We start from the raw sequence: 225,984 nt of genomic DNA on the forward strand, positions 1-225,984 counted from the left end.
TCACAGACAACAAGCCCTTTCGGTTGCTTGAGCAATTTCTTCAAAAATATTGTCTAACTTTTCGGGGTCACTTCATTTCAGGAAAGAATCCGGATTTTATCCGTTTATTCTGCGTTTAATGCAGCCATAGTAATATAGTTGTACGGTTGGTTAAAATGCGGCAGGAAGAAGAGATCCAGGAGCTTCAGGCGGTCGATGGTGACCTTCTCCTGAATGGCCAGGGAGAAGAGGTGAATCCCCATGGAAATGTCATAGCGGGAGGCCATCTGCGCGCCGACGATCACGCGGTTATCCCGACGGTAAACAATCCGGATCTTCACCTTTTCATTATGGTTCATAAAGCGTGGCTTTTGGTAGTCCTCGAAATCGGCGGCGCACACATCCAACCCATACCGCCGCGCTTTTTCGAGGGAGAGGCCGGTGGAAACCATATTGAATCCCCAGATGCTGATTCCGTTCGATCCCTGGACGCCTTCCGTCTCGATTTGACCGCCGCAGGCGTTTACTGCGGCAACGATGCCGGAGCGCACCGCATTGCTGGCGAGTGCGATGTAATTCACGTCTCCGGTTGAATTGTCATAGACGGTCGCGCAGTCGCCAATGGCGTAGACGTCCGGCAAATTGGTGCGCTGCTGCCGGTTGACCCGATATGCGCCGTTGCGGAAACGCTCCAGCCGCTCCCCGCCGAGCTTCGAATTGGGACGGAATCCAACGGCCAGCACCGCCATGTCCGCGTCGTATTCGTTTTGATCTGTTAGGATTTTTTCTACACGGTTTGTGCCTTCTATCCGTGTGACGCTTTCGCCAAAGGCCAACTGGACGCCATTTTTTTCCAGCACTTCGGACATCAAGTTTGTGAAATCGCTGTCATAGTATCCGGACAGGCAGGTGGGCGCACAGTCGATCAAGACAACCTCTTTGCCATTGCGCTTAAATGCCTCCGCCAGCTCCACACCGATGTATCCGGCCCCAATGACGGCGACCTTCTGTATTTGATCGGTGTGGAGTTTTTGGATGACCTCGTCCGCATCCTGGTACCGTTTGACCAATTGGACGTTTTCCAAGTCTTTGCCGGGAATATCCGGGATGATTGGTTGGGAACCGGTTGCCAAAATCAATTTTTCATATGGTTCTTCATAGCGGGCGTGGTCGTAACCCTCCGCATAGACAATCTTACGGTCAAAATCGATTTTTGTCACCGTGGTCAGCATGTGCACAAGAGCGCCTTTTTGTTGTAGAAGCTTTTGTGAGGAATAGAACAACCCTTCCGGCCCGGAGATTTGGCCGCCGATCCAGAGCGCCATGCCGCACCCCAAAAAACTGATGTTGGAATTGGCGTCGAAAACCACCACCTGATGTTGGTCAGGGGCTGTATCCAAGATGGTGTTGACCGCGGCGGTTCCGGCGTGATTGGCGCCGATTACAACAATTTTACTCATGACAGAATCCCTACTTTCCTGTTTATCCTCCTGTATACAGGGGAATCTCACCGTTTAGTATGTGCGGGATTTTCGGGATCATCCCTGCGCCACAGAGAACTCTCGGCGCGATCCTGTGCGATCAAAAGCCCAAAGCGGATCATTCCCGCGATCAGTACCAAAAGATTGGCAGTGTGGTTGAGAGATGAGGTGTGGATTTGTTTGGGATTGCCCTGCTGCTTTGCTTGACAAACGGTTTTCCCAGAGAGGCCCACATAAAAGGTAAGGGCAAGCAGGATCAGAATGCTGGAAAAGGTCTGGATGGGGAGCGTCTCCGGCAGGCACTTGCACAGAGCCGGATCCGTCGCCGTGCACACCAGTTTTTGTTTCATGAGGCTTACCGAATAATAGGATAGCAGAATGGCACAGACGGTGACCATGATAAACCACTGTGATCGGGTGAGAACCTGCAACTGCCGGGTTACATCGGCGGGCAGGGACTGAATTCCTTTCTCGGACATCGCATTTCACCTCCATTTTTGATAAAATAAGAGAGGTCTTTCTCAGTTTATGCGAAGCCCGAGAAAGCGGCCGCATATTCCACAATGCCCTTGCATATCCATTTTGCAGACATGTGCATGGTAAGGCATGGAACTTTTCCCTTTTGCACATGGATGGACAGCGGTAAGAAGGGTGGCGTGGTTATGCAGGAAAGATCGGGGAAACCGGTCTCCAAGAAGGAGCAGGGTAGGCAGATATTTGTACGGCGTACCGAACAGGCCATGAAGCGTTTCTTTCAGAAGAAAGGACAAACTGCTCCTCCGGCACAACGGTAGGCGTTCGCTCCGGCTATGTACGGAAATGGTATTGTTCTGGTTTCCACGCAAGCGGCTGCTTTCCTTATTATGTGGTGTATTAGCGATCTTCGTTGTGTTTTATTTGACTATATACCAGATCGCCCCCATCATGGCCGATGCACAGAAGATACAGGAACCCGTCTGCCGTGTGGATACGGCGGAAAAGCAGGTTGCCCTGTCCTTTGACGTGGAGTGGATGGACGTACAGACCGGGGAATTGCTCCGCATTCTCAAGAAGTACCGGGCCAAAGCGACCTTTTTTGTCGTGGGGCGCTGGGCGGAAACGCACCGCGAATCCGTCCTTCAGATTGCCATGGCGGATTGTGAACTGGGAAGCCATTCCATGGCCCATTCGAATATGCAGAAGCTTACTCCGGAAGAGCAAGCGGAGGACTTGCAGGCATGCAATCGCGTCTTGGAGCAGATCACCGGAAAAAAGCCCGGGCTTTTTCGCGCGCCCTATGGGGCATATAGCCCGGAGCTCCTTTCCGCTGCACGTGGGGAGGGGATGCTTTCCATCCAATGGGACATCGATTCCTTGGACTGGAAAAATCTTCCTCCCGAGCAGATCTGCAATCAGATCGTGGAGCAGATTCGTCCGGGTTCCATCGTGCGGTTTCAGAGCAGCGCGCTTAATACACCCACTGCTTTGGAAAGCCTATTGGAGATTCTTCAAAATGAGGGATATACATTTGTAACCGTCTCGGAGCTATTTTAGCGCTTCAATATTTCAATATTATATAGAAAACATGGGAGGCAGGAAAGATGGCACGGATTACCCATATTCGCAAATGCAGCCGGCCGATCCGTGTGGAAAGCCGCACGGTGATGGACATCAACACGAACGATGCGTATTTTTCCATGTGGGTTCATGCAGCTGGGCAGGAAATGGGAATGGATTTGCGCCCTCTCAGCATCCAGTTGGACCGGGAGATGGCGCAGCAGCTGCACGATTATCTGGAGGACTTTCTCTCCAAAGGGCATTGGAAAGAGAACCCATAATTTTGTTCGTCTTTTTACATAATATCCAGAGGAATGGTACATACTGCACTTGTGTCGTCCCGGTTTCAGAATGTTCGGCTTCGGCCGGTTTGGAGCGTGCAAGTGAATGACCGATATTCTTCTCTGTGGGAAAAGCAACGACCAGTCCATTGTGAAAGCACTTTTGCCAGCCCTAGCAAGATATGGGGGCGTGCGGTATATCCATCCGGAACTTCTCCGAAAGGTCGGCAATGGCGAGGCGCGCTTTTTGGTCTGCGACTGTGAGCGAATCCCAAAGGTGGAAGGAAGCAGCGGGATTTTATTTTTAAAAAACAGTTTTGATTCGGACATGCCAATTGCCATCCCGGACGGATTCCTTTGTGCATTTGAACCACAAAACCAGCGTGCGGCAGCATTATTGCGTGCTGCAGGGGCGGCGGCTGTGACCTGTGGGATGTGCGCCAAAGAAACGCTTTCTATCTCTAGCCTCGATTATGGCGCGGCGGCACTTAGCCTGCAACGAAGCATCACAACGGTCAGCGGCGACGTGGTAGAGCCGCGGGATATCACAGTGGAACTCCATTCGGCAGTCAGTCCCCGCCAGATGCTTGCGGTATGTATGGTGCTGTTGATGGCGGGCGTGGATTCCTCCTATGGATACGTCATTTAAAAACCCTACAAAAATTGACAATCATAAAACAACGCATGGTACGCAAAATAGGAAGGCAAACGCAAAACAAATTCAAAAACAAAAATTTAAGGAGTGTTTTATGATGTCTAGATCGAATAATAAGAATGTTGTTCCGGAAGCTCGTGCGGCTCTCGATAAGTTTAAGATGGAAGCTGCTGCAGAGGTCGGTGTGAACCTGAAGCAGGGTTACAATGGCGATTTGACTTCCCGTGAGGCTGGTTCTGTCGGCGGCCAGATGGTCAAGACGATGATCCAGCGTTATGAGGAAAACATGAAATAAAACCTTCCCCATTTGAAAAACGCCACGCCAGCAGGTGTGGCGTTTTTGTGTGTTAAGAGAAAGGGGGACCGCTGAAATCTGGCGCTAACTTTCGTAGTCCTCAATCAAGCGGTTGAGGTGTTCCCGATCCGTTACGCGGATGCCTTCCTCCAAAAGAACCTGGTCGGCCTCGGGGAGAAGGCCGACATCTACATCCAATTCCTCAAAGGGGACTTCGCTGTCATTCAGGAAGATGCCGATGCGCCCTTCGTATGTGCGCACAGTATACACAGTGACATGGCTTGCCATGGCGTACGCACCGCTGCTTTCTTGACTTGACAATGTCTCAGGGGTATAATACAGTATATTTGAGCTGGATTCTTCTGCCGTTTCTGGAAGGAACCACCGTTGTGGATAGCCCATCAGCAGCAGGGCGAGGACCAGGACGTCCAGGCAGGCCAGCACGATCATCAGTTTTTTCACAGATCATCACCTCATGGGTATTATTTGGAAAATTCGGTAAAATATACAGGACCCCCGCACTTTCTGATTGTGCGCGGGATGTCCGGAGAGTGTGAAAGGAGGCGCAATATGCGAAAAACCGACATCAGCAAGTTCAGCAATACCGGCCCCGTGCAGGACAACAGCGCGTCCGATACCGCACGGTCGATCGGGAAAATTCTGGCAAAAGCGCTGCTTACGCTGCTGGCAATTTTGATGATCACAGGAACCATCGTGGGGGCGTTTTTGGTCTCCTTCATTTGGAGTATGAAGGATGAAACGATGGCCTATGACCTCAATAAGCTCAAGCTCAACTACACAAGCTTCATCTATGTTTACGATGAAAACGGGAACCCGGTGGAGTATCAGAGCCTCTACAGCAATGAAAACCGCGTCTGGGTAGACTACAGCCAGATCCCCCAGGCAATGAAGGATGCCATTGTCGCCATCGAGGACAAGCGCTTTTGGGAACACAATGGCGTGGATTGGCGGCGCACGCTGGGCGCTGTGACGCAGCTTTTTTCAGAGGGCAGCAGCTACGGCGGCTCTACCATTACCCAACAGCTCATTAAGAATGTGACAGGCGATAAGGACGTCAGCCTGACCCGCAAAGTGAAGGAAATCTTCCGCGCGTTGAATCTGAACAAAGAGTACAGCCGGGAACAGATTCTGGAGGCATACCTCAATGTGGTCAATTTTGGCAGTGGCACCAATGGGGTACAGGCGGCGGCGAACCTCTATTTTGGTAAGGACATCCAGGATTGCGATATCGCAGAATGCGCTGCAATTGCTGGAATTACCCAGAATCCGTCGCGGTATACGCCCCTGGTACACCCGGAAAACAACATGGAACGCCAGCAGGTCGTTTTAGGGGAAATGTATGACCAGGGAAAGATCACCAAGGCGGAGTATGACGAGGCGATGGAGAAGTCCCGCCACATGACGTTTGTCGGCAAAAAGCAGGAGAGCGGCGGTGGCAGCACAGAGATCTGGAACTGGTACGTGGAGACCATGTTTGAGGATGTCAAAGAGGACCTGATGGAGCTGTACAGCTGCACCAGTGCGAAGGCGGAGGACATGATTTACCACGACGGTTTGAAAATTTACTGCGCAATGGATCAGGAAATGCAGAGCATTGCAGAATCCTTTGTAAACAACACGGAAAACCTGCCGCAAAACCAGGAGATCGACCTAGGTTATATTGCGATGGATTACGATGGGCGTGTACTGGCGGTGGTCGGTGCGCGCGAAAAGACGCGGAACCGTCCGTTGAATCTGGCGACCGATGCACAGCGGCAGCCTGGTTCCACGATTAAGCCGATCGGCGTTTATGCGCCCGCGATCGAACTGGGGGCCATCAATTATTCAACGATCGTAGAAGATGCGCCATTGGAAAATTGGAACGGTGATAAGCCGGGTCCCAACAACTTTGACAACCGGTATTTAGGAAATATGACGGTGGAATTTGCGCTGGAGAACTCCAGAAACGCACCGGCGGCGCGTATCTGTAAGGAGATTACGCCAGAAGTTGGGTATACGTTCCTAAAGGATAAGCTCCATTTCACGAGCCTACAACCAGCGGATAACAACATCGCGCCGATCGCCATAGGCGGAATGAGCGAAGGCGTCACCGTGCGTGAGATGACGGCGGCGTTCCAGATTTTTGCGAACGGCGGGAAGTTTACAGAACCGTATACGTACTATTATGTAGAAGACCATGATGGAAACGTGATTCTGGACAACCGGAACAAGGAGCCTGTACAGGCGATTTCTTCCACAACATCGTCGATTATGCATCACTTGCTGAACCGCGTAATCACCGGTTCGCAGGGCAGCGGCCGCCGGGCGGCGATCTCCGGTTGGGAAGTGTTTGGTAAAACCGGCACGACAAACGACCAGAAGGATAGCTGGTTCATCGGCGGTACGCCCTATGCCCTTGCGGGCATCTGGACGGGGTATCGCGATACGCCGACAGCGATGAACAACACGGAAACCAAGTATGCCATCTCCATTTGGCAGGGAATCATGTCGCAGTACTTGGAGAATAAAGAGCCACTGGAATTTACCTATGACGAAAATGTTGTTTCGGCGACGTTCTGCCAGCAGAGCGGCAAACTGGCGACGGGGAGCTGTCCCAGAACGGGGACCGGTTGGTACAAAAAAGACGAAATGCCAGAAAGATGTGATATGGAACATCCTGTTGAAGGGGATGAGACCTCGTCGGCCGGGGACGAAGGTGAGACGCCGGAGGGAACAACGCCGACAGATCCCGCAACCTCCTCGCAGGTGACAGAACCATCAACGGATTCCAGTCTGCCGGAGGAAACAGAACCCGTGCCGGAAGCCCCCTCGCAGCCTGCCCAGGTTCCGTCCCAGGAACCGGAAGAGAATATGGACAATAATGTTGTGGTGACGCCCGGGGACGACACTTTACCGCCGGGAATTGTGCCTGTGGGCTGATGGAATGTTTGAGAAATCTGTGGGGATGCGGAAACGTATCCCCATTTTTCGTTTTATTTTTGACAACAATTTTATAAATTACTCTGTTAAAGCAAAGATTGTTGTGTTTTTTGATATTGAATGTCCGTTTAAAAAATGGTAAACTGTAAACATGTTTCTGTGCTCTTGGAGCGGGGAATCTGTTTTTGTATGTTTGCAGAACATCCCTTGAGGATAGCAAATGCCGGTGGCCTTTTTGAAGGGCGGTCGGGGAAAGAGCAGTAAAAATTTGCCCATTTACAAGTTGGTAAAGTTGGGCGAGAGTGACGAACATAGAGAATAGGGAGTGCTGGTGAAAAATGGTTCAGATAGCAGTTATGGGCTACGGTGTAGTCGGTTCCGGCGTGGTAGAGGTCCTTACGACGCATACGGAACACATTGCAAAGCGTGCAAAAGAAGAGATTGGGATCAAATATATTCTGGATTTACGGGAATTTCCGGACAGCCCCTTTGCGGATAAATTCACCAAATCGTTTGACGATATCGTAAACGATCCGGAAGTCCGCGTGGTAGTGGAAGTGATGGGCGGCTTGCATCCGGCGTTTGAATATTCGATGCGCTGCATGGAAGCCGGCAAGAGCGTTGTGACGTCCAACAAGGAGCTGGTGGCAACGAAGGGCGCGGAGCTTTTGAAGGTAGCGCAGGAAAAGAACGTGAACTTCCTCTTTGAGGCCAGTGTGGGCGGCGGCATCCCGATCATCCGCCCGATCAGCCAGTGCCTGGCAGCCAACGACGTTATTGAAATCGCGGGTATTTTGAACGGTACGACGAATTTCATTTTGACCAAGATGATCCATGATTCAATGGATTTCCAGGATGCATTGGCTTTGGCGCAGAAGCTGGGCTACGCGGAGCGCAATCCCGCTGCGGATGTCGAGGGCGCCGATGCGTGCCGGAAGATTTGTATTTTGGCTTCTCTGGCGTTCGGACGCCATGTGTATCCGGAGCAAGTCCACACGGAGGGCATTACCAATATTTCGCTCGCCGATGTCGAGTATGCTGAGCAGTGGGGCGGCGTGGTAAAGTTGATTGGCCGTGTGAAGCAGATGGAGAGCGGAAAGCTTCAGATTATTGTATGCCCGATGTTCATTCCGCGCGAAAGCCAGCTTGCCAATGTGGACGACGTATTTAACGGTATCATGGTACGCGGGGACTCCACCGGCGACGTGGTGTTCTACGGAAAGGGCGCTGGAAAGCTGCCTACGGCCAGCGCAGTTGTGGCCGACGTGATCGATTGCGTCAAACACTTTAAGGCGAGAAAGTACCTCTTCTGGGGAGAAGGAAGCCCGGATTATGTGGAGGATTATCTCGACGACAAGGTAAGCATGTACGTGCGCGCACATACGGACAACGAGGCACTTGCCCTTGGCAATGCCAACCATCTCTTGGGGAAGATCAACCATTTGACGCGCAAGAATGCACCTGCTGGCGAAATTGCCTTTGTCACGGAAACCATGCCGGAGCGTGCCATTGTGGAGAAATTGAAGAAGCTTTCCGAGCTGGGCGTGGCCATCGAGAATACCATCCGCATCGGAGAACTGTAAATGACATATAGAATATAGGAGAGTCGTAGAGCATGATAAGAATACAGATTCCGGCAACCAGCGCCAACTTGGGCTCTGGCTTTGATTCCCTTGGGATCGCACTGACGATGTACAATCAGGTCTGGATGGAGGAGTCCGATACCCTGGATATTTCCTCCAAAGATGACGTAAAGATCCCCACGGATGAGAACAACCTCATCTTTTGGGCGGCGAGGCAGGTCTATGAGAAATGTGGGCGCAAGCTTCCCGGCCTGAAATTGATTCAACAAAACGACATCCCCATGGCGCGCGGCCTGGGGAGCAGCTCCGCCTGCATTGTGGCAGGTATTTTAGGAGCGAACCGCCTGCTGGGAAGTCCCCTCAGCACCACAGAATTGATCAACCTGGCGGCGGAAATTGAAGGCCATCCGGACAACACGACCCCTGCCATTGAGGGAGGTCTGGTTGCTTCTGCCATTGAGGCGGGCCGCGTCTACAGCGTGAGCGTCCCGGTCTCCGAAAAGATTCGCTTTGCCCTGTTTATCCCGCCGTTTGAACTCAAAACGGAGAAGGCCCGTTCGGTGCTTCCGGAGACATACGCCCGTGCGGACGCCGTATATAACCTTTCGCGTTCCGCGTTGATGACGGCATCCTTGTTCTCCGGTAAATTGGAAAATTTGCGTGTGGCGGTGCAGGATAAGATCCATCAGCCGTATCGTTCCGGCTTGATCGACCATTTGGACAGCGTATTCCGCTTGAGCTATGAATTGGGTTCCCTTGGCACCTATGTCAGCGGCGCCGGCCCCACGATTATCTCCATGATTGATGTGGCGGATACGGACAATTTTGTCAAATATGCGGCCAGCCATCTGGAAGAAAAAGGGATCACCGGTTGGCAGATCCGTATTTTGAATGCGGATTCCAAAGGGGCGCAAATTTCAATCGAATAAAAGCTTTGTTCGGGAGAATCGTGTGCCTTTTTCCGGCTTCTCTCGAGGAAGCTCTTTGCTTTTGCTTTGAGACGTTATCCTGAACGGGATGGCGCTTCACGTACTTTTATTGATAGAGAGATGGAGGATAAACCAATGAGCCTTATCGTTCAAAAATTCGGCGGCACTTCCGTTGCAAACGCCGAACGCCTGTTCAATGTGGCCAACATCGTTACCCAAACATATAAGCAGGGCAATGACGTGGTCGTGGTGGTTTCTGCACAAGGCGATACTACGGACGACCTGATTGCCAAAGCAAATGAAATCAATCCCAATGCCTCGAAGCGTGAGATGGATATGCTGCTGACCTCTGGCGAACAGATCTCTGCTTCCCTGCTGGCGATGGCGATTGAGAAATTGGGCTTCCCGGTGGTTTCCCTGCTGGGATGGCAGGCCGGCTTTTATACCAGCTCCGCCTATGGGACGGCGCGGATTAAGCGCGTGACGCCGGACCGCATTAAAAAGGAAATTGACAAGAGAAATATCGTGGTCGTGACAGGATTCCAGGGGGTCAACCGCTACGACGATATGACGACCTTGGGACGCGGCGGTTCGGATACCAGTGCGGTGGCGATTGCGGCGGTCATGAATGCCGACCTCTGCCAGATTTACACCGATGTGGAAGGCGTATTCACAGCCGATCCGCGCAAAGTGAAGGGTGCGCGGAAGTTGAGCGTGATCTCTTACGACGAAATGCTGGAGCTTGCTTCTTTGGGCGCGCAGGTTTTGAACAATCGTTCCGTAGAGATGGCGAAGAAATACAATATTGAGCTTGAGGTACTTTCCAGCCTGACAAAGGCGAAGGGCACCATTGTGAAGGAGGCAACCAAAGTGGAAAAAATGATGATTAGCGGAATTGCAAAGGACGAGGATGTCGCACGTGTATCGATCATTGGCGTGCCGGACCGTCCGGGCCTTGCCTTTAAAATTTTCTCAAAGTTGGCCGCTAAGAATATCAATGTCGATATTATTTTGCAGTCCATCGGCAGAAACGGAACGAAGGACATCAGCTTCACCGTCAGCCATGACAATCTCAAGGAGACTATTGATCTGCTGAACCCCTATGTGGATCTGATCGGCGCCACCAGCGTGGTCTATGACGAAAATGTTGCCAAGGTTTCCGCGGTTGGCGCGGGGATGGAAACCCATCCGGGCATCGCCGCAGAGATGTTTGAGGCCCTCTATGAGGCAAATATCAACATCAAGATGATCTCTACCAGTGAAATCAAGATCTCCGTCCTGATCGACAGCAAGGATGCGGATAAAGCGGTTGCTGCGGTGCATGACAAATTCTTTGGAAACGCTCTGGATGCTTAATTGAGAAGCAGGTCTTTTACATATTCGGGATTTTAGGAATACGTTTTTCCTGAGACTTCTATGGGAGGTTGAGGGCAAAAGCAATGTATCTTCGGATGGATTGCATAGATATAAAGTGTCTTCTTATCGTTCGGATAGGAAGGCACTTTTTGATTTGGGTGGAAGGCCCTACTCGTTCTGGAGATTTTCAAAAGCAAGGGAGGCATGAACCCGGTAATTCGCGCATATCTATAAAATGACAGATATGGAAATAGGAATGACAGGCTTCCTATTGGGATGCGGCTTTTCCGTCCTCAATTGCCGCATCCCATTCCATTTGTGCGCCGGTTGTAAGGCGAATGATCGATTTCAAGAATGGCGGTGGAAGATATGGTCATTGTGCTTCGGAAAAAATGGATTCTGGCTGGGCTGCTCTGCCTGCTGCTCTTGGCAGCGGTGCCAGGGATTTTTCATCATGTTACAGATGCAAGCGTCGCGGCATCCGCCTCGGCGAATACCAACTGGGGATTGAGCTTTCAGGAGGAGGGGAAAACGCCGGTCGGCAATGCCTCTGCTGCATCTTTAAAGCAATACGACGCTTACTATGCAGGGGACCCTTCACAGAAAACGATTTACCTCACCTTTGATGCAGGATATGAAAACGGGTATACCCCGGCAATTTTGGATACCTTAAAAAAGCACAACGTGAAAGCCGCCTTTTTTGTGGTTGGAAATTATATTGAGACCAGCCCCGACCTGGTCAAACGGATGGTCGCAGAGGGGCACATTGTTGGAAACCATACGTACCATCATCCGGATATGTCGAAGATTTCTGCAATGGAAGATTTTAAGAAAGAAATAACCTCCTTAGAGGCGCTGTATAAAGAGACCACGGGTCAGGAGATGGAAAAATTCTATCGCCCACCCCAGGGGAAATACAGCGAAAGCAATTTGAAACAGGCCCAGGAACTGGGCTATAAGACCGTTTTCTGGAGCCTGGCCTATGTGGACTGGTATGTGGATCAGCAGCCAAGCAAAGAGGAGGCGTTCAGTAAATTGCTCCCACGCATCCATCCGGGAGCGGTCGTCCTGTTGCACAGCACTTCCAAGACAAACGCGGAGATTCTCGATGAACTCTTGTGCAAATGGGAAGCAGAAGGGTATACGTTTGGGACATTGCACGATTTGTGCGTTTAAAGCGACGCCCCCGCTTCGCTATGAAAGCGTCGCGGGGGCAGTTCGTCTTTTATAGCTAGGTGTACAGTAAGAGGCGATTATAAACAAAAAGACCGGGTACTGAAACAATTCCTTTTTCAGTGCCCGGTTCGTTTATGCGGAAAGCAATGCCACGCAGATGCCCAATAGCGCGCCGCATAACACTTCAAACGGCGTATGCCCTAAGGAAACTTCCAAGGTTCCAATGGATTCTTTGATTTCTGCCATTTTTCCCGTTTTGTCTGTTTCTCCCAGATATTCTGTGATCTGGTTGATCGCTTTTGCCTGTTCTCCCGCTGCGCGCCGCACGCCCATTGCATCGTATAGGACGACGGCGGCGAACGATAGGGCAAGCGCGGCGATGGGGGAGGCAAAGCCGACCTCCTGTACCGTAGCGATTGCCACAGAGCACCCCAACGCAGAATGAGCGCTGGGCATCCCACCCGATTCAGACAACCGTTTTAGGTTGATTTTCTTGTTTTGCAATAAGAATATGCCCGTTTTAATCAATTGGGAGAGCATCCAGGAAATAAACCCCACATTGATAATCCGGTTGCTGATCAGGAGCTGCCAATTCATTGATTTTCCCTCTTTCCAGCTGAATGTATAGTAATTTTCCGATAGATTAAAAGGCCAATTCCACTGATGGCCGCGGTAAGGATAAAGACGGCAATTGCAAAGGTATAGTTTTGCAAGCCGAGCGCCTCTCCGCCGATGGTGGAGGAAATGACGGACGGAATGCGGGCGATGCTCGAAAGGATCAAAAAGGTGCGCAATTTCATCGGGGTCAGTCCGATGAAATAGGTAAAGAGATCCTTCGGCGTACCGGGTATAAAAAATAATATAAAAATAAGGATATTTAACTTTTTTGTGTTCTGAAGAAATTTCAAGGACTGGATCTTTTCACGCGAAACGAAGGCCTCTACCATCCGGATGCCGAACTGTTTCGTCAAACCATAGATGATCACGGAACCCAACGCCGCGCCTACCAAACAGAGAAGCATGCCGGGGATTGCGCCAAAAGCATACCCAGCGCCGATTTCCACGGCTTCCCCGGGGATGATCGCAATTACAACCTGTAACACCATGATTCCGACCAGCGTAAGCGGGCCTAGAATCCCTTGCTGCTCCACCCATGCGCGAAAAGCCTTGCCGTCCGCCAAGAATTCAATCAGTTTTTGCCCGATTGTAGCGGCAAATACGATGGAAAAGATCACAAACCCAATGAGAGATATAAGGCTGACAATACGCCTGCGCCGCAGATACGCAGCATCTTCCGCCTGTTGGACAGGCTTTTCCGGCTTGTCCTTGGAATGGGAAAACGAAGTATTGCAACAAAGTGGTCCTTCTTTCGTCATATTGATACGCCCCTTGCACTTTTTGATTCTGCGTGCTATTCTACAAGTAAAATCTTACAAGTCTACCCACGAATTTCTTAAAGAAATCTTACATGTGGAGAGGTTGCAAAGATATTTTGAGTGCAAAGAGGGAAAGAAATGGAGCATCCATTTCCGTATGCGGATGACAATAAACGGTATCACACGCTCGCATATCACCTGAAAAAGCGATTCGGAAGGCGGGTTTTTAAAGCTTCGATCGACGCCGGTTTTACGTGTCCGAATTTAGACGGGACGCGGGGAACCGGCGGCTGTACCTATTGCCAGGGTGGAAGCGGTGCATTTGCACCAGGGCCGTCGCTCTCCGTTTCCGATCAGGTACGGCAGGAGCAGGCCCGTATCCATTTAAAATGGAAAGACGCCCCTGTGATTGCCTATTTTCAAGCGCACACCAACACCTATGCGCCGTTGGATACCCTGAAAAGGAAGTACGAGGAGGCGCTTTCGGTGGACGGCGTGTGCGGGCTGAGCATTGCAACGCGCGCGGATGCCCTTCCAAAAGAAACGGTCGCGTATCTCGCGCAGCTCTCCCAGCAGACTTACCTCACCGTTGAGCTTGGCCTACAGACCATCCACGACGGGACAGCGGAGAGGATCCACCGGGGGCACTCCTATGCAGAGTTCCTTCACGCCTACCAAATTCTAAAAGGCCATGGTATCCGCGTTTGTGTCCATCTGATCGACGGCCTTCCGGGGGAGACGCAATCCATGATGTTGGAGACAGCGCGTGCGGTCGGCCGATTGAGGCCGGACGCCGTAAAGCTGCATCTCTTGCACATCCTGCGCGGAACGCCTCTTGCAGAGGAATTCACCGCCGGGAAACTGGAGCCCATGACGCGGGAAGCCTACATTTGCACGGTCTGTTCCCAGCTGGAGCGTTTGCCACCGGAGACGGTGATCGAGCGCGTGACCGGGGACGGGCAGCGCGAAATGCTGCTGGCGCCCTTGTGGAGCCTGGATAAAATCGCCGTATTGGGCGGCATCGACCAGGAGATGGCGCGCCGTGATACAATCCAAGGGGTCCTTTTCTAAAGAAAAGGACTCCCCTCCAATATACGAGGGTTGGGAAAAAAAGTCAAGCAAATCGAGAGGAAAAGATGTAATTCAATGAAGAAAATGGAAAGTGAATGGGAGGGAGTGGACCATGGAACAAATTCGCCCGGGAAAATACCGCCATTTTAAGGGCGGCGAATATCGAGTGTTTTGTATGGCACGTCATTCTGAGACCGGCGAGGAAATGGTGGTCTATCAGGCGCTCTATGGGGAGCGGGGGATCTGGGTACGCCCGGCCTCCATGTGGAATGAAACCGTGGAGCGGGATGGAAAGACGTTTCAGCGATTTACTTATATAGGAGAATAGGAGGAGCATCATGCAAAAGACCATGTTGGCGGCAGTTTATCACGGGTTGGGCGACCTGCGTTTGGAGGAGCGCCCCGTCCCCGTGTTGAAAGAGCCGGGCGATGCAATAGTAAAAGTGACCCTTTCGACGATTTGCACCAGCGACCTGCACATCTTGAACGGAGCGGTCCCGCGGGCCGTACCGGGAACAGTGTTGGGGCATGAGTTTGTCGGAGAGATTGTCTCCGTTGGGGAAGGCGTAAAAAAGCGCAAGGTGGGCGAGCGTGTTGCGGCCAACTGCATCACCTTTTGCGGGGACTGTTGGTTTTGCCGCAAAGGGTTTATCAACAACTGTACGCATGGCGGCTGGGAACTCGGCTGCCGGATCGACGGCTGCCAAGCGGAATATGTCCGCGTGCCATATGCGGATACAGGGCTTACCCCAATCCCAGACCATGTGACCGACGACAATGCGTTGTTTTTGGGAGATATTCTATCCAGCGGGTATTTCGGCGCGGAGCTGGCGGAAATTCAGCCGGGGGATACGGTCGCCGTGATCGGCGCTGGACCGGTAGGGCTTTGTGCCGCCATGTGTGCGGGTTTGTTTGGCGCGGGGGATGTCATCCTATTGGATATTGACGCGCACAGGCTGGAGCTTGCAAAGCGGTTGGGGCTCGCTACATATACGATCAATCCTTCCGCAGAATCCGCAGAGGAGGCGGTGCGCGCTTTGACGCAGGGGCGCGGCGCGGACGCTGTGATCGAAGCGGCGGGCGGTGCGGATACCTTCCAGACGGCGTGGCAGATCGCCAGGCCGAATTCCGTCGTGGCCCTGGTCGCCATGTACGAGCAGGCGCAGCCGTTTCCGCTCCCAAACATGTATGGAAAAAATTTGATCTTTAAGACGGGCGGCGTGGACGCTGTCCATTGCGACCGGCTGATGAAGCTCATCGCGTGTGGAAAATTGAACACGGATTTCCTGATTACCCACCGCGCCCCACTGAACGATCTTATGGAAGGGTACCATGTGTTCGGCGGCAAACAGGAACATTGTTTGAAATGGGCGGTCACTCCGCCAGTAAACAAATAGAAAGGACGAAAAAACCATGATACCAACACTGGAACAGGCGCAAACGCTATTGGAACAATATAACCAGGATGCCTTCCATCTCCGGCACGGGAAAATTGTATCAGGGGTAATGGGATGGTTTGCAAAGGAGTTGGCCCCGGACGAAGTGGACTTTTGGAAAGTGGTCGGCCTGCTGCACGACCTCGATTTTGAGAAGTACCCGGAGCAGCATTGCATCAAAAGCCAGGAGATCATGCGGGAAAACGGCATCGATGAGCGCATCATCCGTGCAACAGCCAGCCATGCATATCCGGCGGTGGACATCCGGCCGGAGCACATCATGGAAAAGGTCCTCTACGCGACCGATGAGCTCACGGGGTTGATCGGCGCAGTGGCCTTGATGCGCCCTTCGAAGAGCGTTTCTGACCTGGAAGTGAAATCGGTCAAGAAGAAGTTTAAGACCCTCAATTTTGCCGCAGGCTGTTCGCGTGAAGTGATCCAAGCGGGCGCGGATATGCTCGGTTGGCCGCTGGAAGAGTTGATTCAAAAGACGATCTTGGCTATGCGCAGCCTGATGGACGAAATGGAAATCTGAGGAGGAAAACCGCAATGGAAACAATGCCGACGCAGCGGCTTTATTATGAGGACGCCTATTTACAGCAGTTTACGGCGGTTGTCACCAGCTGTGAAGCGCAAAAGGATGGCTATGTTGTCACGCTCGACCGGACCGCGTTTTATCCGGAAGGCGGCGGACAACCTGCGGACCACGGCACACTTGGCGATGCCAAGGTGTTGGATGTCCAAGAAAAGGATGGAAATTTGTTACATACTACGGACCGCCCGCTTGCGGTGGGAACGAATGTGGAAGGGACAATCGACTGGCCGCGGCGCTTTTTGTTTATGCAGCAGCATACCGGGGAGCATATCGTTTCCGGGATCACGCATCGCCTGTTCCATTTGGACAATGTGGGGTTCCACATGGGGGCGCAGGCCGTTACGGTCGATTTTAATGGGGAGCTCTCTGCGGAGCAGATGGCCCAGGTGGAACGTTTGGCCAACCAAGCAATTTACGAAAATCTGCCGGTCCTGGCGGAATGCCCGCCCAAAGAGAAGCTGGCGCAGATCGATTACCGCAGCAAAAAGGAGCTGACCGGGGAGGTCCGGATCGTGACGGTGCCCGGATACGATTGTTGCGCCTGCTGCGGCCTGCACACGGCGCACACCGGGGAGGTGGGCGCGATCAAAGTGCTTTCCGTGCAGCGCTATAAGGGCGGCGTCCGCGTGACGCTTCAATTCGGCAGTCGGGCGATTCAAGACTACGATGAAAAGCTCAAGAGCGTCACGGCGATTTCGGTCCTGCTCTCCGCAAAGCCGGAGGAAGTAGTTGATGCGGTCGAGCGCTTACTCGCTGAGCGGGACGGCCTGCGCCAACAGGTCTACCAGCTGCAACAGGAGATTTTTACGCAAAAAGCCGCGGCTGTACCGGAGGGGCAGGAGCGTGTTTGCTTCTTTGAAGAGGGATTGTCCCCGGACAGCCTGCGCCATTTTTGCCTGGCCCTTGCGGAGCGCGCTGGGCTGGCGGCGGTGTTCTCTGGAAGCGATGCAGAAGGCTGGAAATATGCCGTTGCAGGCCAGGAGGACGTCCGGCCGTTGGGAAAAGCGCTCAACCAGGCGTTTGCTGGCCGCGGCGGTGGAAAGGCCGCGCTGGTCCAAGGGTCGGTGCAGGGGACGCGCGAGGCGATCGAATCGTTTGTTTTGCATACGGCGATTTGACCAATAGAAAGAACAGAATGATAAAGTGTTTGGGTTGTGCCCTCGGAGGGATTTTCCTTCCGAGGGCCTTTTTTGTTCTAAGAAGTGGCCCTTGTCCATAGATATGTATGGAAAGGAGGACAAGAGATGGAAAACAACTATGAAAGCAGATTCGATTCGGCGGCGCGTGCGGTCTGCGACCGTCTGCGGAACTATCTGTTCCTGCTGCCGACCGACATGAAGGAGCAGGCGCAGGAGATCCGCTTCCGGGTCAACCAGCCGGTCTCCATCTGTTGTACGGGCGGCGTATATTTTTTGAATCGGAACGGACGGCCTTCCTGCCGGCCAGAGCCGGACGGGATGCGGGCAACCCGCGAGGACATCGATGAGACCTTCCGGGGAATCTGTAGCTATTCGGTATACAGCCACCAAAATGAGATCAAGAACGGCTTTATCACCCTCAGCGGCGGGCATCGCGTGGGCCTTTGCGGGACGGCGGTGATCTCCAACGGAAGCATCGGCAGCCTGCGGGACATCAGCTCCATCAATATCCGCATTGCGCGCCAGGTGTATGGATGCGCCAGCGCCGTGCTGCAAGCGGTGGGGAAGAATCTGCGGGAAGGGGTGCTGATTGCCGGGGCGCCTGCCAGCGGAAAAACAACCATTCTGCGCGACATGGCCAGGCAGCTGTCCTCCGGCCTGTGCGGAGATGTGCGAAAGGTGGCGGTGGTGGATGAACGCGGGGAACTGGCGGGGACGTATCGCGGGGTGCCGCAAAACGATTTGGGGCCTTGCTGTGATGTACTGGACGGTTATCCAAAGGGGGAAGGGATTCTTCAAGCCATCCGGTCGCTTTCCCCGGAGTTTATCATCTGTGACGAGCTGGGAGGTCTGGCCGATGTGGAAGCCGCCGCCCAGGGCCTGAATGCGGGCGTCGGCATGATTTCAAGCGTCCATGCGGGAAATGTGCGGGAACTTCTGCGCCGGCAGCAGGCGGTCAGCCTCCTTCATACCGGGGCGTTTGGCTATGTGGTGCTCCTGGAAGGAAGCCGGGAACCCGGCCGTGTGGCGGAGGTATACAAGGCAGGTGAGTTGCTTGCTCAAGGTTCTGGGAATTCTGTTGCTGATCGCGGCCGGGACCATAGCGGGATATGTACAGTCGCATAGGCTCTCGCAGAGGGTTGCACAGCTTGAGGAGATGCTGCGTTTCCTGAACGCGGCGCAGACGGAGATCCGCTATTCTGCTGCATCCGTTGTGGAGATCATCCAGAGGCATGGGAGTAGTCTTGCATTTTTGCAGCAGTGTGCGGCTCGTTATAAAGCGGGGGAGGATTTCCATACCGCCTGGGAAGAGGGGGTGCGCACAGGGGCGAAGGGGACGGGCCTGACCGAGGAGGACCAGACCTTGTTGCGCGACTTTGGGAGCGGCTTTGGGGCCAGCGACGTGGAAGGGCAGCTTTCTCATTGCCGCCTGTACGCGGAGCTGTTCCAAGACCGGTTGGAGCGTGCGCGGCAGGAAAAGGCACGCAAAGGAAAGCTCTACCTGATGCTGGGATCGTTTTCAGGCATTGCCGTCGCTTTATTCCTATGCTGAACGGCGGAATATCAAACACAGCCCTGGTTCGAACCAGGGCGATGGGGAGGAAAAGAAAATGGATGTGGATCTGATCTTTCGAATTGCCGCGATTGGCATCATCGTCGCCGTGCTCAACCAGCTTTTGGTTCGCTCCGGAAGGGAGGAACAGGCCATGATGACGACGCTGGCCGGGTTGATTGTCGTACTGATGATGATTATCCAGCAGATCGACGTGCTGTTCCAGTCCATCAAATCCATTTTCGGGCTGTGACGGTGCAATGGATCTGCCCCAGTGGGGAGGTGCGGGGATGAACATCATCGGCATTGTGGGCACGGCGCTGATTGCAGCAATCTTCGCGGTGACACTCAAGCGGTATAACCAGGAATATGCGGTCATCATCAGCATCATCGCCGGGGTGGTGATCCTGGTGGAGATCCTGCGGAATATCTCTCCGGCGGTTCGGGAGATCACGACCCTGCTTTCGGGGGTGGGGCTCACACAGGAGTATGGATTGATTCTGTTTAAGACGCTGGGCATCTGTTTCTTGGCGCAGTTTGCGGCCGATTCCTGCCGGGACGCCGGGGAGAGCGCCCTGGCGTCCAAGGTGGAACTTGCAGGGAAGATCTCCATTCTTGTGCTCTCCCTGCCGCTGTTTGAGGATATTGCGCAGACGGCCCTTGGGCTGATCGGCGGATAGAAAAAGGATGGATGTCGATTGAAACGGATGGTTTGCCTGGCGTTGGCGCTCGTCCTAACGGTGTTGTTTGCGCCCATTGCGTGGGCGGAATCGACGGAGGACTACTATACGGAACAATTGGAAGAGAGCGGTGCGGCCGACTTGCCGGAGCAGCTTCCGCAGGAGACACAACATACGCTTGAGGAACTCGGAATTGACGGGACGGATTGGCAGGCGTTGACTTCGATCACGCCGGAGGCTCTCTTTTCGGAAATCGGCGGCATGGCGCAGGAAAACGCCCGAGGGCCGCTGCAAGCGGCGGCCTCGGTCATTGCCGTTATGTTGCTTTGCGCTCTATGCAATGGGATGAAACTGTCCCTGGGGGAAAAGCCGCTCGGCGGAGTGATCGGCATGGTTGGCGCGCTCTGCGTGTGTACCACGGTGGTGGGGCCAGTGGTGGCATGCATTGAACATGCGGCACAGGTGGTGCAGGCCGCAGCGGGCTTTCTTCTGGCCTGTGTGCCGGTCCTCGCCGGAATCATGCTGGCCGCAGGGCAGCCCGTCTCCGCAGGATCGTACAATTTACTGATGATGGCGGTCGGGAATGTCATTTCCATCCTTTCTGCCAGCATTTTGGTCCCCTGCCTCAACATTTTTCTGGCCCTCTCCATTGTGTCTGCTATTTCCCCAGGGGTAAACCTGAGCGGCATCTGCAACGCGTTTCACAAGGTGGTCAAATGGGTGCTCGGCTTTTGCATGACGGTCTTCGCCGGCTTGCTGACGGTACATAGCATCGTGGCGTCCTCCATGGATGAGACGACGGCAAAGGCTGCCAAATTTGTGGTCAGCAGTTTTGTACCCGTGGTGGGGAGCGCTTTGGGAGACGCTTTACAAACGGTGACCGGCTGTGTAAAGCTGCTGAAATCCGGCGTGGGAGCCTTTGGCCTTCTGGCGGGCGCACTGATCTTTTTGCCCGTCATCCTGCAATGCCTGCTTTGGATGGTGACGCTCAACGTCTGTGCAGGGGCGGGGGATGTCTTTGAGCTTAAGGAGATCACCTCGCTGTTGCGGGCGGTTGCCAAAGCGGTCGAGTTGATTTTGGCGATTGTGCTGTGCTGTATGACCATCCTGACGGTTTCTACAGCGATTGTACTGCTGATGGGAAAGGGGGGAGGATGATGGGGGCGGTCCGCGAATGGAGCGCGGCCATCTGCCTGGCGGCTTTAGCGGCCGCCCTGTTACAGGGATTGGCGCCGAGCGGCGCAATGGAACGGATGGTAAAGCTTGTGCTCGGGGCGTTTGTCCTTTGCGCGCTGGCCATGCCCTTGAAAAACCTGGGGATGCAGATCGCCTGGACTTTCCCCATCGAAGGGCAAGTACAGGAGAATACCCAATTGCAAAGCACAGTGGAAAACCAGATGGAGACCGCGGCGCGTGCCAGTATTGAGAACCTCGTTGCGGCAGAGCTGAGCAGAATGGACATAAAAAGTGAAAAAGTTGTGGTGTGGATGGATACAAACGCGGACAACAGCATAGGTATTAACAGGGTGGAGGTCACGCTGGCCGAAGAATACGGCGGGGACTGCGCCCGAGCGCAAGCGCATCTGCGGGAGACGCTTGGGCTGGAAGTGGAGGTAACGGCGCATGGCGACGAAGGATCGTGAAGAAAAGAGTTGGTTTGAAAAGTTTGCGGAGAACGAAACCTGCCGCAAATGGGTTGTGATCGCAGGGGTGGCGGGCATTGCGCTGATCTTTCTGTCCGGGCTGTTCAGCCCGGGAAAGGAGGAGACGCAGGAGGCGTCCTCTCAACCGGCGGCGCAGTCCGCGCAGGCGTATACGCAGGAGCTGGAGCAGAGCCTTGCCGAATTGGTCACCAACATTCAAGGGGCGGGCAACGCCAAGGTGATGGTGACGGTGGAACGCAGCGCGGAACAGGTGTATGCACAGGAGGAAAAACGCAGCACCCAGACCACTGAGGATCGCGGCTCCAACAACAGCACAGAAACCAACTACATCCTGGTGAAAGACGCCGATGGCTCCCAGCGGGCGCTGGCCGTGACCGAGGTGCAGCCGGTTGTCAAGGGGGTGGTAGTGGTGTGCGACGGCGGGGACGATCCGGTGGTGCAACAGCGCGTGATCGATGCTGTGACCACGGCGCTGGATATCACATCGGTCCGGGTCTGCGTGGTCAAAGCCGCGGATACAGGGTAGGCCCGGCCGGATCACTGCTGTGCCCGGCGTTGCAATACAGGGCGAAAATTAACAACAGGAGGAGTACATACGTATGGGTATTGGAAAACGTCAGCTTGTTCTTGCGGCCTTGGTCGTCGCGCTGGGGGCAGCCGTCTATTTGAATTGGCAATTCTCAGGGGATAATCAACTGCTTGCAACGAATACGGTCACCTCGCAGAAGGAACTCGGAGAAGCACAACTGGTCAATGCCTCCGTGCCGTCCTCCTCGGCGCCGGCAGAGTCGTCCAGCGCACCGGTTTCCTCCGAGGCGGGACAGAGCACGGATGCAAACGATTATTTCACACAGGCGCGCTTGAGCCGTCAAAAGGCGCGGGATGAGGCGGTAGAGCTGCTGGAAAAGGTCTTACAGGACGCGGAACAGAGCGACGCGGCCAAGAAAGATGCGGTTGCACAGGCGGCGGTCGTGGCGCAGAATGTCCTGAAAGAGAGCAACATCGAGAACCTCATCAAGGCCAAAGGGTTTGAGGACTGCGTGGTATTCCTGCAAAACGGGGAATGCAATGTGGTGGTGAAGGTCAAGGAATCGGACCCGAACAACGCGGTGGTCATCAAGGACATTGTGGCTGGGCAGGCGGGCGTCACCTACGATAAGATCAAAATTGTGGAGAACCAGTAGGATTTCTTCTGCGGCTCCCTTGTGCTTTTCTTCCAGACTGTGGTATAATAACCGCGTGGAAGTTTGAAAACCGAACGAACCTTTTGAACCCTCCACAATTGTGGAGGGTTTCTTATTTTGACAAGTTACGCGGAGGAAGCTTATGAAACGAAGCGAAGCCAGAGAGCAGGCGTTTGCCCTGACCTTTGAAAGAACCATCAACCGGGAGTCGGTCAGCCGGATCATCGACGCGGCCGGTTTGTCCAAGGATATGATTGTAGACGATTTTGCAGAGCGCCTTGCCGAGGGTGCGGAGCAGCATGAGGCGGAGATCGACGCACAGATTGAGAAGAATATCCGGGGCTGGAAGATGAACCGCCTGTCAAAGGTTTCCCTGTCCCTATTGCGCCTGGCGATTTACGAGATTTTGTTTGAAGACGAGATCCCGGTCAGCGTTTCGATCAACGAGGCGGTCGACCTCGCAAAGAAATATGGGACAGCGGAGGACGCTCCATTTGTCAACGGGGTCCTTGGATCGGTTGCAAAGGAATTCGGTGAAAAACATGCATAAGGTTCTGGGCATCGATACGAGCAACTACACGACCTCCGCTGCGCTCTATACCGGCGGCGAGATCCGGCAGGAAAAGCAGTTGCTGCCGGTGCGGAAAGGCGAACTTGGCCTGCGGCAGAGCGACGCCGTTTTCCACCACGTGCAGCAACTTCCTCAGATCCTGGAACGGCTGTTCCACGGAGCTGGCGGCGAAGGTGCAATCGAAGCGGTGGGGGCGTCCGCGCGTCCACGCGACCAGGAGGACTCTTATATGCCCTGTTTCACAGTGGGAATAGGCACGGCGAAGGCGGTGGCAACGGCGCTTTCCGTGCCTTTCTTTTCGTTCTCCCATCAGGCGGGGCATATTGCGGCGGCGCTCTATTCCGCGGGAAAACTTTCCTTTTTGCAGGAGCCGTTTTTGGCGTTCCATGTCTCCGGCGGAACCACCGAGGCGGTGCGGGTCACGCCGGACCGGGAGCATCTTTTCCAGGCGGAGATCGTCGCACGTTCGCTCGACTTAAAAGGGGGACAAGCGGTTGACCGCGTGGGCGGAATGCTAGGGCTGCCGTTTCCCGCGGGGAAATTCCTGGAGGAATTGGCGTTGCAGTCGGATGCTTCGTTTAAAATCCGTCCGTCTATGAAGGGGGCGGATTGTTCCCTCTCCGGCGTGGAGAACCAATGCAGGAAAATGCTCGATTATGGCAGCCCGCGGGAGGACGTGGCGCGCTATTGCCTCCTTTCCATCCTGGCGGCGCTGGACGGCATGGCCTCCGCGTTGCAAAAAGAGTACGGTGGATTGCCGATGCTGTTTGCGGGCGGCGTGATGTCCAACCGTCTCATTCGAGAGGCGCTTACGGAAAAATACGGCGCAGTGTTTGCGGAGCCCGCGTTTTCCAGCGACAACGCGGCCGGCATCGCCGTGCTCACCGAGATGAAACGCTGCGGCGCATGCTAGACGGACTTTGGAATTCTGGATCTCCGGGAGGAATCGGACGATGGTGGAACCGGTGCTTTTGACCGTTACACAATTGAATACGTATATCAAATCCCTGCTGGAGGGGGACCCAAACCTCACAAGCGTCTTCGTCAGCGGGGAGATTTCGAATTTTACCAATCACTACCGGTCCGGACATTTTTATCTCTCGCTGAAGGATGAGAAGAGCGTGGTGAAATCGGTTATGTTCGCCACCTATGCGCGGCGCTTGCGTTTTTTGCCCGAGGATGGCATGAAAGTGATTGCGCGCGGGCATATTGGCGTATATGAGCCCACCGGCCAGTATCAGCTTTACATTGAAGATCTACAGCCGGATGGCGTGGGCGCTTTAAATTTGGCTTTTGAACAGCTCAAAGAAAAACTGGGCGCCGAGGGGCTGTTCCGCGCGGACCGAAAAAAACCGTTGCCGCCCTTTCCTACACGCATCGGCGTGATTACCTCCCCAACCGGCGCGGCGGTGCACGACATTGTGACCATTTTGGCTAGGCGGTGGCCGTTGGCGGAGGTCATATTCTGCCCTGTGTTGGTGCAGGGGGAAGGCGCGGCGCCGCAGCTGATCGATGCTTTAAAGCGGATGAACCGTCTCCGCTGTGCGGATGTCATCATCCTGGGACGCGGCGGGGGATCGCTGGAGGACCTCTGGCCCTTCAACGAGGAGACGCTTGCGCGCGCAGTGGCCGCATCCAAAATCCCGGTGATCTCCGCGGTGGGGCACGAGACGGACTTTACAATCTGCGATTTCGTGGCGGACCTGCGCGCGCCAACCCCCTCGGCCGCGGCGGAGCTGGCCGTGCCGGATCAAGCGGATTGGCTTTCCACCATCCGAAATCAGGAGGCACGGATGGCCTCTTTTCTGCGTGCAAGGCTGGAACAGCTGCGCCAGCAGGTGGATTCCCTGGCGGGTAGCCGCGTCCTGCGCAATCCACAAGAACTTCTGGCGGTCCAGCGCATGCGCATCGACGAGTTGTTCACGCGGCTTTCCGACGGCATCAAACGAAGGCTGACGGAGGATGAAGCGCGGTTGGCTGCACTCAGTGGTCGGCTGCACGCGCTGAGCCCGCTGCAAGTGCTTTCCCGCGGTTATGCAATCGCCAGTGCCGCGGGCGGTGAAGTCGTTTCCAGCGTGGAGCAGGCGCAAAAGGGGGACAAGCTCTCCCTGCGGCTTTTGGATGGACAGATTGCATGTTTGGTCGAACGGACAGAACGTTTTTCAGAACAGGAGGAATCGGGAGATGGCAAAAAAGGCGACGACGTTTGAGGCTGCGGTCACCCGGCTGGACGAAATTGTCAAACAGCTGGAAGAGGGGGGAGAATCGTTGGATTCCTCCATGAAATTGTTTGAAGAGGGGTCCGCCCTGGCAACACTCTGTTATGAGAAACTGAAACAGGCAGAGCAAAAGATCACCCAACTCTCTGCGCTGGAAAAGGAGGAACAGGCATGAAGCTTGACACATATCTTCCCATGATCGAGCAAAAATTGGAGGAACTTCTCCCAAAAGAACACTGCCGGTATGAGCGGTTGATTGAGGCCATGCGCTACAGCCTTTTGGACGGCGGCAAGCGCGTGAGGCCAACGCTCGTTTTGGAGTTCTGCCGGCTGTGCGGCGGGGACGTGCAGGCGGCGCTGCCGTTTGCCTGCGCAGTGGAGATGATTCACACCTATTCGCTCATCCACGACGATCTCCCCTGCATGGACAACGACGACCTGCGCCGCGGGAAACCCTCAAATCACAAGGCCTATGGGGAAGATACCGCGTTGCTGGCAGGGGACGGCCTGCTGACGCTGGCGTTCGCAACCATGCTTTCCCCGGAGAGCCTCGCGGCGGTTGGGGCGGACTGCGCGGCGGAAGCGGCATTTCAGCTGGCATCCGCGGCGGGCATCCATGGGATGGTCGGCGGGCAGGAGATCGATCTGCGCTCCGAGGGCAAAGCCATTTCCCTGGAAACGCTCCAGGAGATGGACGAAAAAAAGACGGGCGCTTTGATTTTGGCCTCTGCGCGGATGGGCTGTGCGCTCGCCGGGGCGGATGAACGTCAAAGAGACGCTGCTGAGCACTACGCGTGTGCCATCGGTTTGGCGTTCCAGATTGTGGACGACATCCTGGATGTGGAAGGCGACGCGGCGACGCTCGGCAAGGCGACCGGCAGCGATGCGGAAAACCAGAAGTCGACATATGTGTCCCTTTTGGGGTTGGAAACGGCAAAACAGCGCGTGAAAGAGCTCACCCATACAGCCGTGCGCGCATTGGAGCCCTTTGGGGAAGAAGGAAAGGCTTTGGCAGATTTTGCAAAAAGCTTGGCTTCCCGCCGCAGTTAGCAGGGAAAAGGATTGACTTTTTTGACAGGATATGCTAATATGGATAAGCCGCATATTACGGGCTATAAGTGGGTCTTCCCGCCCGATAGTAGCGAGACTAAAGTAAAGGTAGGAACAGGAATTCATGTTTGCAGTGATTGAAACAGGCGGCAAGCAGTACAAGGTCCAGGCTGGCGACACTATTTTTGTCGAGAAGCTTGCTGCGGAAGCAGACGCAACCGTTGACTTCAAGGTCATCATGCTGGACAACGACGGCGACATCAAGGTCGGCGCACCGTATGTGGAGGGCGCATCCGTATCCGGTAAGGTTTTGAAGAACGGCAAGTCCAAGAAGATCACGGTCTTCACCTATAAGCCCAAGAAGGGTGAAAAGCGCAAGATGGGCCACAGACAGCCCTACACCAAGGTGCAGATTGAAGCCATCAATGCGTAATGATCTGCGCTGAATTTTTCACCAGGCCCGACGGCGACTTGGTGGGGTTCCGCATCAGCGGTCATTCCGGTAGCGGGGAAGAGGGCAACGACATCATCTGTGCGGCGGTATCCTCCGCGGCATATATGACGGCCAACACGGTGACGGAGATTATCGGTGTGGAGGCGCAGGTGGCAGCTGAAGAAGGCTACATGCTTGTGCGTATCCCGGCCAAAGCAGCCAGGGACTGCCGCGTTTTGTTCGCGGGTTTCAAGCTTCATATGTTGGGGCTTGAGGAGCAATATTCAGAAAATATCAATGTAAGTTATGTGGAGGTGTAAGGTATGTTGAAGATAAATATTCAGCTGTTCGCACATAAAAAAGGAATGGGTTCCACCAAGAACGGCCGTGACTCTGAGTCCAAGCGTCTTGGTGTGAAGCGCGCAGACGGCCAGTTTGTGTTGGCGGGCAATATCCTCGTCAAGCAGCGTGGCACACACATTCATCCGGGCGAGAACGTGGGCAGAGGTTCCGACGATTCCCTCTTTGCATTGGTGGATGGCCGCGTTAAGTTTGAGCGTTTGGGCCGCGACCGCAAAAAGGTCAGCGTTTACGCTGTGGAGCAGTAATTTTACCAGAATGACAAATCCCTGCCGGAACCGTTCGGCAGGGATTTTTTCGGTTTCTGCGGGGAGATTGGTATACAAAAAGAAGGAGCGTGGAAAGATTTATCTACGCCCTATGCTGTCCAACGGGCAGCCCAATATAAGGGAAGTGATACAAGATGTTTATCGACCATGCAAAAATCACCGTCAAAGCGGGCAAAGGCGGCGATGGAGCCGTTGCGTTCCATCGGGAAAAGTATGTGGCCTCCGGCGGGCCGGACGGCGGCGACGGCGGAAAGGGCGGCAATGTTGTCTTCCAAGTGGACGACAACCTCTCCACCCTGGCGGATTTCCGCTATAAGCGCAAATATGTAGCCCCGAGTGGGGAAAATGGCCGCGGTGCGCGCTGCAATGGCAAGAGCGGCAAGGATCTCATCGTCCGCGTGCCGCGGGGCACTTTGGTCAAGGAAGCCGAGACCGGACGCATTCTTGCGGACCTCTCCAGCGATGAGCCGCAGGTCATCGCAAAGGGCGGCCGCGGCGGTTGGGGGAATATCCATTTCGCCACGCCAACCCGTCAGACGCCGCGTTTTGCGAAACCGGGCACGCCGGGAGAAAGCTTTGAGCTAATCCTGGAGCTGAAGCTTTTGGCAGACGTCGGGCTGGTTGGCTATCCGAATGTGGGCAAATCGACCCTGGTTTCCGTCGTGAGCGAGGCGAAGCCGACCATTGGCAACTATCATTTTACGACCATTACACCGGTGCTCGGCGTGGTGCGGCTGAAAGATGGCCGCTCCTTTGTGATGGCAGACATCCCCGGCCTGATTGAAGGCGCGGGCGAAGGGGTTGGGCTGGGGCACCAGTTTCTCCGTCACGTGGACCGCTGCCGTCTTTTGGTCCACATTGTGGATGTTGCAGGAAGCGAAGGCCGCGATCCCAAACAGGATTTTGAGATCATCAATACGGAACTGAAAAAGTTCAATCCGGAATTGGCAGAGCGTCCCATGCTGGTAGCGGGCAATAAGTGCGACCTTGCCACGGATGAACAAATTGAGGACTTTAAGAATTATGTGGAGGGCAAGGGATACGAGTTCTTTCCCATCATGGCGGCGATCCGCTACGATGTGGACCCGCTTCTCAACCGTATCTCCGAGCTGCTGAGTAAGCTGCCGCCGGTCAAGCGCTATGAGCCGGAGCCCCTGCCGCAGAAGCCGGTGGAGGACTTTGAAAAGAATGCCGTCAAGATCACCAAACAGGACAACATTTATATGGTGGAGGGCGAATGGCTGTTGCAGGTCATCAACTCCGTCAATTTCGACGATTACGAATCGCTGCAATATTTCCAGCGTGTTCTTATCCAGACTGGCGTGATTGACGCCCTTCGGGATGCGGGTATCCAGGAGGGCGATACCGTCAGCATTTATGAAATTGAATTCGATTTTGTGGAGTGATACGTTTGGAACGGTTATTTGGTGCCCAGTGCGACCCAAAACAGCTTAGCCCTTTGACGCTGGCGTTTGTGGGGGACGGTGTGTTCGAACTTTTCGTACGGGAAAAGCTGGTTTGCCAGGGCAATTGCCCGGTTAACAAGCTGCATAAGCGCTCGGTGGAGCAGGTCTGCTGCGGCGCCCAGGCTGCCGCGGCCAAAAAGCTTCTTCCCATGCTGACGGAGGAAGAGGCAGCGGTATACAACCGCGGACGGAATGCGCATGTGGGGCATGTGCCGAAGAATGCCAAGGTTGCGGATTACCATGCGGCCACGGCCTTTGAAGCGCTGTTCGGTTATGTCTATCTGACCGGCAACTTACAGCGCCTTCGCGAGCTGTTTCAGCTTGCATGTGAGGCGTTGGATGAGGAGGATGGGCAGCATTTGATGGAAAAATGAGCCGTTGACATGAGAGGAGGGGTTGCTATGAAGATTTCGTGGAGCCAGGAGCGATCCAAAGCGCTTGCCAAGGATATCTTGTTTTTTGTAGCGGGAAGCTTGGTCTATGCAGTATCGGTGAAAATGTTTACTGCGCCGAACCAAATTGCCTCTGGAGGGGTGACGGGCTTGTCCATCGTGTTGAACTATTTGTTCCACACGCCGATCGGTACGACTGCTTTCCTCATCAATATCCCGATATTCCTTTGGGCGGTTACGGAAATTGGCTATAAGATGGTGGCGAAAACCTTCGTGGCGACGTTGTTATCCTCTGCGGCAATTGATCTGATAGGATATGTAGTGCCCCCCTATGAAGGAAACCCCATGCTGGCCGCCATATTTGGCGGTGTGCTGGAGGGAACAGGCCTTGCTTTGGTCTTCATGCGCGGTGGGACTACGGGTGGCACAGACATGGTGGCGCGCCTGTTAGGGCGGCATTTTCGCCACCTCTCCATGGGAAAGCTCATGCTTGGCGTGGACTTTGTTATTATCACATTTTCAGGTTTTGCATTCCAGAGCATGGAAAGCGCATTATATGCGCTGATTACCATTTTTGTCTCAACCCGGCTGATTGATACCATCCTCTATGGTACGGATATGGGGAATGGCAAGGTGCTGTTTATCATTTCAGAAAAAAACCAGGAAATTGCCCAACGGATTTTGATCGAGCTTGATCGCGGCGTTACAGCGCTAAAATCCCGCGGCCTTTATAGCGGGCGCGAGGGGGAAATGCTGCTTTGCGCGGTGCGGCGTTATGAGGTGTGCAAGGTCAATGATATTGTGCATGCGGTGGACCCAAACGCATTTGTGATTGTAGGCGAGGCGGGGGAAATCACAGGGGAAGGATTCCGGGAAGAAAAGCCGGACGATAAGTCCCTGCGGCAAATTTTAAAAGATAGCCGTAAAAAAAGAGAATCCTCTCACAAAAGGACATGAGAAAACAGGCGGCCTTGTCGTGTAACAAAGCCGCCTGTTCTTACATATAGCCTGGGGATTTCTCGCACCCATTCCCGCAGATGTAGCTTGCACGGCAAGCGGCATCTGCGAAAAAATGGGCGATCGTCAGAATGGAACGTTAGTTGTTGCTGTTCTGGCTGTTGTTCTGACCGCTGCACTGATTGGTGCCATTCTTGCAATTCTGGCTGTTCTGGCTAGAGCGGTTCTGCGTGCTGTTCTTGGCATTCTGGCTGGAACGGTTCTGGGAATTGTTCTGCAAGCTGTTCTGGCTAGAGCGATTCTGGGAACTGTTCTGACTGTTATTGTAATTGCTGTTCATGTGTATTCACCCCCTTTGCGCACTTATTATTGGTTTTGGAAAGAGGAATTATGCGATTTTGCTTTCAAAAAATGTGCGAAATCCAATGATGCGAACTATGCAAGGAGGTGGCGGCATTGAGAAAGGCCCAAAATAGGGTTCCGCCCTACGGGAAAAGAAGGGGAACCGGCCAGACAACGAAGAGGAACGGACGCATGTGGAGAACGGTGCGCCTTGTACATGTTGCGGGGATCGAACCATTCCCAGCCACAAAGATATGATTTCCTACATTTGCCCGATTGGTTATTGGGAAATCGATGTGTTTTTATCCGGCAAAGAAGAGCCCCGTGGCGAAAACCATGGCTTGCTACTCAAAGAAGCGCGGGAAAATTTTGAGCAGTATGGCGTGGTGTTGCCATCCTGAAAGCGGTATTGCCGGATGCCCACAGAAAGCCAGAAAAGATGGAAAGAAAGAGACGTTCAAGAAGGGAAGAAACAGACATGACAACATTGCCGCAGGCATTTTGCGACCGCATGAAAGAGACATTAGGCAGGGAATATGAGGTCTTTCTCGCCTGTTATGAAAAGCCGCACTTGCGGGGAATCCGCTTGAATCCCCAAAAATGTGGGGAAGATCTTCTCCGTTTGGCCCTGCCGTTTCCGGTCACAGCGGCGCCGTTTTCGCCGCTTTCTTATTATGTCCCAGAGGAGGCGGAACATCTGGGCGCGTTGCCGTTGCACCATGCGGGTGCGTTTTACGTGCAGGAACCGTCCGCGGCTTCGGCTGTCACTGTGTTAGCCCCGCAGCCCGGCGAGCGGGTGCTGGACCTCTGCGCGGCGCCTGGTGGAAAATCCACACAGATCGCCGCTTTATTGGCGGGGGAAGGCTTGCTCTGGAGCAATGAGATCGTCCGAAACCGGGCAAATGCGTTGCTCTCCAATGTGGAGCGAATGGGTGTGCGAAATGCGGTCGTATCCTGCTGCCGTCCGGAGGTGCTTTGCGGCGCGTTGGCGGGTTTCTTCGACAAAGTGCTTGTGGACGCCCCCTGCTCCGGTGAAGGAATGTTCCGGCGCGACGAACGGGCGATACAGGAATGGAGTCCCGAGCATGTAAAGACTTGCGCTGTGCGCCAGCTTGCGATTTTGGAGAGTGCGTCGCAGGCCCTGCGGGAGGGTGGCATTCTGGTCTATTCGACCTGCACATTCTCCCCTGAGGAAAACGAAGGGGTGATCTCTGCGTTTTTGGAGGAACATTGCGATTTTGCACTGGTGGATTGCGGCGTCTCTTTCGGACGGCCGGGCACGATTCCACAAACACGGCGCATCCTGCCGCTGGATGGCGGCGAGGGCCATTTTGTGGCGAAGTTACAGCGGATATCCGAAAACGGCGATGCGCCGGCGCCCTATTCCTATCAAAAGCCGAGTAAGGAGGCGCGAGCCTGCTGTGAGCTGATCTATCGAGAAGCGCCCAAGGGGGCAATGGAACAGATCGGCGACAACCTCTTGCTTTTGCCAAACGGCCTTCCCCAGATGAAGGGCCTCGGGGTGTTGCGGGCTGGCGTGCTGTTGGGCACCTTTCAGAAACGAATCGAACCGGCACATGCGGCGTTTATGGCGGCAAAGCCCCAGGAACTGCGTGTGGTACTCGAGCTATCCCACAGTGACCCACGGATCGCTGCATTCCTGCACGGGGAAGAGCTGGAAGCGCCCGATTCCTATAAGGGCTATACCGGCGTGGCGGTGGACGGCATTGTCACCGGGTTTGGAAAATGCTCGGGAGGCCGTTTGAAGAATCGCTATCCCAAGGGGCTGCGTAACCATGGAACAGCATTTATGCAGGATATTTGATGCTTCTGTGCAAAATGAAAATAGCGATGGAGAAATGCAAATTTGATAGATAAGATTGTAGCAAGGGGAAGAATTTGGAGTTCCCTCTAAAAAACAGATCAAATCTTATCAAATCTGTGGAGAAATTTGCTGTGCCTTTCGCACAGTAACAGCTTGAAATCCCCGAAAAATGATGGTACAATAAACGGGAATAATCAGAAAGAGGGCATTTACCATGCAGGAAATCAGAGTGGAACTTACAAAAAATCCGAAACAAAAGCCGGCTCCGGGCGCGCCCCTTCCGTTCGGAACCATTTTCACCGACCACATGTTTATTATGAACTACGACGAGGGGCAGGGTTGGCACGATCCCCGCATCGTTCCTTATGGGCCGATTGAAATGGATCCTTCCGCCATGTGCCTGCATTACGGCCAGTCCGTATTTGAAGGCATGAAGGCTTACCGCGCGCAGGATGGCAGAATTTTGCTGTTCCGTCCGGATAAAAACATGGCCCGCCTGAATGTTTCCAATGACCGCCTGTGCATTCCTCCGATCGACGAGGAGCTTGCGAAGGCAGCGATTGAAAAACTCGTCTCCGTAGAAAAGGACTGGGTGCCCAGTGAAGAGGGGACGTCCCTCTATATTCGCCCGTTTATCATTGGCGTCGATCCTCACATCGGCGTACATCCGGCGCACCATCTGTTGTTCATGGTCATCTGCTGCCCGGTAGGCGCGTACTATCCGGAAGGGCTCGATCCGGTCAAGATTTATGTGGAGACCAATTATGTCCGTGCGGTGCGCGGCGGCATGGGCTTCACGAAGACGGCGGGCAACTATGCAGCTTCCTTGAAGGCGCAGGATGAGGCGGAGAAGCAGGATTATACCCAGGTGCTGTGGCTCGACGGCGTGGAGCGCAAATACATCGAAGAAGTCGGCACTATGAATGTCTTCTTTGTCATTGACGACGAAGTGGTCACACCCGCGTTGCAGGGTTCGATCCTGTCCGGCATTACCCGTATGTCCTGCATTGAGATGTTGAAGTCCTGGGGGATGAAGGTTTCGGAGCGGAGGCTTTCGATCCAGGAGGTTGCGGATGCAGCGGCAGAAGGCCGCCTGAAAGAGGCGTTCGGTACTGGTACGGCGGCAGTTATCTCCCCGATTGGCCACTTGAAGTGGGGCGACGACATCATGGAGATCAACAATGGGGAAATCGGTCCGCTCTCCCAGAAGTTGTACGATACCCTCACTGGAATCCAGTGGGGTAAAATTAAGGACGAGTTTGGTTGGACCGTCGAAGTAAAATAAATCGTTTTGTGGGACAGAACGGCGGTGTGCGGATGGGCTTGCCGCCGTTCTTTTTGTCTGCCCGCGGGGAGGTTCCATGAGAAAACTGACGTTCACAGTGCCGGAAGCATACGATGCTGCACAGTTAAAAGGGTTTTTGCGCCATTTTTGCGGGGTATCCGCCCGGCTTTTGACCGATCTCAAGAAGGAACCTCTGGGAATTACAGTCAATGGCGTCCATGCGACGGTACGAAAGGTTTTGCAGGCTGGCGACCAAGTACAGCTTGCGCTTCCCGCGGACGGTGCCTGTCCAGAACCGGTGGATCTTCCTTTGGCCCCACTCTATGAGGACCGGGATCTCTTGGCGGTTGACAAGCCAGCGGCGATGCCGGTGCATCCCTCTCCTGGGCACGACCGGGACAGCTTAGCGAACGCCGCCGCCGCATATTTTCAGAAAAAAGATGCATGCTGCGCCTTCCGGCCGGTCTACCGGCTGGATCGGGATACCACCGGCGTATTGGTTTTGGCGAAGAACACCTATGCAGCAGCGCGCTTGGCGCATGGGATCGAAAAAGTCTATTTGGCAGTATGCGAAGGTATCCTGACGGGAAGCGGGACGGAAAACGGCCCGATTGAGCGATTGCCGGGACATACGATCCAGCGCTGTGTTTCGGAAAACGGAATCCACGCGGTGACGCATTGGCGTGCTTTATGCTGCTCAAAGAGTCATACATTGGCGGCTTTCCGGCTGGAAACCGGTCGGACACATCAAATCCGCGTGCATATGTCCAACAGAGGGAACCCTTTAGCAGGGGACGATCTGTATGGCGGGAGCCGGCGGCTCATTGGCCGTCAGGCGTTGCATTGTGCGCAAGCCACATTCCAGCATCCTGTGACTGGGGAAAGAATGTGCATAATCGCGCCAGTTCCAGAGGATTTCTGTATACTTTTGGAGTCTTGCGGCTTGCAAGTTCCACAAAATTATTCGATTTTTATCTAGTAAGTTATTAAATCTTCTGAAATTTCGAAGACCGCATAAGTATGCTTGAAATATGAATATTTATGCGATAGAATGAGAGAAGATTTCAGTAACGAATTTGGGGGTACGATTTATGAAAACAGGGAAGAAGATTTTAGCATTCCTTCTGGCGGTGTCCATGATGGTTCCGATGTCTGCTTGCGGCAGCAAAGTCAAGACGCCGGAGGACATTCAAAATGCAGGAACGCTGCACATGGCAACCAACGCGGAGTTTGAGCCGTTTGAGTACAAGGATGGCGACGAGGTCGTTGGCATCGACATTGAGATTTCCCAAAAAATTGCCGATAAGCTGGGCGTAGAGCTGGAAGTCAGCGACATCGCATTTGACACATTGATCACAGCGTTGCAGTCCGGCAAAGCGGACATCGTTGCAGCGGGTATGACTGCGAGCGAGGACCGCAAAAAGAACGTGGATTTCTCCGATCCGTATTTCGACGCTTCCCAGGCGATCATTGTGACGAATGACAGTGACATCACTTCCCGTACCGATCTGAACGGTAAGACGGTCGGCGTCCAGCTGGGCACCACGGGCGACCAGTATTGCACCAACGAGGACGGAGAGAACGACATTTCTGTGGCAGAAGTGAAGCGTTACAGCAAGGGCATGGAGGCAGTTTCCGACCTGCTCGCTGGCCGTATTGACGCGGTTGTCATCGACGATTTCCCGGCTGAAAAGCTGGTGGAAAAGAACAGCGATAAGATCAAGAAGCTGGATGAGGCGCTCACGAGCGAAGAATATGCAATTGCCATGCCGAAGGGCAGCACGGAATTGCAGAAGCTGGTCAACGAAGTCCTTCAGGAGATGAAGGACAGCGGCGAGATGGATGAGATCGTCAGCAAGTACATCAGCGCTGAATAAATTTAGAAGAAACAAGAGACAGCAGAAGAGCGGCTGGACCCTTTGATAGGAGCAGCGGCTTTTCTGCCTGCTTCTGTTTTATGGGGAGGTCGTCATGCAGACACTTTTCGCATCGCTTCCGCTGTCCTTTTTCTCCGATCTGGGACAGCAGTTCTATGATGATTTTATTTTAAAAGACCGGTATATGTACATCGTACAGGGATTTGGCAACACGGTGGCAATCACGTTGGTGGCTGTCATCATCGGTATCATCCTGGGTACGTTGGTCGCCCTGGTGCGCATCACGCATCAGAATAACCCAAAGAAACTGCGCATCCTCAATAAAATTTGCGGTTTATACTTGACGGTTATCCGCGGCACCCCTGTGCTGGTGCAGTTGATGATTATGGTGTACTTCATCTTCGCCAGCGGGGAAACGCTTTTGGTGGCAATGCTGTCGTTCGGTATCAATTCCGGCGCCTATGTTGCCGAGGTCATTCGAAGCGGCATCCAGTCCGTGGACCGTGGCCAGATCGAGGCTGGGCGCTCCTTGGGTTTGAACGGCCGGACAACCATGAGTAAGATCGTTTTGCCGCAGGCATTTAAAAATGTCGCGCCTGCGGTCTTCAATGAGTTTATCGCCCTTTTGAAGGAGACTTCCGTCGCCGGTTATGTCGGCATTCAGGATCTGACCAAGGGCGGCGATATTATCCGCAGTATTACATACGATGCATTCCTGCCCCTGTTCCTGGTGGCGGCGGTTTATCTGGTGCTGGTCATCCTGTTGACTACGTGCCTGTCCAAGCTCGAAAGGAGGCTGCACCAGAGTGATAAACGTTAAAATGATAAGCGTTAAAAATTTGGAAAAGACGTTCCATACCCTGCGGGGCGACCTTCATGTGCTCAAGGGGATCAACCAGGAGATTCAAAAAGGGGAAAAGGTGGTGATCGTGGGGCCGTCCGGCTCCGGAAAGAGCACCTTTCTCCGCTGCCTGAACCTGCTGGAAATGCCCACCGGGGGCGAGGTGTGGTTTGAAGGGACGCAGATCAACGCTCCCGGCTGCGATGTAGACCAGCTCCGCCGCAAAATGGGCATGGTGTTCCAGCACTTCAATCTGTTTCCGCACCTGTCCGTGTTGAAAAACATCACGCTTGCACCTGTGACGCTCAAGATCAAGACGCAGAAAGAGGCGGACGATAAGGCGATGCAGCTTTTGAAGCGCATTGGTCTGGAGGATAAAGCAAACGCCTATCCCTCCCAGCTCTCTGGCGGCCAGCAGCAGCGCATTGCCATTGTGCGCGCACTTGCGATGGAGCCGGATGTGATGCTCTTTGACGAACCGACCAGCGCCTTGGACCCGGAGATGGTTGGAGAAGTGCTTCAGGTTATGAAAGAGCTTGCGCACGAAGGGATGACCATGGTGGTTGTCACGCACGAGATGAATTTTGCCCGCGAGGTGGCCACGCGTGTCCTCTTCATGGATGAGGGTCAGGTCTTGGAAGAGGCCAAGCCGGACGAGTTCTTCACGCATCCGAAGAATCCACGTCTGCAGGACTTTTTGTCCAAAGTCCTTTAAAAAGAAAATCGATTGTGCTACAATAGGAGACATCTTTTGGGATGTCTCCTATTTTTATGAATGGCGGGGACGGAAAGCGAGGGATGCATATGCCTGCGGCAATCACACATTACTACCACGCCTTGCGCGTACTGGAACTCTGGAAACAGGATTCCGTCAACCACAATGCGTTATTGTGGGGCGCACAGGGGCCGGATTTCCTTTTTTATCATAGGGTTTTGCCTTGGCAAAAAGGGGAGAGTCTCTCTGTTTACGGGGAACGATTGCACCAGGAAGAGGTCGTTCAGACCTTATCCGTTTTGCGCGGTTATGCGGAGTCCCACCCTTCGGAGGTCGTAAAAAGCTATATCGCGGGATTCCTCTGCCATTATGCGGCAGACCGGACCTGTCACCCGTTTGTGCGGGCGCATGCACACGGATTGTTACAGGTCCAACCGGAGCAAGATGAGCAGATTGCACACCACGAATTGGAGTCGGCGCTCGACGTGATCCTGCTGCGCTATGAGGCCGGGGCGCTTCCAATTGAGTTTTCCCTCAAAAAGACGCTTCCAAAGAATCCACAGGTGGAGGCGGAGATTGCCACACTCTATGCGTTTTTGCTGCATGTGCGGTTTGGCGTATCGAATGCGAAACCCCTGGTGGAGCAGGCAATCCGAGATGCGCACACAGCGTTGGGGTGGTTGAACGACCGCACCAGTTTGAAAAAATCGCTGGTGGAGCGTTGGGAAAAGAAGCATGGCGGGAAGCATCTTCTTTCGTGCCATATCCGCGGCGTGGGCGAAGGGGATGATTTCGATTACGCCAACGCGTTGCTGGGAACATGGCGCTGGCCGGAGAATGGAGAGCCCAAGAACGAAAGCTTTTTCGACGTATATGAACGGTCCATTCAGGATGCTTTGGAACTGATCAACGGATTTTTTGCAGGGATAGATCTGGATAAGCTCACGGGAGGCCGTTCCTTTGGCTGAGATCCAATCATCTGATTCAAACAAAAATGGAGGAAATCGTATGGATAAAATTGCAAGCTTTTGCATTGACCACGACAAATTGGTACCTGGCATTTACCTTTCCCGCATCGACGGGGACGTGAAGACGTATGACATCCGTATGCGCCGCCCCAATACGCCGCCCTATTTGGAAAACGCGGCGCTGCACACCCTGGAGCACCTGTTCGCGACCTTTGCGCGCAATTCGGAGTGGAAGGATCATGTGATCTACTTTGGGCCGATGGGCTGCCGGACGGGCTGCTATTTCCTGCTCAAGGACATGGAGGAGGCGGACGCGGTGCGCCTGATCCGCTCGATTTTCCGGCAGATTGCAGAGTATGAAGGGGAGATCCCCGGGGCGACGGCCAAAGAATGCGGCAACTACTTGGAGCACGATCTGGCAGGAGCGCGAAAAGAGGCGCAGGACTTCCTGCCCATCATCGAAGATTGGGACGAGCGGAACCTGGTTTACCCGGCATAACTGGTTCTGGAGATCCTTTCGATCAGCCGCTGTGGAGCCGATCCTTCACGGCGGCTGTTTCTGTCGGAATCCGTCATACGGTTTTCATGGCTTTCTTCCGCAGTTTGATGTATAATCCAAGTAGAGAATGGCGCGGCCGATGAAGTATATCGGCCGCCATGGACGGTATCAATACAGGAGAACCCGATATGAAAAAAGCAAAGTATTACCGGAAGAATCCCCGCCCATTACCGGTGCGCATGGGGACGGTCATTTTGCGGATGTCCACAGCGGGCTTAGCTGTTTTGCTGTGCGTTGCTGCTTTCCTTCTGCTGTCCACCACGGGGCGGATTCAGAATACAGAGCAGATCCCACAAGAGAGCGTTTCACAGCCAGCGGAGGAACCGTTCGAACCGTCACAGGAGCTGGAGCCGGAAACGCCGTCTACACCGCCTCCGGACAAGCCTTTGGAAAGCGAACCTTTGCCGGAGCCGGAGACCGCCTCGATCACAATCCTCGGGGTGGGCGACAACCTAATCCACGACGGCATTTACAAACAGGCCAACCGGCGCGCCGGCGGGACAGGCTATGACTTTTCCCCGGTATATGAGCGGGTTGCCCCCTATATCCAACAGGCGGACGTCGCGGTCATCAACCAAGAGACGCCGCTGGCGGGCGATATCCTGCCCTTATCCGGATACCCGCGGTTCAATTCGCCGGCGGAATTGGGGGACGAGCTGGTGAAGATCGGTTTTGATGTCATCAACCATGCGAACAATCATATACTGGATCAGGGCGAACAGGGGCTGCGCGCCACGTTGGACACTTGGGACAAAAAGAATGCCGCCGTGGTGGGGGCGTACCGAAGCGATGCGGACTTGGAAAACATCCGCATCATAGAGAAAAACGGCATCAAGACAGCGCACATCGGTGTGACGGAGATGACCAACGGCCTGTCTCTGCCGAAGGATTCCCCCTATCACATCCTCTTGACCAAGGAGACGGACCTTCTGAAGCGGTTGGTCCAGAAGGCGAAATCCATGGCGGACGTTGTAGTGGTGTCCGTCCACTGGGGGACAGAGTATACCCATACCCCCACCCAGAAGCAGCAGGAGCTGGCCCAAAATCTGGTGGATTGGGGCGCGGATATTATTTTCGGAAACCATGCGCATACCTTACAGCCGGTGGCTATGTTGGAACGCGCTTCGGATGGCGCGCAATGTCCGGTGGTCTATGCCCTGGGAAATTTTGTCTCGGCGCAGGATCGCGCGATGAGCATGGTGGGCGGGATGCTCCAGGTGACCGTGGAGAAAGAGCTGCAAAGCGGGAAGATATCCATAACGGACGTCCGTTTCGAACCGATTGTCACCCATTACGGCGACTATTTCCGGGATATAACGATCTATCCGCTCGAACAATATTCGGAGGCATTGGCGCAACAGCACGGCGTGCGCCAATACGATTCTCCCTTTAGCTTATCTTACATACAAAACATGGTGGAGCAAGTAATTCCGGAAAAATATCGTTCTAAGGATTGACAGACGCATGGAAGAGCGTTATAATATTAACAAATTTAAGAGCTGTCTTCGGGGCGGGGTGCAATTCCCCACCGGCGGTAATGCGGCGTTAGCCGACAAGCCCGCGAGCGAAAGCTGATTTTGGTGAGATCCCAAAGCCGACGGTATAGTCCGGATGGAAGAAGAACCGCGCGTTATGCGTATTTAGGCCCCGTGGCGTTATTGCCGCGGGGCTTTTTTCGTAGACAGCCCACAAAAAGGAGAGGTATCTATGAAAACAAACACCAAAGACAATGTGATCCGCATGGCGCAAATGGGAATGCTCGCCGCAATTGCAATCGTTCTTGTAACGGTCACCCAATTCCCGATTATCCCTGCCGCACCGTTCATGAAGTACGACATGGCGGATGTGCCGATCCTATTGGGGACGCTGTTGTTTGGAACCGTACCGGGACTGGTGATCCTGCTGGTGGTTTCCCTGATCCAGGCGTTCCTTTTAGGTGGTGATGGCTGGATTGGGCTGGTGATGCACGTCGTCGCGTCCGGTGCGCTGGTGGTCCTGGTGGGGCAGTTCAGCGGATGGCACCACAAATTCCGCGATACGGTCGTCGGTATGGTGCTGGGGACTTTGGCGATGACCGCGTTGATGATCCCGCTGAATCTGGTATTGACCAGCTATTTCCAGGGCGTGCCGATGCAGGCGGTCGTGGATATGATCATCCCAGTCATTATCCCGTTTAATCTCATCAAGGCGTCGGCCAACTGTGTGATTACAGCGATTGTCTTCAAGGCATTGCAGCCGTTTGTCCGCCGTCATAAGGATCTTGTTGGCCAGTCCTAAGACACATTTTGTAGGAATTTTTCTTATTTTGTCCCTTTACAGGGATACCAATCCGTGCTATAATACATCTGCTAACAGAATATGTCCTTATCAAGAGTGACGGAGGGAACAGGCCCTGTGATGTCCGGCAACCTGCTTTTAAAAGCAAGGTGCTAATTCCTGCGGGTAAACCGAAAGATGAGGTTGCTTTATAGGCCGCTCGGTTTTCCGGGCGGCTTTTTTATGACCTGGAATCTTGAATCAGGAGGCAATCGCTTCCAAGGACATGGACAAGACTGGCAATTTTCAAACAGGAGGACAAACACAACATGGCAAAGTATTTTTTCACTTCCGAATCGGTGACCGAGGGGCATCCCGATAAACTCTGCGACCAGATTTCCGACGCGGTATTGGATGCGATTTTGGAGCAGGACCCCCATGCGCATGTCGCCTGCGAGGTGGCGGCGACAACCGGGATGCTGCACATCATGGGTGAGATTTCCACGGAATGCTACGTGGATATTGCGTCGATCGCCCGCAATGTGGCCATCGACGTCGGTTATAGCAACAACAAATATGGATTTGACGGCAATACCTGCGGCGTTATCACATCGATCGATATGCAGTCGCCCGACATCGCCATGGGCGTCAATAAATCCTATGAGGCGCAGAACGGCGCGACCGACGCCCTCGACAGCGTCGGCGCGGGCGACCAGGGGATGATGTTTGGCTTTGCCTGCGACGAAACACCGGAGCTCATGCCCCTGGCGATCTCCCTGGCGCACAAGGTGTCCAAAAAGCTGAGCGACGTGCGCAAGAGCCGCGAGCTGCCCTATCTGCGTCCGGACGGGAAGACGCAGATTACTGTGGAGTACGAAGACGGCGTCCCGGTGCGCGTGGATACGGTCGTGCTGTCCACGCAGCACAGCCCGGATGTCACGTTGGAACAGATTCGCGCCGACGTGGTGGAACATGTGATCAAAGCGGCGATCCCGGCCAAGTGGCTGGATGAGAACACCAAATTTTATGTCAACCCGACTGGCCGCTTTGTTGTGGGTGGCCCGGCGGGGGATACCGGCTTGACGGGGCGTAAGATCATTGTGGATTCCTATGGCGGGTATGGCCGTCACGGGGGCGGCGCCTTCTCCGGAAAGGACCCGACCAAAGTGGACCGTTCCGGGGCTTATGCGGCACGCTATGTGGCGAAGAACATTGTAGCGGCGGGCTTGGCAAAGAAATGTGAGGTGCAGCTTGCTTACGCCATCGGTGTAGCGCGGCCCATCTCGGTTGCGGTGGATACCTTCGGGACGTCCGATTATACCAGCGAACAGCTGGAAAACGCCGTGCGCAAGGTGTTTGACCTGCGCCCGGCCGCGATCATCCAGAATTTCGACCTCTGCCGCCCGATTTACCGCCAGATCTCCAACTATGGCCATATGGGCCGCGAAGATCTGAACCTGCCGTGGGAACAGCGGGACAGGGTAGAAGCGCTCAAGGCGGCGCTCAACGCCTAATAGTACGATCTTGATGGTACGATTTTGAAAAAATATGCGCGGAAATCACCTTGTCACATAAACTGTGATGAGGTGATTTTTTATGTGGGGAATTCTATTTAAGACCATTCTGATTTTTTTAGCGATTATTGGGCTGACAGAGGTATTCCGGCTTTTGGCCTTCCATTTTTTGCGCACCCGCCATCGGGGGAAGCTCTTTTGGGTGCTCTCCTTCCAAGGGCACGACGGCGAAGCGGAGCTCGCACTGAAGAACGCCTTGGAGCATTTGCGCTGGTTGGACAGCACGCAGGAGAAGCTGGTGCTCTGCGTCGACCGAGGAATGGACGAAGAAACGCGGGAGGTCTGCCGTGTTGTCAGCCGTGAAAACCTGGATGTGCGCATTTGTACGCCGGAGGAAGTCGCGGAAATCCTGGAACAATAGTTTACAAATACATACAAAATCGTCTATACTAAAATCATGCCTTATACCGGCCGAACGGACAAACGGCCGGTATAAGCCCTGTTGGAATTGGAATTTTGTCGGATGACGGCTGCCAAGCGATGCAATTGGAACGCAAAAACCCGACATATGGGAGGAACCAACATGTATGAAGAGACCCTTCTGGAGATGACCGGCTCGGTGGAGCGGATTGTCTTTCGGAATGAAAAAAACGGATATACGGTATTGGAGCTCAACAATGGCCAGGAGTTGGTCACCGTGGTGGGGACCATCCCCTGGGTGAGCGCTGGGGAGGAGCTCCGAGTGATCGGCAACTGGAGCAGCCATCCGAATTTTGGCACGCAGTTCAAGGTGGAGGCGTTTGAGCGCTCCAAGCCGGCCACTGCAGTGGCAATGCTGAAATACCTGTCCTCTGGAGCGATCAAGGGAATTGGAGCTGCCACCGCCGCCCGGATTGTGGATACCTTTGGGGACAACACCCTGCACATTTTGGAAGAAGAACCGGAGCGCCTGAGCAGCATCAAGGGGATTACACGCGACAAGGCGCGGAAGATTGGGGAGGAGTTCCAGCGCGTGCACGGCATCCGGGAGATGATGCTCAGTTTGGGGCAATACGGCATTTCCCCGGAGGAAGCGGTGCGCATCTGGAAACAGTTCGGCCCGCAGGCCGTGGAGCGGGTCCAGGAGAATCCCTATTGCCTATGTGACGACGGACTGAACATCGGGTTTAGCCGAGCGGACGACATCGCCGCCTCTTTGGAGCGCCCGCAGGACGACATCTGCCGCCTCCGCGCCGGGCTGGTGTATGTTTTGAAGCACAACATCGGGAATGGGCATACCTGTCTGCCGGTGGAAAAGCTTCTGGCTGCGACGGCCGGAATGCTGGGTGTCGATGTGGCGCTTACCCAGGAGGCGCTGGAACAGCTCAAGCAGGACGGTTCCGTCATCTCCCAGCTCTTTCACGGCAGGGAATTTATCTTTACCCCAAAGCTGCATCGCTCCGAAGTTTACGCGGCAGCGCGCATCGGGATGCTGCTGCGTTATCCGGCACAGTCGATCGTCGGGATCGACCATTACATTGCGGTGATGGAGCAGGAGCTCTCGATCCACTATGCGGAGATGCAAAAGCAGGCCATCCGCAAGGCGCTGTCCCAGGGCATGTTGATTTTGACCGGCGGCCCCGGCACCGGAAAGACCACCACGCTCAACGCAATCATCAAGATTTTGGAGCGCAAGGGGGAAAAGGTGCTTTTGGCAGCGCCGACGGGCCGCGCGGCGAAACGGATGTCCGACCTGACCGGCAAAGAGGCCAAGACCATCCACCGCTTGTTGCAGGTGGAATGGGATGAGAACGACCAGCCCACCTTTGCTAAGAACGAAAAGAACAATCTGGACTGCGACGCACTGGTGATCGACGAGCTTTCCATGGTGGACGTCACCATTTTTGAGGCAGTGCTGCGGGCGCTTCCGCTCGGCTGCCGCTTGATCCTGGTGGGCGACAGCGACCAGCTTCCCAGTGTCGGGCCCGGCAATGTGCTGGGCGATCTGATTGCCTCGGAGATGCTTCCGGTGGTGCGTTTGAACGAGATTTTCCGGCAGTCCATGCAGAGCTTGATTGTCACAAATGCCCACCGGATCGTGGCGGGGGAGATGCCCGACCTCTCCGTGCGGACAAGCGATTTCTTCTTTTTGCCCAGCAGCAATGCCGCAGATGTGGCGGAGACCATCGTCGGCCTCTGCGCCAAGCGCCTGCCCGCCAGCTATGGATATTCCCCCATGGCGGACATTCAGGTCCTTTGTCCCGGTAGGAAGGGCGATTTGGGGACCAATGAGCTGAATAAGCGCCTACAGGCTGCTCTGAACCCACCGGACCGCAAAAAGAATGAGATTACGGTCAATGGGGTGTTGTTTCGCGAAGGCGACAAGGTGATGCAGGTCAAAAACGACTACAACCTCCCTTGGAACAAATCGGACGGCACCACCGGCGAAGGCGTGTTCAACGGGGACATGGGCGTGTTGTGCGGGGTGGACCGCCGCGCTTCTGTCCTGACGGTGCTGATGGACGACGACCGCCTCGTCCTGTACGAATTGGATGCCGCCTCCGAGTTGGAATTGGCCTATGCTATGACGGTCCATAAAAGCCAAGGAAATGAGTTCACTGCGGTGGTGATGCCCATGTTTCCCGGGCCGCCGCAGTTGTGCTATCGCAATCTCCTTTATACGGCCATCACGCGCGCAAAAACGCTGCTGGTGATGGTGGGGATGCGGCGCACCGTGCAGGCAATGGTGGAAAACGCCCGCAAGACCCGGCGTTACTCCGGCCTTTTGTATTTTTTGACAGGTGCCGGTCAGGAGGAATAGAAGGGAAGGAACCATGGGCTTAAAGGCTGTTTTTCAAACATTGGGGGACATGCTGTTCCCTCCGCGATGCCTATTTTGCGACGAATTAATCTATCCAGGGTGGGAGATCTGTGAAGCGTGTGAAAACGAGATCGCGGCTTCTCCCGCGATTCGCCGCATGAAACCGGGCGTAAGCGGGGAGACTGTATGGTGTTTGACGCCCTTCCGCTATGAAGGCCCGGTCAAAGAATCGCTCATGCGGTTCAAGTTCCAGGGGCACCGGGAATACGCGCCCTATTATGGCCGGAAAGTTGCCGAAGGGCTTCGGGAGCAATGGAGGGAGGAAGCTTTTACGGTTGCAACAGCGGTCCCTCTTTCGAAACGACGCCTGCGCGAGCGTGGATACAACCAGGCGGAGCTGATTGCGCGGGAGGCTGCAAAATGGCTGGGACTGCCCTATGTAGAAACGCTCCGAAAGGCGAAGGAAAACCAGGTGCAGCACGAACTCTCCGGCGAAGAACGCCTGCGAAATGTGCAGGGCGTATACCGGGCTTGCAACAGGATACGGCTGGCGGGAGAGTCCATCCTGCTCATCGATGATATCGTCACGACGGGCGCAACGCTCTGCGAATGTGCGCGTATCTTGTTGCGGGAAGGGGCGGCGCGTGTGGTCTGTGCGGCGGTGGCGGATGTTCACTGGGATGAAACACAGAACAGCGGTTGAAAAGCTTCCGTGGATGTAATATAATGAAATGTATTCTCAAATTGGGAAAATACTTTCTTTTGTGGCAATTTCAAAGCGTCACGCAGTGCGCCGCACTTTGAAATTGCCGCAAAATGGATTTTGAATGGAAGTGATTGTGCATGCTCGGAACCGATATTGCGATTGATTTGGGCACGTCCACGGTAAAAATTTACTTGGACGGGAAGGGCGTTATTTTAAAAGAACCAGCTGTGGTAGCGTACAATGTGGAGACGGAGGAAGTCGTCGCCATCGGCAGTGAGGCGTATGCGATGGTCGGGCGGACTTCGGACCGCATCGATGTGGTGCAGCCGCTCTGCAACGGCGTGATTTCCGATTTTGATTTGGCGCAGTATCTGATTAGCCATTATATGAAACAGATCAGCAGCAGCAAGGTCTTTATGCCGCGTGTGGTGGTCAGCGTCCCCTGTTTGATCACCGAGGTGGAAAAGCGCGCGGTGGTAAACGCCATCAGTTCCGCCGGCGTGCGAAAAATCTGCCTGATTGAAGAGCCGGTTGCGGCGGCTATGGGTGCCGGCGTCAAGATCGACGAGCCGCACGGGACTTTGATTGTGGACATCGGCGGCGGCACGACCGACATGGGTGTGCTGTCTTTGAGCGGCATTGCCATTTCGCGCTCAATCAAGACAGCGGGCAATGCATTTGACGAAGCGATCATCAAATATGTTCGCCGGAAATACAATCTCATCATCGGAAAACGCATGGCAGAAGAGGCCAAGATCGCCATCGGCTGCGTGTATCCACGCAAGGAGATGGTAAAGCACCGGGTCAAGGGTCGTAACGCGATGACCGGCCTGCCGCAGTGGGCGGACATTTCGTGCGACGAGATGTTGGAAGCTTTGATCGAGCCTGCGATGCAGATCATCTATACCGTACAGGAGATGCTGGAAAAGACGCCTCCGGAGCTGATGGGGGATGTGTATTCGGATGGGATCATCCTGACCGGCGGATCGTCGCAGCTGTTTGGGTTCGACAAGTTGATTTCCAAGAAGACAAAAATGCCGGTCCGTATCGCTGAGGAGCCGGATATGTGTGTAGCGCGCGGCGCAGGGCTTGCAATCAAATACATTGAGGACATTGAGAGCAAGGCTTACGGGGTGCTCAATCCATTGAGTGCCGCTTATTAAAGGCACGTTTTGCACGGATTTTCAAAGGCATTCAGCCATTTTTCGGAGCTACTTTTGAAGGAATCCAATCAAAACAGATAAAAAAACAGGCGGGTGGTTTCCTTATTGGGGAACCACCCGCCTAAATTTTTTAACGAACAGGAAACGATAGGATTTAAAAGAGGTTATGGGCTTTTCTCATTTTAAAATACGAAAGAGCCGTTATATTGTTTTTACAAAATCAATACAAACTCACTTGTTCTGTGCTTGATATGTTTCTACGATCATATTCGCACATTTGTATACGTCGCCGCCGCCGAGGGTCAAGATCAAGTCGCCCTCCTGCGCCTTTGCCATCACATAGTCGCGTATCTCCTCAAACGTTGGGAACCACACACAGCCCGGGATCTTTTCCGCCAGATCTTTGGCGTAGATGTTGTAGGTGTTGACCTCCCGTACGGGAAGGATCTCGGAGAGAACCGCGTGGTCCGGGATGGACAGCGCCTTGGCAAAATCGTTCAACAGCATATAGGTGCGCGAGAAGGTGTGCGGCTGAAAGACCGCCCAGACCTCACGGAAGCCCATATGCATGGCAGCGTTCAAGGTAGCGGTCAGCTCGGTGGGGTGATGGGCAAAGTCATCGGCCACGGTCACGCCGTTGAAGGTGCCGAGGATCTCAAAGCGGCGGTGCACGCCGGTAAACTGGTGGAGGCTTTCTGCGATGGTCTGTGCGTCCACCCCCATGTAGTCCGCGACGGCAACCGCAGCGAGCGCGTTGTAGATGTTGTGTTTCCCCGGAATGCGTAAGCTGACCTCGCAGAGCGGGGCGCCGTCTTTCAGGACGGTGAAGCGCTCACAAGCGCGCTTGGTGTCGGCAATATCCACCGCACGATACCGGTTTCCCTCGTCAAAGCCGAAGGTCAGAAGTTTTTCCGAAGGAATTCCTTCGACCGCCTTGCGGGTGTTGGCGTCGTCGCCGTTGATAATCAGCAGGCGGGAAGTCTGAAGGGCGAACTGGTGGAAGGAGCGGATGATATTCTCCAACGTCTTGAAGTAGTCGAGATGGTCGGCGTCGATGTTCAAAATAACGGACAGCGCCGGTTCCAAATGCAGGAAGGTGTCCACATATTCGCAGGCCTCGCAGACGATGGTCTCCGACCGGCCGACACGGCCGTTTCCGCCGATAAAGGGGAGTTTTCCGCCGATTACTGCGGACGGGTCGGCGCCGGCGTTGACGAGGATCTGCGTGATGAGCGCCGTAGTAGTCGTTTTGCCGTGCGTGCCGGAGACCGCCACGGAGTTTGGATACCGGCGGGTTACCATGCCGAGCATGACGGAGCGCTCGACCGTCGGGACGCCCTTTTCGCGCGCGGCCACAAGCTCCGGGTTATCTTGCTTGACGGCAGCGGTGTAGACCACCAGCTCTGCATCGCCGATGTTTTCCGCGCGATGGCCCATTGAAACGGGGATTCCATAGGAGCGGATGCGCTGTAGGGTGTCGGATTCGCTGGTGTCGGAGCCGGTGAGCTGATAGCCCTTGTGGTGTAAAATCTCCGCGAGAGGGCACATGCCGGAACCTCCGATCCCCACAAAGTGAACTTTTTTAACCTTTGACAAAATATCGTTGCTGTCCATTCTATATGATCTCCTTAGCAGATGTTGAAAGAGGTAGTGCTTGATAAAAGCAGTGCGGTCTACCGTTGGCAGACTTAACTAATTTATTATATTGCAAAATCCCAAAAGAATAAACCGTTTCTTGAAAAATTGATCGGAAAAAATTCGCCGGGGCTTTGGAAGGGATTTTATTCAGGATAATCACACAGTGAAAAAATCCCCATACTATAGGTTACAGCCATATTTCCCTGGAAAGGGCAACAGGAGGGCTGGTTTAGTTCATGCAGGAGGTTTGAAATATGATTGATTATAACAGTTTTGGCGTAGTCGGCGGCGACCGGCGGCAAATCGCTTTGGCTGAGTCCATCGCCTCGGATGGATATACCGTATATGCGTTCGGTTTTGACACCATAAATTTTCAGAAAGGCGTTATCAAGGCTGAATTGGACGAGATCGCTGCCAAATGTGAAAACATTATCCTGCCTTTGCCTGTGACGGCGGATGGAAAATACTTAAACACCCACTACAGTGAAAAAAAGACCCCGCTGGACGATACCTTTGCAGAGTACATGCGAAACAAGACGGTCTTCGGCGGCATGATGGGAAAGCTGTTCCTCACCAGTGAATTGTGGGACGGCATCGATACCTACGATTATTACACCCGTGAGGACTTTGCGGTCAAAAATACGGTTCCTACCGCGGAAGGCGCGCTAGAAATCGCCATGCGGGAATATGCGGGAACGATCAATGGAAGCAACTGCCTCGTGGCCGGGTATGGCCGCATCGGGAAGGTATTGGCCTGGATGCTGCGCGGCATTGGTGCAAAGGTCACCGTGAGCGCCCGCAGAACGAGCGACCTCGCGTGGGTCGAGCTGTTCGGTTACCAGGCGGTCAAGACGGACGATATTTGCGACCGGGACCAATACGATTTGATCTTTAATACAATCCCTGCGCTTGTCTTTAATAGGCGGATGCTCTCCAAAGCGCGGGAAGGGACGATCTTGATTGATTTGGCCAGCGCGCCCGGCGGAGTCGATTACGAAGCGGCGGAAAAACTTGGCATCCGTGTTATCAAGGCGTTGTCCCTGCCCGGGCGGGTTGCACCAAAGGCGGCTGGGGAGATCATCAAAAACACCATCTACAACATCATGGAGGAGTGAGGACTTTGAACGATTTGACGTTTGGCTATGCACTGTGCGGCTCGTTCTGTACATTTTCCAAATCCCTAAAACAAATGCGCGCTTTGGCAGAGCAGGGATACCAGCTGTTACCGGTCATGTCCTATAACGCGGCAAAGACGGACACACGATTCGGCAAAGCATCCGATTTTTTACAGGAGCTGCGGGAGATTTCCGGCCGGGACGTGATCCAGACCATCGTAGGGGCGGAACCGATCGGTCCCAAAAAAATGGTGGACCTGATGATTGTAGCCCCGTGTACAGGGAATACGCTGGCGAAGCTCGCAAACGGCATTACGGATACGCCGGTCACAATGGCGGTCAAATCGAATTTGCGCATTGGCCGTCCGGTGCTATTGGCGCTCGCTACAAACGACGCGTTGGCGGCTTCCGCACAGAACATCGGAAAGCTTCTCAACACGAAGAACGTCTATTTTGTTCCCTTTGCGCAGGACGATCCGGAGAAAAAACCGTACTCACTGGTGGCAGATTTTGAAAAGCTGCTTCCGGCGGCACTGGCGGCCTTAGAGGGGCGGCAGCTCCAACCAATTTTGGGTTAGAGCGGATAAAAAGATTGCCATAGCGCCCGTTCGTGTGCTATGATGGTACAGGAAAAGAGAGGAAGTGAAACGATGCGGTATTGTCCCAGGTGTCAGGTGTTGATCAAAGAAGGATATCGCTGTCCCGCCTGTAATAGCAACAAGTTGCGGGAACCCCAGGAGGGCGATCCGGTGATGTTGTTGACCGCTACGGAGGAAAAGTGCCGTAGAATCGGCGCAGCATTGGATGACAGCAAGATTCCGCACGAAGAGCGTGTCTGTGGTACGGAGGGAGTTGCGTCTGCCTATGCGGGGGACGGGGGAAAGTGCAACAAAAATGTGTATGTCCCGTATAACCGTATACAGGAGGCTGTCGACCTCATGCATAGTATCGGCGTAACCGGCCGGGAAGAGACAGACGGGGAATCGGATGAAGCTGCTGAAATGAGCCCGCGCAAACGGTTTATTGTGCGCGCGATTTCAGTGGTGCTTTTTATTTTGTTGATCTGGGCCGTAGTCACCGTGACGGATATAGCCGCGGGATGGGTGAAATCCCTGCTGTATCCCTGATAAACTGTGTTTGAAACCATGTTTTTGAAACCGGCGCCGGTAAAGTTTCTACGGCTGGCCGGCGCCTGGTTCCAAAGACGGCGGTCTGTATAAATTTTAGATGTGAAAAGAGGAATGGTGAAATGAGTCAGTATCATATCGATACCAATTGCATCCATGCGGGTTATACGCCCGGGGATGGGGAGCCGCGCGTGGTGCCAATTGTACAAAGCACAACGTATAAATATGACCATGCGGAGACGCTTGGCAAGCTGTTCGACTTGGAGCAGGATGGGTTCTTTTATACCCGCCTTGCAAATCCGACGCTCGATGCAGTGGAAAAGAAGATTGCGGCGCTCGAGGGCGGCGTTGGCGCGCTGCTGACTTCCTCCGGACAGGCGGCGTCTCTGATTTCTGTTTTGAATATCTGCCGCGCAGGTGGGCATGTCGTCTGCTCCAGCGCCATCTATGGCGGTACCTTCAACCTGTTCTATAAGACCATGCATGAGATGGGGATCGATTTTACCTTTGTTTCCCCGGAAAGCACCGAAGAAGAGCTGAATGCAGCCTTCCAGCCGAATACGCGCTGTGTCTTTGCAGAGACGCTCTCCAATCCGGCCTTGATTGTGACCGATCTGGAGCTGTTCGCAAAAGTGGCGCATGCCCATGGCGTGCCGCTGATTGTGGACAACACCTTTGCCACCCCGATCAATTGCCGCCCGTTTGAATTCGGCGCGGACATCGTCATCCATTCCACGACCAAATACATGGACGGCCATGCGGTCCAGGTCGGCGGCGCGATTGTGGACAGCGGAAAATTTGACTGGAACAATGGCAAATTCCCGGAGTTCACGGAGCCGGACGAGTCCTATCACGGCGTTGTCTATTGCAAGCAGTTCGGCAATGCGGCTTATATTGCGAAGGCGCGCGCACACCTGATGCGCGACTTGGGCGCGCAGGCCAGCCCGCAGAACGCATTCCTGCTGAACCTTGGCCTTGAAACCCTCGCCCTGCGCATGGAGCGCCATTGCTCCAATGCGCTGAAGGTCGCTTCGTTCCTTGAGCAGGACGACCGCATCGCTTGGGTCAATTATCCGGGCCTCAAGAGCAGCAAATACTATGATCTGGCGCAGAAGTACATGCCGAACGGCACCTGCGGCGTCATTTCCTTTGGCATCAAGGGCGGCAGAGAAGCAGCCGCCAAGTTCATGGAGAGCTTGAAGCTCGCCTCCATTGTGGTCCATGTGGCCGATCTGCGCACCTGCGTGCTCCATCCGGCCAGCACCACCCACCGCCAGTTGACCGATGAGCAGCTGGTGGAAGGCGGCATCAGTGCGGATATGATCCGTATGTCCGTGGGCATTGAAAATCCAGAGGATATTCTCGACGACATCAAGCAGGCACTGGCACAGGTATAAATTTGGAATAAGCAAAGCCCCCGGATAAAATTCCGGGGGCTTTAATCGTTTTATAACGGCTTTTACCGTGCGTCCAAAAAGCGGGCAATTTCCCGAAACAGCCGTTCACGTTCCGGCCCGAGCGTACACACATGGGGGCTGTCCGGCAGCGTCAGCAGCCACTTCTTGGAAGAGGCTGCACGGTTCATGATGATTTCAGCGCTTTCCGGGGCCACCGTCTCGTCCTTCCCTGCGCGGATCACCAGAAGCGGGCACCGGACGGTTTTTAATCCGTGAAGGGTGTGTGCGATCAATGCGTTGAGCTCCGCAACGCTTCGAACAGGGGTACGATCATAGCAAGCGTTGTATTCCGCCAGGAATTCCCCACAGGAGGGATGGTGGGAGTCCGTGTGATACCGCATCACCGGCCAGATCAGCCTCGCAAAACGGCTGGCGCGGTTGCGCACGCGCAACGCAGCGCAAATTGGCACTGCACGATAGACGGGGCGCGTCTGTGCAAGCAGAAGCGCAAGCGTTCCTCCCATCGAAAGGCCAACCACACTGACGCGCTCGCATTCCTGCGACAGCTGGTCGAATCCCTCCTGGACGGCGCCAATCCATTCAGGCCACCGGCGGTGTTCCATGTCGTCCACCGTTGTCCCGTGGCCGGGCAATAAGATCCCCTTGACCCGGTAGCCACGCCGGGCCAAAGCCTCCCCCAACGGCAGCATGGTGCCTGGGGTGGCGGTAAAGCCGTGGACCAACAGGATGCCGTGGCGGGGATTCCCCGCGAAGTCAAACGGACGGCAGAGCGGATTTTGCGAGAGATCCATCATGGTTCCGAGCCTTCTTTCTTTTTGCTATGGATTGGAGGGGCGGACAGCCGCCGGAAACCGGAGCGCAGAAATGCGGGCTTGACCTCCGAAAGCAGGATCGCCCCAAAAATCAAGGCAAAGCCCGCGAGAATACGCCCGGAGAGCTCTTCGTGCAGAAAGAGGATTCCGCAGATGCAGCCGAATACGGACTCCAGCGACATAATCAGCGACGCTTTTGAAGCGGGGACGTATTTTTGACAAACCGTCTGCAAGAGCAGGGCGATCATGGTGCTAAATACGCCGAGATAGAGAATATAGGTAAGTGTATCGGGTGCAAGATGCGTCGGTATAGGTTCGGTCAGCAGCGAGGTGACCGCCGCAAAGACGGTGGCGAAGCCAAACTGCGTGACAGAAAGCAGAATAGGGTCCTGCTTTTGGGTTAAAATAGCGGTGGCGACGATCTGTGCCGTAAATCCTACCCCGCCCAAAAGGGAAAAGGCGTCCCCTTGATTGATGGAAAAATCCGCATTCAGGGAGAGAAGCCCAATGCCGATGATGCAAAGAAAGGCTGCCGAGACATTGTAGAGATCCGGGCGCTGTTTTTGGATGATCCAATATAGAAACGGGACTAAAACGACATAGATTGCCGTCAAAAAGGCATTTTTCCCCGCTGTAGTGTATTTTGCTCCCAGTGTTTGTAGATAAAAGGCGAGAAAATACAAAAATCCGGCGAGCGCCCCTGCTTTGATACAGCTCTTATCAATCCGCTTGAGCCGGGGGAAAAAGACAATGCACATCAGAATCGTTGCGATTGCGAAGCGAAGCGCGACAATAGCGGCAGGTTCCAGGCTGCCAGTCGCGCTTTTGACAACGACAAAGCCGCTCCCCCAAATGATCGTGACAATCAGAAGGCCCAATTCCGCCAGCCGCAGTTGTTTTTTCGTATACAAATAGATCCCTTCCATTTCCCTCGTTCTTCATTCGGGCAAATTGCCCGAAAAAATACGGGATGCTGCTTTTTCCGCTTCACAACACCCCGCAGTTCTTTGCGTAGATTATACCATCCCGTCCAAGGAATGGCAAGGAGGGGGCAGACGCGCGGACGGTGTATAAATAGCCGCGTTTTTTGCATGTTCATAGATTTTTCCTTTTCTTAGCAGGCAGGGTGTGCTATAATAACTTCGCGCCCTAACGGAAGGCAGGCGTTTATTGGCCAGCCAGTCCCAAGTTTCCTGGGCGTTCGATATCGAAACCATGCAGCAGCCGTTTCGCCGTGGGAATATTTGCGGCGCTTTGTCCCGCGATGCGGCTTCCGGTTTCTGTTTGCATACTGATTTTAATTTGGAGATGATGGAATGATCGGAATTGAACAGCGTGCGATCTGTGACGGTGTCAATTTTAGAAGTATTCGCGATACGAAATTCAAAACGATGCGCATTTCAGCCCATCTGATCGTGCCGATGAGCCGTCAGACCGCGGCAGAAAATGCGCTTTTGCCGTTTTTGCTCAGCCGGGCCAGCCGGGAATATCCCGACTTTACGAAGCTGGGACAACGGCTTGCCGAACTCTACGGCGCATCCCTCAATGCAGATGTCCAGAAGCTCGGCGATTTGCAGGTGCTTTCCCTCTCGGCTTCCGGCATCGCGGACCGCTATGCGCTGGAGGGCGAGGCTATTTCCGGGGAACTGGCAAAGCTGCTGTGCAGCATTCTCTTTGACCCGCCCCTGGTGGACGGCCTTTTCCCGGAGGACGGCTTTGAGCAGGAAAAGCGCCAGACGATGGAACTGATCGATTCGGAATACAGCGATAAGCGCACCTATGCACGCCAGCGCTGTGAAGCGATCATGTGTGCGGATGAACCGTATGGCGTCAACCGCTACGGCGGCAAGGAGGACATCGCTCGGGTGGAGCGCCCCGCTCTGACCGCGGCGTGGAAGCGCCTTCTGGATACCGCAAAGATCGAATTGATGGTGCTGGGCGACTGCGACCCCGCGCCGGTTTACGAAGGGTTCCGCGCTGCGTTTGAGACGCTCGGCAGCCGTAAGACGGCCGACTGCACGACAAAGGTGGTGCGCTCGGCAGAAAAGATCAACACGGTGACCGAAAAAATGGATGTGGCGCAGGGCAAGCTGGTGATGGGCTTCCGGACCGGCACCGCAACCCCCGACGAAGAGGTCCCGGCCACGCGCCTGATGGCGGCCCTGTTTGGCGGTACGCCGAATTCGAAGCTGTTCCTAAATGTGCGTGAAAAACTGAGCCTGTGCTATTATTGCAGCGCGTCCTACAACAGCATGAAGGGGATTATGCTGGTGCAAAGCGGCGTGGAAGTAAAGAATATGGAGCGCGCGAAGGAAGAGATCCTGCGCCAGCTCGATGAGGTAAAGCAGGGGAATTTTGACGAGAGCGAAGTGGAAGCGGCAAAGATGAGCCTTTGCAACAGCTACCGGACGCTTTCGGACTCCTTGGGCGGACTGGAAAACTGGTATCTTTCCCAGACCTTTGCCAGCCATTCGCAGCAGCCGGAGGAAGCTGCCGCACAGATCAACGCCGTTACGCGGCAGGAAATCATCGACGCGGCCAACCGGGTGACTTTGGACACCGTATACTGCTTGGTGGGAAATGGGGAGGATGCGCAATGAATGTGATTCGAGAAGTAAAGAGCGACCGTGTGGGGGACCGGTACTATGAGGTAAAGCACCCCTCCGGCCTTCGTATTTTTGTCTATCCAAAGGAGCAGAACAATTCCACCTATGCGGTTTTTGGAACCCGCTACGGCTCGGTGGACACCACCTTCAAGCGCTCCGACGAGGCGGAAGCCTGCACGGTACCGGCGGGCATCGCCCACTATTTGGAGCACAAGCTCTTTGAGAGCGAGGATGGAGATGCATTTGCACGGTACGCCAAGACCGGTGCGAACGCCAATGCATATACCTCGTTTGATGTGACCTGCTATCTCTTCTCCTGCACGGAGAACGTTTACGAGTCGCTGGAGATTCTGCTGGACTTTGTGCAGTCCCCCTATTTCACCGAGCAGACGGTGCAAAAGGAACAAGGCATCATCGGCCAGGAGATCCGCATGTACGACGACGACCCACAGTGGCGTGTGATGTTCAACCTGTTGGAGGCGCTGTATCACAAGCACCCGGTCAAGGTGGATATCGCGGGTACGGTGGAGAGCATTGCCCAGATCACGCCGGAGCTGCTCTACCGCTGCTATCATACCTTCTACAATTTGAATAATATGGTGCTCTGCGTTGCCGGCAACGTGGAGTTGAACAAAGTGCTGGATCTCTGCGACCGGATGCTCAAGCCCTCTGCGCCGGTGGAGATCGAGCGCATCTTTGAGGAGGAGCCGCGCGAGGTTGTCAAGCCGCGTGTGGAACAGAAGCTGTCGGTTGTGACGCCGCTGTTTGAGCTCGGCTTCAAGGAGAATGCCGTGAGCCGGCGCACGACCAAGGAACTCGCGGAGACCGAAATTTTGTTGGAGCTGATGGCCTCTGACGCCTCACCGCTGTTCCGCCGCCTGTTGGATGCGGGATTGGTCAACGAATCCTCGTTTGGATACGAGTATTTTGAAGGGCCGGGCTACGCCTCGATCATCTTCTCCGGGGAGTCCAAGGACCCGGACCGCGTTGCGGAGGAGATCCGCGCAGAGGCAGACCGCCTGCGCCGGGAAGGGATCGATCAGGAAGCGTTCCAGCGCGCGAAGAAAGCGCTCTATGGCCGGAACATCGCCGCGCTGAACAGTGTGGACAATATCGCCAATTCAATGGCGTCCTTTGCCTTTGCCGGCCGGGAGCTTTATACCTATATCGACGACCTAGCGAATGCAACACTGGAATCTGTTCAGAAACGTTTGGAAGAGCAGCTTGACCCGGCTTACTCGGCCTTGTCGGTTGTGTATCCGGTCGAGTAACCCGTTTATCAAGGCAGAATAAAATAAACCGCCAGGCTTCCCGCGCGGAGCTTGGCGGCTTTCCTGATTTTTACCACGCGCGGGGAAGGTGGGCTTGAAATGTATACGGTACAATTTCCAAAACTCGGCTGGGAATTCCATGTGGATCCAACCGCTTTCTACATCGGGGATACTCCAATCGCATGGTACGGCATCATCATCGCCGTCGGATTTATGTTGGCGTTCCTCTATGCCATGTTCAGCTGTAAAAAGATGAACATCAACAGCGATAAGTTGGTCAACTGCGTGTTGGTCGGCATGGTCACCGGCATCATCGGGGCACGGCTGTACTATGTATTGTTCTATCCCGGCGATCTCTATATCCGCGATCCCATGCAGATTTTTAATATCCGCGAGGGTGGGCTTGCCATCTATGGAGGCATCATCGGTGGATTGCTGGGCGGTGTGATCACCGCGAAGATTTGCAAGTTAAGGGTTCCGGCGGTATTGGATGTTGCAGTATTGGGCTTTTTGATTGGACAGGGCATCGGCCGCTGGGGAAATTTTGTCAATCAGGAGGCGTTCGGCAGCCAGACCGATCTGCCCTGGGGAATGGTCAGCGAGGGAACCCAGGCGGTGGTGAACGGCCCGGTACATCCCTGTTTCTTCTATGAGTCGGTATGGTGTTTGCTGGGATTTGTCCTGCTACATATCTTCTGCAGGAAATTCAGAAGATACGACGGACAGGTCTTTCTTCTCTATTTGGTCTGGTATGGCTTCGGCCGGTTCTTCATCGAAGGATTGCGCACGGACAGCCTACTGACCCCATTCTTCGATCTGCGCGTCTCCCAGCTGGTGGCAGTTGCCACGGTTTTGGCCGGCGTTGTCCTGCTGATTGTATTCCGAAACCGCACGAGCCTTTCCGGATGTGGTTCCGCCAAGGTCATGGCGATGAATGCCCTCAAGGAATCGGTGCCGGAGGAATTGGTGGAAACGGAGGGGGATTCCGTGGAGACAGCTGTGGATGGGGAATCTGTGGAGTTGGAATCTGCGGGAGAAGAAGCAGACGCAGATGCTTTGACACAGACAGAATCCTTACAGGAACCGCAGGGAGAAACAGAACCGGCCAGCCCGGAGGATGAGAACCCGACGGAGCCGGAAGAAAAAGAGCCGGTAGCAGCTGTACAGGAAGAGCGTTCGGAAACTCCCGTGCCGGATGAACCGGCGGAGGGTTCCCAGGAAGAAGGATCGGACGATCCAGACAATGGACATCAGGAAGATTAAAATTGGTATAGGAGGAATTGGAAATGGCAAAGTTGATTGATGGGAAGGCAGTTTCCGCGAGTGTGCGCGCACAGGTGGCAGAGGAAGTCGAGCAGCTCAAGCAGCAGGGCGTGACGCCCGGCCTGGCGGTGGTTATCGTCGGCGATGATCCGGCATCCCGCACCTATGTAAACAATAAGAAAAAGGCCTGCGCACAGACGGGCATCTATTCGGAAGAGTATGCCCTGCCTGCCACGACCACGCAGGAAGAACTGATGGAGCTCATTGAGAAGTTGAACAACAAGAAGGACATCAACGGCATTTTGGTGCAGTCCCCGCTGCCGAACGGCTTGGACGAAGAAGCTGTGGTGGAGGCCATCGTGCCGGAAAAGGATGTGGACGCATTCCATCCTTCCAACGTGGGCCGCATCATGATCGGCAATTTCCATTTCCTGCCCTGCACGCCGGCGGGCATCATCGAGCTGCTCCGTTCGCAGGATATTGAGATCCAGGGTAAGGAATGCGTTGTGATCGGTCGCAGCAACATTGTCGGTAAACCGATGGCCATGCTCCTGCTACATAACAACGGGACCGTGACGATCTGCCACAGCAAGACGAAAAACCTCAAGGAAATCTGCAAGCGTGCGGATATCCTAGTCGCTGCGGTGGGTAAGCCGAAATTCGTCACGGCGGACATGGTCAAGCCCGGCGCGGTTGTGATCGATGTGGGGATGGACCGCGATGAGAACGGTAAGCTCTGCGGCGATGTGGACTTTGCCGAGGTGGAGAAGATCGCTGGATATATCACGCCGGTTCCGGGCGGCGTGGGACCCATGACGATCGCCATGCTCCTGCGCAACACCCTGACGGCGGCCCGGCTGCAAAACGGGCTTTCGATGTAAAACGGCCCACAGTGCAATACTGGGGGCTTTCGGATGGAGAACCTTATCAATCAGATCAATCAACCGGACGATTTGCAGAATCTCTCGGAGAAGGAGTTGGAGATGCTCTGCTCGGAGATCCGGGAGAAGATTATTCAAACGGTCGCTCACAACGGCGGCCATTTGGCCTCCAACCTGGGCGTGGTGGAATTGACCGTTGCCCTGCACCGGGTGTTCCATGCGCCGCAGGACAAGATCGTCTGGGATGTGGGGCATCAGGCCTACACCCATAAGATCCTCACAGGCCGGCGGGAGCAGATCGACACCATCCGCACGCGCGGCGGCCTCTGCGGGTATCCCAACCGGGCGGAAAGCCCGTATGACCCGTTCAATGCAGGGCATGCCAGCACCGCCATTTCTGCTGCTTACGGGATGGCGGTTGCGAAGAAGGTCCGTCACGAGCCGGGGCATGTGATCGCGGTCATCGGGGACGGTTCTTTGACGGGCGGCATGGCTTATGAAGGATTGAACAATGCGGGGCGTTTCCCAAAGAATTTTATTGTGATCTTAAACGACAATAAGATGTCGATCTCCCGCAGCGTGGGGGCGATGGCGCGCTACTTGGCGCAGATTCGCACCAAACCGGGGTATCTGCGCGCTAAGGGGAATCTGGAATCCGCGCTCGATAAGCTGCCGGGGGTAGGCCCCTCCTTGCATCGCGCTATTTCCGGCGCAAAGACGGCGGTCAAACATCTGCTGTACAACAATACCTTGTTCGAAGATATGGGTTTTGTCTACTACGGTCCCTTTGACGGTCATAACCTTCCGCAGCTATTGGAGGTCTTGGAAAATGCCAAGCATATTGAGCACCCCATTTTGCTGCATGTTATTACGGCAAAGGGCAAGGGGTATTCCTTTGCGGAGGAGAACCCCGGCGTATTTCACGGGATTTCCAAGTTTGATGTGAACACAGGCAAGAAGCTCTCCAACAGCGAGGACTTTTCCAGCCAGTTTGGGCAGTACCTCTGCGAGGCAGCTGCAAATGACCGGAGCATCTGTGCGATTACGGCAGCGATGCAGATGGGGACGGGCCTGACCGAGTTTGCCAAACGGTTCCCAGACCGCTTTTTCGATACGGGCATTGCGGAGGAACACGCTGTGACGTTTGCGGGCGGGCTGGCGGCCGGTGGAATGCGGCCGGTGTGTGCGATTTATTCGACGTTCCTTCAGCGCGGCTATGATCAGATCATCCACGACGCGGCGCTGCAAAATGTAAAGGTCACCTTTGCCATCGACCGCGCTGGCGTGGTGGGGGAGGATGGCGAGACACATCAGGGCATTTTTGACGCGGCCTTTTTGAATACCATCCCCAATTGCACGGTGTTTTCGCCCGCGTATTACGACGAGCTGCGGAAAGACCTTCAAACGGCGCTGTACGATTGCGAAGGGGTGGCTGCGGTCCGTTACCCGCGGGGAGGGCAGCTTTTCCGCCCGTACGATTATCAACCGAGTGGGAAGGCGTTTGACCTCTATGGGGACGAAGGCGCCGGTACCGTGCTGGTGACGTATGGCCGTCTGTTTTCGTTCGCATGCGAGGCGTTTTCCCGTTGGAAAAAGCAGGGGATTTCTGTGCATATTGTCAAGCTCAACCGTATCAAGCCGGTATCAGCCGGGGCGGTCGAGGCCGCCAAGGGCGCCAAGCATGTCTTTTTCTTTGAAGAGGGCATCGAGCAGGGCGGCGTGGGTGAGCACTTTGAACATCTGCTGCATGAAGCTGGATTCCACGGCGCCTATGTACTGCGCGCCATCCAAGGGTTTGTGCGGCACGCGACCATGCAGGAATCCCTGCATGATTTGGGATTGGACGCCGACGGGATATACCGCACGGTGACGGATACCCTACAGAATTGGAAATAGAATCAAAAATCATACTATATACCCTGAAAACAGAGATACAAACAAAGATATTAGGAGTAAAAAAGTGGCGGAGAAAAAAAGGCTGGATTGCCTGCTCTTTGAGCAGGGGCTTGCGCAGAGCCGTGAAAAAGCGCGCGCTATGATTATGGCGGGCAACGTCTATGTGGACAATCAAAAATCTGATAAACCCGGCACCATGCTGCCGCTTACGGCGAAGATTGAAGTGCGCGGGGCGGCGCTTCCTTACGTCAGCCGGGGTGGGCTGAAGCTGGAAAAGGCGATGGAGCAGTTTTCCATTTCCCTGGAAAACAAGGTTTGCATGGACATCGGCGCATCTACGGGCGGTTTTACGGACTGCATGCTGCAAAACGGCGCGCGAAAGGTGTATGCCATCGACGTCGGCTATGGGCAGTTGGCCTGGAAACTGCGCACCGATGCGCGTGTGGTGAATTTGGAGCGCACCAATGTGCGCTATTTGACGGACGAACAGGTTCCGGAGCCGGTGGATTTTTTCAGTGTGGACGTTTCCTTCATCTCCCTGTGCCTGGTGTTGCCTGTGGCACGGAAATTCTTGGCGGATGGCGGGCAGGCGGTATGCCTGATCAAACCCCAGTTCGAGGCCGGGCGCGGCAAGGTGGGGAAGAAGGGCGTGGTGCGCGAGCCTTCTATCCATGTGGAAGTGGTGGAAAAGATCGTGCATTTTGTCCTGGAAAATGGCTTTTCGGTGGAAGGTCTGACCTTCTCCCCAGTGAAAGGGCCGGAGGGGAATATCGAATACCTGGCGTTCCTCTCCAAATCCGAGCAGCCCCACAGCGTCCCTCTGGATATTCCGGCGCTGGTAGAAGAGTCGCACAGGGTGTTAAATGGTGGTGAGTCGCATTGAATGTCTTTGTTATGCCAAACCTAACCAAGAGAAATGCTCCGTTTCATACGAAACGCATCGTCGGCCAACTGCACCGCTTTGGGATGGAAGTTTCGATGGATTGCCGGTATCGGATGGACTTTCCGGAGAGCGGCGTCCAGTTTTGTGAAGATTTTTATCAGGGGCTGGCGGCCTGTGACATTGTTGTAGCGGTCGGCGGCGATGGAACCATCATCCATGCGGCCAAACATGCGGCGATGGCCGGGAAGCCTGTGTTGGGCATCAACGTGGGCCGCCTGGGATTTGTGGCGGGCTTGGAAGCGGATGAGCTGGAAAAGCTGGAAGGGCTTGTCACCGGAAAGTATGCCGTTGAGAACCGGATGCTTCTACAGGTGGATACTGCGTTGGACGATGTGCATCAGACATATTATGCATTGAATGACGCGGTGATCTCCCGCGGGTCGCTCTCCCGAATCCTCGATTTTAAGGTACTGTTCAACAGTGCAAATATGTGCGGCTACCGGGCGGATGGCCTGATTTTTTCCACGCCGACCGGGTCCACCGCCTACTCGCTTTCCGCGGGTGGGCCCGTGATCGACCCAAGCATGGAGTGTATTTTGCTGACGCCGATTTGTCCGCATTCCCTGTTTGCCAGGACCGTTGTCTTTGGCGGCGATGCCGTTTTAGAGGCCCATGCGGTGCGGGATGAGGACAGCGAAGTCTTTTTGACCGTCGACGGGGAGCGCGCGCTTCCGGTGCCGGACCGCTGCGCCATCTATATCCGGCGTTCAGGTTATCGGGCGCAGATTATCAAGCTCAAACAGAACAATTTCTATGAAGTACTCAATCAAAAATTAGCGGAGAGGAGATCCTGAAATGAAAACGAGGCGGCATGCCAAAATCTTGGAGCTTATCAATGAACACAGCGTCGACACGCAGGAGGAACTGCTGCGGCTCCTTCGGGAGGATGGATTTGATGTGACGCAGGCGACCGTTTCCCGCGACATCAAGGAACTTCGGCTGGTGAAAACCCTCTCCAACGATGGCAAATACCGCTATTCGACCGGCAAGGAAACGGGAAAGGACCTGTCTTCTAAGTTCTTTTCGCTGTTGGCGGATTCTTCCATCTCCATTGACTGCGCGCGCAACATCGTCGTCATCAAGGCGTTGACCGGGATGGCACAGGCGATTTGCGCCGCTATGGACGGCCTTCATTGGGAATCCGTGGTGGGGACTCTTGCGGGGGACGACACGATCTTTGTCGTGACGCGGGACGATGAATCCGCGGAACGCTTGGTGGCGGAACTGAAAAGGATTGTCGGGTGATGAGCGATGTTGACCCAGCTTTATATTGAAAATATTGCGGTGATTGAGCGGGCGTCCATCGACTTTCAAGGAGGCTTTAACGTCCTTACGGGTGAAACAGGCGCAGGAAAGTCGATTTTGATTGATTCGCTGCACGCCGTGTTGGGGGAGCGCACTTCGCGGGATTTGATCCGCACAGGGGCGCGCTCTGCCTTTGTCAGCGCAACGTTCTCCGATGTGGAGGAAAACGTCTTGGAAGCCATCCGGGAGCTTGGATATACAGCGGAGGAGGACGGGACGCTTCTGTTGCAGCGCGAAATCAGCGCAGAGGGGAAATCCTCCTGCCGCATCAACAGCCGGCCGGCGACCGTTTCGGTTCTGCGTGAGATCGGCGCACAGCTGATCAATATCCATGGCCAACACGAGAGCTATGGGCTGCTGTCCCCGGAGTCCCATATGGGCTATCTGGATCGGATGGACGTTCCCCAAGCGCTCCTGCAGGCGTATCAAGAGGCGTATCGCCGCATGAACCGCGTAAAAAAGGAGCTGGAAGGCTTCCAGATGGATGAAGCCCAGAAAGCGCGGCAGATCGACTTGCTGACCTATCAAATCGGCGAATTGGAGGCAGCCCAGCTGCGCCCCGGGGAGCAGGAAGAGCTGGCCGAACGGCGCGACCTCTATCGGAACAGCGAAAAGATCGCCGGTGCATTGCAGGCGGCGAAGTTGGCGCTGGATGGAGAGGACGAGGCGGAAGGGGCGCTCTCGGCAGTGACCAACGCAGTAGACGCCCTGGCTGGCGCGGGGCGGTATCTGCCCGCGGCAGCCTCCCTGGAGGAACGGCTGCGCAGTGTGCAATATGAGCTGGAGGACTGCAATACAGAAATTGGAGCCCTGGCCGACGGTTTGGAGTACGACCCGGAGGAATTGGAGCAGATCGAAGGCCGGTTAGATCAACTGTATCGCCTTGGCCTGAAATACGGCGGCAGCGTGGAGGAGATGCTTACCTTTTTAGAAGATTGCAGAAAACAGCTCTCCAATATCGAGCTTTCCGATGCGCATATCGCGCGGTTGACGAAAGAACATCAGGAAGCCGGGGCCGAAGCTTGGCGCTGTGCAAAAGCGCTTTCCGCCAAGCGGCAAGAGGTCGCCGCTCTGTTTGCAAAGCGTGTGCAGGAAGAGTTGACCTTCCTGGACATGCCGAATGTGACGTTTCTGGTACAGCGCGAGGAAGGGGCACTTGGTCCCTCCGGATGCGATCGGGTACAGTTTTTGATCTCTACCAACCCGGGCGAACCGGCTAAGCCATTGGCGAAGATCGCTTCGGGTGGCGAGCTTTCCCGGATCATGCTGGCGATCAAGACCGTATTGGCGGGTACGGATCGCATCGGGACGCTGATCTTTGACGAAATCGACACCGGGATCAGCGGCAGTGCAGCGCAAAAAGTGGGGCTCAAGCTCCGGGAAGTATCGCGCACCCGGCAGGTGATTTGTGTCACGCATTTGGCGCAGATCGCTTCCCTAGCGGACGCCCATTTCCGGATCAAAAAGCATGTGGAGCACGACCGCACCTACACCAACGTAACGGCGCTCGATCACGAAGGGCGCAAGCGGGAGTTGGCACGGATTATGGGCGGCACGGAGATCACCGAGCTTTTGCTGCAAAATGCAGAAGAAATGCTGCAAATGGCGAAGAAAACGTCTTGACAGTTTGAAACCCGTTGGATATAATGAGAGCAACGGCATCGAAGGGAAGAAGTACGCGGAATGCAGCTGGCAAAGAGAGTCCGCGGTTGGTGGAAGCGGGAGCAGCGGTCAGCGGAAATACATCCTGGAGCCGCCGGGTGGAACGCCAGATGGTCAGTAGATCCGGCCGGGGTGGCGCACGTTAACGCGCACGGGTATGGTTGTACCCATGAGGCCGCATTCGTGAGGGTGCGGTAAACTGAGGTGGTACCGCGGAATTTCTCCGCCCTCTGCAAAAATCGCAGGGGGCGTTTTCTTTTGCCCCCAACACAGAATGGAGGAAAACAAATGGGCGTTTACGACGAACTGAAAGCGCGCGGGTTAATCGCGCAGACGACCAACGAGGAAAAGATCCGGGAGCTGTTGAACAACGACAAGATCACTTTCTACATCGGCTTTGACCCGACAGCGGACAGTCTGCATGTGGGTCACTTTGTCCAGATCATGGTGATGTCCTGGATGCAGAAGGCCGGGCATGTGCCGATCGCCCTGTTCGGCGGCGGCACGGGCATGATCGGCGACCCGTCCGGAAAGACCGACATGCGCAAGATGCTCACCAAGGAGACCATTGACCACAACATCGCCTGTTTCCAGAAGCAGATGTCCCGTCTGATTGACTTTTCCGAGGGGAAAGCGATTATGGCGAACAACGGCGATTGGCTGCTCAACCTGAATTACATTGACTTCTTGCGCGAGGTGGGCGTGCATTTCTCCGTCAACCGGATGCTGGCGGCAGAGTGCTACAAGCAGCGTTTGGAGCGCGGCCTCTCCTTCTTCGAGCTGAATTACATGCTGATGCAGAGCTACGATTTTCTCGAGCTCAACCATCGCCACAACTGCGTGATGGAGCTGGGCGGCGACGACCAGTGGAGCAACATCATCGGCGGCGTGGAGCTGCTCCGCCGCAAAGAGGCCAAAGAGGTCTACGGCATGACCTTCACCTTGCTCACGACCAGCGAGGGCAAGAAGATGGGCAAGACCGAAAAGGGTGCCGTCTGGCTCGATCCGGAAAAGACTTCGCCGTTTGAATTCTACCAGTACTGGCGCAATGTGGACGACGCAGACGTCATCCGTTGCCTGAAAATTTTGACCTTCCTGCCGCTGGAAGAGATCAACGAGCTGGAAAAGCTCGAAGGCGGCGAGCTCAACAAGGCAAAAGAGATCCTCGCCTATGAGGTCACTAAGTTGATCCACGGCGAAGAAGAGGCGAAGAAGGCCCAGGAGGGTGCGCGCGCCTTGTTCGGCAAGGGCGCAAATACCGACAATATGCCTTCTACTGCGATCACCGAGGCGGACTTCACCGACGGGGAAATCGGCGTGCTTGACCTGATGGTCAAGACAAAGCTTGCCCCATCCCGCGCGGAAGGCCGCAGATTGATTGAGCAGGGCGGCGTTGCGGTAGACGATGTGAAGGTGGCGTCGATTTCTGCGAAACTTTCCCTGGAGAAGGACTTCGAAAAGAAGTATGTGATTATTAAAAAGGGTAAGAAAGTGTTCCATAAGGTAACGCTGGAATAACCAAGACCAATGAATAAATATCCCCCGGCAAAGGCCGGGGGATATTTATTGTAGTTTGCAGAAAAAGTCAAAGGACAGCGTATCGTCCCAACCGCTGTCCTTTGACTTTTATCTTTTTCCATTCAGAATGAATCCCGTTGAGCGGCTGCTTAATTTTCTTTCCTGTATTTCTACATAGCGGCCAGTCCTTTCTTTATGTTGCCACTGACTGAATTGCGTTGCAGCAGCCCGGCACAGGACCGCACATCAACGCAGCTACCAATCCAACGTTTTTATATATGCCGTTTCTGTTGGAGGCTGGTGAATAACAGTAATTTTCAAAGGGTTTACAATGTAAAGCCGATTTTTCTCTGTGCAGGCCAAGGGCAATCCCGCCATTGTCCGCTGTCTTGCTCTGCTTTTCCAGTCAACAGGTCTGTGGCGGCGTCTGCAATATAGCCCAGGTAACTTCCAGCGGAGCTGTCACCGCATAGCAATTTCCACATAAGACCGCCAAAAAGATAAGACTGGGCAAATTCGCGCCAGCTATGCAGTTCCTCCACAACTTTTTGGGAGAGATCCCAGAGAATACCAACAGCTTCGCTTTCCGTGAGCCAGCCTAAATAGCAGCCCCAACGGGTCAACATCGCCGCCCGGCCAATATCCCATCCAGCCATAAAGCCAGGGGCATATTGGCTTTTATACCGTTGTGCAAACCGCCATGCCCGCTTGGTAGACTCACAGTCATCCTCGTCGATGGTTTCGTCTATCAGTTCCTCCGGCGAGGATGCCTCACTATAAAGCTGATACCGCAGGATATAGCCCTCCTGTGCTAAATAGCGGATCATATCCAGCAGATCGCTACGACCATTTATCCCCCAGGAGCGGCGTACAAGGGACACGACTTTCTGTTCCATGACTGGGATATGTTCCTCCACATCCATACTATACAGATTGTGGTCGTTAAGGGTCGATACAATACCAGACAGCAAGATGCCAAAGCGTTCCCATTTTGCGTCATTTTTTTGGTAAGGAATCGGTTCTGGCTCAGGGATGGCCTCAAGCCGAGCCATCGTTTCATCCAAGGTAATATAAAGGTTTTGCTCCAGTTCTAAATTCCATACGGGTTCTTCCTCTTCGTCGGCATCCTCCATCTCCAGCATTTCCAGAGCCGCCGCGAGAACGCCCATATCTTCTCCAAAAAGTTGCCCCATCAAGTTCTCTGCAGTGGAAGCAGTAGCTTCAGCGACTTTCTCATTGACCATTTTTTGTAATAGTTCCTCATTGACGGCCATTTGTGCCACACCATCGGCCCCTAATATCTGACCAAGAATTTCTACTTGCCGCTCCGTGCTGGCATGGATCTGTTCCTCTGCCTCAGCAGCAGATATAGATGCTTCTTTTTCAGAGCTGGAAACCTCGAGGTTATTAACCAGTTCTTCGCTTTTTTCAAAAGTCTTTTTCATCGCATCGGCGGCCTTCTCACGGGCTTGTTGCGCCCGTTTCCTAATTTCGTTTATATCCATCTTTTTTTCTGTCCTCCTCATCAGGGGGGGAGCGTATGCCATGCCGGAGGTTTTTGGCGGCGTGTAAACAGCTTTTTGATCCGTCTTAATATTGCTTCTATAAAATGAAACCACAGATTACCAAATATAAATACCACCAAAAGGAACAGCAGGATCGCTCCAATTTCTCCCAAAGGCATTTTAACCTCACTTTGTTGCAAATCTGTTCATAAAGAAATCAGTAAAAGCGGCCAACTCCTCGTCCTGCGACACATAGACATACAGCTTTTCATCTTCCAGCCAATCATAGGCATTGATACCGATATATCCTTTTTTGTCTGGGTAAATGATAAACGCATCGGTAGGGTATTTGTTTCGATAGGCTTTCAAAATTTCAGAGCGGCGATAGTAGGTCGGATCACCACAGCCGGAAAGATCGGGTACCGTGGGAACGACCACAATCGTTTGACTGGCCTCGTTCCAGCCGACAATTAAATTTCCGATTTTCGTTTTACTCCCATGAACAAATCCATAATTGAAGCGGCTCACATCCTCGGTATATCCGAAAATCAGCCTATAATTGTCCCCGCCTTCAACGACCTGGTTAAATAGAGCGCGCATTTTCTTTGCATTTGCATGGCTCTTTTCCATATCGATTTCCGGTCCCTTAAACAACTTGCTAAAAAAGCCCATACTTTTTCCTCCTAAATATGTATTTTTGAAAATGAATGGCGATCAATCTATGGCGTCCGACAAAACACATTCCATCTCCGCCAGGCTCATGCCACGGATCAATAGATAGTCCCCTCTTGTTTCTAAGATGTAGGGCTGTAGCCGTTGCAAAGCCCTGTGATACTCCAAAAAGCCGAGGTTTTCCTCTTTTGTCAAGCTAACAAACGTCAGCGCCCACAGCGAAACCGTCTCTCCCTCAATCTCGTATAGCGTTTCTGGTGCTATTGGCAAGATGGTATCCACCGTTTCCGAAAAGGGAAAGCTAACCATTAAACCGCCGTTCTCCAATTCAAATACATGGGGGTTGGCTTCATAGGCTTGCGACCACATATCGTCAGGCTTTGCAGCACTAGAATTGTCCGTTCCCATTTCAAATAACAGGTGCTGATGAACAACGGCGTTCCCTTTTTCGACATATTGAATGGACTCGGCTCCGCCAAACGCCAAAGCCGGAGCAAAGAAAAAAATCTCATTCTCTGCAAGGCCGCCATGCTTAGCGGATGCCTCTTGGAATAAGTCCACTCGCAAAAATTGTTCCGCAAAGTTTTCAGCGGGAAGGATACGCTCAAAAAAATCGGAAAAACCGGTAGAAAAACTGCCTGATCTGCGGTAGTGAATGTCCAGCAAACACATATCGCCGGCTGTTTCAGATCGTTTGCGGTAAATAAAAAGTGTTCCGAATCCAGTCATTAAAATGGGGAAGCAATCTTCCTGCTCACCCAGCCAAAGTGTGAGCGTATCAATATAATCCGTAGGATCTATAATTTTCAGTAATCCTCCGCCATAATTTCCGAAGCCATATTCCTGCCAAAAGTCAAGGAGTTCTGCCGGCAGTTTTCCTTGAAATTGTTCCAGCATTTCAGCGGTTGGTTTTCGCAAGTCATTACCCGGCGGATATTTGTTTACAAACAGATCAAATACGTTCATCGTGTGTCCTCCTTTGTTTGGTTTTCGTTCTCATAGGTATAAAATAAAGATAAATAATAAAATTTGTTTTTATTTTAAGTAAAGTAAAATCCATCTGAATATGACGCCAAACCATAATATTCGGACGGATTTTTTCATTCCCACCCATCAAGGCGTGGGAGCTGTTTTCAATTTCTCCAAGGCATCCACAATCGCATTCAGTTGAAAATCAACGGTTTCATCAGCGGCTTCAGGAACAAATAAGGGAAGCGTATTGGGGATAGCTCTGCGCACAACCATTGCTGTCAAACTTAAATTCGTAAATAGATTGATCCTTGCTGTATCTGCCCTTATTCCAAAGTTTTCTAAAATTTCTCCAAAAAGACGAAGTTGCTTTTGACGGAACACTTGATAGCTTTCCTTTGATAGACGCTTGAAAATGAGCTGTTGTTCTTCAATCGTTAAAACAGCAATTCCATTTTTTTCTCCATAACAACAGGCATGGAGAAATTGTTTCACTGCGTCACGCCAGCTTAAAGCAGGATCGGCCATCAGCGTTTGTACATACTTGATGATTTTGGGCTGTTGCAAGTAAAGCGTTTCAACAATCAAATCTTCTTTCGTTGCGAAAAAGGAATAGAAGAACGTTCGCGAAATACCAACTTTTTTATATACTTGCTCCACGGTTGTATGTTGTATGCCTTGTTTTGCCATTAGTTCAAGCCCAACTGTAACAAGCTGCATCCTAATACGTTCTCTGTCCTCGTCAGAATAAGCAACCTTTGGCACCCCGTCACCTCCTTATAATAAAAACAAATTCTAAATTTTGACTTTATTTTACCACATCGAATAGCATAACACAAGAACGAAATAGCACAGCTTTGATCTTCTCAAACGCTGATACTTCCGGAGAGCGCACATTTTGGTAAGCAGGGCAAGTGTGGCTACACTTGCCCCTTTTTGTCATATGAAAATCACTCGCTAGGCGAGTGGTTTTCATATGACAAAAAAGGCTTGCAGCCGTTGAAAAGCGGCGCAAGCCTTTTTTATGCAATATAATCGTTTCTAAACACATTAGGAGAAATAAAGCGAAGAAACTGCTTGGACTTTGACAGCAAGAGGCTGAAGCAAACGCTCAAATTTGCAGCAGCATCTGCTATCGTTTGCTCTCCGAAAAAGCGTGCGCCTCATCCAACCATCCCAAAATCTCGCTGTTGAGCTCGCTAGCGTTTTGGATCACGACATGGTGAGTCCAGCGGTTGGGGTAAGGTTCGACGGCAATCGCGATGCGCGGGGAGTCCATGCGGTGCGAGAGCCCAAAAGAAAGGATCAGATAGTGCTCCGGACGTCCCTTCACCTTTCGGAATGGCAGCGAAACAAAGGCAAATCCATGGCGGCCCGCAAAGGTGATCTGTGTTTTTTGCACCTTGACGTGAATTCCCGGATAGCGCTTTAAAAGTACCGCTTCAATGGATAGGTAGACGTCCAGCATAGCGGGATCTTTTTCAAAAAAGAAGAGTTTTTCTGCACTTACTTCCATGTCGTCAGCTCCTCCATTGTTTTGCGCTTTTTGGCGCGCAGTGGGTCCCCTGGTGCCGCATAGCCAACCGCAATCACCAGGCGCACAGGACGGCGCAAGTGTAACAGTGTTTGCAGTTTTTTCTCTTCAAACCAGCCGAGGATACAGGTGGCCAATCCCTGCGCGGTGGCCTCCGCGGTAAAGTAGGCCGCTGCAATGCCGATATCCACCGAGCGGTAGTCCTGTCCCTTAACTTTTGCGCCAGCACCGGCAGTCAGATTGTAGGGTTCCTCACTGATTACCACAAATGCCGGAACCGATTCTGTGAACGCATTCATCCCGAGGCTGCGGGTGCAGTTGCCCACCGCTTCGGCCTGTTTGCCGGTTACCAATGTAAAATGGTAGGGTTGGGCGTTGCAGGCAGAGGGGGCAAGGCGGGCCGCTTCCAAGCAGGCTAACAGCTTTTCACGCTCCACCGGGCGGGATCTGTCATAGTCGCGGCAGCTCTGGCGCGATTTTGCAATCTCCAGAAAATCCATAGGGAAACCTCCCATTATATAAATTTGGTCAGGTAGCTCGTGGGGAAGTCAAGCGCATCACAACGGAATATAAGAAAAAATTCCAAACAATCCGAAGCGAATTGTTTGGAATTTCTTGTGGCGGAGAGGATGCGACTCGAACGCACAATGCCTTGCGGCACACCACATTTCCAATGTGGCTCCTTACCAATTAGAATACCTCTCCAAATGGCTTTGTTTTGTCATTATCGGTGACAGCTTGATCATTATAACGGATTCTTTTGAAAAAATCAAGGGGGTTTTACAAGATTTTTTAAATTTTGCGTAAATATTTTACTTGCACCGATAGGTGTCCTGTTATAATATAGAAACATATGAATGAAACGCGCAGCAGCCATGGCTTTTGCGCGCAGAAAACAGGAGGATCAAGTACTTTGAAGCGAACAGAGATTAAAGAGCTCTATGCCGGCATGGAAGAGCTCGGAGGGAAGACGGTCACTGTATGCGGTTGGGCGCGCACAATTCGAGATTCGAAAGCGCTCGGATTTATTGATTTGAACGATGGAAGCTGCTTTAAGGGCGTGCAGATCGTTTTTGAGGCGGATAAGCTGCCCAATTATAAGGACATTGCAAAGTTGAATGTTGGTTCTGCCATTGTTGTCACAGGAGAACTGCTCCTGACGCCGGAGGCAAAGCAACCCTTTGAAATTCATGCCTCGGAGATTATCGTGGAGGGGGCCTCTACGCCGGATTATCCGCTGCAAAAGAAGCGTCACACCATGGAATATTTGCGTACCATCGCACATTTGCGCCCGCGCACCAATACGTTCAGCGCGGCATTCCGTGTGCGCAGTGCAGCGGCCTATGCGATTCACAAATTCTTCAATGAAAATGGCTTTGTCTATGCCCACACGCCTCTCATCACCGGGAGCGACTGCGAAGGGGCAGGCGAGATGTTTACCGTCACGACACTGGACCCAGAGAATCTGCCCCGTACAGAGGATGGCGCTGTTGACTACAGCCAGGACTTCTTCCAGAAGCACACATCTTTGACGGTTTCCGGCCAATTGGAGGCCGAATGCATGGCGATGGCCTTCGGCAAGGTGTACACCTTTGGACCGACCTTCCGTGCGGAAAAGTCCTATACCCAGCGCCATGCGGCGGAGTTTTGGATGATCGAGCCGGAGATCGCCTTCGCAGACTTGCAGGATGACATGCAGCTGGCAGAAGATATGATGAAGTTTGTGATCCGCTATGTGATGGACACCTGCCCGCAGGACATTGCATTCTTTAACCAATTTGTCGATAAAGGGCTTGTAGACCGCTTGAACAACGTGGTGAATTCCGATTTCGCCCGAGTGACCTATACCGAGGCGGTAGAGCTCTTGAAAAAGAACAACGAGAATTTTGAATATAAGGTGGATTGGGGCACCGATTTACAGACCGAGCACGAAAAATACCTCACAGAACAGGTCTTTGGAAAGCCGGTATTTGTGACCGATTACCCGAAGGAGATCAAGGCGTTCTATATGCGCCTGAATGACGATGGCAAAACGGTCGCCGCTGTGGACCTGCTGGTACCCGGCATCGGAGAGATCATCGGCGGAAGCCAGCGTGAGGAGCGTCTGGAGATCCTCCAGCAGCGGATGAAGGACTTCCAGCTGGAAGAGGAAAATTATTGGTGGTATTTGGATCTGCGCAAGTATGGCGGTACAAAACATGCGGGCTTTGGCCTTGGATTTGAGCGCCTTGTGATGTACCTCACTGGAATTGCCAACATCCGCGACGTGTTGCCCTTCCCGCGCACAACCGGTACGGCAGAATTCTAATGGGAAGAATTCTGCGTAAATTTCGATAAGATCTTGCAAAATGACCACATGTCTTTCTTTTCCCTGCTTGTTTTCCAAGCAGATGGGGAAGGAGAACGGCATGTGGCCCTTTTTTGCAGGGAAACAGGTTGCATCCCGTCGTCGATATTGACAAGAATTTGCGCAAAAGTGTCCATAGAATCTGCCTTATTCCAAAAAATGCAAGAAGAGCTTTTTTGACTTGCGTTTTTTTGGTTGATCGATTACAATAGGAAGAGCGCTGAAACGCGCAAATCCCATCGTGTTTTTATGTGGTAAAGACGGGTTATAGGAACGTTTTCGAAATGGGATGCAGGGATAAATAGTTTTAATGCATTTTTTATTTAAAGGAGATGCTGGTTTTGGATTATCGTTCAATGTCAAATGAGGCGCTTAGCGCAGAAAAGGCGGACTTGGAAAAGCGCTATGCGGACTTTAAGGCCAGAGGCCTGAAGCTGAATATGGCGCGCGGAAAGCCCGGTGTGGATCAGTTGGATCTTTCCATGCCGATGCTGGACATTTTGAATTCCACTTCAAATATATACGCCTCCACCGGAGACGACTGCCGCAATTACGGCCTGGGCGATGGACTGCCGGAAATGCGGGAGCTGTTTGCAGAGATGTTGGGCATTGACGATCATAATATCATTGTGGGCGGCAACTCCAGCCTGAATATGATGTTCGATGCGATCTCCTGCGCTATGACGCATGGTTTCCCAGGCTGCAAGCCTTGGAGCCAGCAGGGGCATCTGAAGTTTTTGTGCCCTTCTCCGGGATACGACCGGCATTTCGCAATTACCGAGTACTTTGGCTTTGAACTGATCACTGTACCGATGACGGATCAGGGCCCGGACATGGACGTTGTAGAATCGTTGGTCAAAGACGATCCGACCATCAAAGGCATTTGGTGCGTACCGAAATATTCCAACCCAACAGGCATTACGTATTCGGATGAAACCGTCCGCAGGTTCGCCGCTTTGAAGCCTGCGGCGCCCGATTTCAAGATTTTCTGGGATAACGCCTACTGTGTCCATGATCTGACCGATACGCCGGACACGCTGCTGAACTTGTGGCATGAGTGCCGTAAGCAGCACAGCATTGATATGCCTATTTTCTTTGCTTCCACGAGCAAAATTACCTTCCCCGGTGCGGGCGTGGCGGCCATGGGTGCCAGCGAGCACAACCTCACGGTATTCCGTGAGCATTATTCCTATCAAACGATCGGCCCGGATAAGCTGAACCAGCTCCGTCATATCTACTTCTTTGGCAATCTCGATGGGGTAAAGCTGCAAATGGAAAAGCATCGTGCCATTTTGGAGCCGAAGTTCCAGGTTGTCCAGGAAAAGCTGGAATCTGCGCTCGGTGGGAAGAATATTGCGGAGTGGACCAATCCGAATGGCGGCTATTTTGTCAGTGTGGATGTTATGGACGGCTGCGCAAAGCGTGTAGTATCGTTGTGCAAGGAAGCCGGCGTCACTTTGACGGGTGCGGGCGCTACTTTCCCGTATCAGAAAGACCCGCGTGACCGCAATATCCGCGTAGCTCCGACGTATCCGCCGGTTTCTGAGCTGGAGCTGGCGATGGATCTGTTCTGTATCGCTGTTCAGCTTGCCGCGGTGGAAAAAATTCTTGCAGACCGGGCATAATCGTATATCAGCTTATTTCTGCTTTAGCAGCGGATACGTTTAATAAGCGTATCCGCTTTTTCTTTATCGCTTTCAGCATGACAAAACCCCCGGTTCTACCGGGGGTAGGTAAAAAAACCTTGGCAAAAGAAAAAGTAAAAAATCGTTCGTTCTTCAAAGGAAAAAGAATGGTACGGAGGTTCTGAAAGGAAGGCGGGGATTTTCGCGAAAAGTGTCCCTCTCGCAGAATGCTATGAAGTACCAAAGAGAACTGGTTTACCAGTAGCAGGGCAAACGATGCGATGATATTTTTCAGTACCCTTTCTAGAGGTCAGCAAGTACTGACCCCTCTGGGGTCTGAGCAAACCACTAGTTTTCTAGTGGTTGTGATTGCCTTTTAGGCTGAATAGAAGGTTCGGTTCTATCAGGTCCAAAAGCCAGCATGGTTCGAAGCTTATTTAGGGATATCGTGTATCCAGCCAGGGGCCGCATTATGTAAGGTCCTATTCTAGAGCTTTGGTAGCTACAACAGAAAGCTAAAAAATGGAATGTAGCCATTAAAACGTGGAAAACAACTGGTTCATGCACCGCAGGACGGGTGATGAAATGGTCATTTTTAATACCCTCTTTTGGGGATCAATACAGTTTAGCACTTCTGAGCTCAAATACATTGCTGGTTTATTAATAGATTGGATTATTCATATACGAGTATAGGAGATATAATTAATTCATATTTTCTGGTCGCTTTAGGCAAAAAAACGGACAATAAATAATTTTATTGGCCGATTTGCACCAAATTCGTTGACTTTTTAGAATAAGAAATCTATAATAAGTTCTGTTACGTCTGCGGGGCAGCGCAGAAACCAAAAGACATTGGAGGATTTACGCATGAAGCGAGTAGGAAAACCAGTATTTTTCATCGTCGCCCTCCTTATCTTGGTTTTCACTTATGTCTCCTTATTTGGGGTACATGGGCAAAACGGAGATAACACCATCACCTACATAAAAGGTGCGAGCGACATTCGGTGGGGAATCGACATCAATGGCGGTGTCGAGGCAACCTTCAGCCCGGATACAGAAGGTGTGAAGGCCACAGAAGATCAATTGAATTCTGCTAGGGCAATCATTGAACTTCGTATGGTCAACCAGAATATCACGGACTATGAATTGTATGTGGATTATAATCAGGATCATATCATTGTCCGCTTCCCTTGGAAAAATGATGAGACAAGTTTTGATCCCGAATCTGCAATTGAAGAACTTTCTGCAACGGCAATGCTGACATTCCGTGAGGGGAATGAATATGCCACGCAGGAGACAGATGCGGACGGCAACCCGGTATATAAGACGCCGACAGGAACGACGGCAGATTCGGTCATCCTGGAGGGTAGCGACGTTACAAGTGCAGAGGCCCAGATGTACCAAGACCCAACAACGGGCACCACGCAGTATGAAGTTACCTTGCAGTTGAGCGAAGACGGTGCTCAGAAATTTGCAGATGCAACCGAGCGTTTGCAGGGACAGATTATTTCTATTTGGATGGATGATACCATGATTTCTGCCCCGACGGTAAATTCGGTGATTTCCGATGGCAGATGCTCTATTACGGGCGACTTTACCGCAGCGGAAGCCTCCGACTTAGCGAATAAGATCAACGCTGGTGCGTTGCCCTTTAAGCTTGTCACGACAAACTTCAGCACGGTCAGCCCGACGTTGGGCGCATCCGCACTGAGTGCGATGGAATTGGCCGGAATCATCGGATTTATTCTGGTTTGTTTAATTATGTTGATCGTTTACCGCCTGCCTGGGTTTGTGGCGATCATTGCCTTGCTTGGCCAGATTGCTCTTTGCTTTGCAGCAGTGTCCGGCTTCTTCCCGTTTATTAATAGCTTTACGATGACCCTGCCCGGCATCGCAGGTATTATTCTCTCGATTGGCATGGGGGTTGATGCAAATGTCATTACATCTACCCGTATTAAGGAAGAAATCAATTCCGATAAAACGTTGGACGGCGCAATTCAGAAAGGTTTCGCCAACAGCTTCTGGGCTATTTTTGACGGAAATATCACCACGATGATGGTGGCCCTCATTTTAATGATGGTGTTCGGCCCGACCAATATCCTGTCTTGGATTTTTGGTGCTTCCACCACGGGTTCGGTGTATTCGTTCGGCTATACGTTGCTGGTTGGCAACATTGGCAATTTCATTATGGGCGTCGGCGCTTCCCGTTTGATGCTGAAGTCTGTCTCGGGATTCAAATGCTTCCGCAATAAATGGTTATATGGAGGTGCCGCGAAATGAGAACATATCATATCAAATTTTGCGAAAGAAAAAAGATCTTCTTTGGGATTTCGTTGGCTATTATAGCGATTGGTATTATTTTTAATTTCATTTTCGGCACAAGCTTGGATATTCAGTTTACTGGCGGCGCAGTCATCCGTTATTCCTATTCTGGTAGTATCCAGCAGGGAGAAGTGGAAAACATTGTGAAGGATGCCAGTGGAAAAGACGTTACGGTTCGTATCCATGAAGATATGTCCACAGTAGACGATCCCACACAAGCGAACAACAGCGTATCCATCTCCTTTGCGGGGACAGATTCGATTTCCTTGGAGGAACAGCAAAGCATTGCATCAGCACTCGATGAGCAATATCCGGATGCACATTTTGAGGTGGTGGAGTCCAGTTCGGTCAATCCGACAATGGGCAAGAATTTCCTTCTGAAATGTGCGATGGCTGTTTTGATTGCTTTTATTTTGTTGCTTGTGTATGTTGGTTTCCGTTTTCGGAAGATTGGCGGCTTGACGGCCGGTGCGATGGCTATTGTCGCCCTGTTGCATGACGTTTTGATTGTTTACTTTGTGTTCGTGGTATTCCGAATGCCAATTAACGACAGCTTCATGGCGGTCGTGCTGACGATTCTCGGTTATTCTCTGAATAATACGATTATTATTTATGACCGTATCCGTGAAAACCGCCGCCTGATGGGACCGAAGACCCCCTATGCAGAGCTTGTTAATGCCAGCATCAATCAGACATTGACACGTTCCATTTATACATCCCTGACGACTTTTGTGGCGATCGCAGCGGTTTTTGTCGTGGGTAGTATCTATGGATTGACTTCTGTCACGACCTTTGCACTCCCGATGATGGTGGGTATTGTTGCAGGCTGTTATTCTTCCGTTTGCATTGCAGGCCCGCTCTATGTGGCGTGGGAAGAGCATAGAGAGAAAAAGAGAAATGCAGCTGCTCCTGTAGAGAGCAAATAAAAAAGTCCTTTAAGAGGAAAATCTGCATATATGTAAAAAATAGCGTCGTTGTAAAAACAACGGCGCTATTTTTTACGCTCTTTTAGGTCGGATATCTGCAACCCTTCGCCCAGAGTTTTAAGAAGCACCCTAGCTGCACGGTAGTGTCAAGTATTTTTCGCAAAATGGTTTGCAGACTCTGGTGTGAGTGAAGTCAGCCAGCAATGGAGGCGTCCTCCAAGGCAGCCTCCAGGTGCTTCATGTTCATGTACTTCTTGTTGCCCCATTGGGTACCAGCCACATGGCGCAGCCGGGCACAGACCAGCATAAGAGCAGAGTTACCATCCGGGAAACTGCCCACTACACGAGTGCGGCGGCGGATTTCCCGGTTCAGTCTCTCAATTACATTATTGGTCCGAATGCGAGTCCAGTGCTCGCTGGGAAAATCGCAGTAAGTCAGCGTTTCTTCAATGCCGTCCTCCACCTTCTTGGCGGCCTCTTTCAGCTTCATAGAGCGCAGTTGCTCCACCACGGCTTTTGCTTTCCTGGGCGTGGATCGCCTTGAGCATCTTTGCCACCAGCTTCACCTTGGAACGAGGCGTTACGGAGAACACATTGCGGTAAAAGTGGACAGTACAGCGCTGGTACTTGGCTTCGGGGAATACTTCTCCCACAGCCTCCAGCATACCAAGGCATTTGTCTCCAACCACCAGTTTGACTCCATCCAAACCACGACTGCGGAGCCACTGGAAGAAGCTGATCCAGCTGGCTTTGTCCTCTTTCATGCCCTCGGCAGCACCCAGAACTTCACGGTATCCGTCCTCATTCACCGCAATCGCCACCAGAATGGCCACATTTTCAAACTCTCCGCCCCAGTTACGGCGCAGGTAGATTCCATCCACATAGACATACGGATATCGTCCACCTTGCAGAGGCCGGTTTCGCCAATCCTCGATGTGGACATACGCTTTCTTGTTCAACTCACTTATGGTGGAGGGAGAGACTTTGCTGCCCCAGAGAGCCTCGGTAATATCCTCCACACGCCGGACAGATACGCCTGCCAGGTACATCTCAATGAGCGCCTCTTCCACGCTACTCTCCCTGCGGCGATACCGCTCAATAATAGCAGTCTCAAAAGAGATTCCCTTGAGCTTAGGCACCTTGAGGGTTACATCCCCGGAGGTGGTGGTGAGGCTGCGGTTGTAGTGGCCGCTGCGATAGCCCTGGCGCTGTTCGTTGCGCTCGTACCGGGCTGCCTGGGTCAGTTTCTCCGCCTCGGCCTCCAGCAGTTCGTTGAGGGTCTCCTCTACACTACCCCGAACCAGTTCTTTGATTTGGCCCTTGATTACTTCCTCGTTAAGCTGTACAATCTTCTCAGACATGGTTTGCTTTCTCCTTTCGAATGGTGTGTCGCAACTTCATTCTACCAGAGTTCTGCAAACCATGTCTCTTTTTATCTGCTTTTCAATTTGCGAAACTTATTGTACCTTATCAGCTGCACAAATGGAGCCAATTTGCTTTTTCTATAAAGTAACATGCTCTTTCTCCATGTCCTTTAGGCTTGCAAGGGTGCAATACGTGTGGTCAGGCTTTTATAACCCCCCAACGAGAGGATCAAACGTCCTTTTTTCTTCCGAATGGGAGGGGGCTCCTCACGGTTGGCCATGCTAGGACATGGGGAAAGCAGGGAAGAATTCACAAGGGAACGGTGAACATATTGTGGGAAAATGATTCAAATGCGTTCCTTTTTATTCAATACAAGAGCTATTGCGCGGGCGACGTGTAGGATTTTCCGACGAAACAGAATCCTTATAGAAACGGCGTTTATCCTCATACATATGTTGATCCGCTAAGGTAATCAACGTTTTCAGATCGCTGGAAGTCTCCTGCCATTGATATCCCATTGCAACAGGAAGTTGTTCTTCCGTGAGGGAGGCCCTTAAGGTATCTACAAGCGAAAGAAATGCGGTTTCAGATTGATCTGAGGCAATAATCACAAACTCATCGCCGCCAGTGCGATACAAATTTGCATTTCCAAATACAGCCCGCATCTTCTCTGCACATTTTTTCAACGCTTGATCCCCATAAGAATGGCCATAAAAGTCATTGATCTCTTTGAGTCCGTTGAAGTCGAGAAATACCACACCAACAGACCCTCCCGCATTCGCGATTTCAGGAATATCCAAAATGTATTTGTTGCGGTTGTAAAAGCCGGTTAGGGTATCATGAAGGCTTAAATGCTGTAAACGGCGTTCATCCATGTGCCTCTGAAAGGTAATCATAATGAAATAGCGCAAGGTTTCCAAAAGAGAGACGATGTTACGAATTTTCTCATGGGGCGGATTATCTACACCAAAGTATCCATTGATTTGCCCGTTCTCTTCCAAGGGTGCGATCACCATATTTTGGATATCCTGTGGGGAAAGGACGTCATAGACTTTTTCCCCCCGGATTTCCTCGATGTCTTTCATAATGATGCATTGATGGTTTTGCAACTCATTTTCCCAGGGGATAACAATGGAAACATCCAATCCCTGTAAAGAATCGATCTGCGGCACAACACCTTCACGGCACCACTCGTGTGTGTTGTCCATTTTGTCGCCCCGGATTTTAAAAATGTAGGCGCGGTCTGCGGAAAGATATTGCCCGATGATCTGCAATACCTGATTGAGCGCTTTATCCAGATCCTGTTCCTTATATAGAATTCGAATACAGTCTAGAACCACTTGCTGGGTGTCTAACGCATACCGCAAATCTTTTTTTTCTTTTTCATAATCTGTGACATCGAATGCAATTTCCAAGCGCGCCAGTTTCCCGTCCCATTTGATTAGCCGATCCTTTAAAAGATAATGACGGCCAGTAACAGGGTTAGTTGTTTCCCAGCTATAGGTTTCATCTGTTCGGAGATACTGATTGGTGCAAAACGGACAGGGGGCATCCTGTAGCTCAATCACCTTATAGCATTTCAAGCCTTCTAAGGAATCAATATTTAAAGCTGTTTTACCGGCTCGATTCATATACAAAAGATCATGGGTTTCTGGATCTGCGACATAGACCAGTTCCGAAACGTCGTCAATCGCGTCAACAAGACCGGTCAAATCGTCTGGTTTGTCCATCATGATTGCGTCACCTCTTATCCGAAATTAAAAATGCTCTATGTACTGCACTTGAACAGATTTATGATTCTCCGTTATAGAAAGAATCTGGATTCATTCAATACAAAATCTATAGGATTGTCCCTTGCGGGGCTAATTCTGGCCATTGGTAAAAATCTTTAAGGAACCAAATCTCCTTTGCCTCGAAGGTTCTCCCATTGAGATACTCCAAAATGCCCGCAGGCGTAGTAAAATTGAAACGCAATTTATAGGAATACAGAGCTTGATATTTGAAACCACATTCCTTATTGATCGCATTGGTCCCATATTTCCCATCGCCTGCAAGGGGATGCCCAATTGAGGCGAGATGCGCGCGTATTTGGTGGGTTCGCCCGGTTAGAAGTTCCACCTCTAAAAGGCTATACCGCCCACGCTCTGCCAAAACACGGTAGCGCGTCCGGATGCTTTTTGTATCCTTCGTTGGTTTGTGGGAAATATATACCCGGTTCTGCTTTTCATTTTTTTCTAGGAAGCCCTCCAGTGTTTCCGCACGCTTGGGCATGTGGCCGTGGACGATGCAGAGGTACAGCTTGGTGAGCTCCCGCTGTTTGACTTTCTCGTTCATAATGCGCAGGGTCTCTGCGTTTTTGGCGGCCATCACAATTCCGCCGGTGTTGCGGTCGATACGGTTTATCAGCGCAGGGGCAAAGGAGGCCTCGTTCTCCGGCTGGAATTCTCCTTTTCCATAGAGATAATGTTGAACCCGCGCGATCAAAGAATCAAAATGGTAGTGTTCGTCGGGGTGAACAATCAACCCAGGCTTTTTGTCCAGCAGCATCAAATTTTCGTCTTCGTAGAGGATGTTGAGCTTGCTCGGCGCTTTCAGGAAATCGTATTCTTTTGGCGACTGTTGAAAAAATTCATCCTTTAAGTACATGGTCAATACGTCGCCCACATTTAACCTGGTGGAGATTTCACACCGTTTCCCATTGCATTTGATATCTTTTTTCCGGATACTTTTATACATCATGGCCTGTGGCAGGTTGGGATAGGTTTTGGTTAAGTATTTATCCAGCCGCTGCCCTGCATCATTTGGCCCGATGGTCACCTGTTTCATAAAAATCCTCTTTCTAAATTTGGATTTTAAAACGAAAATCAGACCCTAAAGAATGTATCTCTTAAAAGCAGCGGGGGACACATCCCTGTATAAGTCCGAAATCCGTTTCTGTTTTATATAATTCAAGATATATAGTACCTATTATAACACGAAATTCGCACTAAAGAAAGTCTAGCTTTCATTGACAGGCTTCGACAGCAGTGCTATAATTGTACTACTCAAAAGTGCATATGGACGTTTGCGGGGGAACTGCTCTGGCGGTTGAGAAGGTGGAACCTGACCCTTGGAACCTGTCGGTTAATACTGTCGTAGGGAAGCAAAGCCAATGAAGATTGGAGGAGAAGCGCTTGCCGGGGAGGCAGGCGTTTTTTGTTGCCTGTTTTCATAAACAGGGCGCGAACGGCCAAGAAAGGAAGGGATACCTCTTGAAAAAAGCCTTAACGATTGCCGGCTCGGATTGCAGCGGCGGCGCAGGAATCCAGGCAGATCTAAAGACGTTTTCCGCACACGGCGTCTTTGGAATGAGCGTGATTGTTTCCGTGGTGGCAGAAAATACCAGCCGTGTGATCGGGATTGAAGATGTATCGCCGGATATGATCCGCCAGCAGATCGACGCGGTGTTTGAGGATATCCAGCCGGATGCGGTCAAAGTGGGGATGCTCTCCCAGCCGCCCTGTATGGAGGCGGTGGCGGAAAAGTTGCGGCAGTACCGGCCCAAACACGTGGTAATTGACCCGGTGATGTATGCCAAAAACGGCTGCCCACTGATGGATCCGGGTTCGGTAGACCGGCTGATCCAAACCGTGCTTCCGCTGGCAACGCTTCTGACCCCAAACATTCCGGAGGCGGAAAAAATTGCGGGTTGCTCGATCCATTCGGTTGCAGAGATGGAAGACGCTGCCCGGCGCATCCAAGCTATGGGGCCGAAGGGTGTGTTGGTCAAGGGAGGCCATGCCCAGGGCGATGCCGTTGACGTGTTGTTCGATGGGGAACATTTCCATCATTATACCGCCGAACGCATTCCTACGAAAAATACGCACGGCACCGGTTGCACCTATTCCTCCGCAATTGCGGCAAATCTGGCGTTGGGGCTGGATATGCCGGCTGCCGTGGAGCGCGCAAAAGCCTATGTCACCATGGCGATCCGCCATGCATTGGCAATCGGGAAAGGGCATGGGCCAACGAACCATTTTTATGATGTCTATGTAAACGGCCTGACAAATGGAGCAGAGATCGAATAAAAGGAGAGGTACATATGGAATACAAAACACAGATGGAAGCAGCCAAGAAGGGGATCGTGACAAAGGAACTCGCCGCCGTAGCCAAAAAAGAGGGCTTTACGGAAGCAGAGCTCCTTCCGCTGGTGGCATCCGGCCGGGTGATTATCCCGGCAAATGTGCGGCATAAATCGCTCGATCCGAACGGCGTGGGGGAAGGGCTGCGCACAAAGATCAATGTCAATTTGGGCATTTCCGGCGATTGCGCCGATTATTGCGCGGAGATGCAGAAGGTGCAGCTGGCTGTCCAGTTTGGCGCCGAGGCCATCATGGATCTGAGCAACTACGGGAAGACGCGCGAGTTCCGTGAGAAGCTGATCGAATATTCACCGGCGATGGTCGGAACGGTGCCGGTATACGATGCGGTCGGATATCTGGAGAAGGATCTGATGGACATGACCGCCCAGGACTTTTTGAAGGTGGTACGCGCGCACGCAGAGGAAGGCGTGGACTTTATGACCATTCACGCGGGCATCAACCGCCGTGCGGTGGAAGGATTTGAACGGTCAAAGCGCAAAATGAACATTGTATCCCGCGGGGGCTCCCTGCTGTTTGCTTGGATGAAGATGACCGGCAATGAGAACCCCTTCTATGAGTATTATGATGAGGTAATGGACATCCTCCGAGAGTATGACGTGACCATCAGCTTAGGAGACGCCCTGCGTCCGGGTTGCCTGGACGATGCGACGGATGCCGGGCAGATCGGGGAGCTGATTGAGCTCGGCAACCTGACCCAGCGTGCCTGGGAAAAGGACGTGCAGGTGATGGTGGAAGGACCGGGCCATATGGCGATGGATGAGATTGCGGCCAACATGAAGATGGAAAAGCGCCTCTGCCACGGAGCGCCGTTCTATGTCCTTGGGCCGTTGGTGACGGATATCGCCCCCGGATACGATCACATCACGTCGGCCATCGGCGGCGCAATCGCGGCGGCCAATGGCGCGGACTTTCTGTGCTATGTCACCCCTGCGGAGCATCTGCGTTTGCCAGACCTCTCCGATGTGCGCGAAGGGATTGTCGCCTCAAAGATTGCCGCCCATGCGGCGGACATCGCGAAGGGCGTGCGCGGCGCACGCAAGCCGGACAACGAGATGGCGGAGGCACGCCAGCGTTTCGACTGGGATGCACAGTTCCGCTTGGCCATCGACGGAGAAAAGGCGAAGGCGTATTATGAGAGCGTTCCCGCTTCAGATAAGCACAGCTGTTCCATGTGCGGCAAAATGTGCGCGGTTCGCACAACCAACCGCATTCTCAATGGCGAGAGCGTAGAGATTTTGCAAAACGAGACGAAGAAATGAGATCCGGACTGGAAAATATGCGGGCGGCCATCTTCGACCTGGATGGGACGCTTCTGGATTCTCTGCACATCTGGGAGGATATCGACGAGGAATTTTTGCAGAAACGTGGGCTTGCTGTACCAGAGGGCTATTGCGAGGCCATCGCTTCCATGGGGTTCCTCGACGCAGCGGACTATGCAAAAAAGCGGTTTGGTTTCCCGGAATCGCCAGAGGCGATTGTGGCGGAGTGGAACGATATGGCGGCGCATCGATATGGCAATGTCATTCAGATGAAGCCTGGCGCACGCGACTATCTGGCAAAGCTGCGGGATCGAGGAATCCTTTTGGCGGTGGCGACGGCGCTTCCGGAAAAGCTCTACCGCCCTGCGTTGCGCCATCATGGGATTGAAACGTGGTTCGGCGCAGTTGCCTCGACCGATGAAACCAGCAGGGGAAAGGGATACCCGGACGTCTATCGGTTGGCGGCCAAAAGGCTTGGCGTTTCCCCAGAGCATTGTGTGGTCTTTGAAGATATTTTGCCTGGAATTCAAGGAGCAAAGGCCGCAGGCATGAAAACCATGGGGGTATACGACGCCTGCTCCAGCGGCATCCAGGAAGACCTCCAGAGACTAGCGGATGGATATATTCAAAGCTTTGAAGAACTTTTATAAAGATTAAAATTCTCGAGGGAAACGGATGCCAACGGCTGCCTAAACCTCTTTTTTCAAAGACGTTTCAAATCGATTTATGGGCGCATCCCAAAAGGGATGCGCCTCGTTTTTATGTGCCAGGTGGACGGCATCTAAAAAAATACATTTTTCGGTTGGGAGAGCAATGCCCAGCCTTTTGTAACAAAGGAGATACCACAAGGAGGGTTTCAAGTGGATATTTCCAAAATGGCTTCATACGAAGATTCCCAGCGTTTTCCTTGACAAGCCAATAGGGAAGCTGTTAAAATAAGAATACCTATGAAAATAGGCCCTCTGGGGCTGAAAAAACAAGAAAACGGCAGAGAACTGCCAGTTGAATTGAGATGATAATGTGATCAAGAGTATGACCGGCTATGGAAGGTTTGAAGGAGTGATTGAAGGCCGTCAAATTACGGTGGAGATCAAATCGGTTAACCACCGCTATTTTGAGTTCTCTTCGAGGATTACCCGCGGGTATGGATTTTTGGAGGAACGGCTCAAGGGATACCTCCAGGAGCGAGTCGCCCGAGGAAAAGTGGACGCATATGTATCCATCGAGACGTTGGAAGATGCCGAGGCCCAGGTACAAGTAAACCATTCCTTAGCGGCAGGATATGTAAACGCCTTGCATGAACTCGCACAGCGATACAATCTTCGGGATGACCTTTCTGTGAGTACGCTCTCCCGCTATTCCGAGATTTTTTCCGTGCATAAGGCGCCGGAGGACGAAGATGCTATTTGGAGAATCGTCCAGCAAGGTGCGGATTTTGCAATGGAATCTTTCCTTGCCATGCGCGAGCGCGAAGGCCAGCGCATGAAAGAGGATGTCTCCTCCCATGCGGAAAGGATTCTCCAATTGGTCGATCAGATCGAAGCGCGTTCCCCACAGACGGTGGTGGAATACCAGCAGAAGCTGCAGGCGCGTCTGGAAGAGATGCTGGCAGATGTGAAAATCGACGAACAGCGTATCCTAACGGAGGCGGCGATCTTTGCAGACAAAGTCGCCGTAGCGGAGGAAACCGTGCGGCTCCGCAGCCATTTTGACCAGATGCATCAAATGTTGGAATCCGGGGAACCCGTGGGCCGCAAGCTGGATTTCCTTGTGCAGGAGATGAACCGTGAAGCGAACACCATCGGTTCCAAGGCGGTGGATTCCCAGATCGCCTATCTGGTGGTGGATATCAAGGCGGAAATCGAAAAAATTCGGGAACAAATTCAAAATATTGAATAAGGATTGGCGATAGGAGGCATTTTCAACATGAAGCTCATTAACATCGGCTTTGGCAACATGGTTTCTGCAAACCGGTTGGTTGCCATCGTAAGCCCTGAGTCTGCGCCAATCAAGCGTATCATTCAGGATGCCAAGGAGCGCGGTTCTTTGATCGACGCGACTTATGGCCGCCGTACCCGTGCGGTGATCGTCACGGACAGCGATCACGTGATTCTTTCTGCGGTGCAGCCGGAGACGGTTGCCAATCGCCTGAACGACCGCGACGAGGACCTTGAAGACGAGGAGGAACTCGACGAGGATGACTAAGGGATTGATGGTGGTGCTTTCCGGTCCGTCCGGTGCGGGGAAGGATACGATTCTCCATACGCTTTTGCAGCGTGATCCGCGCGTTAAGCTCTCTATTTCCGCTACAACGCGGAAACCGCGTGAGGGCGAGGTGGACGGACAGCATTATTACTTTGTCACAAGGGAACAGTTCCTTGCCATGCGGGAGCGCGGCGAAGTACTGGAAAGCGCCGAATATTGCGGCAATTTCTACGGGACGCCGGAAAAGCCGATCCGGGATTGGATGGCCGCAGGAAACGACGTAATCCTGGAGATCGAGGTGCAGGGTGGAGCGCAGGTTAAGCAAAAATGCCCGGACTGCGTAGGGATTTTTATTTTGCCCCCTTCGGTCAAGGAGCTTGAACGCCGCCTGCGCGACCGTGGTACCGAAACGGAGGAAGCCATTCAAAAGCGTTTGGACGCCGCCTGTGGGGAAATTCAGCACGCGAGGGATTATGACTATGTGGTCATCAACGATACAGTTGAAAACGCTGTTGAGGCGATTCAACATATTCTCCGCGCGGAGAAATACAGCAAGTGCAGAAATTTTGATACGATAGAAGGAGTTCTGAACAATGATTAAACCGATTGAAGATTCCAGCCTTGGCCCGAACCAGAGCCGCTATTCCTTTGTGGTGGGTATTGCCAAGCGTGCCCGTGAAATCGCTGGGGAAGCAGAAGAGAAGGGGGAAATTTTGATCGAAAAGCCCGTTGACCTCGCATTGGAAGAGTATGCGGAGCACAAATTCCAGATCATTGAAACCCCGGAACCCAACGACGATGATCCGGAAATGTAATGCCAATCCTTTTTGCACGTGTGGCGGTAGAGAATACCGCCTATCATTTCGACAAAGCATTTGATTACCTCATACCGGAAGAGCTTTTAGAACAGGCCAAGCCGGGCTGCCGGGTTCTTGTGCCGTTTGGCGCTGGGAACGCACAACGGCTTGCGATGATTCTGGAGGTTTCTCCGGAAAAGGAAACCCAAAATACGACGAAACAAGTGGTGGCGGTGCTGGATGAAGCGCCGCTTCTTACTAATGAAGCCATCCAGCTAGTCTTTTGGCTCAAGGACCGCTACTTTTGTACGCTGTTTGAAGCGGTGAAGCTGCTGCTTCCTGCAGGGATTCATTACCGGATGAAAACCGAGTATGCCCTGGCAAAAGGCAGGCCAGTGGAGAAGGAGGCGCTTTCCAAAGAGGAATCTGCGCTGATCGAGTACCTCGCCGGAAAAGGCAAGCCCGTCGAACGTGAGAAACTACTCAAGGCCATGGGACTTCCTGCGGACAGCCCATTGCCGGAAAATCTGTTTAAGCGCGGTCTGCTGGAAAAGACGGGCGCCGCCGTGCGGCAAATCAAGGATGCAGCGCAGAAGATGGTCCGGCTTACTGGCGAAGAATCACCCTCTAAGCTGACGCCAAAGCAGCGGGCAGTATGCCAGGTTTTGCAAGAGGCGGGAGCTGCTTCTCTGAAAGAGCTGTGCTATTTCGCAGGAGTGACGCCTGCTGTGGTCAATGCACTGGTGACAAAGGGCGTGGTCTGTTACTACGAAGCGGAGGTCTACCGAAATCCCTACGATCAGGTGCAGGACCCGGCAGAGGAAAAGGAAATTGTCCTTTCAGAAGAGCAGCAAACGGCCTTTCAAAATCTGTTGGCCCAGTACCGCGAGGAAACCGGAGGTGTCTCTTTGCTGTTTGGCGTCACAGGAAGCGGGAAGACTTCGGTCTTTATGCGCTTGATCGACGAGGTGCTCGCCGACGGGAAGAACGTCATTGTCATGGTGCCGGAGATCTCGCTGACGCCGCAAAGCCTGGCGCTGTTCCATCGCCGGTATGGACGGCGGGTGGCGGTATTTCATAGCGGCCTCTCGCTTTCTGAGCGCTTGGACGAATGGAAACGGGTACGCCGCGGGGAAGTTTCCATCGCGGTCGGCACGCGGTCGGCGGTGTTCGCCCCATTCGATAACCTGGGGCTGGTGATTTTGGACGAAGAGCAGGAGCACACCTATAAGTCGGAGTCTTCGCCGCGCTACCATGCGCGGGATGTGGCAAAGTTCCGCTGCGCGTATCACAAGACGCTCTTGGTGCTCGCCTCCGCAACTCCATCCATTGAGAGCTATTACTTTGCGCAGGCGGGGCGCTATACCTTGAACCGGCTGCCAAACCGCTACGGCGGAGCAAGGCTTCCTAATGTCCGGTTTGTGGACATGAATCGGGAATTGGAGGCCGGAAACGACAGCATTTACAGCCGGGAACTGCTGGCAGAAATTGAAAAAAACAGAAAAGTTCATAAGCAGTCCATTATTTTGTTAAACCGGCGTGGTTACAATACGTTTGTATCCTGCAAAGCGTGTGGGAACGTCGTAACCTGCCCGAATTGCAGCATTTCCCTGACCTACCATGCCGCGAATCAACGGCTGATGTGCCACTATTGCGGGTACTCCGTACCGTTTTCAACGGAATGCCCCACCTGCCATGAGAATAAAGTCCACTATGCGGGATTTGGAACCCAACGCGCAGAAGAACAATTGCGGGAACTGCTCCCGGAGGTGCGGGTCCTGCGGCTGGACACGGACGCTGCTATGACACGCTTTGCCTATGAGGAAAAGTTACAGAGCTTTGCCCGCGGCGAGTACGATGTGATTGTCGGCACGCAAATGGTGGCAAAGGGATTGGATTTTGAGAATGTCACTCTGGTGGGCGTGCTCTCCGCAGACCAGGCGCTGTATGGGGACGATTTCCGCAGCTATGAGCGCGCTTTTGACCTGTTGACGCAGGTGGCCGGACGCGCAGGCCGCGGCCAATACGAGGGGGAAGCCATTATCCAGACCTTTACGCCGGAGAATACCGTGCTTTCCCTGGCGGCCCGGCAGGATTATCCCGCTTTTTATGAGGGGGAGATCGCCGTGCGCAAGGGGATGTTATATCCGCCGTTTGCAGATCTGTGCGTGGTCGGATTTGTTGGGACGCGGGAAGAAAAGGTCGCGCGTGCAAGCGAAGCCTTTTTGCAAATGCTCCGCACCCTGGCCCAGGCGGAATACCCACAGGAGCCAATGCGGGTTTTAAATCCCTCTCCCGCATTAATCAGCAAGGTCAGCAATAAATATAGGTATAAATTGATCGTGAAATGCCGGAACAGCCGGAACTTCCGCAGGATGATTTCCCGGCTATTGACCGATTTTGCAAAGAACCGGACGTTCAGCGATGTAACTGCCTTTGCGGACATCAATCCGGATATGATTTTATAAAGAAGAGGAACTATAAAAAATAAGAGTTTAATATGGGAGGAATTACAATGGCCATTCGCAATATTGTAAAAGATGGGGACGAAATCCTGACGAAGGTTTGCCGTCCGGTCGAAAAATTCGACGAGAAATTGGGCGTTTTGCTGGACGATATGATCGAGACGATGAAGTCTGCGGACGGCGTCGGCCTCGCAGCGCCACAGGTGGGCATCCGCCGCCGCGTCGTGGTGATCGATGTGGGGAGCGGCCCCATCGAAATGGTAAATCCGGAGATCGTGGAGCAGAGCGGCGAGCAGGAATGCGTCGAAGGGTGCCTGTCCTTCCCGGGGCAGTATGGAATTACCAAGCGCCCGATGCGCGTCCTGGTGCGCGCCCAGAACCGCGAGGGCAAGACCTTTGAGCTGGAAGGGGAAGAACTGCTGGCAACCGCCTGTTGCCATGAGATCGACCACCTCAACGGTGTGGTGTTCAAATCCCATGTTTTGCGGATGCTGTCCCCGGAGGAGCTACAGAAACTTCAGTAATTTAATCGCGGATAGGATGATGAAAATTGCGGATTCTATTTATGGGAACGCCGGATTTTGCCGTTCCATGCCTGCAAAGCCTGCTGGACGCAGGACATGAGGTGTGTGCGGTATTTACCCAACCGGATAAGCCGAAGGGCCGGGGCTATGCCATGACGCCGCCGCCGGTGAAAGTGCTGGCGATGGAGCACGATATACCGGTCTATCAGCCGAAAACGCTGCGCACGCCCGAAGCGGCGCAGCAGATCCGAGAGATGCAGCCCGACTGCATTGTCGTTGTGGCATATGGAAAGATTTTGCCCAAGGAGATTTTGGAGATCCCGCCGTACGGCTGCATCAATGTGCATGCATCGTTGCTTCCGAAATACCGCGGGGCGGCGCCCATTCAATGGGCGGTGCTCAATGGGGAGAAGGAGACCGGCGTCACAACCATGTATATGGCCGAGGGACTGGATACAGGCGACATGCTTTTGAAATCGCACACAGAGATCGGGCCGGAGGAGACCGCCGGAGAGCTGCATGACCGCCTTTCCAAAATGGGGGCGGAATTGATCGTGGAAACCTTGAAGGAGGTCGAAGCAGGCACGGTCCGCCGCAAGCCACAGGGCGATGCAGAGACCAGCTATGCTTCCATGCTGACCAAGGAACTCGGCAAGATCGATTGGGGCCGTCCGGCAGGGGAGCTGCACAATTTGGTGCGCGGGCTTTCCCCTTGGCCTGTAGCGGAGACGGTGTATAACAAAAAACGCCTGAAGATACACCGGGCGAAGGTTGTCCCGGGATTCGGCGGTGCGCCGGGCGAAGTAGCCCGCCGCAAGGACTGCTTTGTGGTGGCCTGCGGGGGCAATACCGCTCTGGAGTTGGAGACGGTTCAATATGAGGGCGGAAAGAGAATGGGCGGAAAAGAGTTCCTCTGTGGGCACCGGCTTGACCAGGGTGCGGTGCTTGGAGAGGCAAAGGAGTAACATTTGATGGGATTTTATTATTTTGATTACACGTATTTCCTGTTCATGCTGCCAGCCCTGCTCATCAGTATGGTTGCGCAGTTCAAGGTGAACTCCACCTTCCAGAAGTATTCCCGTGTCAATACCGCACGCAATATGACTGGGGCGGACGCCGCCATGCGTGTGATGCAGTACGGCGGTGCATACGGTGTGCAGATTCGCCATATCGGAGGAAGCTTAAACGACAATTTCAACCCGTCCACCGGGATCATCAGCCTATCGGACCCGGTATACGCGGCAACGTCCGTTTCGGCGGTGGGTGTGGCGGCGCATGAGGCGGGCCACGCGGTCCAACACGCACAGGGGTATTTTCCCAATAAGATTCGCTCTGCGTTGGTGCCTGTCACACAGATCGGTTCCCGACTGGCAATGCCGCTGATTCTGATCGGTCTGCTTTTGCCGGTACAGTATGATGTCGTGGTAAACATCGGTATTGCGCTGTACAGCCTTTCTGTTCTGTTCCAGCTGGTCACCTTGCCAGTGGAATTCAATGCGAGCGCCAGAGCGCTTCAAGCGCTGGACGCAACGGGCATTTTGTATCCAGAGGAGTTGGAGGGGGCCAAAAAGGTGCTTCGTGCGGCGGCTATGACGTATGTGGCTGCGACGTTTACAGCATTTTTGTCCCTGTTGCGTCTGCTTCTAATCTTTGGAGGCAGGAGGAATGACAATTGATGGCGGATGCAAGAGCAGCCGCGTTAGCGGCTTTGCTGCATGTGGATGAAAACGAGGGGTTTTCAAATTTGGTGTTGGATAAAACCCTTGCGAGATTCGCTTTGGAGCCGCGCGACGCGGCCCTGGCGTCCGCCATTTTTTACGGCGTGTTGGAGCGCCGCCTGACTCTGGATTATTATATCGGGCAATTTGCCCGCACCCCCATCCATAAGATGACCCCGCAGGTGCGGGAGATCCTCCGCATCGGGGCCTATCAGATTCTATACCTCGAAAAAATCCCTCCCAGCGCCGCCGTGAATGTAGCGGTAGAGCTGGCAAAGCAAAACAAGGCTGTAAAGGCATCTGGCTTTATCAATGCGGTGCTGCGCAACCTGGTCCGGAACCGGGAAAAGCTGCAGTTACCGGATGAGAAAAAGAACCCGCTCCGGCATCTCAGCTTGAAATATTCGTGCCCAGAGTGGCTGATTTCTCTATGGCAAAAGGCCTATGGGCCGCAGTGTACCGGGCTTTTGCTGGATTCTCTTTCCGAGCACCCACCGATCTATATCCGCTTGAATAATACGAAGGGCGATGAGGAATACTTACTGCGTCGGATGATGGAAGAAAATGTAAAGGCAAATCCCATTACACAAATTTCGCATGCAGCTGTGCTGGAAGCGTCCGGTTCTGTGCCATCTTTGCGGTCTTTTCAAGAGGGATTGTTCCATGTACAGGACCTTTCCTCGCAATTGTGTGCAACACTCCTGGGGGCAAAGCCGGGGGAGCGCGTGTTGGACGTTTGTGCGGCGCCGGGAGGTAAGACATTTACCATCGCGGAACAGATGGAAAACAGCGGGGAGGTTCTCGCCTTTGACCAATATAAAGGGAAGGTACGCTTGATCCGTGAGGGAGCAAAGCGGTTGGGGCTGACCTGTATCCATGCGGAACTCCGCGACGCCCTGCGGCCGGAACAGCCTTTGGAATGTGCGGACCGTGTCCTTTGCGACGCGCCGTGTTCTGGATTGGGCATCCTCCGCCGCAAGCCGGAAATTCGATATAAATCGCCTTCTGCACTTGACAGTTTGCCGGATTTGCAGTACCGTATTCTGAGTAAAACCTCCGAATTGGTAAAAAGCGGAGGCGTTTTGCTTTACTCCACCTGTACGCTGAATCCAGCAGAAAATGGGGAGGTAGCGCGACGCTTCCTGGAAGAACATCCCGACTTTGTCCCGAGGGCATTGCACTTGTCGCAGGGGATGCGGCGTGCCATTGAGGAGCCGGAAAACGAATGGACGCTTATGCCGCATGTGCATGGGACGGACGGTTTCTTCGTCGCTTCCTTCCAGCGCCGGTGACAAAAGACGGATAAAAAAGCGGGAAAAGCATCCGGAAAAGCAGGCCGGTCTAGGCCGCCGGATGCGTGGGAGAGTGTAAATTTGGCTTTACAGGACATCAAATCAATGACGTTGGAAGAGTTGCGTGCGGATTTTGCCGCGCAAGGGCAGCCGGCCTTCCATGCGTTACAGGTGTACCGATGGCTCCATCGGGGCGTGCGCTCCTTTTCGGAGATGTCGGATCAATCAAAGGCATTCCGCCAAAAGCTGTCCGAACGCTATTACATAGCTGCGGCGGAAATCGAACAGCGGTTGGTTTCCAAGCTGGACGGCACAGCCAAGTATCTGCTGCGCCTGCCGGACGGCGAACATGTGGAATGCGTGCTGATGGAGTACCACCACGGCTATTCCATCTGTATTTCCAGCCAGGTGGGGTGCAAAATGAACTGTTCGTTCTGCGCCACGGGGAAAAGCGGCTTCTCTCGGCATCTGACGGCTTCCGAGATGCTTTCCCAAATCCAGACGGTTCAACAGGATCAAGGTATTCGGATTTCCAACGTGGTGCTGATGGGCATGGGAGAACCGCTTGACAACTATCAAAATGTCCTCCGTTTTTTGGAGCTGGTCTCCTCCGATGAAGGTATGAACATTGGGATGCGGCATATCTCGCTTTCCACCTGTGGGATCGTGGATAAAATTTACGACTTGGCGGAGCGGAAGCTTCAGCTTACGCTGTCGGTTTCCCTCCATGCACCGAACGATGCAATCCGTTCACAAACCATGCCGGTCAACAACCGATGGGGGGTAGACGAGCTTTTGACCGCCTGCCGCGCCTATGCAGAGACAACGGGACGGCGCATCTCCTTCGAATATGCGATGATCAGCGGTGTGAACGATACGGCCGCATGTGCAAAGGAGCTGGCGGCGCGGCTGCACGGGATGCTATGCCACGTCAATTTGATTCCCGTCAACGAGGTTAAAGGCAATTCCTATCGGAAGAGCTCCAACGAACAGATTCAAAGGTTTATCCGGATTCTCTCGGAGAAGGGGATCACCGCGACCGTGCGGCGAACGCTCGGTTCAGACATCAATGCTTCCTGCGGGCAGCTGCGGCGTAGGTATCAAGAGGAGGTGGCCAATGTTGCAGATCTATATGAAAACTGATATTGGCCTTGTGCGCCATTCCAATCAGGACGCGGTAAAAGCGGGCGTACTCTCCGGCAATACGGCCTGGGCCGTCGTTTGCGACGGGATGGGCGGTGCGAATGGCGGGAATATCGCCAGTGCGCTTGCGGTCGATTTGATTTCCGAGCAAATTCTCAGCTCCGGGAGCGAGCATATCACAGATCAGTCCATTAAGAACCTGATGATCTCCGCCATCTACAATGCAAATTTGGCGATCTACGACCGCGCAATGGCGGATGAAACCCTGGCGGGGATGGGTACCACGGTGGTAGCAGCCATCGTCTCCGGCGGGGTGGCGCATATCGCCCATGCAGGGGATAGTCGGGCATACCTGCTCACGCGGGAAGGCCTGCGGCAAATTACAACGGACCACTCAATGGTGCAGGAATTGGTAAACAGCGGGGATCTGACCACTCAACAGGCCAGGCGCCACCCGCAGAAGAATATTATCACCCGCGCGTTGGGCGTGGAATCTGGCATCGAGATCGACTACTGCGAATGTAAATTTTCCGGCGATGATCTGCTGCTTCTCTGCACAGACGGTTTGACCAACTATGTGGAGGAAGAGCAGATCGAGCGGCTCGCCCGGGAACTAGAAGCCCGGCTTCTGCCGGATCGACTGATCGCTTTGGCAAAAAGCGGCGGCGGCGGGGACAATGTCACGGTCGCTGTTATCAGACACTAACGGTATTGGAGATGATGTTTCATGGATAAGTATACGGGAAAACGGCTTGATGGGCGTTATGAGATTCACGAGTTGATTGGTGTTGGAGGAATGGCGTATGTATACCGTGCCTACGATATTATTGACGACCGCACGGTTGCAATCAAGATTCTGAAGGACGAATTTCTGGGAAATCAGGATTTCATCCGCCGCTTTAAGAATGAATCCAAGGCCATCGCGGTCCTCTCCCATCCCAATATTGTGAAGGTGTACGACGTCAGCTTCGGCGACCGTATCCAGTACATTGTGGAGGAATACATCGACGGCATTACCTTGAAAGAATATCTGGACCAGCAGCGTGAGCTCAAATGGAAAGAGGCGGTCTACCTCACCCTGCAAATCCTGCGTGCACTGAATCATGCGCACAGCAAAGGCATTGTCCACCGGGACATCAAGCCGCAGAATATCATGCTGTTGCAGGATGGCACCATCAAGGTGACGGATTTCGGCATCGCCCGCTTCTCCCGCAGCGAAACGCGCACCATGACCGACAAGGCGATCGGCTCCGTCCACTATATTGCGCCGGAACAGGCGCGCGGGGAGGTGGCCGACGAGCGTGCGGACATCTATTCTGTGGGCGTGATGCTGTATGAGATGTTGACGGGCACCCTGCCGTTTGAGGCGGATAACGCGGTCTCCGTGGCGATCATGCAGCTGCAAGCGGACCCCAAACCGCCACGCGACATCAACCCCGCCATCCCGGAGGGGCTGGAAGAGATCACCATGCGCGCTATGCAGAAAAATCCCGACCAGCGGTATCAATCCGCGGCGGAAATGCTGGAGGATATCGAGGCGTTCCAGCGCAACCCAAGCATCAGCTTCCAGTATAAGTATTTTATCGATGAGAAGCCCACGAAATACGTGAATGCCATCAGTGCGGTGCGCAATGGCCGGGCGCCTTCCTACAACGATGGATACGACTACGACGACTATGAGGAAGAACCTCCGCGCCGTAGGCAGAGCAGCAGCGGTGGAAACAACAAAAAGACCATGATGGTGGTCTTGGGCATTCTGGCGGCCTTTCTGATCGTCGCGCTGAGCATTGGCATTGCGGCGATTTTCCGCAGCTGTAGTACACAGCCGGACGACACGATGACCATGCCGAACCTGGTCGGGCAGCTATATACAGACGTCCAGAACAACGAAGAATATGCGTTCAAATTCTCTGTGGAAACGAGGGAGGATTCCTCGCAGGAGACGGGAATTATTTTGGATCAGACGCCTGCGGCTGGCATGTCTGTCAAGAAAGATGGAGAGGTCCTGCTGGTGGTTAACAGCGGTGCGAAAACCATCAACGTGCCGGACGTAACCAATTACCTCCAGGCGGATGCAGAGCAAACGCTGCAAAACGCAGGGTTCGAAACCACGGTCATTGAAGTGCCAGATGATAAAATCGCAGCCGGCTATGTCACAAGCACGGAGCCAAAGGGCAACGCCACGGCGCCGGAGGGCAGCACCGTCAAGATTTTGGTCAGCACCGGACCGGAAAATGAACAGATCGCGGTTCCGAATGTGATTGACAAAAATATCGAGGCGGCAAGAACCGAAATTGAGGCCGCAGGGCTTCAGGTGGGTGATGTCACTCTTCAGGACGACAGCGACAAGCCGGAGAATACCGTCATTGAGACCAACCCGCTGCCGGGCGTGCCGGTCGATCCGGACACCAAGGTCAACATTGTGGTCAGCTCCGGAAAGCAGTCGGAAAAGACCCTGGAGGCCAATGTGCATTTGCCGCTGAATGTCTCCCACGACATCGAGCTCAAAGCGTATCTCGACGGCACCGTGATGGAAGACGGCGTCCGCACGGTGAACCCGGCTTACAACAATCTCTGCACCATCAAGGTAACGGGCACCTCGGGACAGAAGACCTTGGTGATTGAGCTGGATGGCAATAAGTATGCGGTGTTTATTATGGACTTCGACACCGGGAAGCCCAGCCAGGTGGAGAGCTATCCATATGTCGATCCCGGTTCGCCTTCTTCGGATACACCCGGAACAGACACAGAGGAAGATTGGGGCGATATTCCGACCAATCTCCCCATCACGCCGACCGAATGAGCTGTATGAACGAGATGTTAAACGGACGAATCATCAAGGGAATCGGCGGTTTCTACTATGTGGAAACGGCCAAAGAATTGTATTCGTGTAAGGCGAGGGGCGTGTTCCGAAAAAAGAGGATCACGCCCCTTGTGGGCGACCAGGTGCAAATTCGCCTGGATGCGGATGGCACCGGATACATCGAAGAGATCCTTCCGCGCAAGAATTTTCTTACGCGTCCGCCGGTGGCCAATATCGACCAGTTGATCATCGTCACCTCTGTGTGCGATCCTTCCCCGAATCCCCTGTTGATCGACGAGGCGGTCGCCGCCGCAGAGGACAAAGGGATCGAACCGGTTGTCGTGGTTTCTAAGACGGATTTGCAGAGCGGCGAATGGCTGCGAGAGATCTATGAGAAAGCAGGCATCCCGTTCTTTGCCGTTTCTTCGGTCACGGACGAAGGGGTGGAGGCGGTCAAGGCCCTTTTGAAGGGAAAGATCACTGCGTTCACGGGCAACTCCGGCGTGGGAAAATCTTCACTGCTCAACCGCATTGACAACCGGTTGGCACTGGAAACCGGTGAGATCAGCCAAAAGCTCGGCAGAGGGCGGCACACCACCCGCAAAGTCGAACTTTTGAAGCTGGACGACAGCAGCTATGTGGCAGACACGCCCGGTTTTTCGTCCATTTCCTTGGAACAGTGCGATTTGGTGCGCAAAGAAAATTTGCAGTTCTGTTTCCGCGAATTCGAACCGTATCGCAATGCATGTAAATTTTCCTCCTGTTCGCATACCTGCGAAAAGGGATGCGCGGTATTGCAGGCCGTTGAGGACGGGAAGATCCATCCCTCCCGCCACGCCAGCTATGTGGCGATGTATAACGAAGTAAAGGACCTTAAAGAATGGGAAATGAAATGAAGCGTTGCATCATCCTCGGTTCCGCACCTGTGGAGGATGGCGGAATCTTTGACCGGTTTGACGCACAGGACGCCTTTCTCATCTGTGCGGACGGCGGCATGGACACGGCGCGCAAGTATGGCGTTCAGCCGAATCTATTGATTGGGGATTTTGATTCCATGCAGGGAAGCCTCCCGGACGGGATCGAGACCATCCGGCTAAAGCCGGAGAAAGACGACACGGATCTTTTGGCTGCGGTTCGGGAAGGTTTGCAACGCGGCTATCGGGAATACATCCTGTTGGGCGCGCTAGGCGGGGAGCGGTTTGACCACTCCTATGCCAACCTCTGTGTGCTGCAATTTTTGGCGCATGAGGGCTGCCGGGCTGTGCTTGCCGAGAAAGGGACCTATATCTTCCTGCTGCGCGAGGGGCAAACCGAGCCGCTTCTTCAATTGCGCGGGGCGACGTTTTCCGCTTTTCCGTTTGGCTGTCCGGACTGTACGGTCAGCTATGAAGGAATGCAGTATCCGCTGACACGAAAGCCTCTGCGTTCGGATTTTCCGCTCGGTGTCAGCAATCGGATTTTATCCGATCAAGCGGCGGTGACCGTCCATCAGGGGGAAATGCTTGGAATTGTATATCAGCCGTAAATCACAGATTGAATGGAATTCATAGAAAAATGGCGCAACGCCCGTACATTGGCCTTCGTATTTGGCCGGTGTGCGGGCTTATTTTTTCCCGAGAGGCCGCTAGTAATGTGTAACCATAACCACAGTGCCATTGCCATCCAACAGGTTTGCCCGTTCCTATGTATTTTTCCGGAACCAAAACTGTTCCCTGCGTATATACTGTTACTACAGCGGAACAAAAGAAGCATTGCCGCTGATACACATAAGGGAAACGAGGCGATGGAAAATGCGGTGCAGAGGGAAATGCTGTAAAGGTGCAGTTTGCTCTCAAGTAGGGCAATGTGCCGTCACATTTGGCCTGGGCCTTGTTTGCTCTTGCTTCTGCCCGGTCGGTCTGATCATGTTTGTGGTGGCGGTCATACTGGTGATACTGGGAATCGCGCTCCTGCGGAGCGGAACATAATTGGGAGGTTTTCGCTATGAAAGTCGTTGTTGTGAAGGGTTCAAAATTTTGGGGCTTCATTCTGCGCAAAATGTTCCACATTAAAAAAGAGGCGTGACAGGCAACCTTTGAAAAAGCCAATGGGAGGCGTTCCCGTTGGCTTTTTTCTTGTAAAAAACAGATGGATTCGCCTCCGATTGTATGATTGCACAGGTTTTTCTCCGGTTTCTTCAAGCGCAAGCATAAAATGGACAGGAACCTCATACCTATGGGATAGAAACAGGAAAAGGAGAGAGCCTGAATGGATTATATGCTTAACCGTGAGGCGCTGGCCGCCGGCGAAGTGCTCTACGACGGGAGCCAGGAACAGCCGGTGGATCTGGACATCAGCCTGCCGGATTACTGCCCGGACATACAAAGGATCCTGAAATGTCAAGTTTATCCCCGCATCACGGGGAGGAACATCATCGGGGACCGCGTAGAGCTGGAAGGGACGTACAACGTAAAAGTCTTTTATCTGGACGCGGGAGGGACGACGTTGCGCTGCTGCGAGAACAGCAGTTCGTTCTTTGCTGCGATCACGCTCAAGCAACCGGCCGAAAGCGCACACATCTTTTCGTTCACCCGCGTGGAGTATATCAACTGCCGCGCGACCAGCCCCAGGCGGCTGGATATTCACGGCGCGTTCTCCGTATGCGCCAAAGTGATCGCGCGTACGGACAGCGAAGTGGTGTGCGGCATTGAGGGCGATGAGATCGAGCAGAAGCGCCAGACGATGCCTTATAGCCGCTTGGCCGGATTCTGCGGGCAGCAATTCCCGTTGGAGGAAGTTCTGGAATTGCCGGCCTCCAAACCAGGGGCGGACAATATCCTGCGTGCGACCGCCTTTGCCAGTCTACAGGACAGCAAAGCCGTGGCCGGGAAGCTGATGGTGAAGGGCGAGGTTACACTGAAGATTTTGTATTCGTCCGTCCTGGATGAGAGCATGCTGGAGACCATGGAATACGCCATCCCATTTAGCCAGATGCTGGACGGAGGCGAATTTACGGACGACTGCCTCTGTGAAGTGAAACTCGATATAGCGGGACTGACCATTCAGGTGAAAAACGACTACTCCGGCGACAAGACCTTCTTCGATGTGCAGGCGAGCCTCTATGCGGAAGCGGTGGCCTATCAGCCAGCCGAGGTTACGGTGGTGACGGACGCCTATTCCAAGGCCTATGAGCTGGAGATCGGATACCAGCAGAAGACCTTGGAGCAGGTGGTGGAACTTCTGAACGACTCGACCATCCAGAAGAGCAGCATTTCTCTGGAAGGGACCGGCATTTCCAAGGTGTTTGACATCTGGAATGAGCTTTCCTCCGTGACTGCGGCGGAACAGGACGGCCAGATCGTCTACAAAGGGAAATTTAACGTTTGCATTCTGGCGGCCAACCAGGAGAACCGCCCGTTCTATACCGAGCGCATGGTCGATTTTGAATATGCACATCCATGGGGCGCGGAAAAGCCAAAGGGGGTCAAATGCATCTCCTGGCTCAATGTGGCGGGTATCAGCTACCGCATCACAGGGGATGGCATCGAGATCAAGGCAGAGCTGCGGCTTGAAGCCCAGGTCATCACCCAGAACAGCTTGAAAATCATCTCGGAGATCCGCGCGGACGAGGACCGGCCGCGCGCAAGGGACACCTCTGCCGCGCTCAGCATCTATTACGCAGACCCAGGCGAGAGCCTGTGGGACATCGCGCGGGCGTACTGTACCTCTGTGGACGCCATCCGGCAGGAGAACAATCTCACCGGGGAGTTCGTGGAGAGCAGGGGGATGCTGCTGATCCCCATGTGACCGCCGGATTCCGTAACGGAGCACACCCACAAATTCTCTGCCTGAGGGGGAGGTAAAATGGAAGAACGCAATATTTACCATGATATTTCGGAACGCACCAACGGGGACATCTATATTGGGGTTGTCGGCCCGGTCAGAACCGGCAAGTCCACCTTTATCAAGCGTTTCATGGACACCATCGTCATCCCGAACATAGATGGGAACTACCGCCGGGACCGCGCCATCGACGAGATGCCGCAGTCGGCCGCGGGGCGCACCATCATGACCACCGAGCCGAAATTCGTGCCGGAGCAGGCGGTCACCGTCAATATTGAGGGCAACGCCAGCTTTGCCGTGCGGATGATCGACTGCGTGGGGTACATCGTGCCGAGCGCATTGGGATATGTGGAAAACGATATGCCGCGCATGGTGATGACGCCATGGTACGACGAACCGATTCCGTTCAACATGGCGGCGGAAATCGGCACCAAAAAGGTCATCACCGAGCATTCCACCATCGGTTTGGTGGTGACGACGGACGGCAGCATCAGCGATATCCCGCGCGAAGAATATGAAGAGGCCGAGGAACGCGTGATCTCCGAACTCAAGGAGATCAATAAGCCGTTCATCGTGCTGCTAAACAGCACCTATCCGAATGCGGAGGAGACCCTATCGCTCGCCAATTCCATGCAGAAAAAGTATGAGGTGCCGGTATTGCCGGTCAACTGCCTGGAGTTGGAGGAAGGGGAGATCCGCACCATCCTTTCGAAGATCCTCTTTGAATTCCCTGTGAAGGAGATCAAAGTGGATATGCCGCACTGGGTTTCTTCCTTGGAGAAGGAGCATTGGCTGCGCGCGTCACTCTACACCACCATTCAGCAGGCAGCGGGGAAGATCACCAGGATTCGCGAGATTGAGAGCGTGGTCAAGGAGGTGACCACCTGCGAATACGTGGCCTTTGCAAAGACCTCCACGGTGGATTTAGGGACCGGGCATGCGCGCATCACGGTGGGATTGCAGGCGAATCTGTTCTATAAGGTGCTGGGCGAAAAGACTGGCCTGGACATCGAGGACGAGGGCGCCCTGCTCGACTGTATGATGCGCTTCGCGGAGATGAAGAAAAAATACGACAAGATCAAGGATGCCTACGACGAGGTGCAGAATACCGGCTACGGCATTGTGATGCCGGGCATCGAGGAGCTCTCTTTGGAGGAACCGGAGATTATCAAGCAAGGCGGCAAATATGGCATCCGCTTAAAGGCCGCCGCGCCGTCCATCCACATGATGAAGACGCGCATCACCACCGAGGTGACACCGATTGTCGGTTCCGAGCAGCAATCGCAGGAGTTGGTCATGTACTTACTCAAGGAGTTCCAGGAGAATCCAGGGAAGATTTGGGAATCGAATATCTTTGGCAAGAGCCTGCACGAGCTGGTCAATGAGGGCCTGCACAACAAGCTCTACCGGATGCCGGTGGATGCGCGCGACAAAGTGCGGGAGACCATCGAGCGGATCATCAATGAAGGCTGCAATGGGCTGATCTGTATTATTCTTTAAAAATGCCGCGCAGACTGAACCGGGGACCGCCGCAGAAGGTAAGAAAGCGTACGCTGCTCCGCCTTCTGCGGCGGTTATCTTTTTCAGGAAGTGGGGGAAAGCTTCCCTGGAAAGAGGGAATTACTCGAATTTTCCATTTAACGACTGAATTTTTACGGGCAATTTTGCACTTTCACGCAAAAAATCTTGAAAAAGGACGACATATTCGATATAATGGTGCATATGGCTATAAATTTATCGCTTTATATAGGAAGTAGGGAAGTATCATGTTTACGATTGTGGAAAAGCGCAGACTGAACGACTCCATGACGTTGATGGCGGTAGACGCACCGTTTATCGCGAAGAAGGCGCAGGCGGGCCAGTTCATCATTTTGCGCGTAAACGAGTATGGAGAGCGGATTCCGCTGACCATTGCAGACTATGACCGCGAAAAAGGCACGGTCACCATTATCTATCAAAAGGTCGGCAAGACCACTTTGCTGCTGGATACGCTGGAAGTAGGCGACGCGCTTCTCGATTTTATCGGGCCTTTGGGAAAAGCCTCCGAGCTGGAAGGCCATAAGAAAGTGGCGGTCGTGGGCGGCGGCGCAGGCTGTGCCATTGCCTATCCCCAGGCAAAAGCCTTGCATAACATGGGCGTCCAGGTGGATGTCATTGCGGGCTTCCGCAACAAAGACCTCATCATTTTGGAGGACGAGATGCGCGAAGTGTCCGACCACCTCTACCTGATGACGGACGACGGTTCCAACGGCCATAAAGGGTTTGTAACCGCCGCTCTGGAAGAGAACATTAAAAACGGCGCAGGGTATGATTTCGTGGTCGCCATTGGCCCACTGCCGATGATGCGTGCTGTGTGCAACCTGACAAAGGAACACAACATCGAGACCATGATCAGCATGAACCCGATCATGATCGACGGCACCGGCATGTGCGGCGGCTGCCGCTTGACCGTGGGCGGAGAAACCAAGTTTGCCTGTGTGGACGGGCCGGACTTCAATGGCCATGAGGTCGATTTCGACGAGGCCATGAAGCGCCTGCGTACATACAGCGAACAGGAAAAAGAAGCAACACGCGAATTCAATTGCCGTTTGATGGAGGGTGCAGAACATGCCTAATATGACGCCAAAAAAGACGCCGATGCCGGAACAGGCACCGGATGTTCGGAATAAAAATTTTGAAGAGGTTGCGCTGGGATATACCGATGAGATGGCCATGGAAGAAGCGCAGCGCTGCCTCAATTGCAAACATAAACCCTGTGTAAACGGTTGCCCCGTAGGGGTGCCGATCCCGGAATTTATCTCGCATGTGGCCAAAGGGGAGATGGAAGAAGCCTACCAGACTATTAAGACGATGAATTCCCTGCCCGCCATCTGCGGCCGCGTTTGCCCGCAGGAAACGCAGTGCGAGCACAACTGTGTGCGCGGCATCAAGGGCGAACCGGTGGGCATTGGCCGGCTGGAGCGCTATGTCGCGGACTGGCATATGAAGCACGGCGAGGAGAAAGTGGAAAAGGTCCCTTCAAACGGGCACAAAGTCGCGGTCATCGGCGCTGGCCCGGCTGGTCTGACCTGTGCGGGCGACTTGAGCGCGAAGGGCTATCAAGTGACCATTTTTGAAGCGCTGCACACCGCGGGCGGCGTGTTGATGTATGGCATCCCGCAGTTCCGTCTGCCCAAGGAGATCGTCCAGAAGGAGATTTCCGGCCTGGAGGAACGCGGTGTAGAGATCATGACCGACATGGTGATGGGAAAGGTCCTCTCCGTAGACGAGCTCTTTGAGATGGGTTATGAAGCGGTCTTTATCGGCACGGGCGCTGGCCTGCCGAACTTTATGAATATCCCCGGGGAGAGCTTGGTGGGGACGTATTCCGCCAACGAATTCCTCACCCGTGTAAACCTGATGAAGGCATATAAGCCCGAGTACGACACCCCGATCATCCGTCCGAAGAATGTGGCGGTCGTCGGCGGCGGCAACGTGGCGATGGACGCCGCGCGCACGGCAAAACGCCTGGGAGCGGAGAATGTGTACATTGTGTACCGCCGCGCTGAGGAACAGATGCCTGCGAGAAACGAAGAGATCCACCACGCGAAAGAAGAGGGCATTATTTTCCGCCTGCTGTGCAACCCGGTAGCGATTCACGGAGACGACGACGGCAAAGTGCGCGCCATCGAGTGCATTGAGATGGAGCTCGGTGAGCCGGATGCCTCTGGACGCCGCAGACCTGTTCCGAAGGAGGGCTCGAACTTCGAGCTTCCCGTGGACTGTGTCATTATGGCCATCGGCAACAGCCCGAACCCCTTGATCCGTTCCACGACCGAGGGGTTGGAGGCCAATCAGAAGGGCTGCATCATTGTGGACGAGGCGACTATGGCGACAACCCGCGAGGGCGTTTATGCAGCGGGCGACGCGGTGAGCGGCGCAGCGACGGTTATTTTGGCGATGGGCGGTGGAAAAGAAGCAGCTGCCTCCATAGACAAATACATCCAGAATAAAGCAAAATAATTCCGGTTTCTATAGAAATCGGGATCGGTTGCGCCGGTTCGGAGAACCTTCCGAACCGGCGTTTTTGGCGTGACGGAAAATCTCCATTGTGCAGATGGAGCATTCCCATTGTTTCCTATGGCTACGATGGCGCAACGGGAACACGTTCTTTTTTGCCCCACGTGTGCATATAGTGTACAGGCAATCAAAAACAGGGGGATGGAAGAATGAACGGATTCGATTATGAGGAAGAATATCAAAGAGACACGCAGGATGCGAGGCAAATACCTTCCGAACCGGGACTTTACGATTCCTTGGAAGGGCTGTCGCACAAGAAAGCAAAGCGCGCCAGTTCCTGGCTTTTAACCGTCATACAGGTGACCGTATGCGGAGTGGTGATTGTAGCTGCGTTGGCGCTCAAGGTGTTTGGCGGGGATCTCTACACCAATATACGGGATTGGTATGTCAAACAGATCAATAATTCCATTGTTGCGGAAGAACAGGCCGATTCATTTAAAACCAAGGTGTTGGAGCTATTTCCGAGGGCTTCTTCCGCCCCGGAATCGTCGGAGCCGGAGAGCTCATGACATTTTCCATCGGAACCTGCCGCGTGACAGTGGGATTCCTCTTTGTGGCAATGCTGGCCTTTTTCTTATTGCTGGACACCGATGGGATGGCCGGGCCGGGCATTGCGGCCGCAGCTTTGCATGAATGCGGCCATTTAGCGGTGCTTTTTGCGGTTGGCGAACCTCCCAAGGCCATCCGGTTGAATCCCTTTGGCGTGGAAATTGTACGGAGAGGGGAACCACGCGGCTATCTGCGGGAGGCAGCAGTGGACCTGGCCGGGCCCTGTGTCAACCTGCTTGTGGGAGGAACCTGCATGTTGCTCCTTGGGACTGGCGCAAAAAAGTTTGCCATCGCCAATCTCATGATCGGGGCGATGAACCTTCTGCCAATCGATCCACTCGACGGTGGCCAGGCCCTGCACGCATTGCTTTGCCTGCGCCTACGGGAGGAGACGGCGGCGCGTGTGGGAACAGCGGTCTCCGTTTTGGCATTGCTGCCGTTGGCCATCGCAGGATTCCTGCTTTTACTGCGTTCCAGGTACAATTTTTCGCTTTTGCTGGTTGGATGCTATTTGATGCTGCTGCTCCTGCTCAAGCGTCGCCGGTTCGGGAGTGAAAGAGGGTTTCCCAGAGAAAAAACGTTTCCATGTAGGTGAAGAGAAAAATGTCTCGTAACGCTTGGATTCGTTCCATATAAGTGGTCCACTTTCAAGCGGTCGATCCCATTTCTCACGCCGCCCGACTCCACAATACGGGGGAGGGCGGCATTTTTGCGTAAAGCAAGAAATTCCTTAACCTCAGCTCTGTGGCTTTACACGGAAGAATCTGATAAAAATAATACAGAGGTTCACAAATGAATTGAGCAATTCACACATTGACAATCAAATTGATGTGATTATAATTGATATGTCAATTATTGATATATCAATTATTGTGGCGAGGTGAAGGGAATGGAAAACACGTTTTATATGCTGCTGCATCGTGCGTTTCATGCCCAGCGGGGATATCTGCGGTCCTTTCTGGGGGAATCCGGGTTGGGAACAGGCCAACCGAAGCTCCTGGTCCATCTGGAACGGCAGGGGCCATGCAGCCAGCGGGAACTGGCGGAATATTTTGAAATTGACCCTGCCGCTGTGTCACGGATGCTGTGTGCACTGGAGAAAAGCGGGTTTGTAACACGGAAGGCCCACCCAGAGAGCCGGCGCAAGGATTTGGTGGAGCTCACCGAACAGGGACACACCATGGCGAAAATTTGGCGGGGAAATTATCAGAAGATGGAAGAGATCATGCTCAAGGGGTTTTCCGACCAGGAGCGGGCGCAATTTGCCGATTACCTCATTCGAGCGTATCATAACTTCCGAGAGAGAGAGGAGGAACCGCTATGCAAGATATGAAGCGGTTGCTGAAGTATTTAGGGCCTTATCGGAAGGACATGCTCATCGGCGCGCTGCTGATCTTTGTGGAGACCTGTTTTGAACTGTTTATCCCGGTGCTGATTGCCGACCTCATCGACGTCGGCGTCGCAAACGGGGATATCCCTTATATCTTTTCAAAGGGGATACAGATGGGGATTTGCGCGATCTTGGCATTGATAACCGGATTGCTATATGCCCGTTTTGCTGCCCGTGCCGCATATGGTTGGGGTGCGCAGATCCGCGCGGCACAGTATGAACAGGTGCAGAAATATTCCTTTGCAAATTTGGACCATTTTGATACCTCGTCCCTTGTGACCCGCATGACCACGGACGTCACCGTTCTACAAAATGCGATCAACGGCGGATTCCGTCCGCTGTTCCGCGGCCCATCCATGTTGATTATGGGCGTGGCCCTGTCCTTTTGGATGAGCCCACGGCTGGCGCTGATCTTTGTGGTGTGTACGCCGGTTCTGGGGATTATCCTGTTTTTTATCCTACGAAAGGTAGGACCGATGTATGGCCGCCTGCAAAAGGTGGTCGACCGGCTGAACAACGTCGTACAGGAGGGTTTGACAGCCATCCGCGCAGTCAAAGCGTTTGTTCGCGGGGAATATGAGGAGGAAAAATTCCGGGATGTCAACCAGGATCTGATGGATTCCAGCCAGACGACCTTTCACTATGCGGTTTTAAACCTGCCGGCATTCCAATTTGTCATGTACGCTGCCATTGTCCTCATCATGTGGTTCGGCGGCAATATGATCTTGCATTCCACTTTACAGGTGGGCGATCTCACCGGGTTCCTGAGCTATGTAATGCAGGTTATGAACTCTTTGATGATGATTGCCAATGTGTTTTTGCTGCTTACACGCTCCTTGGCCAGTGCGCACCGTATCAGCGAAGTGTTGGATGAACCGGTTCTGCTGACCTCCCCGGAGAACGCCAGAAAAGAGATTCCGGATGGGCGCATCGATTTTGAGAATGTCTCGTTCAAATACCATGAGGACGCGCAGGAATACGCGCTCTCCGGCGTCACATTGCATATTCAGGCCGGCCAAACGATCGGAATTCTGGGAGGGACAGGCTCTTCCAAAACGACCTTGGTGCAGCTTATCCCGCGGCTTTATGATGCGACCGAAGGGTCCGTTAAGGTTGGAGGCCATGATGTACGGGAGTACGATCTCCGGTCCCTGCGGGATGCCGTGGGGATGATCTTACAGAAGAATGTCCTATTCTCCGGCACCGTGCGGGAGAACTTGCAGTGGGGCAACCCGGAAGCCGACGACGAAACCTTATGGGCCGCCTGCCGGACGGCGTGTGCCGATGAATTTTTGGAGCGCATGCCCAGGGGGTTGGATACCGACCTCGGACAGGGGGCAAACAACATCTCCGGCGGACAGAAACAGCGTCTTTGCATTGCCCGAACCCTCTTAAAACGCCCTAAGGTGATGATCTTTGATGATTCCACCAGTGCGGTCGATACGGCGACAGAGGGAAAGATCCGCACCGCATTGGCGGGACTCTCTGATGTAACCAAAATTATCATCGCTCAGAGGATCACCTCAGTCATGCACACAGACCAGATTGTCATTCTGGACGACGGCAAGATACACGCTATCGGCACGCATAAAGAGCTGTTGGCGAGCGATCCAATTTACCAGGAGATTTACCGGTCTCAGATGAAAGGAGGGGATGAATATGGCAGCACGGCAGCTCAATGCTAAAAAGCCTCAAGATTTGCGCTATACCCTGCGCATGCTGCTGTCCTACATGGGGCGTCACAAATTCATCCTGCTGCTGGTGGCGATTCTGGTGACCATCAGCGCCGTGGCCAATCTGCTGGGGACGTATATGATCCGGCCGGTGGTCAACAATCTGGCATCCGGGAATGTAAGGGATTTGCTCATGGGCGTGCTGCTCACGGCCGCGATCTATGGAGTGGGGGCATTGTCCGCGTACGGCTATACACAGGCCATGGTAAAAGCGGCCCAGCAGGTGCTCTACGATATTCGCCGGGACCTGTTCGCCCATTTGCAGACATTGCCCCTCAAGTTCTTTGATACCCAGCGGCACGGCGACGTGATGAGCTATTTTACCAACGACGTCGATACGATTTCCGACGCCCTGAACAACAGCTTTGCAATGGCGATACAGAGCTTCATTCAGATGGTGGGCACGCTGGTCATCCTGTTCATCCTCAATTGGCAGCTTTCGATGATCGTGGTTGTGTGCTATGCCGTGATGTTCTGGTACATCCAGTTCAGCGGCAAACGCAGCAAAACGTACTACACACGCCAGCAGGAAAGCTTAGGGGATTTGGATGGCTACATTGAAGAGATGGTAAACGGACAAAAAGTCATCAAGGTATTCAACCATGAGGACGCCAATCTAAAGGGCTTTCAGGAAAAAAATGAAGCCCTGCGTAAGGCAGGGACCGGGGCACAGAGCTATGCAGCGACAATGGTTCCCGCCGTCGTCAGCATATCCTATATCAATTATGCGATCGTAGCGGTTCTGGGCGGAATTATGGCGCTGCAGGGAATGACCGACGTCGGCAGCCTGGCCAGCTACTTGGTATTTGTCCGGCAGGCTGCGCTGCCGATTAACCAGTTTACCCAGCAGAGCAATTTCTTGTTGGCTGCTCTGGCAGGCGCAGAACGGGTCTTTGATGCCATGCACTTAAAACCGGAGGTCGACGAGGGAAAGGTCGATCTGGTCAATGTGGAAGAAAAGGATGGGACATGGATTCCATGCCAAAAAAAGACCGGCCATTGGGCTTGGCGCAAAGAAGATGGCGCATTGGTTCCTCTGCGGGGCGACGTCCGTTTTCAGAATGTGGATTTTGCGTATGAATCCAATCATCCGATCCTTAAAAATATCACCCTCTATGCAAAGCCGGGGCAAAAGATTGCCTTTGTAGGGTCGACTGGCGCAGGGAAGACCACCATTACCAACCTGATTAACCGCTTCTATGATGTGCAGGGCGGCAGCGTCACCTATGACGGGATCGATGTCAAGGACATCAAAAAAGACGCCCTCCGGCGCTCCTTGGGGATCGTCCTCCAAGATACCCACCTGTTTACCGGCACCATTGCGGACAATATCCGCTTCGGCAAGCTGGATGCAACCGACGAAGAAATCAAAAAAGCGGCCCGCATCGCCAATGCAGATTCCTTTATTCGAAGGCTTCCACAGGGATACCAGACAATGGTGACGGCGGACGGCGCCAACCTCTCCCAAGGGCAGCGCCAGCTCTTGGCCATCGCCCGGGCTGCTGTGGCCGATCCACCTGTTTTGATTCTCGACGAGGCGACGTCGTCCATCGACACACGCACGGAATCCTTGATTGAGAAGGGGATGGACCAACTGATGGAGGGGCGTACCGTCTTTGTCATTGCCCACCGCCTGAGTACGGTGCGCAATGCGAATGCCATTATGGTCCTGGAGCACGGCGAGATTGTGGAGCGCGGTGACCACAAAGACCTGCTTGCACAGAAGGGAAGATATTATCAGCTCTACAATGGCATGTTTGAATTGAGCTGAGACGCGAGTTATGTTATAAAGGCTCTTGTGATGTGACAAAAAGACCAGGCTGAATTCCAGCCTGGTCTTTTACAATGTAAATGCATTTTTATAACCATTAGAAAGTGCCGTGCTACAACGCATACGATTACACGCTACTTTCATAGGTTCGAATAATTTGTTCCGCAATGTTTCGGCGCTTGACGCAAGCGTCCATGGCGGCTTTTTCGATGTGCCGGTGTGCCTCCGCCTCACTCATCTTCAAATGCTCCATCAGCAGGAGCTTTGCGCGGTTAACTAGCCGGATCTCCTCCATCTTGCTTTGCAGGGAAGTGGCCTTTTCTTCCAGGGCCCGGAGCCTTTGCCGGGTTGCAAAAAGCAGCTTTACAGACTGGTATACGACTTGGCGGTTGACCGGCTTGGGCAACGTCAAAATGCCGTAATCCTCCACCTTTTGGCTGATCGGATCTTGCAGGTCCGCGCGGACAAATAGGAGAATACCCGGCCCCTGTGTTTCTGCGGCATCAATGGCAAACTGGATGCCGAAATCGTCGGATAGAGGGGTGTTGATAATCAGGATATCGAAAGGCCTGTCCACCAACATCCGCTTGGCTTCGCCAACGGTAGGCGCAGATCGAATCGGGGAAAAGTTGCTTGCTGGCAACAAGTCCTTGAAAAGCGCACCTGTCTTTTGCCCAGAGGATACCACCAGGACACTACACGGCCTTTTTGGTTGCATCATGTGGATTCACTCCTCTCTTAGACAGTCCTAGGAATAAATTGCAGATTATAAGATTTCTGGAATAAATTCCCGAATGAGCTCGCTTTGATGGGCCAACAAAAGAGCTTCCTCCAAAGTGGCAGGAAGGGTCTCCAGGGGGTCCGTGACCGAGCGGTCCGCTGTAAAAAGATTAACGTCCAAAGGCGCGCACAATGGCATTTGCTTCCGGATGCCGTCCAGCCCCGCGTAGATCAGCAGGGCATAGGCGAGGTATGGATTGGCCGTCGGATCAGGAGAACGCAGTTCAAACCGCTTGTATTCCCCCCTCGCAGCAGGGATGCGGATAAGCTGAGAGCGGTTTTCCGAGGACCACGTCAAATATCGCGGCGCTTTCTGTTCTCCCAAGCGGAGATAGGATTCTTCGGTGGGGTTTAAAAAGGCCGTGATCTCACGGATGTGGCTGAGAATCCCTGCGATAAAGGCATCCGTGTCCTTTTGCCCGCCAGGGCTTTTGATCGAGATATTGATATGTAGGCCGTTCCCGCACTGCCCACTTAAAGGCTTAGGGGAGAAGCAGGCATAAAGCCCGTTCTGCATGGCGATGTTCTGGGCGACGGATTTAAATGTCACAGCGTTATCCGCGGCAGAGAGGGCATCGCTGTATCGGAAGTCGATCTCGTTCTGTCCCGGCCCTTCTTCGTGGTGGGAGCCCTCCGGCCGGATCCCCATATCGCTCAATGTCAAGCAGATGTCGCGGCGGACGTTTTCCCCCCGGTCCTCTGGGGCGATATCCATATATCCGGCGTGGTCAAAGGGCGCCTTTGTGGGGAATCCATTTTCGTCGGTTTGGAACAGATAAAATTCGAATTCCGCCCCAAAGTAACAGGCAACATCCATCTTTTTAGCCCGTGCAATGGCCTTTTTCAGAAGGAACCGGCTGTCCCGTTGGAAGGGGGTGCCATCGGGATTTTGAATCTCACAAAACATCCGCACAACCCGGCCTTGCGTGGGGCGCCAAGGCAATACAGAAAGCGTAGAAGGGTCGGGGAAAAGGAATAGGTCGGATTTGGTTTCGTCGCCAAAGCCTTGGATCGCGGAAGCGTCAAAGGAAATCCCATATTCAAAAGCCCGTCCGAGTTCGGTAGGCATAATGGCAATATTTTTTTGATTTCCGGCTAAATCGCAGAAGGCCAGGCGGATAAATTTTACATCTTCTTCCTGACAATAAGTCATCACTTCATCGTAGCGATACACAACGATTCACTCCTTTTGGCGGCGTTACGCCGGGATATGATGGGGTGCTTTGGCCGGGTTTATCCCTTTAACAGGCGAAAAAGCGGCCTTAAAGAAAAACGTCCATAGATATCCCAAAATGAGGAAATCATCCTCCTTCGATACTATGAACGCCATTGCCCATATTGAATGTTTATATTCACAATTTATTAATAATCATAGTATGAACAACTAGATTTGTCAACGAAAAATCTGAACCCGGACGAAGGAAAAATTTGTACAGTTTTCCGGAGCTTTCCTAGGCAATATGAAATTTTATAATAACTTCCTTCATAAAACTGTTTCAAGCTTTGAGAAATCAAAATAAAAAATAGTTAAAACCTAGGGAAATCCACATCATACGAGAAATCCACTTTTTGGGAAATTTTTAGAAAATGAAATTTACATTGATTGTAATTGCAAAAAATTTAAAAAAGGGCTTGACAAAGGATTGATTTGCTCGTATACTGCTGTACAGACAAGCAAGCGGCGATGACGTCGCAGGCAAAGACGCTCGGCCTGTGAAAAGGCTGGGTTATAAAAGAAGCTTTGTTCCTCTGTAAATGGAAGACAGATGGAGGAAAACTTTTTCGATTTTGTTCCGAAAAACGGCAAAGGCGTCGTAGAAACATTCTTTCTACGACGCCTTTGCCGTTTTATTTATTTTCTATGAAAAGGGGTATTGTTATGAACACAATCACAAGCGTTTTTGGAACGAACGTTTTCAGCGATTCTGTTATGAGGGAACGTTTGCCCAACGAGACGTATAAGCAGCTGCAGCGCACCATTAAGCAGGGGAAACATCTGGACAATACAGTTGCCAATGTGGTTGCGAATGCGATGAAGGACTGGGCGATTGAAAAGGGGGCAACCCACTTTACCCATTGGTTCCAGCCGATGACGGGAATCACCGCAGAAAAGCATGACAGTTTTATCACCCCAATCGAAGATGGGCGCGTCATTTTGGAATTTTCCGGCAAGGAGCTGATCCAAGGGGAGCCGGACGCCTCCTCGTTCCCATCCGGCGGCCTGCGCGCAACCTTTGAAGCGAGGGGCTACACCGCTTGGGACCCCACTTCCTATGCATTTATCAAGGGGAAGACGCTTTGTATTCCTACGGCGTTCTGCTCCTACGGAGGGGAAGCCTTGGATAAAAAGACGCCTTTGCTCCGCTCCATGGAGGCCATCAGCAAACAGGCGGTGCGGGTGTTGAAGCTCTTCGGTGACGGCGATGTGACCTCGGTCAAAACGACGGTTGGGCCGGAACAGGAGTACTTCCTGGTTGAGCGGGAAATGTTTGATAAACGGCCGGACTTGATTTATACCGGAAGAACGCTCTTTGGGGCGAAGCCGCCAAAGGGACAGGAACTCGACGACCACTATTTCGGCACCATCAAAACCAGGGTGGCTGAGTTTATGGAAGACCTGAACGAAGAGCTTTGGAAGCTCGGTGTTCTGGCCAAGACCGAGCACAACGAGGTTGCGCCCGCGCAGCACGAGTTGGCGCCGATCTTCACCACGACCAATATCGCTACGGACCACAACCAGTTGACCATGGAACTGATGCAGCGGATTGCCAAACGGCACAACCTTGTCTGCCTGCTCCATGAAAAGCCTTTTGCAGGGGTCAATGGCTCCGGAAAGCACAACAACTGGTCGATCTCCACCAACACTGGAAAGAACCTGCTCGATCCGGGGGATACGCCGCATGAAAACGCGCAGTTCCTGCTGTTCCTATGTGCGGTCATCAAGGCGGTGGACGATTATCAAGACTTGCTCCGCATTTCGGTGGCCTCCGCAGGAAACGACCACCGCTTGGGCGCCAATGAAGCGCCGCCGGCAATTGTATCCATGTTCCTTGGAACGGAATTGACCGAGATTCTCGATTCCATCGAAAAGGATGAACAATATGGCACGAAAGAAAAAGAACTTTGGAAGGTGGGCGTACATATCCTGCCGCGCTTCCCAAAAGATGCGACGGATCGGAACCGCACCTCTCCGTTTGCCTTCACTGGCAACAAATTTGAGTTCCGTATGCTCGGTTCCAGCGACTCTATTTCCGGGGCCAACATTGTGCTCAACACTGCGGTTGCAGAAAGCCTGCGGCAGTTTGCCGATGTTTTGGAACAGAGCGAGGACTTCAACGAAACATTGCATGATTTGATCCGCGACACCATCAAGGAACACAAGCGTATCATCTTTAATGGCAACGGCTACGACGACCAGTGGATCGCCGAGGCGGAAAGACGCGGCCTGCTGAACCTAAAGACGACGCCGGATTGCCTGCCATACTTCGTCAAAGAAAAGAACATCCAGCTCTTTAAAACGCACAAGGTGTTCACCGAAACGGAGATTCGGGCGCGGTATGAGATTTTGCTGGAGAACTACAGCAAAATTCTCAACATTGAAGCGGTGACCATGCTCGACATGGCCAATAAGGATTTGCTTCCCGCGTACTCGGCTTATACAAAGCAGCTGAGCGAGACGGTTGTAGCGAAAAAGGCAGCGGTACCGGATGCAGATTGCAGTTATGAAGAAGAACGGATCCGGATGATCTCCGGTCTGTGTGGCAGCATGTACCAGAGGACCAAGGATCTGGAAGAGGTTCTGATGAAGCTGACGCATATGGAATGTGACGAGCTGGCAAAGGCGCAATATTACCGCACGGAGGTCTTTGGTGCGATGAACGAACTGCGCATTGTGGCGGACGAGATCGAAGGCGTGATGGACCGGAAATTCTATCCGTACCCGAATTATGGCGATCTGCTCTTTGGCGTTCGTTGACCATATCAGTGGATGATGCGGGAAAGCGAACCTACGCAGAATGGGGTCGGAAGGTGCTTTTTACAATATAAGGGACCCGCACAGAGGAAGAAACAAAGCTGTTTTGTGGATTTGTACAAAGCGGCTGAAAGAGAAACACAACGTTACAATTGGGCGGCTATTCAATAGACGGTCCCGCAGTAAGCGTAGATTGCTCCAAAGGTTCTTCGGAGAAATCTGCGCTTACGCATCAAATAAGGAGGAAATGGATATGTGTTCCATTATGGGGTATTGCGGTAAGAGTATGCCGCTGGAAACGTTTCAGAAAGGGTTTGATAGGACCATCTCAAGGGGGCCGGATGACGCCCGTATTATCCATATAGGCAACGGATTGTTTGGGTTCCATCGCTTGGCGATTATGGGCCTCCAGCCGGAAGGGATGCAGCCCTTTTCCTTGGACGGGGATTACCTGATCTGCAATGGGGAAATCTATGGCTTCCGGCCGGTAAAAGAACAGTTAAAACAAAAGGGATACCGGTTTTACAGCGAGTCAGACTGCGAGATTCTGCTACCCCTTTACCGGGAATACGGGGTGGATATGTTCCGCATGTTGGATGCAGAGTTTGCCCTGGTGCTGTATGACCACAGGCGCGATAAATTTATTGCGGCGCGCGACCCCATCGGCATCCGGCCACTTTTCTATGGAAAAGATGAAAACGGGGATATGCTCTTTGCAAGCGAGGCGAAAAACTTGGTGGGCCTCTGCAAAAAGATCATTCCGTTCCCGCCGGGGCATTATTACGACGGGGAAAGTTTTGTCTGTTACCGCGATATGACAACGGTGGAGACAGTCTGCGAGGACGATTTGGAAACTGTCTGCCGGAAGATCCGCGAGAAATTGGTTGCTGGGATCGAAAAGCGGCTGGATTCCGACGTGCCGCTGGGTTTCCTACTCAGCGGCGGATTGGATTCCTCTTTGGTCTGTTCTGTGGCGGCAAAACTTCTGAAGAAGCCCATCGAGACCTTTGCGATCGGCATGGACACGGACGCGATTGACCTCAAGTACGCGAGGGAGGTCGCCGAGTATATCGGTTCCCATCACCATGAAGTGATCATCACCAAAGAGGATGTTTTGGAGGCCCTTCCAAAGGTTGTGGCCCTTCTGGGGACCTACGACATCACCACCATACGCGCGAGTATCGGTATGTACTTGGTGTGCAAGTATGTGCATGAAAAGACCGACATCCGCGTACTGCTGACCGGCGAGATTTCCGACGAGCTGTTCGGCTATAAATATACGGATTTTGCTCCGGACGCCCAAGCGTTCCAAAAGGAATCGGAAAAGCGTGTCCGGGAACTCTATATGTACGACGTGCTGCGCGCGGACCGCTGTATTTCCGTCAACTCCCTGGAAGCGCGGGTCCCGTTTGGAGATCTGGCCTTTGTGGAGTATGTGATGAGCGTCGATCCGGCGAAGAAGCTGAACACATATGGAAAGGGAAAATATCTGCTGCGCCATGCCTTTGAGGGGGACTATTTGCCCCACGATATTTTGATGAGGGAAAAGGCGGCCTTCTCGGACGCAGTGGGTCATTCCATGGTGGACGATTTGAAGGCATATGCTGAGGAACAATACAGCGACGAAGAATTTGAAGCCGGCTGCAAAAAATACGCCTTTGCCACACCGTTTACAAAGGAATCCCTGCTGTATCGGGATTTGTTTGAACAGTATTACCCAGGACAGGCAGAGATGATTTCGGACTTCTGGATGCCGAACAAAGACTGGGAAGGATGCGACGTCCAGGACCCGTCCGCGCGGGTCTTGGCCAACTATGGAGACAGCGGCAAATAAACGGAACGGGGGTTTCACCATGGAACAACGACAAAACGGCCTATATCAGGAATCGTTCGAGCACGATGCATGCGGCATCGGCGCCGTTATCAATATCAAGGGGAAGAAAAGCCACAAGGTGGTTGACGATGCGTTAAAGATTGTAGAAAAGCTGGAACACCGCGCAGGCAAGGACGCCACCGGAAAGGTGGGCGACGGCGTGGGAATCATGCTGCAAATTTCCCATCCCTTCTTTGAAAAGATTGCCCGGGAAAAGGGCGTCTCCATCGGTGGCGAGCGGGAATACGGCGTGGGGATGTTCTTCTTTCCCCAGAACAAACTCCTGCGCACGCAGGCGCAAAAGATGCTGGAGGTCATTGTAAAGAAAGAGGGGCTGCTTTTTGGATTCTGGCGGAAGGTCCCAGTCCACCCCGAAATCTTGGGTCAGAAAGCGCTCGACTGTATGCCGGAGATTTATCAATGTTTCATCAAAAAGCCAAAGGAGATCCCCAGCGGCATTGCCTTTGACCGGAAATTGTATGTGGTCCGGCGCACCTTTGAGCAGAGCGGCAACGACACCTATGTCGCGTCCCTATCCAGCCGGACGATTGTCTACAAAGGGATGTTCCTCGTGAATCAGCTGCGGGAGTTCTATTCGGATTTGCAGGACGAGGATTACGTCTCCGCCATGGCGCTGGTGCACTCTCGTTTCTCCACCAATACGAACCCAAGCTGGGAACGCGCTCATCCGAACCGCTTCCTGCTCCACAACGGCGAGATCAACACGATCCGCGGCAATGTAGACCGCATGCTTGCCCGGGAGGAGACGATGTTCTCACCCGATCTTCAGGCGAATATGGATAAGATCCTCCCTGTGGTGGACGACAATGGTTCCGACTCGGCAATCCTGGACAACACCATCGAATTCCTCGTGATGAGCGGGATGGAACTGCCAAAGGCGATGATGATTACGATCCCAGAACCTTGGGAGAGCGATGACAACATCAGCCGGGAAAAGAAAGACTTCTACCGCTATTACGCCACCATGATGGAGCCCTGGGACGGCCCTGCTGCGGTTTTGTTCTCCGACGGCGACCTTGTGGGTGCAACGCTGGACCGCAACGGCCTGCGTCCCTCCCGTTACTATGTATTGGAGGACGACACCGTGATCCTCGCCTCCGAGGTGGGGGTGCTGGATATCCCGCCGGAAAAAATTGTGCAGAAATCCCGCTTGGAGCCGGGCAAGATGCTGGTGGTCGACATGGTGCGCGGCGCGATCATCTCGGACGAAGAGCTCAAAAGCACGTATGCACACCAACAGCCCTATGGCGAATGGCTGGATAAGAACGTCGTGGAGCTCTCGGAGCTCAAGGTGCCCAACCACAAGGTGGAGACACACCCGCAGGAACTGCGGGATAAGCTGTACAAGGCGTTTGGTTACACATATGAAGATCTGAAGACGGCCATTCTTCCAATGGCGCGCGACGGGAACGAACAGACCGCCTCCATGGGTATCGATATTCCCATCGCGGTGCTGTCCGACAAGCACCAGCCCCTGTTCAATTATTTTAAGCAGAGCTTTGCCCAGGTGACGAACCCGCCGATCGACGCCATCCGGGAAAAAGTCGTCACCAATACGACCGTATATGCTGGGTCGGACGGGAACCTCCTCCAGGAGAAGGCGGAGAACTGCATGGTGCTGCAGATCAACAACCCGATTTTAACGAGCGTGGATATGCTCAAGATCAAAAGCCTCAACCGGCGGGGGCTCAAGACCGACACGGTCTCCCTGCTATATTATAAAAACACACCGGTCAAACGGGCGCTGGACCGGCTGTTCGTCCAGGTGGACAAAGCTTATAAGAACGGCGCCAATATCATCGTCCTGTCGGACCGCGGGGTGGATGAAAACCACGTAGCGATCCCCTCGCTCTTGGCGGTGTCCGCAATCGAGCAGTATTTGATCCGGACCAAGAAGCGCACGGCGATCTCCATTATCCTGGAAAGCGGGGAACCCCGCGACGTGCACCACTTCGCAACCCTGTTAGGGTATGGCGCGATTGCGATCAACCCCTATCTTGCCCATGAAGCCATTGCAGAACTGATCGAAAACAACATGCTCGATAAGGATCTGTATGTGGCCATTGAGGATTACGACAAAGCGATCTTGAGCGGCGTGGTCAAAATTGCATCCAAGATGGGCATTTCGACGCTGCAATCGTATCAATCCGCTCAGATTTTTGAGGCCATCGGCATCAAAAAGTCGGTGATCGATGCCTATTTTACCAATACCGTCAGCCGGGTGGAGGGCATCGGCCTGGAGGAGATCGACCAGGACATCCATGTGCGGCATTCCCATGCGTTTGATCCCCTGGGGCTGGGCGTGGACACAACGCTGGATTCCTCCGGCAGTTACAATCTGCGGAGCGGAAAGGACAAAGACGACCATCTCTATTCCCCGCAGGTCATTGTCGCCTTACAGCAGGCTACGAGGTCGGGGAGTTATGAAAAATTTAAAGAATATACCGCTATGGTGGACGACGAGACAAGGCCCCACACGCTTCGCGGCCTGATCGACTTTGTGTTCGATCCGGACGGCGGAATTCCTCTGGAAGAAGTGGAACCAGTGGACAGCATCGTCAAGCGGTTTAAAACCGGCGCCATGTCATACGGCTCCATCTCGGAGGAAGCGCATAAATGCATGGCGCTCGCTATGAACCAGATCGGCGGCAAATCCAATTCCGGCGAGGGCGGCGAGCTTCCGGAGCGGCTTTCCTCCGAGTATTGCAGCGCGATCAAACAGGTGGCTTCCGGGCGCTTTGGCGTGACCAGCGAATACCTGGTCTCCGCGAAAGAGATCCAGATCAAAATGGCGCAGGGGGCGAAGCCGGGTGAGGGCGGACACCTACCTGGCAGAAAGGTCTATCCGTGGATTGCAAAGACCCGCTATTCCACGCCGGGCGTCTCCCTGATTTCGCCGCCCCCACACCACGACATCTATTCTATTGAGGACTTAGCGCAGCTCATCTATGACCTGAAAAATGCCAACCACAACGCGGATATTTCCGTCAAGCTGGTGTCGGAGGCCGGCGTCGGGACCATTGCGGCGGGCGTGGCCAAGGCGGGCGCAAGCGTCGTGTTGATTTCCGGTTACGACGGCGGCACCGGCGCGGCCCCCCGCAACTCCATCCACAACGCCGGCATGCCTTGGGAGTTGGGGCTGTCCGAGGTGCATCAGACGCTGATGAAAAACGGCCTGCGTTCCCATGTGCGGATTGAAACAGACGGCAAGCTCATGAGCGGCCGGGATGTGGCCATTGCCTGCATGTTGGGCGCGGAGGAATTCGGTTTTGCCACAGCGCCCCTGGTCACCATGGGGTGCATGATGATGCGCGTATGCAATTTGGATACCTGTCCGTTTGGAATCGCCACCCAAAACCCGGAGCTGCGCAAGCGCTTTTCCGGAAAGCCCGAGTATATCGTCAACTTTATGCGGTTTATCGCAGAAGAGGTACGGGAGATCATGGCGCGGCTGGGCATCCGCACGATCGACGAATTGGTGGGACGGACAGACCTGCTGAAAAAGCGTGAGAATTCCGCAGCGCCCCGCGGGAAGCTGGTGGACCTCACCAAGATTCTGAACCATCCATACCAGGGGACTTGCCATTACCGCAAGGAAGATGCCTATGCGTTTGCGTTGGAAAAGACGGTGGATGAACGGGTCATCCTTCCAAAACTTCATCAGAACTTGATGAACGGGAAACCGGGGCAGGTGGAATTGCAGGTTTCCAGCACGGACCGGACGGTCGGCACGCGGTTTGGCTCGGAAGTGACGCAGCGGTTTGGCAATTCGCTTCCAGAGGACACCTACCAGATCCTCTGTCACGGAGGCGGAGGCCAGTCCTTTGGCGCATTCCTTCCAAAAGGCGTTACGATCCGGCTCTCCGGCGACAGCAACGACTATTTCGGAAAGGGCCTGTCCGGGGGGAAGTTGGTGGTATTCCCGCCGAAAGGAAGCCGTTTTGCAGCGGAAGAGAATGTCATCATCGGCAATGTGGCGCTCTATGGAGCCACGAGCGGCAAAGCCTTTATCAACGGAATCGCCGGCGAGCGCTTCTGCGTGCGCAATTCGGGCGCACTCGCTGTGGTGGAAGGCGTAGGGGACCACGGCTGTGAATATATGACCGGCGGTGTTGCGGTCGTCCTGGGGAGGACGGGCAAAAACTTTGCCGCTGGTATGAGCGGCGGCATCGCCTATGTGCTCGACCGGGAACACGATCTATATCGAAAGGTCAACAAGGAACTTGTAACCATCGAAAACCTGACGGAAAAGCATGATATCGAAGAGCTGAAGGCGATCCTTTCGGAACATTTTGAGAACACCGGTTCTGCCCTGGCAAAAGAGATCCTTGCGGACTTCGAGGCCTTTGTGCCGCTGTTCAAAAAGATCATGCCCAACGATTACCAGAAAATGCTCAAAACAATTTCTTCCATGGAGAAAAAAGGAATGAGCCGGGAAGAAGCAGAGATCGAAGCGTTTTATCAGAATACACGGAGATAGGAGAAGCGATATGGGGAAAGCAACAGGTTTTTTAGAGTATCAAAGAGATGAAACACCGGAGAGAAGTCCCCTGGAACGCATCCGCGATTTTGATGAGTTTCACGGCGCCCTCTCCGAGGAAGAGCGCAGAAAGCAGGGGGCGCGCTGCATGAATTGCGGCGTCCCATTCTGCCAATCCGGTATGATGCTGCACGGCATGGCGACCGGATGCCCGCTGCACAATCTGATCCCAGAATGGAACGATGAGGTTTACCACGGCAATACCTGGCATGCGCTGTCCCGTCTGTTAAAGACCAACAATTTCCCGGAATTTACGGGCCGGGTATGCCCGGCGCTCTGCGAGGTGGCGTGTCTGTGCGGCGTAAACGACCGGCCGGTGACCATCAAAGAGAACGAACGCTCCATCATTGAAAAGGGATTTACGGACGGCTATATGCAGCCCTGTATCCCGGAGATCCGCACGGATAAACAGGTGGCGATTGTTGGCTCGGGGCCCTCCGGTTTGGCCTGTGCCGACATGCTCAATAAGCGGGGCCACCATGTGACGGTATATGAGAAGAACGACCGGATCGGCGGGCTTCTGATGTATGGGATTCCCAATATGAAGCTGGATAAAACGGTCATCGACCGCCGTGTGGAGCTGATGAAAGAAGAGGGCGTGCGGTTTATCACCCACACAAACGTGGGCGTCGACCTCCTTCCAAAGGCCCTTTTGGAGCAGTACGATGCGGTTGTGCTCTGCTGCGGCGCGGAGCAACCCCGCGACATCCAAGCGTTGGGAAGGGAAGAGGCGAAGGGTGTTTACTTTGCCGTCGATTTTCTGACACGGAACACCAAGAGCCTTCTCGATTCCCACTTTGCAGATGGGCAGTATGTGAACGCCAAGGACAAACATGTGGTCGTTGTCGGCGGCGGCGATACGGGCAACGACTGCGTTGGCACCGTTCTGCGCCATGGCTGCAAGTCGGTGGTGCAGCTGGAGATGATGCCCAAAGCCCCGGACGAGCGCAGTGCCGACAACCCATGGCCCGAGTATCCTAAAACTTGCAAGACCGATTACGGCCAGCAGGAGGCGATCGCTGTATTTGGAAAGGACCCCCGGCGGTACTGTACCACGGTCAACCGTGTGATCACCAACGAAGAGGGAAATGTGACGGCCATCGAAATCGTCCGCCTGGCCTTTGATGAAAACCGCAAATACAGCCCAGTCCCTGGCAGTGAAGAGGTCATCGACTGCGACTTGCTCATCATCGCCGCAGGGTTTACCGGATGCAAGACATATATCGCCGACGCTTTCCAATTGGAGCTTTCTCCCCGGAATACGGTCAAGACGGAGGCGGGGAAATATGCGTCCAATGTCCCCGGCGTGTTTGCTGCCGGAGACATGCACCGTGGGCAATCCCTGGTTGTCTGGGCCATTGCAGAGGGCAGGGAATGTGCCAAAGAGGTAGACGCTTATTTGGAAGGATACTCCAATATGTAAGAGACTCATCGCAAAGGTTACACACATGGCGCCGTCCAAGGAATGAAGAGAGATTCTATTGGATGGACCAGTAAACATAAAAATAGATGCGCTGCATCTGGAAAGCGAAGTGGTTCTGGAATTTTCCATTGCCACTTCGCTTCTGCGTTTCTGTGCCAATTGACTAATGGGACTGGAACGGGAACGGTACGATACGAAACGGAACAAAAATGGCTCTTTTTCTGAATCGATTCCTATGTTATAATAATAGCCTTACAACACAAATGGAAATTTCTGATTTTCCCACAACTATCCTCAGAAACTATGTTGGGGCTTTTTGTAGGAATGTGATCGTTTGAAAGGAAAAAGAAATCTATGTACCGATTAATCAAACAGGTGGGCAAAGCCCGCCGCGGGGAATTTGTTACACCGCATGGGATCATCCAAATGCCTGCCTTTATGAATGTGGCGACCGCCGGTGCGATCAAAGGGGCGGTGTCCGCACTCGATTTAAAAGAGTTGAAATGCCAGGTACAGCTTTGCAATACCTATCATTTGCATCTGCGCCCTGGCGATGAGACGGTGAAAAAGCTCGGCGGCCTGCACACATTTACCCGCTGGCAGGGGCCAATTTTGACGGACAGCGGCGGTTTCCAGGTGTTTTCATTGGCAAAGCTGCGCAATATTAAGGAAGAGGGCGTAACCTTTGCCTCCCACATCGACGGGCACCGGATCTTCATGGGGCCGGAGGAAAGCATGCGGATTCAATCCAACCTGGGTTCTACCATCGCCATGGCCTTTGACGAGTGCATGGAAAACCCGGCGGAATACAACTATGCCCGCGCTTCCTGTCAACGGACCGTTCGTTGGCTATACCGCTGCAAGGAAGAACACGACCGGCTCAATGCCCTGCCAGATACGGTCAACCCCAAGCAGATGCTCTGGGGGATCAACCAGGGCAGCACATACGAAGACCTGCGCATAGAAAACATGCGCGAGATCCGGAAGCTGGACCTGGACGGATATGCCATCGGCGGATTGGCGGTGGGAGAACCGGCGGAGGAGATGTACCGTATCATAGAGGCTGTCGAACCGGAGATGCCAGCGGATAAGCCCCGCTACTTGATGGGTGTGGGGACGCCGGTCAACATTCTGGAGGCGGTCAAGCGCGGTGTGGATATCTTTGACTGCGTGATGCCAAGCCGCAACGCACGCCACGGCCATGCCTTTACTTGGGAGGGATGCCGCAACCTGATGAACGCCAAATACGAGCTGGACACGCTTCCGCTGGACCCGACGTGCGACTGCCCGGCCTGCCGCAACTTCTCCCGTGCTTATATCCATCACCTCTTTAAGAGCGGGGAAATGTTGGCGATGCGCCTTTGTGTGATGCACAATATTTATTTTTACAACACGCTCTTAGAGCGTATCCGTGCAGCGCTCGACAACGATCAATTTGATGCGTTTTACGAGGAAAACGTTGCAAAGCTCGGAAAACGGATTTAAAACGGAAATTCCTTTGGGAAAGCGATTAAAACGCTTGCATGCCTTCCCATTTATTGCTATAATGAGTAGCACGAGTGCCCGCCAAAACCGTTCGAATGCACGATGGTTGTGAGTGGATGGGCTTATCATTATGGAGGTGCAGTATCGTATAATGGAAAACTTTATGGTTCTAGCAAACACCACAGAGGCAAGTTCTGGCGGCAGCATGTGGACAATCCTGATCTTCTATGCAGTCATCATTGTGGGCTTTTATCTGCTGCTGATCCGCCCTTCTTCCAAGAAGAAAAAGAAGGAAGAAGCCATGCGCAAAAACGCGCAGATCGGCGATGAAATTACGACCATCGGTGGAATTGTGGGACGCATCATCAGCATTAAGGAAGACACGGATACCGTTATCATCGAGACGGGCACGGACCGTGCAAAGCTGCGTGTGAAGCGTTGGGCGATCGGCAGCGTGGATACGGAGCATGAAGAGCCCGCAGAGAAGGAAGAAAAGAAAGAAAAAACTGGAAAGTTCAAGTTTAAGAAATAAGCACGGTGGACGAATACCGAACGCGTCCCCCGCATATCTATCAAGCAGATAGTGGAGGAGGGCGTGTGATGAAAATGACCAGATCCAATAAAAACAGCACCGTATTGGGAGCGGTACGCGCGGTCGTGATCGGGGCGGTATGTGGAGCGGTTTTATGTGCGGGACTTTTGGCTCTCTTTGCTTTTGGCTTTGTAAAGGCAAGCTATATCCCGCAATTTGCGATCAACCCCATCATTATTGCGGTTTCCGCTTTCAGCGCTTTTGCAGCGGGATTCTTTGCGGCGAAGGTTTCCAAAAAGAACGGCCTGCTGTTTGGGGCAATCTCTGGGCTTTTATTATTTGTCCTGTTTTTGCTTGCGGGTGTGATCGTCTTTCATGGGGCACCCGTGCTGACGACCCTCACGCGCTTAGCGGTGATGGTTTTAGCGGGTGCGATTGGCGGGTTGCTTTCTGTGAGTAAAAAGAGCAAAATAAAATAGCCCTTTTCTTATCGAGTAGATTGTGCTATAATGAACAAAGAATATTCAAGACTTAGAAATGGGGGTTTTATCATGGAGCAGATCAAAACGTTGAATAAGGCCAATCTGAAGGAAAGCGCTGTGAAAGGCGGCTGCGGCGAATGCCAGGCGTCCTGCCAGTCCGCATGCAAGACTTCCTGCACGGTTGCCAACCAGAAGTGCGAAAACGCCAATCGCTAAGGTTTCATATTGCGAAGGGCACGTTTTTTGTAGCGGGTCCGGCTCGCACATAGACCAAGAGACCAAAGGGACAGGAAACCTGTCCCTTAAATTTTGTGCAAATGGGGAAAAGTACATGATACATAAATATCGTTTGAACGGCTACCGCATTGTGATGGACACGAACAGCGGCGCTGTACATCTCTTTGAAGAAGCACCTTTTTTGATGTTGGACTACCTGGAAAAGGAAGATTGTGTCCCGGAATTGCCGCCGCAGGATATGATGGAGGCGCTCCGCGGGCAGTTCGATGAAGAAACCCTCACCCAGGCTTATGCCGAATTGCGGGAATTGTATACTTCAGGCCAGCTCTTCTCAGCGGACGAGTACGAAAAGTTTGCCACAATGATGACGAATGCTCCCATCAAATCCATGTGCCTGAACATTGCGCACGATTGTAATCTGCGCTGCGAATATTGCTTTGCAGCAAAGGGGGACTTTGGCCGCGGCAGAATGTTGATGCCTCTGGAAGTTGCGAAAAAAGCTATCGACTTTTTGATTGAAAAGTCCGGGCCGCGCCACAATCTGGAAGTGGATTTCTTCGGCGGAGAACCGTTGATGAACTTTGACGTGGTGAAAGAAACAGTTGCCTATGCGCGTAGCATTGAGAAGGCGCACAACAAAAATTTCCGCTTTACAATCACCACCAACGGCCTTTTGCTGACGGACGATAAGATCGACTTTATCAACCGTGAGATGTCGAATGTGGTCCTTTCCATCGACGGGCGGAAAGAGGTCAACGACCGCCTGCGTGTACGTACAAACGGAAGCGGCAGCTATGACACCATTGTGCCGCGCTTCCAGAAGTTGGTGGCTACCCGCGGGAAGGACAAGGATTACTATGCACGTGGCACCTTTACGAAGTATAATTTGGACTTTACCGAGGACGTCCTGCATTTGGTGGATCTCGGCTTTGACCAGGTTTCCGTGGAGCCCGTGGTATCCGACCCAAAACTCAGTTATTCCATCCAGGAGGAAGACCTTCCCCGTGTGTTTGAGGAATATGAGCGACTGGCAAACACCATCATTGCCAGAAAGAAAGAGGGGAGAGGGTTTAACTTCTTCCACTTTATGCTCGACTTAAACCAGGGCCCCTGCGCAATCAAACGGCTTCGCGGGTGTAGCTGCGGCAATGAGTATGTTGCTGTGACGCCGGAAGGGGATATCTTCCCATGCCATCAGTTTGTCGGTGAGGATGAATGGAAGATGGGCAATGTGCTGGATGGCAGCTACGACATGGAACGGAAAAACATGTTTGCGCTTGCCAATGTGTATAGCAAGGAGCAGTGCAAGAATTGCTGGGCGAAGTTCTATTGCAGCGGCGGATGCAACGCCAATAACTGGCAATACGAGGGCGATATCCACAAGCCCCATTCGATCGCCTGTGCGTTAGAGCAAAAGCGTCTGGAATGTGCTGTAATGATTCAAGCGGCCCTGGCAGAATAAGGCCCAATAAGAGGTGTTTTATACACGCGGATGCGGAATATACACCCGCGTGTATTTTTATGCACTTTTAATTTACATAACGTTGTTTACATAATCTTAAATTGGTTTACATAATTGATATCTGCATAGAGTAACAATTCTGCATGAAAATGCAAGAAATATTCTTTGGGATATTGCACTACATTTTGAAATGTATTATAGTATATACTAGATAAATTGATAAGAGCGAGATGTTTTTCAGAAGCAGGGCTGAAAAATCATATTTGTCCCCAGCCGCGCATACCTTTAAAGTGAGCAACCTTTGGGGAGGCGGTACATGATGCATATAAAAGGGACAAACGTTTTTCAGCTCGATCGATGGAAGGGGCGTCTAATTGATAAGGCCAGCCTGATCGAAGCGGTGCGGTCAAACTTGGCGACAGTTTTGTTGGCCCTGTGCTTTTTGGTCGGGATGGTATCGGGAGCATTGATCACGCGGAATGTAGACGTTTCCATACTGGATAAGGTGGATTTTCTATTCTACAGCAATTTCCAGGAGAGGGCTTCACAGCCGGTTTTTTCTGTGTTCTCTGCATCTTTTGCATCTTCGTTCTTGTTTGTGTTGGCATGTTTTCTTTGCGGCCTTTCGCTGTGGGGGGTGTTTGCCGTTCCAGCGATTCTGTTCTTTCGGGGGCTTGGTCTGGGCCTAACTTCCGGATATCTCTATGCCACACATGGTTTTCACGGGGTGATTTTTCACTTCCTCGTCATCCTTCCCGGCGCGTTTGTATGTTGCCTAGCTTTATTGCTGGCAGGAAGGGAAAGTATGCGGTTCTCCCGCCGTATTACAGGGACCGCCGGTTCTGGGATGAAATTGTATTGTCTCCGCTATGGCGCTGTTTTGGCGATGTGTTTTTTGGCGGCGCTTCTCGACTTGCTGACGACGGTCTGCTTTGCGGGGCTTTTTTCGTTTTAAGGGGTAAAGAACATGAAGGACTTTTGTTTGGATTTCAGCGACTATTTGGTGAATCAAAAAAACGTCTCAGACAATACGCTGGACTCCTATCTTCGCGATGTGGAGCATTTTCTGGCGTATTTATCGCAACAAGGATTGGATGACCCTGCCTCTGTTGATGAAGCCCAAATGGAACGGTATGTTCAAAATTTGATGAGTTTGAAAAAATCCAATGCGACTATTACACGGAACGTCGCTTCCATCCGGTGTTTCTATTATTTTCTCATGCAGAGCGGTTTTGCAGAAAGCAACCCCGCGCGGAATATCAAATTGGAAAAGGCGCCTAAGAAGCTGCCGCAGATTCTCAGCGGGGAAGAAATTGACTTGCTCCTCAGCCAGCCTGATCCCACGGAACCAAAAGGGTGCCGCGATAAGGCGATGCTGGAGCTTCTATACGCTACCGGGATACGTTCTTCAGAGCTGGTGGCTCTTGACGTCAACGACATCAATCTGCGAACGGGAATGCTGTGCTGCCGAAATGGCAAATCAGAGCGGATGATTCCTGTATATGCCACCGCGGTAGCGGCCATTTCGGATTACATCCTCCGGGTACGCAATCTCATTGTTTCCCAGGATGGCGGACAAGCCCTATTTACCAATTTGAACGGAAAGCGTTTGACCCGGCAGGGGTTCTGGAAGATCGTGAAAGGATATGCGGAACAAGCGGGGATCACAAAGGAAATTACCCCGCACACCCTTCGCCATTCCTTCGCCCTTCATCTATTGGAAAATGGGGCCGATTTAAAGGACATCCAGGCTATGTTGGGACATGCGGATATTTCTTCTACGCAGGTTTATGTGCACCTATTGAACGACCATTTTAAAGAGGTGTATAATCAATGCCATCCTCGTGCAAAGCTGGGATAACGCAAAAGAAAAAATAGCAGCTAGTTTAAAAACTAGCTGCTATTTTTTCTTTGTCCGGCCAATCACATCCGTATAAATCTTGATGTTATCCGGCAGTACACGATCCAACCGGTATCGTTGGATGTGCAGCAAGGCGTTGTGCCGGTAAGAATCCAATTGGTCGCGCAATTGATATACCGCTTCGAGTTGCTGCTCAAGAGCCTCCTGATCTCCACTGGGAAATAAAAACCCGGTCTTGCCAGGAAGAACCAACTCCCGATGCCCTTTAATGTCGCTGGCAACCACCGGAAGGCCGCAGGCCATGGACTCCATCACATTAAACGGCAGCCCCTCAATCCGGCTGGATGTTGCGGACACATCGCACAGGGGATAAAGTTCTCCCATCCGGTCAACGTACCCCAAAAACTGAACTTGCGTCTCCATATGCAACAATTTGGCAAGTTCTTTGCACTCCTCCTCAAGAGCTCCTGTTCCAGCCAGGAGCAGCTTCATCTTCGGATGCCGCTTGGAAACGGAAGCAAACGCTCGTAGCAAAAGCGCTTGATTTTTACGGGGAGAAAACTCCGCCGCATAGACAAAGAGAACGTCTGTATCTGTATATCCCGCTTTCTTACGTGCCGCTTTACGCGCTTCCTCTGAAAGGGGATGGTATCTTTTCAGATCCAGGCCCATCCCGTCGGTGAAGCAGAGCTGCCCTTTATAGAGATGATGCTGCCGCGCAATCTCCAGATCTTCATGATTCATAACAAGGGTTACATCTGTAATCCGCGCACAGAGTTTTTCCGGCAGGAGATAGCGCCATTTTTTCCATCCTTCTTTTTCAGAAAAGAGATACCCGTGGGACGTGCAAAAAACAAGCGGCCTCTGCCGGGCTGGAATTGTTAGAATCGCTGCTCGTATCACCGCGCTGGCCAAGGTTGTGTGTGTACTAACAACATCAAAGGAATGCTCTTTGAAAAGTTTCCTTGCTTTCCAGATTGCCTGCAAATTCCGAGGGCTTGTCAAATTTTTTTCAAAAGGCAGCGTGATCACAAAATCCGCAAAGGGAATTTCCTGACTGCTACTTGCAACGACCCAGACTTCGTACCCAAGGGAACGAAACGCTTGGAGATAGGGAAGATGGAAGTGCAAAATATGTCCCAAGGTAGATGCACAAAACAAAATTTTGGGCTTTCGATTCAATGCCATATAAGACCTCTTACTATTTATTTTATTATGATTTTATCGTTAAGATTCTATTCATTGGAGTGATCTTTCCTTTGGGAATCCTCCTTCAGATTCGTGACGGCACTCCGAGGTTTTATGTGGGCCAGTGGATTCGCATTTGCCGCTTGTTCCATCTGCTGGTCGGATAGATGCGTATAGATTTCTGTCGTTCCCAAATTTTCGTGGCCCAAAATATCTTTTAAGACGCGAATATCCACATGGCCATGCTGATACATCAAAGTAGCCGCAGTGTGTCGCAATTTATGAACGGAATACCCTGGACCACCTAAATCAATTTGTGCAAGATATTTCTTGACGAGGTATTGAACCGTTTTCGGGCTGATTCTTTTACGCTGTGCGCTGATAAATAGCGCCTTTTTATCAATCAGTCCATCGTGCGGACGAACCGCCAAATATCGGCGGATTGCATCTTGGCAAGCCTCATTCAAATATACAATTCGTTCCTTATTTCCTTTCCCCAGCACTCGCATCGTGTTGGAGCTTTGCCGCACATCACTCAAATTGAGGGCTACCAATTCGGAAAGACGTAATCCACAATTTAAGAACAGAACAAGAATACAGTAGTCGCGTTCCTTGTTTTTTCCATCCACTTTTGTCAATAGATCGATACTTTGTTCGAACGTTAGGTATTTGGGAAGCGATGAACGCAATTTTGGCGTTTCCAATTCCAAGACAGGATTGACGTCTAATTGGTTGGTTTTATTGGTCAAATATTTAAAAAAAGTACGAAGGCTTGAAACTTTGCGGGATCGGGTAGCTGGTTTATTGTTTCGAACATTTGTTAGATAATTCATGTATTCAAAAACCTGCGTCAAAGTAATGGTACGTATCAGGTCAATATCCACATCGGATATAGAGATTTCTTCAAATGGCGTATCATCTTTAACTAAGTTTCTGGATAGCTTAATGTACCGAAAAAACGTACGCAAATCTAAATAATATTCTTCCACTGTTTTTTCGGATTTTCCTTTGATCGTACCTAGGTAGCCTAAAAATTCACGGATAATTTGTGGAGCTTCTGCTAATAATTCTGGTTTCATGTTATCATCTCTAAAAAAGTTTGGATTTATTTTGATTAAAATATCGTTTGTTGACTTGAATATATTATAACATAAAAACTGAATGTCGTCCGAAAATCTCTGGTTAAAAATGATCCTAAGCTTTCCGTTTTACAAAACCTGATTTTAACATTTCTCCCTCCCTAAATTATACAAAATATTTATTTTGTCTAATTGCCTAACCTTCAAAAAATAGGGGCCCTTCGGGGCTCCTTCTCTTCTGTTGTGTTCCCGGCGCTCTCGCGCAAGGTATTGCCGGCAATTTACGCTGCACAGACAAAAAAGGGTTTTGCCCAATCGGCGTTGGCCATCCTCCTTTCCGTAGGAATCGCAGCGCCTGGTTTAAGGGTAGCAGTAAATACAGTGTAACACAAGAGGATGCTACCAAACAGTGGCTTACCTTTCCTTGGCTTCCATAAAGTCAGCCCTCATAAAATCCCCCTACGCTTGAAGTGACCCCAAAAAGGCGGCCGGTATTTTTACGCCCTCGGTGTTCTACCGCCAGGCCTTCTTCAAGATAGATTCGTTCCCAGCGGTTAATTATACCCTTGTCATTGATTTCAGACCCACTCGCATTGTTTCTACAAATGAAGCACCTCACTTGTTTTCAGTATAGCATACTGTCTACAAATGAGGTGCGGTTCAGCTTGCTGGGAGATTTTATTTTATATTTTATATTGTTAGCATTACAATCTTGATTCATTCCATTCGCAGGGCATCTACCGGGCGAAGTTTCGACGCCTTGTAAGCAGGATAAACTCCGAATGTTGTACCCGTGCATAAGGAAAAGAACACAGCCAAAAGAAGGACATCCCACCGGATTCCCAGGGACATTCCAATGATTGAAGCACCCGCAAAAGAAACCAAATAGCCGGCTACAATTCCGATCGCGCAACCAATAACGGAAATCAAGACAGCCTCGAACAAAAATTCCAGCATGATGTCTAATTGTCTGGCTCCGATCGCCTTTTTAATGCCAATTTCACGCGTGCGCTCGCTCACCGATACCAACATTACCGTCATAATGCTCAAGCTCGCTACCAACAGGGAAATCGCCCCCACAGCGGAAAGTACGAGCGTAACAATGTCTAAAATAGAAGTCAGGCCATCTTTTTGTTTGGCCAGATTGTTCGAAACAAAGGCATCTGATGTGCCATTATTCTGGTTTAAAATCGCGGTAATAGAATTTCCCGCACGATCTACGTTGCTATTAGAATCGATTTTCACAGCGATTTGATCGAAATTACTACGCCTCATGGAGGTTTGCATGGTCGTATATGGGATATAAACAAAGGTCGGGATATAGTTTCCCAACATATTTTGAAGAAGGCCACTCCCTGTCTTGATTATTCCTACGACTTCAAAGTCTTCCATCGCACCACCACATTGAATGGAGATATGTTTTCCAATGATATTACTCCTATGATAAGACTTCTGTGAAAAAGCCTCATCAACCAGGCATACATTGGCAGCGGTGCTGACTTCTTTGTTGCTGAACATCCTGCCGTAGAGAATTTGAATGGAAACAATTTGGTTGGCAGATGTGTCAATTCCCCAAAGCAGAGTGTTGGTCTCCTCATTCCTTACAGTGACAGACGTGCTTTGCATGAGGATCGGCGTCGCCTGTTCGACCTGATCACAATGCTTAACTAGGTTCAAGTCCTCTTCGTCCAAAGAGACGTTCGCTTCCGCATTGCAGGAAATTGTCAATCCTCCAAGGCCCAGGCTTTCCAATTCTGTGGTAAGGGCATTCGTACCGCATTGGCTGATATTGCCAATTAAAATTACGGATGCGACTCCTATGGCAATTCCTAAAATGGTGAGGACGGTTCTGCCCCGTTTTCTCCCTAAGCTTCGGTATGCAGAACGAATGAGATCAATCATGGGAATCACCTTCTGCCTCTTCCACCTGTGCAACTACATGTTCCCCATCTGAAATCGCATCTGGGTTCATGATGATTTGATCGCCTTCTTCAATTCCGGAGGTAACCCCAAATCCGTCTTCGAATTCTCCATCCGTTTCCACGGGGGTTTTCACCGCGCGCTGCCCTTTCAATTTTAGGACGTATTCCGAACCGTCTTCCTCCGCACGCACAGCTTCATATGGTGCAATCAGGACATTGTCATTTTGCGCCGTAATAATCTTTGCTTTGGCCGTATAGCCTGGCTTAATATCATTCCCCGGATTATCAACACTCACAACCACTTCAACAACGGTTTCCTGTCCTGTGGTAGACACCACTTGCTTTGCTTCGGAAGAAATGCTTTTTACGGTGCCTGTGTAGCAGGTATGAAACCCTACCCCGGTAATTTCTGCCGGTTGCCCCACCTGAATATCCGAAATCTGCGATTCGTTGACGGACAGACGCACCTGGAGCCCCTCGTCGCTGGCGATGGTAATCGCAGGTTTACCAAATTCCAAAGTCCCTTGGTTGGTTATAGAAACAGCAGTCACTTCGCCGCTGATTGGAGCGGTCAATTGCTGTGCATCTTCCTCTTGTCCTACGGAAGAAAAATCAGAAAGAGGAATGTCCGTTTGCGTATATTCGCTCAACAGAGCTGCGTATGTTTCCTGGAGAATTTCCGTTTCTGAGGCTGAAGCAGTAACCAGGATATCCATGAGGGGATCTCCAGCCTCAACATGATCCCCGATCTCCACATAAACTTTCTGAACAGCAGCAGGAGCAGGGGGATAGACGCTTCGAACCGACACACGTTCGACCTTTCCGCTGCAAGTGACAGAACTTTCTACCGTCAAGCTGTTTACCTTTACAACTGTCGCCTGTGTAGTTCTGCTCTTCATCACGCTTCCAGCCACTAAAATAGCTGCAATCAACATTACTGTAAAGGTAATAAGCTGTACATATTTTTTCATTGCCACTCCCCCATTCCCCTCTATTTTGTGAGAGAACTAAAGAAATATACTCGTATTTCTAAGAGCTCTTTGACAGAAAAAACACGTTTCAATCCACCTTCTAATATGGATTGAAACGTGTAAAGAAAGTTGTGCATATTTTTAGCGGCAAAAGCCCAAAATATCCATGCAAGTTCATGATTCCTGTGTGAAAAGAGGTGAGTGGGAATGAGCATCATTCAGTGTGACGAGGATTGCATCTATCAGCGTGACGGGTATTGCAGCTTGGAAATGCCATCTGCCATCACAAATTACACTGGGGACGGTTGTGTTCATTGCATTAAAGTGACACCGCGGGTCCGGCCAGAGACACCAGTCAACGACGTGCAGCCGCGCGTTTAAACCGATGGCATGGTCAATGCTTCAAAAGCTTCCCGGACGTTTTTAACACCGATCAATTGGATATCCTCCTGTTTCGAGCGTATTTGTTTCAAGTTGGAATACGGCAGGACACAAAGACGGAAGCCAAGGCGTTTGGCCTCACTGATGCGGGCTTCGATGCGGGAAACGGAGCGAAGTTCTCCGGCAAGGCCCACTTCCCCAACGACCATGGCGTCGTCGCGAATCGGACAATCCTTCAGGCTGGATACCAGCGCCATCGCGACCGCCAGATCTGCCGCTGGCTCATCCAAACGTAGCCCGCCTACCACATTAATATAGGCGTCTAAATTTGAGAAGTAATAACCGGCGCGCTTTTCCAACACGGCCAACAACAAGGACATGCGATTGTAGTCAAAGCCGGTCGACATCCTGCGAGGGTTTCCAAAATTTGAAGTCGAGGCTAACCCTTGGATCTCGGCCAAGATAGGACGCGAACCCTCAATGATGCAAGTGACACAAGTTCCGGAGACATTGATCGGGCGGCCTGCCAGCATCGCCAAAGAGGGATTGTCCACTTGATGCAGCCCGTGCTCCCCCATATCAAATACGCCAATCTCGTTGGTGGAGCCATAGCGGTTTTTCACAGCACGCAGGATGCGGTAGGTCATCTGCCGGTCCCCTTCAAAATAGAGGACCGCATCCACAATGTGTTCCAGGACCTTGGGCCCCGCAATCGCTCCATCTTTGTTGACGTGCCCCACCAGAAGGATGGGAATTTCCAGCGCTTTTGCCGCCCGCATCAGGGCATTCGTGCACTCACGCACCTGTGTGACGCTTCCCGGAGAGGAATTTAGATCGGTAAAGTTCATGGTTTGTATGGAATCGATCATCACCAGATCCGGCTGGTCGCTGCGTATCTGTTCCACAACGTTCTGGACATCGGTTTCGGTCAGAATATAAAGGTTTTCACTGTTGACCCCCAGGCGTGCAGCACGCAGCTTGATCTGCCGGCTGGATTCCTCGCCGGATACATAAAGTATGCGCAAGGTCTGGCCCAAAAACTCGCAGATTTGAAGGAGGATGGTCGATTTGCCGATCCCCGGTTCTCCGCTGATCAAAATCAGCGAGCCTTTGACAATTCCCCCGCCGAGCACACGGTCCAATTCGGTCAAGCCGGTATGGTAACGTGCTTCCTCTTCTGTGCTGATTTCGTCGATCCGCACCGGACGATGTAAGCTGGGTCTTGCGGCAGAAAAACTCCCTTTGACCGGAGCAGTCTCCTTCACTTCTTCGTTCATCGTGTTCCACTGTCCGCAGCCAGGGCATTTCCCGTACCATTTTGCGGACTCAAATCCACATTCCGAACAAACATAAACACTCTTCATTTTCTGTGCCATTTTCGAGCACCTCATTACCGGTTCATTTTTTAAAGGTTGTTTCCATTATACGGAAAGAGTGTAGGAAAAACAAGTTGTCGTTTGATTCTAGTTATATTTCACAAGTTAGTTATAGGAGTTTCAGCGGGAAGATTGATAGTAGTCTAAAAATCCGCTGTAGATTGCAAAGGCCATCTGCTCTTGATACTGTGGATCGTTGAGCTTTTGCGCCTCGCTTTCATTAGAAAGAAAGCCGCATTCCACCAACACAGCGGGTACCTCTGCATGCCATAAGAGATAAATTGAGCTTGTAGCCGGCTTGCATTCGCGCGTATTGTCCGGCTGTAAAAGAGAAACCACCCTCCCTCGGACAGCTTCTGCCAGCTCTTCGCTGGATGGATCATTTGTGGAATAAAATACCTGTGTACCATAATATCTGCTGCTGGTAAAATGGTTTTGGTGAATGCTCAAAAAAATACAATCGCCTTGTTCTTCAATGAGACCTAAACGATTATGAAGATCGGAAACTTTGCGCTCCTTTACGGTATCCAAAGCTGGATCCCCGATGGAAACATCTTCCTCCCGCGTCATAATCACATGGAACCCGGAGAGTGTCAACATCTTTTCCAGCTTTTTGGCAATAGCCAGATTGATATCCTTTTCCAGCATCTTGGACACGCCCTGCGCACCGCCATCTTCCCCACCGTGCCCTGGGTCGATCACCACGGCCGGCTGCTCCCGTGCAGCGAGGTTGGAGGCCATTTCCCCCACTTTTTGATACGATAGATAGGATAAAAGCAAAAAGGCCAGGCAGCAAAGCACTAAAACCGCTACCGGCACAAAGTATCCTCTTTTGCGCCCAGAATTCAAGTCCATTCCCCCTTTTTCAGATATATATGTCTCCGTTTGAAGAGCTATGCGGCGTATGAACGGCATTCCAAAGCGAAAAAATAGAACCGATTTTACAAGAGGGCTTCCCAAAATGGAATTTTTCCGATATAATGATAAAGTATGTTTTTTAGTGCCGTTCGTCATAGCGGCAAAATCACCCCAATGGCAGTGAAAAAATTTTTTAAAAAATTTTTTATGGCTGCAATAAAAACGATGATTCGTTCATTATGTTGATAGAGGGATGAAAATGTTGGTTCCAGGAAACCGTGACGACGGGAAAAAGGAACAGTTGACGGATTCTCTGATGCGCGAGGTTGCGGACGGTGACAGGGCCGCTTTCGAACAACTGTACCGCATCACACAGAACTCTGTTTATTGTTATCTTTTGGCCATCGTCAAAAGCCACTCGACGGCGGAGGATCTGATGCAGGATACCTATCTTTCCGTCCGCAAGTCGATACAACATTATATTCCTCAGGGAAAGCCCCTGGCTTGGATTTTTACGATTGCTAGAAATCTGGCCTATATGGAGCTTCGCCGGGCCCAAAGGCAGGAGTCTTCCGATTTCTCTGAAGAAGAGAATCATGTCGGAGTAGATGTGATCTCCAATACCATCGACAATCTGGTATTGCAGAAGGCGCTAGAGATCCTGAACGAACAGGAACGGAATATCGTCCTCTTGCATGTAACCCAGGGGTTCAAGTTTAGAGAGATTTCCTCCCTGCTCGATATTCCAATTGGCACGGTTCTTTCCTGTTACAACAGGGCGATCAAAAAACTTTACAAAGCTGTAAATGAAGATCGCGCTGGCTGATTTTTTTGGGCTCTGGTCTAAGCACTTTCTACAAGGATAGGTGCGATATGAGACTATGACAAAAAAAGAAATGAAGCAATCCTTGAGAAATGCCGTTCTGACAGCGACTCCCGATGTACTGGGCGAAATCCTGGCGGTACAGAATGACTCGTCTGTTGTGGAGTTTAAAAAGGAGAGCAACCCAAAATCGCATATCATCTCCTTTAGAATGGCAAGTTGTGCGATTGCTGCGGCGTTGATGTTGTTTGTTGGAATTTTCTTTATGGTTCAACCTACAGTGGATTCCATTGTCAGCATTGACGTGAACCCGAGCATTGAGCTATCTGTGGATCCGCAGGATACGGTAGTGAGTTGCCGGGCATTAAACGAGGACGCCGTAAACGTTTTGGACGGTATGGACCTGAATCGGATGGATTTGGGGACAGCAACAAACCTGATTATTGAGGCGATGCTTCAAGAAGGGTATCTGTCCGCGGATAGTCCAGAAAACACCATCTTGATCTCTGTAGCCAATGATGACGCAGAAAAAGTGCAGCGCTTACAAAGCAAGGTGACCTCCAGCGTGGATGCCACCTTGAAGCAAAATCATACGAAAGCAACGATTTTGCAACAGAGCGATCCTGTTACCGATGATGTTAAATCCTTTGCAAAGGATAATAACATCTCGGTTGGGAAAGCGGACTTTGTAAAGAAGATTGCGGAAAAAGATCAAAATCTGAATTCCAGTGATCTAGTTGCGATGTCGATTAAGGAGCTTGCTTCCTTGGTTGATATCCATCAAATTGATCTCAGCGGCATTGTTACAACGGAAATCGATCCAGAAGTTCCAGAGGAACCTGATTTTGTTGATTCGGATGGCGACGACAACATAGTCAAGAGCCCAGGAAATGAGAGTTCGAAGCCGGAAAACAACCCGAGCAGCGTGCCGGAGCAAAAGCCGGTTCTGCCGGAGAGTGGTAATAGTGACGCGGTCAAGGACAGCGGTATCCCTCCTCAGACTTCTCCAGAAAGCAGCGAACCTGCCGAGGAAAAGCCATTGGAGAATAGCAGTTCGGCAGCAACCAGTGATCCAGCAGGTACGACCCCCATTGATGATCCGGATCAAAAGGTACTTATTGAGGAAGGCGAATCCAGCCCCTACTGTGAGTACTGTGGAAGCTTGCTTTCCGTCTGTGAAGGCAAATGTGACCAGTCCGAAGGAAAACAGTATTGTAAATATTGTGGTCAATTGCTTTCCGTGTGCAATGGAACCTGCCCTGGGGCGCAGACGTCCGAGCAGAGTGATCCCCCCGCGGAAACGGAGTTGGACGAAAATCTTGGTAGCATTGATGGTTTGATGATCACGCAGGGTAGCGTGATGCAAAAAGGGTAAGAATATACCTCCAATAAAGAAGAAGCCGTGGTAAGTTTCCACGGCTTCTTCTTTTTTCTCTAAATAGCTACAGTCACCATTCTCCCCTCTTCATCGTTTCGCCTCTCTATTCAAACAGAGCATATCGGAGACTTTCTCGGGAATTTGGAATAGGCCTGAAATAGAAAACCTTCGAAAAAATTTGAGAGGAAATTCAAAGTGATTGGGTGGATTTTATTTCATCTTTTCTCATTCTTATGTTATAATATATAGAAATGTCTCATCACGCGGCAGAGGGGCAGACTCCTGCCGGAACGGAAAGGATGAACCACGTTGAAAATAAAGGACTTATTACAAAACAAGAAAGTGACTTTTTCCTGCGAGATTTTTCCCCCTAAAGCGGGTGCGGATATGAGCAGGATGGATGAAATCATTCGGGATATTGCGGCATTACATCCCGATTTTATCAGTGTCACCTACGGCGCGGGCGGCAGCACCTCCAAACGAACGGTGGAAATTGCATCAAAAATCCAGGATACATACGGAATTCCCGCTATGGCGCACCTGACCTGTGTCTCCTCCACCAAAGAGGAGGTTGTAACCATGCTGGACCGTATCGAGGAAAACCATATTGAGAATATCCTTGCGCTGCGCGGCGACATCCCACAGGATATGGACTTCCCTTCCCCCCAGCATTACCGCTATGCCTGCGAGCTGATCCAAGACATCCGCAGCCAGAAGGGAGACCGCTTCTGCATCGGCGGCGCCTGCTATCCGGAGGGCCATGTGGAATGCGAGCACAAGGAAGACGACATCGACTATTTGAAACAGAAGGTGGAGAGCGGCTGCGATTTCCTTACCACCCAGATGTTTTTTGATAATAATGTGTTTTACAACTTTTTGTACCGCATCATGGCAAAGGGCATCCAGGTGCCGGTTGTCGCAGGCGTGATGCCGGTAACCAACAGCCGGCAGATCAAGCGCTCCTGCGAGCTTTCGGGGACAACGCTCCCGCCGCGCTTCAAGGCCATTGCCGATACATTTTCCGACAAGCCGCTGGCGATGAAACAGGCAGGGATTGCCTACGCGACGGAACAGATTATTGACTTGCTTTCCAACGGGGTTAACCATATCCACCTGTATACGATGAACAATCCGGAGATTGCCGCAAAGATTATGGACAACCTCTCCGGCATTCTGCGGGACGAAGAAGCATGAAAATAGACCAGCGGGAGGTCCTGCGTTACTTAGGGTATAAGGGCTCGGAACCGGATGCGGAAATTTTGCACACCATTGCGGACTGTACGCGGGAATTGGAAGAGGCCGCGACGCCGCATCACATTTTGCAGGCAGTAGAACTTTCCCGGCCAAATGCGGATACGCTGGAATTTGCCGGTATGGTGGTGCATAGTAGGGATCTGTTCCAACATCTTTCCGGCTGCGACGAAGCGGTTTTGTTTGCAGCCACTTTGGGTGCACCGGTCGATTTGCGGCTGGAGCGCTGCGCCAAAGTGTCGATGAGCCGCGCGGTGGTGATGCAAGCCTGTGCCGCCTCCCTGATTGAATCTTACTGCGACGAATGCCAAGAACCAATCGCACAGGAAGCGGCCAGCCGCGGCCTATATTTGCGCCCGCGCTATAGCCCCGGATACGGCGATTTCGACATCTCTTATCAAAGGGAATTTTTAACGGTCTTGGATTGCCCAAAGCGGATTGGGCTGACTATGACCGACAGCTTCATGTTGGCGCCGTCCAAATCCGTGACTGCGGTGATTGGTTTGACTGCGGAGGCGCAGAGCTGTCATATTGCGAAATGCATGACATGTAAAGCGAAATCTTGTCCATTCAGAAAGGATTGAAACTATGGGGGTTTTGGAGCTTCTCGGAAAGCGCATCGTCTTTTTTGACGGCGCTATGGGGACCATTTTACAGCAAAACGGCTTGGGGGCTGGGGAACTGCCCGAGCTTTGGAATCTGGAAAGGCCGGATCTGATCGAGCAGATTCATCGCGACTACCTCGCTGCCGGTGCAGATATTGTAAAGACCAACACGTTCGGGGGAAATGCGATCAAATTGCGCGGATGCGGCCACTCGGTTCAGGAGATCGTAGAAGCGGCGGTTTCCCATGCACGGCACGCGGTGGAATCCTGCGGCCGGGATGCATATGTTGCGATGGACATCGGTCCCACGGGAAAACTCCTGCGCCCATTGGGGGACCTTTCCTTTGAGGAAGCCTACGAAGCCTTTAAAGAGGCGGCACAATGCGGAGAGAAAGCCGGCGCTGACCTTATCTTAATTGAAACCATGAGCGATACGTATGAAGCAAAGGCGGCGCTGCTGGCGGCAAAAGAGAACACCTCCCTCCCCGTGTTTGTCACGATGATCTTTGATGAGAAAGGCAAGCTTCTCACCGGCGGCGACATTGCCGCAGCAGTCGCTCTTTTGGAAGGGCTGGGCGCTGACGCCATTGGCTTCAATTGCGGCCTCGGGCCTGAACAGATGCGCACTCTCTTCCCCCAACTTCTGGACTGCTGTTCCATCCCTATGATTGTAAACCCCAATGCGGGGCTCCCACGCAGTGTGGATGGGCGCACGGTATTTGACGTAGGTCCGGAAGAATTTGCCGCCGTGATGGAGGAACTAGTCCGCGAGGGCGCTTGGCTTGCGGGCGGCTGCTGTGGAACCACTCCGGCGCACATTGCGGCAATGATCCAGCGCTGCAAAACGATTTTCCCCGCCCCCCTGCAACCGAAAGAACGCACGGTGATCTCCTCCTATTCCAAGGCGGTCTGCTTTGGAAAGCGGCCGCTGTTGATCGGGGAGCGCATCAATCCGACTGGGAAATCACGTTTCAAGCAGGCCCTGCGCGAAAATGATATGGATTACATCCTCCGCGAGGGCATCGCTCAGCAACAGGCTGGCGCGCATATTCTCGACGTGAACGTTGGCCTGCCGGAGATCGACGAAACGGCGATGATGTGCCGTGCGGTCACAGAGCTGCAAAGCGTTGTTGACCTTCCCTTACAGATCGACACCTCCAATGCGGAGACCATGGAACAGGCCATGCGCCTTTACAACGGCAAGCCGCTGATCAATTCGGTCAACGGAAAGCAGGAGAGCATGTGTAGCATCTTCCCGCTGGTGAAAAAATACGGCGGCGTGGTGATCGCCCTGACGTTGGACGAGTCGGGGATTCCCGAAACCCCGGAGGGAAGGCTTGCTGTGGCAAAAAAGATCGTAGAGACAGCGGCCACATACGGGATTCCAAAGCGGGACATCGTTGTGGACGCGCTGGTTATGACCATCAGCGCCGGACAGGAAGCGGCAGCGGTGACGTTGGATGCGGTGCGGTTGATCGAAAATACTTTAGGCGTACACACTTCACTGGGAGTTTCCAACATTTCGTTTGGATTGCCGCAGCGCGAGAATATCAATGCTGCGTTCTTTACCATGGCGCTGCAAAGCGGCTTGAGCGCCGCAATTGTCAACCCAAATTCGGCTGCTATGCGCAAAGCCTATGATGCATACTGTGCCCTGAGCGGTGTTGACCAACAATGCATGGACTACATCGCCCGGTATTCCGAGCAGCCTTCGGAGGCTGCGCCAAAGGCTTCCAACGCAGCGATGAGCTTGGGACAGGCGATCATCAGCGGCTTGAAAGAGAGCGCACACGCCGCCGCAGAACAGGAATTGCTGACGAAAGAGCCGCTTGCGGTCATCAACGAATCGCTGATCCCCGCATTGGATCGCGTCGGCAAGGATTTTGAAACAGGGAAACTCTTCCTTCCGCAACTGTTGATGAGCGCGGATGCAGCTAAAGCCGCTTTCGAAGTAGTGCGGACAAAATTGGACAGTATGGAAACGTCCACAGCGAGTGTCAAAAAGGATAAGATTGTGCTGGCGACGGTCAAAGGCGATATCCACGACATCGGCAAAAACATTGTGAAGGTATTGCTGGAAAATTACAGCTACGATGTGATCGACCTTGGAAAGGACATACCGCCGGAGAAAGTCGTAGAGGCCGTGGTACAGAACGAGGTCAAGCTGGTAGGCTTGAGTGCCTTGATGACCACGACGGTGGTAAATATGGAGGAAACCATCCGGGAATTGCACAAGAATGCTCCCGACTGCAAAGTGATGGTTGGCGGCGCGGTCCTGACGCAGGAATATGCCGATATGATCCATGCGGATCACTATTCCAAAGACGCGATGGACTCGGTCCGGTACGCCCATGTGATCTTCGGCGACCCTTCGGGGGAGGAATAACATGGCTTCCAGTGAATCCTTTTTGCAGTTTATCTTGAGCTAGCTCGATGGTTTAGAGGGGATTTCCAGCCGGAAAATGATGGGCGAGTACCTTCTCTATGTCTATGGGAAGGGGATCGGCGGGATCTACGATGACCGCTTTCTGATAAAGCGGACGGTTCCCGGTGAAGCGCTTCTGTCCCAAGGATGCGAAGCCCTCCCCTACCCCGGCGCTAAACCGATGCTGTTGGTCGAGGAGGTTGACGACCGGGAATTCTTACAGCGCCTTGTCCTCTGCACGTACGAAGCGCTGCCAGAGGCGAAAAAGCGCCCATAATGAAGAATTTGTGCTGTCCGGCGGAAGGGTTAAAATTTTCGCTGGGCAGCGTTTTTTATGGTTATGGTTATAGTTGTGGTTGTGACCCTACTTTCCAGATTTTTCAGCCGGCAATCTTCGGTTTGCTTTTCCGTGTCCGTTGTGATAAAATGCAAACGATCTTTTTTCGAGTTTTGCTATAAGGAGGAACATTGCATGGGGCCTTACGATACCCGGAATATGGAGCTGCATGAGAAACAGGGCGTAGCCTATCTGACCTTTCCAGCCTTCTCTGCTGTTTCATTTGTGCGGCACGCGTTTTCCACCCGGGTGGGAGGCGTGAGCTGCGGGGAATTTTCTTCCATGAATTTGAGCTTTCATCGCGGTGATCCGGATGAGACAGTCCTGACGAATTACCATCGGTTTTGCGACGCTGCGGGCTTTTCGTTCGACTCCCTGGTGGCTTCGGCCCAGGATCACCACACAGAGATCCGGCGCGTCACCAAGCGGGAGTGCGGTATTGGAATCTGGCGCCCTCGCGATCAGGAAAGCGTGGACGGGTTGCTCACGGATGAACCCGGAGTCACGCTGGTGACGTATTATGCGGACTGCGTGCCGCTTTACTTTTTGGATCCTGTCCATCGGGCCATCGGCCTTGCGCATGCCGGTTGGCGCGGGACGGTCGCGGGGATGGGCATCAAGATGGCAGAGGCGATGGCGCATAAGTTTGGCAGCCGGCCGGAGGAATTGCTCGCCGCTATCGGCCCCTCCATCGGTCCCTGCTGCTACGAAGTGGACCAACCGGTGGCGGATGCATTCGCCGCGAGGACGGATTGGAAACCGGAATGCTTTTTGCGGGATTGCGGCGACGGAAAATATATGCTCAACCTGTGGGAAGCAAACCGCCGTGCATTGCTGCGCGCTGGCCTTTTAGAGGCGCACATCTCTGTTGCGGAACTTTGCACCCAATGCCATGCCGATTGGCTCTTTTCCCATCGTGCCAGCGGCGGCAAACGGGGCGGTATGGCAGCATTTTTGGCTTTAAAGGAGGATGCGGAATGCCGGAGCTGATCGAACAGTGTACCCTCTGTCCCCGCATGTGCGGTGCCCGGCGCGATGCGAAATCGGGCAACGGCTTTTGCCGCATGGGAGTGAAGCCGGTCGTAGCCAGGGCAGCCCTCCACGCCTGGGAAGAGCCCTGTATCAGCGGCAGCAAGGGATCGGGGACGGTATTCTTTACAGGCTGTTCCCTGCAATGCGTTTTCTGCCAGAACGAGCAGATCAGTGTACGGCGTGAGGTGGGCCGTTCTTTGACCCCGCAGGAACTTTCCGACGTATTTTTTCACTTGGTAGACCAAGGGGCGCACAACATCAATCTGGTCAATCCAACACATTTTGCCTTGGGAATTGCAGAGGCCTTGCGGCTTTGCCCCCTTCCCGTGCCCGTGGTGTATAATACCAGTGGTTATGAGCGGGTGGAGACTTTGCGAATGCTGGATGGGTTGGTCTCTGTCTATTTGCCGGACTATAAGTACCGCGACTCTGCATTGGCGCAGCGCCTCTCCGGGGCGGTCGATTATCCGGAGCGTGCGGCGGAGGCCATCTTGGAAATGGCGCGGCAAACCGGCCCGGCCATTTTTGACGGAGATGGAATACTCCTGCGCGGGACGATTGTGCGGCATTTGATCCTTCCAGGCCATACGCGCAATTCGATCGAGGTTCTCGACTGGATCAAAAACAATTTGCCGGAAGGCGTGCTCGTGAGCTTGATGGCGCAATATGTTCCCTGCGGGCGGGCAGCAGAGTTTCCGGAGATCAACCGCCGGATCACCAAACGGGAATACGAGAAGGTACAGCAGCATCTGTTCGACCTGGGGCTGGATGGGTATGTACAAGAGCGCACATCGGCACAAAAAGGGTTTATCCCCCCGTTTGATTTAGAGGGGCTTCCCCCTCTTGGCGCGCAAGAAACATGAGAAAATTTGGCTGTTGCTAGAAGGGACGGATGGCATGGAAAAAACAACCTTTCGGACGCCGCGCCGGAGCGAACGCCGGGCCTGGAGGAGAAAGCGGCTGGGACTGCCCAGTTATTCGACGGCTGAGGAAATCTGGAATGCGATTTCCCATGGCCTGGGCGCAGCCTTCGCCATTGTAGCATTGGTCATCCTGCTGGTGCAGGGACAACATAATGCGCTCACTGTAGTGAGCGTTTCTATCTACGGAAGCACCATGGTTCTTCTGTATACGGTATCCACGCTGTACCATGCATTGGGAGTGGGGCGTGCTAAGAAGGTGTTCCAGGTGCTGGATCACTGCACCATCTATCTATTGATCGCCGGCACGTATACCCCTGTTTCGCTGCTGTGTATCGGCGGTTCAACCGGATGGTCCCTGTTTGGTTTTGTCTGGGCGGTTTCCCTCTTGGGAATCGTACTCAACGCCGTCGATATGAAGCGTTTTCGCGTGATTTCTATGATCTGTTACCTGGGGCTCGGCTGGTGCGTGCTCTTTTTCCTTCGCCCGCTGATTGAGAGCCTCGACAGAATTTCCCTGCTCTTTTTGGTGACCGGCGGAGTGCTCTATACAGTCGGGGCGATTTTATATGGCGTCGGTCGAAAAGTAAAATATATGCACTCTATTTGGCATTTTTTCTGTGTCGCAGGCAGCTTTTTCCACTTTTTGGTGATTTATAACATCGCAGTTGTGTAGCGCTTATTTTTGTTCGTCAAAAATTTACAATTCCTTTACGAAGCTTCGGGAGAGCTGCGGTATACTAAATGCAAGCTCTACCGGAGCTTTTTGTTCAATGGCATTGGAAGGAGGTTCCCAAAATGGAACTTTTGCAGAGAGAAATGTCCTTCGAATCTCATGCAGACGGCGAACGTATTTTTGTCCGGATTGTGGAACCCGCGGATCGGACAACCGTGAAGGGCGTTCTACAGATTGCACATGGAATGGCGGAACACAGCCTTCTGTATATGGATTTTGCCACATATGTGGCGTCCAACGGGTTTGCAGTGGCGATTAACGACCATTTAGGCCACGGAAAAAGCGTTTCCACAGGTGGTTCTTATGGATACTTTGGTGAGAACGGCTGTGAAAACCTATTGCAGGATATGCACAAGCTGTATGAAATCATGCGGCACGATTATCCGGATATCCCCTATCTCCTGTTGGGACACAGCATGGGATCGTTTTTAGCAAGGGCCTATAGCGCCCGCTATGGCGAAGAGCTTTCCGCAGTGGCCTTCCTCGGCACCTGCGGTCCCATCCAAAGAAGCCTTCTGACGGGGCGGCGGACATTTGCAGAGGCAAAGCGGAGAAAATTTGGCCCCAAGGCCCACGATGCTGCGTTTGCAAGGTATTCCACAGAGCGATTCAACCGTGCATTTGCGCCAAACCGCACCAAACACGACTGGCTCAGCGGCGATGACCACTTTGTCGACCAATACAACAACGACCCGCTCTGCGGGTTCGATCTGACCATTTCCGGCTATTGCGATATTCTCCAGCTGCAAGAACAAATCAGTTCTCCCCGCTGGTATCGCAGCGTCCCGCGGAACATCCCCATTTTGTTGATGAGCGGGGACCGCGACCCGCTGGGAAACTTTGGAAAAGGGATCCGTCAGCTGGCGCAAAGGCTTGTGCGCACGGGCCATGATGTCCAATTGATCCTCTATCCTGGGGCGCGTCATGTTGTGTTGGGTGAGTCCAATCGCCAAGAGGTCTATCAAGATCTTTTACAATTCTATGAGGCCGTTACAGCCATGCCGGAAACCCTGCCGAAGGCGGCTTCTGAATAAGAGAAATGCACATATAAAAAGAGCTTGCCTCTTCCCTTTTTGGGATAGAGGCAAGCTCTTTCTGTTTTGCTGCGCTTTATTTCAGGTTCCAGTTCATTTTCCTCAAACCATTGAACGTCAAGGAGACTTCCCCTGTAGTCTCCTGCACCGGGATCGTATACGTGAAGAGGGTCCCAATGTCGTTGGATTCGCCCTGTGTCGCCGTAAATGTTTCATCGCCGTAGGAACCCGTCAATTCTGCCTTTAAGATGGCCAGATGTGCGGTACCGTCCGAAACAATTTGGTATTCTTCCTGAGTTGCAGATACAAGAAGCGCATAATTTTGGAAGAAGTCGTATTTCGGCGTCGCCATAAAGGTGACCAAGTACCCATCGTCCGCCTTCTCCACACTGGATACTTCGATGGAGCAGTCCCCGTCATTATAGACGCTGACACCGCTGTTGCTCTCCAGATTGTCGAGATTGATTGTAAAAGATGCAGGTGTTTCCAACGTCTCCACGTTATATGTATAGGATTCCACGGTTTGTACAATCATGCCGAACCCATTTGTGTGCGTACGGTAAATTGCAATTGCGAAGAACATCAATAGCAGGACGATACCGCACATGTAGGCTTTTTTATTCAATTTCCGGCGGGGTTTTCCGTTTTCATCCAGCTCCGGTTCTTCAGGTTTGTCCGTGGCTTCTGGTGATTCCAGGGAGGTATTTTGTTCTTCCAATTCTTCATTTGTCTCCTGGAGCTCTTCAGGAGTCCATTGGTCTTGCGTGTTTTTTTCGTCCAAATTATTCACCAACTTATCTTTGAATTTCACTTCCGGTGCATTCGGCACAAAAGCGTCTTGTGAAACATTATATCATAAATGCGCTGCATTCTCTATATATTTTTTATGAATGTCCAGATGTCCGAATGGGATGTCCTTTCGGACACCAATCGAGGCAGCGTAAGGAGTATGCTGGGAATGTATGGAACCTTTTCAATGAAACGAATACTGGCGTTATTTTTGGTTTTGGTCGGGGCGGCGGCGGGCGTTTTTACCTATGTACAGATGGGTCACGTGAAAGCAACAAACGCCCAGGTACAGCCGGAGGGAATTCAACTTCCCATCATCATGTACCATAGCATGCTTCGGAATGGGAGTGGGGAATACACGATTTCGCCGGAGACCTTTGAAGAGGACCTCCGCTATTTGAAGGACAACGGCTACACAACGATCCACATGCAGGATCTTCTGGATTATGTCAACAAGCAAGTCCCTTTGCCCGAAAAGCCAATCATGCTCACCTTTGACGATGGATACTACAACAACTACTTATATGCGTATCCGTTGGCAAAAAAATATGAAAGTAAAATTGTCATTTCCCCCATCGGCTATTATACGGACCAATTTAGCAAGGCGGACGCCAACCATGCGACCTATTCGCATATGACCTGGGATCAAATTAAGGAAATGATGGATTCCGGCTATGTGGAATTTCAAAACCACACCTACAACCTCCATTCGAGCGACGGGAAGCGTTTAGGGGCCAAAAAACTGCGCGGGGAAAGCCTGGAGGATTATACGGCGCTCTTGACCAAAGACATCACCCAAATGCAACAGGAAATGCAGGAACACACCGGATATACTCCTACGACCTTTGTTTATCCGTTTGGTGCTATCAGTGACGCGGCCGTGCCAATTGTACGCAGTTTAGGCTTTTCTGCAACGCTTGGTTGCGCCAGCAAGGTCAATCAGATTACACAGAACCCAGAGTGTCTATATGAATTGGGGCGCTTCCTGCGACCACCGGGGAAAAGCAGCGCAGATTTCTTCCGAAAGATCGCCCCGCCTCAAGCAAGCGCATCCTGAACCAGATGTTGTGAAAGAGAACCTTGATACCATTGATGGGAGGAATCACACCATGCCGATTATCTATCTGAGTCCGTCCTTACAGCCCTTCAACAAATACGTAAACGGTGGCGACGAGCAATACTACATGAATTTAATTGCAGACGCCATGGAACCCTATCTGCGTGCAAATGGTATCCAGTATGTACGCAGCAGCCGGGACATGACATTGGGGCAAGCCATCCGGCAATCGAATGAGGGCTATTATGACTTACATCTTGCCCTGCACTCCAACGCTGCGCCGGAGAGCCTGTCTGGGCAACTCCAAGGGACCGACGTATACTACTATCCGGCCAGTGTCCGAGGGAAGCAGGCTGCGACCATCATTGCCGAAAATTTCAAGAATATTTATCCGCAACCAAATTTAGTAAAGGCCGTCCCCACGACCCGGTTGGCAGAGATCACCAAGACAAACGCCCCTTCCGTATTGATGGAGATCGCCTACCACGACAATCCGGAGGACGCCGATTGGATCCGAAACAACATCGACCGGATTGCAGCAAATATCGTCCAGAGCCTCACGCAGTATTTCGGTCTGCCGTTTATCGACAATCCGCAGCCTCCGCGTCAAGGGACCGTACAAACGCAGGGAGGAAACCTGAACATCCGCGCAAGGCCCAGCCGCGATGCGCAGGTGATCGGGCAGGCGCCCAATGGGGCGACGGTTACCATCAACGGCGAATGGCAAGGATGGGATGTCATTAGCTACAATGGAATTGTAGGCTATGTAGACAGTTCCTATATTGTGTAGACGAAAGGCACATCCTCTTTAATCCCAGCAGAAAAGGCCGCTTCTCGGAGCACATGCAGCGGGAAGCGGCCTCTCTTTGTTTTTCGATTATGCTTCTGCAAGCATCTGCAGGATCTTCTGCTTCGGGCGGACGCCAACGGAGGACGCGACCGGCTTTCCATCCTGCATCACGATCAAGGTCGGGATACTCATCACCTGGAACTGTTGCGCCAATTCCGGGCAGTCGTCGATGTTTACCTTGCAGACCTTCAGCCCGTCTGGGGCCTCCTCCGCGATTTCATCAACGATGGGAGAAAGCATTTTGCACGGTCCGCACCAACTAGCCCAGAAGTCGATCAGCACCTTGCCTTGTGCGGTCTCTGTGTTGAAATTATCCTTTGTCAATTCGATTACTGCCATTTTTATACCTCCTATTTCCTTATCGTTTCTCCATTTATTGCGATCATACATGGGTATGATCTTTTGTTAAGAGCGCCTTCCTTCAAGGGTTTGCTGCACAATGTCATGCATCATGCTGTCCGTGAGGGTGCCCGTAACATAGCCAAAGACGTTCCCTTCTTTATCGATCATGAAGGTGGTCGGGAATGCCGTTACGCCATATGCGGCAAAGATCTCCCCGGTCGTATCCATCACGACCGGATAGGTGTAACCATTGTCCGAGAGGAACTGCGTGACCTCCTCGATGGTGCCGTCCTGATTATACGGGACGTCGTCGGTCTTGGGGTTTGCAACGCCAAGGATCACAACCTCGTCGCTGTTTTGATTGAATTCCTCGTACATCGCCTGGATATCGGGCATCTCCTGCTTACAAGGGCCGCACCAGGTCGCCCAGAAGTTAAGGAACACCACCTGGCCCTTGTAATCGGAAAGCGTATGGGGCTCTCCGTTTTGGTCGGTCAGTGTAAAATCTGGAGCTGGGATTTCTGGAATTTCTTCCTCTGAATTCTCCGTCTCAGAAGACGCTGGAGCGCTGCTGTCCGTCTGTGAGGCTTCGCTGTTTGCCGGAGGCACCGCGGATGTACTTTCCGAAGAAGCTGTGCTGTCCCCCGTCCCACCAAAGCTGGACAGGTATCCAGTGACGCCGTTCATCCAGCCAGTAATCATCATGACGCCCATTAAGATCATCAGGATTCCGCCGGCCTTCACAGTGTACTTGACGACCTTCTGATGCTTTTTAAAGAAGTCCAGCAGCGTGCTGGTAAACAGGCCCACCGCGAGGAACGGGATCACGAAACCCAAGGTATAGACGCCGATCAAGGCAAAGCCGGTTGCCGCTGAGTTTGCAGAAGAGGCCATCAGCAAAACACTCGCCAAGGCAGGCCCTACGCAGGGGGTCCATGCAAAACTAAAGGTGAATCCAAGCACCAGAGCGACTAACGGATTCATTGCCAGCCGGTCAAGGCGGAACGGCAACCGGTGTTCATTGCTGAGGAACCGGGAGCCAAAGATTCCGAGCTGGTACAAACCAAACAGAATCACGATCACGCCACCGATGCGCGCAAGCAGCATCCGGTTTCCACTGAAGAAACGCCCTGCCGCGGTAAAACCGAAGCCCAAAAGGAAGAACGCAAAGCTGATGCCTATTACAAAAAATAAAGTGTTCAGAAGGACCTTTTTGCGCTGGTAGTGGACCGTCCCATCCGGGTCGACGGTTTTTGTGCCGCCCGCCAAGTAACCGATATAGAGCGGGACCAGCGGAAGTACACACGGGGAAAAGAAGCTCAAAATACCCTGTAAGAAAACAGTAATAGCGGATATGCTTGTTTCAACTGAAAAGCCCATACAGGACCTCCTCTTCGATGAATTTTAAGGTCTATGCAAGGAGTTCTTTTGTTGCCAGCGAGAATGAAAAACCGCTTTGAGCGGTGACCATACTACAGATCCTCTGTTTATGGAATTTTCTGAAACCCCTGGCCAAAAATATGATCTTCGATTTTTTGAATGGTGATGCTGTCCAAATGCGTCCGGCAGAGTTCATCAAGCTGTCCATAGATATCATCCATAATGGCAGCCATACCGGAAGCAATCAAGCACTTCATATCGGTATCCCCACTTTGCCAATTGGCAGAGACAAAACGCATATCCAACGCTTCACTGATCTGACGGAGCGTCACGGCGGCGGGGTCTAGGATAAAATGGTATCCGCCGTCAATCCCCTCTTTCGTATCGACCAACCCAGCTTTTTTTAATTTTGCCATAATTTTACGGATACGCGCTGGATTGGTGCATACATTTTTCGCCAGTTCTTCACTGGAAAGTGTGGTTCCCATATGGTTTAAAAAGACAAGCGTATGGACGGCCACACTAAATTCGCTATTCAAAATCCCACCTCCTTTTCCTCCCCATAGATGGTTCTGAATATGGAGGGGCCGCCACCTAAGCAGGATCAGAACCTGTTCATGGAAGACACGATGATAAACCGTCCTAACTGTTCTCAATTTAATTTCAGTTTCTAACTGTTAGTATAATGAGAACAGTTAGATTTGTCAATCCTTATTTTTCAAATGGGATCGATCCAAATTTTTAAGAAATCCGGCAAAAGATCGCCAAGAATACCATTATCGAAATGTCACGACGCAAAATATGTGATTTTTTAAAAAATTCACGATCGTTTAAACGATAAGTGCATGGTGATAACCATTTTAAAACCTTTTGAAAGCAAAAACAGGACATCCCGTTTTCGGGATGTCCTGTCCCCTCCTCAAAATATTATCCAATTGCTTTTCTAATTCTCACGAGATCTAAGACGTTTACCGCACCGTCTTCATTGCAATCTGCCCGGGCAAACTGCTGTTCCGTCAACTCTACGTTTCCTAAGATATACTCCTCTACCAGATCCATATCAGACTTCGACACCTGGCCGTCGCCATCGACATCACCAAACACGGGCTCCCCTGCTGTTACAGGAATCTCGATGAATACCGTCTCGCCTTCATTCTGCACATCGTAGTATTCACCAGAGCTGCTCAACCTCTGATAGGTCAAGGTGATAGTGGTACTGCCAGCATCTTTCGATGTTACAGTCACATTTCCACCGTCCACGGATACATCTGCAATGTCCTCGTCCGCAACAGTTGCCTGCACACGGTTCAACACATTTGCCAACGGTAACTTTGCTCCTGACGCGCTTTCGATATCCACAGAGAAGGAAGCGGAGTTTCCTTCCTCGATATCGATGAAAAGGGTGTCCACATCTGCACGCATTGTGTACGGCGCTGTGCCGGATGGCACCGGCCGGTCGCTTGTGCTCTGATCCACCCAGATAACTGGGTTGCCATCCGCATCCAATTTCGTCTCATCGATATACATCCGATCTGTATACAACCTTCTGCCACCCGTCGTCGAAGAACGGCCGTGATAGACGTAATAGCTCTCCGTCCCATCGGGTGTTGTAATAAAGCTTCCATGTCCGGTCGAATATACGCTCAACTCTTCATCCTGCGACAGGATCGGATTCAGATCATACTTATCCCACGGGCCGAGCGGGTTATCCGCAACCGCATAGCCAACACCGTAGTTTTCGTTCTCATAGTTGTTGCAGGAGTAAAGAATATAGTAGATCGCTTCGTCTTCCCCATCGCCGTCCTTGTCATAGTAGTACTTCAACGTCGTGGAGCCTTCTGCCCATCTACGGTCTTTCTTTCCGCCATTATACTTCTCATAGTCGTTGACGTGCGCGTTTTCCCATTCTTGCTTTTCACCGGCATAGTTAATAATCGGAACATATCCGTCTTTCCGGACATCTTCTGTATCTTCCGGCGACTTATTTGCGTTGATGTACTCCTCTTTCACAGTCGGCATCGTGCTTCCCGTCGGATCATCCCACCAATCGGTGTTCAATTCTACCGCGTAGATATTGGATTCCTCGATATATTTACCTAGATCCTCGTCCCATACCCAGTTCCGGTATGCATTTCTTGAATAGTACAGATACATCCGGCCGTCGTCATCGAAGAAAACATTGGCATCGATGGTCGGGATATAAGTACCCTTGGGCGCAGTCATACCCTCTTCCAGGCTTGCCGGCGGTTTCATCTGTTTCTCATCCATAATCAAGTTGACGTCATAATAATCTGGGTCATAGGGATAATAATCGATCGGTTCGTCGTCAATGATATGGAATGGCCCTTCCGGCGTTTCAGACACGGCCACGCCGATCTTACAAGCCTCTTCGAAGTCGGCATAGGCAAACGCCTCTTCACGCAATTCGGGCTTCAACATTGCGGAATAGAAGATATAAAACAGGCCGGTCTCTTCATTCTTATAGACTTCTGGCGCCCAGAACCAGGTGGACCCCCATTGGTTCGGGTCATTTCTTTGGATTGCCCCATTGGAAGCTTTTTCCCAGGTTACCAGATCCGGTGACCGGTAAACGCCAAAATAGTAGCCGCTGTTTGCCCCATCCGTGCTATAAGCATAGTAATAGCCACTGTCGTCATCATAAAGGACATACGGGTCCGCTGCCGGGATCGTTGCGTTGTTGTAATAGGTTGCATTTGTCTCGGAGTCTGAAGCGGTGCCTGGAAGCTCTGAAGTGGCCGAAACGGCTGGGATCGCCGCTGTTACAGCAATCATAACCGCTAACAGAGCTCCTACACTTTTTTTCCATCGTTTCATGCAATTCTTCCTTTCTGTTTGTTTTGTCTTTTTTCGGAACATTTCAACCAAACTGTTTTCTTACTTGCCAAACATAAAACATATCAAAAGAAATTGGTTCCGCCATATCACATCATAGAACCAACGTCTTTTTCAGTTGCATTATAGTATAAATTTATTAAAATATCAATATATTAAAAAATATTTTTATAAATATTTTAAATATATAATATCGAATAACCTGTTCGTTTCCATTCATCACGACTAGCGGAAACAAAAAAACACGCCCCTTGCTTCCGGCCAACCGGAGGCAAGGGGCGCTCGTCCATTATTTTGTTTCGGTTCCCTTGCAAACAGGAACCCAGACCTCAAAAGTCGCCTGTTTGGGATCTGGCGTGAAATAGACCTCTACATCGGGGCCGTCGGCAAATTCATAACCCGACGTCGGAAGCCATTCGGTAGCGATACGCTTTTCCAGCTCCTGGATAGCGCCGGGCATCGGACCGCTCCCAGGGAAAATCGCCCAAGTGAACGCTGGGATGGTATACGCATCAAACTCCCCGGACGGCGCATCGCTTGCCACAGCAATCCAATACCGCCAATCCTCTTTTTCCCCGCATGCGCAGACACCGAGCACACCGGAGAGTTGGCCGTTCATCAGGGGAAGCAGCTTTGGGAGGATCCCTCCGGAAGCAATCTCTTCCCAAAGCTTTGGAACCGTTTGGAAGTTCCTCTCAATCTCCTTTTCCATAGGTGCGTGGATGCCCACAATTCGGAACGCTTCTTTGTGTTCGATTCGATAATTCAATGCAATCTCTCCTTTGATCGTGATGACGAAGCTGATCGGTTGGAAAGAACACAACTGCACCCCTGGCTCTTTGGCGCTGGAAGGCGCCACCCCATGTACTCCACGGAATGCGCGGTTAAATGCTGTCGGAGAATCATAGCTATATTTCAGAGCAACGTCGAGCACTTTCGCGCCATTTTGTAGGTCCAACGCCGCCTTGGTCATCCGCCGGCGGCGAATATACTCGGAGAGTGGGATTCCCGCCAGATAGGTGAACATCCGTTGAAAATGGTACGTGGAACAGCAGGCAAGCTGCGCCGCCCGTTCCAGGTGGATTTCTCCCTCCAGGTTTGCCTCGATATACGCCAACGCTTGGTTGAGCTGTTTGACCCAATCCATTCCGATCAACTCCTTGTTCTTTAGGATAGCGGAAACTCCATCGTTTTTCCTCTGAGGGAATGCACCAAAAAAGAGAGGGTTCCTATTTTCTATATCATAGCACATCCCATGCATGGTCTCAAACAGATGAAAGAATATGGATGCATGCACAAAATTTTCCTCGATGGATTTTATAGGATTTCTCTAAAAGCCATTCTGTTGATATTTACAAAAGCAGAGTTATAATTTCGTACGAAAGTTAATTGATATTCGCACGCAAAAGAGCTATAATAGAGCCAACAAATCTTACCTGTACAATCCAGATTGGTAAAGGAGAAAAAATCACATGGTTATCGATGTATATGCCTTTCCGGGCTTTCTCAAGGAAATCTGCCAAGATCCAGACCGCGTCGCATTCCGCCGCGAGCAGTACTTCCTATACAAGCAGCATGTCTGGCCCATGGAATTGTTTATGAAGCAGCTCAACGCCGCCGGAATCGACAAGTGCGTTATCAGCGCTGAGGATGTGACCACCCGTGCTGGGGATACCATCGTCTCCAACGAAGAAATTCGCACCCTGGTGGATCTACAGCCGGAGCGTTTGATCGGCTTTGCCAGCGTAGACCCGCAGCGCCCCGACGCCGTCGAGGTTTTGGAAAAGGCCTTCACAGAGCTGCATCTCGCTGGTCTCAAGTTGAGCCCTGCCATGCAGCGCTTCTATCCAAACGATTTTCATTTGATGGACCCGGTCTATCAGGTCTGCCTGAAATACAACAAGCCCATCCTGTTCCAGTCCGGTATGACCTGGATCAAAGACAGCCCGTCCACCTATTCCCGGCCGGTATTGTTTGAAGACGTAGCCATGCGCTACCCGGATTTGCGCATTTGCCTCGGCCACTTCGGTTGGCCCTATATTATGGAGACGGCCATGCTGCTGCTCAAATATCCGAATGTCTATGCGGACACAGCGCTGCTCTATTTCGATTCCCCCAAGCAGTTCTTCCACACCACCTTCAACGTCCAGATGGGTGAATACTGGATCGACCGCATGTTGGCGGACAAGGTGATGTTCGGCAGCACCTATCCCCGCATTGAGCAAAAGCGCATGATCGGCGCTGTGGACGTTTTGAACCTGCGGCCGAAGCAGAAGGCCATGGTGCTGGGCGGGAACGCCCTGCGTTTCTTAGGAATGGAGGAGAAAGAAAATGGTTAAACATTACCAATTCAGCGTCCTGACCGACGACGAATATTCATACCATTATATCGGCGAGCAGGTCAAGGCATATGTCAAGGAATCCGGCATTACCAGCGGGATTGTCACCACCGTAGTGGCGCACACGAACTGCGGCATTGTGGTCACTGAGCCGTTGGAATGCATCATGGACGACTTCAAGGTCCTTTTACATAAACTTGTGGACGACGATGCCCAATACTCCCATGCGCATTTTTTACCCACCTATGGACGCACCAGCGCCAACGCCTACGGCCATCTGCGGAGCCTGCTGACGGGAAACAGCTGCATCTTCCCCATCCAAAACGGCAGCATGATTATGGGGGCGGCGCAGGAAATCGTCCTCATGGAATTTGACGGGCCGCAGGAGCGCACAGTCTTCGTCGATGTGATCGGCGAATAAGGAGGGATCGATTATGGAGCAAAATCTCTTTGCTTATATCGGGGAACCGGACCAGCTGATGAGCGTGCGTGACGCCCGCTTGCTGGATGGCAGGCAGGACGGCGTGCGCATGATCCAAATGGACAACGGCGGCGCGCTGGAATGCACCCTTCTTCCCGGCCGCGCGATGGATTTGTACCAGGTGCGCTACAAGGGCGCCAACCTCAACTACATCGCGCCGTGCGGCATCACCGCACCCGCGTACTATGACGCCCGCGGTACGGAGTGGCTGCGCGGCTTCTACGTCGGTTTCCTGACCACCTGCGGCTTGCAGCACATCGGCTCTCCGGCGGAGATCGCCGGGGAAGCGCGCGGCCTGCATGGAAGGGAGGCAAACTGCCCTGCCGAGGACGTCCGCGTCACGCGCAGCCAAACGGCCGATTCCATGAGCCTGACGGTGGAAGGGTCTATGCGGGAAGCGCGCATCTTTGGAGAAAACCTGCGTCTGCGCCGCACCTACGCATTTTCCTACGGCGAGGACGCCTTCACCCTGACGGACACCGTGACCAACTGCGGCTTTGGGGCACGTCCGTTTTTGCTCTCCTACCACATCAATTTCGGCTACCCGCTCCTCTGCGAGGACACAAAGATTGTCCTAGACAGTCTCGGCGTGGAACCGCGCGACGCCCACGCTGCGGAGGAAATGGAGCATTGGCGGGAAATTGAACCGCCGGCGTATCCCTACCAGGAGTGCTGCTATTTCCATGAACTGGCGCAGGATGCGCAGGGGCAAAGCGGTTATACCGTTTATAATCCGGTCCGGCGCATTGGCGTCCGGGTCTCATGGAACCACGCCGACCTCCCCTACTTCTGCCAGTGGAAAATGCTGGGAAAGGGCGAATATGTGCTCGGCATGGAGCCGCTCAACGCGCCCCTGGACGGAAAGAAAATCGGTGAAGAGGGGTGCTTGGCACCCATCCTGCAACCCGGTGAAAGCAAAACCTATTCCCTGCATTTTTCCTTTATTGAGGAGTTGTAAGATAGACCTATTTCGTGTAAAATTTAATTGAGAAAGGGCGAAACGTATGGCATACGATCTTGTGACAGTCAGTGCAATCCTGTGCGAAATTATGCGCAAGGAATTGGATAAACCGCTGGACAAACCAGCGGACTTTACCGGTCCCTATGCAAGCGGCGATACGCCGATTACGGTAAACATCGCTGCAAAGCTGGGCGCAAAGACAGCGGTCATCGGCAGCGTGGGCCCGGACCCCTTTGGCAAGTGCTTTAAGGCGCAGATGGTCTCCAGCGGCGTCGATGTGAGCATGGTCAAGGACATTCCCGGCGCTTCCACCGGCTGCGCGTTTGTCTGCTATTATTCGGACGGCAGCCGCGATTTCCTGTACCACAGCCGCCACGCCGCAGCCGGGATGACCCACGCCGAGGATCTCGACATGGAGAAACTACAGGGAACCAAGTGGTTCCATCTCACCGGCTATAACATGAGCGTGAGCAAGAGCTTGCAGGAGACGTGTTACCGCATTGTCGACGAGCTGCCGGAGGGTAGCCGCATCAGCTTTGACCCCAACATCCGCCCCGAATCCCTCAGCGTGGAGGAAGTGCGGGAGCTCTGCCGGCCGGTCATTGAGAAGGCGAGCATCATTTTCCCCAGCAAGACAGAGGCCGCCCTGTTTACCGGATGCGCCACCGACGAGGAAGGATGCCGTCTCTGGGCGGACCAGGGAAAACTGGTCGTTTTGAAAAACGGCAGCGAGGGTTGCATCATCTACCAGGGAAACGAGAAAATCCCGGTTCCCAGCTTCCAGGTGGAGGAAGTTGACCCCACAGGCGCCGGTGATACCTTCTGCGGGGCGTTCCTGACCGCTCTGATCGAAGGCAAGCCTCTTTCGGAGTGCGGGCGTTTTGCCTGTGCAGCCGGCGCGATGAGCGTACGCAAACAAGGCCCTATGGAGGGCGCTCCCAGCCGTGCAGAGTTGGAAGCGTTTCTCAAGGCCCATTCATAAACGATTGATTTTGTATAGAAAGGATGGAATCGATATGACGAGGACCCAGCGAATCAAGGACTACATCCGCTCCTATCCCCCGGAGATCTGCATGGAGCGCGGACGTATCTATACAGAGGAATTCTTTTCCCACCCGGAGCGCCCGCTGGTCATCCGCCGCGCGGAAGCTTTTGCGCGCTACCTGCGGGAAATGACCATCTATATCGGCGACGACGACCTGCTTGTGGGCAATACCGCCAGCAAGCCGCTGGCAGCCGCCCTGTTCCCGGAATTTGCGGTGGACTGGATCGAAGAGGAGCTCGATACGTTTGAGAAGCGCGACCGCCAGCGCTTTATCGTGCCGCCGGAGCTGCACGATGAGATCCTGTCCATGTGCGAAAAATGGAAGGGCTACACCCACTACGACCGGGTGGGCTACAATTTGAAGAACACCATCGGGGAGTATCTGATCGGCGAGCAGCATCCGAGCGTCAACGAGACGATGATTATCGAGCACAACCAGAACGGCGACGGCCATATCATCCCGGATTATGTGAAGCTGCTCGACATCGGCCTGGAGGGTGTCATCGACGAGGCACAGCGCAACCTCGCCCTCCTGCGCGAAGATGATCCGGAATACTTAGAGAAGAAGGCGTTCCTGGAGAGCGTCGTGATTTGTATGCAGGGCGCGCTCGACTATGCCGACCGCTTGGCAAAGCTGGCCTTTGAAAAGGCGAAGTCCGCGCCGACGCCGGAACGCCGTGCGGAATTGACGGAGATCGCCCGCATCTGTGCAAAGGTGCCGCGCAAGGCGCCGGATACCTTCTACGAGGCGTTACAGTTTGTCCTGTTTATCCACCTAATGATCCAGATGGAATCGAACGGCCACAGCATTTCCATGGGCCGCATGGACAGCTATTTGAAGAAATATTACGACCGCGACCGTGCGGCCGGCCGGATTGACGCAGCCTTTGCCCAGCAGCTCTGCGAGTGCTTCCTTCTTAAATGCTTTGAGGCCAACAAGCTGCGCGACTGGGGCACCACCGAAAACCTCGGCGGCAACCAGCTTTTCCAGACCATTACGCTGGGCGGCCAGACCCAGGATGGGAAGACAGCGGTCAACGAACTGTCGTACATTTTCTTGGAGGCGCTCGGCAATACCAATATGAATATTCCAACCGTAATCGTCAGCATGGGCAGCACCACACCGCTGGAATTCTATGAAGCAGCTTTGCGCGCGTTGGTGCGTCACGGCGGCGGGATGCCGGCGTTCTTCAACGACGATGTCGCGGTCGATATGATGGTGCGTGCGGGGATCCCGCTGAGCGACGCCCGCAATTGGGCCGGTATGGGCTGCAGCGAAGTGCGCATTCCCGGCAAACACGGCACAGGCGTTACGCCGGTCTATGTCAATGTAATGAAGCTGTTGGAGTTGGCGCTCCACGACGGATACAACCCCAATACGGGCAAATGTTTGTGCCCGTCCAGCCGTCCCTTTGTTGAGTGCCGCAATCTCAAGGAGGTTATCGCTCTTTGGGAGGAACAGCTCGACTTCTATCTCCCCTTTATCCCGCGGATCGAACGGGCCATCGCGGAGAGCTACTATACGCTGACCCCGACGCCATTCCTCTCCGGCGTGGTGGATTACCGCATTGAGATGGGCAAAGACATCTCCTGGGGACGCGGACCCAATTACAACGACACCATCGTGCATGCGCACGGCTACCCAAATGCCGCCAACGCCTTGGAAGCGCTGGACCGCGTGTGCTTTAAAGATCAGAAATATACCCTGAAAGAGGTTATGGAGGCCATCGACGAGAACTTCGCCAGCGACAAGGGAATGGCGATCCGCAAGGCCCTGTTGAATGCGCCAAAATTCGGCAACGACGACGACGAGGTGGACGATCTCTGCCGCGACCTCTTTACCATTTTGCCGGCGAAGATGCGCCAGTTTACCCCGCTGCGCGGCGGGCAGTTCGGCTGCACGGCCCAAACGGTCGTTATGAACGTGACCGACGGTGCAGTGGTCGGCGCTACGCCCGATGGACGGCGCGCAGGCGAAAGCCTGGCCGACAATATGTCCCCCACCCCTGGCACGGATTTGCAGGGGATCACCGGCGTCTTCAACAGCCTCGCCAAGATCGACCACGCCCTGATGGACAACGGCTCCATCTTAAACATCCGTTTCCATCCTTCGGCGCTGAACAGCCCGGAGAAGATCGAAAAGATCGCCCAAGCCATCGCGGTCTATTTTGAGAAGGGCGGATTCCAGGTGCAGTTCAATGTGGTCGGCCGCGAAGTGCTGCTCGACGCACAGCAGCATCCGGAAAATTATCGCTCCTTGGTGGTTAAGGTGGCCGGCTTTAGCTGCTTCTACTGCGAGCTGGAAAAGAAATGGCAGGATCACCTGATCGCCCGCACAGAATACGATGCATTCGCTTAATCGGAGGTTTTTATGACAGGTCATTTGTTCAATATCCAGCGGTTTAGTCTGGACGACGGTCCCGGTATCCGCACGGTTGTCTTTCTCAAAGGCTGCAACCAGGTTTGTCTCTGGTGTCACAATCCGGAATCGCTCCTCCCGGCGCCGCAGGTTTTGCGCAAAGACAGCCTGTGTACGAGATGCGGCCGGTGCGAGGAGGTCTGCCCGCACGGGGCGGTTTCCCACAACGATGCGGGCTTCCTCACCGACCATACCAAATGCGTGCGCTGCGGCCACTGCATCGACCTGTGTCCGAGCGACGCGCTGATGCTGGTAGGCTATGACAAAACGGTGGAGGAAGTCGTCAAGCTGGTCTGTAAGGACCGGGATTTCTACCAGCGCACCGGGGGTGGGGTCACGTTCTCCGGAGGGGAACCGGCTGTTCAGAGTGAATTTCTTCTGCAATGCCTGGAAGCCTGCCGGGAACAGGGAATTCAGACCGCTATTGAGACCAACGGCAACTATCCGTTAGAGCTGACCGCGCGCCTTTCCCCTTTGCTCGACTATGTGATGGTGGACGTCAAGCACACGGACGACGAAAAGCACCGCCGGTTCACAGGGGTATCCAACCGGCAGTCGCTCGCTTCCGCCCAGTATTACCTGGCGCATAACGTCACCGATTTGCGGGTCCCCGTTATCCCCACTTTCAACGACACGGCGGACGAATTGCAGGATATTCTCCGCTTCGCACGGGAGTCCGGTGCCAAAAAGGTAACCCTGCTCCCCTATCATACATTTGGCATCAGCAAATACACCAATCTCAGCATGCCTTATACCCTGGGCAGCGAACCTTTGTCCGTCGCCGCGGTGCAGGCGATAGTCGATACGCTGGACGCGGGCGGGCTTGCTGTGGAAGTAAACGAACGATAGCCGGATTGGAGAATGGACATGATCGAACGCCATGTAAAGATGATTGAACTGGTCGCGGAACGCGGCGAAATTGAGACAGGGCAGCTTGCCCGCCTGCTGAATACCAGCGAAGTGACTGTGCGCAATGATTTAAACACCCTGTCTAAAAAGGGAATCCTGGCCCGGCGGCGCGGCTATGCGACCCTCCCCAACCCGGACGACACGAATTATCATATGGCTCTGCACTATGAGGCAAAGCTGAAGATCGCGGCGGCCGCAGCCCAGAGGGTGCGGGACGGCGAGACAATCATTGTCGGCACCGGAAGCACCTGTGCCATGTTTGCCGCACAGGTGGCCGAAACTCGGCGCAATGTCACCATCCTGACCAACTCCGCCTATGTTGCGGCGAACCTCTGCAAGGAGCCGGATGGACGGATCATTCTGCTGGGCGGCAGTTATCAGAAGCACTCCCAATGCATGGTGGGGCCGTTGGTCAAGCGGTGCTTGCAAGATTTCCACGTAAACACCGCGTTTGTCGGCGCGGACGGGTTTACTGTTGCGGGTGGATTCTTCGGCGTAGATATGGAGCGCGCAGAGGCGCTGCGCGAGATGGTCCATTGTGCAGATCGCATCTGTATGCTGCTGGACGGTTCCAAGTTGGGAAAAAGTGGGACGGTATCTTTTTTGAGTACCTCCAGCGTTTCCGAGTTGATTACCGATGCCAGCGCAGATTCTGAAATCTGCGAAGGCCTACGCAAACGGAATGTACAGGTGACAGTTGTCTGATCTCAATCAAAAAGAAGAGTCCTCAGGGAAACGCAACGGTTTGCCTGAGGACTTTTTTCGGGAATCAAATACCTGTCTTTTCTTTATAGCTTCTTTCGCGCGGCGGCGAATCCAAAAACGGTGCCGCAAGCGCCACCTACCAGATGCATAAAATGCGCTACATTGTCCTGAACAAAGAGAGCGGCGTACACCTCCTGTCCTAGATATAGGATGGCAACCAGGATCAGCGTCAGGGGGACTCTCCCCTCTTTCATCCCCGCCAGGGAGGAAAGCATAACGAGCATAAACACAATACCGCTTGCTCCCAACAGCGCGGTGGAAGGAAAAAAGATGCATTGCAGCAGGCCCGAGATCAGCGCGGTCAACAGAATGCCAGTCAGGAGGACTTTGCTTCCATATTTCTCTTCCATAGGTGGGCCGATCACCAAGAAAAGGAGCATATTTCCCGCAAAATGCTCATATCCCGCATGTCCTAGAACATGGCCAAACAGACGGACGTATCCGAGCGGGTCAGTCAACGGCGACCGGTAGACAGAGAAGAAAGCCTGCGTTGTCCATCCGCCGGTCAGAGCGCCCAACAGCAGCGCCGCCAGAGAGAGAAAGAAAAAGGTCAAAACGACCGGTGTATTGTAATGAATCCGTTTCAAAACCGCCATACAAATTCCTCCTTATATAAATGGAAAAATGCTTCCGGTGTAAGAATGCCTGTAACGGCTGTGTGGCCAGATCACATGAACCCTTAGTAGAGGCTCTTTTTCTGATGGTACTTTGGAAACACGCTTATCTTCCAGGAGTATTGTACCATAAAGATGGACGGTATGTCTCTATGGATTGTATGGACATGGGTAAAAAGAAACCCGCATTCATGCAAACATCCCCTATTTGCGGGAAAAGCTAGAATCTTTTTGTCAAAAAATTTGTTTTAGGACTTGCATTGTTTGAAAGAACATGCTATAATAAATCTCGCCGTCAAGGGAGATGCCTTTGGCGGCAGAAATATGGGCCTGTAGCTCAGCTGGGAGAGCGTTCGGTTCGCATCCGAGAGGTCGTGGGTTCGAATCCCTTCAGGTCCACCAGATGGACATTACACGAACACCTACTTTTTCAAAGGCGGCTTTGCCGTAAGAGTGTGGCTGTGATGTCAATAGTAAAGCCGGCAGGTCAAGGCATTTTGCCTTGACCTGCCGGCTTTTATCCGATAAAATATTTATAAAAGGGATTTAAAGAGTGTGGGGGTGACCATGTATGCAGAGCAGTGTTAATATTTCTTCTGAGGTATTAGATTGGGTTATTGCACACGCACAAATGAACTCCCTTTCCCCACAAATTGTTGGATATTTAAATTTGTGGGTCAGTGGTGAAAAAAAGCCTACATTTAATCAAATCGAAAAAGTTAGTAAAGCTACAGGAATTCCGTTAGGATATTTTTTCCTTGAACACCCCCCCAAGGAAGATTTATCTTTTGTCGAATATAGAACAGTCGATAGTACAGAACTGGAAAATCCTAGCCGAAATTTGATCGATGTTATGCACGATATGGATCAAGTTCAGGAATGGATGCATAATCATCTAATTTCCGAAGGAGTTTCTCCAGTAAATTATGTTGGTATTTTTAAAGAAGAAACATCTTATAAGGTGTTTTCTCAGAAGATACGCGACTTGCTTGGCCTTTCAGTAGAGTGGTATGCAAAGTCTAGAACTGCAGAAGACTCCTTTAATATAATTCGAGCGGCCATCAGTAATATAGGGACCCTTGTAATGATGAGTGGGATAGTTGGTAATAACACCCATCGTCCACTGTCTATTGATGAATTTCGTGCATTTTCGGTTATTGATGAATATGCTCCCCTTATTTTTATAAATTCTAATGACTCGACTAATGGAAAACTTTTTTCCCTGCTACATGAATTTTCGCATATATGTATAGGCGAAAACAGTCTTTTTAACGACCGTTATAGCACAGGGAAAAAGGTTAGAAAGGTCGAAACGCTCTGCAACGCTGTTGCCGCAGAAGTTTTAGTGCCACAGAAGTTTTTTGTACGTGAATGGTCTGCAGCAATTCAAGAAAATGAACAAGAACAGGCCATACATGTGCTTGCTCACAATTTTAAATGCGGAGCCACTGTGATTGCGAGAAAGGCCTATGATAATGGTTTTATTGAGTATGATTTATATCAGAAAATAGCTAAACTTGCTGTCCAGCTTTATAATGAAAAGCGAAGAAGATTAAAAGAACGAGGCGAAAGTGGCGGCGATTATTATCGTACTGTTGCCAGTAGAATTGATCGACGCTTTTTCCGTTTGCTTGTCGGTAGTGTTCATGAAGGAAAGACTCTATATTCTGATGCTTTCCGCCTTACCAATACTAACCGTTCTACATTTGCCAATCTCATTGAAAGTGTAGGGGGTGGGGTAAAATGAGTAAAGAAATCTTTCTCATAGATGCAAACTCATTAATCACTCCGCATCTTACATTTTATCCATTCGACTTTGCTCCGGGCTTTTGGAATCAGCTTGAGAGGCCAATAAAAGACGGGAGAATAGTAGTTTTGGATATGGTAAAAGCTGAAATTCTTCATGGGAATGATAGTCTTAAAGAATGGATGGAAGAACTTGATGTTGGAGAGTATATTGATCATCGTGAGCCATGTATTCTCCAGAAATATGGGGCTATTTTGCAACATGTTCAAAATAGCCCATGTTACAAACCTGCTGCACTAATCGAATGGTCTCGAGAAAGCGTTGCTGATCCATGGCTCATTGCTACAGCGGCTGTGTACAAATACACTTTGATAACTTTTGAAGAAGCCAACAAGGGATTAAATGCCAAAAATCCAAGCAAAAATGCAAAAATTCCAGATGTGGCCAATGAGTTTGGAGTTAAAACCGAGAAACTCTTTTATATGGTTCGCGAACTTGGATTGAAACTGATGTAGTTTTTTACAAAAAGGATGGAGGTTGAGAATAATCTTAGTCTCCATCCTTTTTTATTGAGTTTACTAAATTCTGAAAATTATTTGTTATAAATAGTCTTTACCATAATACTGTTGGATTTCTCGTATCAAAAACCTCGCGAAAGACTCAACGACCGACTGCGGCAACTCAATTTCCTCCTGCCTTTGCAACGGCTCTTCATTGGCAGGGTTCATATCTTTCTCATATTCAATTTTCAAGGTACAAATTCCTTTCTATCGTTTCGTCCTGCGGCATTTACCGCTGATGGATGTTACGCAAGAAAGGTCGTAACGGCTTATCTGGCAAGCGTTACCGTTAGAAAGGGAATGTGGTCAATCCAAATGGAACTGAAAGATGACCGCCACCAATTTGCTTTCCAGCCGCTGGTATAGGTCGTAGTCGAGTTGGAACTGGAAGCTACCCAAGGAACCACAGCTTAGCCGCATAGAAAGTACGGCCATGTAGCCGGAATAATGGCGGACCACCCGCGCTACTGCATCAGGATCGCCATTGACTGCGGCGGCAATTACCGGGAATGGAGGCAAAGCAACTTTTCGATATGTAGCTTTCATTTGCTCCCACGCTCCATCAATGCCTGAAGCTCTTGAAAAGCCCGCCGCCGGTGGGTATTGACCGTCCGCCGGGAAATATCCAAATGCTCGGCAATCTCCCGGTCCGGCATCTCCAAGCAAAAATACATGAGGATGATTTCTCGGCACTCTTTGGAAAGCGCATTCAGGGCATCCGCCAGCCGGTCGCTTTGAATGAGGATCTCCTCATCGCCTACGGCATAGGCAGCACACTCGCTGGGGTAGGAATCGCAGACCGCAAGCTGTTCCATGTCCTCCGACAGCAGTTCGCTGAAATTGACCTGCCTTTCTTGTCTGCGCCGGATCTCTCGGTAGGCATTATAGGCTTCATACTTCAGCGACCGTTTGCAAAAGCAATCAAAGGTGTGTTGCTTGTGTTCCTCATGTTGCTCAGTCGTCATAATCTCACCCCCTCCCGCCTTAGAATCGTTTTTCCCTTTCATATATTACTGGTTCCCCGAAACATGGTTTTGGCCATGTCCAATTCCGCGTAAAGAATATTGGAGAAAAATGTCGAACAAAAAGGAAGCGCGGACGCCCCTGTCCACGCTTCCTTTTCATCATAGTTTGCTTTATTTCTCTTTTGGAGAGCAATGTTGTAAAACTGAAATTGGTCACAGTTATTCCTCTTTTTCTAAATTTTCGATGTTGGAAAAAGCAATTTTTAACTTTAGAAAGGACTCTTGGCTGATGACATGCTCCATCCGGCAGGCGTCGGCCTCCGCAGTCTTGGGGGCAACGCCTGCTGCGATAAGCTGCTCAGTAAAGAAGCAATGGCGCTCATAGATTTTTTCGGCAACCTCGCGGCCTATATCGGTCAGATGGAGAAAGTGATCCTCGTCCATTGTGAGAAAGCCACCGTCCCGCAAGGTAGCCACCGCATGGCACACGCTGGGCTTTGACACCTCCATGTGCCGGGCCACATCTACGGAGCGTACCATACCGAGTTTCTTTTGGAGAACAAGGATGGTTTCCAGGTAGTCCTCCCCGGACGCATGAAGTTTCATGTTGCGGTTCTCCCTCAAATTATCAGGCAATGCTCCAGCCCTCTGCCTGCTCACGGATTGTAATGAAACGGCGATAAAGTCCTTCCTGCTGAACAAGCTGCTGATGTGTTCCTTTCTGAACAACTTGACCTTTATCCACCACTAAAATCTGGTCGGCGTGTTCAATCGTCGCCAGACGGTGGGCAATAACAATAACCGTTTTTCCAATGGTCAGTTCACTGATTGCCTGCTGGATCAGATGCTCATTTTCGGGGTCAATACTTGCTGTTGCCTCATCAAGAATGACAATGTTGGCATTTTTCAAAATGGCGCGGGCAATAGAAATGCGTTGTTTTTCTCCGCCAGACAGCGTAGAGCCACCCTCGCCGATCACCGTTTCATATCCATCGGGAAGAGCCATAATGAAGTCGTGGCACCGAGCCTTTTTCGCAGCTTCTATAATTTCTTCCTGCGTTGCACTTGGATTGCCGAAACGGATGTTGTTTTCAATGGTATCGTGGAACAAATAGACCTTTTGAAAGACCATCGAGATATTGCGGAGCAAACTGTCACAGGTCATGTTTCGCACATCCTCACCGCCTACTGTGACCTCGCCGCTGTCCACATCATAGAAACGGGCAATCAGGTTGCAAATCGTGGTCTTGCCGCTGCCAGATGGCCCTACAATGGCCGTAGTGCTGCCCTGGGGGATGGAAAAGTTGATATTCCGCAAAACAGGAACTTTATCGTAGGAGAATGTCACATCACGGAAAGCAATGTCTGTGTTCTGCAAAGAAATATCTTTCCCGTCTTTGTCTATAATGTCGGCGTGTTCAATGCCGTCCAGTTTATCCAGCGTAGCATCAATGACCTCCAATACATGGGCGGCGTTGTTCATGGCCTCAACACTTCCGAAAATCATAAAGGAAAACATATCCAGCATGAGCATGGTAGGAAGTTCCATACTGCCGTTATAGGTCAGCAGAGCGGCCACAGCTACAATGGCAATGGAGGCGGCTTTCAGAGAAAAGAGGTGCAGGCAGTTGAAGGGCATATATTCCACTTCAATTTTGATGTTGATTTTCTTGCTGTCGTTGTATGCTTTGCGGATACCGGCAATAGATACGCCTTCCTGCTTAAAGGCTTTCACCACCTGCATCCCTCGCAGATACTCGATAGAACTTTCCACCATATCGTCCTGTGCCTTTTGATGGATAGGCGCGTTTTGGTGGCTGCGTGCCTCCAACAGATAGAGGAATAGGGCAGACAGAGGACACCAGCCAAAGCAATTCCTCCCGCCAGAGGACTATAAAATGCAAGGAACAATATCAGGACGATAACGGTGATATAGCCATTCACAACAGTGTTGACCATATTCATAGCGAACATTTCCATAAACGAGAGGTCGGTTGTAGCCGCTGCGAACAGTTCGCCCATATTGTTCTTACTGAAAAAGCCCAGCGACACCCGCTTCAAAATGTCTCCCAGCCGTATTCTCTCGTCAGCGGTTGCTTCATAACCGACACTTTCCTGCGTGATGGCTCGAAGATATGAGAACAGGTATCGGCCCAATACAGCTAAAATCATGGCCCCCAGCATGATCCAGATGTCCCGCCCCTCCAATGGCTTAACGCCATTGAAGTCATCCAGAACAGCACTTAATCCATTCGCAGCCAGCATAATAGGGATTGCGGTAAAAATGCTGTGAATGAAAGCGTAGACAAAACCGATGTAAATACGCCGTTTATATTTCCCTGTCCATTGAATCAGTCGATTTACAATCCGAAACATATCAGTTACCTCCTTTCCCGGAACCGGCAGACCAGTTCTGCGCTCCGATATGCGCCTCCCACATATCCCGATAGAGAGAGTCGCCATCTAAAAGCTGCTGATGAGTGCCCGTGTTCTCAACCTGCCCGTTTTGCAGGACAATAATCTGATCGGCATTTTTGATGGTGGACAGACGATGTGCGATAACCAGCAGCGTTTTCCCTTTTGTCAAAGCAGCGATAGATTGCTGGATTTTTTCTTCGTTCTCCTGATCGGTGAACGCGGTGGCCTCGTCCAAAATCACGATGGGGGCATTTTTCAAAATCATGCGGGCAATAGAAATGCGCTGTTTTTCACCGCCTGAAAGCCGGTTCCCCGCATCCCCGGCCATCGTGTCATAGCCATTGTCCAATTTCTGTATAAATTCATCACAGCAGGCGGCTTTTGCTGCCGCATATACTTCTTCGTCCGTAGCATCAGGGTTTCCCAGCCGGATATTTTCCTTGATGGAGCAGTTGAACAGGAAGTTATCCTGTGTAACAAAGCTGACAATATCGGCAAGCTGGGCCAGCGGCATACTGCGAATGTCCACACCGCCAATGGTGATCTTTCCATCGTTCACATCCCAAAAACGGGCAATCAAGCGAGCGATGGTGGACTTACCTCCACCGGACGGGCCGACAAGTGCCGTAAACTTTCCCTCCGGGATTTTTAGATTGATATGGGAAAGCACCTGTTTACCGCTCTCTTTATCATAAGAGAACGAAACATCCTGAAGCTGAATGTCTTTGGACTGCACCTCCACTGATTTTCCAGTATCGGGCAGTTCTTCCACATGGAGCAGCTTGTCTACATCGTGTACGGCATACTCAACCGTTTTCGTTTCATTGACATAGGTGGTAAAGTTCATCAGCGGACCTACAATCCCCAGCGAGAGGATCAGGCACATAACAAGATCCTGCGGGGCCAGGCTTCCGGTCCAGTAGAGATACATGCCAATCGGGAGCGTCCCCAAGAAGGTGGAAGGCAATACCGCAGAAATAAAATTCATCAACTTCCAGGTGCTTTGATACCATTTGAGGGTGTAGTCCTTGAAAGATTTAACCGCCTTTGTGAATTTTTCATAGGAACTGGAGGACTGATTAAACGCCTTGATAACTTCAATGCCCTCCACATACTCTACAATCACGCCGTTCACATAGTTGTTGGACTCCATATAATCGGCATAGAGCTTATTAAAATTCTTCATCATCATGGCAAAGGCGATAAAAGCGAGAGGCACAGTCACCAGCATGGCCAGAGCCATACGCCAGTCAATGCAGACCAGATAAACAAAGACTGCCACGGGGAGCAGCAGGTTGGAGATGCACTCCGGGATCATGTGGGCCAGAGGCAGCTCAATCGTTTCTACCCGGTCTACCAATACACTTTTCAGCTTACCCACAGACTCTCCGATGACTGTCCCCAGCGGCGCTTTCATCAGCCGCTGGGCAAGGGTCAAACGAATATTCTCCAAAATGGTGTATGCGGATATGTGGGACAGGCTCGTTGAAATACCATAGAGCAAGAAGCGTATCGCATAAGCACCAAGTCCAATCCAGCACCATTTCCAAACCTCTGCCATCACAGGTGAGCCGCCGATAAAGAGCGTGATAATTTGGTAAACACTCCAATAGGGTATCAGTCCGGCAACCACACTGATGATTGCACATAAAACGGACAGGGCAATTTTGCCCCGGCACTGTGAAGCAAAGGAAAACACAATAGAAATCCAGCTTTTCTGCTTCATTTCCATTCCTCCTTGGCAAAAAAAATAGAGAGTATCAATCGCTTTGATACTCTCTAAGTATTGCAGGTATTCATTTTGTCTGCCACTCTGCCCGGCCGGGTTTTACTCCATTTAGATTTTTATTTTTCGATATTCCAGCGGTGTTTTTCCCTTTACTTTCTTGAACGCTTCGGAGAACTTGCTGGTGTTCGTATAGCCAACTTTTCCGGCGATCACCGTAATCGGTTCATCCGTCTGTGTCAAAAGAGAAGCTGCCAGGTCCATACGATAATTCCGCATATAGGTATAAATAGCGGTGCCATATACGCCCTTAAAGCACTGTTTCAGAGCAGAGGTGGAAATATCGAACTTTTCAGAAAGCTCCTCCATTGTGAAATGGTGCTCCGGCTCATTTGTCATAAACGACATGATTGCCTTGACTTTCTCTACCTGTGTTTTATAAAAATAGGGGCGTTCCACACCTAAGACCGTAGGGTCTACCGTCCTGAGCGTGACCAACAATTCCAGGATCTTTACCCGGAGATATTCCAGCCGGATATTATCAGGCACTTGGTACAGTTCTGAGATTACATGATCGGGGACGGAGTTTCCATGCATGATGAAAGGGCGTGCTTTCAAGGCAAATTGTTGCTCAATCTGTTCCAGGTCAATAGAAAACAGGGATAGGAGATCACCCAATCCCTCTACCGCTTCGGGAACAGAAATCGTAATTGTGATCCCGTGGTAATGGCTTACCGGAAAGCTGCAATGATTGTTTTCGGTAACCGAACTATCCAGCATAATATCCCCGGACGCAAGATAAAGATAAGCGCCATTGCTGACTTCCCACTCAATGCGGCCCTCCCTGCAATGGTGAATGGAGATATTGTGAGTGTTGTCAAAGCGTCTTGGCGGGCAGCTCGCCATATGAAGGTCAGGACGAAGTAGAAATAATCCGCCTGAAAGCTGGACTCCCGCAGGAAGCGTTTCACCATCTTGGGCGGTTCCCCTGCGTAGACCGGGCAGACGATCCCGATGGCATCATCGGAGAATTGGCGCTCAGTCCCCCGCATAATTTGCGGGATGCTGACGGGCGTGTCCGAAAAGCGCTTGGCCGCATACAGACTGTTGCCTGTGGCTGAAAAATAGAAGATCATACTGGATATCCTCCCATATCTCGGTGTAAATCAGAGTCCGCTTATGCCTCGTAAAATAACCGGCTGGCAGGAACCGGCATGGTGTCGGACCATGCCAGCCGTGTCAAAAGGATATTTTTATTCGTGGATTCTCATCTGATGGAGCATCTGGACAAATTTGGGGTCGCTGTGGTCTACAATCTCGCTGCGGCCGATGTCGAGCCCCGCAATCTCCGCCATATCCTCGCCGCTGAGCTGGAAATCCCAGATATCCATATTCTGTTCCATGCGCTCCTTGTGGACAGATTTGGGGATGACGGTGACGCCTCGCTGGACGTTCCAGCGCAGGGCTACCTGGGCAGCACTCTTGCCGTACTTCTGGCCGATTCTGGTTAGGACGGGGTGGGTGAAGATACCATGGTTTCCCTCCGCGAAGGGTCCCCAGGCTTCGGGATGAACACCGTACTCCTTCATCAGCGCCAGGGCGCTTTCCTGCTGGAAGAAGGGATGGAGCTCCACCTGGTTGACAGCGGGTTTGATCTCCACGGTCTCACAGATATCGGCCAGAATCTGGGGATAGCAGTTACAAACGCCGATGGCCTTCAGCTTGCCCTCTTCGTTGGCCTCCTCCATGGCCCGATAGGCGCCGATATAGTCGCCCATAGGCTGGTGGATCAGGTACAGATCGATGTAGTCCAGCCCCAGCTTCTTCATAGAGGTCTCAATGGCCTGCTTGGCACCCTCGTAGCTGGCGTCCTGAACCCACAGCTTGGTGGTAATGAACAGTTCCTCCCGGGGCACACCGCACTTGGCGATGGCCTTGCCCACGGCCTCCTCATTCATATAGGCTGCCGCCGTGTCGATGAGGCGGTAGCCGGTGGCGATGGCGTCCAGTACCGCCTGTTCGCAGACGGCCAGGTTCGGCACCTGGAACACGCCGAAGCCCTCCAGAGGCATTTCCACGCCGTTATTCAGCTTGATGGTCTCGATTTTGTTCATGATAGAAGTCCTCCTGTTCGTATTAATCCGTTTTAAGTTGTGTGCTTTAGCCGCGGGCGATATTGTATACAGCGCCGCTGACATAGCTTGCCTCGTTGGACAGAACAATCGTGGGAACAGAAAATGTAAACATGCAAAAACCTCTTTATATCACGAAAAGTCGCTCCAAGAATTCAAATTATCCATGGATCTTCACACTGTTGAGCTGCCGGGCCGTGCAGAAGCTGTGGTGGTCGATGATCTCGCTGTGGCCGATGTCCATGCTGGTGATGCTCTCCATCTCTTTCTCCGATAGTTCAAAATCAAAGACATCCAAATTTTCTATCATCCGCTCCTTGTGGACTGTCTTGGGAACGGTGGGGATATTCCTCTGGATATGCCAGCGGAGGATGACTTGGGCTGTGGTTTTGCTGTGCCTGCCGGCGATCTTGGCCAGCATCTTATGGTTGAAAATATCTTTCTGTGCCTCGGAGAAGGGGCCCCACGCCTGGGGAAGAACCCCATAGTCCTCCATGACCCGCAAGGTGGTGTTCTGCTGGAAAAACGGGTGGATCTCGATTTGATTCACCATAGGCTTGATTTCCTGGTTCATGCATAGGTCTACCAGCCGCTCCGGGGTGAAGTTGCTCACCCCGATGGCTCGGACCGCTCCCTCATGGTACAGCCGCTCCATGGCCCGCCAAGCGCCGTAGTAGTCGCCAAAGGGCTGATGGATCAGGTACAGATCCAGAATGTCCAGCCCGAGCCGTTTCAAGGATGCGTCGAAAGCCCGCAGGGTTCCGTCGTACCCGGCGTCCTGGACCCACAGCTTGGTAGTGATGAACAGCTCCTCCCGGGGCAGCCCGGAACTGCGGAGCGCCATGCCGATGGCCGCTTCATTTTCATAGGATGCGGCGGTATCGAACAGACGATAGCCGGTCTCCAGCGCCTCCGAAACACAGTTCTCGCACTGTGCTGCGTCTTTGATTTGGAATGTGCCATAGCCAATCATTGGCAACTCTACACCGTTGGAGAGCGTCCTGTACTGCATGGTGTCAAGCCTCCCTTTTCCTCGATTTCTTTCGGATGAACACATTGTAGGCCCGTTTTTCCGCAAAGTACAGTGCCGATTATGCAGAGCGCTCTAACTGAAACGCATACTCCCCCTTGCAATCCGCTGGGGCGGCTGTTACAATAGTTACAAGGCGGTGATGATTGTGTTTGAGCTCTACCAGCTGGAGCAGCTTTTGGCCTTCGCGGAGTGTGGGACCCTGTCCGGCGCGGCGGAGCGCCTGCACCTGTCCCAGCCAGCCCTCAGCCGGTCCATGCAACGGCTGGAAGCGGAGCTTCAGGTCTCTCTGTTCGACCGGCAGAAAAACAAAATCAAGTTCAACGAAAACGGCCGCATGGCGGCGGAATACGCGCGGCAGGTCATGGAGAAGTGCCAGGACATGATCGGCCGTGTCCAAGCCTTCGACCGCAGCCAGCGTACGATCCTGCTGGGTTCCTGCGCACCGGCCCCTTTGTGGGAGATCCCTCCGGTTCTCTCTGATCTTTATCCGGACCGGACGATCTCCTCGGAGATGCGGGAAAACGATGTGCTCCTTCAGGGTCTGCGGGATAACTTCTATCAGCTGATCATCCTGCCGTACCCGGTAGAGGAGCCTGGAATTTCCTGTGTAAAATATGGGGAGGAGCACCTGTATTTCTCCCTGCCGCCGGCACATCCGCTCTCTGGCAGCAAGGAATTATATATGAAGGATCTCAATGGCGAGACGATGCTTCTGCGGAATCGTCTCGGCTTTTGGCGCAATGTGACCGATCAAAAAATGCCGGATACTCGTTTTCTGGAGCAGGAGGATGTAGCCTTTGAAGAACTGGTAAAATTCTCCGCGCTTCCCAGCTTTACAACAGATGTGGTTCTCCACCGGGAGGGAAATCCCGTGAATCGGGTCAATATCCCGATTCTGGATGATGAGGCAAATGTGACTTATTATTGTCTATATAAGCCACACGGGCTGAATGATTTGAATGCTTTTCTCAAAACACTTCCAACCGATTGACTTCCATTGTTTACAGCCCCCAATTTCTGAGGTACGGCCGACGCAAAAAGCTTTGCTGAATCTCGCCCTCAGAGTGATCATGCAGGCAGTTAAAGGCACGAAAAACGCTCCCCACTCCTACCGGCGAAAGGCGCCGGCAAAGAGAAGGGAGCAATTTTACCACAGAACACACCACAGACGGCGGCGTAACACATGGAGATTAGCGTCCTAAAAAGTGGCGGAAAGCGAGTGAAACCGAGCGGAAAGCGTTATAAACAATTAAAAATGATACAAACGTATCCTTTGCGTTGAAGTCTCTTTCTTTATTTAATTTTCTTTATCCACATTTGAGCTGGCACAATATGTTTTGCAATACGATCCTTTCCACCGATAAATCATTCGCATATTGCAGGTTTTATCCGTAAGTTACTGTAAAAACACATCCGCTTGTGACCGGATAAATTTCTTTGGAGGTAAACTATGAATCAACAAAATTTTGGTGCAATCAAGATCGCTTTCTTTGACATTGATGGCACTTTGGTTGATATGAATAAAAAAGTGATAACCCCCAGAATGTTGGACACATTGATTCAACTGAAGCAAAAAGGCCTGCGGATTTGTATTGCAACGGGGAGAGCGCCGATGACAATCCCCCACTTTCCAGGTGTGGACTTCGACGCATATCTGGCATTTAACGCCTCCTATTGTTATACAAAGGATACCGATATTTTCCGCAATCCGATCCCCACTTCTGATGTGCAGACAATTATCGAAAATGCAACGCGCATCCACCGGCCGGTTTCGCTTGCCAGCGCGACCAGATTGGGGGCAAACGGCAAGGACCAGGATTTGGTGGAGTATTATGCTTTTTCCAAACAAGAGGTAGAAATCGCAGAGGATTTCGAAGCTCTAGCGAAAGAAGAGATTTACCAAATTATGATGGGATGCTATGAAAACGAGTATGCCAGCGTTTTAAACGGTGTGAAGGGTGCGAAGATCACAGCCTGGTGGTCCCGCGCTGTGGACATCATCCCTGCAAACGGCGGAAAAGGGATGGGTATTGAAAAAGTGCTCGCCTACTACCATTTAACAAAGGAGCAAGCGATTGCATTTGGGGACGGTACCAACGATATTGAAATGCTGCAAGCGGTTGGCATCGGGGTCGCAATGGGAAATGCGACAGACAATGTGAAGGCTGCCGCAGACGATTTGTGCGGCAATGTAGCGGACGATGGAATTTACTACTATTGCAAGGACCATCACATCTTATAACCGTCTTCCCTTGCGTTTTTCAATGGATAACCCACGCCATCCTTATAATAGGAGCTATGAAAAAGACCGTTCTCTTGGAACATCTCCAAGGGACGGTCTTCCTTTTGCCCTCATACGGTATAAGAACTCCGGCTGTTTTTGATCTCTTTTGACGACCGCACAATCATAGAAACAGCCATACCCAAGATCACCACGCAGATAAATCCACCAGTAGCTGCAACCATCTGTTGCTGGAAGGCAGCATCTTTAGGGCTGCCGAACCGTGCCAACATGGCGGTCTCCAAAGATAGAATCGATACAAGGGCTGCCGCTAGGTTGATTGCCTTTGCCGCAGCCAAAATGGGACTATGATGCTTTCGGTACTTTATAAAGTTCTTAGTGGCAATGATAATGGAATAGAACGCATAGGCCGCCATAAGATAGATCAACGTCCCTGGATATTCGTAACGGCGGTTCTGCTGAACGATCAAAAGGACGATCACGGCGAGCGCTTGATTCATCAGCAGCAATATGATCCCGCAGAAACGATACCGGCGAAGCGCAGACCTTCTATTTTTCTCAATGCTCTGGGGGCTTTCGCGCCACAGCAATAGGAAACGCATCAGCGCCAATAACCCATAGTAAACTGCGATAGAAACCAGCCAAAGAGAGCGGTAGTGAACGCCGGAAATAAATTTGATAACAGCATAAAGGATATTGATTGCCAATGATAGATAGAGGGAAATGTGTACACGAAACGGGACATCTGTGATATAACGGTTGACCCAGACATTCTGGCGGGCAAAACCGGCACCCTTCCGAAAGAGCAGGAACCCATTCGTACATACAACCGTTAACGAGTAGGCCGAAACAAGATAGGCTATATATGCAACTGGGCTGGCATGCTGCGTATCGGATGAGAAAGTATATGCCAGCAGAAAGGCCGACAGAAGGACACTTAAAAGGACAACGGCCTTTCCTGGGAATAGGAGTTTATGAAGGGCTTTTTTTAACGGTTCCATTGGTTTCCTCCAGCTCTTCTCTTAAAAGACATTGCCTCTCTCCTCTTTTTCTTCGATGGTGATATCGCTTTTGATATCTCTATTTTCTAAGCCAAATCCTTCCATTCCGGGAGGGACGGATTTGCCATTTCAAGTCATCTATCGGTTGTGCTACCGTTTTATGAGAAAAGACGCATGAATGTCTTTTCATCAGCGCAAGTAGAACGTCCCTCTAATTTTTATTATACTACCAAAGAGATGTTAAAGTTTTGTTTACATCTAAAATTTTATGCGCAAAGGTTACCTTTGCAATCCATCCAACGATCGGTTCAGAACACCTATTTCTAATCTCCTTACCTATTTATGGATGGCCCACAATCTCCGCAATAATGATGAAAATATTTTCCGCTGGTTCTGTTATGATGTGTCATAGAAAGGAGGAGATATAACTGGAAAACAAAACTATCTGTGTCAATGCCGTTGTCGACTATGTCGAAAGTCATCTTGATGGCAAAATCGAATTGGAAATGATTGCAGAGGCTGTTCACTATTCAAAGTATCATTTGCACCGCCTTTTTGCGGAAACAGTAGGAATGACCGTGCATGATTATGTGCAACGCCGTCAACTGACCGAGGCGGCAAAATTATTGATCTTCTCTGATAAACCAATCCTTGAGATTGCCTTTCAATGCGGATATGAGAGTCAGCAGTCGTTCTCGGCAGCCTTTAAATCCATGTATAAATTGCCTCCTGCGGCGTACCGGAACAATCAAAACTTTTATCCTTTGCAGTTGCGATTTCCTTTGTGCAGAAATATATCCATCCTAGAACCCGCAAAGCAAAACATCCGCCAAGCTGAACTTGCGGACATCCCTGCTTGGATGGACTTAATGCGGCTCTCTATCGATGGATATCCAATGATGGATGAAACCGTTTATTTAAAAAAGCTCAAGGGAAGTATACTCGAAAAACGCGCGCTTGTGCTAAAAGATGGAAACATTCTGATCGCTGCAATGGCGTTTACTTATGCCCCGGGCAGCATTGAATTCTTTGGTATACACCCTCAGTATCACAGTTGCGGTATCCAAAAGCTATTTTTAAACACTTTATTAGAAACCTATCTGCCCCGGCAAGAAATTAGTACAACAACCTTTCGTGTAAATGATAAAGCCGATTTAGGCCATCGCAAGAGATTGATACAACTTGGCTTTGTAGAAAAAGAACGGCTGACTGAGTTCGGATATCCGACACAGCGCTTTGTCTTTACTCCCCCTAAAAAGGAAGAGGGACACATCCATGAAAAATAGGCAACGCATCAGCTGGAAAAAACGCGCCATCCTCTTCCTAATCAGCCAATGCATCACACTTTTTGGCTCAACGCTTGTCCAGATGGCGCTCGTATGGTATGCAACCATGCAAACATCCAGCGGTGCATGGGTGGCATCCTTTACCATTTGCTCTTATTTGCCGCAATTTTTTATTTCATTTTTGGGTGGCATATGGGCAGACCGGTATAATCGAAAAATACTAATTGCCAGCGCAGATTCTTTGATTGCTTTTGTTACCCTTTTGATGATATTTGCAATTCCACTCATTTCATCCAATACGGCTCTATTATCCAGCCTGCTTGTTATGTCGGCCATTCGTTCTCTCGGTGCAGGAATTCAAACCCCGGCAGTGCAAGCTGTGATCCCGCAACTCGTCCCAAAAGGCCAACTCATGCGGTATAACGGTATCTATGCAACCATGCAGTCCATTGTCAATTTTGCTGCGCCAGCTGCTGCGGGGGCTGTCTTTTCCATCAGCACACTACCTGCGACTCTGATGATTGATGTTGTAACAGCACTCCTTGGAACAGGCCTTTTGTCTTTCCTTGTTCTCCCGAAGCAAAACCCTATTGCCCAAAAGGATTCCCTTTGTTCCGACATAAAAACCAGCGTAAAATATGTTTTCGCAGATAAACCGATCGGAGTACTGTTGATTGTATATGGACTGTTCACGTTCTTTTGTGTCCCAGCTGGTTATCTCGCAGGGCTTCTCGTCCGGCGCACTTTTGGAGATACTTATTGGTGTCTCACCGCAGTGGAATTGGCCGGCTTTGCAGGCATGATGGCCGGGGGTGTTATAATGAGCATATGGGGCGGCTATCAGCGCGGAGAAACGACTTTGGCGATGGGCCTTTTGCTTTTTGGATTCTTTGCAGCCAGCATGGGCTTTGCAAAAAACTTTATCCTCTATTTGTGCTTCATGCTTTTTTACGGAGTGGCGCTGACAATCGTACAAACAGCTATTACCACCATGTTACAGGAAAAAGCTATCCCTTCCATGCAAGGGCGTGTTTTTGGATTATTCAGTACAATGTACGCTGGATTCTTGCCGGTTGGTATGGCAATCTTCGGCCCATTGGCCGATATGGTCCCACTGCAATGGATTATCATTGGAACTGGAATCGCGCTTATCCTCCTTGGCGGTATCGTCACCCAAGCCCGGCAGCTCAGGACGGTTCAAAAATAGCTACTCCTACACAAACTGTAATTGCTCCGCAGCGGTTTGAGATCCGATCTCAAACCGCTGTTATTTTTCATAGGACTATACTTTGCATTCAAAAGTTCCCTTTAAAAGGATGGAACACCTTTGCAGGATCATTGCCCTGGCAGATCTCGTTCCACATCAGGTTCCTTTCCATACTAATTTGGGGATTCATTTTTTCTTTGTACAACTCGGAAGCGATTTTGGGCTTGTGCAATCCGTTCGTTGATTCTTACCGCTTGTACGCCGTGTTTCGCCTGCTGTGCTGCCGTGCAATCCGGGGCTCCGCTCTTGGTTTTTGCTTCCACTTTTGCCGTTTGGAGTACGCGCTGGCCCTCATTTTGTTGAACCTTAGCGCATTCTCTCCTATCCTGAAATACACTCTTTAGAAAATTGGCCATGGTTTTCCCTCCTTTATGTCACAACCGTCTGCTTTTAAAACATCCTCGGGTCCGTGGCTTTATGCTCTTTTGCGAATGCCTGCATTGTATCATCCAAATATTTTGAAAATGCTGAAGATTTGTTTACGAAACGTAAAAATATAGCTGTATCTACCTTCGTTGAGTCCGTAGGACACAAGGAAACGGGTTTACTGCCAACCGGAAAGGGAATTCCGGCTGTAGTAAACCCGTTATGTTCCCATATTATCATCATTCCGTTTGGATAGGGCCAGCCGCGTGCCTGCCAGAAAGAGACTGTAGGTCGCCCTCAAAATAGCTCGCCCTCTCGGCAGCTGGTTACGCCTTTGGGAAAACTACTGTAGCGCGGACCCCATCCGGGACGTTTTCCACCCGATACGCCGCCCTGTGCCGGTCTAAAACCATCTTGACAATGTACAAACCCAGGCCGCTGCCACCGGTTCCGCGGCTACGGGAGGCCTCTACACGGTAAAATGCTTCAAAGAGATGCGGAAGATCCTCTATCGGGATTTGGACTCCGCTGTTAGAGATGGTGAGAATTATTTTTTCCTCTTGCTCAAAGAGGCAAACCTGTACTGTCTCCCCCTCTGGCGAATAAAGTAACGCATTAGACAGCAGATTCCCTACGGCGCGCTGCAACAGCACACGATCGCCTTCGACAATCAAATTTGACACAGCCTCGACATATAACGCCTGTCCCCGTAGCATGGCCAGCTCTTCCATTTGCTGCACCTGCTGTTCCACCAAACGAGTGAGATCCAAGGATTCGCGCTTTAACGGCACGTCTGCACGCTCCATGCGTGAAACCATCAGAATTTCCTGTACCAGCGCTTCCATCCGGCTAGCGACCGCAAGGGAACGCGCGAGATATTTTTCTCGATCCTTGTAGATATCCACCCCGGCAAGCATCCCTGAAAGCTGTCCCTTCAATACGGTAATTGGCGTCTTTAGCTCGTGAGAGGCGGCGGAGAAAAAGGTTGTCCGCTGCTTCTCCAGCTCCCGTTCGCGGTCGATGTCCTGGCGCAGCGCACAGTTGGCCTCTCGCAAATCGTTCAGAGAGGTGGAAAGGCGCTCAGAGAGTTCATTGAGGTTCCGGCCCAATACGCCGATTTCGTCACCGCGCTTTTCCTGACATTTATAGCTGAAATCCAAATTTGCCATCCGTTGCGAAATACCGCTGAGCTGCACGATTGGACGGGTGATATAACGGGAATAGATAATCGCCCCTAATAGGGAGATCACCAGGGCGACAATCAATAAAAAAGGCAGCACCTGGCCCAATGCTTCGACTGTCTGGTTGGTAGCGGTGACACTGCTGAGCACCGTCATCGTATAGGGCATGTCGCTTCCCTGAAACGAAAAGGAATATTGGGCTGCGTCGCTCGTCACGGTCACCAGCTCGTCGGAGACTTGGAATGTGTCCTCCGAAGGGCTTCCAGCGTCTGTCTTGCTCTCTTCCACAGGCGCGCTTTCCGAACCGTCCTGGAAAACCACGACGTTGTCCTCCTCTTCCAAGCAATCGCTAGCAGTTGCAATCGCAATCGAGTTTGGTAGCTCAACCGGATTTCCCTCTGCATCGCTTACCAAGATACTCACGCCAGTGTCAAGGATAAAACGGTCTACTAAAGGGCCGCACTCAGCCAGCGTGGTTTTTTCCAACGCTTGCGTCAGCGCCGTCGCCTTTTCTGCCAGGTTGCTGTTCACAATTGTGCTGTAGGAAATCGGCGTCGCCCAAGCAACAAACCCATAGGTCAATGCGCAAGCCGCCGCCAAAATCGAAAAGGTGATTAGGAAGATGCGGAGCGTCAAGCTGCCGCCAACCCGCTTAATGCACTTTTTCCACACGATACCCCACCCCCCGGACCGTCTCAATGTAATCTCCTTTGAGCTTCTTACGCAAGTTTTTGATGTGGCTGTCTACGATGCGTTCATCACCCAAAAAATCGTAATTCCAGAGTTTTCCCAACAAGACAGACCGCGTCAGGACACGCCCCTGATTTTGCAGAAGCTCCCGCAGTAATTCAAATTCCCGGCTGGTCAGGTCGACCGGTTGGCCACCCTCCGTCACCCGGTAGGCATCCAGGTCAAGAATCAGATCCTGATAAAGCAACAGGCTATTTTCCACTTCGCCATTTCCCGCGCGGCGAAGTACAGCGGCAATTTTCCGCAACAGGACCGGCATAGAAAATGGCTTTGTCACATAATCATCGACATCCAGATCAAAGCCCTTGAGCTGGTTTTCCTCCGCATCCAGGGCGGTGAGCATGATGACGGGCACGCTGGATTCCCGGCGGATCAACTCGCAGACGCCGTACCCGTCCACCTTGGGAAGCATGATATCCAAGAGGATTAGGTTCCAAACACCGCTGTGAAAACGATCCAGAGCGGCAAGCCCATCTCCTGCCGTACCGGTTTCATATCCTGCATCGCGCAGGTACGCGCAGAGCATCTCCTGGATATCCGGATCGTCCTCCACCACGAGAATTCGTTTCATTTTCATCAACTCCTGTTTGGAAGTATAACATGGAAATTTGAAATTTGTATGGATTTTTTACCGATCCCAGATTTTCCCTCGTAAAGGCCATAAAAACCGATTGGCCGGCAGGCCGCCCAGGGAATTATAAAAGGTCTCCTTTGCGCTGGACATAAAATGCCCCCGGATGAAGCTTTTGGCTTACATCCGGGGGCAATCGCCATTGTCTCTTTACAGCACCGGGTGCTTGAAAGACAGACGGGCTTTATTCATACCGCAGGGCATCAATTGGATCGAGTTTTGCCGCTTTATTCGCCGGGTAATAACCAAAGAACACACCGATCAACATGGAGAACCCAACCGCAATCACAATGGAGACGATAGAAGGCACTGCAGGCATTCCCAACAGGACACCGCCCGCATAGCCGAGCAAGGCGCCCAACAGGATTCCCAACGCACCGCCGATGACACAGATGATCATGGATTCCACGATGAACTGCGTCCGTATCGCACTATCTGGCGCGCCAAGCGCTTTGCGGATGCCGATTTCACGGGTACGTTCTGTTACAGACACCAACATGATGTTCATCACGCCAATGCCGCCGACTAGAAGCGAAATGCCAGCAATGACAGCAATCGCAGTGGAGATCGTGCCTAACATGTCGTTGACCTGTTTGACCATAGATTCCAGACTCTGCGCCTCGCAGTGCATCGTTTCATTTTTTACATAGAAGCGGTCGTTGAAAAATCCCGCAGATTCTTCCGCAAACGCCTGATAGTCCAGGCCCGGCTGGACAGCAATGTAAAAGTAATAGTATCCGTCGGGGGTATAATCCAACACACGGTAGGCCGTCGAAATTGGGATATAGATGGTGCTGCTCATCCCCGCCGAACCCATCAAGAAACTGTTCGCCTGATCCTCATAGACTCCAACGATCGTGAAGGTCTGACGTCCACCACTGTCCATCTGGATCTTGATCTCCTGCCCTAGGATCTCTTGATTGCCAGGAAAGAGCGTGTCTGCCAAAGATTTCGCGATCACAGCTACATATTTTCCGCGTTGCGTGTCGGATTCGTTGATGAAGCGGCCGCGAAGCATATCTACCTGTGTCCCGGTCGCACCCGTCGCAAACCCTTCGTTAACTCCTTCCAAGCTCACCTTGTTGTCCTCATGGAATTTGGTGATCACGCCGCTTCCGGCACTCTCCATCAAGCCAATGCCGACAATTTCATTTCTATATTTGTTCTGGTACTGCTCGATCATCTCGTCCGTGATGAGGTCGTCTTCCGTATAAGTATAGGAACTGGTGTAGTCGCGAGGAGTAACCTGGATTGCAACGTTGTTTACGCCCATGCTTTCCATAGAGGAACTGACCACACCGGTCATAGCATCGCCTACGGACGTAATCGCGATCACCGAACCAATACCGATGATAATGCCCAGCATGGTGAGCAAGGCGCGCATCTTATTGGAGATCAAGCCCGCGACAGCGAGGGAAATATTTTCAAACAGATTCATGCTGCACCTCCTGCTTTCCGGTGCGCTTGTCGCGTTCCTGAACGATCCGGCCGTCGTGGATGGTGATAATCCGCTCTGTTTCCTCCGCAAGTTCGTTGTTATGGGTGATCAAGATGATGGTCTTCCCTTGCTTCTTATGCAGTTCATGAAAAATGTCCATCACCAGGCGGCCGGTATTGCTGTCCAGAGCGCCGGTTGGTTCGTCAGCGAGGATGATCGCCGGGTCGTTGGCCATAGCGCGCGCAATCGCCACACGCTGCTTCTGGCCGCCAGAGAGTTCGTTGGGCATATGCTTGGCACGCTCCGACATTTCCACCATCGCCAAAAGTTCTTTCGCACGTTTGCTCCGTTCTCGTTTCGGAATCCCCGCGTACAACATCGGCAGTTCTACATTGCCTTGGGCGGTAGAACGCGGAATAAGGTTGAATGTTTGGAATACGAAACCGATCTTGCGGTTCCGTATCTGGGAAAGCTTCCGACTGTTCATCTCCGTCATGGGGACGCCGTCGAGCGTATATTCACCGGAAGTCTGGTGATCCAAAGCGCCGATGATATTCATCAGTGTGGATTTGCCAGAACCAGACGCACCTACAATGGAAACAAATTCCCCCTCGTGGATTTCCAGGCTGATCCCGTGCAGGACCTCCAATTCGTTGGGCGTCCCGATGTAGTAGGTTTTTACAATATCGTGCATTTCGATAACTGTCTTACTCATCCGCCACAACTTCCTCTCCAGCCGTACTACCCGCCGCATCCTGCGGCAGTACGCCAGCGCCTGGCATGGTGGATACCGGCATTCCCGGCTGAATCTGCTTGCCGTCCGAAATAATTTGCATCCCTTCAACGAGGCCTGTGCCGGAAATTTCCACCTCATAGTCGGTCTCTAACCCCAGTGTGACTGGAACTGCTTCCGCAACCATACTTCCATCCTCCTGCGCTTTGACCGTATACACAACCGAGCTGCCATCCGCCGCTGTAGAAATAGCATCATATGGAACTGCGAAAACATTGTCCTTCTGCTCAGTGATAATATCGGCGCGGGCTGTCATACCAATGCGCAGGTTCGTTTCTTTGGAGGATACAACCACTGTGGCATCGAACTCCACATCTTTGGTATTTGCTGTGTTGGCGGCCTCCGCTGTTTCCGGTGTACGGACCGCTGAAGGGGAAATCTTCTCCAAATAGCCATCATATTCTTCATCCCCGGTGGCATCTGCCTTGATGATGGCCGCCATATTCGGCTTGAGGGAATTGACATCATACTCTTTGATCTTTACATCGACCTGAAGCGCGTCGGTATTTTCAATCTGGAACAGGACACCGTTCGGGGCCGCCCCCTCTGTCGCATAAACTGCAGTAATGGTACCGGAGGCCGGCGCAGTCACTGTACACTTGCTCAAACGATCCTGCATATTTTTGAGCTCCTCGCGCTGTGCGCGGTCATCAGCAGAAAGCTTGCTGGTCTCGATCGCTTGGAGATCGTCCTCTAAGCCGTGCGTCACAGCGGCCTGGGTAGCCTTCTGCGCTTTTAAGGCGTTGTTATAGGCATCCTTTGCAGCTGTGAACTCTGTTTCATATGTACCAAGCTGGTCATTCACCGCTTTTTTTGCGGCATCCAAACTCTGCTTCGCTGTATCGTATGCCTGCTGTGCATCGGTGACGTTCCGACGCAGCTGTTCGATGCTAAGTGTCTGCGTGCCGCTCATATAAAGCGCATCCGCCTCATCTTCAGCCTCCGCCAAGGATTGCTTTAATTCAAGCACATCGGCTTTGAGCTCCTCCACATCATCGTCGTCGTTTTTGACAGCGCGTTCATATTTCTTCAAGGCTTCTCGATAGTCCCTCTCCAAGTCAGTATAGTAGCTGCCAAGTTCATTGCGGCGGTCTTTCAAAGCTTTTTCTGCTCGGCCGAGTTCTGTCGAAGCGGTGTCATAAGCAGATTGCGCAGAAATCAACTCCGTATTGAGATTGCTGTCTAACTTGGCCTTGGCGTCATCTAGATCTTTCTGCGCATTGTCCATTCTGCGCTTGGCATCGTCTACATTCTGCTGAGCGGTGTTCAAATCGGTGTTTAGCCCCGCATTTAAGGTTTCCATCGCATCGTCGTATCGTTTTTGGTTTGTTTCAATCTGCTGTTGGTTGTTTGCACTGGCTGTTGAGATGGAAATCTGCTGCTGCTTAATTTGCTGCTGCAGGTCCTCAGAATCCAACACGCACAAGACATCCCCTTCGTTGACATGGTCCCCCACCTCGACTAAGATCTCCTTCACCGGATAAGTCAAGTTGGTATAAACGTTTACAGAGTCCGTGCTTTCAACATTGCCATTGGTGCTGATTGTGCTGCGCAGCGTTGTCTTTTGCAGCGGTGAGAGCTCCACTGGAAATGCAGCTGTGCCCGTATCACGCGGACGGAAGACCATAACGCCCACAGCCACAGCAGCCAAAACGCCAATGATGATCAAAACCTTTTTCTTTCTTTTCACGCTATTCAGCCTCCATCACATGTTCCATGCGCCATAGGTTCACCAACCAGTAAATCTCACAGCGCCAAAATATGCTGTAAAAGCGGGCTGTTTATTCCTAGAAAAAGTAAGCCTTTTGGAAAATCCCGCTGATACAGTTATATTGTACCAATAAATTAATACAATGGTACACTCGGTTTTTCAAAAAGTCAATACATCTATCATATAATTAAGATTTATTTAAGTTTCTTCACCTTTTCGTAAAATATATAAGCCGTTTATTAGATATAATACCTAAAACCTTTTGGAAAATCAACGGGAATCCTTCCATTTATTTTCCATTAGGCAAAAAGAAAATTGTTACAATTTCAATGCCGGCCGATAACGAAACGATTGAACACTCCCATAAAACCTCTTAAATTAGTACCGATATGAAAAATCCCCTCTCAAAAAGAGCGGGGATTTTTTAGGTCGCAGGTTTAACAGCAATTTAAAGGGTCGCTACTATATCCTGCAATCGCTTTTTTACTTGTTCTAAATCGGAACTGCACAATAGTGGAAGAATCCCTACCAACTTTTCCGGTGCAAAATCCCACCATTTTACTTGTAAAAGCAAATCGATGAGATCCTCGGAAAACCGTTTCTTGAGGAATTTTGCTGGATTCCCACCGACTACATGATAAGCTCCAACGTCTTTCGTCACCACCGAACGCGCAGCGATGATTGCGCCATCTCCAATTTTGACGCCGGGCATGATAAGACTCTCCCGGCCAATCCATACGTCGTTTCCTACCACTGTGTCCCCCTTAAAGGGCAGTTGCTCCAGGTGGGGCGGCGTATGCTCCTCCCAAGCTCCACCAAAAACATGGAAGGGATACGTTGTGACGCTGCTGATCCGGTGGTTGGCCGTGTTCATAAGGAACTGCGTTCCACTTGCTATAGAACAGAACTTTCCAATAATCAATCGGTCACCAAATTCTGGCCAGTTAAACAGCACATTATTTTTTTCGAATCCCGTGGGATCTACTGGATCATCATAGTAAGTGTAATCCCCAACCAAAATATTAGGTGCGGTAATCACATTTTTTAAAAAACAAGTTGTTCCATAGGAATTTGGAAATACTACATTAGGGTCTGGTATCCTTTGTATCACGAAAAATCCTCCTTATGGCTGTATTTTCACTTCCTTTCCCCTTGCAGATGCCGTCGCTACAGCCCTCTTTTTCCGAATTTCTCGCATAATCGTTCCCCCTTATGTTATTAGAGTTCAAAGGCTGTCTTGCTGAACTTTTCTTTAATGTGATTAGGTCGCTGTCTGAGAGACTCCCCTGTCCTTTAGGAGCCTTCCTGGAGCGGCCTCATCAAAGAACTACAGCATGAATTCCTATATATTGCCTCTGAAGCACTTCAGCTTCAACACGGGTAACTCTGATCTAAATAATATTCTATGGGATCTCCCGCCGGATTTCAATGCTTGAAAAGCCGAAATTCTGCCTATGGGTTCTCTTTTTCTTTTGGCCTCTAGTGAGGTTTTTGTTTGACAGCAAAACAAAAATATGATATGCTATAAGACCACGGAGGCAGCGGAAAGGAGGGCTTTTTTATGCCGCATACTTCTTTGAAAACCATCGCACAAAATAAAAAGGCCTTTCACGACTACTTTGTGGAAGAAAGTTTAGAAGCGGGCATTGAGTTGTGTGGCACAGAGGTAAAGTCTCTGCGCAAAGGGCAGTGCAATCTCAAAGACGCTTGGTGCTCCGTTGTTAATGGGGAGCTTCTAGTCAACGGAATGCATATCAGTGCTTATGAGCAGGGCAATATTTTTAACAAAGATCCGATGCGCGTGCGCCGACTTCTGATGCACAAGCGGGAGATCATGCGGCTGTTTGGCCTTGTGAAGCAGGACGGATATTCTCTCATTCCTCTCTCTGTCTATTTAAAAGGTTCCCTAGTCAAAGTACAAGTGGGGCTTTGTCGTGGTAAGAAGCTCTACGATAAACGCGCAGATCTTGCAGCACGTGCAGCAAAGCGTGACATTGATCGCGCACTCAAAGAAAAAAACCGATCATAAAGTAGTAGATATGGGGCTGCAATGGTTTCGACGGAGGTTGTGAACCCTGGTAAGCGAGTAGCGGTGCGGACACGCTTAAAACTCCGCAAACTTTAAAATTAAACGACAACAATACTGTTGCGTACGCAGCCTAATTAGGCTGCCGTCTTTACCGGGAGTACCGCGGCTCGGATAAAGGCGTCGATGAGCGGTGAACGTGAACGAAGGAACGCCTTTACCTCCGTCATGACGCAAAGGCTACTAACGTAGGAAGCCTGCCTTTGGGCGCCCTATAGAGGGAATGTCAAAACATCGGCTATACTCGTAGAAAGCCAGGGCAAGTGATTTTCGGACAGGAGTTCGATTCTCCTCAGCTCCACCAAATGGACATTACACGAACACCTGCTTTTTCAAAGACGGTTTTGCCGTAAGGGTGTGGCTGTGATGGCAACACAGAAACCCGAGGGTTAAGGTATTATGTGCCTTAATCCTCGGGTTTTGGCATATGTGATATCCGTTGGTTTAAGATCCAACTGCATGGCTTATTATCACTTGAAAAAGCACATTGTCATAGACAATCCATACTTTCTATTGATAGCACTAAGTTTTATCTTACTATTACATATGATATTTGTAGTTCCATATCGTAGGTGCTAAACTATTTTTGTCATTGGGCTTCATGCCTTTTGTCCTCCTTTTGATACTTTGGTGCAGTTGGCAGACCGCATCTTTCTTGTATCAAAAGGAGTTTTTATTTACTATGGAATGCTAAAGCTTTTTGTGAACTCCCCCGCATTGCCGGGGGTTCCTAACAACAAAAAACTTCCCCTTGTTTCGGCTCGTAAGGGCAAAAACAGGGAAAATCCATTAAATTTGAGTATTAGGTAGGCAAAAAGCCTTGAAATATCAAGGGTTTTGAAAAGATTGTATTTCTAATCTTTATTAACTCTATTGCTTACAAAAATATTCTTCTAATAATCAATCCGTGAAATACGCAAAATTCTCTTTTCTTCTTGACATCATTTTTTACACGTTATAATATAACAGTGATATATAACGCTGTTATAAGGAGGGTAAATACAATAAGCGGAAACTTAACAACTTTAGAACGCATCCATCAGGCTGCAAAAGCGGAGTTTTTGGAAAAAGGCTATAAAGATGCTTCCCTACGAAACATTGTCAAATCGGTAGGCATGACTACTGGAGCCTTTTATGGGTATTACAAAAGCAAAGAAGAACTGTTTGAAGTTCTGGTCGGTGAACATTATGAATATATCCTTAATCGCTTTAAAGAGGCACAGCAGGAATTTGCAAATTTGCCTCTTCACCGGCAGCCAGAAGTTATGAGCGAAGTATCCGGACTTTGTATGTACGATATGCTCCGTTACGCCTATGCGCATCTGGAGGAATGCAAACTCATCCTCTGCTGCTCGGAAGGAACAAAATTTTCCGGCCTTATTGACGAAATGGTGGAAATTGAAGTGGAAGCAACGCACTCCTATCAGAAGGTCCTGCAGGAGCTTGGGCGGCCCTCCCCGAAGATTGATCCCACACTGGAGCATATTTTGATTACTGGCATGTTTCATACTTTTTTTGAACTGGTGATCCATGAAATGCCACTGAATAACGCAGAAAATTATGTAAAGGAAATGCGCGCCTTTTATACAGCCGGATGGATGAAAATTATGGGGCAGTAAAGCCCTGTAATTTTTGCCCTTTAGTTAGCTACGACTAACTAAAGCATGGATATAAGAAGAACAAAATATATGTTCTCTATATCATAAATCAATAAAGGAGGAATTCTTTTGAAAAAGCAATCTAATCTGTCGCGCCTGCTCCAAATTGCAGGCAGACACAAATACCTGCTCTATGCTTCATGGATGCTTTCAGCTATCAGTGCCTTCATCGCTTTGGTACCCTTCTATTACATCTGGAAAGTGATTCAGGAAGTGTTGGGGGTTGCTCCGGATTTCAGTCGGGCACAAAATCTGACTTATAACGGCTGGATGGCGGTTCTGTTTTCGGTCATCGCCGTGCTTATCTACATAGCGGGACTGATGTGCTCCCATAAGGGGGCGTTTCGTATTGCCACCAACCTACGGCTGCAAACTATGGAGCATATCGTCAAGCTGCCGCTTGGGTTTGTAGAGAACTTTGGTAGCGGCAAACTTCGCAAAATTGTCAACGAATCCAGCGCCGCCACCGAAACCTATCTTGCCCATCAACTTCCCGACCGGGCCAATGCGATTGCTACGCCTTGCGGACTTTTAGTATTGCTGCTGGTATTTGACTGGCGACTTGGTCTCTTAAGCCTTGTTCCTGTGATTCTGGGATTTTTAATTATGATGGCGATGACCGGACAACGGATGCAGGAAAAAATGAAAGAGTACCAAAACGCACTAGATGATATGTCAAACGAGGCAGTAGAATATGTTCGAGGTATTCCAGTAGTCAAAACCTTTGGACAGACCATCTTCTCTTTCAAAAAATTCAAAGACTCCATTGACCGCTATAAAGTATGGGTGATTGCCTACACCAAACAGCTTCGAGCGCCCATGATGTTTTATACAGCGGCCATTAACGGGGTTTTTGCTACATTGATCGCAGGCGGCCTGCTATTTATCCAAAACGGTATCACAACAGAATTCCTGTTGGATCTGATTTTTTATATTATTATTACACCGATTATTTCGGTCACGTTAACGCGCATCATGTTTCAAAGTGAAAATGCCATGATTGTAAACGATGCCTTGCAGAGGATCGACAGCGTTTTGAATTTAAAACCCCTGAAAGAAGCAAAGCGCCCAAAACATCCACAAGATGCTTCGGTAGAACTGAACGATATTCGTTTCAGCTATGACGGAAAAACAGAGGTATTGAAAGGCATTTCCCTCACCATCCCACAAGGACAAACTGTAGCTTTTGTCGGCCCATCCGGCGGTGGGAAAACTACGCTCGCCAATCTGATCTCGCGTTTCTTTGATCCGCAGAGTGGTAGCATAAAGATTGGTGGGGTCGATGTAAAAGAGATTTCCAAAGAGGAACTGATGAACACGGTTTCCTTCGTATTCCAGAACAGCCATCTTATCAAAGCTTCTATTCTGGAAAATGTGCGCATGGGCAGGCCTGACGCAACCCGGGAAGAAATCCTTGCTGCGCTTCACAATGCTCAGTGCGATGATATCCTTGAAAAACTGCCTCAAGGGGCGGACACCGTGATCGGTACAAAGGGCGTTTATCTTTCCGGCGGGGAGCAGCAACGAATTGCTATCGCTCGCGTCATGCTGAAAAACGCGCCCATCATTATTTTAGATGAAGCCACGGCTTTTGCCGATCCGGACAACGAAACACGGGTACAGGCTGCTTTCTCTAGATTGTCTAAAGGCAAAACAGTCATCATGATTGCCCACCGTCTTTCTACCGTAGCAGGAGCGGATAAAATCTATGTTATTTGCGACGGACAGATTGCTGAAAGCGGTACCAGCAGCAATCTGTTGGCGAAGGACGGCATTTTCAACCGGATGTGGCAGAACTATCAGACTTCCGTTCAATGGAAAGTTGCAAAGGAGGTAGCAAAATGATAAAACGGCTGCAAAAACGATACGCTCTTTCCGAACAGGGAGCGAAAGATCTTGTAAAAGGCTGTCTGGCCTGTGTCTTACAAAATCTTTCCTTTATGTTCCCAGTGGGACTATTGTTCTCTTTAGTAAGTGATCTGCTAAACGGCGGTGTTTCCAGCGAAAAAATTGCGTTTTATGCTATTGGCTGTGTGGTGTGTATCGGTTTTATTCTGCTTACCACTTACATCCAGTATAACGCTACCTACTTTGCCACTTATACGGAAAGCGGCATACGGCGTATTACACTGGCCGAACGGCTGCGGAAAATCCCGCTGTCCTTTTTTGGTAAAAAAGATTTGGCCGATCTTACCAGTACGATTATGGCCGACTGCACCTTTTTGGAGCAGAATTTTTCCCATTTTATCCCCGAACTGGCGGGCTCCATCATTTCCACAATTCTTATCTCTATCAGCCTACTTATTTTCGACTGGCGCATGGCGTTGGCGGCGCTGTGGGTTATGCCGGTTGCCTTTGCGATTGTAGGCTTTTCCTCAAAAGTGCAAGAAAAGCTCAATCAAAAAGCCATGGATGTTAAGATGGCCTGTGCAGATGGGATTCAGGAGTGCATCGAAACAGTACGGGACTTGAAAGCCAACAATGCCGAAGCAGAATACCTGAAAGGACTGGAAAAGAAAATCCGTGCAGTCGAACGCCGATCCATTCTCAACGAATTTGGACTTGCCGCCTTTGTGGTCTCCGCATCATTAGTATTGAAATTAGGGATTGCTACGGTTGCGCTGGTTGGCTCCATACTGCTGATCCAGGGCAGTTTGGACATGATCACTTTCTTTCTGTTTTTACTAGTCGTATCGCGACTTTATGACCCGCTACAAGGCGCACTTCAAAATCTTGCAGCGGTGATCAGCACACGCACCAATATCGCCCGTATGAATGAAATCCTCGACCATCCCATTCAACAAGGCGATAACCGGCTTTTCAACAAAGGCTATGACATTGTCTTTGACCATGTAGGGTTTGCCTACAATACAGGAGAAACCGTTTTGAAAGACGTTTCCTTTACCGCAAAGCAAGGTGAGGTTACCGCTTTGGTGGGGCCATCTGGCGGCGGTAAAACAACTGTTTCCCGTCTGGCGGCAAGGTTTTGGGATGTGAGTCGCGGCAAAATTACGGTAGGCGGCATGGACATTTCCAAAACAGATCCGGAAACACTGTTGTCCCTGTTCTCCATTGTATTTCAGGAAGTGACCTTATTTGACAATACGATTTTAGAAAATATCCGTATTGGGAACAAAGAAGCCACCGATGCGCAGGTGATAGCGGCAGCAAAACTGGCCAACGTGGACGAATTTGCAGAAAAACTGCCTGATGGGTGGAACACCAATATCGGGGAAAACGGCTGTGAACTTTCCGGTGGAGAACGGCAGCGCATTTCCATCGCCCGAGCTTTTCTGAAAAATGCTCCGATTATTCTTTTGGACGAGGCAACCGCTTCCCTGGATGTAGAAAATGAAACATTGATTCAAGCGGCATTATCCCGTCTGATTGCGGATAAGACTGTGCTGGTGATTGCTCACAGGATGCGCACAGTGGCAGGCGCAGACAAGATCGTGGTACTCTCACAAGGCACTGTGGCAGAAGAAGGAGCGCCTAAAGAGTTGCAGAAGAAAAATGGTCTTTATGCCCGTATGGTGGAATTGCAGACGGAAAGCCAGGACTGGAGACTGGTGTAAAAAGGATTCTCCCGCTTGGATGATGATCAGCCCGAATTTGTACCAGTATTTAGCGATCGTTAGGAGATGGTGACAATATGGGAAATTAGCTACACTGGATTTTTTGGAACCCGGCCTTCCTGTGGAGTTCTGCCGGGCAGTTTACGAAACGGGATTTCCCCTATCGGGTTGCCGTAACGCCAGGGCGCTATTAAGGATGCCAGTCTGTCAAGGGTTTCCAGCCAAGATAAACGGTCTCTTTTCTTCATGATACCAATACCTGAACAGGTTCTTTTCGTCCATCGCTCAAAGTAAATTTGTCTGCGATCCCCTCCGTCAAAAGAATCTCGTTTTCATCGGTGACCAGCAGCATATCAAACCCGCCATTTTCTCGCCAATAAGCTTCCGCTTGTTCCGTCCCCATAACAAACAGAGCTGTAGAGAGCGCATCGCACAGCCTGCCCTCTTCTCCAATAATGGTAACAGCCTGCAAACCACTGTTTGCAGGCTAACCAGTAGATGGATCGAGAATGTGCCAGTAAATATTCCCGTCCTTATCTTCAAAATAGTTTTCATAGCCACCGGATGTTACCACTGCTGCATCACTGATTTCTAACACGCCCAAGTTGTCTTCCCCCCAAGGGGCACGAATGCCGATGCGCCAGTCGCTGCCATCAGGCCGGGAGCCAACCGCCTGGATATTCCCGCCAAGATTAATAAGCGCAGACTGAACCCCATGTGTTTGAAGCACTTCTGCCACTAAGTCCGCAGTATAGCCTTTTCCTACTGCTCCCAAATCCAACTGCATCCCTTTCGGCATTGTCAAGGTTGTTCCGTCCAGTTGAACTTCGCTATAGTCCACTCGCTCCAGCAAGGCGTCAATCTGCTCTTGAGAGGGAACCTGTTTGCTATCTGTAGTAAATCCCCATGCCGATAAAACGGGATAGATGGTTGGATCCAATGCGCTCTTTGTTTTTTCTGCCATATCCAGCGCAAAAGAAATTACGCTTGTCCTGTTCCTGCGGGGAAAAAACGGGGGTGAGATTTTTGACGGTGATCGTGCGATCTCCGAGTACAGCAGTTTTGACTTCACTTTCATATTTGACCTGTGCCTGCATAAAATCCCTCCCATACAATCAAAGAATGTCTTGAAACATGGCAAAGGCCAGCACCGCGAAAGTGCTGGCCTTTGGCCGGATATGTACCTCTGGACAAAGTGTCCGGAAGTTAGTAGGGGCTTCGCTCGTAGTAAGCCTCGGCCTCCTGCAAAGTGGTATAGTCGAATACCTCGTAAAGCTCGACCATCACCTGTTCAATGTCGGACGGCTTAAAGCCGCACCGCTCCATCGCGGCGATGACGTACCCCCGGCAGGCATCGTTGCTCCACGGCTGGGAAAGCAAGGCCGCCAGTTCTGGATCATAGTTCATAGAGCGTTCCCCCTCTTTTTTGATAAATTAGGGAGTGCCGCGCCCGTTTCCTTGACCTGTCCAAAGACAACCATACTCGGCGCGGCATCCCCGCACAACGGGGAACGGCGGCCCGGAGGGACAGGCGGCCAGCCTGTCCAATGGCGGATCGTGGCCGTGGGTTGGCCCGGCCCACCTGCGGCGCTGGTGTTTATCGCTCGTTCTCCGTGGAGAGAAGTCACCGCGCACCCGCCGCCCGGCTCCCCGCGCTATGCTCAGGGCCGCCGCCGTTCCGTTGCGGAGAGGTTATATTTCCCTCTCTAATAACCAAGACATTTTTGCATCAATTCCAAGTGGGGAAACAGCAAAAATCAAAAAGTTTTTTTCATGCGTTCCAGGCCCCGCTTGATAGACTGGCGGACGGACTCCTCATGCACACCCTCGGCCTCGGCAATCTCTTTGATGCTTTTGCCAAGAATGATATGAGCATCGATCCGGCGGCCCTGGATCTCCGGCAGGGAGTTGAGGGCGTTCCACAGACGGATGAACCGCTCCTTGAGCTCCAGAACTTCCTGGGGCGTGGGCTCATGCAGGCAGGCGGAGTATTCGATCCCGTCCTCGCAGTCCAGAGAATACTGCGCTTTGTGCCGGGTGAGCCGCCGCTGGTAGGCCGCTTCATAGCGGACGCTGGCCCGGAGCGCCTCGGCCACTTCCTCGGAAACCTCGATAAATTGATCCTGGATGTACCAATAATAAAAATCTTTCAGATTGATGGTAGTCATTATAAACCTCCGTTTCGGTGTTGGGTGAACGAGTGACCGAAACGGGGGCTGGCGGAGAGCGGCACCCAGGGGAGCCGCCCCGCACCTCTGGACAAAGTGTCCAGAAGTGGGACAAACAAAATGCGCCTGCGCGACACGAGGCCACGCAAGCGCACGAAATGACAAATTCATTTATGTACTGCCAGATTGCACATCCACCGCCGGACTGATCCTGTTCGGGGGACGAGCTTTTTTTGACAGGTTAGGGGGATGGAAAAAGAAATAGGACACGGCGATACCTCCCGGACACCGCCGTATCCTTAAAAAAGGGCGACTTTAACACACCCCCCGAAATCTCTTTTTTTGAAAAGAAAACGGCGGCTTGAAATTTGATATTTCAAAACCGCCGCAAGGCTACTGTATTTTGTTTTGGCGCGTGATGATCCAGCCGCCGAAACAACGGTTTTTTTTGTTTCGGTAGCACTGAGTTCTTAAATTTCTATGTATTATTTAAGATAGAATACTACATCTTTAAATGCATTCCTCGGTCTCTTTGCAGGATGCTCATCAGGATACCCCAACGCTACTGCGGCCAACAATTCACCATATTCTTTATGGTATTTGGACAATTTATCATAAGCAAAATATATATCACATATCCACAAAGAGCCTATACCAAGAGAAGTGGCTTCTAATAATATGTTTTGTATGGCGGCCCCGACAGACTGAATGTCAGCGCGTTCATATATCTTATTTTCAATACTCAAATCCTCATATAAAGATTTACCTTGCGGATTATAAATTAGCAGTAACACAGGTGCTTGATCTATTATTTGGGCCGTATGATTTGCCGCCGCAAGATATTTTGAACTATTAGGAAGTAATTGCCTACTCCTTTCTTCCTGTATTCCTTGTTTCATTATTTCGGAGAATTGCTTTTTTGCATTACCTTCTAAAACGACAAATTTCCAAGGTTGTCTATTCTTTGCTGATGGCGCATCAATACCAGCTTTAAGAATATTATCTATGATTTCCCTTTCTATTTTTTGGGAACGAAATTTTCGTATACTTCTTCTGTTTTCTATTTCTTTCATTCTATTCTCCATTCTGCCGCCTTTGATTACCAGCATAAATTTTAATGCAAATCTGCTTTTTTCGTACTACTCTTCCTTCCGCTATAAAATTTTACCCGTCAGGATCAAATTTTTCATTATTTGAATTTGTTTTTCCAAAATTGCATTTGACAGATGAGCGGAAAGCATTATCTCTTCAAGTCCTATAAACCAAAATACTACTAACTCTACTAATTCATTAGTCAGTTCATAAGGTAAAATACCATGTTCTTTTCCAAAAAATACAATTTCCATAATGGGTTGCTTTAAGCCGTTAACTGCAATTTCAAAAAACTCTTTGTCCTGATCATCTTTATGAGCGGCAAAAAATTCAATCATTGCTAATTTTAGGCTATCATCAATATTCAAAAGGTTATATTTTAAATCTTCAAAGTATTGATCAATGGCTTTAAAAAAATCTTTAGTGCTATTCAAGTCATAAGTCACTTTTTCTGCGTGTGATTTATGATATTGCTTGATAACTTCTGTAAATATCTCATCTACGGAACTAAAGTATAGATAGATACCTCCACGGCTAATATTGCATTCGTCAATTATGTCTTTCATAGTTACATTTGAAAAACCCTTAGTTCTAAAAACTTGTTCTGCACATTTTAATATTAGATTTCTTTTTTCTTTTGATCTTTCCGACATAGGTACACCTCCACAAATGACACTTGTGTCATTTATATTTTATGACACTCATGTCATTTTGTCAATGATCGCCTTCCGAACGTCATTCATGTAATTTATAGTGAAATTAAACAGTCAGAAATATGAAATATACAATCGTTCAAATAATAATACCTGAAATGTAAAATTACATTAGGTGATATTATGAAGATTGAGAGAGATGAACGACGATTTGATTTTCACGATATAGGACTCGCTATCAAGCGGGCGCGGGAGGACAGCGGGATGACGCAGGAGCAACTGGCCTATATTGTTGACCGGGCTCCGCGTACCATCATGTATAACGAGAATGACGGCCAGCACCCCAGCCTCAACACCTTTTATCAAATGGTGACAATGTTCGATATATCGGTAGATCAATATTTCTATCCGTCCAAGAATAAAGGGAGCGAGTGCAGAAAGCGGATTGATGCCATGCTCAACGCCCTGGACGAAAAAGAACTAAAAATTGTAGAAGCCACAATCCAAGCGATGAAAGCGGCTAAGGAAACGGAGGATGCGTAAGAAAAGCGTGTACCTCCGTTTTTTCGCGCCATTTTCGGGGGGTGCACAAAACGGCAAGCAATTCGGGTGTGGTCACACTCCGAAATTTTCACAGGCCGCAGGCCCGTGAAAATGCTTGTTGGGGAGCTCCCCAAACCCGCCGGACTTCTGGACAAAGTGTCCAGAAGTCCTTGGTTGTCTGCGGCCCGGAGCTATCGCTCCTGGGCCTTATTTTCCCGCCCGTCCGCATGACCGAACAGGTGATCGATATTCGCCTTGACCGCCACGGCCTGCCGCATATCCGCCTGGGCCTTACGGTATTCCGAATAGAGGGCCTTTCTCTTTTCGGAGAGCTCCCGGCGCTCCTTTTTCAGCGCGTCCATTTTCGGGAGCTTCGCCCCGCCCAAAAGATCGCTCATAGTAGCTTTGGCCGCCCGGTAGTCAGCCAGCTCCGCCTCGTGCTGGGCCAGGTACTTTTTAGAATACCGGGCCGCCTTGTAGCCGTCGAACACAGGCCGCGTCTTTGCATACTGTACCACCGCGCCCATGAGCTCAGAAGTTTTAGAGAGGGCCGCCTCTGTGTCCCGCAGCTCCCCGGCCAGCTTGTGGGCGCGATCCACCGCCGCCTCGGTGCTGGCGGCCAGCGCGTCATAATCCATCAGATCGTGTTCCCGGAGATATTGGAGCGCGGCGGCCATCTGTTTGAGGTTGTAAACTTTGGCCCACCGCTCATAGCCGGGCCCCTTGCCCTGGGCCATGCGCTCCCTAATGTCGATAATCAGATTGACCCGCCGGGGCGGAGCCGGGCCGTCTTTTGGGAGCTCCGGGATGGGACGCTCCCCGGCAATTACCGCCCGGATGTCATCCGGATCGAAACCGGGGCCCAGGGTTGATGCCCGCAGGCGGGTGTACTTATCCTGCCCAGGGGCCAGGAACGAGATCGCGCCGCCCCGCCCATGCTTCACTTGAAAGCCGGACTCCTCCATAAGCCGCAGGAACGCCGGGAAGTCAGCGGGCCGTTGCCCCAGGGCCTCCACGATGGCCAGCCGCACCCTCTGTTGTGCGGTGGGCGGCTTTTCTCCAATCCACTGGCCATAATGGAGAAAGCGGCCCTTGCTGTGCTGTTTCGGATTTTGGATAACAGACAGCTCATGCTCAATGCACACCCGGTCAGAGAGCCGCCGCACCGCAAAGCTGGAGCCGATGAAGTTATGAAACTTCCGGGAGCAGTCCTGGGCCGTGGAGTTGTAATAAATGTGATTATGAATGTGGCCCTTGTCGATGTGGGTACAAACGAAAAACTGGTACTTGCCCTTTGTCCAGCGCATGGCCGTTTCATAGCCGATTTTGTTGGCCTCCTCCGGCGTGACCTCACCGGGAGGAAACGCCTGCCGGATCTGAAAGAACAGGGCCCCGCGCTCTACGGCCCGGCCCGTTTCCGCCTGGTACTGGCTTTTCGTCAGAAGAAACTCAGCGGGGGCGGATGCCGGATCGCAGAGGTAGGCAGACACGACCCCCAGCTTTTTCGGATTGAGCCCGTAGGCAAACCGATCCTCCATCGTCTGGACAGCCGTTTTTCCTGCCGCCACCTTGTAGGGCCGGATGTAAGTTGTAGCGATAGCCGCACCTCCTTTCCCAGCAGAAAAAGCGGGCGGCGGTCTGTTTCACCCGCCGCCCGGCACCTCTGGACACTTTGTCCATAAGTATCAGCTTGCCATAAAGTCCATCGCCGCATACTTCACTCCATGCAGGCGCTCCACCAGCCAGCCGCCCAGGGCCGGGAGTCCAAAGGGGGAAACCAGGAACGCCAGCACAAACATGGCGATGCAGCCTACTGTCTGCCCGGCCAGCAGGCAGAGGATTGCCAGCAGGGACAGGCCCACACAAGCCACAATGCACACCGCCCCCGCCATGCAGGACAGGAATGTAAGCACCGCCACAATGAGGATCAGGGCCAGGACAAAGGGAGCCGCGATGATTTTTAAGATTGTCCGCATCGTTCATACCTCCTACAAAAGTTCGCTATTTGCCTCTATATGTATATTATAACTCTGCGGGAGGGGGCCAACAAGGATGCCTCGGCTATCCCCACCTCTGGACAAAATGTCCAGAAGTCGAGATAGCCGGGGAACGGCAGAGCCGCTCCCCGGCAGGTCAGAGCCGCACGATGGCGGAGAGCTTTTCCAGCAGATCGGAAAGGGGCCGCCACAGCTTTTCATAGTCCCGCTGGAGGGCTGTGATCTCCTCCGGGTAAATGCCGCCGTAGGTGTTCGCCTGGATCGCCACCTGGTTTAGATTGTTGGAGCACCGCCGCTGGAGCGACACCAGCTCCTGGACAGGCGACAGGTCAACATGGAGCACATACCCATTGAGGGCCATTTTCCGCATATAGGCCCCCATATTGCGGATGCCCGCCTCGGCCATGCGCTCCCGGATCAGCGCCAGCTCCTCCTCGGACACCATCACATGGAGATGGATGGGGCGGCGACGTTTCTTTGTCACCGCTCCTCCCGTTCCAGACTCCGGCAGACGTGGGGCGGTTCCTTTACCTTATCCAGAGCCGTTTCCCGTTCCGAGGGCTGGGCGGGGATCGGCGTATTGAATACCCCGGAGAGCCGCAGGGCCTCCTGGTTGGCAAAATCCTGTTCACGCTTCTTTTCCATAACAGTCCTCCTATCTGTCGCCCCGGTCAGGGGCTTTCTTTTTGGGGCCGTCCGGGGCCCGGTGCTCCTGGGCCTCCCGCTGGGCCGCTTTCAGTTGCTCCGCAATCGGGGGCTGGCGTTTGGCCTCCTTATGGGCCCGCGCCGCCTCCTGGCGTTCAATGCTGCGGACGCGGACGGCCAGTTGCTCCGGGGTGATGTATTCTTTCACCACATAACTGCCGAAGTCCGTGTAAAACCACGTCAGCCGCTTTTGATCCGGGACGCGGTGAGCATCCTCCCATTTCCCCACCACCTGGGCCTGGGCGTCCATCTGCCGCCGAATATCCAGGTTATTGCGGGAGGGCCGGAGCTCATAGTCCTGCATTTCCCGTTCCGTTAGGGGATGGGCATAGGTGATGGCTCCCCACGCCTGGAACGCCTCACCCATCACTTGCTGGCGGGTAAAGTATAAATCCATGTGGACAGGGCGGTTAAAATAGCTGTTCGGGTAGGTGCCGATGTCGATAGGCCGCTGCGTGGAGTAGTACAGATAGGTTTCCTTGTCCGGGGCCTGCTCCACTTCCTGCACATGGTAGCGCCGCTGGTAGTCCTCGGCCCGATTGAGTAAGTCCCGTTCCGCCATATCCGGCTCATTCATGTAGTGGCCCCAAAAGTAATTCCGCTGGCCGTCCTGCTCATTAAACCGCCACGTCACATAGGGATTAGGGGCCCTGCTATTTTCCCCAAGGGCAAAACCGCACTGATTGTCAAACAGGATCGTGCGGCGGATCACATAGCCTTGATTTTCTTCCAGAATAACACCTCCTTAGATGCCCCGCCACCTCTGGACAAAGTGTCCAGAAGCGGCGGGGGTAGATGTGGAAAGCATTTGAGCAAAATAAGGGCAGGCCATAGAAAGATACGGCCCACCCCCAAAAGGGCCCCGGAAAGCCTTGATACAAGCGGGTTTTCCAGAGCCTAATTTTCCACACATCACCTCCGCTTTTTCCGCATATAGTCCCGCTTTTGCCGCCGCAGGGCAATCCGGGCACAGGACTCGGAGCAGTAGGCCATGCGCCCATCCGCAGGGACGGCCCCGCCACAGACCGGGCAAATCTTGAAATCCGGCCTGGGGCCCTCACTCAGCAGGGACACCTCCAGGGCCGGATCAAGGGGCAGGACAGCCTCCCGAAAGTAGCGGCAGTAAGCGCCCGTCCAGCATTTGCCGAACATATAGCACTCACAGTCCAGGGGCAGGCACCCATATTCCCGGTCATAGTTAGCGCACCATTTTGTTACCAGGGCGCGGATCGCCCGTTTTTCCTCGCGTGTCAGTTCACGGGCCAAGCCGTCACCTCCCGCCAGCCGGGGCCCGCATGAGCTCCCGGTAGCAGGACACACAGCCGATGCCCCGCCAGTAGGGACACCCGGAGCACCGGGAGCCCCTGGGCGGTTTCGCCGGGGCAGGAGCCTGGGGACGGGGCTTCTGCTTCATCATTTTTTCAAAGGGGCTGTCGGTAAACCTCATTTGTCAGCCTCCTCTCCGTCATCGTCCTCCTCATCCCAAGGCGGGCCGTCATCGTCCTCGTCCCCGTAGCCGTCCGGCCCGTCATAGTCATCCAGCTCCCCGCCGTAGTCCTCCTGGGGCTCAGCGGCTTTCTGCTGTTTCGGGCGCAGTACCTTGAAATAGAACGCCGCGCCGCCGCCCACTAAGGCCACGGCCAGCACTGCCAGGAGCATCCCCATGTTGCCGCCCGTTTCCGGCTCGGCCTCCTCCGGGGCGGGTTCCTCGGTTTCCGTGGGTTCCGGCTCCGGCTCAACGCCCGCGCACTTGTTCATATTGACCGAGCAAACGGCGCACTCCGTATTCACGGCACCCGCCACGCATTTTTCAGAGCAGGAGCAGACCGCCTGCTCCACCCCGGCGTCCTCGGCTGCGGCCAGCAGATCGGCCTCGTCTACCACGCTGAAGAAGTAGGTTTCATACTGCTCGCCCTCCTCGTCCACGGGCTTGTCGTAGTCAATGACGATGTAAAAGGTATTCCCGCCCGCCGTCTGCACCGTAATAAACTGCTTGTTGGTGTGCTCGTCATAGAGCAGATCGCGGGTCACAAGGTTGCCCTCCTCCGAGAAGCCCTCGCCCGGTTCGATGGTGGGCTCCGGCTCCGGGGCCTGGGTTTCCTCAGTCATGGTGGGATCGCCATAGTCCGCACCCTCGCCGCCATCCGCATAGGCATAGGCCGGGACGCTAAATCCGCATAAAAGAACGGCGGCACACAGCGCCGCCGCCATCACCCGAAAGCGTTTCATCTTCAATTTTCCTCCTTTCCGCCGTCCTCGGACTTCTGGACACTTTGTCCAGAAGTGCCATCCCGGAGCCGCTGGAGCACCAGGGGGAGCTCCTCCAGGGAAATGCTCATGCCCCGCACGATGTCCACGATCTCGCTGTTTTCGGCCTCCTGCTTGTTCTTTTCCAGCTCCTTGAGCCGGGCCTGCTGTTCGCTGATTTTGGCCTTGACCTTATCAATCTCGGCCTGGATTTTCTGGCTTTTGCTTACCGCCATAGATACCTCCTTGTCAGGGTAAACGCCCGTAGGCGTAAAAATGAGATTGCCAGTAACTTGTATTCAAGTTTGCATATTGGATGGGATCGCCACAGTGGATCATCATCCCGTCCCCCACATAGATGCCACAGTGGGACACGCCCGCCGTGTCATAGGTGCCGACAAAGAACACCAGATCGCCGGGCTTTGGATTGCTGGTAGGGGTACAGATGTTATAGAGCCCCTGAGCCCCCAGGCGGCCCACATTCCAGCCGGAGTGATTGATCACCCAAGACACGAAGCCGGAGCAATCAAAGGACGTAGCTGGGGAGCTCCCGCCCCACACATAGGGATAGCCCAGGTATTTCTCCGCCTCGGTGAGCATGGCCGCAAAGGTTTCATCGTCCAGATATTCCCCCGGCACGTCATATCCGGCGGGCGGGTTGGTAACGTATTTCCCCACATAGGCCGACTCCGGGAACAGGTCAGGCCGGTTCCCCAGGGTAGACATATAGAGGGAGTACCGGGACATCTGCTCCTCGTTCATCATTTCCAGGGGCAGATGGGACAGGTTGCGGTTTTCCAGCGTCACATAGCAGATGTAGTAATTATAGGGGACTTCCACATCGTAGGAGTTGCCCTCGCTGTCCGTCCGGCTTTCCGTCCGATAGCGCACCTCAACCACCACATCCTCGGTGAGAATGTACTGGCGGTCAAAGAGGGTTTCCAGCGTCCCCTGCACCTGTTCCAGCGTCCATGCCCCCTCATGGAGCACAGTTAGGATAGAGATCAGCACATAAGGATCGTGCTCAATGCTGTCCAAGTCGAAGTGGTACTCGTCATAGTCGTGGGTGCTTTCGTAGCTGTCCAGGTAGTCCTGGAGCTCCGCCTCCATACCGCAGTAGGCCGCCTCCGCCGCCAGCATTTCCTCATCCTGGGATGGGTAGGTAGTCGCGCCCACCGCGCCCGCCCCGGCGTTGCCAAGCGTCACCAGGGAGGACGAACAGGACTGCATCATAAAGAGCAAGAGCACACAGGCCAGGGCCAGCACCACCCCCACGGGATGCCGCTTCACAAAGCCTACCGCTTTTGCCCCGGCCTTTTCCGTGGCGGCGGCTGTCTTTTTTGCCGCGCCTGCCGCCCCGGTCTTGACCGCCTCCTGCGCCCGCTTCTGATACTGCTTTTTCAAGCGGTGCTTACGCCACATCCGGGAAACCGGGTTGCCGGACATCTCCGGGTGTTCCTGGGCGGCCATGCGGAAGTGATAGTCCGCCGTGGCCTTGACATATTTGGACTCAGCCCGCTGGACGGTCTTTGCCGGGTGTTCCCGGACTTTCCGCTTCACAAACCGGGAGCCATGCCGCAGGGCGGACTCGCCCACCAGCTCGGAGCGGTGAGCCCCCTCGATGCCCACGTTTTCCTGTTCATTCTCATAAATCTTCCCATGCACAAAGCCGTGAACAGTGCCGCCAGCGGCGCGGCCCACCCGCCGGATGGGGCCTGGCTTTTTCGGGGGCTTCTGTTTTGCCAGCTTGTCTTTGGCCGCCTCCAGCTTTTCCCCGCGCTTTTCCATGCGGAGCTTGGAAGCGGCGGCCTGTTCCTGCTTGCTTTTCTGCCGGAACTTTGACTTGTGGACACTTTGTCCAGAAGTCCCCTCTGTCCCAGCACCGCCTTGGGAGCCGCCCCCAGCGGCCCCGGAAGAAGCGCCGCCGGGATCGGCGGGCTCCTCCCAGGAGCTGGGGCGCTCCCTGGGCTCTTGTTCGGGTTTATTCGGTTTTCGCTTCATTCTTCAAGTCCTCCGGGCGCGTGGTCAGCAGGTTATAGATCTCCCCACGGGGGAACCGATCCACAAAGGGGATGGTCACATCGCCATAGAACAGCAGGCCCTCGCCGGAATTGGAATGGGTGATATAGGAGAGCTGATGCTCGGAAATACCGAGCTGTTTCGCCAAAATCGCCCGGTCACTTTGGGCCTGGGACAGCAGGATCATAAAGTCGGTGTTGTCCAGAATGGCCTCGATCTCCCGGCTGGCCAAAAGGTCTTTGACGTTCTGCGTTAAAGCTGAGGGTACGCAGCCCTTTTTGCGGAGCATCTTCCACACGGCCACAAAGTAGCTGGCGGTGAGCGCGTCCCGGAGCAGGATGTGGAACTCGTCAAAGTAGCACCAGGTAGAAACGCCGTTGTGAAAATTCACATTGACCGCCGAAGTTACAAAGTCGTTGGTAACGTGCATGGCGATCTTGCGGAGGTTTTCTCCCAGCCCTTTGAGGACGATGCAGACAATGTGCGCCGTCAGTTTTACGTTGGTCTGGTGATTGAACAGGTTAAGGGAGCCCGTACAGTAGAGCTCCAGGGCGGTTGCCACCCGGCGGGCCTCCGGCTCCGGCTGTTTCAGAAGTTCCTCGTACAAGTCCTGGAGCAAGGGCGGCTTGCCGTCCCCCAGACCCAGGGCCATGTCCCGGTAAATGAGCCGCACACAGCGGTCAATCACCGTCTTTTCGATAGGTTGCAGGCCGTCCTTGCCGCCCACTACCAGCTCGCAAAGGGACAACAAAAAATCCGCTTTCATGGAAAGCGGGCTTTCGTCATCGTCCAGATCAAGCTGGATGTCCATCGGATTGATATGGTTGGGGGAGCCGGGCGCAATCTCCACCACCTGGCCGCCCAGCCTACGCACCAGCGGGGCATATTCCCCCATCGGATCGACAATGATAATGCGGTCTTTGGGAATAGCCAGAAACACGTTGATGATCTCACGCTTTGCGGCGAAGCTCTTGCCGGAGCCCGTGGAGCCGAGATACAAGCCGTTGGCCGATTTCAGTTTTTTGCGGTCAGCCATAATGACGTTGTGGGAAAGAGCGTTCATGCCGTAGTAGAGGGACGGCCCGGCCATCCGCAGCTCCCTGGTCATAAAGGGAATGAAGATCGCCGTGGAGCTGGTAGTCATGCCCCGCTGGATCTCCACCTCGTTATAGCCCAGGGCCAGGGAAGAAACAAAGCCCTGCTCCTGTTGCCAGTCCAGCCGCTTCAAGGCGCAGTTGTATTTCTGCGCGATACCGCCCACCGTGAACACGTCATTCTCCAGCCGCTGGCGGGTGGGGGCAAGGTTTACCACCGTGAATGTGAGCAGGAACATCCGCTCGTTGCGGGACTGCAGGTCAGCCAGGAGCTCTGCCGCGTCTTTGGAAAACGTAATCAGGTCAGGGGGCAGGATGTCGGGATCATACCCGGCCCGCACCGCCTTGCGCTGTTCCTCCACCTTCATTTTTCCGATGTCGGAGAGCTTGCCCTTGATGGTCTTAATTGCCTTGAGCTGATCCACCGTCTGGATGTGCATGGTTACGGTCATTTCCGCATCCAGCTCCAGGATCTCCGCCAGGAGCTTGTCAGATAGCTCGGACGCCAAAATCTGCAAGTAGGACGCCGCGCCCCAGTATTGGCCGATGCGGAACGTCCGGGCCTGCCGGAAGTCGAAGCTGTCCGGCGCGATGTAGTCTTTTGTGCCAAGCCCGGTTTTAGGGATGTCCTGCCAGGAGAAGCGGAACGGCTCCCGGTTGCCCGGATGCATCTGGCCGTGGAGCAGGGCCAGCCGCGCCTGCCCGTCCATCGGGACGGAGGGAACGCCCAGCCGTTTGAGGTTTCCTGTCACATCGGCCTCAACCCGTTCCAGGCGGGGGCGGGCCTCCGCGATCCCCTCGGCGGGCAGGCCAAAGGTGATATATTTTGACCGCTCGATGCCGTTGTTGCTTTTGGCAATCTGGTTTTTCAGCATCCCCGTGAACTCCGCCCGGATGCTGTCATAGTCATCCTGGGCCGGGGGAATGTTTACCTTGTACTTGCTCCGGGAACGGGAGCGGCGGTTGATAAAGGAGAGCTGGAACGGCAGGGAGCTGTCAAAGTAGTTGAGGAACGAGCTCCACCCGCCAAAAATCGCCGTCTGATCCTCGGTGCTTGCTACGGAATAGTTGATGTCCTCATATTCCACCGTCTTTGTGTAGAGCCCGCCGGGGAGCTGGCACACGCCGTCCGGGTGCATCACCAGATAAGGGATGGTCTGCTGGGCGGACAAAACAGCTTTCCGGTTAGCGGCCTTTCCGGGGCCGCGCTTTGGGCTTTTTGCTTTCTGCAATCGCATCCTCCTTTCGCACAGCGCCCCGCTGGGTAAACGGGGCATAGATATTTTCCGTCTGGTAGGGCCTCACCCCAGGCCGCAGGAACTTAGCCCGCAGGACGTTCCGCACTACCTTTTCAAAGGGGAGCCCGTCTTTTTCATACATCGCCAGCAGGAACGCCGGGAGCGCCACCCCCATCATCAGGAACATGGCCCCGGTGTTGCCGATGGCGCTCCGGGCCAGCAGGTAGGACGGGATGCCCACCGCCGCCGCGATCCCGAAGCACACAAGCTGGCGTTTCGTCAGGTTAAAGGCAAGTTTGGTCTTGATTTTGGATAAGTCGTTGGGGACATTTACATAGGGAATTTCAATCACTCCTTTCTGTCCCCGGCCACCTCTGGACACTTTGTCCAGAAGTCCGGGAGGGTGCTTTCCACCTCGTTCCCCCACACGTCCCAGCCGGGCGGGGACTGTCTGGCAAACAGCTCCACCCTGGGCACATCGCCCATGAGGGCCACGATCTTTTCACGGGCCTCCTCCGGCTTGCGGCTGTGCTCCTGGATAGGGGAAATGATAAACTGGTGGACGTTTGCCGCCTGCCGTTTCGGGTGTCCCCGTGTTGCCAGCAGGCAGACCTCCGCGTTGCCCCGCGTCCAGAAGCCCAGGCCATAGAACCAGCCCTCGGACTTGCGGTTTTTCTTCAACCAGACGAAAGCAACGCTTTTGTAAGTGAAGCCCCACTCCTTAATCAGCCGCAGGGCCTCCGGGAGCTGCGGGAACGTAGCCCACAAAAAAAGCACGCTGTCCGGGGCCGCCAGATCTGCCACCGGGAGCGTGCATAACTCGTCAATCCCCATTGTGGGGTAGTGTTTTTCCGCCGCCCCCTGCAAGCCCTTTTGCGCGTACCGCCAGGGGGGATCGGCGTAGATCACAGAATATTTCCCGATAATTACACTCCTTTCTCCCCGGCCTCCACCGCCGCGCCCGCCACGCGGATGCGCTCACTGGCGGCGGCATAGTAGGCCGGGACGGTTTCAAAACAGATGAAGCGGCGGCCCGTGTTGAGGGCGGCCACCGCCGTTGTGCCGGAGCCCGCGCAGATGTCCGCCACCAGCTCGCCGGGCCGGGTATAGGTCTTGATGAAATACTCGCACAGGGCCACCGGCTTCTGCGTGGGGTGGACGGTGCGCTGGACGGTGGGGAACGTGAGCACATTCCCCGGAAAGCGCAGGCCATCCTCCGAGCCGCCCGTGGTACGGATGAATTTTCCATAGTTCGGGCTGTCCCCGTTGTTGGTCAGGCTCCGCTTGTAGGGCTTGCCCTGTTCAAACTGCGGATTGTAAAGGGGGAGCTTCTGATAGAACACCAGGATGTTCTCCGTCTTTTTCAGCGGGGCGCGGCGGGCATTGAGAAAGCCAGTTGAGCGGCTTTTGTACCACACCCACTCATAGCGGAGCATGGACAGGTTGGATGCCCCCAGCACCTTGTCATAGGGGCACTGCGCGAAGAACAGGATCGCGCCGTCCGGCTTGACCGCCCATTTCACCGCCTCCCACAGCTCCGGGAGCGGCAGGGGCACATCCCAAAAGTTCCGGGTTGTCCCATAGGGCGGATCGGTTAAGAGCATATCCACGGAATGACGGGGCAGGGAGCGCAGGCCCTCGATGCCATCCATGAGGAACAGCCCCTCCGTGAGTTCCAGGGACTTCTGGACACTTTGTCCAGAGGTGCCCTTATCGGTCATCCCTGGCCTCCTTGCCCTTTGCCGGGGCGGGCCGGGCGGCGTTTTCCTTTGCGGCCTCCTTTGCCGCATTTGCCATCTGCTCCCGGATCGGCTTCGGGCGCAGGGCCTCGGCGCGGGCAATCAGCTTTTCCACAGCCACGTTATAGCCGTCTGCCGCCGCCGCGCTCAGCCGCTCCTGCAAGGCCCGGTTTGTCACCCGCGCTGTGGAGCGGTAGCCTGTCCGGGTTGTGGGATCGGGCTTGCTGGGTTCCCCCAGGAAAATCCCGTTTTTCCCGTTGACTACCTTAAAATCGTCAATCACGATGCCGCCAATATTCACGCTGGCAAAGCCGATCAGCTTGCCCTGGGGCTCAATGGGCCGCACCGAAACTTCGATAGGCACCTCGGCGGCCTCCAGGTTCTTTTCCACCCGGAGCTGTACGGCCTCGTCAATAGAAATACCCTGGGCGTCCGCCAGCTCCTGGATGGGCGCTTCAAAAATCAGGCGGCGCATTTCCGCCATCGCCGCCTCGTCCATAACGGGGGCCCCTTGTGCCGCCGTCTGCATATTCGCCATAAAATCAAACCTCCTTAGTGCGCGCTAAAGATACTGCGCGCTATCGTCCCGGTTTTGAACAGCATGAAGCAGAGCAAAACCGTATAGCCCACGGTGCCCCAGATCGCCCCGATGGGATCTCCGCCAGTGGCAATTCCCTGGATCAGCACCGCATAGATTGCAACACACACCAGAATGAGCATCCCCTGGAAGCCCACGGCAAAGAGGGAGCGCAGATAGTTCTGCCCCATCTGTCCCACCTCCCGGTGAGAGATTGTCGCCATAGGGATCGGGGCCAAACTGGTGAGCAAATAGATTTCCAGCATCCTCCCATAGACCAGAACGAAAATGACGATGCCCAGCGCCCACATGGTAACGCCGATAATCGAGGACTGGAGCCATAGGCCAAGAAGCGGCCCTAAGTCCATCCCCTCCAGGGTGGTTTCCAGTTCCGTGATCATATCCGGCGTGATGTCCGTGGAGCCCTGGATTAGACCGCCCGCCTGGGCAATCACCGTCTGCGACACGTCAAAGACGGCCATCACAATGTCAAAGGTATTTGAGAGAATGAAGATGGCACAAGCCGTTTTGAACATCCATTTGTAGATATTCGCCACGTCAAACTCGTGCATATTGTTCTTTTCCAAAAGCATCTGAATGAGCTCATAGGTGGCAACAAAGGTCAGTACCAGCCCGGCAATCGGTAAAATCACCGTTTCGGAAAGCTGGCGGATGAGGGAAAATACCCCGGCGTTCCACGCCGCCGGGGTAGTCCCCACCTGTACCGCGATCTCTCCGACTTGGGTATTGACGTAATCAAAGAGCCCCTCCAGGTTCCCCATGATCCCGCCAATCAACAGCTCTTTAAGCCAGTCTGTGAGCCAGTCGGTGAGAAAATCCATAAGCCGCTACCTTAAAACAGGCCGGACAGCAGAGGGATCAGGGTGGTGCCCAGCAGGATGATGCCGCCGCCCGCCATGAGCTGTGTTATCCCCAATTAGTAGGAACTCGTCCATTTTCCCCTGATTTTTCAAGGGGTGCTGTTCCCCCTCAAATCAATGGGTTTATCCCTAATTAGGTGCAACACAGCCATCGGCGGGCGGCGGCGTGTCAAGAAATATCTATGGAATTGTCAGAACCGCCCGGCGGGGGCAGGTCAGGCCGTGACCTGCTCCACCTCCGGGATGGGCTTGAGATTGAAATGAATTTCGATGGAGATGTGCCTTGTCTTTTCGCTGTCGATGTGTTCATGGACAACGATCTCTTTAATCAGGCGGTTGAGGGTGGCGGCGTCCAGCTCCGTGATGTCGGCATACTCCTGGATCGCGTCCACCCATTGTTTGGCATCGCTCTCGATCCTCGCTTCATCGGACAGCTTCTTCCTTGCGTCCTCCACCCGCGCCTTGACCTCGGCCTGCTCCTTCTGCGTCTTTTCCAGCATGAGGTTGAAGTTGGCCTCGCTGATCCGCCCGGCCATCATGTCCTCGTACAGCCGCAGCATCATCTTTTCCAGCACGTCCATGCGCTCCGTGTCTTTGGCAAGGGCGCGTTCCAGCGCCTCCCGCTGGCCCTTCTGCTCGGCCTCGCAGGTGTCGGTCAGCTTCCCGGCCACGGCCTCCCCGTCCATCAGGGCGGCCCTGGCGCACTCCCGTATCTTGTTCAGCACAAGCCGGTACAGGGTGCTGTATTCCACCCGGTGCTGGGTACAGTGGTTCTTGCCGAAGGCCCCGTAGGTCTTGCAGGCGTAAATCTGCTGCGGGTGCTTGGCGTGGGTGGTGCGGATGGTCAGCGACTTGCCGCACTCGCCGCACTTGATAAGCCCGGCAAACAGGCTGGTTTCCCCATTCTGCCGGGGCCGCTGGCGGGATTGCAGCTTACTCTGCACAAGGTCAAAGCTCCTGCGGTCAATGATCGGCTCATGCCGCTGCTCCACCACGATCCAGTCCTGCGGCTTCTTCTCCCGGATGGTTCCCAGCTTGAAGCGGTAGTCCTTCTTCTGGGACGCGATGGCACCGGCATAGACGGGGTTCATCAGCAGGTCTTTGATAACCGAGAAGTCCCAGATAAACTTCCCGTTCTCCGGGTCTTTCTTCTCCCATTTGGTGCGGGTGTTCCGCAGGCCCCGCTGCCGGTTCCACCATGTGGGGCAGGGTATCCGCTGTTCCTCCAGCCTGCGCCGGATGTAGTTGGGGCCGTGGCCCTCCAGCGCCCACAGGAAGATTTGCCGGACAATGGGGGCCGTCTCCCCGTCCACCAGCAGGTGGTTTTTGTCCTCCGGGTCTTTCCGATACCCGAAGGGGGCAAGGCACCCGGTAAACTCCCCCTTCTGCGCTTTCAGCAGGTAAGAGGAATGTACCTTCTTGGAAATATCCTTGCTATACATCTCATTTAGGATATTTTTGAAGGGCGCGATGTCGTTGTTCTCCCGCAGGGTGTCGATCCCGTCGTTCATGGCGATATAGCGGACGCCGTGGCGGGGGAAGAAGTCCTCGATCAGCGTGCCGGTCTGCAAGTAGTTCCGGCCCAGCCGGGAGAGGTCTTTCGTGATAACAAGGTTGACTTGCTTGCGCTCGATGGCCTTTAACATCCGTTTCAGGTCGGGCCGCTCCATGTTCAGCCCCGTGTAGCCATCGTCCTGATAGACTGCCACAACCTCCCATCCCTGCTTTTCGCAGTAGTTTTCCAGCATGGCCCGCTGGTTGGCGATACTGGCGCTCTCCCCGTCCAGGTCGTCGTCCTTGGAAAGCCTGCAATAGATGGCCGCCCGGAAGCTGCCCGCAAGAAGCGCGTCCATACCTGTATATCCGTTCATCATAACCGTTACCCGCACAATCCAGACGGAACACGGTTCTGCTGAACCTTGTCTTTATTATACCCTAAATCTTGTGTTTTCGCAAGACTTATATTGTCCTTCCGCTGGCTGTATTTCTGTGCAATCAGGCTCACAAAGACGTCGGTGGCGTCCAGCTCGCCGTCAAACACCGCTGTGACTTGGATCTCGGTTTTGCTTTTTGCCATAGGCAGTTTTACCTCCATAAATGAAATAAGCCAGACAGGAGAGGGGCGGCAACGAAGTCCGGCAACGGGCTTCAAAAAACCTGCAAAACAATCTCCGTCTGGCGGTTGGGTTCCTATTTACTTTTTCTTTTATTTTTCTGTTGCTTTGGTTGTCAGAGGGGAGAAAGGCCCGCCGTTACAGGCTTTTCCCCGGCAACCGGCCCGGCAACGGGCTGGCAACCGGCTCGGCAACGGGGTGGGATTCCCCCGGATTTTTCAGAAGGGCAGCTCCATCTGCTCGGTCACTTCCACAAATCCCTCCGGCAGTTTTTCCTGCCCGTTGTCAGCGCCCGTTGCCGGGGCCTCCCGTTCCCAGCCCTTCTGCCTGCCGTATTCCTCGAATATCCGGGGGTTGGAAAAGTACCTCCATCCCGTGATACAGTGGTTCATAATGTCGTTGACCTCCCGTATCTCCCATTGCTTCGGCTCGTCGTAGGGGCGCTTGAGGGCCTCCCGGAAAAGCTGCTTGGAGCATACGGCGCTGCCGGTGTAGCGGTCAAGGTAGGCTTGGATCATCCCGGCCTTGGTGTCCTCCGGCATGAAGTCCCGCTGGTGTTCTTTCAGATACCGTACCATTTCGGGGCTGAAGGACAGCTTAAAATCGCCGCTCTTGTAGACCGTCATGGCCTCGGCCCACACTTGCTCAATATAGGCCCTGGACGCGGCTTCATCGTCCAAAATGTGTACCTCGGCCTGTTCCGGGTAGACCATGACCGGCAGGAAGCGCCGGTTGCCGGAGCGGTCAAGGGGCAGGAAGTCCAGGGCGTTGGAAGTCCCGCCGAATACGCACTGGCGGGGCCTGTCCTCCGGGTGGGTTTCATAGGGGATTTTATAGACCTCCTTCTGACGGCTTAAAAAGGACTTGATTTCCTCAATGCTCTTGGCGTTGGCGGTGGCGATCATCTCCGACATCTCAATGATCCAGTGGCCTTGCAGTTTTCGGTAAACGTTATCGTCGTCCAGCTTCCGCAGGTCGTCGGAAAACCATTCGTCCCTCACGGCCAGCAGGCGGAAGAAGGTGGATTTCCCGGCCCCCTGCCCGCCCACCAGACAGAGCATGACCTCAAACTTGCAGCCGGGGCGGAAGGCCCGGTGGATGGCCCCCAGCAGGAACAGCCGCAGGGATTGGTAGGTGTACTCGTCCGTGTCGGCCCCCAAAAAGTGCCGCAGGCAGCAGCGGATTCGCTCTTTCCCGTCCCACACAAGGCCGTTTAAGTAGTCCCGGATGGGGTGGTAGCGGTTGGCGTCGGCAGCAAGGTCGAGGGCGTCGGCAATCTTCTTCTCGCTTGTCAAACCGTAGGTATCTTCCAGATAGAGGCGGATATACTTCATGTCCGTGTCGGTCAAGGCCCTGCCCCCGGCGCGGCGCTGCCTGCCGATGGGCCGCAGCAGGTCAACGCGCTCGGTCAGGAGATTTTTTGCCACCGCCCCGGACAGTTCGGGGTCATACTGGAATACCGTCAGGCAGTTGTGAATACTGTTGCGGACGCCGCCCTTCTCGGTGCTTTCCAGCATGGCTTTCACTTCCTCAACGCTCCGGGGCGGCGGGGCGGCCTCTATGGTGTCCGTCACGGCCTGCCGCAGCTCCGGCGTCAAGCTCTGCCATTCTTCGCTCAATGCTTCTCACTTCCTTTCCATAGCTGGCGATCAGGGCCGCCCGTTCCTCCATGTCGGGGGAGAGCAGCGTGTCCAGCAGATATTCCACATAGTCCTGCTTTTGCAGGGCTTCCACAAACAAAGGATTCCATTCTTCCTCCGGCCCCTTGGGGGCATAGTCCCGCTTCCAGCGGCCCAGCCGGTTGCGGTAGTCGCACAGCACCCGCAGGCAGTACCGCTCCATGCGGCGGAACTGCTGCTCCGGGCTTTCCTGCCGGGGCAGGGGGCGGCTCCTGCCGGGCGGCCCCTTGTCCTCATAGGGGACAGAGAAAGCCCGCGCCAGCAGAAGGGCGGCCTCCTTGGGGCTGATCCCTTCCAGACGGGAAACAAAGTCGATCACATCGCCGGTGGCCCCGCAGCCGAAGCAGTAATACCGGCGGTCAACCTTCATGCTGGGGTTCCTGTCGGCGTGAAAGGGACAGCGGCACATCCCATTCCGGCCTGCCCGGATTCCGAAATGCTTGGCGGCCTGCCGGGTGGTAACAGACTGTTTCACAGCTTCAAAAATACTCAAATAGGCAAATCCTCCGAAAATAAGAAAAGCGCCTGTCATTCTCACAAGGAAAATGGCAAGCGCCGGTTGTTGGGTTTCGTATTCAGTTTTCGATATGGGAAAAGCGCAGCCTATCTGTCGCGCCTATAAAATAATTTACCCTTGCATTCCAAGTACAATCCATTCATCGACAATATCCCAAAAGTTTATATCATACTTGGGCTGTCGATTGCTAAACCACAATGTTGCCTTACAACTATCACAATCAGACAAATCCACTGCAACATATCCGCCCATTCCAGAACCAAATATTCCAAAAGTAGTTGGCAGATAAATTTTCAATGGATGTTTTAAATCATCAAGAATACCCCATTCTTCATCATCAAATACAACAATATCATTGGATTCTAACAATCCCATTCCTCCGCTTGCATAGTAAAAGAAGCCGTTATGAAGTTCTTGATAGAACCTGACGATGCTGTTTGGAAGGTTGTCCAATTTAGATTGTAGTTTACCAGGGAAGTGTGTGGTATTGCAATTTCCCCCCTCATAATATAACACTTTTTTATTAGAAGAGAGTATACTATACAAAATAGAGTATTTTCCCTGATATTTAATTAGATTTACGTCAAGCAAATTTTCTTCTAAATACAGAATAGTATTTCTTAACTCATTTGCAAACAAGGCTTTCCAGCACTTGATTGTTGCAGCACTCCTTTCCTCTTTTTTGTTCATACAGAAAATTTTCTTCCATGACTCTGGGATTTCAACGATATTTTCAACTTTGTACGAGATCAACTCTGCATCCCTATGGTATTTTTTTAGATACAATAATTTTTCTTCAAATACCTTATCCTGCCTGCCATCTCTTAACTTATCAAAAAATCCCATAAAAATTTCCCTCTCTGTTCATCTCTCACTGGCTGGACAAAGTGTCCAGAGGTTGGGGCGGGGGGTTATGCCCCCAGCTTTGGGACAAAATGTCCCAGCAGGGGCGGCCCGTCAAAGCTGATTCCATTGTACCATCCCCGGCGGGAAATGGGAAGTCCCTCACCGCTCCATGTCCCTGTCCCGGCGCTGGGTGTGGGCCTGCTCCTGCCGCCGCCGGGCGGTGTCCACGGTGGATTTCACTTGGTACAGCTTCATCAGGTCGTCCCGGATGGGCTTGTACTTGGCGTAGTCCTCCTGATACGCCTGTTGCAGCTTCCCCCGCTCCGTCCGCCACTTGGACAGGGGCAGCTTTCCCTCCGGCGTGAAGTGGGGTTCCAGCTTGCGGCGGGCCATATAAAACTGCCGCAGCTCCCCCTCATGGGCGGCCTTGAATTTCTCCCGCTGGCTCTTGCGGTGGATGGCGTTGAGCTGGGTGTGGATGGGTTTCAGCTCCCGGTAGCGTTCCGCCTGTTCCAGCAGGCCGTCCAGCTCCTTCATGCGGGTCTGCTTGCTGCCCATGCTGGCCCTTAGTTCCTCGATCCGTTCATTGTGGGAAGTGACGCGGGCCTCCAGATCGTCCACGGTGTAGAGCTTCTGCTCGGTCAGGTAGTTCACGGCGTTGGCAAACTTTTGGAGATTGCCCACCTTGCCCTTGCTGCTCCACGCGCCCGCGTTCCGCGCCCCGTAGTAGGCGGATAACAGGTCGGCGAGGGTGGGGGCCTGGGGCTTGGACAGTTCCTCCCGCACCTCGTTCAGCCATCCAAACAGGGCCTTGATTTTCTGCCGCAGCTCTTTCAAGAGGGCGTTGGTGGCCTTGATCCAGCGGTTGAGTTCCCCCTTGTCGGTGGCAATCCCTCGCGCCTCCATCTGGCGCACCGCTGGCCCCTCATGGACGGTGGGTAATAGGTCTAAACCTTGCCGCAGATAGGAGCGGTGGTCGATCCGGCAGGGCAGGCCCTTCTCGGCAAACTTGGCGTTGCACATCTCGGCCCACACCTCCCGCCACGCTTCCAGCGTTTCCGGGCGGCCCCAGTCGGTGGTGGGAACCGCGTCAAAGAGGGGCTTGCCCTTCTCGTCCAAAATGCGGTTGCCGTCCTCGTCCAGACGGTAGACGCGCCGCTGCTTGTAGCCCCATTTGCCGCTTTCCAGAATGGGCCGGATGGGGCAGAGGACATGGAAGTGTGGGTTGGGGATGCCCCCGTCCTCCTTGTCAGGCTGGTGTACGGCAAAGTCCACCACCATGCCCCGGCTGACAAACTGCTCCAATAAAAACTGCCTTGCAAGGGCGATGTTTTCTTCCAGTGAAAACTCGTTCTGCAAGGCAATATCAAAGCTGTACGCAAGCTGGGCGTCCTTGTGGCGCTCCACTTCCTCCACGGCGTTCCATAAGGTCTGGCGGTCTTGGTATTCCGGCGGGGCCTGTGGGGGCAGGAGAATGTGGGAGCAGATCACGCCGCCCTTGCGGGTGTAGTCGCTGTACTCGCCGTAGCGTTCACTGTAAAGCCGCTCCCCGGCGCGGTAGGCGGCGGACGCGATGGCAGACTGTCCGGCGCTGCGCTGCACCTGCGTGACCGTCAAATGAAACAGGGCCATTTACTCGCCCTCCCGCTGGGCGGCGGCCTGGACAGCGGCCCGCACCTCCGGCATGGAGAAGATTTGCTCGGCAAGGGAATAGAAGCCCTGCTCGGACATGGGCTTGACCTCCGGGGCCACGCTCTCCACGGCGGCCCCTCTGGTAATCAGGCGGTGGGCGCGTTTCTGCCGCTCCCCCTTCTCATAGTATTTCTTCCGCTGCTCCAACCGCTGTACCCGGTGCTGGTACTGTTGCAGCTTGGCCTCGTTCTCGGCGTACTCCTGCCGGAGCTGTTCCAACTCTTTGCTCATGGTCGTTGACCTCCTTCAACTGAAAAATGGGTGAAAAAATGACCGTCCTCCGGGGTGTTCCCGGTGAGCGGTCAGGGTGTCGGTGTTCGGTTATCAGGCCCTCGGAAGGGGGACAGACGCGCCAGCGGGTGTCCCCCTTCCGGGGGCGGGTGGGGTAAGCGGCGTAAGCCGCGCAAGGGGCGCAGCCCCTTGGACGGAGCGAAGCGACGCAAGAACGGCAGATTGCTCCATCTGGCAATCCGCCGTTCCGCCTCGCAGAGCGCACGAATACATGGCCGTCAGGCTATGTATAGAAGTGCGCCCTTTAGTTCCTAAAGGGGTTTTTGATACGCCCTTATAACGATTCTATAACATCAATGCCTGCTCCATTGACGAGAAAATCTGTGAGTGTGTCTGCTATTTTATACGCATATTCAAAACCTAAGCTGCCTGCATCCACAAAATATACGCCAAATCCATCGTTGCCATACCCATAAAAATAAACCATATCACCTAAATCATCACCAATAAACCAAACCTTACTGATGAAGTTTTCTTTCATAGAATGTGCAAACTCATTTTGCATACTTAATGCCCTGTTTGCTGACCAAAGACATATAGGTATGTTCCCAATATCTTCATCGTCGCTTTCGATTTCAAATTCTATGCTACCAATATTCCCGGTACCAGAAATACAACTTAAAAATTCATAATAATCAGCAGGCAACTGTATCGGTGTCCTTTCAAAAATTTTTTTGATTGTTTCTTCTCCGCCGGGACAAACCTCGCTATTATTAAACACTAATTGTTTACTAATATTTTCAATAATGCTCACTTGCACACCTTCTTACAAATTATTCAAGACTATTTATTTAGATTGCTTACAATGTTCCCTCGCAACCCCCCTCGCCGCCTCCCGGCGGGCTGGACGGGGCAGGTCACTTTTTTCCATTATACCGGCCCTGCGGCCTGCCTGCAATCCTGTTTTTGTGCGTCCCGTGGAATGAGGACATAAATCTTATTCGGCTCCCCGAAGCCCTGACGCACCCGCAGGAGCAGTCCGGCGTCCTCCAATTCCCGCAAGGCCCGCTTCACTGTCATGGCGCTGCGCCCCAGCGCACCCGCCAGTTCCACGATGGGGCAGCGGGTAAATATGATCCCGTTGGCGTCCTCCGCCCCTGCCGCAAGAGCGGCGTCCAGCAGGCGGGCGTACATGACCTTGGCGGTGCTGCTGACCGGCAGCCCCAGCATGGCCCACGGCAGGGGCAGGCAGGGCGGCAGGTTGGTGTCGGCGGTCAAAAATTCAACTTCCATTCAGCTTTCCTCCCTTCGCTTGGCCCTCTTAGAAAGATAAAAGGGACAGTCGATCACAACCGCCCGGAAGCTCTGCTTGCAGGAGCGGCGGCACTTCCGGCAAAGGATATTGTACGCCACCCGCCCCCGCTCATTGAGGAAGAAGGACAACTCCTGCTTCCTCTTTTTCGGCATTCTCGACATAGGGCCTCCCTTCATAAAAAACCGCCTGTTTGGGCCGCAACAGCCGCAACAGACGGTTCGCAGATTTAAGTGTCGTGTTTCGGGGTGTTTTTCGGGGGAAAAGCGGCCGTAGGGCCGCCCCGAAATTCCCCGTAGTAGTACGGAGCGGGCCGGTTATCGCCCGTCCGTTTGTTGTGTTTCGGTGTCATTTTGGGTGTTCATTTTGCCGGTTTTCCCTGATGTCGTTCCTGCCCCTGGCTCTTTCAGCGGCGTTTCGCTCCCGTTGGTACGCTCGCTGCGGTCAAGGTTCCTCCACCTCCTTGCCGCAGGTCGCCGCGCTACATCGCCGGGGGGGCATATCCCATACAGGCCGGTCATTCGATTGGAATAATCCATCGATGAACTACCCTTATCATAGACCATTTTTGTGCCCTCGCCCGTATGTCCGCAAAGTAGGAATACCGCCCGGAAACGGAAAATTTCCACGATTGCGGAATGGTATGGTATAATCAAAAAGAACAGCGGCGGCCAGCCGCGGGAAGGAGCGATGTGCCTATGAAAACGCGCGTTTCCGTACAGGAGCGGCTGAAGGATTTACGGGTGGAGCGGGGCTTGAAGCTGGAAGAACTGGCGGAGCAGACCGGCATTTCAAAATCCGCCCTGGGCAGCTATGAGAACGACGACTACAAGGAAATCAATCACGGCAGCTTGTTGAAGCTGGCCGACTTCTATCAGGTGTCCGTGGACTACCTGCTGGGCCTGACCGACAACCGGGAATATCTGAACACGCCGCTGGCGGAGCTGCACCTGACCGATGAAGCGGTGGCCCTCCTGAAAAGCGGGCGGGTCAACAACCGGCTGCTGTGTGAGATGATGGCCCACAAGGATTTTATCCGGCTGCTGGCGGATATTGAGATTTATGTGGACAGGGTAGCCAGTATGCAGGTGCAAAGCCTCAACGCCTATGTGGATGTGGTACGGCAGGAAATCATAGACCGCTACCAGCCGGGCGAGGACGATCCCCACCTCCGCATTCTGAAAGCCGCCCATCTGGACGAGGACGAGTATTTCAGTCAGCTTGTCAGCGAAGATATAGGCCGTATCATCCGGGACATTCGCACCGCCCACCTGGGGGACAGCGAGGGCGCGCCGGTCAACACCGTGGCCGAGGAACTGCGGCAGGACATAGAGGAAGTGATGAACTTCAAGGGCAGCGACTTGGAGCGGCAGGCGATCTTGTACTGCAAGCGGTTGGGGATCAATTACAGCAAGCTGTCCGAATTGGAGTTCCGGCAGCTGATCCATATCCTGAACAAATCCTCCCTGCTCAAAACACACGGCTCAAAGCGGAAGAAGCGCAAATAAAAAGCAGGGAACCGAAGTTTCCTGCTTGGGTGGGCCGTGTTCTGTTGGTGCCGCCCGCTGGCTGGACAATGTGTCCAGAGGTGGCGGAATGGTCATGCTTTGATGGGTGGTGTTCGGTTTTCTGTTTCTGACTGGATAACTTCATTCTATGAACTCAACTCTTTTGCTGTAAACCGTCAAGAATAGCTTATGGTCTTTCCCTCGTTCAAACAGAACCCACTGTTCCTGCTCGTCATTGTAGTGCGGATAGGAATTTGCAATCAAACACTCAATAATAACGCCGTTATCCAATTCTATATGTAAATCATTCCACGGGCTTAATGTAGCGGAAAGAACTGCACCACCAATCATTTCTGCATGGAATTGTTTGACATTGAACCACTCATCATTGTTTGTGCTTTCTGATAAATCCCATGATTGATAATCTAAAGTAGTAACCAAAATATCGCTATTTTTGATAATTCTTGCATATCCAGAAGCATGGAGAGCAAGCGGAAAAAAGTCAAATGTTAATATCTCCGCTGCACAGCAAACATTGAGCAATCTTTTTCCCACTAATGAATGGATAAAATTCATCTCTTTTATTCCCATTTTCATGGCTCACACTCCTTTCGCCGCCCTCCTTCTTCCGTCCCCACCTTTGGGACAAAGTGTCCCAGCAGGGGGCGGCCCCTCATGGGGCAACATAATTGTCGTCCTGCTCCAAAGCAATCACATCTGCAATATCACAATGCAGCGCCCCGCAGATACGCAGCAGGGTTTTCATGCTGATATGCTCGCCCTTGCCCATATTGGCGATCATGTTGGTGGTAAGTCCGGCGGCAAGCCGCAAGTCCTCTTTCCTCATGCCGCGTTCCTTCAAGGTGTCCCATAGCGGCTGATAGCTGATGTGCATAGGCGTCCGCCTCCTTCTCCATCGTCAAATGTCCTGCCCCTATTATAGCAGGGGCCTTGTGTTTCCGCAATATTTCTTGACACAACCGCCGGTTCCGTCTGGATTGTGCTTTTCCTTTCTTTTGATTACATCTAATTCGCCTTTAACTGCTTCATACCCTGGCTTTTGGAGCCAGGGTTGTCCGAGCCGTAGCCCTCCAGCAGATTGACAACGCCCCACACGCCCAGGCCAGCGCCCAGCGCAACCACCAGTGTCTGCAAAGTCGTGATAGCAGAAGCGAAAAATTCCATATATCCTCCATTTCTCCGGGATTGTCCCGGCCATGAAAAAAGCCGCCATTTCCGGCGGCAGGTTACGACCTCTGGACACTTTGTCCAGAAGTGATTTATACATAGGCATCCGGATCGTCCACGTCATCGTAGTTGAGGATGTCCTCGTCCTCGCTTACGGGCCCCGCGTCCGATACGTCTACCTCGTACACCTCACAAGCCTCGTTAAGCCCAGGCCGCCTGCGGCGGTTAATGAGCTTATCCAGGTCAAAGGCGTTTTGCTTTTTATCGGCTTCAGCCGTGTACTTGTAGTTCGGGTGCTGTTTCAAGTCATATTTGGACGAAAAGAACGGGGGCAGGCCCCGCAGCTGCAAAATGCACTTGTCGCCCGGCATGGTAGCCAGCTCGCTGGGTGTCATTAGTTCCCGCCCCAGCCGCTGGGTGTTCTGGTTGTAGCTTTCCGACTGTCCACGGGAGCGCCCCTCGGTCTGCATGGAGATCGTGGCCTTTCCCAGCCAGTTTTCAGATATTTCCTTGATGGTGGAGCTTTCCCGGCCACCCAGGAAGATCACGCTGTCCATGTTGCCTAAGATGGTTTCCGCGTTGTCCTTGTATATGGCCTTGCACTGCGCGTACTGCTGGTAGAACAGGCACAGACTCACCTCGCGGGAACGGATCACGGCCACCAGCTTCTCCAGCGAGGGCACCTGCCCCGTGTTGGCCGCCTCGTCCCACAGCACCCGCACATGATGGGGCAGGCGGCCCCCATGAACATTGTCCGCCCGTTCACACAGGAGATTGAACATCTGCGAAAAGGCCAGGGCCACAATGAAGTTATAAGTGGGGGTGGTGTCGGAAATCGTGAAGAAAACCGCCGTTTTCCGATCCCCGATGCGGTCAAGCTCCAGTTCGTCATAGCTCATGATCTCCCGGAGCTGGGGGATGTCAAAGGGGGCCAGCCGGGAGCCGCAGGAAATCAAAATACTTTTCGCGGTCTTGCCGCTGGCCAGCTTATATTTCTTATACTGCTTCACGGCAAAGCAATCCGGCTTGCGCTTTTCCAGGCCCTTGAACATATAGTCCACCGCGTTCATATAGGACTCGTCATCCTCTTTCACGTCCATGCCGGAGATCATGTCCACCAGGGTATTGATGTTCCGATCCTCGGCAGGAGCTTCAAAGATGATATAGGCAATCAGCGCACAATAAAGAAGCGTTTCTGCCTTTGTCCAAAACGGATCGCCCTCCTTGCCCTCGCCCTTTGTATTTGCTATGAGGGTATCCACGAATTTTAGGATGTCCGCCTCATTGTGGATATAGGACAAGGGATTGTAGTGCATGGATTTTGAAAAATCTATGCTGTTGAACACTTTTACCTTATATCCCCGGCGTTGCAGGAAAGTACCCACCTGGGAGAGCACCCCGCCTTTCGGATCTACGCACACATAGCTGCATCCACCGTTTTTATCCGCGCTGGCCTGCAAAATCTGCGGAGTGAGCCAGAAGCGGGTTTTGCCCGACCCGGACGAGCCGATGATGCAGGCGTTGAGGTTGCGGGCGTTGGCCGGGTTTTTAGGCCGGGTGTTCATCGTGAGAAATTCCGTCTTTGTCAAAATGACGTTGTTCTCAAATTTGGGATCGATAAAGGGCTTGATGTCCTTTTCCGTCCCCCATGAAGCGTTTTGTCAAGTGCTATTTTGAGTTATTGACGCACAATCAAAGTGAAAGCGCGAAAGTGCAAAGCG

At 52.5% G+C, this 225,984-nt stretch carries 218 protein-coding genes, 2 tRNA genes, 1 other RNA gene, 7 pseudogenes, 3 riboswitches and 1 other annotated feature; of the genes and pseudogenes, 139 read left to right on the top strand and 89 right to left on the bottom strand.

Annotation, left to right across the window (positions count from 1 at the left end):
* Positions 1-104 precede the first annotated feature (104 nt).
* Together nox and B5F54_RS05630 are read right to left on the bottom strand one after the other, a co-directional pair.
* The gene (nox, locus tag B5F54_RS05625) at positions 105-1,439 is read right to left on the bottom strand and encodes a H2O-forming NADH oxidase (protein ID WP_087231713.1); all 1,335 of its coding nucleotides are present in this window, start codon (positions 1,437-1,439) and stop codon (positions 105-107) included.
* Positions 1,440-1,486: 47 nt separating this feature from the next.
* Positions 1,487-1,939 (bottom strand): hypothetical protein, encoded by a 453-nt coding sequence (locus B5F54_RS05630; protein ID WP_087231716.1) that lies wholly within the window; start codon positions 1,937-1,939, stop codon positions 1,487-1,489.
* 409 nt (positions 1,940-2,348) lie between these two features.
* Here B5F54_RS05630 and B5F54_RS05635 point away from each other — a divergent pair, with 409 nt between their 5' ends.
* The 4 genes from B5F54_RS05635 (at position 2,349) to B5F54_RS05650 (ending at position 4,227) form a co-directional block, all read left to right on the top strand.
* Entirely contained in the window at positions 2,349-2,993 is a 645-nt protein-coding gene (locus B5F54_RS05635) for a polysaccharide deacetylase family protein (RefSeq protein ID WP_172749592.1), read from the top strand.
* Positions 2,994-3,040: 47 nt separating this feature from the next.
* Complete coding sequence (locus B5F54_RS05640) at positions 3,041-3,277, top strand: hypothetical protein (RefSeq protein WP_087231722.1); 237 nt, start codon at positions 3,041-3,043, stop codon at positions 3,275-3,277.
* Positions 3,278-3,383: 106 nt separating this feature from the next.
* Positions 3,384-3,926 (top strand): hypothetical protein, encoded by a 543-nt coding sequence (locus B5F54_RS05645; protein ID WP_087231724.1) that lies wholly within the window; start codon positions 3,384-3,386, stop codon positions 3,924-3,926.
* Between the two features lie 103 nt (positions 3,927-4,029).
* Complete coding sequence (locus tag B5F54_RS05650; RefSeq protein WP_054323039.1) at positions 4,030-4,227, top strand: alpha/beta-type small acid-soluble spore protein; 198 nt, start codon at positions 4,030-4,032, stop codon at positions 4,225-4,227.
* An 84-nt stretch (positions 4,228-4,311) separates the two neighbouring features.
* Here the strand turns inward: B5F54_RS05650 and B5F54_RS05655 are convergent, their stop codons facing one another.
* A complete protein-coding gene (locus B5F54_RS05655; RefSeq protein WP_087231727.1) occupies positions 4,312-4,689 on the bottom strand; it encodes a BofC C-terminal domain-containing protein in 378 nt (125 codons plus the stop codon).
* Positions 4,690-4,797: 108 nt separating this feature from the next.
* On the opposite strand from B5F54_RS05655, the gene B5F54_RS05660 reads away from it, so the two are divergent.
* The 5 genes from B5F54_RS05660 (at position 4,798) to pdaA (ending at position 12,211) form a co-directional block, all read left to right on the top strand.
* Positions 4,798-7,167: a PBP1A family penicillin-binding protein gene (locus tag B5F54_RS05660; protein ID WP_172749593.1), complete on the top strand. Its 2,370-nt coding sequence runs from the start codon at positions 4,798-4,800 to the stop codon at positions 7,165-7,167.
* Positions 7,168-7,505: 338 nt separating this feature from the next.
* Positions 7,506-8,750 carry a homoserine dehydrogenase gene (locus B5F54_RS05665; protein ID WP_087231733.1) on the top strand — a complete coding sequence of 415 codons (1,245 nt, stop codon included), beginning with the start codon at positions 7,506-7,508 and terminating at the stop codon, positions 8,748-8,750.
* Between the two features lie 32 nt (positions 8,751-8,782).
* Positions 8,783-9,679 carry a homoserine kinase gene (gene thrB, locus B5F54_RS05670; protein ID WP_087231735.1) on the top strand — a complete coding sequence of 299 codons (897 nt, stop codon included), beginning with the start codon at positions 8,783-8,785 and terminating at the stop codon, positions 9,677-9,679.
* Positions 9,680-9,814: 135 nt separating this feature from the next.
* A complete protein-coding gene (locus tag B5F54_RS05675; protein WP_087231738.1) occupies positions 9,815-11,035 on the top strand; it encodes an aspartate kinase in 1,221 nt (406 codons plus the stop codon).
* 369 nt (positions 11,036-11,404) lie between these two features.
* The gene (pdaA, locus tag B5F54_RS05680) at positions 11,405-12,211 is read left to right on the top strand and encodes a delta-lactam-biosynthetic de-N-acetylase (RefSeq protein ID WP_087232261.1); all 807 of its coding nucleotides are present in this window, start codon (positions 11,405-11,407) and stop codon (positions 12,209-12,211) included.
* Between the two features lie 132 nt (positions 12,212-12,343).
* Here the strand turns inward: pdaA and B5F54_RS05685 are convergent, their stop codons facing one another.
* Together B5F54_RS05685 and B5F54_RS05690 are read right to left on the bottom strand one after the other, a co-directional pair.
* Positions 12,344-12,808: a divergent PAP2 family protein gene (locus B5F54_RS05685; RefSeq protein ID WP_087231739.1), complete on the bottom strand. Its 465-nt coding sequence runs from the start codon at positions 12,806-12,808 to the stop codon at positions 12,344-12,346.
* Complete coding sequence (locus B5F54_RS05690) at positions 12,805-13,587, bottom strand: TVP38/TMEM64 family protein (RefSeq protein WP_087231742.1); 783 nt, start codon at positions 13,585-13,587, stop codon at positions 12,805-12,807. The genes B5F54_RS05685 and B5F54_RS05690 overlap by 4 nt, the downstream gene beginning before the upstream one ends.
* 138 nt (positions 13,588-13,725) lie before the next feature.
* On the opposite strand from B5F54_RS05690, the gene B5F54_RS05695 reads away from it, so the two are divergent.
* From B5F54_RS05695 to B5F54_RS05805, 24 genes are all read left to right on the top strand, one after another.
* Positions 13,726-14,658, top strand: coding sequence for a TIGR01212 family radical SAM protein (locus tag B5F54_RS05695; RefSeq protein ID WP_087231744.1), 933 nt, complete (start codon positions 13,726-13,728; stop codon positions 14,656-14,658).
* 112 nt (positions 14,659-14,770) lie between these two features.
* Positions 14,771-14,986 (top strand): DUF1653 domain-containing protein, encoded by a 216-nt coding sequence (locus B5F54_RS05700; RefSeq protein WP_087231747.1) that lies wholly within the window; start codon positions 14,771-14,773, stop codon positions 14,984-14,986.
* A 10-nt stretch (positions 14,987-14,996) separates the two neighbouring features.
* Positions 14,997-16,055: an alcohol dehydrogenase gene (locus B5F54_RS05705; RefSeq protein WP_087231750.1), complete on the top strand. Its 1,059-nt coding sequence runs from the start codon at positions 14,997-14,999 to the stop codon at positions 16,053-16,055.
* 16 nt (positions 16,056-16,071) lie between these two features.
* A complete protein-coding gene (locus B5F54_RS05710; protein WP_087231753.1) occupies positions 16,072-16,629 on the top strand; it encodes a hydrolase in 558 nt (185 codons plus the stop codon).
* 14 nt (positions 16,630-16,643) lie between these two features.
* Positions 16,644-17,807, top strand: coding sequence for an alanyl-tRNA editing protein (locus B5F54_RS05715; RefSeq protein ID WP_242969643.1), 1,164 nt, complete (start codon positions 16,644-16,646; stop codon positions 17,805-17,807).
* Between the two features lie 126 nt (positions 17,808-17,933).
* A complete protein-coding gene (locus tag B5F54_RS18025; protein WP_191405716.1) occupies positions 17,934-18,953 on the top strand; it encodes a stage III sporulation protein AA in 1,020 nt (339 codons plus the stop codon).
* Complete coding sequence (locus tag B5F54_RS05720) at positions 18,883-19,380, top strand: stage III sporulation protein AB (RefSeq protein ID WP_242969644.1); 498 nt, start codon at positions 18,883-18,885, stop codon at positions 19,378-19,380. Before B5F54_RS18025 ends, B5F54_RS05720 begins: the two co-directional genes overlap by 71 nt.
* A gap of 58 nt (positions 19,381-19,438) precedes the next feature.
* Positions 19,439-19,633 carry a stage III sporulation protein AC gene (gene spoIIIAC / locus B5F54_RS05725; RefSeq protein WP_087231759.1) on the top strand — a complete coding sequence of 65 codons (195 nt, stop codon included), beginning with the start codon at positions 19,439-19,441 and terminating at the stop codon, positions 19,631-19,633.
* A 37-nt stretch (positions 19,634-19,670) separates the two neighbouring features.
* On the top strand, positions 19,671-20,060 hold the full coding sequence (locus B5F54_RS05730) for a SpoIIIAC/SpoIIIAD family protein (RefSeq protein ID WP_087231762.1): 390 nt from the start codon (positions 19,671-19,673) through the stop codon (positions 20,058-20,060).
* A 27-nt stretch (positions 20,061-20,087) separates the two neighbouring features.
* Positions 20,088-21,218 (top strand): stage III sporulation protein AE, encoded by a 1,131-nt coding sequence (locus B5F54_RS05735; RefSeq protein ID WP_237967115.1) that lies wholly within the window; start codon positions 20,088-20,090, stop codon positions 21,216-21,218.
* Entirely contained in the window at positions 21,218-21,703 is a 486-nt protein-coding gene (locus tag B5F54_RS05740; RefSeq protein ID WP_172749596.1) for a stage III sporulation protein AF, read from the top strand. Before B5F54_RS05735 ends, B5F54_RS05740 begins: the two co-directional genes overlap by 1 nt.
* Positions 21,684-22,250 (top strand): stage III sporulation protein AG, encoded by a 567-nt coding sequence (locus B5F54_RS05745; protein ID WP_087231771.1) that lies wholly within the window; start codon positions 21,684-21,686, stop codon positions 22,248-22,250. Before B5F54_RS05740 ends, B5F54_RS05745 begins: the two co-directional genes overlap by 20 nt.
* A gap of 73 nt (positions 22,251-22,323) precedes the next feature.
* Positions 22,324-22,908, top strand: coding sequence for a SpoIIIAH-like family protein (locus B5F54_RS05750; RefSeq protein WP_087231774.1), 585 nt, complete (start codon positions 22,324-22,326; stop codon positions 22,906-22,908).
* 142 nt (positions 22,909-23,050) lie between these two features.
* Positions 23,051-23,458: a transcription antitermination factor NusB gene (nusB, locus tag B5F54_RS05755; RefSeq protein WP_087231777.1), complete on the top strand. Its 408-nt coding sequence runs from the start codon at positions 23,051-23,053 to the stop codon at positions 23,456-23,458.
* Positions 23,451-24,392: a peptidase M22 gene (locus B5F54_RS05760; protein ID WP_087231780.1), complete on the top strand. Its 942-nt coding sequence runs from the start codon at positions 23,451-23,453 to the stop codon at positions 24,390-24,392. Before nusB ends, B5F54_RS05760 begins: the two co-directional genes overlap by 8 nt.
* Positions 24,393-24,432: 40 nt before the next feature.
* A complete protein-coding gene (gene xseA, locus B5F54_RS05765; RefSeq protein WP_087231783.1) occupies positions 24,433-25,689 on the top strand; it encodes an exodeoxyribonuclease VII large subunit in 1,257 nt (418 codons plus the stop codon).
* Complete coding sequence (locus tag B5F54_RS05770; RefSeq protein WP_087231786.1) at positions 25,664-25,873, top strand: exodeoxyribonuclease VII small subunit; 210 nt, start codon at positions 25,664-25,666, stop codon at positions 25,871-25,873. The genes xseA and B5F54_RS05770 overlap by 26 nt, the downstream gene beginning before the upstream one ends.
* A complete protein-coding gene (locus B5F54_RS05775; RefSeq protein WP_087231789.1) occupies positions 25,870-26,748 on the top strand; it encodes a polyprenyl synthetase family protein in 879 nt (292 codons plus the stop codon). The genes B5F54_RS05770 and B5F54_RS05775 overlap by 4 nt, the downstream gene beginning before the upstream one ends.
* Before the next feature lie 124 nt (positions 26,749-26,872).
* Positions 26,873-27,181, top strand: coding sequence for a 50S ribosomal protein L21 (rplU, locus tag B5F54_RS05780; protein WP_087231792.1), 309 nt, complete (start codon positions 26,873-26,875; stop codon positions 27,179-27,181).
* Complete coding sequence (locus B5F54_RS05785) at positions 27,181-27,501, top strand: ribosomal-processing cysteine protease Prp (protein ID WP_087231795.1); 321 nt, start codon at positions 27,181-27,183, stop codon at positions 27,499-27,501. Before rplU ends, B5F54_RS05785 begins: the two co-directional genes overlap by 1 nt.
* Before the next feature lie 3 nt (positions 27,502-27,504).
* Complete coding sequence (gene rpmA / locus B5F54_RS05790) at positions 27,505-27,789, top strand: 50S ribosomal protein L27 (RefSeq protein ID WP_050698087.1); 285 nt, start codon at positions 27,505-27,507, stop codon at positions 27,787-27,789.
* Between the two features lie 155 nt (positions 27,790-27,944).
* Complete coding sequence (gene obgE, locus B5F54_RS05795; protein WP_087231798.1) at positions 27,945-29,216, top strand: GTPase ObgE; 1,272 nt, start codon at positions 27,945-27,947, stop codon at positions 29,214-29,216.
* Positions 29,217-29,221: 5 nt separating this feature from the next.
* Positions 29,222-29,650 (top strand): Mini-ribonuclease 3, encoded by a 429-nt coding sequence (locus tag B5F54_RS05800; RefSeq protein ID WP_087231800.1) that lies wholly within the window; start codon positions 29,222-29,224, stop codon positions 29,648-29,650.
* Between the two features lie 27 nt (positions 29,651-29,677).
* Positions 29,678-30,625, top strand: coding sequence for a YitT family protein (locus tag B5F54_RS05805; protein ID WP_087231803.1), 948 nt, complete (start codon positions 29,678-29,680; stop codon positions 30,623-30,625).
* Between the two features lie 139 nt (positions 30,626-30,764).
* Here B5F54_RS05805 and B5F54_RS05810 read toward each other — a convergent pair whose 3' ends face one another.
* Positions 30,765-30,965 (bottom strand): hypothetical protein, encoded by a 201-nt coding sequence (locus B5F54_RS05810; protein WP_087231805.1) that lies wholly within the window; start codon positions 30,963-30,965, stop codon positions 30,765-30,767.
* A 196-nt stretch (positions 30,966-31,161) separates the two neighbouring features.
* Here B5F54_RS05810 and B5F54_RS05815 point away from each other — a divergent pair, with 196 nt between their 5' ends.
* From B5F54_RS05815 to B5F54_RS05890, 16 genes are all read left to right on the top strand, one after another.
* On the top strand, positions 31,162-31,368 hold the full coding sequence (locus tag B5F54_RS05815; protein WP_087231808.1) for a CPCC family cysteine-rich protein: 207 nt from the start codon (positions 31,162-31,164) through the stop codon (positions 31,366-31,368).
* 77 nt (positions 31,369-31,445) lie between these two features.
* The gene (locus tag B5F54_RS05820; RefSeq protein ID WP_087231811.1) at positions 31,446-32,792 is read left to right on the top strand and encodes an RsmF rRNA methyltransferase first C-terminal domain-containing protein; all 1,347 of its coding nucleotides are present in this window, start codon (positions 31,446-31,448) and stop codon (positions 32,790-32,792) included.
* A gap of 214 nt (positions 32,793-33,006) precedes the next feature.
* Entirely contained in the window at positions 33,007-34,077 is a 1,071-nt protein-coding gene (locus tag B5F54_RS05825; RefSeq protein ID WP_087231814.1) for a branched-chain amino acid aminotransferase, read from the top strand.
* Positions 34,078-34,153: 76 nt separating this feature from the next.
* The gene (locus tag B5F54_RS05830; protein WP_087231816.1) at positions 34,154-35,056 is read left to right on the top strand and encodes an RluA family pseudouridine synthase; all 903 of its coding nucleotides are present in this window, start codon (positions 34,154-34,156) and stop codon (positions 35,054-35,056) included.
* 112 nt (positions 35,057-35,168) lie between these two features.
* The gene (locus tag B5F54_RS05835; protein WP_087231819.1) at positions 35,169-35,954 is read left to right on the top strand and encodes a basic amino acid ABC transporter substrate-binding protein; all 786 of its coding nucleotides are present in this window, start codon (positions 35,169-35,171) and stop codon (positions 35,952-35,954) included.
* A gap of 94 nt (positions 35,955-36,048) precedes the next feature.
* The gene (locus B5F54_RS05840) at positions 36,049-36,774 is read left to right on the top strand and encodes an amino acid ABC transporter permease (protein WP_087231822.1); all 726 of its coding nucleotides are present in this window, start codon (positions 36,049-36,051) and stop codon (positions 36,772-36,774) included.
* Position 36,775: 1 nt separating this feature from the next.
* Positions 36,776-37,510, top strand: coding sequence for an amino acid ABC transporter ATP-binding protein (locus tag B5F54_RS05845; RefSeq protein ID WP_087231824.1), 735 nt, complete (start codon positions 36,776-36,778; stop codon positions 37,508-37,510).
* Positions 37,511-37,551: 41 nt separating this feature from the next.
* Complete coding sequence (locus tag B5F54_RS05850; protein WP_087231827.1) at positions 37,552-38,478, top strand: zinc dependent phospholipase C family protein; 927 nt, start codon at positions 37,552-37,554, stop codon at positions 38,476-38,478.
* A 40-nt stretch (positions 38,479-38,518) separates the two neighbouring features.
* The gene (locus tag B5F54_RS05855) at positions 38,519-38,977 is read left to right on the top strand and encodes an S-ribosylhomocysteine lyase (protein ID WP_087231830.1); all 459 of its coding nucleotides are present in this window, start codon (positions 38,519-38,521) and stop codon (positions 38,975-38,977) included.
* 188 nt (positions 38,978-39,165) lie between these two features.
* Positions 39,166-40,494 carry a CapA family protein gene (locus tag B5F54_RS05860; protein WP_172749598.1) on the top strand — a complete coding sequence of 443 codons (1,329 nt, stop codon included), beginning with the start codon at positions 39,166-39,168 and terminating at the stop codon, positions 40,492-40,494.
* A 40-nt stretch (positions 40,495-40,534) separates the two neighbouring features.
* Positions 40,535-40,664, top strand: a riboswitch (FMN riboswitch).
* A gap of 80 nt (positions 40,665-40,744) precedes the next feature.
* Positions 40,745-41,314 carry an ECF transporter S component gene (locus B5F54_RS05865; RefSeq protein WP_087231836.1) on the top strand — a complete coding sequence of 190 codons (570 nt, stop codon included), beginning with the start codon at positions 40,745-40,747 and terminating at the stop codon, positions 41,312-41,314.
* Positions 41,315-41,398: 84 nt separating this feature from the next.
* Positions 41,399-41,498, top strand: a riboswitch (SAM riboswitch).
* A gap of 124 nt (positions 41,499-41,622) precedes the next feature.
* The gene (gene metK, locus B5F54_RS05870; protein ID WP_087231839.1) at positions 41,623-42,807 is read left to right on the top strand and encodes a methionine adenosyltransferase; all 1,185 of its coding nucleotides are present in this window, start codon (positions 41,623-41,625) and stop codon (positions 42,805-42,807) included.
* Between the two features lie 82 nt (positions 42,808-42,889).
* Entirely contained in the window at positions 42,890-43,228 is a 339-nt protein-coding gene (locus B5F54_RS05875; RefSeq protein ID WP_087231842.1) for a hypothetical protein, read from the top strand.
* 162 nt (positions 43,229-43,390) lie between these two features.
* Positions 43,391-45,607 carry an SF1B family DNA helicase RecD2 gene (recD2, locus tag B5F54_RS05880; protein ID WP_087231845.1) on the top strand — a complete coding sequence of 739 codons (2,217 nt, stop codon included), beginning with the start codon at positions 43,391-43,393 and terminating at the stop codon, positions 45,605-45,607.
* A gap of 13 nt (positions 45,608-45,620) precedes the next feature.
* Positions 45,621-46,310, top strand: coding sequence for a ComF family protein (locus B5F54_RS05885; protein WP_087231849.1), 690 nt, complete (start codon positions 45,621-45,623; stop codon positions 46,308-46,310).
* 140 nt (positions 46,311-46,450) lie between these two features.
* Positions 46,451-47,476, top strand: a complete 1,026-nt coding sequence (locus B5F54_RS05890; protein ID WP_087231852.1) for a rod shape-determining protein — start codon at positions 46,451-46,453, stop codon at positions 47,474-47,476.
* A gap of 231 nt (positions 47,477-47,707) precedes the next feature.
* Here the strand turns inward: B5F54_RS05890 and murC are convergent, their stop codons facing one another.
* Positions 47,708-49,090, bottom strand: coding sequence for a UDP-N-acetylmuramate--L-alanine ligase (gene murC, locus B5F54_RS05895; protein ID WP_087231858.1), 1,383 nt, complete (start codon positions 49,088-49,090; stop codon positions 47,708-47,710).
* Between the two features lie 278 nt (positions 49,091-49,368).
* Here murC and dpsA point away from each other — a divergent pair, with 278 nt between their 5' ends.
* From dpsA to B5F54_RS05915, 4 genes are all read left to right on the top strand, one after another.
* Positions 49,369-50,229, top strand: a complete 861-nt coding sequence (gene dpsA, locus B5F54_RS05900) for a dipicolinate synthase subunit DpsA (RefSeq protein WP_207738255.1) — start codon at positions 49,369-49,371, stop codon at positions 50,227-50,229.
* A 5-nt stretch (positions 50,230-50,234) separates the two neighbouring features.
* Complete coding sequence (locus B5F54_RS05905) at positions 50,235-50,807, top strand: dipicolinate synthase subunit B (protein ID WP_087231861.1); 573 nt, start codon at positions 50,235-50,237, stop codon at positions 50,805-50,807.
* 171 nt (positions 50,808-50,978) lie between these two features.
* Complete coding sequence (locus B5F54_RS05910) at positions 50,979-51,356, top strand: hypothetical protein (RefSeq protein ID WP_140400335.1); 378 nt, start codon at positions 50,979-50,981, stop codon at positions 51,354-51,356.
* Positions 51,357-51,478: 122 nt separating this feature from the next.
* The gene (locus tag B5F54_RS05915) at positions 51,479-52,753 is read left to right on the top strand and encodes an O-acetylhomoserine aminocarboxypropyltransferase/cysteine synthase family protein (RefSeq protein ID WP_087231866.1); all 1,275 of its coding nucleotides are present in this window, start codon (positions 51,479-51,481) and stop codon (positions 52,751-52,753) included.
* 62 nt (positions 52,754-52,815) lie between these two features.
* Here the strand turns inward: B5F54_RS05915 and B5F54_RS05920 are convergent, their stop codons facing one another.
* The gene (locus tag B5F54_RS05920; RefSeq protein WP_087231869.1) at positions 52,816-53,568 is read right to left on the bottom strand and encodes an alpha/beta hydrolase; all 753 of its coding nucleotides are present in this window, start codon (positions 53,566-53,568) and stop codon (positions 52,816-52,818) included.
* Positions 53,565-54,497, bottom strand: coding sequence for a DMT family transporter (locus B5F54_RS05925; protein ID WP_172749600.1), 933 nt, complete (start codon positions 54,495-54,497; stop codon positions 53,565-53,567). Before B5F54_RS05925 ends, B5F54_RS05920 begins: the two co-directional genes overlap by 4 nt.
* A gap of 405 nt (positions 54,498-54,902) precedes the next feature.
* Between B5F54_RS05925 and yfmF the strand changes: the two genes are divergently transcribed.
* From yfmF to tyrS, 10 genes are all read left to right on the top strand, one after another.
* Positions 54,903-56,186, top strand: coding sequence for an EF-P 5-aminopentanol modification-associated protein YfmF (gene yfmF, locus B5F54_RS05930; RefSeq protein WP_087231875.1), 1,284 nt, complete (start codon positions 54,903-54,905; stop codon positions 56,184-56,186).
* Entirely contained in the window at positions 56,183-57,463 is a 1,281-nt protein-coding gene (gene yfmH, locus B5F54_RS05935) for an EF-P 5-aminopentanol modification-associated protein YfmH (protein ID WP_087231878.1), read from the top strand. Before yfmF ends, yfmH begins: the two co-directional genes overlap by 4 nt.
* 99 nt (positions 57,464-57,562) lie before the next feature.
* A complete protein-coding gene (gene lgt / locus B5F54_RS05940; protein ID WP_087231881.1) occupies positions 57,563-58,726 on the top strand; it encodes a prolipoprotein diacylglyceryl transferase in 1,164 nt (387 codons plus the stop codon).
* A gap of 23 nt (positions 58,727-58,749) precedes the next feature.
* Complete coding sequence (gene folD, locus B5F54_RS05945; RefSeq protein ID WP_087231884.1) at positions 58,750-59,607, top strand: bifunctional methylenetetrahydrofolate dehydrogenase/methenyltetrahydrofolate cyclohydrolase FolD; 858 nt, start codon at positions 58,750-58,752, stop codon at positions 59,605-59,607.
* A gap of 33 nt (positions 59,608-59,640) precedes the next feature.
* Positions 59,641-61,503 (top strand): 1-deoxy-D-xylulose-5-phosphate synthase, encoded by a 1,863-nt coding sequence (gene dxs / locus B5F54_RS05950; RefSeq protein ID WP_087231887.1) that lies wholly within the window; start codon positions 59,641-59,643, stop codon positions 61,501-61,503.
* Positions 61,504-61,567: 64 nt separating this feature from the next.
* Complete coding sequence (locus B5F54_RS05955; protein ID WP_087231890.1) at positions 61,568-62,386, top strand: TlyA family RNA methyltransferase; 819 nt, start codon at positions 61,568-61,570, stop codon at positions 62,384-62,386.
* Positions 62,383-63,240, top strand: coding sequence for an NAD(+)/NADH kinase (locus B5F54_RS05960; protein WP_087231893.1), 858 nt, complete (start codon positions 62,383-62,385; stop codon positions 63,238-63,240). The genes B5F54_RS05955 and B5F54_RS05960 overlap by 4 nt, the downstream gene beginning before the upstream one ends.
* Before the next feature lies 1 nt (position 63,241).
* Positions 63,242-63,691: an arginine repressor gene (locus B5F54_RS05965; RefSeq protein ID WP_087231896.1), complete on the top strand. Its 450-nt coding sequence runs from the start codon at positions 63,242-63,244 to the stop codon at positions 63,689-63,691.
* A gap of 6 nt (positions 63,692-63,697) precedes the next feature.
* Entirely contained in the window at positions 63,698-65,374 is a 1,677-nt protein-coding gene (gene recN, locus B5F54_RS05970) for a DNA repair protein RecN (protein ID WP_087231900.1), read from the top strand.
* A 29-nt stretch (positions 65,375-65,403) separates the two neighbouring features.
* Positions 65,404-65,647 (top strand) — a binding site (T-box leader).
* Positions 65,648-65,701: 54 nt separating this feature from the next.
* Positions 65,702-66,931: a tyrosine--tRNA ligase gene (gene tyrS / locus B5F54_RS05975; protein WP_087231903.1), complete on the top strand. Its 1,230-nt coding sequence runs from the start codon at positions 65,702-65,704 to the stop codon at positions 66,929-66,931.
* Positions 66,932-67,257: 326 nt separating this feature from the next.
* Here tyrS and B5F54_RS05980 read toward each other — a convergent pair whose 3' ends face one another.
* The 7 genes from B5F54_RS05980 to B5F54_RS06015 form a co-directional block, all read right to left on the bottom strand.
* Positions 67,258-68,436, bottom strand: coding sequence for a DUF1266 domain-containing protein (locus B5F54_RS05980; RefSeq protein ID WP_172749602.1), 1,179 nt, complete (start codon positions 68,434-68,436; stop codon positions 67,258-67,260).
* 186 nt (positions 68,437-68,622) lie between these two features.
* Positions 68,623-69,108: a hypothetical protein gene (locus tag B5F54_RS05990; RefSeq protein ID WP_087231913.1), complete on the bottom strand. Its 486-nt coding sequence runs from the start codon at positions 69,106-69,108 to the stop codon at positions 68,623-68,625.
* 42 nt (positions 69,109-69,150) lie between these two features.
* On the bottom strand, positions 69,151-70,074 hold the full coding sequence (locus B5F54_RS05995; RefSeq protein WP_087231916.1) for a T6SS immunity protein Tdi1 domain-containing protein: 924 nt from the start codon (positions 70,072-70,074) through the stop codon (positions 69,151-69,153).
* Between the two features lie 147 nt (positions 70,075-70,221).
* Positions 70,222-70,842 (bottom strand): TetR/AcrR family transcriptional regulator, encoded by a 621-nt coding sequence (locus tag B5F54_RS06000; RefSeq protein WP_087231919.1) that lies wholly within the window; start codon positions 70,840-70,842, stop codon positions 70,222-70,224.
* A 367-nt stretch (positions 70,843-71,209) separates the two neighbouring features.
* Positions 71,210-71,593 (bottom strand): DUF5655 domain-containing protein, encoded by a 384-nt coding sequence (locus B5F54_RS06005; protein WP_087231922.1) that lies wholly within the window; start codon positions 71,591-71,593, stop codon positions 71,210-71,212.
* Positions 71,584-72,111, bottom strand: coding sequence for a nitroreductase family protein (locus B5F54_RS06010; RefSeq protein WP_087231924.1), 528 nt, complete (start codon positions 72,109-72,111; stop codon positions 71,584-71,586). The genes B5F54_RS06005 and B5F54_RS06010 overlap by 10 nt, the downstream gene beginning before the upstream one ends.
* A 118-nt stretch (positions 72,112-72,229) precedes the next feature.
* Positions 72,230-72,316, bottom strand: a tRNA-Ser gene (locus B5F54_RS06015).
* Positions 72,317-72,524: 208 nt separating this feature from the next.
* Between B5F54_RS06015 and asnS the strand changes: the two genes are divergently transcribed.
* The 4 genes from asnS (at position 72,525) to secF (ending at position 78,831) form a co-directional block, all read left to right on the top strand.
* Complete coding sequence (gene asnS, locus B5F54_RS06020) at positions 72,525-73,919, top strand: asparagine--tRNA ligase (protein ID WP_087231927.1); 1,395 nt, start codon at positions 72,525-72,527, stop codon at positions 73,917-73,919.
* Between the two features lie 371 nt (positions 73,920-74,290).
* The gene (locus tag B5F54_RS06025) at positions 74,291-75,583 is read left to right on the top strand and encodes an aminotransferase class I/II-fold pyridoxal phosphate-dependent enzyme (protein ID WP_087231930.1); all 1,293 of its coding nucleotides are present in this window, start codon (positions 74,291-74,293) and stop codon (positions 75,581-75,583) included.
* An 867-nt stretch (positions 75,584-76,450) separates the two neighbouring features.
* Entirely contained in the window at positions 76,451-77,863 is a 1,413-nt protein-coding gene (gene secD / locus B5F54_RS06030; protein ID WP_087231932.1) for a protein translocase subunit SecD, read from the top strand.
* A complete protein-coding gene (secF, locus tag B5F54_RS06035) occupies positions 77,860-78,831 on the top strand; it encodes a protein translocase subunit SecF (protein ID WP_087231935.1) in 972 nt (323 codons plus the stop codon). Before secD ends, secF begins: the two co-directional genes overlap by 4 nt.
* Positions 78,832-79,024: 193 nt before the next feature.
* Here secF and B5F54_RS06040 read toward each other — a convergent pair.
* From B5F54_RS06040 to B5F54_RS06050, 3 genes and pseudogenes are all read right to left on the bottom strand, one after another.
* Positions 79,025-80,192: pseudogene (locus tag B5F54_RS06040) on the bottom strand (IS256 family transposase).
* Between the two features lie 366 nt (positions 80,193-80,558).
* Positions 80,559-81,929, bottom strand: a complete 1,371-nt coding sequence (locus tag B5F54_RS06045) for a sensor domain-containing diguanylate cyclase (RefSeq protein WP_087231938.1) — start codon at positions 81,927-81,929, stop codon at positions 80,559-80,561.
* 106 nt (positions 81,930-82,035) lie between these two features.
* Positions 82,036-83,022 (bottom strand): RluA family pseudouridine synthase, encoded by a 987-nt coding sequence (locus B5F54_RS06050; RefSeq protein ID WP_087231940.1) that lies wholly within the window; start codon positions 83,020-83,022, stop codon positions 82,036-82,038.
* A 232-nt stretch (positions 83,023-83,254) separates the two neighbouring features.
* Positions 83,255-83,355: riboswitch (TPP riboswitch) on the top strand.
* Positions 83,356-83,447: 92 nt separating this feature from the next.
* Between B5F54_RS06050 and thiD the strand changes: the two genes are divergently transcribed.
* From thiD to B5F54_RS06180, 27 genes are all read left to right on the top strand, one after another.
* Entirely contained in the window at positions 83,448-84,263 is an 816-nt protein-coding gene (thiD, locus tag B5F54_RS06055; protein ID WP_087232268.1) for a bifunctional hydroxymethylpyrimidine kinase/phosphomethylpyrimidine kinase, read from the top strand.
* A gap of 14 nt (positions 84,264-84,277) precedes the next feature.
* On the top strand, positions 84,278-85,597 hold the full coding sequence (gene thiC, locus B5F54_RS06060; RefSeq protein ID WP_087231942.1) for a phosphomethylpyrimidine synthase ThiC: 1,320 nt from the start codon (positions 84,278-84,280) through the stop codon (positions 85,595-85,597).
* Positions 85,594-86,247, top strand: coding sequence for an HAD family hydrolase (locus tag B5F54_RS06065; protein WP_237966767.1), 654 nt, complete (start codon positions 85,594-85,596; stop codon positions 86,245-86,247). Before thiC ends, B5F54_RS06065 begins: the two co-directional genes overlap by 4 nt.
* A gap of 370 nt (positions 86,248-86,617) precedes the next feature.
* Positions 86,618-87,496, top strand: coding sequence for a YicC/YloC family endoribonuclease (locus tag B5F54_RS06070; protein ID WP_087231945.1), 879 nt, complete (start codon positions 86,618-86,620; stop codon positions 87,494-87,496).
* A gap of 27 nt (positions 87,497-87,523) precedes the next feature.
* Entirely contained in the window at positions 87,524-87,802 is a 279-nt protein-coding gene (gene remA, locus B5F54_RS06075) for an extracellular matrix/biofilm regulator RemA (RefSeq protein WP_054323388.1), read from the top strand.
* On the top strand, positions 87,795-88,403 hold the full coding sequence (gene gmk, locus B5F54_RS06080; RefSeq protein ID WP_087231948.1) for a guanylate kinase: 609 nt from the start codon (positions 87,795-87,797) through the stop codon (positions 88,401-88,403). The genes remA and gmk overlap by 8 nt, the downstream gene beginning before the upstream one ends.
* Positions 88,396-88,617, top strand: a complete 222-nt coding sequence (locus B5F54_RS06085; protein ID WP_087231951.1) for a DNA-directed RNA polymerase subunit omega — start codon at positions 88,396-88,398, stop codon at positions 88,615-88,617. The genes gmk and B5F54_RS06085 overlap by 8 nt, the downstream gene beginning before the upstream one ends.
* The gene (gene priA / locus B5F54_RS06090) at positions 88,617-91,067 is read left to right on the top strand and encodes a primosomal protein N' (RefSeq protein ID WP_087231952.1); all 2,451 of its coding nucleotides are present in this window, start codon (positions 88,617-88,619) and stop codon (positions 91,065-91,067) included. Before B5F54_RS06085 ends, priA begins: the two co-directional genes overlap by 1 nt.
* Positions 91,068-91,114: 47 nt before the next feature.
* Complete coding sequence (gene def / locus B5F54_RS06095; RefSeq protein ID WP_087231954.1) at positions 91,115-91,588, top strand: peptide deformylase; 474 nt, start codon at positions 91,115-91,117, stop codon at positions 91,586-91,588.
* Positions 91,589-91,614: 26 nt separating this feature from the next.
* Positions 91,615-92,553: a methionyl-tRNA formyltransferase gene (fmt, locus tag B5F54_RS06100; RefSeq protein WP_087231956.1), complete on the top strand. Its 939-nt coding sequence runs from the start codon at positions 91,615-91,617 to the stop codon at positions 92,551-92,553.
* 6 nt (positions 92,554-92,559) lie between these two features.
* Entirely contained in the window at positions 92,560-93,264 is a 705-nt protein-coding gene (locus tag B5F54_RS06105; RefSeq protein WP_087231959.1) for a zinc metallopeptidase, read from the top strand.
* On the top strand, positions 93,264-94,598 hold the full coding sequence (gene rsmB / locus B5F54_RS06110; protein ID WP_242969645.1) for a 16S rRNA (cytosine(967)-C(5))-methyltransferase RsmB: 1,335 nt from the start codon (positions 93,264-93,266) through the stop codon (positions 94,596-94,598). Before B5F54_RS06105 ends, rsmB begins: the two co-directional genes overlap by 1 nt.
* A gap of 105 nt (positions 94,599-94,703) precedes the next feature.
* Positions 94,704-95,741: a 23S rRNA (adenine(2503)-C(2))-methyltransferase RlmN gene (gene rlmN / locus B5F54_RS06115; RefSeq protein ID WP_207651961.1), complete on the top strand. Its 1,038-nt coding sequence runs from the start codon at positions 94,704-94,706 to the stop codon at positions 95,739-95,741.
* Positions 95,716-96,447, top strand: coding sequence for a Stp1/IreP family PP2C-type Ser/Thr phosphatase (locus tag B5F54_RS06120; protein WP_242969646.1), 732 nt, complete (start codon positions 95,716-95,718; stop codon positions 96,445-96,447). Before rlmN ends, B5F54_RS06120 begins: the two co-directional genes overlap by 26 nt.
* A gap of 21 nt (positions 96,448-96,468) precedes the next feature.
* A complete protein-coding gene (gene pknB, locus B5F54_RS06125) occupies positions 96,469-98,544 on the top strand; it encodes a Stk1 family PASTA domain-containing Ser/Thr kinase (RefSeq protein WP_087231969.1) in 2,076 nt (691 codons plus the stop codon).
* 5 nt (positions 98,545-98,549) lie between these two features.
* Positions 98,550-99,440 carry a ribosome small subunit-dependent GTPase A gene (gene rsgA, locus B5F54_RS06130; RefSeq protein ID WP_242969647.1) on the top strand — a complete coding sequence of 297 codons (891 nt, stop codon included), beginning with the start codon at positions 98,550-98,552 and terminating at the stop codon, positions 99,438-99,440.
* The gene (locus B5F54_RS06135; RefSeq protein ID WP_242969648.1) at positions 99,425-100,069 is read left to right on the top strand and encodes a thiamine diphosphokinase; all 645 of its coding nucleotides are present in this window, start codon (positions 99,425-99,427) and stop codon (positions 100,067-100,069) included. Before rsgA ends, B5F54_RS06135 begins: the two co-directional genes overlap by 16 nt.
* Before the next feature lie 458 nt (positions 100,070-100,527).
* Complete coding sequence (gene spoVM, locus B5F54_RS18385) at positions 100,528-100,608, top strand: stage V sporulation protein SpoVM (RefSeq protein WP_140400337.1); 81 nt, start codon at positions 100,528-100,530, stop codon at positions 100,606-100,608.
* 183 nt (positions 100,609-100,791) lie between these two features.
* Complete coding sequence (locus B5F54_RS06140) at positions 100,792-102,330, top strand: DUF3794 and LysM peptidoglycan-binding domain-containing protein (RefSeq protein ID WP_087231978.1); 1,539 nt, start codon at positions 100,792-100,794, stop codon at positions 102,328-102,330.
* Between the two features lie 57 nt (positions 102,331-102,387).
* Positions 102,388-103,866, top strand: a complete 1,479-nt coding sequence (gene spoIVA, locus B5F54_RS06145; protein WP_087231981.1) for a stage IV sporulation protein A — start codon at positions 102,388-102,390, stop codon at positions 103,864-103,866.
* A 266-nt stretch (positions 103,867-104,132) separates the two neighbouring features.
* A complete protein-coding gene (locus B5F54_RS06150) occupies positions 104,133-104,981 on the top strand; it encodes a sulfide/dihydroorotate dehydrogenase-like FAD/NAD-binding protein (RefSeq protein ID WP_087231984.1) in 849 nt (282 codons plus the stop codon).
* A complete protein-coding gene (gene gltA / locus B5F54_RS06155; protein WP_087231987.1) occupies positions 104,974-106,368 on the top strand; it encodes an NADPH-dependent glutamate synthase in 1,395 nt (464 codons plus the stop codon). The genes B5F54_RS06150 and gltA overlap by 8 nt, the downstream gene beginning before the upstream one ends.
* 206 nt (positions 106,369-106,574) lie before the next feature.
* Positions 106,575-106,934 (top strand): hypothetical protein, encoded by a 360-nt coding sequence (locus tag B5F54_RS06160; RefSeq protein WP_087231990.1) that lies wholly within the window; start codon positions 106,575-106,577, stop codon positions 106,932-106,934.
* The gene (locus B5F54_RS06165) at positions 106,931-107,569 is read left to right on the top strand and encodes a site-2 protease family protein (RefSeq protein WP_087231993.1); all 639 of its coding nucleotides are present in this window, start codon (positions 106,931-106,933) and stop codon (positions 107,567-107,569) included. The genes B5F54_RS06160 and B5F54_RS06165 overlap by 4 nt, the downstream gene beginning before the upstream one ends.
* 294 nt (positions 107,570-107,863) lie before the next feature.
* Positions 107,864-108,307 carry a MarR family winged helix-turn-helix transcriptional regulator gene (locus B5F54_RS06170; RefSeq protein ID WP_087231996.1) on the top strand — a complete coding sequence of 148 codons (444 nt, stop codon included), beginning with the start codon at positions 107,864-107,866 and terminating at the stop codon, positions 108,305-108,307.
* A complete protein-coding gene (locus B5F54_RS06175) occupies positions 108,295-110,049 on the top strand; it encodes an ABC transporter ATP-binding protein (RefSeq protein ID WP_087231999.1) in 1,755 nt (584 codons plus the stop codon). Before B5F54_RS06170 ends, B5F54_RS06175 begins: the two co-directional genes overlap by 13 nt.
* Positions 110,024-111,868, top strand: a complete 1,845-nt coding sequence (locus tag B5F54_RS06180) for an ABC transporter ATP-binding protein (RefSeq protein WP_087232002.1) — start codon at positions 110,024-110,026, stop codon at positions 111,866-111,868. The genes B5F54_RS06175 and B5F54_RS06180 overlap by 26 nt, the downstream gene beginning before the upstream one ends.
* A gap of 127 nt (positions 111,869-111,995) precedes the next feature.
* On the opposite strand, the gene B5F54_RS06185 is transcribed toward B5F54_RS06180, so the two are convergent.
* Positions 111,996-112,589 (bottom strand): ANTAR domain-containing response regulator, encoded by a 594-nt coding sequence (locus B5F54_RS06185; RefSeq protein ID WP_087232005.1) that lies wholly within the window; start codon positions 112,587-112,589, stop codon positions 111,996-111,998.
* 45 nt (positions 112,590-112,634) lie between these two features.
* Positions 112,635-113,822, bottom strand: coding sequence for a glutamine synthetase family protein (locus tag B5F54_RS06190; RefSeq protein WP_442856108.1), 1,188 nt, complete (start codon positions 113,820-113,822; stop codon positions 112,635-112,637).
* 705 nt (positions 113,823-114,527) lie between these two features.
* Here B5F54_RS06190 and B5F54_RS06195 point away from each other — a divergent pair.
* From B5F54_RS06195 to xerD, 11 genes are all read left to right on the top strand, one after another.
* Positions 114,528-116,624, top strand: a complete 2,097-nt coding sequence (locus tag B5F54_RS06195; RefSeq protein ID WP_087232008.1) for a glutamine synthetase III family protein — start codon at positions 114,528-114,530, stop codon at positions 116,622-116,624.
* 250 nt (positions 116,625-116,874) lie between these two features.
* Complete coding sequence (asnB, locus tag B5F54_RS06200) at positions 116,875-118,455, top strand: asparagine synthase B (protein WP_087232011.1); 1,581 nt, start codon at positions 116,875-116,877, stop codon at positions 118,453-118,455.
* Positions 118,456-118,474: 19 nt separating this feature from the next.
* Positions 118,475-122,995: a glutamate synthase large subunit gene (gltB, locus tag B5F54_RS06205; protein ID WP_087232014.1), complete on the top strand. Its 4,521-nt coding sequence runs from the start codon at positions 118,475-118,477 to the stop codon at positions 122,993-122,995.
* 10 nt (positions 122,996-123,005) lie between these two features.
* A complete protein-coding gene (locus B5F54_RS06210; protein WP_087232016.1) occupies positions 123,006-124,478 on the top strand; it encodes a glutamate synthase subunit beta in 1,473 nt (490 codons plus the stop codon).
* A 354-nt stretch (positions 124,479-124,832) separates the two neighbouring features.
* On the top strand, positions 124,833-125,963 hold the full coding sequence (gene tgt / locus B5F54_RS06215) for a tRNA guanosine(34) transglycosylase Tgt (RefSeq protein ID WP_087232020.1): 1,131 nt from the start codon (positions 124,833-124,835) through the stop codon (positions 125,961-125,963).
* 151 nt (positions 125,964-126,114) lie between these two features.
* Entirely contained in the window at positions 126,115-126,495 is a 381-nt protein-coding gene (gene yajC, locus B5F54_RS06220; protein ID WP_087232023.1) for a preprotein translocase subunit YajC, read from the top strand.
* 68 nt (positions 126,496-126,563) lie between these two features.
* A complete protein-coding gene (locus B5F54_RS06225; RefSeq protein WP_087232026.1) occupies positions 126,564-126,974 on the top strand; it encodes a TIGR04086 family membrane protein in 411 nt (136 codons plus the stop codon).
* Between the two features lie 72 nt (positions 126,975-127,046).
* On the top strand, positions 127,047-127,193 hold the full coding sequence (gene scfA / locus B5F54_RS06230) for a six-cysteine ranthipeptide SCIFF (protein WP_087232029.1): 147 nt from the start codon (positions 127,047-127,049) through the stop codon (positions 127,191-127,193).
* Positions 127,194-127,308: 115 nt separating this feature from the next.
* Positions 127,309-128,676 carry a thioether cross-link-forming SCIFF peptide maturase gene (gene scfB, locus B5F54_RS06235; RefSeq protein WP_087232032.1) on the top strand — a complete coding sequence of 456 codons (1,368 nt, stop codon included), beginning with the start codon at positions 127,309-127,311 and terminating at the stop codon, positions 128,674-128,676.
* Between the two features lie 316 nt (positions 128,677-128,992).
* A complete protein-coding gene (locus tag B5F54_RS06240; RefSeq protein WP_242969649.1) occupies positions 128,993-129,631 on the top strand; it encodes a stage II sporulation protein M in 639 nt (212 codons plus the stop codon).
* Positions 129,632-129,643: 12 nt separating this feature from the next.
* Positions 129,644-130,537 (top strand): site-specific tyrosine recombinase XerD, encoded by an 894-nt coding sequence (xerD, locus tag B5F54_RS06245; protein WP_087232034.1) that lies wholly within the window; start codon positions 129,644-129,646, stop codon positions 130,535-130,537.
* A gap of 39 nt (positions 130,538-130,576) precedes the next feature.
* On the opposite strand, the gene B5F54_RS18250 is transcribed toward xerD, so the two are convergent.
* The 4 genes from B5F54_RS18250 to B5F54_RS06265 form a co-directional block, all read right to left on the bottom strand.
* Positions 130,577-131,725 carry a glycosyltransferase family 4 protein gene (locus B5F54_RS18250; RefSeq protein WP_087232037.1) on the bottom strand — a complete coding sequence of 383 codons (1,149 nt, stop codon included), beginning with the start codon at positions 131,723-131,725 and terminating at the stop codon, positions 130,577-130,579.
* Positions 131,726-131,772: 47 nt separating this feature from the next.
* Positions 131,773-132,804, bottom strand: coding sequence for a tyrosine recombinase XerC (locus tag B5F54_RS06255; protein ID WP_087232040.1), 1,032 nt, complete (start codon positions 132,802-132,804; stop codon positions 131,773-131,775).
* Between the two features lie 717 nt (positions 132,805-133,521).
* Entirely contained in the window at positions 133,522-134,706 is a 1,185-nt protein-coding gene (locus B5F54_RS06260; RefSeq protein ID WP_087232042.1) for an ABC transporter permease, read from the bottom strand.
* Complete coding sequence (locus B5F54_RS06265) at positions 134,699-135,697, bottom strand: efflux RND transporter periplasmic adaptor subunit (RefSeq protein WP_087232045.1); 999 nt, start codon at positions 135,695-135,697, stop codon at positions 134,699-134,701. The genes B5F54_RS06260 and B5F54_RS06265 overlap by 8 nt, the downstream gene beginning before the upstream one ends.
* Before the next feature lie 207 nt (positions 135,698-135,904).
* Between B5F54_RS06265 and B5F54_RS17565 the strand changes: the two genes are divergently transcribed.
* Positions 135,905-136,078, top strand: a complete 174-nt coding sequence (locus tag B5F54_RS17565; RefSeq protein WP_172749604.1) for a hypothetical protein — start codon at positions 135,905-135,907, stop codon at positions 136,076-136,078.
* On the opposite strand, the gene radA is transcribed toward B5F54_RS17565, so the two are convergent.
* The gene (radA, locus tag B5F54_RS06270; RefSeq protein ID WP_087232048.1) at positions 136,075-137,454 is read right to left on the bottom strand and encodes a DNA repair protein RadA; all 1,380 of its coding nucleotides are present in this window, start codon (positions 137,452-137,454) and stop codon (positions 136,075-136,077) included. The two genes, B5F54_RS17565 and radA, sit on opposite strands and share 4 nt — an antisense overlap.
* Before the next feature lie 120 nt (positions 137,455-137,574).
* Positions 137,575-138,273, bottom strand: coding sequence for an N-acetylmuramoyl-L-alanine amidase (locus B5F54_RS06275; protein ID WP_242969650.1), 699 nt, complete (start codon positions 138,271-138,273; stop codon positions 137,575-137,577).
* A 298-nt stretch (positions 138,274-138,571) separates the two neighbouring features.
* On the opposite strand from B5F54_RS06275, the gene B5F54_RS06280 reads away from it, so the two are divergent.
* The 10 genes from B5F54_RS06280 to B5F54_RS06325 all read left to right on the top strand — a co-directional run bounded on the left by B5F54_RS06280 (position 138,572) and on the right by B5F54_RS06325 (position 148,853).
* A complete protein-coding gene (locus B5F54_RS06280; protein ID WP_087232054.1) occupies positions 138,572-139,138 on the top strand; it encodes an RNA polymerase sigma factor in 567 nt (188 codons plus the stop codon).
* A gap of 55 nt (positions 139,139-139,193) precedes the next feature.
* Positions 139,194-140,510: an anti-sigma-I factor RsgI family protein gene (locus B5F54_RS06285; RefSeq protein WP_087232057.1), complete on the top strand. Its 1,317-nt coding sequence runs from the start codon at positions 139,194-139,196 to the stop codon at positions 140,508-140,510.
* Between the two features lie 312 nt (positions 140,511-140,822).
* Positions 140,823-141,707: a methylenetetrahydrofolate reductase [NAD(P)H] gene (gene metF, locus B5F54_RS06290; protein WP_087232060.1), complete on the top strand. Its 885-nt coding sequence runs from the start codon at positions 140,823-140,825 to the stop codon at positions 141,705-141,707.
* The gene (locus B5F54_RS06295) at positions 141,704-142,348 is read left to right on the top strand and encodes a vitamin B12 dependent-methionine synthase activation domain-containing protein (RefSeq protein ID WP_087232063.1); all 645 of its coding nucleotides are present in this window, start codon (positions 141,704-141,706) and stop codon (positions 142,346-142,348) included. Before metF ends, B5F54_RS06295 begins: the two co-directional genes overlap by 4 nt.
* 4 nt (positions 142,349-142,352) lie before the next feature.
* A complete protein-coding gene (locus B5F54_RS06300; RefSeq protein WP_087232066.1) occupies positions 142,353-144,755 on the top strand; it encodes a homocysteine S-methyltransferase family protein in 2,403 nt (800 codons plus the stop codon).
* Between the two features lie 76 nt (positions 144,756-144,831).
* Positions 144,832-145,071 (top strand): hypothetical protein, encoded by a 240-nt coding sequence (locus B5F54_RS06305; protein ID WP_242969651.1) that lies wholly within the window; start codon positions 144,832-144,834, stop codon positions 145,069-145,071.
* Positions 145,072-145,266: 195 nt separating this feature from the next.
* Positions 145,267-146,121 carry a peptidoglycan editing factor PgeF gene (pgeF, locus tag B5F54_RS06310; protein ID WP_087232069.1) on the top strand — a complete coding sequence of 285 codons (855 nt, stop codon included), beginning with the start codon at positions 145,267-145,269 and terminating at the stop codon, positions 146,119-146,121.
* Positions 146,109-147,026 (top strand): radical SAM protein, encoded by a 918-nt coding sequence (locus tag B5F54_RS06315; RefSeq protein WP_242969652.1) that lies wholly within the window; start codon positions 146,109-146,111, stop codon positions 147,024-147,026. Before pgeF ends, B5F54_RS06315 begins: the two co-directional genes overlap by 13 nt.
* A 34-nt stretch (positions 147,027-147,060) precedes the next feature.
* On the top strand, positions 147,061-147,759 hold the full coding sequence (trhA, locus tag B5F54_RS06320; protein WP_087232286.1) for a PAQR family membrane homeostasis protein TrhA: 699 nt from the start codon (positions 147,061-147,063) through the stop codon (positions 147,757-147,759).
* A 122-nt stretch (positions 147,760-147,881) separates the two neighbouring features.
* The gene (locus B5F54_RS06325; RefSeq protein WP_172749606.1) at positions 147,882-148,853 is read left to right on the top strand and encodes an alpha/beta fold hydrolase; all 972 of its coding nucleotides are present in this window, start codon (positions 147,882-147,884) and stop codon (positions 148,851-148,853) included.
* Positions 148,854-148,929: 76 nt separating this feature from the next.
* Here the strand turns inward: B5F54_RS06325 and B5F54_RS06330 are convergent, their stop codons facing one another.
* Positions 148,930-149,571, bottom strand: a complete 642-nt coding sequence (locus B5F54_RS06330; RefSeq protein ID WP_140400336.1) for a hypothetical protein — start codon at positions 149,569-149,571, stop codon at positions 148,930-148,932.
* 258 nt (positions 149,572-149,829) lie between these two features.
* On the opposite strand from B5F54_RS06330, the gene B5F54_RS06335 reads away from it, so the two are divergent.
* Both B5F54_RS06335 and B5F54_RS06340 read left to right on the top strand, forming a co-directional pair.
* The gene (locus B5F54_RS06335; protein WP_242969653.1) at positions 149,830-150,699 is read left to right on the top strand and encodes a polysaccharide deacetylase family protein; all 870 of its coding nucleotides are present in this window, start codon (positions 149,830-149,832) and stop codon (positions 150,697-150,699) included.
* A gap of 52 nt (positions 150,700-150,751) precedes the next feature.
* Entirely contained in the window at positions 150,752-151,489 is a 738-nt protein-coding gene (locus B5F54_RS06340) for an N-acetylmuramoyl-L-alanine amidase (protein ID WP_087232081.1), read from the top strand.
* Between the two features lie 87 nt (positions 151,490-151,576).
* On the opposite strand, the gene trxA is transcribed toward B5F54_RS06340, so the two are convergent.
* The 5 genes from trxA to B5F54_RS06365 form a co-directional block, all read right to left on the bottom strand.
* Complete coding sequence (trxA, locus tag B5F54_RS06345) at positions 151,577-151,888, bottom strand: thioredoxin (RefSeq protein WP_087232084.1); 312 nt, start codon at positions 151,886-151,888, stop codon at positions 151,577-151,579.
* Between the two features lie 66 nt (positions 151,889-151,954).
* Entirely contained in the window at positions 151,955-153,271 is a 1,317-nt protein-coding gene (locus tag B5F54_RS06350) for a redoxin domain-containing protein (RefSeq protein ID WP_087232087.1), read from the bottom strand.
* Between the two features lie 107 nt (positions 153,272-153,378).
* Positions 153,379-153,810: an RrF2 family transcriptional regulator gene (locus B5F54_RS06355; RefSeq protein WP_087232090.1), complete on the bottom strand. Its 432-nt coding sequence runs from the start codon at positions 153,808-153,810 to the stop codon at positions 153,379-153,381.
* Between the two features lie 388 nt (positions 153,811-154,198).
* On the bottom strand, positions 154,199-156,106 hold the full coding sequence (locus B5F54_RS06360; protein WP_172749608.1) for a family 43 glycosylhydrolase: 1,908 nt from the start codon (positions 156,104-156,106) through the stop codon (positions 154,199-154,201).
* A gap of 307 nt (positions 156,107-156,413) precedes the next feature.
* On the bottom strand, positions 156,414-157,271 hold the full coding sequence (locus B5F54_RS06365) for an AraC family transcriptional regulator (RefSeq protein WP_087232096.1): 858 nt from the start codon (positions 157,269-157,271) through the stop codon (positions 156,414-156,416).
* A 325-nt stretch (positions 157,272-157,596) separates the two neighbouring features.
* On the opposite strand from B5F54_RS06365, the gene B5F54_RS06370 reads away from it, so the two are divergent.
* Genes B5F54_RS06370 through B5F54_RS06400 form a run of 7 tightly spaced genes read left to right on the top strand, consistent with a single transcriptional unit; the run spans position 157,597 to position 164,983 of the window.
* Entirely contained in the window at positions 157,597-158,463 is an 867-nt protein-coding gene (locus B5F54_RS06370; RefSeq protein ID WP_087232099.1) for an amidohydrolase family protein, read from the top strand.
* Positions 158,456-158,884 (top strand): secondary thiamine-phosphate synthase enzyme YjbQ, encoded by a 429-nt coding sequence (locus B5F54_RS06375; protein WP_087232102.1) that lies wholly within the window; start codon positions 158,456-158,458, stop codon positions 158,882-158,884. Before B5F54_RS06370 ends, B5F54_RS06375 begins: the two co-directional genes overlap by 8 nt.
* 13 nt (positions 158,885-158,897) lie before the next feature.
* On the top strand, positions 158,898-159,902 hold the full coding sequence (locus B5F54_RS06380) for an aldose 1-epimerase family protein (protein WP_087232104.1): 1,005 nt from the start codon (positions 158,898-158,900) through the stop codon (positions 159,900-159,902).
* A 46-nt stretch (positions 159,903-159,948) separates the two neighbouring features.
* Positions 159,949-160,887 carry a sugar kinase gene (locus tag B5F54_RS06385; protein ID WP_087232107.1) on the top strand — a complete coding sequence of 313 codons (939 nt, stop codon included), beginning with the start codon at positions 159,949-159,951 and terminating at the stop codon, positions 160,885-160,887.
* 34 nt (positions 160,888-160,921) lie between these two features.
* Complete coding sequence (locus B5F54_RS06390) at positions 160,922-163,309, top strand: glycyl radical protein (protein WP_087232110.1); 2,388 nt, start codon at positions 160,922-160,924, stop codon at positions 163,307-163,309.
* A 12-nt stretch (positions 163,310-163,321) separates the two neighbouring features.
* Entirely contained in the window at positions 163,322-164,218 is an 897-nt protein-coding gene (locus tag B5F54_RS06395; RefSeq protein WP_087232113.1) for a glycyl-radical enzyme activating protein, read from the top strand.
* Positions 164,219-164,230: 12 nt separating this feature from the next.
* Positions 164,231-164,983 (top strand): DeoR/GlpR family DNA-binding transcription regulator, encoded by a 753-nt coding sequence (locus tag B5F54_RS06400; protein ID WP_087232116.1) that lies wholly within the window; start codon positions 164,231-164,233, stop codon positions 164,981-164,983.
* Positions 164,984-165,066: 83 nt separating this feature from the next.
* Here the strand turns inward: B5F54_RS06400 and B5F54_RS06405 are convergent, their stop codons facing one another.
* A complete protein-coding gene (locus tag B5F54_RS06405; RefSeq protein ID WP_087232119.1) occupies positions 165,067-165,639 on the bottom strand; it encodes a rhomboid family intramembrane serine protease in 573 nt (190 codons plus the stop codon).
* A 344-nt stretch (positions 165,640-165,983) separates the two neighbouring features.
* Between B5F54_RS06405 and B5F54_RS06410 the strand changes: the two genes are divergently transcribed.
* The 3 genes from B5F54_RS06410 (at position 165,984) to B5F54_RS06420 (ending at position 167,919) form a co-directional block, all read left to right on the top strand.
* Positions 165,984-166,059, top strand: a tRNA-Ala gene (locus tag B5F54_RS06410).
* A gap of 169 nt (positions 166,060-166,228) precedes the next feature.
* A complete protein-coding gene (locus B5F54_RS06415; RefSeq protein WP_087232122.1) occupies positions 166,229-167,404 on the top strand; it encodes an ImmA/IrrE family metallo-endopeptidase in 1,176 nt (391 codons plus the stop codon).
* The gene (locus B5F54_RS06420) at positions 167,401-167,919 is read left to right on the top strand and encodes a DUF4411 family protein (protein ID WP_087232125.1); all 519 of its coding nucleotides are present in this window, start codon (positions 167,401-167,403) and stop codon (positions 167,917-167,919) included. The genes B5F54_RS06415 and B5F54_RS06420 overlap by 4 nt, the downstream gene beginning before the upstream one ends.
* An 84-nt stretch (positions 167,920-168,003) precedes the next feature.
* Here the strand turns inward: B5F54_RS06420 and B5F54_RS17570 are convergent, their stop codons facing one another.
* From B5F54_RS17570 to B5F54_RS06460, 10 genes and pseudogenes are all read right to left on the bottom strand, one after another.
* Positions 168,004-168,156, bottom strand: a complete 153-nt coding sequence (locus B5F54_RS17570; protein WP_172749610.1) for a hypothetical protein — start codon at positions 168,154-168,156, stop codon at positions 168,004-168,006.
* A 114-nt stretch (positions 168,157-168,270) separates the two neighbouring features.
* A complete protein-coding gene (locus tag B5F54_RS06425; protein WP_087232128.1) occupies positions 168,271-168,510 on the bottom strand; it encodes a helix-turn-helix domain-containing protein in 240 nt (79 codons plus the stop codon).
* On the bottom strand, positions 168,507-168,929 hold the full coding sequence (locus B5F54_RS06430; RefSeq protein WP_172749612.1) for an RNA polymerase sigma factor: 423 nt from the start codon (positions 168,927-168,929) through the stop codon (positions 168,507-168,509). The genes B5F54_RS06425 and B5F54_RS06430 overlap by 4 nt, the downstream gene beginning before the upstream one ends.
* A gap of 219 nt (positions 168,930-169,148) precedes the next feature.
* Positions 169,149-169,535, bottom strand: coding sequence for a metal-dependent transcriptional regulator (locus tag B5F54_RS06435; protein ID WP_087232134.1), 387 nt, complete (start codon positions 169,533-169,535; stop codon positions 169,149-169,151).
* A gap of 22 nt (positions 169,536-169,557) precedes the next feature.
* A pseudogene (locus B5F54_RS06440) lies at positions 169,558-171,305 on the bottom strand (ABC transporter ATP-binding protein).
* Between the two features lies 1 nt (position 171,306).
* Positions 171,307-173,073: an ABC transporter ATP-binding protein gene (locus B5F54_RS06445; protein ID WP_087232137.1), complete on the bottom strand. Its 1,767-nt coding sequence runs from the start codon at positions 173,071-173,073 to the stop codon at positions 171,307-171,309.
* A gap of 111 nt (positions 173,074-173,184) precedes the next feature.
* Positions 173,185-173,853 (bottom strand): AraC family transcriptional regulator, encoded by a 669-nt coding sequence (locus B5F54_RS06450; RefSeq protein ID WP_207651958.1) that lies wholly within the window; start codon positions 173,851-173,853, stop codon positions 173,185-173,187.
* On the bottom strand, positions 173,805-174,209 hold the full coding sequence (locus B5F54_RS17920; RefSeq protein ID WP_207651959.1) for a hypothetical protein: 405 nt from the start codon (positions 174,207-174,209) through the stop codon (positions 173,805-173,807). The genes B5F54_RS06450 and B5F54_RS17920 overlap by 49 nt, the downstream gene beginning before the upstream one ends.
* Positions 174,210-174,326: 117 nt before the next feature.
* Positions 174,327-175,178: an aldo/keto reductase gene (locus tag B5F54_RS06455; protein WP_207651962.1), complete on the bottom strand. Its 852-nt coding sequence runs from the start codon at positions 175,176-175,178 to the stop codon at positions 174,327-174,329.
* A gap of 187 nt (positions 175,179-175,365) precedes the next feature.
* Positions 175,366-176,217, bottom strand: a complete 852-nt coding sequence (locus tag B5F54_RS06460) for an aldo/keto reductase (protein WP_087232146.1) — start codon at positions 176,215-176,217, stop codon at positions 175,366-175,368.
* 166 nt (positions 176,218-176,383) lie between these two features.
* Here B5F54_RS06460 and B5F54_RS06465 point away from each other — a divergent pair, with 166 nt between their 5' ends.
* On the top strand, positions 176,384-177,229 hold the full coding sequence (locus tag B5F54_RS06465; protein WP_172749614.1) for a LysR family transcriptional regulator: 846 nt from the start codon (positions 176,384-176,386) through the stop codon (positions 177,227-177,229).
* A 459-nt stretch (positions 177,230-177,688) separates the two neighbouring features.
* Positions 177,689-178,480: a Cof-type HAD-IIB family hydrolase gene (locus tag B5F54_RS06470; RefSeq protein ID WP_087232151.1), complete on the top strand. Its 792-nt coding sequence runs from the start codon at positions 177,689-177,691 to the stop codon at positions 178,478-178,480.
* Between the two features lie 110 nt (positions 178,481-178,590).
* Here the strand turns inward: B5F54_RS06470 and B5F54_RS06475 are convergent, their stop codons facing one another.
* Positions 178,591-179,481 carry a hypothetical protein gene (locus tag B5F54_RS06475; protein ID WP_087232154.1) on the bottom strand — a complete coding sequence of 297 codons (891 nt, stop codon included), beginning with the start codon at positions 179,479-179,481 and terminating at the stop codon, positions 178,591-178,593.
* Between the two features lie 443 nt (positions 179,482-179,924).
* On the opposite strand from B5F54_RS06475, the gene B5F54_RS06480 reads away from it, so the two are divergent.
* A complete protein-coding gene (locus B5F54_RS06480; RefSeq protein ID WP_442856111.1) occupies positions 179,925-180,767 on the top strand; it encodes a helix-turn-helix domain-containing protein in 843 nt (280 codons plus the stop codon).
* Positions 180,757-181,974, top strand: a complete 1,218-nt coding sequence (locus B5F54_RS06485) for an MFS transporter (RefSeq protein WP_087232160.1) — start codon at positions 180,757-180,759, stop codon at positions 181,972-181,974. Before B5F54_RS06480 ends, B5F54_RS06485 begins: the two co-directional genes overlap by 11 nt.
* 173 nt (positions 181,975-182,147) lie before the next feature.
* Here B5F54_RS06485 and B5F54_RS06490 read toward each other — a convergent pair whose 3' ends face one another.
* The 7 genes from B5F54_RS06490 to B5F54_RS06520 form a co-directional block, all read right to left on the bottom strand.
* Positions 182,148-182,390 carry a hypothetical protein gene (locus B5F54_RS06490; protein WP_087232162.1) on the bottom strand — a complete coding sequence of 81 codons (243 nt, stop codon included), beginning with the start codon at positions 182,388-182,390 and terminating at the stop codon, positions 182,148-182,150.
* Between the two features lie 336 nt (positions 182,391-182,726).
* Positions 182,727-184,253 (bottom strand): sensor histidine kinase, encoded by a 1,527-nt coding sequence (locus tag B5F54_RS06495; protein ID WP_087232164.1) that lies wholly within the window; start codon positions 184,251-184,253, stop codon positions 182,727-182,729.
* Positions 184,234-184,902 (bottom strand): response regulator transcription factor, encoded by a 669-nt coding sequence (locus tag B5F54_RS06500; protein WP_087232167.1) that lies wholly within the window; start codon positions 184,900-184,902, stop codon positions 184,234-184,236. Before B5F54_RS06500 ends, B5F54_RS06495 begins: the two co-directional genes overlap by 20 nt.
* 244 nt (positions 184,903-185,146) lie before the next feature.
* The gene (locus B5F54_RS06505) at positions 185,147-186,400 is read right to left on the bottom strand and encodes an ABC transporter permease (RefSeq protein WP_087232170.1); all 1,254 of its coding nucleotides are present in this window, start codon (positions 186,398-186,400) and stop codon (positions 185,147-185,149) included.
* Entirely contained in the window at positions 186,387-187,115 is a 729-nt protein-coding gene (locus tag B5F54_RS06510; protein WP_087232173.1) for an ABC transporter ATP-binding protein, read from the bottom strand. Before B5F54_RS06510 ends, B5F54_RS06505 begins: the two co-directional genes overlap by 14 nt.
* The gene (locus B5F54_RS06515) at positions 187,108-188,883 is read right to left on the bottom strand and encodes an efflux RND transporter periplasmic adaptor subunit (RefSeq protein WP_087232176.1); all 1,776 of its coding nucleotides are present in this window, start codon (positions 188,881-188,883) and stop codon (positions 187,108-187,110) included. Before B5F54_RS06515 ends, B5F54_RS06510 begins: the two co-directional genes overlap by 8 nt.
* A gap of 469 nt (positions 188,884-189,352) precedes the next feature.
* Positions 189,353-190,012 carry a CatB-related O-acetyltransferase gene (locus B5F54_RS06520; RefSeq protein ID WP_087232289.1) on the bottom strand — a complete coding sequence of 220 codons (660 nt, stop codon included), beginning with the start codon at positions 190,010-190,012 and terminating at the stop codon, positions 189,353-189,355.
* Positions 190,013-190,465: 453 nt separating this feature from the next.
* Between B5F54_RS06520 and smpB the strand changes: the two genes are divergently transcribed.
* From smpB to B5F54_RS06545, 5 genes are all read left to right on the top strand, one after another.
* Complete coding sequence (smpB, locus tag B5F54_RS06525; protein WP_087232179.1) at positions 190,466-190,933, top strand: SsrA-binding protein SmpB; 468 nt, start codon at positions 190,466-190,468, stop codon at positions 190,931-190,933.
* A gap of 12 nt (positions 190,934-190,945) precedes the next feature.
* Positions 190,946-191,294: a transfer-messenger RNA gene (ssrA, locus tag B5F54_RS06530) on the top strand.
* Between the two features lie 700 nt (positions 191,295-191,994).
* Complete coding sequence (locus B5F54_RS06535; protein WP_237966891.1) at positions 191,995-192,609, top strand: TetR/AcrR family transcriptional regulator; 615 nt, start codon at positions 191,995-191,997, stop codon at positions 192,607-192,609.
* A gap of 108 nt (positions 192,610-192,717) precedes the next feature.
* Entirely contained in the window at positions 192,718-194,493 is a 1,776-nt protein-coding gene (locus tag B5F54_RS06540) for an ABC transporter ATP-binding protein (protein ID WP_087232182.1), read from the top strand.
* Positions 194,490-196,223 (top strand): ABC transporter ATP-binding protein, encoded by a 1,734-nt coding sequence (locus tag B5F54_RS06545; RefSeq protein WP_087232185.1) that lies wholly within the window; start codon positions 194,490-194,492, stop codon positions 196,221-196,223. Before B5F54_RS06540 ends, B5F54_RS06545 begins: the two co-directional genes overlap by 4 nt.
* 244 nt (positions 196,224-196,467) lie before the next feature.
* On the opposite strand, the pseudogene B5F54_RS06550 reads toward B5F54_RS06545, so the two are convergent.
* From B5F54_RS06550 to B5F54_RS06570, 5 genes and pseudogenes are all read right to left on the bottom strand, one after another.
* A pseudogene (locus tag B5F54_RS06550) lies at positions 196,468-197,334 on the bottom strand (FAD:protein FMN transferase).
* 95 nt (positions 197,335-197,429) lie between these two features.
* Positions 197,430-197,630 carry a hypothetical protein gene (locus B5F54_RS06555; RefSeq protein ID WP_021903912.1) on the bottom strand — a complete coding sequence of 67 codons (201 nt, stop codon included), beginning with the start codon at positions 197,628-197,630 and terminating at the stop codon, positions 197,430-197,432.
* A 350-nt stretch (positions 197,631-197,980) separates the two neighbouring features.
* A complete protein-coding gene (locus B5F54_RS06560) occupies positions 197,981-198,391 on the bottom strand; it encodes an RNA polymerase sigma factor (RefSeq protein WP_087232188.1) in 411 nt (136 codons plus the stop codon).
* Positions 198,392-198,876: 485 nt separating this feature from the next.
* A complete protein-coding gene (locus B5F54_RS06565; RefSeq protein ID WP_087232190.1) occupies positions 198,877-199,464 on the bottom strand; it encodes a nitroreductase family protein in 588 nt (195 codons plus the stop codon).
* 81 nt (positions 199,465-199,545) lie between these two features.
* Positions 199,546-200,136: a TetR/AcrR family transcriptional regulator gene (locus tag B5F54_RS06570; RefSeq protein WP_087232193.1), complete on the bottom strand. Its 591-nt coding sequence runs from the start codon at positions 200,134-200,136 to the stop codon at positions 199,546-199,548.
* Positions 200,137-200,319: 183 nt separating this feature from the next.
* Between B5F54_RS06570 and B5F54_RS06575 the strand changes: the two genes are divergently transcribed.
* Positions 200,320-200,679, top strand: a complete 360-nt coding sequence (locus tag B5F54_RS06575) for a transcriptional regulator (protein WP_087232196.1) — start codon at positions 200,320-200,322, stop codon at positions 200,677-200,679.
* A 191-nt stretch (positions 200,680-200,870) separates the two neighbouring features.
* Here the strand turns inward: B5F54_RS06575 and B5F54_RS06580 are convergent, their stop codons facing one another.
* The 28 genes and pseudogenes from B5F54_RS06580 to B5F54_RS17585 all read right to left on the bottom strand — a co-directional run bounded on the left by B5F54_RS06580 (position 200,871) and on the right by B5F54_RS17585 (position 222,133).
* Complete coding sequence (locus tag B5F54_RS06580; protein ID WP_087232198.1) at positions 200,871-202,217, bottom strand: relaxase/mobilization nuclease domain-containing protein; 1,347 nt, start codon at positions 202,215-202,217, stop codon at positions 200,871-200,873.
* Between the two features lie 147 nt (positions 202,218-202,364).
* Positions 202,365-202,655 (bottom strand): CD1845 family protein, encoded by a 291-nt coding sequence (locus B5F54_RS06585; RefSeq protein WP_087232201.1) that lies wholly within the window; start codon positions 202,653-202,655, stop codon positions 202,365-202,367.
* Positions 202,656-202,812: 157 nt separating this feature from the next.
* Positions 202,813-203,160: a plasmid mobilization protein gene (locus tag B5F54_RS06590; protein WP_022512589.1), complete on the bottom strand. Its 348-nt coding sequence runs from the start codon at positions 203,158-203,160 to the stop codon at positions 202,813-202,815.
* The gene (locus tag B5F54_RS17575; RefSeq protein WP_172749616.1) at positions 203,157-203,321 is read right to left on the bottom strand and encodes a hypothetical protein; all 165 of its coding nucleotides are present in this window, start codon (positions 203,319-203,321) and stop codon (positions 203,157-203,159) included. The genes B5F54_RS06590 and B5F54_RS17575 overlap by 4 nt, the downstream gene beginning before the upstream one ends.
* A 10-nt stretch (positions 203,322-203,331) precedes the next feature.
* Positions 203,332-204,093, bottom strand: a complete 762-nt coding sequence (locus B5F54_RS06595) for a hypothetical protein (protein ID WP_087232204.1) — start codon at positions 204,091-204,093, stop codon at positions 203,332-203,334.
* A 200-nt stretch (positions 204,094-204,293) separates the two neighbouring features.
* On the bottom strand, positions 204,294-204,647 hold the full coding sequence (locus tag B5F54_RS06600) for a cysteine-rich VLP domain-containing protein (RefSeq protein ID WP_087232207.1): 354 nt from the start codon (positions 204,645-204,647) through the stop codon (positions 204,294-204,296).
* A gap of 4 nt (positions 204,648-204,651) precedes the next feature.
* On the bottom strand, positions 204,652-204,828 hold the full coding sequence (locus B5F54_RS17580) for a hypothetical protein (RefSeq protein ID WP_164488694.1): 177 nt from the start codon (positions 204,826-204,828) through the stop codon (positions 204,652-204,654).
* Positions 204,825-205,610, bottom strand: coding sequence for a DUF4366 domain-containing protein (locus tag B5F54_RS06605; protein ID WP_087232210.1), 786 nt, complete (start codon positions 205,608-205,610; stop codon positions 204,825-204,827). The genes B5F54_RS17580 and B5F54_RS06605 overlap by 4 nt, the downstream gene beginning before the upstream one ends.
* Positions 205,611-205,612: 2 nt before the next feature.
* Entirely contained in the window at positions 205,613-205,864 is a 252-nt protein-coding gene (locus B5F54_RS06610) for a DUF4315 family protein (RefSeq protein WP_087232213.1), read from the bottom strand.
* Positions 205,865-205,877: 13 nt separating this feature from the next.
* A complete protein-coding gene (locus B5F54_RS06615) occupies positions 205,878-207,629 on the bottom strand; it encodes a C40 family peptidase (RefSeq protein WP_087232216.1) in 1,752 nt (583 codons plus the stop codon).
* Entirely contained in the window at positions 207,610-209,979 is a 2,370-nt protein-coding gene (locus B5F54_RS06620; protein ID WP_442856109.1) for a VirB4-like conjugal transfer ATPase, CD1110 family, read from the bottom strand. The genes B5F54_RS06615 and B5F54_RS06620 overlap by 20 nt, the downstream gene beginning before the upstream one ends.
* Positions 209,927-210,322 (bottom strand): PrgI family protein, encoded by a 396-nt coding sequence (locus B5F54_RS06625; RefSeq protein ID WP_087232295.1) that lies wholly within the window; start codon positions 210,320-210,322, stop codon positions 209,927-209,929. Before B5F54_RS06625 ends, B5F54_RS06620 begins: the two co-directional genes overlap by 53 nt.
* A 5-nt stretch (positions 210,323-210,327) precedes the next feature.
* On the bottom strand, positions 210,328-210,888 hold the full coding sequence (locus B5F54_RS06630) for an MT-A70 family methyltransferase (RefSeq protein ID WP_442856110.1): 561 nt from the start codon (positions 210,886-210,888) through the stop codon (positions 210,328-210,330).
* Between the two features lie 17 nt (positions 210,889-210,905).
* Complete coding sequence (locus B5F54_RS06635) at positions 210,906-211,700, bottom strand: DNA-methyltransferase (protein ID WP_087232222.1); 795 nt, start codon at positions 211,698-211,700, stop codon at positions 210,906-210,908.
* On the bottom strand, positions 211,690-212,256 hold the full coding sequence (locus B5F54_RS06640) for a septation protein SpoVG family protein (RefSeq protein ID WP_087232226.1): 567 nt from the start codon (positions 212,254-212,256) through the stop codon (positions 211,690-211,692). The genes B5F54_RS06635 and B5F54_RS06640 overlap by 11 nt, the downstream gene beginning before the upstream one ends.
* A 14-nt stretch (positions 212,257-212,270) precedes the next feature.
* Positions 212,271-213,137, bottom strand: coding sequence for a VirB6/TrbL-like conjugal transfer protein, CD1112 family (locus B5F54_RS06645; RefSeq protein WP_055152387.1), 867 nt, complete (start codon positions 213,135-213,137; stop codon positions 212,271-212,273).
* Positions 213,138-213,148: 11 nt separating this feature from the next.
* Positions 213,149-213,229: pseudogene (locus B5F54_RS06650) on the bottom strand (Maff2 family mobile element protein); the annotation flags it as partial.
* A gap of 162 nt (positions 213,230-213,391) precedes the next feature.
* The gene (locus B5F54_RS06655) at positions 213,392-215,050 is read right to left on the bottom strand and encodes a recombinase family protein (RefSeq protein WP_087232229.1); all 1,659 of its coding nucleotides are present in this window, start codon (positions 215,048-215,050) and stop codon (positions 213,392-213,394) included.
* Between the two features lie 5 nt (positions 215,051-215,055).
* The gene (locus tag B5F54_RS06660; protein WP_087232232.1) at positions 215,056-215,253 is read right to left on the bottom strand and encodes a hypothetical protein; all 198 of its coding nucleotides are present in this window, start codon (positions 215,251-215,253) and stop codon (positions 215,056-215,058) included.
* Between the two features lie 255 nt (positions 215,254-215,508).
* A complete protein-coding gene (locus B5F54_RS06665; protein WP_087232235.1) occupies positions 215,509-216,807 on the bottom strand; it encodes a virulence-associated E family protein in 1,299 nt (432 codons plus the stop codon).
* A 13-nt stretch (positions 216,808-216,820) separates the two neighbouring features.
* On the bottom strand, positions 216,821-217,462 hold the full coding sequence (locus B5F54_RS06670; RefSeq protein WP_204738459.1) for a CHC2 zinc finger domain-containing protein: 642 nt from the start codon (positions 217,460-217,462) through the stop codon (positions 216,821-216,823).
* 135 nt (positions 217,463-217,597) lie between these two features.
* On the bottom strand, positions 217,598-218,332 hold the full coding sequence (locus tag B5F54_RS06675) for an SMI1/KNR4 family protein (protein ID WP_087232241.1): 735 nt from the start codon (positions 218,330-218,332) through the stop codon (positions 217,598-217,600).
* A gap of 159 nt (positions 218,333-218,491) precedes the next feature.
* The gene (gene mobQ / locus B5F54_RS06680) at positions 218,492-219,964 is read right to left on the bottom strand and encodes a MobQ family relaxase (protein ID WP_087232244.1); all 1,473 of its coding nucleotides are present in this window, start codon (positions 219,962-219,964) and stop codon (positions 218,492-218,494) included.
* Positions 219,965-220,255: a DUF3847 domain-containing protein gene (locus tag B5F54_RS06685; protein ID WP_087232247.1), complete on the bottom strand. Its 291-nt coding sequence runs from the start codon at positions 220,253-220,255 to the stop codon at positions 219,965-219,967.
* A 334-nt stretch (positions 220,256-220,589) separates the two neighbouring features.
* Positions 220,590-221,069: an SMI1/KNR4 family protein gene (locus B5F54_RS06690; protein ID WP_072851842.1), complete on the bottom strand. Its 480-nt coding sequence runs from the start codon at positions 221,067-221,069 to the stop codon at positions 220,590-220,592.
* Between the two features lie 116 nt (positions 221,070-221,185).
* Complete coding sequence (locus B5F54_RS06695; protein WP_087232250.1) at positions 221,186-221,548, bottom strand: winged helix-turn-helix transcriptional regulator; 363 nt, start codon at positions 221,546-221,548, stop codon at positions 221,186-221,188.
* The gene (locus tag B5F54_RS06700; protein ID WP_087232301.1) at positions 221,549-221,731 is read right to left on the bottom strand and encodes a hypothetical protein; all 183 of its coding nucleotides are present in this window, start codon (positions 221,729-221,731) and stop codon (positions 221,549-221,551) included.
* Between the two features lie 153 nt (positions 221,732-221,884).
* A complete protein-coding gene (locus B5F54_RS17585) occupies positions 221,885-222,133 on the bottom strand; it encodes a hypothetical protein (RefSeq protein ID WP_172749617.1) in 249 nt (82 codons plus the stop codon).
* A 132-nt stretch (positions 222,134-222,265) separates the two neighbouring features.
* Between B5F54_RS17585 and B5F54_RS06710 the strand changes: the two genes are divergently transcribed.
* Positions 222,266-223,075: a helix-turn-helix domain-containing protein gene (locus tag B5F54_RS06710; RefSeq protein WP_087232252.1), complete on the top strand. Its 810-nt coding sequence runs from the start codon at positions 222,266-222,268 to the stop codon at positions 223,073-223,075.
* A gap of 141 nt (positions 223,076-223,216) precedes the next feature.
* On the opposite strand, the gene B5F54_RS06715 is transcribed toward B5F54_RS06710, so the two are convergent.
* The 4 genes and pseudogenes from B5F54_RS06715 to B5F54_RS06730 form a co-directional block, all read right to left on the bottom strand.
* On the bottom strand, positions 223,217-223,672 hold the full coding sequence (locus B5F54_RS06715; protein ID WP_087232255.1) for a hypothetical protein: 456 nt from the start codon (positions 223,670-223,672) through the stop codon (positions 223,217-223,219).
* Positions 223,673-223,766: 94 nt separating this feature from the next.
* Positions 223,767-223,970 (bottom strand): annotated as a pseudogene (locus B5F54_RS06720) (helix-turn-helix domain-containing protein); the annotation flags it as partial.
* A 137-nt stretch (positions 223,971-224,107) separates the two neighbouring features.
* Positions 224,108-224,260 (bottom strand): annotated as a pseudogene (locus B5F54_RS06725) (Maff2 family mobile element protein); the annotation flags it as partial.
* A 95-nt stretch (positions 224,261-224,355) separates the two neighbouring features.
* Positions 224,356-225,921: pseudogene (locus B5F54_RS06730) on the bottom strand (VirD4-like conjugal transfer protein, CD1115 family); the annotation flags it as partial.
* Positions 225,922-225,984 lie beyond the last annotated feature (63 nt).

It is taken from the genome of Anaeromassilibacillus sp. An250 (assembly GCF_002159845.1).
GTDB lineage: Bacteria > Bacillota > Clostridia > Oscillospirales > Acutalibacteraceae > Anaeromassilibacillus > Anaeromassilibacillus stercoravium.

Excerpts from the sequence above, each read along its gene's own strand:
- nox (WP_087231713.1), bottom strand. The coding sequence starts at position 1,439 with ATGAGTAAAATTGTTGTAATCGGCGCCAATCACGCCGGAACCGCCGCG.
- B5F54_RS05630 (WP_087231716.1), bottom strand. The coding sequence starts at position 1,939 with ATGTCCGAGAAAGGAATTCAGTCCCTGCCCGCCGATGTAACCCGGCAG.
- B5F54_RS05640 (WP_087231722.1), top strand. The coding sequence starts at position 3,041 with ATGGCACGGATTACCCATATTCGCAAATGCAGCCGGCCGATCCGTGTG.
- B5F54_RS05645 (WP_087231724.1), top strand. The coding sequence starts at position 3,384 with ATGACCGATATTCTTCTCTGTGGGAAAAGCAACGACCAGTCCATTGTG.
- B5F54_RS05650 (WP_054323039.1), top strand. The coding sequence starts at position 4,030 with ATGTCTAGATCGAATAATAAGAATGTTGTTCCGGAAGCTCGTGCGGCT.
- B5F54_RS05660 (WP_172749593.1), top strand. The coding sequence starts at position 4,798 with ATGCGAAAAACCGACATCAGCAAGTTCAGCAATACCGGCCCCGTGCAG.
- B5F54_RS05665 (WP_087231733.1), top strand. The coding sequence starts at position 7,506 with ATGGTTCAGATAGCAGTTATGGGCTACGGTGTAGTCGGTTCCGGCGTG.
- thrB (WP_087231735.1), top strand. The coding sequence starts at position 8,783 with ATGATAAGAATACAGATTCCGGCAACCAGCGCCAACTTGGGCTCTGGC.
- B5F54_RS05675 (WP_087231738.1), top strand. The coding sequence starts at position 9,815 with ATGAGCCTTATCGTTCAAAAATTCGGCGGCACTTCCGTTGCAAACGCC.
- pdaA (WP_087232261.1), top strand. The coding sequence starts at position 11,405 with ATGGTCATTGTGCTTCGGAAAAAATGGATTCTGGCTGGGCTGCTCTGC.
- B5F54_RS05685 (WP_087231739.1), bottom strand. The coding sequence starts at position 12,808 with ATGAATTGGCAGCTCCTGATCAGCAACCGGATTATCAATGTGGGGTTT.
- B5F54_RS05690 (WP_087231742.1), bottom strand. The coding sequence starts at position 13,587 with ATGACGAAAGAAGGACCACTTTGTTGCAATACTTCGTTTTCCCATTCC.
- B5F54_RS05695 (WP_087231744.1), top strand. The coding sequence starts at position 13,726 with ATGGAGCATCCATTTCCGTATGCGGATGACAATAAACGGTATCACACG.
- B5F54_RS05700 (WP_087231747.1), top strand. The coding sequence starts at position 14,771 with ATGGAACAAATTCGCCCGGGAAAATACCGCCATTTTAAGGGCGGCGAA.
- B5F54_RS05705 (WP_087231750.1), top strand. The coding sequence starts at position 14,997 with ATGCAAAAGACCATGTTGGCGGCAGTTTATCACGGGTTGGGCGACCTG.
- B5F54_RS05710 (WP_087231753.1), top strand. The coding sequence starts at position 16,072 with ATGATACCAACACTGGAACAGGCGCAAACGCTATTGGAACAATATAAC.
- B5F54_RS05715 (WP_242969643.1), top strand. The coding sequence starts at position 16,644 with ATGGAAACAATGCCGACGCAGCGGCTTTATTATGAGGACGCCTATTTA.
- B5F54_RS18025 (WP_191405716.1), top strand. The coding sequence starts at position 17,934 with ATGGAAAACAACTATGAAAGCAGATTCGATTCGGCGGCGCGTGCGGTC.
- spoIIIAC (WP_087231759.1), top strand. The coding sequence starts at position 19,439 with ATGGATGTGGATCTGATCTTTCGAATTGCCGCGATTGGCATCATCGTC.
- B5F54_RS05730 (WP_087231762.1), top strand. The coding sequence starts at position 19,671 with ATGAACATCATCGGCATTGTGGGCACGGCGCTGATTGCAGCAATCTTC.
- B5F54_RS05735 (WP_237967115.1), top strand. The coding sequence starts at position 20,088 with ATGGTTTGCCTGGCGTTGGCGCTCGTCCTAACGGTGTTGTTTGCGCCC.
- B5F54_RS05740 (WP_172749596.1), top strand. The coding sequence starts at position 21,218 with ATGGGGGCGGTCCGCGAATGGAGCGCGGCCATCTGCCTGGCGGCTTTA.
- B5F54_RS05745 (WP_087231771.1), top strand. The coding sequence starts at position 21,684 with ATGGCGACGAAGGATCGTGAAGAAAAGAGTTGGTTTGAAAAGTTTGCG.
- B5F54_RS05750 (WP_087231774.1), top strand. The coding sequence starts at position 22,324 with ATGGGTATTGGAAAACGTCAGCTTGTTCTTGCGGCCTTGGTCGTCGCG.
- nusB (WP_087231777.1), top strand. The coding sequence starts at position 23,051 with ATGAAACGAAGCGAAGCCAGAGAGCAGGCGTTTGCCCTGACCTTTGAA.
- B5F54_RS05760 (WP_087231780.1), top strand. The coding sequence starts at position 23,451 with ATGCATAAGGTTCTGGGCATCGATACGAGCAACTACACGACCTCCGCT.
- xseA (WP_087231783.1), top strand. The coding sequence starts at position 24,433 with ATGGTGGAACCGGTGCTTTTGACCGTTACACAATTGAATACGTATATC.
- B5F54_RS05770 (WP_087231786.1), top strand. The coding sequence starts at position 25,664 with ATGGCAAAAAAGGCGACGACGTTTGAGGCTGCGGTCACCCGGCTGGAC.
- B5F54_RS05775 (WP_087231789.1), top strand. The coding sequence starts at position 25,870 with ATGAAGCTTGACACATATCTTCCCATGATCGAGCAAAAATTGGAGGAA.
- rplU (WP_087231792.1), top strand. The coding sequence starts at position 26,873 with ATGTTTGCAGTGATTGAAACAGGCGGCAAGCAGTACAAGGTCCAGGCT.
- B5F54_RS05785 (WP_087231795.1), top strand. The coding sequence starts at position 27,181 with ATGATCTGCGCTGAATTTTTCACCAGGCCCGACGGCGACTTGGTGGGG.
- rpmA (WP_050698087.1), top strand. The coding sequence starts at position 27,505 with ATGTTGAAGATAAATATTCAGCTGTTCGCACATAAAAAAGGAATGGGT.
- obgE (WP_087231798.1), top strand. The coding sequence starts at position 27,945 with ATGTTTATCGACCATGCAAAAATCACCGTCAAAGCGGGCAAAGGCGGC.
- B5F54_RS05805 (WP_087231803.1), top strand. The coding sequence starts at position 29,678 with ATGAAGATTTCGTGGAGCCAGGAGCGATCCAAAGCGCTTGCCAAGGAT.
- B5F54_RS05810 (WP_087231805.1), bottom strand. The coding sequence starts at position 30,965 with ATGAACAGCAATTACAATAACAGTCAGAACAGTTCCCAGAATCGCTCT.
- B5F54_RS05820 (WP_087231811.1), top strand. The coding sequence starts at position 31,446 with ATGACAACATTGCCGCAGGCATTTTGCGACCGCATGAAAGAGACATTA.
- B5F54_RS05825 (WP_087231814.1), top strand. The coding sequence starts at position 33,007 with ATGCAGGAAATCAGAGTGGAACTTACAAAAAATCCGAAACAAAAGCCG.
- B5F54_RS05830 (WP_087231816.1), top strand. The coding sequence starts at position 34,154 with ATGAGAAAACTGACGTTCACAGTGCCGGAAGCATACGATGCTGCACAG.
- B5F54_RS05835 (WP_087231819.1), top strand. The coding sequence starts at position 35,169 with ATGAAAACAGGGAAGAAGATTTTAGCATTCCTTCTGGCGGTGTCCATG.
- B5F54_RS05840 (WP_087231822.1), top strand. The coding sequence starts at position 36,049 with ATGCAGACACTTTTCGCATCGCTTCCGCTGTCCTTTTTCTCCGATCTG.
- B5F54_RS05845 (WP_087231824.1), top strand. The coding sequence starts at position 36,776 with ATGATAAGCGTTAAAAATTTGGAAAAGACGTTCCATACCCTGCGGGGC.
- B5F54_RS05850 (WP_087231827.1), top strand. The coding sequence starts at position 37,552 with ATGTCTCCTATTTTTATGAATGGCGGGGACGGAAAGCGAGGGATGCAT.
- B5F54_RS05855 (WP_087231830.1), top strand. The coding sequence starts at position 38,519 with ATGGATAAAATTGCAAGCTTTTGCATTGACCACGACAAATTGGTACCT.
- B5F54_RS05860 (WP_172749598.1), top strand. The coding sequence starts at position 39,166 with ATGAAAAAAGCAAAGTATTACCGGAAGAATCCCCGCCCATTACCGGTG.
- B5F54_RS05865 (WP_087231836.1), top strand. The coding sequence starts at position 40,745 with ATGAAAACAAACACCAAAGACAATGTGATCCGCATGGCGCAAATGGGA.
- metK (WP_087231839.1), top strand. The coding sequence starts at position 41,623 with ATGGCAAAGTATTTTTTCACTTCCGAATCGGTGACCGAGGGGCATCCC.
- B5F54_RS05875 (WP_087231842.1), top strand. The coding sequence starts at position 42,890 with ATGTGGGGAATTCTATTTAAGACCATTCTGATTTTTTTAGCGATTATT.
- recD2 (WP_087231845.1), top strand. The coding sequence starts at position 43,391 with ATGTATGAAGAGACCCTTCTGGAGATGACCGGCTCGGTGGAGCGGATT.
- B5F54_RS05885 (WP_087231849.1), top strand. The coding sequence starts at position 45,621 with ATGGGCTTAAAGGCTGTTTTTCAAACATTGGGGGACATGCTGTTCCCT.
- B5F54_RS05890 (WP_087231852.1), top strand. The coding sequence starts at position 46,451 with ATGCTCGGAACCGATATTGCGATTGATTTGGGCACGTCCACGGTAAAA.
- murC (WP_087231858.1), bottom strand. The coding sequence starts at position 49,090 with ATGGACAGCAACGATATTTTGTCAAAGGTTAAAAAAGTTCACTTTGTG.
- dpsA (WP_207738255.1), top strand. The coding sequence starts at position 49,369 with ATGATTGATTATAACAGTTTTGGCGTAGTCGGCGGCGACCGGCGGCAA.
- B5F54_RS05915 (WP_087231866.1), top strand. The coding sequence starts at position 51,479 with ATGAGTCAGTATCATATCGATACCAATTGCATCCATGCGGGTTATACG.
- B5F54_RS05920 (WP_087231869.1), bottom strand. The coding sequence starts at position 53,568 with ATGATGGATCTCTCGCAAAATCCGCTCTGCCGTCCGTTTGACTTCGCG.
- yfmF (WP_087231875.1), top strand. The coding sequence starts at position 54,903 with ATGATCGGAATTGAACAGCGTGCGATCTGTGACGGTGTCAATTTTAGA.
- yfmH (WP_087231878.1), top strand. The coding sequence starts at position 56,183 with ATGAATGTGATTCGAGAAGTAAAGAGCGACCGTGTGGGGGACCGGTAC.
- lgt (WP_087231881.1), top strand. The coding sequence starts at position 57,563 with ATGTATACGGTACAATTTCCAAAACTCGGCTGGGAATTCCATGTGGAT.
- folD (WP_087231884.1), top strand. The coding sequence starts at position 58,750 with ATGGCAAAGTTGATTGATGGGAAGGCAGTTTCCGCGAGTGTGCGCGCA.
- dxs (WP_087231887.1), top strand. The coding sequence starts at position 59,641 with ATGGAGAACCTTATCAATCAGATCAATCAACCGGACGATTTGCAGAAT.
- B5F54_RS05965 (WP_087231896.1), top strand. The coding sequence starts at position 63,242 with ATGAAAACGAGGCGGCATGCCAAAATCTTGGAGCTTATCAATGAACAC.
- recN (WP_087231900.1), top strand. The coding sequence starts at position 63,698 with ATGTTGACCCAGCTTTATATTGAAAATATTGCGGTGATTGAGCGGGCG.
- tyrS (WP_087231903.1), top strand. The coding sequence starts at position 65,702 with ATGGGCGTTTACGACGAACTGAAAGCGCGCGGGTTAATCGCGCAGACG.
- B5F54_RS05980 (WP_172749602.1), bottom strand. The coding sequence starts at position 68,436 with ATGGATATAAACGAAATTAGGAAACGGGCGCAACAAGCCCGTGAGAAG.
- B5F54_RS05990 (WP_087231913.1), bottom strand. The coding sequence starts at position 69,108 with ATGGGCTTTTTTAGCAAGTTGTTTAAGGGACCGGAAATCGATATGGAA.
- B5F54_RS05995 (WP_087231916.1), bottom strand. The coding sequence starts at position 70,074 with ATGAACGTATTTGATCTGTTTGTAAACAAATATCCGCCGGGTAATGAC.
- B5F54_RS06005 (WP_087231922.1), bottom strand. The coding sequence starts at position 71,593 with ATGGAAGTAAGTGCAGAAAAACTCTTCTTTTTTGAAAAAGATCCCGCT.
- B5F54_RS06010 (WP_087231924.1), bottom strand. The coding sequence starts at position 72,111 with ATGGATTTTCTGGAGATTGCAAAATCGCGCCAGAGCTGCCGCGACTAT.
- B5F54_RS06025 (WP_087231930.1), top strand. The coding sequence starts at position 74,291 with ATGCTGGTTTTGGATTATCGTTCAATGTCAAATGAGGCGCTTAGCGCA.
- secD (WP_087231932.1), top strand. The coding sequence starts at position 76,451 with ATGAAGCGAGTAGGAAAACCAGTATTTTTCATCGTCGCCCTCCTTATC.
- secF (WP_087231935.1), top strand. The coding sequence starts at position 77,860 with ATGAGAACATATCATATCAAATTTTGCGAAAGAAAAAAGATCTTCTTT.
- B5F54_RS06045 (WP_087231938.1), bottom strand. The coding sequence starts at position 81,929 with ATGATGGACAAACCAGACGATTTGACCGGTCTTGTTGACGCGATTGAC.
- B5F54_RS06050 (WP_087231940.1), bottom strand. The coding sequence starts at position 83,022 with ATGAAACAGGTGACCATCGGGCCAAATGATGCAGGGCAGCGGCTGGAT.
- thiC (WP_087231942.1), top strand. The coding sequence starts at position 84,278 with ATGGAATACAAAACACAGATGGAAGCAGCCAAGAAGGGGATCGTGACA.
- B5F54_RS06065 (WP_237966767.1), top strand. The coding sequence starts at position 85,594 with ATGAGATCCGGACTGGAAAATATGCGGGCGGCCATCTTCGACCTGGAT.
- remA (WP_054323388.1), top strand. The coding sequence starts at position 87,524 with ATGAAGCTCATTAACATCGGCTTTGGCAACATGGTTTCTGCAAACCGG.
- gmk (WP_087231948.1), top strand. The coding sequence starts at position 87,795 with ATGACTAAGGGATTGATGGTGGTGCTTTCCGGTCCGTCCGGTGCGGGG.
- B5F54_RS06085 (WP_087231951.1), top strand. The coding sequence starts at position 88,396 with ATGATTAAACCGATTGAAGATTCCAGCCTTGGCCCGAACCAGAGCCGC.
- priA (WP_087231952.1), top strand. The coding sequence starts at position 88,617 with ATGCCAATCCTTTTTGCACGTGTGGCGGTAGAGAATACCGCCTATCAT.
- def (WP_087231954.1), top strand. The coding sequence starts at position 91,115 with ATGGCCATTCGCAATATTGTAAAAGATGGGGACGAAATCCTGACGAAG.
- B5F54_RS06105 (WP_087231959.1), top strand. The coding sequence starts at position 92,560 with ATGGGATTTTATTATTTTGATTACACGTATTTCCTGTTCATGCTGCCA.
- rsmB (WP_242969645.1), top strand. The coding sequence starts at position 93,264 with ATGGCGGATGCAAGAGCAGCCGCGTTAGCGGCTTTGCTGCATGTGGAT.
- rlmN (WP_207651961.1), top strand. The coding sequence starts at position 94,704 with ATGACGTTGGAAGAGTTGCGTGCGGATTTTGCCGCGCAAGGGCAGCCG.
- B5F54_RS06120 (WP_242969646.1), top strand. The coding sequence starts at position 95,716 with ATGTTGCAGATCTATATGAAAACTGATATTGGCCTTGTGCGCCATTCC.
- pknB (WP_087231969.1), top strand. The coding sequence starts at position 96,469 with ATGGATAAGTATACGGGAAAACGGCTTGATGGGCGTTATGAGATTCAC.
- rsgA (WP_242969647.1), top strand. The coding sequence starts at position 98,550 with ATGAACGAGATGTTAAACGGACGAATCATCAAGGGAATCGGCGGTTTC.
- B5F54_RS06135 (WP_242969648.1), top strand. The coding sequence starts at position 99,425 with ATGGGAAATGAAATGAAGCGTTGCATCATCCTCGGTTCCGCACCTGTG.
- spoVM (WP_140400337.1), top strand. The coding sequence starts at position 100,528 with ATGAAAGTCGTTGTTGTGAAGGGTTCAAAATTTTGGGGCTTCATTCTG.
- B5F54_RS06140 (WP_087231978.1), top strand. The coding sequence starts at position 100,792 with ATGGATTATATGCTTAACCGTGAGGCGCTGGCCGCCGGCGAAGTGCTC.
- spoIVA (WP_087231981.1), top strand. The coding sequence starts at position 102,388 with ATGGAAGAACGCAATATTTACCATGATATTTCGGAACGCACCAACGGG.
- B5F54_RS06150 (WP_087231984.1), top strand. The coding sequence starts at position 104,133 with ATGTTTACGATTGTGGAAAAGCGCAGACTGAACGACTCCATGACGTTG.
- gltA (WP_087231987.1), top strand. The coding sequence starts at position 104,974 with ATGCCTAATATGACGCCAAAAAAGACGCCGATGCCGGAACAGGCACCG.
- B5F54_RS06160 (WP_087231990.1), top strand. The coding sequence starts at position 106,575 with ATGAACGGATTCGATTATGAGGAAGAATATCAAAGAGACACGCAGGAT.
- B5F54_RS06165 (WP_087231993.1), top strand. The coding sequence starts at position 106,931 with ATGACATTTTCCATCGGAACCTGCCGCGTGACAGTGGGATTCCTCTTT.
- B5F54_RS06170 (WP_087231996.1), top strand. The coding sequence starts at position 107,864 with ATGGAAAACACGTTTTATATGCTGCTGCATCGTGCGTTTCATGCCCAG.
- B5F54_RS06175 (WP_087231999.1), top strand. The coding sequence starts at position 108,295 with ATGCAAGATATGAAGCGGTTGCTGAAGTATTTAGGGCCTTATCGGAAG.
- B5F54_RS06180 (WP_087232002.1), top strand. The coding sequence starts at position 110,024 with ATGGCAGCACGGCAGCTCAATGCTAAAAAGCCTCAAGATTTGCGCTAT.
- B5F54_RS06185 (WP_087232005.1), bottom strand. The coding sequence starts at position 112,589 with ATGATGCAACCAAAAAGGCCGTGTAGTGTCCTGGTGGTATCCTCTGGG.
- B5F54_RS06195 (WP_087232008.1), top strand. The coding sequence starts at position 114,528 with ATGAACACAATCACAAGCGTTTTTGGAACGAACGTTTTCAGCGATTCT.
- asnB (WP_087232011.1), top strand. The coding sequence starts at position 116,875 with ATGTGTTCCATTATGGGGTATTGCGGTAAGAGTATGCCGCTGGAAACG.
- gltB (WP_087232014.1), top strand. The coding sequence starts at position 118,475 with ATGGAACAACGACAAAACGGCCTATATCAGGAATCGTTCGAGCACGAT.
- B5F54_RS06210 (WP_087232016.1), top strand. The coding sequence starts at position 123,006 with ATGGGGAAAGCAACAGGTTTTTTAGAGTATCAAAGAGATGAAACACCG.
- tgt (WP_087232020.1), top strand. The coding sequence starts at position 124,833 with ATGTACCGATTAATCAAACAGGTGGGCAAAGCCCGCCGCGGGGAATTT.
- yajC (WP_087232023.1), top strand. The coding sequence starts at position 126,115 with ATGGAAAACTTTATGGTTCTAGCAAACACCACAGAGGCAAGTTCTGGC.
- B5F54_RS06225 (WP_087232026.1), top strand. The coding sequence starts at position 126,564 with ATGAAAATGACCAGATCCAATAAAAACAGCACCGTATTGGGAGCGGTA.
- scfA (WP_087232029.1), top strand. The coding sequence starts at position 127,047 with ATGGAGCAGATCAAAACGTTGAATAAGGCCAATCTGAAGGAAAGCGCT.
- scfB (WP_087232032.1), top strand. The coding sequence starts at position 127,309 with ATGATACATAAATATCGTTTGAACGGCTACCGCATTGTGATGGACACG.
- B5F54_RS06240 (WP_242969649.1), top strand. The coding sequence starts at position 128,993 with ATGATGCATATAAAAGGGACAAACGTTTTTCAGCTCGATCGATGGAAG.
- xerD (WP_087232034.1), top strand. The coding sequence starts at position 129,644 with ATGAAGGACTTTTGTTTGGATTTCAGCGACTATTTGGTGAATCAAAAA.
- B5F54_RS18250 (WP_087232037.1), bottom strand. The coding sequence starts at position 131,725 with ATGGCATTGAATCGAAAGCCCAAAATTTTGTTTTGTGCATCTACCTTG.
- B5F54_RS06255 (WP_087232040.1), bottom strand. The coding sequence starts at position 132,804 with ATGAAACCAGAATTATTAGCAGAAGCTCCACAAATTATCCGTGAATTT.
- B5F54_RS06260 (WP_087232042.1), bottom strand. The coding sequence starts at position 134,706 with ATGATTGATCTCATTCGTTCTGCATACCGAAGCTTAGGGAGAAAACGG.
- B5F54_RS06265 (WP_087232045.1), bottom strand. The coding sequence starts at position 135,697 with ATGAAAAAATATGTACAGCTTATTACCTTTACAGTAATGTTGATTGCA.
- B5F54_RS17565 (WP_172749604.1), top strand. The coding sequence starts at position 135,905 with ATGAGCATCATTCAGTGTGACGAGGATTGCATCTATCAGCGTGACGGG.
- radA (WP_087232048.1), bottom strand. The coding sequence starts at position 137,454 with ATGGCACAGAAAATGAAGAGTGTTTATGTTTGTTCGGAATGTGGATTT.
- B5F54_RS06280 (WP_087232054.1), top strand. The coding sequence starts at position 138,572 with ATGTTGGTTCCAGGAAACCGTGACGACGGGAAAAAGGAACAGTTGACG.
- B5F54_RS06285 (WP_087232057.1), top strand. The coding sequence starts at position 139,194 with ATGACAAAAAAAGAAATGAAGCAATCCTTGAGAAATGCCGTTCTGACA.
- B5F54_RS06295 (WP_087232063.1), top strand. The coding sequence starts at position 141,704 with ATGAAAATAGACCAGCGGGAGGTCCTGCGTTACTTAGGGTATAAGGGC.
- B5F54_RS06300 (WP_087232066.1), top strand. The coding sequence starts at position 142,353 with ATGGGGGTTTTGGAGCTTCTCGGAAAGCGCATCGTCTTTTTTGACGGC.
- B5F54_RS06305 (WP_242969651.1), top strand. The coding sequence starts at position 144,832 with ATGATGGGCGAGTACCTTCTCTATGTCTATGGGAAGGGGATCGGCGGG.
- pgeF (WP_087232069.1), top strand. The coding sequence starts at position 145,267 with ATGGGGCCTTACGATACCCGGAATATGGAGCTGCATGAGAAACAGGGC.
- B5F54_RS06315 (WP_242969652.1), top strand. The coding sequence starts at position 146,109 with ATGCCGGAGCTGATCGAACAGTGTACCCTCTGTCCCCGCATGTGCGGT.
- trhA (WP_087232286.1), top strand. The coding sequence starts at position 147,061 with ATGGAAAAAACAACCTTTCGGACGCCGCGCCGGAGCGAACGCCGGGCC.
- B5F54_RS06325 (WP_172749606.1), top strand. The coding sequence starts at position 147,882 with ATGGAACTTTTGCAGAGAGAAATGTCCTTCGAATCTCATGCAGACGGC.
- B5F54_RS06335 (WP_242969653.1), top strand. The coding sequence starts at position 149,830 with ATGAAACGAATACTGGCGTTATTTTTGGTTTTGGTCGGGGCGGCGGCG.
- B5F54_RS06340 (WP_087232081.1), top strand. The coding sequence starts at position 150,752 with ATGCCGATTATCTATCTGAGTCCGTCCTTACAGCCCTTCAACAAATAC.
- trxA (WP_087232084.1), bottom strand. The coding sequence starts at position 151,888 with ATGGCAGTAATCGAATTGACAAAGGATAATTTCAACACAGAGACCGCA.
- B5F54_RS06350 (WP_087232087.1), bottom strand. The coding sequence starts at position 153,271 with ATGGGCTTTTCAGTTGAAACAAGCATATCCGCTATTACTGTTTTCTTA.
- B5F54_RS06360 (WP_172749608.1), bottom strand. The coding sequence starts at position 156,106 with ATGAAACGATGGAAAAAAAGTGTAGGAGCTCTGTTAGCGGTTATGATT.
- B5F54_RS06365 (WP_087232096.1), bottom strand. The coding sequence starts at position 157,271 with ATGGATTGGGTCAAACAGCTCAACCAAGCGTTGGCGTATATCGAGGCA.
- B5F54_RS06370 (WP_087232099.1), top strand. The coding sequence starts at position 157,597 with ATGGTTATCGATGTATATGCCTTTCCGGGCTTTCTCAAGGAAATCTGC.
- B5F54_RS06375 (WP_087232102.1), top strand. The coding sequence starts at position 158,456 with ATGGTTAAACATTACCAATTCAGCGTCCTGACCGACGACGAATATTCA.
- B5F54_RS06380 (WP_087232104.1), top strand. The coding sequence starts at position 158,898 with ATGGAGCAAAATCTCTTTGCTTATATCGGGGAACCGGACCAGCTGATG.
- B5F54_RS06385 (WP_087232107.1), top strand. The coding sequence starts at position 159,949 with ATGGCATACGATCTTGTGACAGTCAGTGCAATCCTGTGCGAAATTATG.
- B5F54_RS06390 (WP_087232110.1), top strand. The coding sequence starts at position 160,922 with ATGACGAGGACCCAGCGAATCAAGGACTACATCCGCTCCTATCCCCCG.
- B5F54_RS06395 (WP_087232113.1), top strand. The coding sequence starts at position 163,322 with ATGACAGGTCATTTGTTCAATATCCAGCGGTTTAGTCTGGACGACGGT.
- B5F54_RS06400 (WP_087232116.1), top strand. The coding sequence starts at position 164,231 with ATGGACATGATCGAACGCCATGTAAAGATGATTGAACTGGTCGCGGAA.
- B5F54_RS06405 (WP_087232119.1), bottom strand. The coding sequence starts at position 165,639 with ATGGCGGTTTTGAAACGGATTCATTACAATACACCGGTCGTTTTGACC.
- B5F54_RS06415 (WP_087232122.1), top strand. The coding sequence starts at position 166,229 with ATGCAGAGCAGTGTTAATATTTCTTCTGAGGTATTAGATTGGGTTATT.
- B5F54_RS06420 (WP_087232125.1), top strand. The coding sequence starts at position 167,401 with ATGAGTAAAGAAATCTTTCTCATAGATGCAAACTCATTAATCACTCCG.
- B5F54_RS06425 (WP_087232128.1), bottom strand. The coding sequence starts at position 168,510 with ATGAAAGCTACATATCGAAAAGTTGCTTTGCCTCCATTCCCGGTAATT.
- B5F54_RS06430 (WP_172749612.1), bottom strand. The coding sequence starts at position 168,929 with ATGACGACTGAGCAACATGAGGAACACAAGCAACACACCTTTGATTGC.
- B5F54_RS06435 (WP_087232134.1), bottom strand. The coding sequence starts at position 169,535 with ATGAAACTTCATGCGTCCGGGGAGGACTACCTGGAAACCATCCTTGTT.
- B5F54_RS06445 (WP_087232137.1), bottom strand. The coding sequence starts at position 173,073 with ATGAAGCAGAAAAGCTGGATTTCTATTGTGTTTTCCTTTGCTTCACAG.
- B5F54_RS06450 (WP_207651958.1), bottom strand. The coding sequence starts at position 173,853 with ATGCTGGATAGTTCGGTTACCGAAAACAATCATTGCAGCTTTCCGGTA.
- B5F54_RS17920 (WP_207651959.1), bottom strand. The coding sequence starts at position 174,209 with ATGATCTTCTATTTTTCAGCCACAGGCAACAGTCTGTATGCGGCCAAG.
- B5F54_RS06460 (WP_087232146.1), bottom strand. The coding sequence starts at position 176,217 with ATGCAGTACAGGACGCTCTCCAACGGTGTAGAGTTGCCAATGATTGGC.
- B5F54_RS06470 (WP_087232151.1), top strand. The coding sequence starts at position 177,689 with ATGAATCAACAAAATTTTGGTGCAATCAAGATCGCTTTCTTTGACATT.
- B5F54_RS06475 (WP_087232154.1), bottom strand. The coding sequence starts at position 179,481 with ATGGAACCGTTAAAAAAAGCCCTTCATAAACTCCTATTCCCAGGAAAG.
- B5F54_RS06485 (WP_087232160.1), top strand. The coding sequence starts at position 180,757 with ATGAAAAATAGGCAACGCATCAGCTGGAAAAAACGCGCCATCCTCTTC.
- B5F54_RS06490 (WP_087232162.1), bottom strand. The coding sequence starts at position 182,390 with ATGGCCAATTTTCTAAAGAGTGTATTTCAGGATAGGAGAGAATGCGCT.
- B5F54_RS06500 (WP_087232167.1), bottom strand. The coding sequence starts at position 184,902 with ATGAAACGAATTCTCGTGGTGGAGGACGATCCGGATATCCAGGAGATG.
- B5F54_RS06505 (WP_087232170.1), bottom strand. The coding sequence starts at position 186,400 with ATGAATCTGTTTGAAAATATTTCCCTCGCTGTCGCGGGCTTGATCTCC.
- B5F54_RS06510 (WP_087232173.1), bottom strand. The coding sequence starts at position 187,115 with ATGAGTAAGACAGTTATCGAAATGCACGATATTGTAAAAACCTACTAC.
- smpB (WP_087232179.1), top strand. The coding sequence starts at position 190,466 with ATGCCGCATACTTCTTTGAAAACCATCGCACAAAATAAAAAGGCCTTT.
- B5F54_RS06545 (WP_087232185.1), top strand. The coding sequence starts at position 194,490 with ATGATAAAACGGCTGCAAAAACGATACGCTCTTTCCGAACAGGGAGCG.
- B5F54_RS06555 (WP_021903912.1), bottom strand. The coding sequence starts at position 197,630 with ATGAACTATGATCCAGAACTGGCGGCCTTGCTTTCCCAGCCGTGGAGC.
- B5F54_RS06560 (WP_087232188.1), bottom strand. The coding sequence starts at position 198,391 with ATGACTACCATCAATCTGAAAGATTTTTATTATTGGTACATCCAGGAT.
- B5F54_RS06565 (WP_087232190.1), bottom strand. The coding sequence starts at position 199,464 with ATGAAAGAAATAGAAAACAGAAGAAGTATACGAAAATTTCGTTCCCAA.
- B5F54_RS06570 (WP_087232193.1), bottom strand. The coding sequence starts at position 200,136 with ATGTCGGAAAGATCAAAAGAAAAAAGAAATCTAATATTAAAATGTGCA.
- B5F54_RS06575 (WP_087232196.1), top strand. The coding sequence starts at position 200,320 with ATGAAGATTGAGAGAGATGAACGACGATTTGATTTTCACGATATAGGA.
- B5F54_RS06580 (WP_087232198.1), bottom strand. The coding sequence starts at position 202,217 with ATGGAGGATCGGTTTGCCTACGGGCTCAATCCGAAAAAGCTGGGGGTC.
- B5F54_RS06585 (WP_087232201.1), bottom strand. The coding sequence starts at position 202,655 with ATGCGGACAATCTTAAAAATCATCGCGGCTCCCTTTGTCCTGGCCCTG.
- B5F54_RS17575 (WP_172749616.1), bottom strand. The coding sequence starts at position 203,321 with ATGGAAAAGAAGCGTGAACAGGATTTTGCCAACCAGGAGGCCCTGCGG.
- B5F54_RS17580 (WP_164488694.1), bottom strand. The coding sequence starts at position 204,828 with ATGAGGTTTACCGACAGCCCCTTTGAAAAAATGATGAAGCAGAAGCCC.
- B5F54_RS06605 (WP_087232210.1), bottom strand. The coding sequence starts at position 205,610 with ATGAAACGCTTTCGGGTGATGGCGGCGGCGCTGTGTGCCGCCGTTCTT.
- B5F54_RS06610 (WP_087232213.1), bottom strand. The coding sequence starts at position 205,864 with ATGGCGGTAAGCAAAAGCCAGAAAATCCAGGCCGAGATTGATAAGGTC.
- B5F54_RS06615 (WP_087232216.1), bottom strand. The coding sequence starts at position 207,629 with ATGAAGCGAAAACCGAATAAACCCGAACAAGAGCCCAGGGAGCGCCCC.
- B5F54_RS06620 (WP_442856109.1), bottom strand. The coding sequence starts at position 209,979 with ATGCGATTGCAGAAAGCAAAAAGCCCAAAGCGCGGCCCCGGAAAGGCC.
- B5F54_RS06635 (WP_087232222.1), bottom strand. The coding sequence starts at position 211,700 with ATGACCGATAAGGGCACCTCTGGACAAAGTGTCCAGAAGTCCCTGGAA.
- B5F54_RS06640 (WP_087232226.1), bottom strand. The coding sequence starts at position 212,256 with ATGGCGAATATGCAGACGGCGGCACAAGGGGCCCCCGTTATGGACGAG.
- B5F54_RS06645 (WP_055152387.1), bottom strand. The coding sequence starts at position 213,137 with ATGGATTTTCTCACCGACTGGCTCACAGACTGGCTTAAAGAGCTGTTG.
- B5F54_RS06655 (WP_087232229.1), bottom strand. The coding sequence starts at position 215,050 with ATGATGAACGGATATACAGGTATGGACGCGCTTCTTGCGGGCAGCTTC.
- B5F54_RS06660 (WP_087232232.1), bottom strand. The coding sequence starts at position 215,253 with ATGGCAAAAAGCAAAACCGAGATCCAAGTCACAGCGGTGTTTGACGGC.
- B5F54_RS06665 (WP_087232235.1), bottom strand. The coding sequence starts at position 216,807 with ATGCTGGAAAGCACCGAGAAGGGCGGCGTCCGCAACAGTATTCACAAC.
- B5F54_RS06675 (WP_087232241.1), bottom strand. The coding sequence starts at position 218,332 with ATGGGATTTTTTGATAAGTTAAGAGATGGCAGGCAGGATAAGGTATTT.
- mobQ (WP_087232244.1), bottom strand. The coding sequence starts at position 219,964 with ATGGCCCTGTTTCATTTGACGGTCACGCAGGTGCAGCGCAGCGCCGGA.
- B5F54_RS06685 (WP_087232247.1), bottom strand. The coding sequence starts at position 220,255 with ATGAGCAAAGAGTTGGAACAGCTCCGGCAGGAGTACGCCGAGAACGAG.
- B5F54_RS06695 (WP_087232250.1), bottom strand. The coding sequence starts at position 221,548 with ATGGAAGTTGAATTTTTGACCGCCGACACCAACCTGCCGCCCTGCCTG.
- B5F54_RS06700 (WP_087232301.1), bottom strand. The coding sequence starts at position 221,731 with ATGTCGAGAATGCCGAAAAAGAGGAAGCAGGAGTTGTCCTTCTTCCTC.
- B5F54_RS17585 (WP_172749617.1), bottom strand. The coding sequence starts at position 222,133 with ATGGTCTATGATAAGGGTAGTTCATCGATGGATTATTCCAATCGAATG.
- B5F54_RS06710 (WP_087232252.1), top strand. The coding sequence starts at position 222,266 with ATGAAAACGCGCGTTTCCGTACAGGAGCGGCTGAAGGATTTACGGGTG.
- B5F54_RS06715 (WP_087232255.1), bottom strand. The coding sequence starts at position 223,672 with ATGAAAATGGGAATAAAAGAGATGAATTTTATCCATTCATTAGTGGGA.